Origin of the sequence: Alloacidobacterium dinghuense, assembly GCF_014274465.1 — a bacterium.
In the GTDB taxonomy this organism is placed as follows: domain Bacteria; phylum Acidobacteriota; class Terriglobia; order Terriglobales; family Acidobacteriaceae; genus Alloacidobacterium; species Alloacidobacterium dinghuense.
The window spans coordinates 2,652,882-2,883,567 of the sequence record NZ_CP060394.1 but is presented as its reverse complement, the minus strand read 5'-3'; the positions used below and the strand labels follow the sequence as shown (position 1 = coordinate 2,883,567).

The following is a 230,686-nucleotide window of genomic DNA, read 5'->3' as shown; positions in this document are numbered from 1 at the left end:
GCTGCAGGTGCTCTATGGGCAGTTAGCTCGTCATACCTTTGACGGCGGCAACGGCGGCCGCGAAGCACGCCTGGAATGGGCTTCGCAGCTCGTGCGCCGCAAGATTTCTTCCTTCAGTGAACTCACCTTCGAGGACGCGCGCCATCTCATCGATGTCACCCAGGCGCAGCTCGGCGTGAAGGCTCCGGCCACGTCGAAGCGTATGGATCGCGAGCGCGCGCGGCGTGCCGGCACGGAAGGGCGCAAGGGCAGCGACGACAGCAGCGTGACGCTCGTCGGCCCCGAAGAGCTGGCGCGCATTCAACGCGCGCTCGACGTGCTTGGATGGAGCCAGGCGCAGTTCGAAGGATGGCTGCGCTCGCCTCGCTCACCGCTGGGAAAGAAGTCCAATCCGAGCATCCGCACGCTGCGCGAAGCAAATCGCGTATGGTGGGCGCTGAAGGGCATGGCCCAGGCGCGCGGTCTCTGGAAGGACGAGACGGCTTACAGGAGACAGAGCGCATGACCACACGAGAGATAGCCGATTTGTTGCTCCATGCATTTAACAAGGCGCTCAGCGATAGTGCCGAGTGGGCCAAAGCGATCGAGCACGCAGACGCTCACGGCATTGACGTCGGCGTCAAGGCAGAGATAGAGATCTATGTCGAGCGACAAGTTGATAACGCTGCTGTTCCTTCAGACGATGACTTCCTCCGCCATCTGCGCATTGTTCCGAATCTGAAGGTGGAGTAAGACATGAAGCTTCGTATCCCTGACCAATTACTGCTGCCCTGGAGTCCGAGGGTCACCATCAGCGTCGAGCGTGCTGCCGAGATCCTCGACGTCTCGCGTGACACCATAGAGCGCATGTGTCAGGACGGAACGCTGATGTCTTACAAAGTGCGCCCAGGTGTGGCGCGCAGCCCGTGGCGCATCAACTATGATGCCTTTGTAAAATACTGCGAGGATCTGCACGAAAAGAGCGGCCTGGAGAAGAGGTTTTAGATGCTGATAGGCTGCGTTCCGAGGGCGATTCTGGACCCTGTCAAGTACCCTCCCGAGAATATTTTCGAGGCGAATCTATGATTTTTAGTATGTCCGGCATGGCACTTGGATTTTCGCCTTCGGAGCGCCGGATCGGGCGTGGCACTTGGATGCCCGGAGGCGGTTTTACCCGCATCGGTGGCGGGAATCACGAGTTTTCCACCGTTTGCGGACCGGCCGAAAATCACCGTGGCACTCATGGCACTCGGATTTGGCACGCAGCCGGACGGGAAATCAGTCACTTAGCGTCGAAATCCAAGTGCCAAGTTCCATCTCGGTGCAGTGCAAAGCCTGTATCGGTTCCAGTCCGAAATGCTGTGGAAAAATGCCCCGCGCCCGCGTCAATCCCGCTGTTTCACGCGCCCGCCCGCCATATCCCACCAGTGCAGCTTACTTTCTGTACTCACAAGAGACTTGGCGTGTTATTTCGCCGAAACTGCTATCCTTGAAATAGGAAGCAAAAAGCCCGCCATGAGCGGGCTTTTCCATTTACAGAAACGAAGACCCCTCGCTAAGTTGTTGAAAACACTAGAAACGACATAACCCAAACAGAATCAGCAGGATAGCGGGGGATTATCCCCCGCTAAATTGTTGAAAAATAAGGAACCGGAAGAAGGGCGGGGAGGGGGAGGGGGTTTACCCCTGCAGGAAAGGATTCGAATCGCGTTCTTCCCCGATCGTCGTCGCTGGCCCATGTCCCGGAATGACCTGCGTTTCATCCGGAAGCGGTAGCAACCGGTCGCGGATCGACCGCAGAATCTTCCCATAGTCCCCACCCGGAAGGTCAGTCCGCCCGATGGACCCGGCAAAGAGCGTATCGCCAGCCACCAGCAGGTTCAGCGGAGCGAAGTGCAGGCAAATGCTCCCGGGCGTATGTCCCGGAGTATGCAGCACCGTCGCCGGATACCTCTCCAGTCCGACGACAAGGTGGTCATCGGCGCTCGCGTCCGGCGGCGCCACCTCGGGAGTAGCAGTTCCCAGCCACCCCGCCTGCATCTCCATCATCTCCAGCAACGGCAGATCATTCTGGTTCAGAAAAATGGGCGCACCGGTCTGCTGCTTGAGTTTCAACGCGCCGCCAACATGATCGATGTGCGCATGCGTGACCACAATCTGCTTCAACTTGAGCCGATGTTTTTCGAGACGCGCAACAATTTGTGGGATGTTGTCACCCGGATCGATCACCATCGCCTCGCCGGTCGTCTCATCTCCGAGGATCGTGCAGTTGCATTGCAGCATGCCAACAGGAAAGGTCTCGAGGATCATATTTTGATTGTCTACGATTGTTTCTCTGGGAAGCTGCCCAAAACGCGCAAAATGCGTAACAATGATTCCGCTATGGCAATCCGCAAAGAGTGGACCGAATGGCATCTGACGCCTCGCGGCTGGGAGCGCGGCGCCTCGCGCGTACAAGGACAAGGAAACACCTGGGTCGAAGAACCAACCGACCGCGTCCTCAGCTTCGTGTATCAGGAACTGCAAGGCGATGACTCGCCTGAAGCGAAGAAATGGGGCGAAGAGACGTGGCGCTCGAAGAAGGCGCAGAACATCGACGATCTGCTCAAGCAATACGGCCCTGCGCCGGAGAAACTGTAGCTTCAGGCCAGCGTCACTTTCCCAGTTCCTATGTCGTAAACTCCGGCAACAACCTTCACCTTGCCCTCCTTGACCATCGGGGCGATCACGGTCGATGCCTCGCTCAGCAGTTTCGCCTGAACCTGAGCGTTTGCCTTCGTGACGGTAGCAAGATCGGAGCCTGCCTGATCGATCGCTGGCTGAATATGCGGGAAGAGCGCGCTGATCTGGCCAGGCGCATCTTTGCCCTGAATCGCCGCTTTTACCGCGCCGCAGTTGGCATGGCCGAGAACGAGAATTACCTTGGTTCCAAGCACAGCAGCGCCGTATTCAAGGCTGGCGATGATCTCGGTTGTGGCGAGGTTCCCCGCAACGCGCGTGACGAAGACGTGCCCGATCGTCTGGTCGAAGATAAGTTCCACCGGCACGCGGGAATCGGCACAGGCAAGCACGGCCGCGTAGGGCTCCTGCTTGTCGACGGTGCGTTCCTTGAGCACTTTGAGATCATGCTCAATGCTGGTCATGCGTCCAGCGGCGAAGCGTTCGTTGCCATCCACCAACTCCCTGAGAGCTTCATCAGGAGTGAGAGGCGATTGCGCGCTGAGATGCGGAGTTGAGAGGAAGTCGAGCGAGCCTGCGGCGACGAGACTCGCTGCGGAAGCGCCGATGAAACTGCGACGGGAGAAAGCCATGCAATCCTCCGTGCCGGAACTGACAGAGAGACCATGATAGCGCAGTGCATTGCAGCTGCATGATTATTGCGCCAGCGGCTTCACAACCGATCCACTCTTCATCACCCACGCAACACGCTCCATCACGGTGATATCTGTCAGCGGATCGCCTGACACCGCAACCAGATCGGCGTATTTACCCGGCTCAATCGTTCCCATGTCCTTGTCGAGCGAGAGCAGCGTTGCACCATTGATCGTCGCTGCCTGCAGCGCTTCAAGCGGAGTCATGCCGCCCCGCACCAGTGCTCCAAACTCCTTCGACACGGACTCATCAACGTCGGCATCGTCGACGCCGTAGGCGATCTTCAGGTGGTACTTGAGAGCCCGCCGAAACGCCGGTCCCTGCTCCTTGACGATGTCGATGCCTTTCGCCATGCTGCGCGGATCGCGCCCTTTCGACAGGCCGGTTTCGAGGTCATGCTGGAAGCAGTAGAGTGTAGGCACAAGCCACGTCCCACGCTGCGCCATCATCTGCGCGCCCTCATCGTCGAGCATGGTCCCATGCTCGATCGAGTCGACGCCTGCGCGGATCGCGGCCTTGATGCCAATCGTGCCTTCAGCGTGCGCCATGACTTTGCGTCCCGCGCGGTGCGCGACTTCAACCGCGCGAGCCATCTGCTCGTCACTGAGCTCTTGCACGCGGTAGTCACTGATCGGGTCCATCACGCCGCCAGTGGCCATGAGCTTGATCCAGTCCGCTCCGTACTTGATATCGCGGCGCACGATGCGGCTCACATCGTCCACGGTGTCTACCGTGTTGGGTTGCTCAAGGCCCGGCTTATCCGGCGAGAGGAGATCGCCATCCCCATGTCCACCTGTAACGGAGACGAAACTCCCCGCAGCGACAATGCGTGGCCCGGTGATGAGTCCCTTGGCAACGCCGTCACGCAGGGCGAACTGCGGATAGGATGGATACTCTTCCCCCGCATCCCGCAGGGCAGTGAATCCATGAGCCAGCCATACTTGCAGGTTGGCAACGCCTCGCACAGTCGCTTGCGGCGCTGACGTCATCAGGTATTTGCCGGCTGTTTGCGTCGTCGGATCGGAAAGGATGTGTGCATGGCAATCGATAAGCCCCGGCACGATGGTATACCTGCTCATGTCTATTACGGCATCACCCGGGGGCGCACTGGTGCTGATGGCTTGAATGCGTTCCCCCTGAATCAGGATGTAGGCGTCAGAGGTAACTTTGCCGCTACGCACGTCGATTACCCGCCCGGCATGCACGGCAATTTCCTTGGAAGACGACGTCTGTGCCTGAATGGGAAGAAGCGCGATGGTCGAAAAGGCAAGGAGAAGATAAAGCGGGTTCTTGGAACTCACTGGTGGGAATCCTTAGTTGGTCTGTGAGCGTGATGGTAACAGAGCTAGCGCTGCAAATAGTAAAGGCAGGCTTGTGGCCTGCCTTTTGAGCAACTAAGAGTGAGTGGGGTTACTTCTTGGCAGGAACCGACTGCGTCGCCTTTGTGCCTTCGAGAACGGAGTGTCCGCCCGTGCGCTTCTGCATAAGGATCGTAAGGCCGATGGAGGTCAGCATGAAGATGATGGCGCACCACGTTGTAAGCCGCGTCAACAGGTTAGCTGCTCCGCGCGGACCAAAGGCTGTCTGTGAGCCCTGGCCGCCAAATGCGCCGGCAAGATCAGCGCTCTTGCCCTGCTGCAGCAGCACGACGATGACCAGAAAGACACAGACGATGACGTGGAGAACAACCAATAAATAAAACATGCGTGATTCTTCAGGAAACCTCGGAAAGATACGTCGGACTTTTTTGGTGCGGAAGGGGGGACTTGAACCCCCATGCCTCTCGGCGCCACCCCCTCAAGATGGTGTGTCTGCCAATTTCACCACTTCCGCACTTTGTAACTGCCAAACCTTCAATTACTTATCCGGTGCTCTCTTGAGAACCCGTTGAACCTGCACCGGATTTTGCACCGACTCGGTACGTCTTGCTCCCCGAAGGCCGTCCACTCTGCGATCCAAATCTCCCAAAACGGATAAACAACTTTTGAACCGCGTTCGCCTGTGGATGAACGTAACGCATCGTTGTCTTTATATTATCGTGGCCAGCTACATACTGCAATGTAAAGGGGTCCGTGTACTCGCCGGTTTCGGTCAGGAAGCATGCCTCAGGGCATGCTTTCCCATTCCCATTTTTCGCTTGCCATACGGCGGCGGACCAGACATTCCGGATTGCTGGTCACTCGCCCGAACTCCGACAGTTCGGGTTTTCTCTGTCTGGATTGGTCAATGAGTGACTCGGCGATTATGCATGAGCTGACGGCGCGTCCGGTAAGCAGCCTTATAGCAAGCGAGCAGATGAATCTCGCGGGTGTTCGAGAATGGACATGCAGGAGGAAAAGTGACCACTGGCAAGCCGGGCCTGGAAGCTCTCGCACAAGCTATATCACTGATGAGCAATATCTTAGGCTTTGACGCGCTTTGGCGCACTGAATGCTGGCGTACCACGCAGTGCTATCGTTCCCTAAGAACAATGTCCCTGGGAGGCGGCTATGGCAGGACTGCTTCGGGATACACGCTTTGCCGTGAGACAACTGCGCAGGAATCTCGGATTCACGATTGCGGCGACGGTGATACTGGCTGTTGCCATCTGCACCAACAGCACGGTTTTCAGCTGGATCAACGGAACGATGCTGCATCCGATTCCTGGAGCGCGGCATACCGGTGAACTGGTGAGCGTGATGCGAGGCGCGTGGAGCACCTCTCCAACGCCGCCCCTCTCTTATCTCGACTACCGCGATCTGAGAGATCAGAATCAGAGCCTGACCGGGCTTCTTGCCTATCACTCTGACTGGATCACGTTGACGGGCGCGGGAGCCGCGCCTGAGCGCATCTATATCGGGAATGTGTCAGCGAACTTCTTCGACGTGCTGGGAGTGAAGCCTCTGCTGGGGCGGTTCTTTTTGCCCGAGGAAGAAACGCGGCCCGACGCCCAGCCGTATGTCGTGCTCGGCTATTCAATTTGGAAGACGCGCTATGCGGGAGACCCGCAGATTGTGGGCAAGACGATCGAGATTGCCCGGCATCCTGTGACGGTGATCGGCGTAGCGCCGGAGGGGTTTATCGGGGCGGCGCCGGGGCTTCGGGACGATGCATGGCTGACGCTGAACCCGCTTGGGACGAATGAGTATCGGATCACGCATCGCAGCATCGCCTTTCTTATTGTGTTGGGGAGGCTGCGGCCTGGAGTGAGCCGCGAGCAGGCGACGCAGGACCTCGAAACGATCATGCGGCGGATCGTGGCGGCCTATCCGAACGATCACCTGGGAACGAACACCATCACGCTGGACCCGATGTGGCGCTCGCCCTTCGGGGCAAACGTCTACATGGCTGACACGCTGCCTATCCTGCTGGCTATCGCCGGAGTGGTGCTCGTGCTGACCTGCGCCAACGTGGCTACGCTAATGTTGGTCCGGTTTGTGTCGCGGCGGCGCGAGATTGCGATCCGGCAGTCGCTGGGGGCGCAACGCGTGCAGCTGGTGCGGCAGATGGTGCTGGAGGGCGTGATTCTCTCAGCCGGTGCGGGTGCGCTGGCTCTGTTGCTGACGTCGTTGACGGCGAAGACCTTTGCTCGATTCATTCCTGCAAACTCGAACCCCATTGTGCTGAACGGAACCGTGGATCAAAACGTGGTGATTGGGGTCGTGGTGTTGGCGGCGCTGGCCAGCGTGCTCTCCGGCGCGCTTCCAGCGTGGCGATCGTCAAATGTCCCTGCGTCTGAGGCGCTCAAGGATGAGTCGTCAAGCATCTCAGGAGGCTCGCACAACCGGCGGCTGCTCAGCGGCCTGGTGGTGGCGCAGATCTCGTTTTCGCTGGCGCTGCTGGTGATTTCGGCACTGTTTCTGCAGACGCTGCGCAATCTCTCCGCGGGCGACCCCGGGTTCGAGCAGGATCATGTGTTGACGGCGTCTGTGGGACTGTATACCGCCGGCTACTCCAGCGACGAGGTGGATGCGATCTGCCACAAGATTCTCGACCGGGTAGCGGTATTGCCGACTGTAACGGTTGCGTCGCTCACCGATTGGATGCCGATGAACTTCAACCGCAAGACGGATGACGCATACCCGGAAGGGTATGTGCCACGCCCGCATGAATCGCTCGAGGTGCAACATGCTGAGGTGACGCCTCGATACTTCGAGACGCTGGGCGTGCCTATCCTCGAAGGGCGCGACTTCGCACAGTATGACGACCGAAAGGCGCCGCTGGTAGCGATTGTGGACCAGACGGCCGCGAAACGGTTTTGGCCAGGGCAGGACCCGGTGGGGAAGAGGCTCCATATAGGGAACAGCGTTGCTGCGGTCATTGGCGTGGTGAAGAACACGAAGCACGAGTTTATGAACGAACGCCCCGCGCCGATGGTCTACATGAGCTACTTCCAGCGAGGTTTCGAGACCATTGTGCAGGTGAGGACGCAAGGCAATCCGAACGACATAGCACCGGCGGTTGAGAGCGCAATTCACGAGATTGATGGGCAGCTGCCAGTCTTCGACATCCGCTCCATGCGCGAGACCACGCAGATGGCGACGATCTTTGCGGTCATGCAGAGCACGTTTGCGGGCATCCTGGCGGCGATCGCGCTGATCCTCGCGACGACCGGCATTTATGGTGTCGTGGCGTACCGCACGGCGCTTCGCACGCACGAGATCGGCATCCGCGTCGCACTTGGCGCTTCACCCGGTGACGTTCTAAGGCTCGTGCTGATGCAAGGGCTTTCGCTAACAGCGATCGGGCTAAGTTTAGGGCTGGCGCTCTCGTTCAGCCTCGCGCACTTCATTGCCGCGTGGCTCTACGGGGTGGGAGCCAACGATCCTCTGACGGTCATCGTGGTTGTGGTGTTGCTTGGGGCGATGTCGGTTCTCGCATGCTACTTTCCCGCGCGACGCGCGACGCGCGTCGACCCCGTTGCTGCAATACGCGCGTCGTAAACGAAGGCGAATTCGCGCTGAGGTTGAGCAGTAGTCCTAGGGAGGGTCGAGCCCTCCAACGCTCCCGCCGAAGAATATTGATGCAATCAGGCCTTAGCACTTTGACATCGTGTTCCTCGCCATTGTTTTAGCTTCTCCAGAGCACGCTGCGTGGACGAAATCGTAACGGTCGCCTGGACGAGCGTCGTTTTGGCACCAGATATCCAAAATGGCAAAGTGACTTCGTATGATATGCGATGAACGCAAAGCGGCCTCAGCGAGCATACAGAGGTGGAGCGTCGAACAACTTTATTCTCAATCAATCATAAACATCCCATAACTGGCAGGTAGGTGGGCATAGATAGGCGATTCGAAGGCGAAGCGGGTCATCCCGACCTTTTTATTCAATGAGCATGAGCCGAGTTTTGGTTCGGCCGCGCTGATCAGCGGAGGGAGAAGTGGCGTCCGATCTTTCGCTAGACGCATGGCATTTTTTAGCAATATATACACTAGCTTCGCTTCTGTTGTCGTCGATAGACCTGCTGCGCGAAGACGAGTGCATCGAGTGCCGCTCGATCTTACCAACCAAAAAGGCCCACGACAGCGAGTTCGGCGGCTCGGTGTCGTAGGCCTTAGATTGATAAGATTAAATAACGTAATTGTGGATTGTTAAGATACTACATTTTGCGTTTTCCTATGAGGGCGGGTTTTGAAGACAGGACTTCAAGGCGATTGCTATCAATTCACACGCGAGTACGGTCGAAATCTCTCACAGCTTTACAATGACCGTCTTTATCTCAGTGTACTGCTGCAGTCCATACTCGCCCAGCTCGCGTCCAGTCCCTGACTGCTTGAACCCACCGAAGGGAGCTCTGGTGTCTAGGATGTTGTAGCAGTTCACCCACACCGTACCAGCCCGCACGTTGTTAGCGATTGCGTGAGCCTTCCTGATATCACGGGTCCAGACACCTGCCGCCAACCCATAGTTCGTCTTGTTCGCCCTTGTGACAACCTCCGCGAGATCCTTAAATGGGATTACACTCATTACCGGTCCGAAGATTTCTTCCCTGGCAATCTTCATGTTGTCGTGAACATCGGCGAACACGGTAGGCTCCACGAAGTAGCCTAGATTTCCAACACGCTTGCCGCCGCAGGCAAGTGTGGCGCCCTCATTTTGCCCTGATTCGATATAACCCATCACTCTGTCGACCTGTGCTTGATCGATTTGCGGACCCTGCTCGGTCTGGGGATCGAAGGGGTCTCCGACGATGCGTTTGCTGGCGCGGGTTACGCTCTTTTCTACGAATTGATCGTAGATCTTCTCTTCGACAAACACTCTTGATCCTGCGCAACAGATCTGGCCCTGATTGGAGAACAATCCCAGGTGAGCGCCCTCCACCGCTTCGTCAAGATCTGTGTCCTCAAATATGATGTTCGGGCTTTTCCCCCCCAGTTCGAGAGTGACTCGCTTTAGGTTTGATCTCGCGGCAGCTTCCAGGATGAGGCGCCCAATCTCAGTGGAACCGGTAAATGCCACCTTGTCTATGTCCATATGACGCGCGATCGCTGCGCCGGCTATGGGGCCAAAGCCAGGCACCAGGTTGACGACGCCCTCGGGAAAACCCGCATCCACTACCAGTTCCCCTATGCGCAGCGCGGAGAGAGGTGTTTGCTCGGCCGGCTTCATCACGACGGTATTTCCCGTGGCCAAAGCCGGGGCAAGCTTCCACGCCTGCATGAGCATGGGGTAATTCCACGGAATGATTTGCCCCACCACGCCGATGGGCTCATGACGTGTGTAGCAGAAAAAGTCGCCGTCAATGGGGATCGTTTTTCCCTGAACCTTGTCGGCCCACCCTGCGAAATACCGATAGCAGGCAACTGTTTTGGCAACATCTACCCGCTTTGCCACTGAGACAGGCTTACCGTTGTCCAGGGCCTCTAACTGTGCGAGTTCGTCGGCGTGGCCTTCGATCAGGTCAGCGAGACGGTAAAGTAGCTTGCCGCGTTCGGACGCATGCATTTTTCTCCACGGTCCTCGCTCGAAGGCATTCCGCGCTGCCTGGACAGCCTTGTCCACGTCGAGTTCATGGGCTGCGGCCACCCGACAAATCTCCTCGCCGGTAGAGGGATTGATCGTCGCGAAAGTCTCACCCGACTCGCTCGCAATCCAGCGATTGTTGATCAGAAGCTCAGTCGCTGAAGGAACAATTCGGGTTTCTGTTGGCATTGAATAGGTCGAGGCCATGCGAGGGAACTCCTTTCGACAAGACTTTACAGGTATGTTGTTATCGCTTTTTAAGCGCTACCGTTAATCACCGGTGACGCTGATGAGTTACAGGATCGTCAACATGCTAGTAGAAGGCGTAGAGATCGCAGTTGACTCCTGATGATTCGGGAAACCAGCTGAAGTAGAAGCGTCAACCTCTGTTGATTGTGGCGACATCAAGACATCAACACCGCTGGCTTTCACTGCAACTCCGCCGGTCCGTAAACGGCGCTTTTTCTGTGCCCATATGTACTGCAACCAGCTTCTATAGATGCAGACCGCTGTCTCGCGCCAGGTGTTTTCGACATCTATCCGCTCCAATTTCCCGAAGACTTGCGCCAGTAGCTCGTCACGCGGATTGATCGTTGCTTCTTGTTCCAGTTCCGTCAATGCAATCACTGTATCGCGGTCGAAATAATCCTGCGGCATTAAAGGATACCGATTTGTTTCTCCTCGCAGATACCGGCCTACATCTCTGCGATATTCGAGCAGAAGAGCATTGGATTCGTATTCGGGATGACCTTGGAAAAAGACAAACATGCTCTTGTACTTTTTGATGAATGTATCAACGCCGGCATCCGCGGTCCTGGTGAGCACCGAATATCCTCTGGAGGTCAGTTCGCTTTCCGGCAAACCGTTCCACCGGGAATGCGGAAGCCTAAAGCGAGAGGGTGTCTTTGCAGTGAGTGAATGATCTGAGACTCGGGTGCAATTAAAGACCCCGGAGTGTTTATGGTCGCTTCTGATCCTGTGAATGCCGTCGAGATAGAGAGTAGCAGCGTGAGTGGCAAGACATGACCAGATAGTCGAGTAGGTGTTGTCCCGCGCCCAATCTAGGACCGCCGTGAAACTTTCCCAGTATGGTTCGTCCGCGAGATTCGGCGTCGCAGGCTCCCTTCCGGTAACAATGAGCCCATCGATCTGTGTGTCCCACAGGTTCTCAACGCTCGAATAGGACTTACTGACATGGCGGGCACCCAATTCGTTTCGAGGGACACCCGGCAGCGAATAGAGCACCATGCGGACTGAAATACCGTGAGAAGACGAATTGAGGAGTGAAAGAAACTGGCGTTCCGTTGCCTCAAGGACTCCATCCGGCATGTTGTTGATCAATCCAATTGTGAGGGAGTTACCCGACCGATCCAAGCACTCCGCAAACGGCTTAGCGCAAAGCCCTTTCGCGCATGGTTGCCTGTCGGAACTGGATGGATTTGTTTGCAAAAAGGCAGGCATAAATATCTCCCTCAGGTTGATATGAGCCACTCGGGGAAAAGGAATCAGCCTAGACCGTCGCGTCGAGCGCCTGATCCAGATCTGCGATGATATCTTCGCTGTGTTCGATCCCGATGCTGAGCCGGATCATCTCCGGCTTGACGCCGGCGTGGAGTTGTTCTTTTGCCGACATCTGTCGGTGAGTCGTCGATGCGGGATGGCAGGCCAACGACTTGGCATCACCCAGATTGACAAGGCGTGTCACAAGTGTGAGCGCATCATAAAACTTAACTGCAGCCTCGAAGCCGCCCTTGAGACCGACGGTCATCAGAGAACAGGCGCGGCCACACAGATATTTTTTCGCGAGCGAATAATACGGACTGCCAGGCAATCCGGTGTAATTGATCCATTCGATCCTGGGATCGTTGCGGAAGAACTCGGCAACTCTCCTGCCATTTTCGACGTGGCGGTCAATCCGCAGCGCAACCGTTTCGATTCCCTGGAGCAACAGGAACGCGCTCATAGGCGACAACACAGCGCCGGTGGTCCGCTGATAAACACTGCGGCAGCGTCCAATGTAGGCTGCCCTCCCGTAGTGTTCGGTGTAGACCAAACCATGGTAGGAGGGATCCGGCTGGTTAAACATGGGGAACCGTGAAGTGTGCTCGTTCCAAGGGAAATTCCCGCTGTCGACAATGGCCCCTCCGAGTGTTGTGCCGTGTCCACCCAGAAATTTTGTAAGAGAGTGAATAACAATGTCGGCGCCATACTCAATCGGCCGTAGCAACATGGGCGTAGCCACTGTATTATCGACCAGCAACGGCAACCCATGCTTGTGCGCGATGAAGGCTAACTCCTCGATGTCGCAAATATTTCCTGCCGGATTCCCGACACTCTCACAGAAGAGCGCGCGCGTTTTGTCATCGATCAATCTCTCCAGCGCTTGCGGGCAATCCGATTCTCCAAATCGGACATTCACACCCTGGCTTGGCAGGAGGTGACTGAACAGGCTGTGCGTGGTTCCGTAGAGCTGAGGAACCGACACGATGTTGCTTCCCAGCTCAGTGACGTTCAGGACCGCATAGTAAACCGCGGCCTGCCCACTGCTGACGCACAGGGCGTCCAGCCCTCCTTCGAGCGCCGCGACACGCCGCTCCAGTACTGCGGTGGTCGGGTTCGAAATCCGCGTGTAGCGATATCCTTCTGCCTCCAGATTGAATAGCGCCGCCGCATGATCTGCACTATCAAACGCATAGGAAACCGTTTGATAAATAGGTACAGCCACAGCCTTCGTGGTTGGATCGAGTTCGTAACCACCATGAACGGCAATCGTTTCTCGTTTCATACTCCTCATCTGCTCGTGGACTGTACAGGGATAGCCACTGTCTGATTCGACATGCTTTGACCCGAATCTTGTAAGAAGAGACGGTTCATCTCGTCCACCACCCAGTGAATATCAGCCTCAGTCGTTCTGAAACTCGTGATGCACGCCCGCAAGACTGGAGCCCCTCCAATCGAAGCTTCCGACATCCATGCGACCTGCTGCTCTCGGAGTGTGGCCAGAAATCTGGCAGGAACAAGTCCATCTCGGGTGAAGCAAACCAGAGGGAGCGGTGTTGAGTTGATAATGCGCCAGCCGGAGGCATCGAGCGCCTCCCTCAACACGTTACCCATACGCGTCTGGTGCTCGATCAGGTCAGCCTGCCCTGATTCGCCATGCTGCGCAAGCGCCATGAAGAGCTTTAGACCGATAAAGCGGCGGGACCATTGCACCGAGGTCATGAGAGGATCCGTGACCGTCTGATCCGTTTTCTTCGGCATGTAAGAGATGTCCACACGGAATGCCTCGAGAACGCGATCAGGATGCCGGCAAAAGAACATCCCACAGCCCATGGGGACAGAGAACCACTTGTGCGCATCGCATGTAATCGAGTCTGCGGTATCGATTCCGGAAAGATAATGCTTGAGCTTTGGTGAGATGATTGCTGCACCACCCCACGCCGCGTCGGCATGAAACCATAAGCCTTCTTCCCGGCAAAAGCGCCCGATCTCGTCCAGGGGATCGATGATACCGGCCGCCGTAGTCCCAGCGGTGCCGACAACCATGAACGGGGAGAACCCGTTCTGGCGATCCTCAGCCACTCGTCGTTCGAGATCGCCGAGATCCAGCTTCAGATGTCGGTCCGTCGCCACCGTTCGGAGGGCCCTTCTACCCAGCCCCGTCATATGCGCAATTTTGTTGTACCCGTTGTGAGCCTCTTCTGTGAGATAGATCGCGGGCGATGCAGCCAGGTGCCGAAGCCCGTGTTCGCCATAGTCTGGGAAGGCCCGCGTTAAGGCGACAACAACCGCTGAAAGGTTCGCTTCCGTTCCGCCGCTCGTGAACGTCGCGATGGTCGTCGCAGGAAGACCAAACTTTGCGGTTAGCCAACCGAGCGTATGCCTTTCGATCTCATTCGCAACCGGCGAGGTTCGCCAATTCGCAAGTTGGGGGTTGTACATAGCAACAAGCGTGTCGGCGATGACAGATGCAAGGGTTACGCTCGGGTTGAAGAGGCCAAAGTAGCGAGGATGCGTCACCTGCACCTGCCACGTCCGCAGCATTTGCTCTACGTCGGAAATGACTTCCTCAAGAGTCCGCGTTTTCTTGAAGTCATACCGTGAGGCGAGATAGCTTCGGATCTCATCTGGCGTCACACAAGGGAAAATGGGGCCGCGCGCAATTTCTGCCTGCAGCGTTTCAAATTCGTCCCCAAACTGACTAATGATCATTCACACCCTTTTGCTTAAGCGCAATCTCGATAGAGATGAATTTGCATGTCTCGAAAGTGCTCCCTGGGACCGGATTCTGATTAGAACCGGAAGCTACAGGCGAATCCGTCCCTTTTGAATGCGATCGTAGAGAGTCTTGTCGAGCTGAACAAAAGCCTCCAATTTTGAATTATCAAGATATATAGGATCCGACGTGATGAGAGGGTCATATCCTTGGCGCACCAGATCCGTCTTCGAGTACTTAAAAGTTCCTGTGACTTCGATATCCTTCTGAATTCGGAGGAATACAGGGCGCGCGTACGAGGGAAGGCGGCTCACCAGGTGTTTCCTAAAAGCAGAGAGATCCATCTCGTGATCGGCAACGATCGCAGCCATGCCAGCCCGGCCTTGTGTAGAGGGAATAGTCACTCCGTAGACGTTGGCGTGCATCACTCCAGGAAATGCACAAATTGCCTCAGAGACCTCGGAGGTTGCAACGTTCTCGCCCTTCCATCGAAATGTGTCGCCGATGCGGTCGACGAAATAGAAAAACCCCTTCTCGTCCTTCCGCATCAAGTCGCCGGTGCGAACCCAAGCGTCTCCGCGCTCAAAAACATCGCGCAGGATTTTTCGTTCTGAGGCTTGCTCATCCAGATAGCCCTCGAAGCGGCTGCCTACGTTCGAGGGATCGTGCACGATTTTGCCGATGGCTTCGCCGGGTTCGTCCGGAGCACAACGAATACAGAATCCCTGATCATTGCGAACTGGCTCGCCTTTGTCGACATCGAATCGCACCAAGGCCGGCGAAAATCGATGCGCCAAATAAGGTGGGATGCGGCCAATCGCGCCGCATTTCCCTTCTACGTTGAACAATGAGACGCCACCTTCGGTGGAAGCATAGAATTCAAGAATCCGCGGAATTCGGAACCTATCCTTGAAGGCATCCCACACATCGGGTGCCAGCCCATTACCACAGGCTAATCTGATTCGATGGTCGCGGGCCTTCGACGGCGGAGCGACGTGGAGTAAGTAGCGACAAAACTCGCCGATGTATTGGAACATCGTGCAATCCCAACCAATAACATCGCTCCAAAACTGACTGGCCGAAAACTTCTCGCAAATGACGACGCTACCGCCACCGACAAGAGTCGCGCCCGGTACGAGCACCCCGCCGATGCTGTGATACATCGGTAGGCAGTTGTACATTCGGTCTGCAGGCTGCGCATCCATCATGCCTGCAAACCAATGGCTCCATTGGAGGACACGAGCATGGCTGATGTTAGCGGCCTTTGGCAACCCCGTGGTGCCGGAGGTAAAAATATAAAGTGCCCGATCTTCTATAGTCAGCAACGGCCGCTCGCTGCTGTTCAGCTTTTCACAAGGCTGCTGTTGAATGTCGTGGTCGATACGTTGGAATCGGGAATGGTCTGCTCCGTGTGTCCAGATCGCCGGTGGCGCCGCGACCCCCGGCAGCGCAGTACTCAGCGAATCAACGAGTTCTCCGGCCACGATCAGATGCTTTGGAGCGACAATATTGACGCAGTGAGCGAGAGAGGGCCCGATAAGATTGGTATTGAGCAGGGCGACTACACCGCCGACACTTGTGATCCCAAGCCATACAGCGAAATATTCAGGCCGATTCGTCATCAGCAGGCCGACGACGTCGCCTTTTGCGATGCCTTGCCCGAGCGCCCAGCGTGCGTATTGGTTCGAGCGCTGAGCAAGTGCCCTGTATGTAAGGCACTCGCGGTCGGAAAGAAGAGCTGGCGCGTCACCGAAATGCGCAGCTCGTTCCTCGATCACTGTCGACATGATGCGATCGCGATTCCGGACGATGTTTGCGGTTAACTCCAGCCCGCGCAACCAGCATTTGGCAACAGAGCCACCAGAATTGAGAGGAGCTGTTGTCTGTACTTCACTCAAGCCGTATTTCCCGCATCGACGGTCAGTACCGTACCCGTTATATTCTTCGCTTTATCGCTCAGAAGAAACTCAACTGCATTTGCTACATCGTCTACGTCTGCAAGGCGCCGGAGGGCGCTGCGGCGCTCAATTTTCTGTCGCTGCTCATCGCTGAGTCCCTGCGTCATGTCGGTATCAATGAAGCCTGGAGCGACTGAATTCACGTTCACACCCATGCGGCCAACCTCGCGCGCAAGAGACCGGGAGAATCCGATGAGTGATGCTTTCGTGGCGCTATACACCGAGAGGCCGCTATAGCCGGTGAAGGCGGTGATGGAAGCCAAACTGACGATGCGCCCGCCCCCGTCGGCCATCATCGAGCGCACCACGAACTTCGTGAGCACAATGGGCGACAGCGCGTTTACACGCACAAGCTGCTCGATCTGAGAGGTGGGCATGAGGGGGAGAGCCCCGTCGAAACTCACACCGGCATTGTTTACGAGCCCATAGATCGCACCGAAGTCCTTCCGCAATGTCTTGACCAATTCTGAAATGTTTTCAATCTCAGCCAGATCAAACGGGGCAAAATGAAAGGACCCGGGATTGGCGATCTCGGCCTCCTGCATAGCTGCCGTAAGTTCGCTGTTTTGCCTGCGAGCAATGGCTATGACGCGGTATCCCGCGCCGTTGAGCCTGCGGGCGATCCCCAGTCCCAAACCCCGGCTCCCGCCGGTTACGATTACATTACGCATTGCGACGCATGAGCTTCCCTGATTCAGCGACCGCCAAGGCGGGGACAAAATTGATCGCGGCCGGGACTTTGTGCGGTGAAAGGACTTCCCGGCAGAGCAACAGGATGTCGTGCTGAAGTCCTCGCCCATCGTGATCGTCAGGCTGTGAACTTGTCTTGAGAACTACGTCGGCAACCACGAGCGCGCCGGTAACTGGATTCTTCTTTGTCTGGACAAGCGACATGTGTACCGCCGGATGGCGATTGATGACTGCTTCCACTTCCTCAGGATGCACCTTCAAGCCTCCAACATTGATGACCCCATCTCTTCGGCCGACAAAGTAATAGCGGTCATCTCGCAATTCGATCATGTCACCAGTGTCGACAAAACCATCCCTGCCCTTCAAAATAGGAGCGTCTTCGCCCATATAGCGACTCGCCGTCCGAGTTGAACGGATCCACAATGTGCGATCCTCAACCTTCATTTCCACGTGGGATGTGTTTTCTATCACACTCGCGGGGAAGCCCGCGACACCGTCGTTCACCTCAAACGCCAAACCAGCCTCGGTCGTGGCGAAGGCATGGACGATTTGAGCTTGAGGGTAGACGCACTGGAGATGATTCAGAATGGCCTGATCTGCGATTTCTCCTGACAAGCGAACATATTCCGGCGCAATCCGGTGGGCCGCCGGACTCATCAGCGCACGGCGCCAATGCGATGGTGTTCCAGAGATATGGGTGATTCCGTGAGAGTTGGCCCGAGCCAGAAAGTCCGCCGTGGATTCCTTAGCACTCGACAGCACAAGCGATGCGCCCGTGAGAAGTGCGCGAAGAAAGATCTGCAAGCCGCCGTAACGGCGAATATCGTAGAACGTACTCCAAACGACCTGTCCTGTCTCGGGGCTCCGGCGGTCTATTGCGCCAGATAGGCTAAGCAGGGTGTGGACGACCAGCTTCGGCAACCCGGTCGTACCCGATGTCAGGAGAATCCATTCCGTCCGGTACTGTGCTGTCCTGTCACTGCTACAGAGCGCAATCTCCCCATTGCACGGAATAAATCGTCCGACCCGGCGGTTGCCTAACTCACCCGTTCTCCCGTCCGACACGATGGCATCCACCCCAGCTGACTCGATGACATAAGAGAGATATCCAAGCGGCATGTCGGGAGGATAGAGAACAACGCGGCGTGCGACACCGTCGAGTTCGATCAGCGCCAACGCCGCGGTTAACTGGCTCGTCGTCGCAATAAGAACAGACCGCCCACGCAGTTCATCCGCATGGCCATAAAGCGCAGATCCTTCAGCCAGATCGCCCAGAGCCCTGTCCGCTTCCGCGCCGAATAGAAAGCGCGAAGACAAATCATTTGCGGCGCCGAGCGCACTCCAAATTGATGCGGGGTTATCTTGCAGCATTCTCATAGAAATGAACAAACTCGCCGAAAGTCACCGGGAAAATAGCATCTTCGGAGGTGCTGAGTGGATCGAATCCCAATTCCGACTCAAGCCGCGCGACCACGATAGCGAAGCACAGCGAGTCGAGACCCGATTCCAGTAGCTCCAAGTCATCGGTTAGCGCCGCTAGTTGTAGTCCCTGTTCTTGGGCGACCTGAATGAATTGGTCTGCGATTGTGGATCGAACATTCATATCTGCAAATTCTCTACTTTCCAAGACAAAGGCTATACATACGGACGATTCTTGAGAAGTTTGACGTGGCTTCTAAGTCCGTCGCGTTAGAACCTAACATGCTTACAGGACTTCTTTACGATTTCTCAAGGGGAAATAGCCATTCAGCCATTCTTCAGTGTGCTGACGCACCGCCGCCCGAGCTTGGTGGTTCGCAAAAGAATGATTGGCGCCCTCGACCGATCGTACGACAACCTGACTTCTGCGACCGGCCAATCCCATAGCGTACTTAAAATAGTCGAACTCACCGACTCTCGGTTTCGCACCCTGCGTCTTGAATCCTGGTGCCTTGAGGATAAGGATAGGCATGCCGGTTGATGTCATTTCCTTCCAGCGGCGGAGGAGGAGAAGATTCGCATTCTCGGGGAGCACATTTCGGCGAAAGGCCAAACGAATCCCCTTCACGCGATCAAAGATACTGCTTAAGATTCCGCCAAGACGACTTCGTGTAGCCCAGAGGCTCAGCTGAGCACGAATCTTCGGTCGTATCGTCTGCCGGAACTGGAAATAGGGTTCCATCAAAATGAGGCCTCTGCATTCTTTGGTTGCGGCTGCCGTAAAGATTGCAGATACCGTGCCGGCACAATGTCCCACCAGGAGTACGCCCGATAAGTTGAACCGTGCCACGAGTTCTCTTACTTTGGCGGAGGCAACCGATGCATAGCCCCCCAGATTAATGAAGTCGAGCCAATCTTCTGGAGGGTCTCCCACAGAGTCTCCAAATCCTGGGAGATCAAGTCGAAAGGACGGATAGCCGCACTCAGCAAACCAGTCGGCCCACCAAACCGCGGCATCGCCATTCCCGGCTCGGGTGGCCGAGAGGCCGTTCAGGATCAACACGCCGACGCGATCTCTGTTGATCAGTTCAGATTGCGAGTCGTAACTGTCTTCGCAAGTTTTGTGATAGGTAGCGATGGCGGCGGCATCGAGGCTATCCAGTACAATCAGCTCACGCCCTTGAATACTCTTCTTCATGACTCCCTAGAGTTGGTAGGCCTAAGGCTCCGGTAATCCAATCGAAATTGCACGAATACAGCCAACTACAATCTTTAACTTCGTCGTACCTCGAGTACGGCATAGCTAAAGAAGCTGCATCTTTGCCAAATCTAACTATCTTCACAGGCTTCTTGTAAGCCTGGTAAGACAAGCCTTCGTTTTCCATGTTTGCCGGCAGAGTGAAACCAAAAGAGTCGTGCCAAAGGCGCCTCGACCATAGATATCCGTGGACTTCGATAAAAGTGCCTCGCTCAAGTTGGCGAATGTATTCAGAGGCAGGCGTTCGATTCTCGGGAGCCTCCCAGAGTTGTTCCAATCCTGCCCAACGCAGGAGGCCCGAGCGTAGCACTTGGTTTGCGTTAGCAGGCGGAGACCATAGGAGTAAAGCGTCACCAGTACCCTCATGGAAAGCCCTACCAGCGAGGATGGCGCCCATTTCGAGACCATGGAGGAGAAGCGGCATACTTGGCGACCTACTCGCAACCCACTTAGCAATGAGCTGGACGTCTTCGCTCCAATTTTCAAGACTCAACTCTTCAAAGACTCCCGTGCTTTCACCGACACCGCGATAGTCATAGCGAAGAACTTCGATTCGCCTCGAGGCCAGATATCGGGCCCAGCGGACCCACGGATGATATGAAAAATGCCGTTCGGCAGCAAATGGTCCTACAAGCAAAACTCGGGCCACCGGATCCATCGCCTGATGCAGCACGGTGTAAAGATGCGCACCCGGTACCGTGAAATACCGAGCTTGCTCTGGCAATCCAACTCTTGTTGGACTCTGTGTTTGCATTTGCGATGTTCCTTGTGGCTCGATCAGGCTGTGAGGATTGATATCCGCTGGAAGATGATGGTTTGAATCAGAGTTCTGAGCAGATAAACACCTTCCAGGGGGTCCGCCCCGACACTGAGGGGGTTGACGGTCATCTCCGCGACGAGTGCCGTGAAAAGCCCCTGGGTGTGTGCAATATCACAGACACCGTGCACATCTGTGTATTCCATCTCTGCGGAGCCTTGGGCTGCCGCTAGGTCCGCCAAGTAGGCCATAAACCTTTGGATGAATCCTTCGAAGAAGGCCATCGTTACAACCGACTGCACTCCTGAGAGCCGGCCCAGGAACAGCCGAACATTCGTCAAGTCTTCATGCACGGCGAGCGCGTCTGTGTCCGTGGGAAGAGCGCCGGCTGCAATTGCGAATCTCCGCAGCATTGCAGGATGAGCATCGCGCACTTCCTCGTGGAGATTATCCAGGAGAATCGGACGGGCTTCTTCCGACTGGACCGCGAGATAGGTCGCGGTCATCCAATAGATGAAGTTTCCTTCAAGGACAGAGGTATATCTCGCGATAATCCCACGCCGCTCTTTGTTAGTTAGCTTTTGCGGGTCGGGCAGCGAAGTCACGAGTTCATTTATCATGCTCTCGATCTTCGGTTGGATACACGCAACAAGCGATTCGCTCTGTAACTGCGGATAGGACACTAACGTAGTCATAGTCTATTTTCCTCTTGGCTTAGCCAAAACACTGGTATTCAACGTAAGCGAGGGGAGATGCGAGATTAGGTTCCTCGGTAACTTAACGACCTACGCACTTAGACAAATGGCGATTAATTCGGCGGAAACTCAACGGCTGAAGCGCAACAGATCGTTGGTAAATACAATCGGCGGGTCACGTTCGTAGCCGTCTTGGCGCCGATTGATTTTGGCATAATAGGGGTTGATTCAGCCCCCTGCTGAACAGGGCTTCGCCTATGTCACTCCCAACTGGCCCTATCACTGCAGTGGAACCTCTTAACAACCCGCGGCCACCCATCCGGTTCAAGCGCGGTCAAGGCAATGGCAAAAACTTCAGACCGCCGATAAAGATCGACAGCCACAACATAAAGCCCAAGTATATTCAGCAATCTAGCAGATACCCAGATCGCTTTGGTAATAAGAAGCTACTAATTGGTTAGCGAGGCGCCTGGTTACTGAATCGAGAAGAGCAGGTTACTCCGAACGAAACTCTTGGTACTTCTCTGCTGTTCGTTCACCCACTTCAGGCGCCGTTCCTGACCCTTTTAAGGACTGTGCCAACCCTGCCACAACGTCGAAGCTAGAAATGGAGTAGATATAAGGCTTTGTCCCTACCGCCGCCACGATATCCGCCCTCCCCTTGACAATCGAATGGAGCGTGCATTACACATCTTGATTATCAAGAGGAGCAGCCACGCCTATGCCCGAATCAAGCGACCTTGTCCAGGGAACTCTGGAAATGCTCGTCCTGAAAACCCTCGCCCTCGATCCCATGCACGGCTACGGTATCGCCCTGCGCCTCGAGCAGGTCAGCGACGGCGTCTTCCGGATCAACCCGGGCTCCCTGCTGCCCGCCCTCAGCCGCCTCGAGCGCGCCGGCCGAATCAAAGCCGAATGGCGCGCCACTGAGAATAACCGCCGCGCCCGCTACTATCAGCTCACGAATCGCGGCCGCAAAGCTCTCGCAGAAGAGCGCGCACAGTGGGATCGTCAGATCTCCGCTATCACCCGCATTCTCGAAGCCTGATCGGAGGATCGCGCCATGTTCAAATCCCTTGTCACCGGACTTCGTGCTCTCTTCCGCCGCGAGCGCCGCAACGCCGACATCCAGAGCGAACTCGATTGCTTCTTGCAGGCGTCCATCGACGACAAGCTGCGCCGCGGCCTCTCCAGCGATCAGGCAGTCTCCGCTGCCCGTGCCGAAATCGGCAGCGCCGAGACCGTTCGAATCAAAGTCTGGTCTGCCGGCTGGGAATCTGCCGCCGATGCTCTCCTTCAGGATCTTCGTTTCGCTGTCCGCCAATTACGTAAGAACCCGGGATTCGCAGCGACCGCGATCCTGGTGCTCACCCTCGGGATCGGCGCGGCTGTCACAATCTTCAGCTTCGTCGACGCGGCGCTCATTCAGCCACTGCCCTACGCGCAGCCCTCGCGCCTCGCCATCGTCTACGAGAGCAACACCCTCGGCCCGCATTTCCATCTCTCATACCTGGATTGGCTCGACTACCAGCGCCGTAACACCGTCTTCACTTCGCTCGAAGCCTTCGCGAACTACGGCTTCATGCTCGCAACGCCCGATGGGCCTCAGCCCGTCCACGGTACGCGCGTCACAGCCGGATTCTTCCGTACCCTTGGCGTCTCACCCGTACTTGGCCGGGATTTCCGCCCCGATGACGACCAGCCCGCTGCGCCCTTTGTCGCGCTCATAAGCTATTCCGCATGGCTGCATCGCTTCGGCGGCGGCCGCAACATCATCGGCCAAACCGTCACCCTCAGCGGCAATGTCACCTCCATCATCGGCGTGCTGCCGCCGAGCTTCCACTTCGCTCCCGCCGAGCCCTCCGAGTTCTGGGGAACCGAGCGACCGGATGGCGGCTGCGAAAAGGTGCGCGGCTGTCACAACCTCATCGGCCTCGCGCGCCTGCGCCCAGGCGTGGGCTTTGCCGCCGCTCTCGCCGATGCCCAGCGCATCGGCCTCCAACTCGCGCAGCAGTACCCCGGCGACGACCACGGCCGCGGAGCCACCATGGACCCGCTCGTCGACGCCATCCTGGGCAGCATCCGACCGCTTCTGCTCATGCTGCTCGCCGGTGCCGCGCTGCTCCTGCTCATCGCCGCCATCAATGTTTCCAGTCTCCTGCTGGTCCGGACTGAGCGCCGCCGCCGCGAAATGGCTGTCCGGGGAGCCCTCGGCGCCTCGTCCTCGCGCCTCGTCTCTCAGTTCCTCACCGAAGGCATCGCTCTCGCCGTGTTCGCGGGCGCACTGGGCCTCGGCTTCGCGTTCCTGCTCATCCGGCTGGTGCTCGGCCTCATCCCCAAAGACTTTCTCGACACCATGCCCTACGTGCGCGCCGTCGGCCTCAATGCACACGTCCTCGCGTTCACCGCATTAGTTACGCTCATCGCCGCGATCATCTTCTCGCTGCTGCCTGCGTTGCGCGTCTCGCACGCCGACCTGCGCGATGGCCTCCAGGAAGTCTCGCGCGGTGCATCCGGCACGGTCTGGCGCCGTTTCGGTTCTAACCTCGTCATCGCCGAGCTTGCGATTGCCATGATCCTGCTGGTCGGCGCGGGCCTGCTCGGTAAAAGCTTCTATCGCCTGCTCCACGTCGATACCGGACTCAACGCCGATGGCCTCGCCACGCTCGATGTCTCCGGCACCATCAAAACCGGTACCGAGCCGGAATGGATCAGCTTCGAGCGCCGCATCCATGCTGAGCTCGGCGCGTTGCCCGGCGTCGCCTCCGTCTCAATCACCGAGCAGGCGCCGCTCGGCGACGGCGACGGCTCGAGCAATTTCGTGATCGTGGGCCGGCCGCCTGTCGATCACAACGAGGTCATCATCCGCGACGTCAGCGCGGGCTATTTCTCCACGCTGCAGGCGCGCCTTGTCCGCGGCCGCTTCTTCGCCGATGATGAGGACCAGTCGCGTCAGCGCGTCGTCGTCATCAACCAGCAGCTCGCGAAGCTCTATTTCCCCGGCGAAGATCCGGTCGGCCAGCAGATCGCTATGGAAGATGGCGATCAAAAAAGCCCCATGCTCGTCATCGGCGTCGTCGACACCATTCAGGAAGGCCAGCCTGACGCCGCTCCGCAGGCCGCCATGTATCGGCCCCGCAATCAGAATCCGTCCCCTCCGAACGATGGATTCACAGTGGTGTTGCGTACCGGTCAATCCGAAAGTTCTGTCCTCTCCGAGGCCGCATCGGCCATTCACGCGGCCAATCCAACCTTGGCCGTCTCCGATCCCGGCACAATGCTTCAGAAGCTGTACGATTCGCCTTCCGCTACGCTGCATCGCGCCTCGGCATGGATGGTGGGCAGTTTCGCCGCGCTAGCGTTGCTGCTCTCTGTTGTCGGCCTCTACGGCGTCGTCGCGTATTCGGTCAGTCTCCGCACGCGCGAAATCGGCGTGCGCATGGCGCTTGGTGCGCAGCGCAGCACGGTCTATCGCATGATCCTGCGTGAAGCCGGCGGTCTCGCCATGGTCGGCATCGTGCTCGGCCTCGCCGGATCGCTCGCGGCGACCACGCTGCTGGGCAAGCTGCTCTTTCAAGTGCGCGCGTGGGATGTGACGACGCTCGCGGCCGTCTCCATCGTGCTTGCCATTGCCGCTCTGGTCGCCAGTTTTCTGCCCGCGCGCCGCGCCGCTTCGGTCGACCCCACAGAGGCGCTTCACGCCGAATAAGTCTCCATGTGCACTTCATCGACAGCCACGTTTACCGACGCCGACTACCAAACGAAAAGTCGGTCGATAGCGCTGCTCTTATAGACGGTCAATAGGAATCTAAGCTCTCAATTGTTGACGCCGTTGCGTTGATATAGCTCGTCAAATATTCAGCCAGCTCGTTGCGATTATCCGCTTGGATAAGTGCGCACTTGGCGATCGGTCTGCGACCGAAAAAAGGAAATCCAACTTTGGCCCCTTTGGACTCCACTCAGTTAACGAGGATGGACTTCAGGAACTCCTTACTACCGTCAGGACCAGTGACTCGGATGGTGATCGGTCCCATCTGCGGTTCAGCCGTCATTTGGAAGGTGAGGAACGGACAACACTCGCGCTCAGCGATCAGCAATTGTGCTGCAAGATCCAGCCATCGTTTCTCGCCGGGGACGCGAAAGGCATATCCATCCGGAAGTTCTTCTATTTTGGTAACTGCGGACTTGAACTCAGCCAGAAGGTTCGTTTCACGTGTGCGCAATTCTTCACTCGTCAAGTTGCAGGCTATTGGTATTCTGTCGTGCTTCATGGCTTACTCGCGGGAGGAACCACGCCGTTCAGGCGCAGATACTCGACCATTTGTCCGTAATGGTCAAATGCATGAATTAACGCCTCGACTGTTAGCGCCAAGCGCGTTGTCTTGCTGCCAGGCAACGGTGAAATCGGAGAGGATTTAACCATTGTGCTGCTATCGCCGATAGCGTCAATCGCTTTACCAAGATGGGCAAAAGAGGCGTTCAGGTAATCCAAAATCTCTGATTTTGTTCGTATATTTTCGGGTCCCTGCTCGTCCCCGGCATCGGCGGGCGGCTCCTCGCCAAGAGCGGCAGCTGCCAGGATATGGTTGGTCGTCGCCAGATGTTTCACTTGCTGACCGAAAGTACGGACCCCCTTGAATTCGCCCTCGGCCGGAGCAAAGCTGTACTTTACAGCAGGCATTGCATCTGCAGCAGAGACGATTTGTGTCTGCACAGAATTAAGAAAAATCAGTAACGCAGCTTTTTCCCGCTGTGCGTCAAGAACGGGAGCGTTGTTTTCACTGTCTTGCTGACGCACGTCAACGGCACTTTTCAAAACGGTCCCTTTAGGTTTGCCTGTTTGCGCCATCGCGATGGTGCCATACACCAGCAACAGCAACAATAAGAGAATGCAGTGTTTCTGCTTCATTAGCGTTTTCTCCCGCGTGGCAGGGCTCAGGACTCTGCCCACAGAAACGACGGTACAACTTAAACCTGACTTTAAGGCAAATCCCCAATTTGTAATTGTTTTGTTGTCAACTCCAAGCGCAAACGAGATTCGCGTGCTTTAAAATGCGACAAATGGCGCAACTCACCGTCTCCGAAGTCGCGCAGCAAGTTGGAATCCGACCGTCTGCGATCCGGTATTACGAACGGATCGGTGTGCTTCCGCCTGCCCAGCGGATAAATGGTCAGAGGCGTTATGACAGCATGGCGGTTCATCGGCTGGCCGTCATACAGTGGGCAAGGCAAACAGGCTTTACACTGGATGAAATCAAGCAACTATTCTTCGGTTTTCGAGATGGTGTTCCGGCGTCACGGCGATGGCGACAGCTATCACGCAGAAAGCTCTCGGAACTTGAGTCGCAACTGAAGCGAATCAAGACGATGCAGCATTTGCTTCGGAGAATGATGCAGTGCTGCCGTTGTGACACTCTGGATGAATGTGGGCGCGGAATATTTCGAAAAAGCAGTGGCAAGAAATCCTTGGCCAGTTCATGATCGTCCCAGTCGTTTGGAAGAGCGCGGAAGTGTCATCCCTCAGCGATTGGCTTTTGATCGCGTTAAATCGGTAGCCAAAGCGAAGATGAGTTCCGCGCGCGTGCCCTAATAAATCGCTGGGTCAGTGAGATCATTTAGCACTTCAGGTTTTCAGGCGCGCAGTGGTGAAGGTTTTGTCCATACACTGCGAGCACATTTTTTTCGGTTGTCCGGTTATCAATGGCTGCGTCCGAAATCGAACAACAAAACCGTTGTTTCACCGATAATAGCGCGCTTTTTCTCAGAAGAGTCCGCAACTTAGCTCAATCATCAATTCGGGGAGAAAAATGCTTGTTCTTTGAGCGTTGTTGCGGAGACAGCAATGAAGGTCGTCTTGCACTGGGCATGATGTTCCTGAAGATGTTGTGGCTTACACCCACCCAGGCAATACCTTCCCAACTTTGGGGGGTGCCTCCATTGTTGGGCCGTAATCTTGGGCCATCAGATTCGCAAAGGCAGTGCAGTAAGAAAAAGCGGCGTCAGAAGCGATCTTCCAACTCCGTAAAGGCTGCAAGTTCCAACAGATACTGGCCATTTTGGACTACATCCACAACTTCGTGTTCAAGCACCCAGGTGTGAGGGTGCTGAATGAATACTGCGTGCAACCCGGCTGCGAGAGCCGGATTGATATCAGACTTAGGGCTATTGCCGATCATCCATGTTTTGTGCGGCCTTAATTCGTATTTTTGGCACACAGCGCAATAGGCGTCGGGATTTTTCTCACGTGGAATCTCCACGGAAGTGAAATGATGCGCCAGCCCTGAGCGCGAAAGCTTCTCGGCCTGCTCCACTTCATTTCCTTTTGTCATCAGGATGAGGCGATGCCTCGAGGCGAGCACTGGAAGCACCTCAGCCACACCGGGCAGCAGTTCGATTTCATGCTCGCTAATAGCTTGAGAGAAGCTCACGATTCGCTCGTGTTTCTCGGCGGAGATGGGCTCCGTACTGAGCCGCTCGAAGCAAGTAACAAGCGAGTGCCGGAAACTAGCTAGTCCGTAGCCGCGCTCACGGACAGTCTCACGTTCAACTTCGTTCAGAACCAATCGCACTTCTTCATGCGTGTACGAGTGATGGTTCAAGTACGAGATGAAGGAAGCGATGGCGCGCTCAAAGTAGATGTTGTTTTCCCATAGGGTGTCATCGGCGTCGAGCAACAATGTCTGTCCGGGCGCGAACCTGGGAAGTGCATTCATACATTAAGGGTAGCAAATACGCTCGACACAAAGAAGGACAGGCGACAGCGGTCATGCTGCGGAGTGAACGTGGTAATCGTTGATATAAGCAGAAGCTGAAGTCTCACCTGTAAACATGGAAACGCATGCCGTTCACGATCGGTGATATGTATCAGTCCTTCGTATTTCCCTGATACTCACGGTCCAACACCGACATTAAGAAGAGGGAATGGTATTTACCGTCGCGGTATATCGCTTCGCGAAAGATGCCGTCTTGTTGGAAGCCCAGAGTGCGGTATACATGCTGGGCGCGTGAGTTTGATTCGAAGACGTCGAGCCATAGACGATGCGCGCCGAGTTCTTCGAATACTTTCTTCAGCAAAAGCTGCAAAACTCTCTTGCCGTGACCTTCGCCGGGGGATCGCATTACCACGCGTTTCAACTCAAAATTGCGATGCTCTGACTGAAGTCCACGGAGGATGATGTAACCAAGCTGCTTTCCGTTTTCGTCTGTCGCGATCAGGTAGAGTGTATCCCGATCGCGCATGGCTGCCGTGTGTTCTTCATTCGTCCATTGACCGATGTAGTCGCGCAACGCCGGTGGGTGTTCGACTTCGACAATGAAGGGAATGTCGGCTGTTGTTGCTGTCTTCAGTTCCATGGCAGCTATTGGGCTAAAGCTCTGGTGATTGCTGATTCGGCAAGCGGTGCCATTACGCGATATCCGGCGTCATTCGGGTGCAGCCCGTCATCGGCGAGGTCCGCTTTCATCATGCCGTGGCTATCTACCATGGCGCTGTAATAGTCGAGATAAATAAGCTTGTTTTGCTCGCAGTACTTGCGCAGCCACTGATTCAGTTCCAGGATTTTTTCCGGCGAGCGCTGCAGGAACATCGTTTGCCGTTGAGCCACATAATTATGAATCGGTGTGACCGATGAAAAGATGACGCGAATGGAATGCTGGCGAGCCAATTCGGCCAGCGAAGCATAATTTGCCTCAATCTGTTCGACTGTCATTGGACCTGTGTTGCCGGCAATATCATTTGTTCCGGCAAGGATGACGACGATCTTCGGCGAAAGGTCGATGACGTCCTGGCGAAAGCGAATCAACATCTGCGGGGTTGTCTGGCCGCCAATTCCGCGATTGATGTACCCCTTGCCTGGGAAATATGTATCAAGCTTCCACGCGTCGGTAATGGAGTCGCCAAAAAAAACAACCCGATTTTCGCCGGAGAAAGGAGACTTTAGCTGCGCGTCAGCTTCGCGATACCGATTGAGTTCACCGAAATCATTCATGAATGTGGAGATGCGGCTTTCGCGCCAAAGTTCGAGACTAAGAACGGCCTGCGCAGCCGGGTCATCCTTTGCCGAGATTGCAGATTGTGTCTGGGTGATGCCCGGCGCGGAACAAACGAAGCACAAGGTCAGGATCCATGCAGATGTATGCATGAGCACAACATATCACTCAGAGAAAGAGCAACTCCAGCATCGTGCAGTCGTCGGTGGCCGGCGTGGCTTCGCAGAAGGACTGAAGGGCCAGCGCGACGCCATCCAGATTGCAGCTTGACCCGACCGCATGCTGCAGGCGCGTATCTCCGAAAAATGCGCCCTCTGCATTTTCGGCTTCGGTGACTCCGTCGGTTACCAGGAAGACGCGCGTGCCGGGCACAAGCGCGGATGTGCCCGCGCTGAAACTTGCATCGTCAATCAATCCGACGGGCAGATTCGATGCTTGAAGAGGCTGCACATGCTGTCCGGTACAAATGATCGGCCGTGGATGACCGCAATTGATGTAGTCAAGTTGGCCGGTCTTGCTGAGTTTGAGAATGCAAAGCGTCGCATATCTGCCAACATTCTTAGCGCAGATGTACTGATTGACGAGCGTGGCCACCATCTCAAGTGAGTGACCCGCCTTCAACTGCGAATAGATCAACCCTTGAAGCGTTGACGCCAGGAGAGCCGCGGGAATGCCTTTCCCGGAGACATCGACGATCACAAGGTAAATGTGATCGCCTTCGACGATAACGTCATAGAAGTCGCCTCCGATTTCTTTGCAAGGCACAGAGCGGGCCGACACTTTCGCATGAGGGAGATCCGGAATCTGCACTGCCATTAGGCCCTGCTGAATCTTTGCGGCGATGTCGAGTTCTTCCCGGTACCGGCGTGCTTGTTCCTCAGCGATGACGAGCTGGGCGTTGTCGATCAAGGCGGCGGCCTCCGAGGCGATACTGCGCAACATTTCGCTGTCGACCTGCGTCAGATTGCCGGCATGCAAACGACTGTCCAGGTAGAGAACACCGAGAAGATCATTTTTGCCATTTGCGCGTTCAAGCGGCGCCTGTTTGCGCCGGCTGCGCAGAGGTATGCAGATGATCGAGCGAATGTTCTGCATGATCATGCTTTCCGAACGCAGAACGGCTTCGGCTTTGAGGGTATCGGTGACGATAAATTCGCTGGCTGACGAGATGGCTTGCTGGATGGCGCTTCTTGAGAGCGTCGAGTCATCGGTGAGCGATTCGCCTTTGTTGTTTCGTCCGGCGGCGAATCGTGGCTTGCCATTTTCATCGCAAAGGAAGAAGTATCCGCGCTCAACCTTCGTGAGATCGAGTGTAGTTTCGACCAGGCAACTGAGAATTTGATCTACAGCCCCAACGGCGTTCAATCGCCGTGCCGCCTCCAGAAACCAACGAAGCTTCTCCAAACCGGTGGTCTGGCTCGATACCGCGGCGGGAAGCTGCACAAGCAGTTCCCGAATGGTTGAGGTCGAGCTGGCGTCGGCAATGCCGAAACGCAATTTCGGACCTTCCAAGGAGCCAAAATGGACTGTGTCCTCAGGAGAGAGGCGCTGGCGCTGAACACGAACGCCGTTGACGAAAGTACCGTGGCGGCTTTCCGTGTCGGTGACGTGGAAAGCGCCGTCCTCGTAACTAATTTCCGCATGCCTGCGCGAAACGTGAACGTCTTCGAGGATCAGATCTCGATCGGGCAGCCGTCCGACAGTAAATGGCGAGTGGTCGAGGATCCCGGTGGTCCGATGAGAGCTGTCGAGCACTTCGTAATGAGTCGGTGGAACGTGATTCATGTCTGATGTCCCTGAAAAAATCTGCAGTCGAGGATAGAAGGTCAGCGTGGGGGCAATTCTTCGCAAGCTGCTACGGGCCGATTATACAAAGATGCGCTCGGCTGCTCGCGCCAGAAGCCGGGAAGGGCTGGACAGGCGCTCAAAGTGTCTTGACGAAAGAATTTGTATCAGAAATATTGACAAATCTTGCGCTGTACGTGCAGACTGGTGCGTTTTCTCAATGGTGTATGCCTCCCTGGCCTGGCGGACGCAGTGCTGCCAGGCTTTCTTTTGGCCGCATACAGACTCCTATAATTTCTATTGATGACAGCAACTGAGAAAAATCTGAGACCGCTCGAATCGGGCATCTACACCGACTTCCATGACCGGATGAGCTATTCGGGGTATCTGTGCCTGGACGCCCTGCTTGCGCAGCAGCGTCCGCTTTCCAATCCCGAACATCATGACGAAATGCTGTTCATCATTCAGCATCAGGTTTCGGAGCTTTGGATCAAGCAGCTGATTCACGAGCTGACGGCAGCGATCTGGCATGTCAAGCACGATCATCTGGATCCTTGTTTCAAGATTCTTTCTAGGGCCAAGTTGATCCAAATGCAGCTCTTTGACCAGTGGGCAGTACTGGAGACGCTGACGCCCTCAGAATATATGGAGTTTCGCAGCGTGCTGGGGCATGCTTCGGGCTTCCAGTCGTTCCAATACCGGAAGCTGGAGTTTTTGCTCGGCAATAAGAATCGGGATGCGTTGAAGGTCTTTGCCGACTTTCCGCAGATTCATGAAGATTTGCTGAAAACGCTGGAGGCGCCGAGTCTCTATGATGAGTTTCTGATGCATCTGAAACGTCGCGGCCTTGCGATTCCCGACGCCTGTGTTTCGCGCGACTGGTCAGAGCCTTATGAAAAGAATGAAGAACTGGTCGACGTGCTGCGGCAGATCTACGAGCGGCATCGAGAACACTGGGATGCTTATGAGATGTGCGAAAAACTTGTTGACGTAGAGGAATATTTCCAGCTCTGGCGGTTTCGCCATATGAAGACGGTTGAGCGCATCATTGGCTTCCGTCCGGGGACGGGTGGTTCTTCAGGTGTCGGTTTTCTGAAGCAGGCGCTGAATCTGACCTTCTTTCCTGAACTCTTCGCCGTGCGCACGGGCCTGAAGCAGCGATGAGTTGTCCAATTCAGGAAGCGGTGGCCAAACTTCCGTCGGGTCCGCTGAGTGAAGAAACAGTGCAGCGCCATATTGCGCCGCTTTTTTCTCGCGTGCTTGCGAACGATCGCGTCTACCTGGCGAATCATTCTCTTGGAAGACCGCTGGACAAGATGGCGGAAGATGTTCGCGAAGGCATTACTTTGTGGGAGACGAAACTGGGCGACGCCTGGGATGAGTGGCTCGCCGAACAGGATGCATTTCGCGGAAGGATCGCGAAGCTGATCGGTGCGCCGCGCGTTGATTGCGTTGTACCGAAGACTTCCGCGGGGCAGGGCTTGCGTGCCATCTTGAACGTTTTGCACGGTCGGCCTCGTGTTCTGAGTACGCGCGGTGAGTTCGACTCCCTCGATTTGATCCTCAAGCAATATGCGGCTCTGGGCCGCATCGAGATGGAATGGCTGGAACCGGATGGTGAGGGCCGCTTTACCGTCGCAGACATGGTTCAAAAATTACGTTTCGGGGTCGATCTGGTTGTGATTTCGCAGGTCATGTTTATGGACGGCCAGATTGTTCACGACCTCCCGGTTCTGGCGGATGCATGTCATGCAGTCGGAGCCAGATTGCTTGTGGATGCGTATCATGCGGTCGGCGTGATTCCAGTCGACGTGGCGGCCATGCACGCTGATTTCGCAATTGGGGGCAGCTACAAGTATCTGCGCGGTGGTCCCGGCGCGTGTTTTCTCTACATTTCTCCCGAGGCGCTGGCGACGGGACTACGTGTGCTGGATACAGGATGGTTCGCCCGGGAAGATATCTTTGGCTATGAGCGGCATGATCCTCCGCTGCTGCGCGCCGGAGGCGATGCATTTCTTGAGTCGACGCCGCCGGTTTTGACCTACTATCAAGCACGTAGCGGTCAGATGTTAGCGCTCGCTCTCGGCGTGGAGCGGATGCGAGCTTATGGCTTGGAGCAACTCTCGCGTTTGAAGGGTTATCTGCGCGACGCTGGCATTGACGCGATTGGCGCAGATAGCGATCACGGAGCATTTCTCGCTGTGCAACTCGATGACGCTGCTGGCATTTCTGCGAAGCTGGCGGAGCAAGGTGTGATTACAGATGCGCGGGGACCGTGGCTGCGCCTGTGCCCGGATTGCCTGACGCGGGATCAAGAACTGCGAGGGGCTGCGGCGATGTTGGCTGAAGTGTTAGAGCGGGCCAGATCTTAAGAACCAGCCCTCTTCGCGATCACCTCTGTAGTTGATCCAGTGCCAGATTCAACTCAAGCACGTTGACGCGTGGTTCTCCGAGCACGCCGAACTGACGCGGCTGGATGTGAGACTCGACAAGGCTATGAACCTCGTCCTCCGTCAGATTGCGCGCTTGTGCGACGCGCTTTACCTGAAAGAGTGCCGCAGCCGGTGAAATATCCGGATCCAGCCCCGAGCCTGAAACAGTTACCAGATCAATTGGCACCGGTTGGCTGTTCCCATCCTGCTGATACTTTGCGACATCGCCCTGGATGCGAGAGACAAGCTTCTGATTGGACGCCGCGAGATTCGAGCCGCCAGATGAGGTCGCATCGTAACCGTTGCCCGCAGCCGACGGACGGCTATGGAAATACTTGTCGCTGGAGAAGCTTTGTCCGATGATTCTGGAGCCAATAACCTGACCATTCCTGGTGATGAGCTGCCCATCAGCCCTGTCTCGAAAGACCAGGTGTCCAAAAGCAGTGACAGCCAGAGGATAGGCGATTCCCAGCAATAGCGTGGTTACAAGTGTGAAGCGAATCGAAATGATGAGTGCTTTTTGCATGGTTTTCCTTAGATCAGGTGCAGCCCATTTAAAACAATGTCGATGAGCTTGATACCAACGAACGGAACGATGATGCCACCGATGCCGTAGATGATGAGGTTGCGGCGAAGCAGCGCCTGTGCGGACTTCGGCTCATATTTCACTCCGCGCAGAGCAAGTGGGACGAGCGCAATGATAATGATGGCGTTGAAGATGACAGCCGACAAAATCGCTGAGTGCGGAGTCTTCAAATGCATGACGTTGAGCGCGTTCAGCACTGGAAAAACACCTGCGAACATGGCCGGGATGATTGCGAAATACTTTGCTACGTCGTTGGCAATAGAGAAGGTCGTAAGCGCTCCCCGGGTCATGAGCAACTGCTTGCCGATCTCGACAATTTCGATCAGTTTCGTCGGGTTGGAATCGAGGTCGACCATGTTTCCGGCTTCCTTTGCAGCCTGCGTGCCGGAATTCATGGCCACGCCTACGTCGGCCTGAGCGAGAGCGGGAGCATCGTTGGTGCCGTCTCCGGTCATGGCAACGAGCTTTCCTTTGCCCTGCTCGCGCTTGATCAAATCCATTTTGTCTTTCGGCTTCGCTTCGGCAAGGAAGTCGTCTACGCCTGCCTCCCGCGCAATCACTGCTGCGGTCAGAGGATTGTCGCCGGTGATCATGATGGTGCGAATGCCCATGGCGCGGAGACGAGCAAGCCGGTCCTTGAGACCGCCCTTCACAATGTCCTTCAGATACACGACCCCGAGCGCGGTGCTGTTATCTGAAACGACCAGTGGCGTTCCGCCCAGCCGGGCGATCTCCTCAACCTTATCGGTGACTTTTCGTGGGAGGCTTGAGCCTTCCTGTTCCAGGTGACGCGCGATTGCGTCGGCGGAGCCTTTACGAATTATGGTTCCTGGGAGGTTCACGCCTGACATGCGAGTCTGAGCGCTGAATGGAACGAACTCAGCTTGCATGCCCGTCAGATCGCGTCCGCGCAGGTTGTATTTTTCCTTCGCGAGAACAACGATGGAACGGCCTTCCGGTGTTTCATCGGAAAGCGATGCGAGCTGGGCTGCATCGGCGAGGCGCTCTGTGCTGATGCCTGGAGCTGGGAGAAACTCAGTTGCCTGACGGTTGCCGAGGGTAATGGTTCCAGTCTTGTCGAGCAGCAGCGTATTTACATCGCCTGCAGCTTCGACGGCGCGCCCTGACATGGCCAGGACGTTGTATTGCACCAACCTGTCCATACCGGCGATTCCAATTGCCGAGAGCAGTCCGCCGATCGTGGTTGGGATGAGGCATACGAGCAGCGAGACCAACACAAAAATCGTCTGCGGCGCGTGCGAGTAAATCGCAAACGGCTGCAATGTAGCGACGGCCAGAAGAAAGACGATCGTCAGGCCTGAGAGCAGAATGCTTAAGGCAATCTCGTTCGGTGTCTTCTGTCGTTCAGCGCCTTCGACAAGCGCGATCATGCGGTCTAGAAACGTCTCACCTGGATTCGACGTGATGCGAATCTTGATCCAGTCGGAGAGTACTCGCGTTCCGCCTGTGACCGCGGAACGGTCACCACCGGCTTCGCGGATGACTGGAGCCGATTCACCAGTGATGGCCGACTCGTCGACGGATGCCACACCTTCGATGACTTCGCCGTCGCCGGCGATGAACTGTCCAGCTTCAACTTTAATGATGTCGTCGACGCGAAGCTGAGAGCTGGAAACGGCTTCGGTACTACCGTCTTTCCTGTACCGATAGGCCATGGTTTCGCCTTTGGCCTTACGCAGCGTGTCAGCTTGCGCTTTGCCCCGGCCCTCTGCCATGGCCTCTGCGAAATTGGCGAATAGGACAGTGAACCACAGCCACAGGGTGATCTGCAGATCGAATGCAAACCCAGGCTGGTGCCGGATGAGATCTTGAATCAGGAGCGCCGTAGTAAGGACACTCCCAACCTCCACGACGAACATGACCGGATTCTTGACCATGGCGCGTGGATGGAGTTTGGTAAACGCGCCAACAATCGCCTGGCGCAAAATAGTTGGATTCCAGAGACTCTGTTTTTCTGCCATTGCTTTCTCCGCTGCCTAGAAGAGTTGTCCTGCGTGCAGCAGCAGGTGCTCAAGGATGGGTCCCAGGCTCAGAGCCGGGAAAAATGTGAGCGCGCCAACGATAAGGACCACACCAGTCAACAGAACAGTGAACAGGCCTGTGTTTACGGGGAACGTTCCCGGTGACGGAGGCACACTCTTCTTTTGTGCCAGGTTCCCGGCTATGGCGATCATTGGAACCATCATCAGGAATCGGCCGATGAGCATGGTGAACCCGAGGCTCATGTTGTACCAGTGCGTGTTGGCACTTAATCCAGCGAATGCAGAACCGTTGTTACCTGCGCTGGAGGTAAAGGCATAAAGAATCTCGCTTAAGCCATGAGGCCCGTTGTTCGTCAGGCTGGTCAGTCCCATTTGGGGTGAAAGCACGGAGATTGCGGTGAGTGTCAGAATGATGAGCGGAAAGATGAGCACATAGAGCATCGCCATCTTTACGTCGTAAGATTCGATCTTTTTCCCCATATATTCCGGCGTGCGCCCTACCATTAGCCCAGCAATAAATACGGACAGCACGACGTAAATCAGCATGCCGTAGAGCCCTGCGCCGACTCCGCCGAAGACGATTTCCCCGAGCATGATATTGGCCATCGGAACCATGCCACCTAGAGGCGTGAAGGAGTCATGCACCGAATTGACCGCACCACAACTGGCATCCGTTGTGACTGTTGCAAACAGAGCAGACTGTGAAATGCCGAATCTTACTTCCTTGCCTTCCATGTTTCCGCCAGACTGCAGCGTGCTAACGTGCTGATCTACGCCATGCAGCAATGGATGAGGTTGCGATTCAGCCCAGTAGGCCGTTACAAATCCGGCAATGAAGAGGATGGACATGCAGGCAAAGACTGCCCATCCGTGGCCTGAAGATCCTGTCATCTTTCCGAGCGTCACCGTGAGCGCGGCAGGGATGATGAAGATCGAAAACATCTGAAGGAGATTCGTGAGCGGCGTCGGGTTCTCAAAGGGGTGAGCACTGTTCGCGTTGAAGAAGCCGCCACCATTTGTGCCGAGCATTTTGATGGCTTCTTGGGAAGCGACTGGTCCCTGCGCGATGGTTTGTGTTTGGCTTGGTTGCTCCAGCGTTGCAACCGAGGTATAGCTCTTCAGGTTTTGCACAACGCCTTGCTCAATCAATGCGCCTGAATAAATCAGACAAATTGGCAGCAGGATGTACAGAATTGAGCGCGTTGCGTCGGCCCAGAAATTACCAATCGTCTTCGATTCTCTGCGCGCAATGCCGCGTACCAGGGCTATCGCAACGGCGATGCCAACGGCCGCGCTCAAGAAGTTGTGATAGGCGAGACCCACCATTTGCGTGAAATAGCTCATGGTGGTTTCTGGCGTATAGGATTGCCAGTTTGTATTTGTGGTGAAGGAAGCAGCCGTGTTCCATGCTAAGTCAGGCGCCACACCTGCGAGATGCTGTGGGTTCCATGGCAGGAAGTGCTGTGCCCGTTCGATGACGTAAGTCAGCAACATGGAAACGAAGCTGAAAAGAAGCAGCGCGACGGAATATTCGCGCCAGTTCATCTCTTCTTCCGGCCGTACCCCAGAGAGCTTGTAAATGAGCCTTTCGATTGGCCTTAGAACGGGGCTTAGAAACGTGCGCTCGCCTTCGAGCACGCGCGCAATATAGATTCCCAGCGGACGCATGAGCGCAAGCAGCAGGGCAAAAAAAATGAGGGACTGGAGCCAACCGTTGGCTGTCATTTCAGAACTTCTCCGGATAAAGCAATGTCACCACGAGATAGACCATCATCAGGACGGTGACAGCAACGATGATTAGCGTAAGTATGCTCATGAATGGCTACCTCAGGCGCTCACATGCGCTCACGTAGAGCAACGCAATCACAAAGAAAATCAGGGTAAGAAACAGCATCAAAAGGTCCCACATAGCGCCCTCTCTTTTTGAACACAGACACGGCAAAAGCCCGCGAAAAGCAGGCTTTACTTAGTAAATGGGTTACACACTAAGTCGGGCGTAAGGGATTTATAAGGAAGTCATAAACGGGTCTATTCTGGCGCGCCTTCAGGAAGGAAACGATAGCCAACCCACGGTTCGGTCTGAATGTATTCTTTCGCCGTTTCGCCCTGTAATTTCTTTCGCAGCTGACCCACAAAGACGCGCAGGTATTCCGGCTGTTGAGCCGACTGTGCACCCCAGACGGCAGTCAGCAGGGCGCGATGCGTAATTACTTTTCCCGCGTTGCGCGCGAAGTGAAGAAGCAGGTCGAATTCCTTTGGAGTGAGATGGATTGGACGTCCGCTTACTGTCACGCTGTGGGCTGCGGTATCGACGACGAAATCGCCGACCTCTATCGCGACGTCGGTGTTGCGCTCCGGAGCACGCCGCAAGTGCGCTCGTACACGCGCCAGCAGCTCCTGCGTACTGAATGGTTTCGTCACATAGTCATCGGCGCCCGCATCCAGCGCTTCGATTTTCGTGCGCTCCTGATCGCGGACGGAGAGCACGAGGATCGGAATATCACTTTTTGCGCGCACAACTCGGGCTAACTCGACACCGGTCATACCCGGCATCATCAGGTCGGTGATGATGAGGTCCGGCATCCAGTCCTCTACTAGTCGAAGGGCTTCTTCCGGCTCATTTGCTGTGCGCACATCGTAACCCTGAGCGGAAAGCGCGGCTCGCAGAACGCGCGTAATCTGCATTTCATCGTCAACTACCAAAACTCGTTCGGCCATACTTGGATACAGTATCATCGCGCTTGGGATGCAAAAGTACAACAGTCGTGCGGTAACGACGATACTCAGTTATGCGGTATCAACAGCGCTCGCCTTTGTGTTAGTGGTCATATTCCGTCGCGTGGTTCACGTGAATGCCACAACAGTAGCATTGAGCTTCTTGGTACTTGTCCTGATTGTGGCTACGCGATGGCGGCTCGCCCATTCTGTTTATCTTTCGATTTTGTGCACTTTACTTTATAACTTCTTCTTTCTACCCCCGGTAGGAACACTTACCATCGCGGATCCGCAGAATTGGGTGACACTTTCAGTGTTTCTTGGCACCAGCGTACTGGTCAGCCAGCTTTCAGAAAGGGAGCGCAAGCAAAGAGAGCTCTCGGAGCAACGACGGGGGGAAGTGGAGCGGCTGTACGAATTCAGCCAGCAACTTCTACTGCTCGAGGACTTGCGCGATCTCGCGCGGACCACCCCATCCATAGCTGCGAAGATTTTTGGCTTACGTGCTGTCGCGCTCTACGTGACCGGCCAGAACGCCACCTATTACTCAGATCCCAGGAATGAGCTTCTTCCCGCAATTGATCTAAAGCAGGTTGCTCAAAGCTCAGAGCCCCGTGTTCGCAAGGTCGAAGGCGCCTTTGCTCTACCCCTCGTATTCGGTATGCAATCAGCCGGAGCCCTGGCCATCGTAGATGGCGCGTATTCACACGAGATGTATGAAGCGATCAGCGGGCTGGTTGCTATTGCGCTGGAGCGCGCCGCAGCCCTGGAGCGCACAAGCCACATGGAGGCAACGCGCGAAGGAGAGCGCCTGCGCAGCGCGCTTCTTGATTCTGTAACTCACGAGTTGCGAACTCCCCTCACGGCGATTCGTGCAGCAGCAACGACGTTGATTGGTCATCCAACTCTTCCAGAAGCTGAACGAAATGAGATGTACGCCGTGGTAGATGAGGAGAGTATGCGCCTGGACCGATTGATCGGCGAAGCTCTGGAAATGGCTCAACTGGATTCGGCTGGTTTGCACGTTCGTCCGCGGCTGGAGAATGTCCGCGAACTGATCGATATCGTGCTGCTGGAAGAACAGACGCGTCTCCGCGGGCGTGTGATTGAAGTAAGTGTTCCAGAATCTCTCCCGCGTGTTCCTATGGATCATGAGTTAGTTCGTCGCGTGCTGCGGCATTTGATCGAGAACGCGCTGAAGTATTCGCCGGCAAAATCTTCGGTTGAAATTTCAGCAGAAGTAATGAATGAACGTTTGCTTGTTCACATCGCCGATCATGGAATGGGAATCGATCGATCGGAACAGCCGTTCATCTTCGACAAGTTTTTTCGCGGCAGCAATCAGCGTGATCGCGTAGAGGGAAGTGGCATGGGGCTAGCCATCGCGAAGGCTATTCTTACGGCGCATGGTGGCGGCATTGAAGTAAAGAGCGAACGGGGCAGTGGGGCGGTGTTCACTTTTTGGCTGCCTCTCTCCGGTCTTTCTTAGCATGATGGGAAAGCAGTACTTATCCTCCGCTGACTTGAAGACCTTGTCTATGGCGGCAGACATATTCAAGACAATGATATCTTCGCTGAAAGACCAGGGAAAATTCTCATGACGAGCATGACAGGGACAGTGAAAACCTGCACCGAGTACCTCTTTTTCAACACGAAGAAGCGGCGCGAGATGGTGCTGCTAACACCGCGCCTTGAAGAGATAGTCGACAAAAGCGGAATTCGTGACGGCTTCTGCTTCGTTTCAGCGATGCACATCACTGCTGCCATATACGTAAACGACTTGGAGGACGGTCTGATCGCCGATATTCAAGAGTGGCTGGAAGAGCTGGCGCCTGCGCGGCCGGACTATCGTCATCATCAGACCGGGGAAGACAATGCGGATGCGCATTTGAAAGCGCTTCTGCTGCATCATGAAGTGACATTGCCGATAACGAATGGCAAACTCGATCTCGGCACGTGGCAGCAAGTGTTCTATGCCGAATTCGATGGGCAGAGACGCAAGCGCGTCATTGTGAAACTTATGGGAGTGGTCTAGCTGTTGCCTCAGCGGTTGCGGTTGGGGCAGGAATCGCTGCGGCAATCGCCGCTGGTTTCGCAGCTGGAACATGGACCGCAGGTGACGCTGGGGTTGTTACACGAGGCAGCACGATAATGTCGACTCGCCTGTTCTGTGCCCGCCCATCGGCCGTTTCATTGGATGCCGTTGGGTGGTATTCCGCATAGCCAGACGCGGATAGCCGTGCTGGCGCAAATTGATGGCCTACGATAAAGATGCGTGCCAGGTGCGTCGCTCGAGCCGTCGAGAGCTCCCAGTTGGAATCAAACAAGTCGGTGTGGATAGGCACGTTATCCGTATGCCCCTCTATGCGAATATCGTAAGGGGTGGTTCGCAGGGCCTCAGCAATCTGACCAAGCGTTGCAAGCGACGATGGATGCGGTACCGCGGAGCCGCTGTCAAAAAAGCCGGCCTCGCGCAAGGAGATGATCAATCCTTCGCGGCCAATGCGCAGAGCAACGACGTGCCGGGCAATCTGGTTCGAAAGAAGCCCTTCGAGATGTCGCTTAATGCGTTCAAAGTCCTCCTGCACCTGAGGAGAAGCGAGCATCTGATCGCCCATGACAACGTTCATTGGCGTTACAGTTTCATCCTGCGTTGCGGCGGGCGCTGACCCGGCATCCGTTGCACCCTGGAGTTGCTTTGTCGGAGTGGCGGACTGAAAAAGCCCCAATGATTGGAAAGCCGAGTTGATTGCGGCAGCAGCTTCGGCCTGTTTTCTCTGGTCGGCCTTGGATGTTGCGTACATCACGACGAAAAAGGCAAAAAGCAGGGTGATAAAGTCGGCATAGGAGACGAGCCAGCGCTCGTGGTTTGCATGATGCTTATCCTTGCGCCGTCTCATGGCTGTTGTCCTTCCGTCGTTTTCTTATTTTGAGCAAGAAAGCTTTGCAGTTTCACCTCGATCATGCGCGGATTCATGCCTTCAATGATCGAGATGACTCCTTCGAGCGTCATCTCCTTGATGCGTTGGTCTTCATGCAGCCGCAGGCGCAGCTTGCCCGCTGAAGGCAGAAAGAGGATGTTTGCCGAACCGACGCCATAAATCGTGGCGACGAAAGCAACGGCAATTCCGCGACCCACCTCATCAATGTGGTCAAGATGCTGCATGACCTGGATCAGCCCCATCACTGCGCCAATAATGCCGATGGTTGGCGCGAATCCGCCCGCGGACTCGAAAACGGAGGGTATGGCCTCTTCTCTCGCTGCATGGTTGTCGATCTGCAACTCCATGATCTTGCGCAGCTCGGCAGGTTCGGTGCCATCCACGGCAAGCGTAAGCGCCTGCTTTAGAAATGTATCCGAGATCGTGGGCAGGTCCTGATCGAGAGAAACGATGCCGCTGCGCCGCGCCTTGTTGGCGAAACTCAGAAGCAGCTTCACAGTGGCGTCGTTATCGACCTTTCTCGTGAAGAAAACGCTGGCTAGGCGCTTGAAAGCAGCGCCGATAGTCGTCAGCGGGAACTGCAACATAACCGCGCCGAGCGTTCCGCCAAGAACAATCATGGCTGCTGTAGGCTGAAGAATCTGGCCTACACGGCCACCCTCGATTAGAAGCCCTGCAATTATGCCGGCAAACGCAAGTGCCACTCCACCAAAGCTGCTCTTATCCATATCGGCTTTCTTCCCAATAGAGTCGTTCCAAAGGTCAATCGGAAATGCTGAGTTACAACAATTCGTTTCTGCGCCGGCGTTGCTGCGCAGTGTCTTCTGATCCGTCGGGCAACTCTCCGGAATGGATGGCCTGTTCCGCTGCCAGGGCGCGCAGGCTTGCGCCGCTCGCTGCGATATTTGCCAGGTCACTCACACTGCCCGAAGAGATCTGAGCGAGTACCTGAATCAGAAGCATCGCGCGATACGCCGAGATGCGCCGCACCACTTCTTCGCTTGGCTCCGACACGACAATCTTTTCGCCGTGGATCAGGGTGAGCATGGTGTCCGGCGACGACTCCACATACTTAATCAGATCGCAATTCACGATCATTGCCTGTCCATTGAGCCGGGTAAGTTCAATCATTGGCCCTCAACCTCCTGCGTCGTTGAGTGATTTATCGGCATCGGGGCTGAAAGATTGATGGGCCAACTTCGATAGTCATGTTCAGGCAATAGCTTCTGGCCGGACGCACGTAGTATGCCAAAGCGCGGAGTTGAAGTACGCACTCCATAAAGTGCATAGGGCGCGCGCCGATGAAGGCTGTGGGTAACGTGGTTCCTGTGGAAACGGTGACCCGGCGATGAACATTGCGTTCCTTGACCGGTCAGGCACCCGAAGCGGGCAACCTAAATCAACGCAAAGAGGAGCACACGAATATGTCATTGGGTGTCCTGAATAACATCTCCGCGATCTACGCGGAGAACAATCTGAACCAGACGCAGGCCGGACTGCAGAACACGCTGACGCAGCTTTCGTCCGGTTCGCGCATCAACTCGGGCGCGGACGATGCAGCCGGCCTTTCGCTCGCGAACGGCCTCGGCGCCAACTCCGCCGCCCTCACGCAGTCCTCCACCAACGCCGCTGAAGGCGTCGGCCTTTTGCAAGTCGCAGACGGCGCGCTTTCGCAGGTAACGAACCTGTTGAACCGCGCAGTTACGCTGGCAACTGAAGCGTCGAACGGCACTCTGAACGCAGCGCAGGACAGCGCCGCCAACTCTGAATTTCAGTCGATTCTGGATGAAATCAGCAACATCGGCAGCACAACCACCTACAACGGGCAGCAGGTCTTCGGCAGCGCCGCCGGCTTCCAGATCTTTACCGGAGACGGAACAAAGGGCGGTGGCTTTGCTGACACGATTACCCTGGCCGCTCTTTCCAGCGCGACAGTCGGTGACAGCACCGGTTCCGCCGGCCTTACCTATACCTCTGGCGCTGGCGCAGCAACGTCAACCCTTACCTACGCACCGGTTGCGGCCAACAGCGTCAACCTGGGCGCGGATAATCTGACTTCCGCGGCCAATGCTCAAACTGCACTGAACGATGTTTACAAGTCTGTGCAGGATGTGGCGGCGGAACGCGGTTACACCGGCGCTCAGATCAACACGCTGAACGCAGTCAGCAACGTCGAAAGCACCGAGCAGGAGAACGTGGTTTCGGCACAGAACTCCATCCAGGCGACCGATTACGCTTCGGCCACCTCGAACCTCTCGAAGTACGAAATTCTGAGCCAGACGGGCATCAGCGCTCTGGCCCAGGCCAACAGCACCGAGCAGTTGGTCACCAAGCTGCTTCAGTAGTCCGACGGCAGTGCGTGACGCAGGGAGCCATAACAGGCTCCCTGTTTCCTTTAGAGGATATTCAGGGGGAGGGCTAAACCCTCTCGGCGGGTGGCCCATTCAAGCCATCTGTTGGTGTTCAGTTTCATGACATGCTTTACAAAATGTCTCCGGACATCCTTTACACTCCGCGGCGAGCGCAGCGAGCGGCGGAGTGTAAAGGCGAGATGGGCTGGAAGACGATGGATGTACGGCAGCAGCGGGTGGAGTTTGTAGTCGCGGCGACACGCGGGGAGAAGCCTTTCAGCCGGCTCTGTGAAGAGTTCGGGGTATCCCGTCCGACCGGGTATTTGTGGTGGAAACGGTATCGTAGCGGAGGTCTTGAAGGCATCGCAGAACAGAGCCGGAAGCCGCATGCGAGTCCGACCCGGATCAGGGAGTCGCTGGAAGAGCAGGTGATGGCGTTGCGGCGGCGGTATCCGGATTGGGGAGCGCGTAAGTTGAGCGTGCTGCTCGAGCGATCGGGCCAGCAACTTCCGCCCAGTACGATCCACCGCATCTTGCGCCGCCACGATCTGGTGCGCGATCGGTTGCAGAGCAGCCGATGCTGTCAGCGGTTTGAGCGCAGCCATCCCAATGAGCTGTGGCAGATGGACTTCAAGGGACCGAGCGGATGGAATCAGGAAGTGGGTCCGTTATCGATTCTCGATGATCATAGCCGCTACCTGATCGGGTTACGGGCGCTGGGCAGCACGCAGGCAGAGCCGGTGCGCGAGCAGTTGGAAGAGGCATTTCTGCGCTGCGGGGTGCCGGAGGCGATGCTGATGGATCATGGCATTCCATGGTGGGGGCCGCGATCCCCGCTGGGGCTGACGAAGATCTCCGTCTGGCTGATGCAGCAAGGGATCCGGCTGTACTGGAGCGGGGTGCGGCACCCGCAGACACAAGGCAAAGTGGAGCGTTTCCACGGCACGCTGCTGCGTTCCATCCAGAGGAGGCGCCTGTGGGAGCAGCGCACGCAGCAGTGGCTGGATGACTATCGCTGGGAATATAACCATCTTCGGCCGCATGAAGCCCTGGGGATGAAAACCCCGGCGAAGGTATGGCAGCCGAGTCGGCGGAAATATCAGCCCCACCCGGCCGGCTGGGAGTATCCGGAGGGAGCGGTCTTGCGCAAGGTAGACGCCGACGGCAAACTCCAGGTAGGCGGGCAACAGTGGCATCTCAGTCGCGCTCTGAACCGGCAATGGGTGCAGATCGTGGCTGTGGAGCAGCGTGTGCTGGTCTACTACTGCACCACGCTGATCCGGGAACTGGACTTCTCTATCCAGCGATCGACGATCGTCGATCGCTGGATAGAAGACCCCTTCTGAAATCCAAAACTGTAAACAATCTCTGGAGACAAACTGTAAAGTATCTCGTGGAACTTTACACCATCTGTTGGCTTGAGTGGGGATTTCCTTGTCAAGCCCCTGAAGCGAAAGAAATCTTCTAACTCCAACAATCCAAAGAGAAAATGGTAGCTGCAATTTGGCATAGTATTTCCACCTAAATTGCTAGAATAGATATAGAGGAAAAAAGCCCGCCAGCAATGGCGGGCTTTCGTGTTTTAATGCTCGATTTTTCACCCGACCGGTCATTCTGACGACCAACGGGAGGAAGAATCTAAGCGATGCGGATGGAAGCCGATTCCGCCAGCAGGATCAGTAATCGGGTGCCCCATCCTATCTTCTCGTGCGGTTCGAGAAGGTAGGGTGGGTCTGGAAAGACCGCGCGCAGCGCGCACATTTTGTAATCCGTAACAGCCAATAAAAAGACGAATTTACGAAAAACATACCGGGGGATCCATCATGTACAACGAGTGCCGTCACATCTTCACCAGCGGAAAGAAGTGCCAGTCACCCGCGCTCAATGAACAGAACTTCTGCTATTTCCACAGCAATCGTCGCAAGCGCCCGGCGCCGAAAGACCAAGCATACGAACCCTACATCGCGCCGCAGGACACGGCCCACAACCTGCCGCAACTCGAAGACGCCGACGCCATCCAACTCGCCCTCTCCGATGTTGTCCTCGCGCTGGCCGCCAATCGCATCGACTCCCGCCGCGCCCGGATCCTCATCTACGGCCTGCAGGTAGCCTCGCAGAACCACCGCCACCGCGCAGCCCAGGCCGCCAAAGACGCAGCGCCCGCACAGACAGTCCGCGAAACCCATGAACATGAAGACGGCACCCTCATCGGCCCGGCCCAACAGAGCCCCGACCCGGAAGAGGCTGCGGAAAGAAAACGCCCACCCAGCCTCGGCCAAATCCTGCTGCGCGAAGCCGAAGCCCTGCGCGCCCGAAAGGAAGCCGAAGAGCAAGCCGAAGCCGCGGAAGCCGAGCAATCTGCCCAACACACAGCCATCTTCCGGCTCGACAAAATCCATGCCGTAACCGAAGAACGGGTGCCCCATCCTGTCTCCTCGTGCCATTCGAGAAAACGGAATGGGTCTAAAACGTCCGCGCAAATCGGGCGGGAAAGGGCGCGCCATAAATCGATCCGATGCATCCCTAATCCCCGCAGAAAGAAGAATTTAGCTGAAAATACACCGGGGGATGCCAACCAGAAAGCATGCGATTCCGCTAACGATGCGCTAGCCAGAGAGGCCGCTCAATTGCAAAGAAGAGTGATGGAAGATGGCATGCTGAAGTCCGTGCGGAAAGCGACGATAACACAGATATGGGAACGGTTGGACTTTCATTCGGATCGCCAACAAGCGGCGCGGGATTTGACGTAACCTCGACGGTCAATCAGATTGTGACGAACATGCAGGCGGTGGAGACGCCGTGGAAAAACCAGCTCACGGCGCTGCAAGCGCAGAACACCGCTCTGACCAGCATTGGCACAGACCTCAGTTCGCTTTCGACCGCCATGCAGTCGCTCACCGACTTTCAGGGTGTGCTTTCAGAAAAGCAGGGTTCCAGCTCTGACACGAGCGTTCTGCAGCTGTCTTCGGCTGCAACCTCGGCCGTTGCCGGGAGCCACACCATCATCGTGCAGTCGCTGGCCACCACATCGTCCTACGTTGGCAGCACCATCGGCGCCAGCGATACGCTCAGCGGCAGCCTGACGCTCAATGCCAAGACCATCAATATTGATTCGACCAACAATACGCTCTCCTCGCTGGCCAGCGCCATCAACTCGGGAAGCTACGGTGTCACCGCCAACGTCATTACCGATGCATCGGGTTCGCGCCTCTCTCTGGTGAGCCAGACCAGCGGTGCGAGCGGCACAATTTCTGTCACCAGCAGCCTCACAGACAGCAACACCTCTTCGTCTGTTGGTTTTTCGCAAACGCAACCGGGAGCGGACGCGCAGTTGATTGTCGACGGGGCCTCTGTCAGCAGCGCGTCCAACACAGTCACGAACGCAATTCAAGGTGTCACCTTCCAACTCCTGAGCGCGAACACGGGTGAGAGCGTTCAGGTCGAGATCACCAACAACAATTCGGACGTGGAGTCAGCGCTGAATACGTTCGTGACCGACTACAACAAAGTCCTCGGAGACCTGAACACGCAGGAAGGCAACGATTCAAGCGGGAATCCGGAACCACTCTTCGGCAACCCCACGATCGCTACCATCCAGCAATCGCTGCAGACCGCGCTGACGTTTCTCCAGCCGGCGAATACTGCTGCTTCAAGCTCTTCGATCGGGACATCCGATACGCTGACAGGAAACATTTCTATCAGCGTCGGAAGCGGCACCGCGCAATCGATTGCTGTGCCTACCGGCAAGCAGACGCTCGCAGGTCTTGCCGCCGCGATCAACAGCGCCAATATCGGCGTAACCGCGACCGTCATAACCGCCGGTAGCGGCGCGACCCTGAGCCTGACGAATGCGAATGGCGGAGCGGCGGGAGCCATCAACGTCAACAGCACTGGTCTGACCGACTCCACCACCTCGACGGCGGTAACCTTTGGCTCCGCACAGTCGAATGGCATCACATCCATTACGCAGCTTGGCGTATCGGTCAACAACGACGGCACGCTCGTCCTCAATACCGATACATTGAGCAGCGTCCTGAACAGCAACTATCAGGATGTTGTGAATTTCTTCCAGCCGAGCGGCGGCTTTACTTCCTTCGGCGGGAATTTCTCCACGATACTGGATAACCTTGGCACCAGTGCCAGCAACGGCGCCATCAAGCTGGCCCTGCAGGAAAACTCGACCGTGGAATCACAGCTGAACACGAATATCAGTAATGAAGAGACAACCATCAGCGCACAGAAAACTCAGTTGACTACTGAACTGAACCAGGCGAATTTCATCCTGACCGAGATCCCCCAGGAACTTCAGCAGATCGACGAAATGTACAGCGCCATTACCGGCTATAACCAAAAGCAGAACGGATAAAGCATGCAAAATCTGAATTACCAGCAGCAATCCGTTGCCGGAAAGAACGGTGTCGAGCTGATCGTTGCCCTTTACGATGGCATGGTCCGCTTCCTGAATCGCGCCATTGTCGCCACGGAGGCCGGGGATATCCAGGAGCGGCGCGTTGCCATCAAGCGCGTCCTCGATATTCTGACGCATCTGCAATCACGTTTAAGGATGGACGTTGGAGGGCCTGCCAAGACCCTGTCCGAGTTCTACGCGGCAATCTTTGCTCTCTGTCTTGAGGGCTCCAGATTGTCCTCTCCTGATCGCTTTCGCAAAGCCATTGAGTGCATTCTCAATGTGCGTGAGGCGTGGCAGCAAGTGGCCCAGGACCCAGAGGTGCGCAAGCAGTTTGCGCGACCGGAATCGACTCGGATTCCCGCAGTGGTTTCTGCGCAATCCGAATCTGGTGAAGCGCCGGCTTCACGCTGGACTGCTTAGCTGGTGACGGACAGCTCTTCTTCGAGCAACTGCTTTTGGAACAGGCTCGCATAATGGCCATTGCGAGCCAATAACTCATCGTGGGTACCCAACTCTGCGATGCGGCCTGCTATCAGCACTGCGATCTGATCGGCGTGACGCACTGTAGAGATGCGATGCGAAATGAGAATCGTCGTGCGACCGCGCATGATGGAGCGCAACTCCTCAAGAATCTGCTCCTCAGTGTAGGTATCGACGCTGGCCAGCGAGTCGTCCAGAATCAAAATGCGTGGATTGCGCAGAATAGCCCGTGCCAGTGCTGAGCGTTGTTTCTGGCCGCCGGAGAGAGTCAAGCCACGCTCTCCCACCATCGTTTCAAAGCCGCTGGGAAACTCTTCAAACTCTTTGCGAATATGTGCGGCCTCTGCAGCACGCCACACTTCTTCACGCGTTGCGTGAGGCACACCGAAAGCGATGTTTCCTCGAATTGTTTCACTGAAAAGAAATGTTTCCTGGGGAACGAATCCAATATTCGCCCGTAGCACGTCAAGTGGGTATTCGCGAATGGGTCGCCCATCCATCAAAATGCTGCCGGGGACAGCATCATAGACCCGCGCAATGAGATTGACTAAAGTCGATTTGCCCGAACCGGTTGGTCCTACCAGGGCAAGGCTGCTGCCGGATGGAATCGTCAACGAAACGTTGTGCAACACATCAGCAGTGTGGCGATCATCCTGGTTGTAGGAGAACGTCAGGTTGCGAAACTCAATCTCCCCCCGAAGGGTTAAGTCAGCTGGTACTGCCGGGTCAGCATCCCGGTCGTCGATGGATGGTTTTGCCTTCAACAATTCATCGATGCGCACCACGGATGCTGTTCCTCGCTGAAAGAGGTTGACGACCCATCCCAGCGCAATTACCGGCCAGGTGAGCATCAGCATGTAGGTATTGAAAGCGACAAAGTCACCTACACTGATACGGTGCGAAAGCACCTCATGTCCGCCGACGAGGAGAGAGATGGCCATTGCGAGGCCAAGAACAAACTCCAGCGTTGGCCAAAGCATTCCCATCAACTGGACCAGGCGCAAGCCGCGTCGAATGTACTCGCGGTTTGACTTCTCGAAGGCGGCGATCTGCGCCTCTTCCTGGGCGAAGGCACGCACCAGTCGTGCACCCGAGAAATTTTCCTGTGCCTGGGCAGAAATATCGGAAAACATCGCTTGAATTCGTTCAAAACGCTCATGAATCTTCCGTCCCATGGCCTGAACCAGGATGCTTGCCAAAGGAAGAGGGACGAGAGCCACCAAAGTGAGAAAGGGGCTGATTTTCAGCAGGAAGAATAAGGCGCCGACAGAGAAGAGCACAGTATTGGCGCTGTACATAATGGCCGGTCCGAGCAGCATGCGAACGGCATTCAGATCATTCGTCATGCGGGCCATGATGTCGCCAGTGCGATGCTCCTGATAGTAGGCGGCGGACTGCCTTTCAAGCTGCAGAAAGAGGTCGTTGCGCAGGTCGAACTCGATCTCGCGGGAGATACCAATAATGATCCAGCGCGTTAGGAATAGAAAAACCCCTTTGGTAAGGGAAACCGCGACCAGCAGGCTGGCGTAGAGCCAGATTTTTCGCTCAGTCACGCCGATGTTCAGGTCGTCGATGGCGACCCGGATGACCTGTGGGAAAAATATCCAGATTAAATTGCTGAGGACAACGGAAACTCCTCCCCAGAAGTAGCTGCGCCGATAGCGTCGCATATAGGGAAGAAGAGGCTGCAGGTCTTTGAACATCTGTCCTTTATTGTTCCGGCTTATGTGATTCAACTGGTTAGAAAAAGTCGCATCAAGTGGGTGTGCGGAGCAGCAGGTAACTTCCAGCCAGTCCAAACAAAACGTCGGGTGACCAGGCTGCCAGAAACGCTGGGAGCATGTTCACATTTCCCATTGCTTCGAACATTCCGTCGACAAACATATACGCAATGGCCATGCCGATCGCAATTCCGATACCGGCCAGCGAGCCGCGCTTGCCCATGGATAGAGCAAACGGAATAGCCAATACTGACATGACAAGGGTGATCAGCGGATAAGCCAGCTTGCGATTCAGTTGCACACGCAGCCGCATGGTGTCTAGTCCGCTTTGTCGCAAGTCACGGATATATTGCTGCAACTCATTGAAGCTCATCTCCTGCGATGGCCGTGTTTCCTTTTTAAAGTACTGTGGCAACTCGATAATTTCAGGAAAAGTGTCTACCTCGAAGGTCTTAAAGTCCGTGACTGAATCACCCTGAAAGCTACGTTCCCACCCGTGCTCGAATATCCAGCGATGAATCTGCGGGTCCCAATGCGCGCCGGCAGCGAAGATGCGACGCGAAAGTGAGAATGTCGTCGGGTCAAATTCAAATACAGTGATATTGGCGAAGCGGTCGTTGTCTGAATCAAAAAACTCGTAATAAAAAATCCGTCCGGGTTTGCCTGGTTGCTGCAGCCCGAACATCCACTTACGATCCGGGCGTAGATATGTCTGCGCAGGCCTGCCCTTAATTACGTTATGCAGCGCCTCCTGTTTGCGATTGGCGGCCGGCAGATACACTTCATCGAAGAGGAAGAGTGAGAGAGATAGAACAGAAGCAATAACCAGGATCGGCACGATGATTCGATAGAGGCTGACGCCTGTAGCTTTCATCGCGGTAAGTTCGTTCGTTCGATTCAACCCACCAAAGACCACGAGGACGGCTATCAGCACGCTCAGTGGCGTAGTGATGTAAATCATGCTCGGCATGAGATTGAAGAGATACTCACCCACAATAATGAACGGGGTCTGATTGCGGATGATGTCGCCCAGCAATTCAAAGAAGGTGAAAACCAGCATCAGCATAACGAACGCTGTGAGTACGAGGGCCAGAACAGAGAGAAACTGGCGAATTACATATTCATCCAGAATCAGCGGAAAACTTCCACGCACATGCCGTTTGGATACCGTACGTTCAGATGGAGCGACAGTCCCGGCTGAAGGGGAACTCTTTTTCCATCTGAACCATGAGCCAACGGATGTGACTGCGGCAAGGGCCGCTCCGCCGGTGGACATCTGTCGGAGAAAAAAGATGCCGGAGATTCCGAAAAGGAGATTCGCCATCCACACGCCGGCGAAAACTGGCAGCTTGTTCTGCCGAGCCAAAGCTACTCCCGTGCTTGACAGAAAGTAATAAACAAACACCAGCACAATGGTGAGTACGAATCCCGCACCTTTGCCGCCGCGCTTGGAAGAAATGCCTAGCGGAACACCTACCAAAATGAGCACGAGACAGGCAGAAGGATATGCATAGCGGCGCTGCAATTCAATTTGATACCACCGTCCCCCCTGCTGTTGCGTGCGCTCGATGAGTTCATGGTTCGACATGGCAAGAACCGGAGCGTCGCTATGCCCCAGATGCGGTTCAGGAGCAGATGTGGCTTCGAGTGGCAGGTCCGTCTGCGCAAAGGTCGACACGTTGTACTGATCGGGTTGATCCGACGCTGTCTGATGTTGCATGCCGTTTCGCAGGCGCATGACCAACGTCTGATTGTCCGTGCTTGCTACAGTTGCTTCTTCGGCAGTTGTGACTTTCGGTGAGACGGGATCTGTCAAATCGGCCAGAAAAACCTGACGCCATCTGGCTGCTCCAGTTCCGGCGCGCACATCCTCCACGTAGAGGACAACATTCTTTAAATCTTCGTAGAAAACACGAGGTTGAATCTCATAGGTAGCCTGAGTATTTTTTAGCTCGTCTTCAAGCTTCAGCATCTGTGCAGAGGCCTTGGGAGCTAAGTACAGAGTGTTTACAAGCCCGATTCCCCATGCGACGGCGGCTACAACACCAACGATCCCAACAAACCTCCAAACACCAACGCCGGAAGCGCGCATTGCCGTAATCTCGCTGTCTGCTGCCAGACGGCTTAAGCCAAGCAGCGTACCGACGAGGACCGCCATGGGAATTGTGACGGTACACATATTAGGCAGCATCAGCAGAAAAATCTCAGTCACTGTGCTGGTGGATGTGCTGTTGCGCACGGCCAGCTCGAGCAGAGGGCCGAGCTCTTTCATGAACAGAACAAATGTGAAGAGCACTCCTCCAAGCAATCCATGCGAGAGCACTTCTCTCAAAATATAGCGGGTCAGAATGCGCACGATGTCGTCCGTTATCAGTCTACAGGCGTTAGCGCGAATTAGCCTTCCGGTAGAAAGCGATAACCAACACCGCGAACTGTCTTTAGATAGACCGGGTTGGCTGGTTCATCTTCAATGTAACGGCGGAGTCGAACTACAAAGTTGTCAATAGCGCGTGTGTCCGTGTCTTCTCGAACCCGCCATACCTGTTCCAGTAATTCCTTACGGGAAATGATGCGGCCCTGGTTGCGGACGAGATAGCGTAGAAAGTCCGCTTCCATCAGTGTCAGATGAATATGCTTCTCAGGAGCCGTCAATTCGAGTGTCTCGAAGTCGATGCACCGGCCGGCAAATTCGAATCTGGGCAATTCCTCAGGTGCTGGTTCAACAGGTACTTGCTCAACTGGCGAGGACGGCGCGTGCCACGCCATCCGTCGCAACAATCCATTCAGCCTTGCAATCAGGATGGAGAGGTCGAACGGCTTAGGAAGATAGTCGTCTGCGCCCGCAGCGAAGCCCTTCAAGACATCTTCGGGGCGCCCACGCGCTGTGAGCATCAGAACAGGAACAAAGTTCTGTTTCTCTCGCAGTTCACGTGCGACGGCGAACCCGTCCTTGCCTGGCAACATTACATCGAGTAGAACAGCGTCAAACCTACTGCCATTTTCTGTGAGCGCAGTCAGGGCAGCCTCGCCATCAGCGGCAATCTGCACCTCAAATCCCTCAGCCTGAAGATTAAAGAGCAGACCCTGAGCCAGGTGTGTCTCATCTTCTACAACAAGGATGCGAGCAGTCTTTTGCGGCATGGCTTCAGTTGGCTTGCACACGAGCTGCAGACCCGAGCATGCGCGGCAGCTGTAGGCGAATGGTTGTACCCCGCCCTTCGCCCGCACTCTGGGCGATGGCGTCGCCGCCATGTTGGCGCGCAATTGTGCGGACAAGGAACAGCCCAAGGCCGGTACCTTTGGTCTTGAGTACATTACGGTGTGGCACCCGATAGAAACGCTTAAAGATTCGCTTCAGGTGTGCCGAGGCGATACCGATTCCTTCGTCAGAAATGCTCAGCACGATCCAGGCGTCGCTTTCGATCGTTAACCTCACGTTGGCACGCAGGCCATCGGGAGAGTATTTCACGGCGTTGTTCAGGATATTCTGCACTGCAGTTTGCAAGTCATCGGGATTGCCTCGGACAAGAAGAGGATCTGGTCCGGCCCCGTCGTCGAAGCTGATTGCTTCTGATGACAGATGATGCCGCAGTCGCGTTGTTTCGATGCACTGCTTGACCAGAGCATGCATGTCGACTTCTGTTTGGATTTGGTTCCGAGCTCGTTGTCCTACCTCACCCGCCTTCAAAACCTGCTCTACAGTGGCCAGAAGCCAGTCACTGTCGGCGAGCATGATGTCGTAGAACTGTTGTCGCTGATCCTCGGTGAGCGCCCGCCGCTGCAGGGTCTCGAGGTAAAGGCGAATTGAGGTAATGGGCGTTTTTAATTCATGAGTTACGGCATTGAGAAAGCTGTCGTGGCGCTCATTGCGGCGAACTTCCCGCACCAGAAAGATCGTGTTCAGCACCAGGCCCGCAATTAAAAGAGCGAAGAAGGGAATTCCAACGACCATGGGCCATACGCGGCGCCAGTTGAGAATGATCCAGCCGACGTTCAGCGTAATGGCGACGCCAACCATGCACGCACCAAGCGTGATGAAAAAGATCATGGCCGGTCTTCGTCGTGTAATGCGCATCGAGCAAACGGAAACGCCCGCTCAACTTATCGTGACCGGGCGAATTCTCAAGTTAGCTTCTATTTTATGCTGCGCCGGCAGGTCGGGGGTTCTTTGGGTCGTATTGTGCGATCTTGATGTCGTGAGCCAGCCCGAGCTTTTTCAGCAACCAGATGCCGTAATAGTTGGGATCGAATTCGTACCACTTCAAACCGTGCCTTGCCGACACGGGGTGAGCGTGGTGATTATTGTGCCAGCCTTCGCCTCCGGTAAGCAGAGCCACCCACCAGTTATTGCGCGACTCATCGCGGGTAGGGAAGCGGCGCGAGCCCCACATGTGGGTTGCCGAGTTCACCAGCCATGTGGAGTGCAGGCCCAACGTTACGCGGAAGAAGATGCCCCACAGAACCCAGGTCCATCCGCCGATTGCCAGCAGCGCAAGCCCAACGATGGTGAGCGGAATCCAATGGTATTTGCTCAGCCAGGCATGGAAACGGTCTTTCGTCAGATCGGGCGCGTAACGCGCGAGCATGACAGTCTGCGCATGGAGCGATTCACCGCTCAGGATCCAGCCGAGATGCGCCCACCAGCCGCCTTCCGTGGGGGTGTGGGGATCGCCGGTTTTGTCTGACAGTTGGTGATGCACGCGATGCGTGGCGACCCAGAAGATCGGTCCACCTTCAAGCGAGAGGGTTCCGCAAACAGCGAGGAAATACTCAATCCATCTCGGCGTCTTGTAACCGCGATGGGTCAGCAGGCGGTGATAGCCCATGCCGATGCCCATGTTGATGGCGAAGACGTAGAGGATCGCAGCCACGATCACGGCTTTCCACGAGAAGAAGAAGAGTGCCGCGACTGCCCCGATGTGGAATGCGACCATGAAGGCGGCTGTGATCCAGCTCAACTTGCCACCCTGCGCAACGCGGCCGAGGGTAGGCAGATCCGGCTTTGGCGTGTATCGCTGACGCGGTTTTTCAGTCTCGGCTACGAGCGGTTCTTCGAGTAATTCAACGGGCATGCGAAGGCTGGTTCCTTTGGGGTGGAAATGAGGTCCAACTTAGACCGTATCAGCCTGTCTGAACGGCACTTGTAAGACTTTTGTAATGTCGTCGTGATAGTTTTCAGGCTATCGATTATGAACCGATCTTTGCTTGTGCTCTCCTCCGTTGCTGCATCGATATTTCTTCAATCGGCTGGCCTTGCCCAAACCGTTCCGCTGCCTACAAGCAAGCAGATTATTGAGCCTGTTCCAGGCTCGCCGCAGCGGCTGAACAGCTTGCCAATGGCGATGGCCTGGTCGCCGGATCATCGTTACCTGGCCGTTATCAATGCTGGGTTCAGCACCGTCGAGTCGAATTATCAGCAGTCGATCGCAGTGCTCGATACCGAGACGGGAAAGCTTGCCGACTTTCCGGATTCACGTACAGATATTGGCGCAGCACAGACGCTTTACAACGGCGTGGCGTTCAGCGGCGACGGATCGCATGTATATGCCAGCATCGATTCGCTGAAGGAGCCAGAAGGTAACGGGACGAATCCCGGCAATGCCATTGCTGTGTATACATTTACCGGCAGCACACTTACACCGGAACGGTTGATTCCAATACCGCTGCAGAAGCTTGCCGCAGGCCGTACGCAGAACCAGATTGGGAAGCCGATTCCGGATGGGATGGCGATTCCTGCCCCCACAGGACTTGCGGTCGTCAAGAGCAAGGCTGGAGCCGAGCAGATTCTTGTCGCTGATGAGTTTTCGGATGATGTGCTCTTGGTCGATGCGGCATCGGGTAAGATAGTCCTCCGTTTTGAACTGGCGAGTCATTCTGTTGTTCCGTCGCAGTATCCCATTGCTGTGGTTGCGAGCCACGACGGTCGGCGCGCTTTCGTTGCATTGTGGAATGGCTCCGCTGTCGCTGAACTCGATCTTGAATCGGGCAAGGTGGGGCAGACCTTGGCGCTGCTTCCTCCGGATGTTGCCACTTCTCCCGGTTCCCATCCCACGGCGTTGGTTCTCAACCGCGATGACAAGACTCTTTATGTTGCGCTGGCGAACCGCGATGCGGTTGCAGCTGTTCGCGTCAACGGCGAACACATGCAGCTTGCCGGAATGTTTAACTCGCAGCTGCCGGGGCAGCGGTATTTTGGCGCGATGCCCGACGCGGTGGCGCTTTCGCCGGATGATGCGACGCTCTATGCGGCCAACTCCGGATCGGACGCAGTTGCAGTGTTCTTGACGCGCGATCTGAAGCCGAATGCTGCGGCCGAGCCGAAGGGCTTCATTCCGACTCAGTGGTATCCGACGGCGCTGGCGACCAAGGGCAGCCAACTTTACATTGCGACGGCGAAGGGCAAGGGAACTGGGCCCAATGCTGCGCCGCAACCGCAACCTGCCAATCCGTCGCCCAATCAGTCGAAGCGCATCAAGCGTCCGCATACTTATATCGGGACGATGCTGTATGGTTCGCTGGCCACGGTGGACGTCACCGCAGCTGAGCGTGAACTGCCGCAGCTTACTTCCGAGGTTGTTGCCAGCAACATGATGCAGGCAGCGGAACAGCATCTCGAGTTCAAGGCGAGCGCGAACCCGATCCATCATGTGATCTACATCATTAAGGAAAACCGTACTTATGATCAGATCTTCGGCGATCTGGGTACGGGCAATGGCGACTCGTCGTTGACGATGTACGGGCGCGACATTACTCCGAACCTCCATAAGCTGGCGTTGCAGTTTGGCGTGCTCGATAACTTCTACGATTCGGGCGAAGTTTCCGGCGACGGCCATGTTTGGTCGAATGCGGCGATCTCGAGCGACTACACGGAAAAGAATTGGCAGCAATCGTATCGCGGCAGTGCGCGCGTGTATGACTTTGAGGGTGTCGTCGAGCAGGGTTATCCGCTGCTTGAAGGCATTCCCGATGTGAATGAGCCGGCGAGCAGCTACATCTGGACCGATCTGGCGAAGCATGGCAAATCGCTCTACCACTTTGGCGAATTCGTCTCGACGAAGTTCTGCGATGACTCGGGCGAAGCGCCCAAGGACAAGTCTCCGCTTAAGGGAACGCCGGAGCCTCCGCGGGAGCCTTGTAAGCTGGCGGCGATCCATAAGGGCGATGCAATTCCGGCGAACTATGGCGGAGGCACGAGTCCGTATCCGTGGGCGATTCCTCTCATCTTCAAGAACGTTGCTACCAAGCCGGAACTGGATGGGCATTTCGATCCTCAGTATCCGGACTTCAATCTCAAGTTTCCCGACCAGCTTCGCGTCGAGGAGTTTCTGACGCATTTCCGCGAGTGGGTTGCGTCGCGCCATGGCGGGCAGGACACGATGCCCGCGTTCGTGATGCTGCGTTTGCCCAACGATCACACGGCGGGGACAACGCCGGGGTCGCCGACTCCGAAGGCTTCCGTTTCAGACAATGATCTGGCCGTGGGCCGCGCGGTCGAGGCTGTGTCTCACAGTCCTTACTGGGATGACACGGCGTTCTTCATCCTTGAGGACGACGCGCAGGATGGCGCGGACCATGTGGATGCGCATCGCAGCATTGCGCTGGTAATCAGCAAGTATTCGCCGAAGGCGGCGCAGCCGAAGGTGGACTCGACGTTCTACACGACGGTCAGCTTCCTGCGCACGATGGAGGACTTGCTGGGCGTTCCTCCGATGAATAACAACGATGCCTTTGCGCCTCTGATTGCTCCGCTCTTTGCCGGTACGGGTGACCAGCCGGCCTTCGATGCCGACTACTCGAACCGGGACAACGGTTTGATCTGTACGGCCAATACGCCCAAGGCCCCGGGCGCGAAGGAATCGTCGAAGATGGACTTCAGCCACGAGGACCGCGCGGATGCCCGGAAGCTGAACGTCATCCTCTGGCGGGATGCGATGGGGAACAAGCCGGTTCCATGGATGGTGACGCATCCGCATGGTTCGCACAAGGACGACGATGATGACGGGGATTAAACCCCTCCCCCTAAAATTGCTAAATTCCTGAAATAGCAGGCTTTACGGTAAACAAGCCTGTTTGAAGGCTCGCTAAAGTATTGATAATGCGTACTTTGCACCTAAATTATCTGGATTCAATAAGAAAGGCCGCCCACATCGAATGGCGGCCTTTTCTTTTCCTATTTCTATTTTAGCGTGTTCGGCGAGAAAACACGCCAATTCTGGCCGTGTTTTTGATCTTTTGAATCAGCCACTTACAGGAAATCTGGCGGATCATCCCCTTGACAAAGGAGAAGCAGCGAAAAGCCCGGGGCTAAAGCCCATTTTGGTTAAAGTCGTAACGCGGGGCTGAAGCCCCGCTCTTTCACCGCCGTCCTGCTTCCGCAGGACAAACGGTCCAACTCCAACCTCAGTCAAAGGGATCACCATTGAAATCTGGCGGATCATCCCCTTGACAAAGGAGAAGCAGCGAAAAGCCCAGGGCTAAAGCCCATTTTGGTTAAAATCGTAACGCGGGGCTGAAGCCCCGCTCTTTCACCGCCGTCCTGCTTCCGCAGGACAAACGGTCCAACTCCATCCTCCGTCAACCGGATCACCATTGAAATCTGCGGATGCAGGGCTTGACACGTCTACGTCGAGGTTGACCGTGCACAAGTTTACCGACCGACTAGTCTCTGCATCGCATCGGGGTATCGCGCGCCCTGGACTTCGATACCGGAAAAGGCGTTCTCTATTTCCTTGAGATCCCCTGCGCTGAGTGCGACATTCGCCGCTCCGAGGTTTTCTTCCAGACGATGGAGCTTGGTGGTTCCGGGAATCGGGACGATCCATGGCTTCTGTGCCAGCAACCAGGCGAGGGCGATCTGTGCCCGCGTGGCTTTCTTCTGGTCGGCGATTTTCCCCAGGGCGTCAACCACGCGCTGGTTCGCTTTTCGAGCTTCAGGATTGAAGCGCGGAACGCTGTTACGGAAGTCATTGGCCGTGAAGGTCGTGCTTTCGTCGATTGCGCCGGTCAGAAAGCCCTTGCCGAGCGGGCTGAACGGGACAAAGCCAATTCCAAGTTCCTCCAATGTGGGAATGATTTCCTGCTCTGGTTCGCGCCACCACAGCGAGTACTCGCTCTGCAAAGCGGCGACTGGCTGAACAGCGTGGGCGCGGCGGATGGTCCTGGCTCCTGCTTCCGAAAGGCCGAAGTGCTTGACCTTGCCTTGCTGAATGAGGTCTTTGACGGCTCCGGCCACGTCTTCGATGGGGACGTCCGCGTCAACCCGATGCTGATAGAAGAGGTCGATGACGTCTGTTCTAAGACGCTTGAGGGAGGCTTCCGCGACTTCGCGGATGTGCTCCGGGCGGCTGTCAAGCACATTCCACTTGCCACCATCGGCAGGATTCGCCGTCCAGCCGAATTTTGTGGCAATGGCCACCTTTCCGCGGAATGGAGCCAGCGCTTCTCCCACAAGCTCCTCGTTCGTAAACGGGCCATACACTTCGGCGGTATCGAAGAAGGTAACACCGCGCTCCACGGCTGTGCGGATGACCTTTATCGCCGCTTCTTTCTCCGTTGCCGGTCCAAGTCCAAAGCTCAGTCCCATGCAGCCAAAGCCCAGTTCTGAAACCTTGAGCCCGCTTTTTCCCAATGTGCGTTGTTGCATTGCTTTTTCCTTTCCTAGGCGGCCGTTGCGAGAAACCGCAATTGTCTTTTTTAGTAATTCGAGCCGATCTGTGAGTTGCGGCTCAACATGAAATGAATGACTGGCGAACTGAAATCAAGTTTAAAGCTACGTTGCTTATGAGACTAGAGGGTTGGCGTGGGATGCAGTCATGAATAGAATTCATGAATCATGCGAAATGATCTGGGCGAACTTGCCGTGTTTGCGGTTGTAGCAAGGTAAGATACTGCACGAGCTAGGTCAACTCGGGTTGTTTCTGCGTGGAGTGATTAGGGATGATTCACAGATACTTGAAACAGCTAAATACTTGGCTACCCCTCTTTTATGGCGCTGGACTAGTGTTTTTTGGCTTGTTGTGGATCTTTGATCAGCCGGAGAGATGGAACCGAAGCCGCACAACTGATTTACACGAGATATCGAAGTTTTCCGTATCGAATGGACACGGGAACCACTTGTTCCTGATATTCCTGCACTCCATTGCACTCCTATGCTCAGTTGATACGTGCACGAAACCAGCATGAATAAAGGAGTTGATTGTTATATGCATGACTCATCGTGTGTTAGGTAGATGGCGATATTCGGACTTAAAATTCGCATCGAGTAATCGAGTGGGGGTTCGAGTCCCCCCCTCCGGGCACCAACGTAAGTATATTATTCCAAACAGCTTACGATGAAGGCGAGCCCCTCGCGGCACCACGTTGCGACTGAAACCGCCCACTTTCGGTAAAAATACACAAATACAGAACAGCAAGCACCTCGTTTAGTGTGAATTACTTAGGCGATTCACCCTCCTTGGGCGGCTCCGCACGGCTTTCCGTCGTTGCCGGCTCATTGCCTCCGCTTCGAACTGTTATTGTTTGGCGGCGCGAGTGGGCCTGTTCATGACGAACTCCGCCAGGAAGGCGTTGACCATGGTGCCGCCCATGTCAGCAAGGGCGGTAGAGAAGACCAGTTTTGGGCCGCGATTCGATTCAGGATAATAGGCATTGGCAATGGCGCCAGAGGCGAGATAGCCTCCAAGGCTTGAATAGTTCGGCTGGCGATGTCCGTTGTCTCCCCTGCAGATAAACGGATAGGAGAGGACGTGAAGGATACGCGACTCCGTTGTGCCTGTGCCCTGGTAGTAGTAGCGGGGATCCTGGTGCAGGACGGAAGGCAGGACAGCACCGCCGATCATGACGTTGGTAAGGAGATTCGCGTAGCGGGCGCCGTAGCGCTGGCCGTAGCCCTTTGCGCCCTGCTGATAGTCGAACTTGTCGGCCGCCTGATCCAGGCCGGCCAGGAAGCCCGTGCCCAGGAACGTGACCGGATCCGTCGCGGTCCTGGAGGCAAGCCTGAACTTCAGCTTTGGTGTGAGCGGGACGGGATGGGAATCGTAAACGGCATAAAAGCTCGGAAGGATCCCCAGGACGCGCTGCTTTTCTTCGACTTCAACCTGCTGCGTTGCAAGCTGTTCGTTGTTGGGAGCTACCGCCACTGTGGTCATGGCCACGGCGATCGTGAGTTTGACGCCCGTGAGTTGCAGGAATTGTTTCGGCGTTAGGGTTATCGCTGGCGAGATCCAGTTCGCAAATCCTGTCTGGCTCACGGTGATGTGATATGGAACCCCAGGCTTTACATTTTCGAATACGAAAAATCCGTTATCATTCGCCACGACTGTTCGGTGATCGCTCGAGGCAGGGCCATCCAGTACAGCTGCAGCACCGGGAACGACGTCGTTCCGCACGTCGGTTACAGTGCCCATAATGGTGCCGGTCTGAGGTTCGGGGGCAGAGAACCGTTGCCCAACTGCAGCCACAGTTCCAGACACACAGAAAATGAATGCACGAATGCAGAGCTTGATGATTGCGCTCGCGACTGTCACTGGCCTACCTGCGACGCATTTTTCCGTCTGAACAGGGCATCTTCAACAGGCGGAGGAAACTGCGTTTTAAAGACGATGTCCCAAAACCACCTACTTAAGCCGAATCCTCGCTCCATTCCACGTGGGCTGTCGTGATACAAGTGGTATCGCTTCATGGCTCTGAAGTAGCCATTGTTGAAACTACAGAAATGAATTGAGTGGTGTAGCCACTGTTCCGCAAGATAGCGTTGGATGATGCCGACCAGAAATATCGGCATCGTGTAGACGGGAAAAACAAAACTCAATGGCGCGGCTAAGGCAAAGAGTGGAAGTAGATCGCTCAACTTGCCGCTTATGTGCGCCCCGTTGAAAGGGTGTTTGTGGTATTCCCCATGCAGAGGATCCAGACGCTCGTGCAAAAAGCGCCTGACAAATCCTTCTCCTGGCGGAAAGCGCCCATGGAGGACATAGCGATGGAATAGGTATTCGAGGAGGGTCCAAACTCCTATCCCAAGCAGGAAGAATGGAATCCCTACCATCGCATGCCGCGACCGGCAAACCAGAATCCCCACCGCTACAGAATAAAAACCATAAAAAATGGTGACTGGATAAAGACGCCTTCGCCCGATGCGCGCTTGTTCCATCTTGTAAGCACTAAACGAATATTGGTGCGTTGCGCTCTGCATGATCTACAAAAGGGACATCTCAATGTCCCTACTGCGGGTTCCATATGGAACCCGCGATGAGCTTGATGTACATCGCCTCAGGTATGAGAGCGTTGGCGACACCCCGAGGCATCCCTTCGTTCGCACCCGAACCCTGGTCTCCGCTGCCGTCTTCCGCAAATCAGACGTGCGAACCGCAAACTTCCATAGGTATAGATCTCGATTTGTGGCTTAGGGATTCATCGATAGTAGGCGTCGCGTTTCTGTGGACCATACCGGAACGCTCTGGGCAGCTACGAGCGATGGGCTGGATCGTTTCAGGAACGTCCGCCGCCGATGGGGAATCTGTGATTTCCTAAATAGCGCCCGATGAGTGCTCCTAAGATCACTGTGGCCATGATCGCTGTTCCGTGCGCTCCGAGCGCATGCCACGGGGTCGAAAACGGGCACGCAATCCGCCAACCGGCATTGATCGCAAGACCCGCGCCTGACCCATACAGGGCGCCCGCCACAGTGGGGCGGATGGCGAGCGAGTTTCGAAACGCGCGGCTGAAGAACAGGACCAGGATTCCGCCGGCTAGCGTGCTGCCGATCCCGCAGGCGAAGCCCATGATCCATGGCGAGTCACGCAGCATTTCGTTGACCCGTGGCGGGACACGCAGGAGAGGTTCGGTGGCAGGACTTGTCGAGAAGGTGAGTAGGGTGACAAATATAACAAGCAAAGAGCCCGCGGCGGCCGCAAGGTAAACCATCTGCCTCGGCAGCCTGCCGGCGGGGGTGCTTTCGTGCGCGGCGATCCAGACGAGCACGATCGCCAATACGAACTGCGCGGCGGAGGCTCCCCACGTCAACAGCGGTCCTAAGATTCTTGAGTCGTAACGGGGTCCGATAGCCAGCAGAATCAGCGACGAAACCAGGAGAGCGAGGGGGACCATTCGCAATGCCAGTTGGAGCGGTTGTGGCGATGGTTTGACCGGTCTGAGATCCTGGGCGATCGCCCGCATCAGTGCTTCCGGTGGCTTCGGTGAACGATCCATCATGCACGAGTCCTTTGGAGAGTATTCAGCGCCACGCGCAGCTCTGCCATTCCCCGGCTGGCGCGGGCGCGAGCTGCCGCGCTGGTAATGCCCAGCATCCCGGCGATCTCCTCGAAACTGAACCCCCACTCATGGTGCAGCAGCAGCGCTTCGACCTGATCAGGGGATAAATACGTTAGACCTCGGCGGATCTCATCCTGGGAGCCGAGCCTGTCCGCTTCCGGAAGCACCGGCAATTCAGGTAGGTCCTCGCGCGACTCATGAACCTTTGCCCATTGCCGGGCTGCACGCCGATTCATCAGAAAAACGTTTCGCGCCAAACCGAACACCCAAGGTCTAACCGCATATTTCGGGTTGTATGCGGCTCTCGACCGGTGCATTTGAAGAAAGGTTTCCTGAAGCAGATCATCGGCGATATCCGAGCCGGCTGCCAAATGTAACAGGTAGCGGCGCACTCCCGGTGCGAGTTGGGCGTAGATCTCCTGAAATGCTTCCAGCGATCCGCCCTGATAACGGACCATCAGAGCGCGAAGTTCCTGATCTCCCTCGCTCATTATTAAGCTCTTTGCCGCGCGAGCCGCGTTTGTGACCGGGTTCGGTCAAAAAATCGATCAGTCGCAATCGTGTCACACGCCGGGTGCTGCGGGCAAATATCAGACAGGCGAGCGAGACGCCGCCAGCAAGCAAACCAGAATCGAAAGGACAACCCAATGAACTTTATGACTTCTCTTCTGATCGCGGCGCTTCCGGTAGCGTCCTTGGCGCAATCACAATCCGGGACCGCATCAGGCGTGCCCAGCGTGGCTATACCTCCACCATCCGAAGTATTGGTTATTGAGACTCCCAGGCAGGGCGTAACTCCCCAACAAATCATAGCTGTGATGCCGTCAGAGGTTCGGACAACTGTGAAGCTCTACCTGGACGGAAAAATCCGTGAGTGGTACTCGCGCGGCAATGGCAAAGGCGTCGTCTTTCTGGTCGACGCGAAGACTGAGGACGAAGCACGCGCCATTATGGAAACCCTGCCGCTTGCGAAGGAACAGTTGATGGATCACGAGTACATTCCCGTCGGACCCTTGATGCCACTCAGGATGTTGATTGGCCCAGGAGCGCAGCAGTGACCCCCTCGCGATAGCGCTACTTAAGGAAGAGAGCCCTCAGAAGGAGACGAACATGATCAAGCCACGGATTGTCGTGATCGGCGCGACGGGAAAGACGGGAAGCGTCGTTGTTATGGAACTGTTGAAGGCCGGCTATCCCGTCCGCGCCTTGGTGCACCGAGAAGATGGCCGCAGCGCGCGACTGAAAGCGCAGGGAGCCGAGATCGCGGTCGGCGACATGAGCGATGCCGAGCGGGTCGCCGACGCGCTGAAGGATGTCCAGCGGGCATATTATTGTCCGCCTATCGATCCTTACATGATTCAGGGCGCGGTAGCCTTTGCGGTCGCCGCCAAGGAAGCCCGGCTGGAACACATTGTCGGCCTCTCCCAATGGCTGGCGAGCCCTTCGCATCCGTCGCTCATGACCCGCCAACACTGGCTCGTCGATAGATTGTTCTCCATGATGCCTGGAGTCGCGCATACGATCGTCAACCCAGGCTTCTTCGCTGATGACTACCTGGTGACGATTGGGGCGTCCGCACATCTCGGCATCTTTCCCTGGATCTTCGGCAATAGCCGCAACGCGCCACCTTCCAACGAAGATATCGCACGAGTCGCCGCCGCGGCGCTGATGGATCCTGCGCGGCACGACGGAAAAAGCTACCGTCCCACTGGACCGGAGCTTCTCGGCGCAGAGGAAATGGCCAAGGCCGTCGGCCGAGCCATTGGGCGATCAGTCAAGGTCGTGCCAACCCCGACCTGGCTGTTCATGAAGGCCGCACGGATGAGCGGCTACCCGATCGATGTCTTCAGTGGCATTCGCTACTACATCGACGATCACAAGCGCGGCGCCTTCGAGCTGGGGGCGCCAACCGCGGACGTGCTCGATTTGACCGGCCGCCGCGCTGAGGACTTCGAGACGATCGCTCGTCGTTACGCGGCGCTGCCTGGCAACCAGCGGATCTTCGGCAATTGGCTGCGCGAGTTCGGGCAGTTCATGCTCGCCCCGTTCAGTCCTGGATTCGATCTGGACCGCTACGACCGCGAACTGCGGCGTCCGTTCCCGTCGGCGCCCCAGTTCGCGACCGACTCGAAGGTGTGGCGGCGGGAGCACGCCATCGCTAACGCCACGCCGCCAGACCGCGACAAGGCTCCAATCACCCCTATTGGCCACGGTCAGCGGCTGGAATTCTGATAAGGAGACACTCTGTATGCCACAACTCTGGTTTTTCGTAAGCATCGCATTCAGCTTGATCGCGTGGGGGATAGTCACCGCTCGATATATCTGGCCGGCACTCCGCCTACGGCAACGGACCGAAGCGTTGCGGCCTTTGCTCATCCTGCACAGCTTCCGCTTCATCGGGTTGGCACTCCTGGTTCCCGGCGTTGTATCACACGATCTGCCGCCCGCCTTCGCGCACTCCACGGCCTATGGGGATTTCATTGCGGCGATACTTGCGTTGTTTTCGCTGCTATTGCTGCCCAGTGCGGCCGGCATTGCCGCCGCATGGATTTTCAGCCTCTGGGGTTCAGCCGATCTTCTCAACACTTTCTACCAGGCCAATCATGCCGGATTATTAGTAGGGCAGTTGGGAGCCACATTTTTCATTCCAACTTTGTTGGTGCCGCTGCTGCTGATTACCCACGGACTCGCTTTCCGAATACTCCTGCAGCATCAATCTGAACCCGCGATGCAAGAAAGCCGGCACTCAGCATAAGCGCCACGGCCATCTCGGGAGTGCAACTCTGCCACCGTGCAATGAGCAGCTCTAATTGAATTGCGGGTCAATGCGACATTGGCGGTCCCGGCGTCCCGTCAGACCATTCGCCGGTCAAAACGAAGAAAGTCGTCACCCGTTGTTCAGGGTCATATGCCGCCATAACCGGCGAGCCAGGCAGGTTAGCTCCCCAGCTTTTCTCAGCATCACCCGAAGCATAAAACATTACATGTGGATGCCAACTCTTGCCATCATCGTTTAGATACTGCTGCTTCGACATCATGTAGACCATCGTCTCAGGCGCAAGCGGCGGCAACTCCTTCTTATCCAGCGCCGACGCGATGGCCGCTGCGATCTCCGCCTTCGATTTTCCTGCCAGCACAAGTTTGCTCTTCATCAGAAAGAAGGGCAGAAAAGTCCTTGCGGCGGGTGGATTGAAGCAATGAGGGGCGCGTACTTTGGGATTCCAGAACTGTGGATCATCGGTCGTGTTAGCCCATGATCGCTCGACAATGCAGACAAAGCCATTCGTGCCTTTCACGGCAGTGGTATAGCCGTCCCGTCGCAGCACCATCACTTCGGCTGCATTGGAAATCGATGCTGGAGCGGCACTCCGAGCCAGCGCGATCTCAGCATTCTCATCCGCAATCAAATACTGATCGAGAGGAGCCATGACCGGATAAGGAGCCTTTTCAACCTGCGTTTGTGCACAGGCCAGCCAAGACGAAAAGATCGGAACAACAAATGCTAAAGCCTTGATCCTGATATTGTTCTTTCGCATTGGATTCTCCGTGAAGAGCAATGGTATCCGATTCGTCCTGACAAACGGCCTTTTCGGACAACTGGTTGCAAACGATACCAAAGTATCGCGCGATACTTGATCCAATTGTTTTGCCTCTCCTCGTCAGGCTTAATCGGCAGCAGGTATGAAATACGAAAGAACCAGAATCAGCGGATGAACACTGTTTATCGGAATTGGAGTCGTCAATGAGCAGCGTACAAATCGAGCAGAAGAGCTATGAGATGCCCCCGCGAGAGGGAATCAGCATCGCGTATTTTCTCACCGTCGCCGACATCGAGCGATCGGCTCGCTACTACGAAAAGGTCTTCGGCGCTCGCATTCTGAGCCTGGGTGACGGCAACGCGCCTGGGTACCTTCAGCTTGCGAATATCTGGATGATTCTGAACGTTGGAGGCGGGCCGACCCCGGATAAGCCGGCGGTAACGCTCAGCGTTCCCGACCCGAATCACATCAACAGTTTTATGAATTTCCGGGTTGCGGATATTCAAGCGTGTTATGAGTTATGGAAGAGTCGAGGAGCGGAGTTCATCACGGAGCCGTTGGAGAAGTACGGCGAGTGGCGCTGCTACATCCGCGATCCTGACGGTTATCTTATCGAGGTCGGACAGAGCACCACCGTCAAATACGGTTAACGCTCGGCCCGGAGGAAGCATTTTCATCGTCACGGCCGGGTTGTCGACAATTAGGAAGTAACCCGGTTTTTGGACAACTTCCGGCTAGCCGGTTAACCACTCAGTATGCGTGAGTGGTCAGATGGGTTTCACGACGAAACCCCACCGGGAAGACTTGCCTGCGAGGGTAGCCCCTCTCGTGAGACAGAGCCGTCAGACTATTGAGGTTACCTCTCCAGCGGTCCTCGCCTCTTACGGCACGCGTTTGAGTGCGGGGTTCTGGCCGTTGTCGAGGTGAAGGACAAGCACCTGTGCCGGGCCGGTCTCGGGCTTGAAGCTGCACTCGTCAGTCGAGGTGGCGGAGTAGAAGTCGTTTGGGCTTTCGGCGAAATACTCCTGCTTTTCCTCGTCATTCTCGCGGATGAAGAGGCGGCCATTCTCGAGCGTGACGGTGAGGACAATATCGGCGCTGAATGCGTATTTGCCAACGAGCCGATTAAGGTGATCGGCCGTCAACGTGACGCGCTTGTGCTCCTTCAGCTTGGGCAGCGGAGGCAGCTTGTCATAGGGCGTGTAGCCGTCCCAGTCGAAGGGAAAGCCGGTCCCGCCCAGCAAAGCCTCGACCAGTGGCTTGAAGATGCCCTCGCCGTTCGAACTGTTAGTCATCACCAGCATGCCGTCGCCGTTCAAGAAGCACAGCGCAAGATTGCGCCAGCCTTCATCATGGCCTTCCTTGAAAAACGCTGGCCCGTAAGGCGACTTGTAAAGTCCCCAGCCGACACCGTAGCTGAGCTGGATGGAATCGTATGCGGTTGTTGTGTCGGTGTTGAGCGAAGGGAACTGCTGCGCGGAGTGAATGCGGATCTGCGGGCTCAGCATCCTCTCTCGCGCTTCGCTGCTGAGCACCTCGCCGCGCATCAGTGCGCTCAGGAACGTAGCATAGTCGCGCGGCGTGGTCTGCATCGAGCCTGCGGCGTTGGGCTTCGTACGGCGCTCGGGGCCGAGCGAACGACCGTACTCGTCGTACCCGTTGGCAAAATCGGATTCGAAGCGTGGCAGCCAGATCATGCTGCTGCGCGACATCTTGAGCGGACCGTAAAGCTCTTCCTGCATCAGTTCGGTAGTAGACTTTCCGGTCACTTTTTCAATGACGAATTGCGCGAGGTTAATGCCCTCGCCGGAGTAGCCGTAGTGCGTGCCGGGATCGTAATGGATATGTAGCTTGTGATCGTCCTCTAGACCGCGGAAGTTGGCGAAGCCGGTAGTGTGGTCGAGCAGGATGCGTAGTGTGAGCTTAGCCGTGCGCGGATCGCCTTTAAGGTCGGTGTAAGGGTCGAAATCGCCAAGGGGCTTGCCGAGATATTCCTCAATCGGCTTATCAAGATTGAGCGTACCGTGTTGGACAAGGCGCATGACGACAGTCGCAAAGGCCGACTTTGTAAGCGAAGCGGCCGTCATCACTGAGTCGGGCATAAGCGGGAGATTCTTTTCAGCGTCGCGCACGCCGTAGGCCTCGAGGTAAACCACCTTGCCATCATGGAAGAGCGCGATGCCGGCGCCCGTGACATGCGCCGCCTGGATCAGTCGGTTCACGGTCGAATCGATCTGCGCGGACGTAATGTTGCGCCCGTCGGGCCGAGTGATAGCTGGTTGCTGCGCACCCGAAGTTGCAATCATCACCAACAAAGCGAGAACTGCTACACACAAAGCTCGATTCAAGCGGAGATCTCCTTGAATGCTGAAACGTTGAAGGTACGGCGTAAGTTTCTGCACACAATATTTTCTGATGAATGAAGGGTACTTGGCTGCAATCCTCACCTGCATTTAGAAACGTTCGGCTCATGTGCCGTTCGGGTATTTGGTGTGTAGTCCGCTATCGGAAGTTTCACCTATTACTACTGCATGGTCCGCCGCTTAAGCCCCCGGTGGGTGTAGAGGTGAACAGAGGAGGCGTTCCATGGAACTTATTCGGAAAATCCCTCCAAAGGCAGCGTTACTAAAAAGGACGAGGCCGCAGCGCATTCCATTCAGGCCAGGAGTTCGCTACTCCAACAAAGGCCGGATACATTCGCGCAGACCAATTCTGTCTTCCTCATCTTTTCGCTAGCAATACGGCGGCGGACCATACATTCCGAATTACTCTATGGTCGGATTATCGGCGATACGGAAGTAATCCGGTAACTTCCGTTTTTGTTGCAAAAGCAAGTGGCTCACCTCTGACCGGTCAAGGCACTGTCGTGAGGGAGAAGCCTGCTGGATCCGCGGCTGGAACCCCGGTTCCTGTCAAGTTGAAGGTTGGCCCGACATTATAGCCATCATGGTTCCTGTTTTCGTCGTCGTCATAGCCCACCAGCTGGGTTGACTGTGTGCCCAGAGCGGTCGGCGTGAATGTAAATTTGAGCTCGGAGATCATAGGCCCACCATAACCTGTTGGCTGGTTCGGGCTGAAGCTTGGGTTGAACGGTATGTCGAATCCATTCTGCGGGGTCAGCAGTTCACCTCCGGATTGGCCCGTGTCTGATCCAACAGCTACGATGGACAGTGGGTAGGTAGCAGTTTCACCCAAAGCAACCTTGCCGAAATTGATGTTGTAACCGGATTGACCGCTGCCGATGGTGATGAGATGGCCGAGTACACTGTCGGCTACTGTCACATTGCCCTCGGTATCGGTAGCGAGACCGAGCGGACTCTGGAATCCAAATGCGAGTGACTTTTCACCCTTCAAACCATCGAGTACAGATACGGTTCCTCGTGTTGCATCGGTGAAAAAGAGCGCTGGCCCGTGGTTGGCAGCTAACGCAACTGGTTGAAGCGCGTTCGAACCAACTCCAGTCACTACCCCAGCGGGAGAGATTTTGATAATGGCGCCCCTGCTTGGATTCAATTCAGTGGAAGCATACCCTGCATAAAGATTGTTTTCGTAGTCCACTGCAAGGCAAAGGGCCGACTTGTCGCCGCCATTGGTCGCCGGTGTGGCGAAAATCGACTCTGAACCATCGGGTGCGACGCGGACAATGTCGTCGCCGTTGGTGATGTACAGATTGCCTGGGCCATCGACCGCAACAGCCAGGGGATTGGTGATGTCGGTGGCGATCTGCGTGACGGTACCGTCAGCGCCGCCACGTAACACGCCTGGAACCCCGATCTGAGTGATGAAGACGTCTCCAATCGCGTCTACCGCAAGTCCGCGCGGGTTCTTGAGGCCATGGATTACCCCGCCACCATAGGTGAAGGTACTGCTGGCGGCATCGAGCACATACTTTCCATCCGGCGAAATCGCTACGGGCTTGAAAGTGCTCGGAGTCTGGTGGCGAATGTCAGGAGCGGGAGTGTAGTAAGCAGTCCATGGAGTAAGACCGGTTCCATACAGCGGTATGGTCAAGGTTTTGTTGTTTTGGTCGGTAAGCTTGAGGGCGCCGGTCAATAATCCGGTATCAGATGGAAACAGTACGAGGTAGACCTGAGGCGGAGTTTGCTCATACATGGGAGAGGCATCGAAGTCTGGAGCGTCAAACTCTCCTGTCGGATAGGAAGCAACATAAGTGACGTTGAGAGGCGCACCAAAATTCAAAACCAATTCGTCGGTTATCGGAATGATGGCCCCGAAGTGCTCGCTTCCGAAGTTTACGGCCCCGAGCTGGATCTGCTCCAGGCCAGTCGCGTCCAGGAAATAGATGCTGCCGTTTGGGTCCTCTGCAATGGTTGTGGTGGGAACCTGGCTGGTATAAATCGTCTGCTCGAAGTCGCTTGGTGTGCCCTCTCCGTTTCTGCCGATGATGATTTGAGCGGTCCCGCCGCTGTTATTCACAATGACTGCGTTGTTGTGAGGATCGACAGCAAAGCTCTGGATGCTTCCACCTGCAATTGCCGGCAGGAAGCCGACGAGCGGCTTCGCGTCATAGGTTCCCCTGCCTGTTTCCGGATAGCTGTAGAGCGTAACGCTGTAAGTACCCGCACTTTGAGCTAATATGTAGAGCCTGCGTGTACCACTCAATGCCGGGCCAAAGGCCAGCGCTTCGCTTCCAGACGCCACCGTTGCCACAGTGGCCGGCGTGCTGCCATTCGGCATCTCGATGAGCGAAGTTCCGCTGAGATAGAAGACATTGTCGGCGGAATCAACAGTAAGCGCGCGCGGAGTCGAAGCTGCAGTCAGAACACTTGTCTTGCGTTTCGCGCCGACTGCTGACTCCAAGATGCGATTGTTGCCGGAGTCGGCGACAAAGACGTTGCCCCGGTAGTCGACGGCAATGCTCGGGCTCTTGAGACCGCTAACGAGCGTACTCCGCGAACCTTCGGTATTCACCTCGACCACTGTACCGTGGGCCACATCGGCGTAGTATTGGTTTCCGCTCGCATCGACGCCTAGGCTGCCGACGTCGGCGGCCATGACCGGCACAGACCCAATCGTTACCGGGCTTGTACCCAGGAAAACTACTTCCGGAGACTGGGCTACGGACAGGCCAGGGAAGAGGGTGGAGGCAAACAACAGGACACTAGCAGGAAGGATTCCATTGCAATTGGGCATGACGATGAACTCTCCAGCAGCTCAGATAACAGTGGTTCTTCAGTCGGGCATTCCCTGCAATATTGTCGCGCCAGCAGAAGTGCAGCCTTTTCTACTTTCACTGTGACACTTCGAAGAGCTCATCGGGCTAAAAGCGCATTACCCGTCAACAAGAGCAGTGTCGATGTGGCCCGAGCGTACCCTGAATGATCCATGTTGTCACGCTCTTTCTTTGCACTCTCGGCTGCAGTCGGCTCCTGGTCACCTTCTCCGCACACGCTTCCGAAACGCCCGGTTCCCTAAGTGCGGTCTCGCCGTTTGAACCGCAAACTACGGGCTAAAAGCGGTGGGAGTACACGGGTCATAGCCTAGCGAGGCGGAGCTGGCAGGCGTTGGGGGTGCAGGCGGCGTCGCCCACGGAATCCGGGAGAAATCGAAGAACTCAAACAGGTTGGACTGTGCGAAGTCTCGCCCGTTGAGATGCGCGGCGCTACCGATGAAGCGGTTCTCGACAAACTTGATGACGGCTGTGTGGTCCATGGGTGTATGTGAAACGTAATGGCGGCGGGTGAACGGCGAAACGATCATATTCGGCACACGGAAGCCGAGTTGCGCGGCAAAGCCGTGGATTGCAGTCGCGTCATCGGGATTGGATCCGGGGTCACTGGTGAAGAGATCACAGTGCAGAGTTGGGGTACCGCCACTGGGCAAGCATGGCTTGTAATTGTCCGGGTTGACGGCAATCTGCGAGATGTCCTGGATGGGTCCGAGGTTGGCATTAGTGTAATCGTTTGAGTGGCCGGGGACAGGAGGCACGTGGTCGTATGGTCCACCGCCCTCGTCGTAGCTGAGGAAGAAGACGGAATTCTTCCATGAGGAACTGGTCATGAAGGCGTTGAGAATTTTTGCCACCTGCGCTTGACCTTGCAGAATGGATTGGCCGGAACCAGGATGTTCATCGTTGTTGCCATATCCGGCTTCAATGAACGCGAAGCTGGGAAGCTTGCCGCTAGAAAGATCAGTGAAGAAAGCCGAGACAGGGGCGATGCGGTTGGGGTCGATGCAGAACGAGTTAGTGGGATCGCCCACGACGCTGGATTTCTGCGTCGCACCTGTGCAGGCGACATGCGTCGGGTTTTCGTACAGATATTGAAACGAATAGGCCAGGCTGGAAAAGTTGGTGGCCGGATAAGCTGCGTTCGCTGAGCTGGTGCAGTCATCCTCATTGAGGCACAAGCCCTGCGTTACCGTGTAATAGATCTTCCACGATACGTTTGCCGTATCAAGTTCCTGAAAGATGTTGGAGATGTTCAACTGCGGCAGGTGATCGTTGTTGCCAGGATCGAAGACAAGGCCCTGTGTTGTGCCACCGGTGAAGGTTGCGATGCGGTTGTCGATGCTCTTACTGGAGACGGGCGAAAACCAGCGGTCGGATATGGCAAACTGCGAGGCCATGTAGTAGTAGTAGTTGAGGAATTCCTGATCGTAATAGCCCATGGCGCGCTTGCCGACGAGATCGGTGAAATTGCCAGAGCACGCTTTGGACGTTGAGCAGCTCTTCGCGTAACCTTCAGCGATATGAACGAAGCCGTCCATCGGAATCGGGCGATTCGCAAGAAAATCCCAGCGGTTCACGTCGCCGTAGCTCTCGAGCCAGGCGGAACTTTCGTCATCGATACAAGTACTCGTGAACTTGAAGAGAGAGAAGACTTCGCCTTCATCGTCTTCATTGGTGAGCTTGCTCAACTTGTCGTCAATACCGTCCACTTCATAGTCTTTTCCGTCGTCGCCTGTATTCCAATGGTTGGCCTTGCGGTAGGGGTTGAGCATGCCGAAGTAGTCATCAAAGGAATGATTCTCTTGCAGCATGAAGATAACGTGGTTGATGGCTTGCAGACTGGTGGCAGGGATTACAGTGACAGCCCTCGCGGCCGTGGCCCGCCCTTTCGATCCGATTGCGGTGGCGGTGTACGTCGTGGTGGACTTGGGGGCAACTGTCGCTTTTCCGCCATTAACTGATAGCGTGTACGTGGAGCCGTCGGTCCCGGTTACAGTCACCTGCGTAGCATTGCTGGCCGCCACGAAGAGTGTAGATGAAGTTCCAAGCGTGATGGTGCTGGGGTTCGCGATGATGTTGACTGTCGGCGGTTCGGGCGCTACGACGGTGAGATCGATGGTGGCAAAGGTTGCGCCGCCGCAGAAGTCCCATTCTTCAACAACAGTGTGTTCAGGGCCGTCGCTCAAACTGATTGTTGTATTGAGCGATGTTCCATTCACTACGTAGATCAGTTTGTTGTTCACGTAGATGCCCATGGACGCCACGCCTTTCGAACAGGTAGACGTCGTAGCGGTCGCAATATAGTGCACAGGCGAGATGACAGCTGTACCGTTGGCCGGAGTACTGACGGTAACCGTTGCAAATACAGGAACAGCTGATATCAAGATCAAGAAGAATGAGCCGCGGAGAGCCTTCATGAGCCAGCCTTTGGTGGTTTATCCCATGTACACGAAACATGGGATTGCGGAAGCCGCCTCAAGGGTTTTCTTATTGATGAAGTTTGAAAGTCCCGGACGAAGCCCTGGATCAGGGAAAGAAGCTATGACAATACATTGCATAGTGACTGCGATGGGAGACCAATAAATTCTGGCAGACTGAACTAAGCTGCTGTAGCGCGCGCGCGAGATGGCCCGGTATTGTGTGCCAGGAGGCCTATCGGTGCGGTGGATTGACAACCTGGCCGATGGGCCAAGACGCAATATGCTCGCAATGCAAGAAACCACTGAGTTCCTACTGACCCACGCGTTGCTTCCAGCCGGGCCGATTCCCACCTGCTTCGACCCTGACGGAATCTATCCGTACGAGAGCTTCTGCGAGACCAGCCGCCGGCCGGAGATTCGCCGGTATCGCATGATCACGATGGAGAATGAGCGGATTCGCGTGAGGATCTGCCCCGACCTTGGCGGGCGCGTGTGTTCACTTTTTCTGAAGGATGGCGCAGCGGAGGTTCTTTTCTTTCCGCAGGTAGTGCGGCCGGTGCGCATTTTACCCCGGCAGTCGTTTACCGGCGGAGGTATCGAGTTGAGCTTTCCCATCTCGCATACTCCTGTAGAAACCGCTCCTGTGCTTTATGAGATAGCAAAGACGGAAGATCGCGTCTATGTGTGCTGCGGAGAACGCGAGATCAAATTCGGAATGCACTGGACAGTGGAGTACTCGCTGGGAGAGGGCGACGACTTTCTGACGCAGCGAACGGTTTTCTTCAATCCCGGCGCGAAAGGGCAACCATGGATGTCGTGGTCGAACGCGGCTGTACCTGCCCGGCCTGACACGGTGTTTGATTTCCCAGGAGGGCCGGTGCTGGTTCACGATGCGGAAATTCGTACGATTGATTGGGAAACGCAGGGGCCGCGAAGCCAGGCGGATGTGCGCCGAATGACCGGCTATTTCTGGCAGAAGCCGGACTGCAGCGCGTTTGGAGCCTTCACTCCGAGCCTGGGAGTAGGGCTCTACCACATGGCGGATCCGCTGCAGGTGCCGGGAATAAAGCTTTGGAGCGACGGGATCGGACGCGATGAAGGGTGGGTGAGCCAGTACACACTGGACGAGGCGCAATGTCTGGAGATCCAGGCCGGCCCGCTCGTGGATCAGTCAGTCAAGGCAACGCTCCAGCCGGGGCAGCTGCATGAGCAGGTGGAGTTCTGGATCCCCTCTCTGCACCGGCGGGACATTCACACCGTTGCTCTGCCGGCGCCGCGGCTCCGGCTTGTGGGGGAGGTACCTGTTTTTGCATGGGCACGGCAGGACGAGATGGATCTCTGGCTGCAGCTTGCGGACGCGCGGAAGGCGGGTGATGCGCTGAGGATTCCGCGGGCTCCTGACCTCGACAGCAACCGGTGGGCGCCGAGCGGACTAGCAGAACTGGGGGATGCACTGGCGTGGGCGGCTTCTCGCTCAGTAGCCAGCAAGAGAGACAGATGGTTGTTTCAGCAGGGCGCGTGGCTGGCGGGGTCCGGTGAACCCGACGCTGCGCTGAAGGTCCTGTCGGAGTGTCACGATGACCGGGGGCGGGCGCTGGCCGGAAGGCTCTGGCTCGTTTACGGCCACGATACCGATGAGGCTGCGAAGGCATTCCGCGCGATCGAGTCGCCGACGATTTCTCTTCATCCACAAGTGATATTCGAGCGGGACAAGGCACTTGCCGCCCTGAGTCCCGCAACGATGGACGAACGCAAACGTTGGCTCGATGCTGTGTCGGCATTGGAGGATGAGTGGTTGGCTGAACGACGGGCCAGCCTGTTACTGGACTGCGGCGATGCGCAGGGTGCGCACGACGTGCTCACCGGAACGCGGTTTCAACGGGTACATCAACGATATGAGCGAACCCGCCTGTGGCGGCGAGTGGAATCGATGCTCGGTCTCCATCCAGTGACCTATCCTTCGTGGCTGGGAGAAGATGACCTGGCGGAGTTCGGAGCTTACCGGGAGCATTCTGAGAGGCTTTAAGCTCCGGCGAGGCTTTACCCTGAAGCATATGATCGATTCAACTGAGTGAACCTTTGGAGATGTAGTTGTGCCAGATCTTCGGCGTGCGGGTTTCCTATGCTTCTGCGTGTTCCTTCTGATCATCCTGGGCTGGCCGTGGCTGGCCGCAGCGCAGGAGCCGGAATCTCTCTCGATGATGCCGCTGCCGTCACAATCGACGCAAGCTCCAGGGGAATTTCTGATCAACGGATCACTCGGCATCGAGTTGACGGGCTACGCCGAGCCTCGGCTGGAACGCGCGCGGCAGCGATTTCTCGATGTGCTTTCGCGCGAAACGGGAATCCCGTTGTGGCGCGAGGCGGTGGTCAACAAACCGAATTTCACGGTTCATACGGAGGGCCCAAGCCTGGCCGTCCAGCGGCTCGGAGAGGATGAGTCATACCGGCTGGCGATCTCGACGAGCGGTGTTCAATTGAGTGCAGCCAATCCGCTGGGCGTGTTGCACGGGCTGCAGACGTTCCTGCTGCTGGTACGAGTGACTCCGAAAGGATTCGGCGTTCCCGCGATCACTATCGAAGACAAGCCCCGCTTCCCATGGCGCGGACTCCTGATTGATTCGGGGCATCGGTTTGTTCGCCTTCCAGTGATCAAGCGGAATCTCGATGCGATGGAGGCCGTCAAGCTGAACGTCTTTCATTGGCGTTTTTCGGATGATGCAGGATTCCACATCGAGAGCAAGCGATTTCCGCTTCTGCAGGAGAAGGCATCCGGAGGCTTCTACTACACGCAAGAAGAAGTGAAAGAGATCATTGCCTACGCACGGGATCGCGGCATTCGGGTGGTACCAGAGTTCGACATGCCGTGCCACACCGCGTCCTGGTTCCACGCCTACCCTGAGCTCGGCAGTGGTCACATCCCGGGCGAGAGCTCGGCGATGGATCCGACTAGGGAGAGCACATACGAGTTTCTCAACGGCTTCATTGAAGAGATGGCCGATCTGTTTCCGGATGCGTACTTCCACACCGGAGGAGACGAATGCGACTTCCATGAATGGGAGTCGAACCCGCGCATTCAGGAGTATATGCGCGTCCACGTCATCAAGGATGGTGCGGCCCTGCAGGCAGAGTTCACCGCCAAAATCCAGACGATTGTCGCCCAGAACAAGAAGATCATGATGGGCTGGGACGAAGTGCTGCTGCCGGGTACGCCCAAGGAGGTGGTAATTCAGTCGTGGCGGGGCCCGAAGTCCCTTGCCGATGCGGCGCGCAACGGGAATCGCGGAATACTCTCATCGGGGTACTACATTGATCTAAACTGGTCGGCTGCCGAGCACTATGCAGTCGATCCCCTGGGAGATCCGAGCGCTGCGAGCCTTACATCGGAAGAGAAGGCGCGGGTGCTTGGCGGCGAAGCAACCATGTGGACCGACATTGTTTCCGATGAGAACCTTGATAACCGAGTATGGCCCCGTACGGCGGCTATCGCTGAGCGGCTCTGGTCTGCTGCGGATGTGCGGGATGTTGACTCGATGTATCGCCGGCTTGGCGTTGTTTCGCAAAAGCTCGGGTACTACGGAGTGCGACACCGGCTGATCACGGAAGAGATGCTGGAACGGATGAGCGGTGATCCCAATCCAGTAGCCCTCCGGGTGCTGGCGGACGTGGTGCAGCCGCCCAAGGGATACGAGCGCCAACAACTGCGCAATTTCGGCGACTTTACTCCGATGAATCGACTGGATGACGCAGTGCCTCCGGAGAGCGAGACTGCACGCGTGTTCGACGACATCGCCCGACGGATCGCAGCGGGAAAAGCTACGCCTGAAGACTGGCAGCAGGCTCAAACGTGGCTCACTCTCTGGCGCGATAACGATGCCAGGCTGCAACCGCTGCTGGCGCGATCGTTCCTGACGCAAGACCTAGTGTCGGTTTCGCGCAACCTGTCCGAGGTGGCAACCATTGGTCTCCAGGCTCTGGATGATCTGAAGCATGATCGGCTGGTCAGTGCAGACGTACGGAGTCAGAACATTGACTTTCTGAACGCCGCAGCAAAGCCACAGGCAGTCGTTCTACTAATGATTGCGCCTTCTGTAGAGACGCTCGTAAAAGCTACACGAAGCAACTAGGCTAAGGCGTCCTTCTTCGGTCCGCAGGCGGTTCAGACAGCAACGCATTGAGTTGGTCTTTTGGAGGGAAGCACGTAGACTGACTTCGCGCTGACAGGAGATCCAAGGTGCAGAGATCTGGCGGAAGCAGTTTCATCAATGCTCTGGGCCGCATTAGCCTTTGGTTCAGCTCCTTGCTGGTTGCTGTTCTCCTCTTCAGCCTGCTTTCTAGCCTGATCTTCGGCGGAGCAGGATCGATCTTTCGAATCTTTCGCTTTACCATGACGTTCGCATTGCCGGTCGCGTGCCTGTATCTGCCGGTTCTGATCGTCCTCAGAAACACGGAGGAGCAACGAATGCCGACCATCCTTCTAGGTGGAATTCTGATTGGTCCTGCATCAATGCCCTTTGGTGTCTTGTTCTTCAGTGGAGGGGCGGCGACATACACACGATTTGGCTTGGCGATCTCACGGGTGCGGCTTTGTCGCAAATGCTTTTCGCAGTGGTTGTCGGATCCCTAACGACCCTCTTCTATCTTTTTGGGCTGAAGGCTACTCATCGCGGATGGGCTCGTCGACAGCATTCTGGATGAGTTGTCGGCGATACGGAAGTTTGGCGGATCGAGAACGAGAGGCACGGTTTCGGGCCATGAAAGTCCGAATTGCCGGTATTGGCCGCTCAAGAATCAATCGATGACATCGACGCGCCTGCGCTGCACTACACGCGAGCCGCTACCGCCCCAAGCGCAGAGCAAAGCGATGATGTGGAGCAGGAGCCAGATGGTGATGCCCTGGTCCTGGTAAATCCAAAAGAGGATGAGGATGCGGGGGAGTAGCAGCCAGACGACGATAGGGATGAGGCCGACCGAGGGGGGAATGAACTGGTTCATGCTGTGCTGGAGCCATGCGACGAAGATACAGAGGCGCGGGAGAAACAGCGACAGGATGAGGAACCAGAGTGGGATCGAGTGGATGGGGAACGTGAGAGAGAATTTCATGCGTTAACGCTTCGATTTTTGCCAGTCTACGCAAAAGCAGGTTCTTCGCTGCACCTATGATGGCAATCTGACATTCGAGTAGAGCACCAAAGCAACATACGCTGCGCTACTACATCCACGTTCTATTCTAACGATGGGATCATCTTTTTGAAGTAAATTGTCCTCTCCTTTGTCCGGTCATAGGCAGTTGGTGGCAGCATTTCTTCCTTTTGTGGCCATCATGTTCGGGCTGTCCCGCTGAGCAGGCGGCCTGGTTGCACGTTACGGATCACGGTTGCCGCTCACCATTGGCCCGCTTGTTGCTGCCTGCGGTATAGCACTTTTTGCAGTGGCACCGCAGAATGGAAACTACTGGACCGCATTTTTCCCCGCCTTGTGGTGATGGGGCTTGGCATGACTATTAGCGTCGCTCCCTTGACAACAAGGGTGATGAATGCCGTCCCCATCTCCGAGTGAGGTCTTGCTTCAGGCGTGAATAACGCAGTCTCCCGTTTGGCCTCTCTTCTCGCAGTGGCCGCCTTCGGTTTTGTTCTGGCAGTGGTTTTTAAACATTCCTTGGACCAACACCTTTCCCAAATGATATTGAGTCCGAGCGCTCGTGCGCAGGTTGATGCTGCTCGGCCCCTGCTCGCCGCAACTCACAATCCAGATCCGATCATCCAACGGGCGATCAGCGATTTGTTCTTGAGGGGTTATCGCACGGTGATCTGGATTGCAGCCTGCCTAGCTATTTTGAGTGCTGCCGCCGCGTGGTTGCTTCTAGAGTCTCGCGCACCTTCATCTGCTGGGAGAGCTTAGGGGCGACTGCTCAATGAGTGCGTTACTGCCTACTCACTCGTTGACCAATTGAGAATGTCAGTGCCGAGTGTATATGAGCCGTTGTCGAGAACAAATGGGCTTTACCAGTGAATACTGCAAGGTGTTACAAAATGCACATTTTGGACAAGATCATTCAGAAGCGCCGGTGCCGCCTTTGGTGCCACTTTGTACTTTCCTTTTGTGCGCTTCGGTGCGATCTGGTGCGCTGTGGACAATGCGTCCATGTAATTGAGTAGGTGGATGTTATTCGAGCTGGTGCGAGCTGGTGCAGGGAAGTGCTTCGCTGCGAAAAACGGACTTTAAAATCCGCTGGCCGCAACCTGTCGTGGGGATTCAAGTCCCCTGTCCGGGCACCATCTTAAGATCATGCTAGGGTGGGCGGCGTCTCCCTAAATCTGGGCACAAATTCAGGTGCGCTGCGCATCCGCTTTAGTTTCAATGCCGAACGACTTATCCGTTCTTGCGCGGGCACGGTTCTATAGGAAAATTTATCTCGTTTCGGCTCGATTACGGAATGCGCTGCGGATTGCTGGTGTGAACTCAGCTGTCAGGTGAACGTGGGCGGCTCGGGTGAATTCCTGACCGCTGGAACCGGACGTTGTCCGAGAAGCATAAGCCCTCTAATGCGCTTTCGCGGGTTGGTTCAAACTGATTAACTGATCCCTAGTCTGCTGGAGAATCTCTCGTGAAAGGCTTGGGTCTGAGACGGCACGAGAGAGGTTGATCGCTCCTAGCATCGCACTAATCATGAGAACCGCGCGGGCGCGCCGATCAGAGGTTCCATTTGGCGGAACAAGGCCCGTCGAGTATGCCAAGCTGCGCTTGAGTCGTGCGGTATACACGGCTTTCGCCGATCGACTCGCCCGAGACATGTCACCTAGTAAAGCGCCCAAAGCGCAGCCTGTTCCCGGAGCATCCCGGTGTTCTTCGGACAAATAGTTCGCTAGAAGTTTCGTTAACGTGTCAGTGTGTTCCTCCCAGCGGTCTAGGTCCTGGAATGCGGTGGCCAGCGCCTCAACCACCAGTTCATCGCGCGAATCGAAATGTTTGTAGAAGCCACCGACGGTAACACCGGCCTCCTTCATCACATCGGCAACGCCGATGCCTTCGAGACCGAGTTCGCGAAACCTCTTGGCCGCAACGCTCACGATCCGAGTGTGTGTCTCCGCCTTACCTTTCTTCGAATAACCCATCTGCCATCACCACTTTTCCAGTATCTGCATGGATCGTTCCAAACGTTTCCCTCGACAAAGTAGGGACATTAAGAATTTACAGAGTATTGTCATACTCTACTTTGCCCTAGATGCACACCGCTTTGTCTGGGGTGCAAAAATTGTCCCGTTAATAATATGGTGCGAAACTTGGGCTACAGGTATGAAGCACGATAAATGTTTAAAAATGGCTTCCGCAAAAATATTTGCGACATCTGGATTATGTGCATACTCTCATGTGGTGAAAGGTAGATCAATATCTCACCAGCAAGGAGAAGCAATGAGTAACTCATCCCCAGAACGGAATAAGGCAATCGTGCTCGAAGCATTCGAAACACTGTTCAACAAGCGTGACTACGCGGCGGCGGAACGCTTCTGGTCACCAAACTACATTCAGCACAGCGCACACATAGCACCAGGTCGCGATGGGCTGTTCAATCTCGTCCGCTCAGCGCCGGACACGATGCACTACGAGAACCAGCTCATCGTTGCAGAAGGCGATTTCGTCATAGCACATGGCCGCTTCACCGGAATCGGAAGGCCAGCCGCCTGGGTTGCCGCCGACATTGTCCGATTTGAAGACGGTCTTCTTAAAGAGCATTGGGACGTCTTGCAGGACGAGGCGACCAAGGCCGAATCTGTCAGCGGCCTTCCCATGTTTGGCGACACATTCCCCAAGTGACAGCTGACAAAAACGCGAATCGACCTAACAATTTCCGTTTGCGACCTAACGGCGCAGGTCATGAGCGGTATGAAAAAAGGAGACCCAATCATGCGCGCACTTCAAATCTCAGCCTATGGTGACCCACTCAATGTCTTGGAACTCGTTGATATCCCGGAGCCGGGTGCGCCGGGAACGGGTGAGGTCCTAATCGATGTCGAACTAGCGCCCTTAAATTTGCATGACCTCCTCTTCATGCGCGGCTACTTCGGGGGCCCGCCGGCACCAACTGTCGTTGGAAACGAGGGCTTCGGTCGGGTTGCGGCGGTTGGTCTTGGTGTTACCAACGTTAAGGTCGGCGACCACGTCGTGGCGCCCAATCTCAGCCTCACCTGGAGGGAGCGTCTGATCGCGCCGGCGCAAGGGCTGTTCCCGCTACCCGACGGTGATCGGCTGCAACTCGCGCAGCTCGGCAGCAACCCACCCACAGCGGCGTTGATGCTCAGCGAATATGCGGACCTCAAGCCCGGTGATTGGGTCGTTCAAAATGCCGGGAATTCCGGCGTTGGCCGGTCTTTGATCGCCATTGCGAAGCTGCGTGGCATTCGGACGATCAGTCTCGTGCGGCGGCCCGAACTGATCGACGAACTCAAGGCTGCGGGAGCAGATGTGGTGCTCATGGACGAACCGGCAGCAATCGAGGAGGCGGTGCGCATTATCGGCAAAGGGTCGGTTCGGTTGGCGGTTGATGCAGTGGGCGGTGATGCGACGGCAACGCTCGTTCCATTGCTGTCGGACCGTGGCATGCTCGTCTCCTACTCAGCGGCGACCGGACGGCCGATGGCGGTCAACGCCCTTTTGCTCATAGGCAAACACCTGACAGTCAAAGGCTTCTTTCTGGGCGATTTCGATCATGTGTCGAAGGTCCTGCCGACGCAGATCGAGGCCGCTCCTCTCGTTGCCTCCGGTGCGCTGCGCGTACCCGTCGCCGCGGTTTATCCGATGCCAAAAATCAAGGAAGCCGTCGCTCATCTGCTCAAGGGCGGTAAGATCCTGATCGACATTGCGGGCACTTTCAACGCGTAACATTATGAAGTAATCAGGTTTGGCGCGCTCTCGCTCGAAACGCAGCTACTTTGGCGCGATTTCCGCAACCTGCCGACGTGCACCATCTTCTGCGGTGACCTTTCGTACGGTCATAGAACCACAGGACACAAGCGTTGCCTTCGCAATGCCGGACGAGGTTGAAGTCACCATCCGCCAGCACGTCTGCGACGGCTTCCGCGACCGGAGTCAGGAACGCCTCGACCGTCTGTTTGCCGTAGACACGAGTCATACGAATGTTGTTCGCGGTGTCTGTCGTAAGCACCGCATGACTTGGAGCGTCCGCCAGGAATCTGTTGAGCGCGCCAAGCGAAGGTTTCTTCCCGGACTTTCGATCCTGAACGGCCGCGAGCGCAATCTCACGAAGCCCTCTTGCCCCTTTAAGTAGTACGCCGTCGCCGAAAGGAAGTGATCCTTTTGCGACGGGGACTTCGAGCCTCCTGAGCCAGGCTTTGACGTCGCTGTCGCTCTGCAGTGTGTCTGTCAGTTGCCCCTCGACCATCCGACGAGTGTTGATGAAGTTGATCGCCAGATCGTCGCCCACAAAGTCGAGATGGTTTTCGTTCGTCGTGTCTTTCATGGCCTCACCAAGCATAACCGCAGAATTCGCGTTTACACGTTACTTTAATTCTCTTATATGTGAACCCGATTCAACCTGTCGTTTTGAGAAATCCCTGCCCTGTACACGGAAGCTATTCAGGTCCGAAACAGGCCAAAGTTGATGGTCTGACGCCCTTACCAGTTGTGAATCGCTTTGGAAAGAAATTCAAGCCAGCCATTCCGCGAATCGAGTCGTTTTCACGGGACCTTATCGGAGCTAAATGAAGCACGACGCCAATTAGTCACTCGTCAGGACTTTCGTAGTGGCCCCTCAGAGATTTTCAGTAAAGACCCATCTCCATGGGCTCGACATGCTCTTCAAGAAGCGCTTCGTCCCAACGTGAAGTACCCGTCTGTCGTCCGAAGCTGATTGCCGATACCAAGTTGTCAGCTGCGCCTGGAAGGACTCAAGGACAACGATGTCATCTGTTGATTGGAGGGTGCCGGGCGTCCAACGCATTCCATTCTTTCGCTTTTCTCTACTGTTCATTCGCCCGGACAAGGCGAGCTTCCACGCTCCTCGACGAGATGGTCTACCCTAAACGCTACCTGCTAAGCAGAAAAAAAGCCATGCTAAAAAGCTGCTTCATCGATAGAGGGCTTGTACCTAATTCTTCGCGCAGTAGAGGTTCAACATTTCAGCCTTTCGGTTATAGCCCGTTATTTACTTTGTCAGTAAAAGCATCAGGGCAGACTGGGACAGGCTTTCGGCTGCTTCTCGCTTGAGAATTCCTTCCATTCCTCGCTTGAAAGATTGCGGATCATCAGTGCGCAAGCCCTATCGATCAGGTCCTTTTGTTGCCACAAGAGACGGTGAATCACCATTTCGTTAGAGGCTGACCCCATGATGATGTACTTGTCATTCTCGGTAAATGCGAACGGAAAGAAGTCGTTTTGCGCCAGTGGCCGGTGCCACACTTCCGTGGGCGGTGACGACGTGACCTCATAAACCCGTCCCATCAAGTCCTGGCTTGACACCGCGAGATACTTGTCGTCTCCGCTCAACATGGCGGCCATTGGGTATACGTGAAGGTCCACGGTTTGAATCTCTCGAACGGCAGCAATGTCCATTACTCGCAGTCTTTTGTCGTTGGCCCAGGAGACAAGATACTTTCCGTCCAGGCTGAATGTGATCCCGTTCACTTTGCATGGCTCCCTCTGCTCTCTGCAGTCGCTTTGCCATTGAAGGGGGAACTTCACCACAGGGTCTTTTTTTGCAGTGTCGAATACCTGCAGCATAGGCGCTTCTCCGCCAACCGCGAGGTGCTGCCCATCTGCGCTGAACGCTACGTTAGAGATCTTGAAATCGAAGTCCTCGCTCCATTGGAGGCTCTTTTTCTGCACATCAAACACCTGTACTCTTCCCGGCCTTACTGACGTTGGACTTGTCAATGACTCGGGATGGCCACCAACCGCCAAATAACGTCCGTCCGGCGTGAGATCCATCGTATTGATGCCCCACTCCCAATCCGCGCTGAACAGTTCTTTACCGGACGACGCATCGAAAACAGCGGCTTTCAGCAAGCTTGCCAGCGCAACATATTTAGCTTCGGTGCTCAGGGTCACCTGATCCGCGTATTCCAGATGGACAGTCGGAGAAACTGCTTTTCCGCTGGCAACCTCAAACGCCTGCGCAGTTCCTTTTTCGTCCACAACAGCCATATATTTTGTGTCCGAAGTCATGGACGCTTGTTGGAGAACGTTTCTCGATGACAGAGCCATCCGGGAGATTTCATCCTGCGACTTCACTTCAACGATGTCGACTGCCCCGTCCTCGCCACTTGAAGTAAAGCTCATCCCATCAGGGCTGAATGCCACGGAGAGCACCGCTCCTTTGTGGGGTTGCTCCAGCACTTCCCTTTGATCCGCGATTTCGAAGATACGGGCTACTCCATCGTCACCTCCCGTTGCTAAATATCTGTCGCCCTTGCTAAGCGCCACTGTTTCAATGCTCCCACGCTCCTTCCTCTGCACTATCTCATCCACTTTCGCGTTCTCATCACCCGAGATTTCGAATACCCAGGCAGTTCCCTGGTCGTCGCCTGCCGCCAGGAAACGGCTGTCCGGGCTGAACGCCACCGAGTTGACGGCGCCGTTCAGCTCCATCTGCCACGCGTTTTTCTCATGGTCTTTCACTTTCGTCAACCTGAGTTTACGGTCGGTACCACCTGTCGCCAGATAACGTCCATCGGGGCTGAATGCGACTGACTTCACGTGAGGCTCGTCAGTTTCTGAAGGGGTTCCCTCATGGCTCTCCGGAATATCCCACGCTTTCTCACCAGTGTTCCCATCAATCACCTCCGCAATTACGTAAGGCTCGGCAAGGGCTAGTGAAAGGCCATCGGGACTGAACGCAACAGTGCCAAACCTGCCATATCGACTTGTATGATAAGCATCGTGCCATAGCATCTGCCAGGATGCTGTGTCGAAGACGCGAGGCCCATTGTCTGTTTCGACAGTCATGTACTTCCCATTTCTACTAAAGGCCACAGCCGAGACTTCCGCTCCCTGGTCGAGTTCCTTCACCTTCTTGCCCATCATGTCGTAGACCGTTGCCTTCTGATCTTGGCCGGCCGTGACCAGGTAATTTCCGTCAGGACTGAAAGCCACTCCCAAAACATCTCCCTCCCGCTGAACATGAGCCAGCGGCTTCCTGACCAGTTCGAGCGCTTGTTGCAACATATGCAGACTCGCTGACGTGCCCTCTCGCTTGACGGATTCGAGCGCATACAACGTGCTGCTTATTAGCTGATTCGGGTGTTCAACCTGATCGTCGAGGGAACTGAAGGACATGGCGCGCGCCATAGCTGTTTCATGCTCTTTCTTCATCCGGTTCCTGCTGTACATCGCCCACGAGAACAACGCCGTCATGGCTAGCAGGACAACGCTCGTTACAATTTGAATCGTCATGCGGCGACGTCTCACTCGCGCCCGCTCTTCGTCGCGCGCCGTGCGGCTTGCCTCCAAGAAATCCCATGTCCTGCGAAATCCCGCATCGTCCTGCGCTTCGCCTCCGATGTAGCGTCGCGCCCAGGCAGCAGTCGGCTGCTTCAGCTTCCACCAATCGAGAGCAAGTTGCAGCCTGGGATTGCGCCAGAGATCTCCCTTGCCCAGCGCGTAAAGCAGCGCATCGTCGTAAATGCGCATGCAGGTTGCGTGATCCTCTGCTTCCTCCGTTACCCAGCGTCGCAGGGTGCCCCACTCGCGGATCAGGCTCTCATGCGTTATGTCGATGTAGGTGTCCGACTTCAATTCGCCGCCGCGCGGTGTGAGAAAAGTGGCTTCCTCATGTCGGAAATGGTCGACAATCGCGTTTACGATTCTGCGTTCTTCCTCAGATTCCGCTCCGCACACCTCCCACAGGTCGCGCAATTGCGTGGGATTTCGACGCTCTCTTCGGTTCAGGCCCTCCGCCGACAGCCGCTTGAAGATGGTCTCTGCCGTCTTTTCCGGAACGTCCTTCACCAGCTCCTCAGCGTGCTTGTCGAGTGCATGTTCGAGTCCCCCAACCGAAGGCGCCAGATAATCCTGAAGCTCAACCGGGCGTGTTTGTCCCGAATCGGATTTCCGCCACTGGCTCCACGTCCGCATCAGCGCGTGTTGCAGCAGCGGAAGCCGATCGGGTTCATCGCCCGCGTCATTCAAAATTCTCTGCACCAGGTTCGGCGCGATTCTCGTCTGCCCCAGCGGCCCCTCGATCGCTTCCATCCGCTGCTGACGTGTTAAACGCGGAACAAGATACTGGCTCTCGTTCAGCGCTTCAGGGAGCCCGCGAAACAGCGCGCAGTCTCCCAAATAGTCCGACCGCATGGTCAGCACAACGTACACAGGAGGCAGATATTGCGTCGAAGTCAACAGCAGCTGCACGAACTCCGCGGCTTCACCGGCTGCCGCTTCCTTCTGCACCTGCCCTTCTCTGTCAATGGTCTGCAGGTCTTTGTATCGAAATAACTCTTCAAACTGATCGACAACGACCAGCAGCGTCTCGTCCTCGCCAAGCTGTCGCGCTACGTGCAGCAAGCCCTGGCTGCTCCGACGAAGCTCCGAAGGGTCGAGTCCCGCCCTTCGCAAATCGGTCGTGAGGTTTTGAAACGGCGTGCCTCCTGGGCGAGTGACAACCATCCGCCACCGAGCTGCTTCGGCCCCAAGGTGGACCCTTCCCAGCGCGGGGATCAGTCCCGCTCGCACCAGCGACGACTTGCCGCCTCCTGAGACGCCAACCACAGCCACGAACCGACTTCGCTGCAATCGTGCGACTAATTCGGCGATCTGCTGATCCCGTCCGAAAAAAAGATGCGCTTCTTCTGTTTCGAACGGGCGCAGCCCGGGATACGGATTCTGAACTGTCCCGATCCTCTCCAGAACCGCGGCAAAACTCATTTCCTTACTCGCTAGACCGGGCGCCGGATTTGGTCAAAAAAGCGCTCCAGCCTTGACCTGTCGAACTTCCCAAATTCTTCAGCAACATAAAAATCGCTCGCCTTCTCGCTAATCTGTGCCAGCGCGGAGTTCTTAGTCTCCTTCGGATCGAAAACGCACAAGCCTTTTACTTTCGCGCTTTGTCTCACTTCCATGAATTGGCTTGCGCACCACACCTCATCAGCATTGCCCCATAGCAGCAGGACTCCAGATGACTTAAGTAGCCGCGCCGTGTGCTGAGCCGGATCATCCGGGTGGTCGAATTGAAATTCCTCGTCAAATGACGTTGCTATCCGGCCGGCGTTCAACCTCTCGGTTCTGTCTGCCGATTTGTAAATCAGATAAATACGCCGCTTGCCAACAACTTCGGGCTGTATGTCAGCCTTGAGCAGAGAGCGAACTTCTTCTTTAAGTTCGCTGATTGGCACATTTGCATTCAGCCATGTTTTCTTGGGTGAATCCATCTGCTCCAGCAAATCCAGGAGAGCCATTTGCTCCGGCACCTGCGTCGCCTGGCTGGCAGGAGAGCACCATACCACCCAAGGAATCGCGTTCTGTATGGCCACTTCGACCAGTTCCTTTACCCTCTTGTCGTATTTCTCTCCCATTAAGAACACAGCCAATGACGCTCGCCGTAACTCATCTTCCTGTCCCACAAAATTCTCAGGAAGGAGCCTGTAACTTCTGTCAGCAAGTTCGTTGGCAAGCCCTTCCCCCGCCTGTTGCAAATCCTCATCGAGTTTTCGCGGATAAAGAAAGACCGACGTACAGCGGTTTCGCATCCGCTTTAACAAATCAGTCAGCGTCTGTGCCACTCTGCTGAAAGCCTCGTTGAATCTACTGTCGTCGATTGGGAATGTGCCTTTTGTATCGAAAAACGGAATGTCGCTCAGCCCAGGAAACAGTTTCCAATGTATATTGTCGTCAATTTGCTCGATCGGGCAGCGCAGTGCATACAGCTGGTTCGCGAATTCATCGCCAGTAAAGCGCGCTTCTTTCAAAGGCAGCGTGTCTGCGAATGCCTGACACTCTTTTTCGACGCAATATTGCGAGCGCAGATAGGCAGGAGATGGAAGCAGAAGGAAAACCGCTGAGTTCGTAACGCTCGCCGGAATCTCTTTGCGATAGTCCTGCGTAGCCCGCAGCTCGACCGTGTCGAGCCAGACATCAGCCGCATCGCCGAGTTTCTTTTTCAACTCAGCCTCGAGACGCCCGGCAAAACGGCTGACCCACTCTCTGTCGTCTCCGTGAGCGTAGCTCACAAATACGTCATGATCGTAGCCTGGTACAAACGCCATTCCCTTTGCTCGCTTCGTCATAGAAATCCGCCCAGGTTACACCATATTTGGGCTGTATTTTATACCTAGCCTTTCTGGACGCAAGGAGAAGTCTTTCTCGAGCGTGTATGCGACTGCGCAATATGCTCCATAAACGAGACCATGGACCCGGGTGGATACGCCTTTGGGTTGTTGGGTCAGTTTTGGAGTCAAAATTATTGCGTGGGCTCAAGGGTCAACTTCTGCACCCGCCAATTCAGCAATTCGGCAGCATAGAGAATATTTTCTGACGGGCATGCCAGTTCGTGAATCCAGCCAAACTGGCCAGGACGGTGGCCGGTGGCGCCAAGTACACCAAGCACTTTCCCATCCAGCGTCAGTTTGTAAATACGGCCTGGGTATCCATCCGATGCATAAAGCACCTGGTTGGGCCCGGGCGTGATGCAAATCGCCCACGGAGAGCCATTCAGCATCGTCTTGTTCAAGGGCGCCGGCGCCTCGGATGTGGCAGGCACTTCGGAGGGTATGCTCCCCATCCACGGGTGAAGCTTGTGGTCGTACGGAACATTGATGCGGATCTCACGCAGAAACTTGCCATCTCCATCGAAAACCTGAATCCGCCCGTTGCCGCGGTCGGCCACATATACGTGGCCAGCGTCATCGGTAGCAATACTGTGCGGCGTATTGAACTGGCCCGGACCCGTTCCGGGCTCACCCCAGGACTTGAGCCAGTTGCCGTCTTTGTCGATCTTGGCTATGCGGGAATTAATGTAACCGTCGCTGATATAAGTATTGCCTGCTGCATCCCAGGCCATATCGGTGACCTGGCGAAATTCCCCGTCGATCGGCGGCAGGGGCGGCTTTGGATGCTTGAGCGGACCAGTGCCCTCGTCGGAGGCCTCCTGCTTGCGGCCGAAGACCATCAACACCCGGCCTTCCGGGCTAAACTTGATGACCATATCCGAACCCTTGTCGGCGACCCAGATGTTGTCCTCCTTGTCGACCTTGACGGCGTGGGCATAACTCCATGCATATAGATGATGGCCGATCTCGCGGACATAGTTTCCGTCGGCGTCGAATTCGAGCAGTTGCGCTGCTGCCGCGCCATAGGCTGGGCCAGTTGTGCTGCCACGCGAGAAGACGAAAACATGTCCCTTTGAATTGACCGCCACGCCTGCGGCCTCCCCGAAATACAGATCTGGCGGAAGCTTAAAGAAATCAGTCTGGGCCTGAAACTTGATCTCAGGTACCGATTGCTGGGCAAACAACGGAATCGGCAGGCAAAACGCCGCCGCCAATGCGAGACATTTCATCCATCTTCCTCCTGGGTCCGTCACAACGGTGCTTGAGTCTTCGCAGAACAAGGCGGAAAAGACGAGCCTGATCTAGAAAGTTCTCTGCAGCAGGACGTAAGGCTCCTGTATCCTCGCTCGACGATTCCGCTCTCCTCCACAAATGTTAACCTGACGCTGAGATCAATATCGAATGGGAATCCTGAGTCATCTGCTATACCCATGGGGCTTGCTGCTGCAGGGTTTTGCGATCATCCACTTCATCCGGCGACGGCCGGACACGTATTGGATTTTTATCATCCTCTTTCTCGGTCCACTCGGCGCGCTCATCTATATCTTTATCGAGGTGGTTCCAGACGTTGGACTGCTCCGCCAGTCCTTCAAGGTTTTTCCGCGCCGCAAGCGGATCGGCGAACTCGAAACGATGGTTCGAGACAATCCGTCGGCGGGGAATTATGAAGAACTCGGCGACCTTTACATGGACGACGGCAGGCTCCAGTTGGCGCGAGCCGCGTTCGACAAGGCCATTGCCGCGCGTGCTGATACTCTCGATCCGTTTTACCGGCGTGGCGTTTGCGCCCTCCAGGCAGGCGACGCGGCGGCCGCGTTACCTGATCTGGAACGGGTGGTCGGCGAAGAGGGAGACTACGATTTCCATCGTGCCGCTGGATTGCTGGCCCACTCCTATGCGCAAACCGGACAGAAAGAAAAAGCCGAGGCGCTCTTCCGGCAAGCAACCAACAAGTCGACGTCGTCGGAGACGTACTTGAATTTCGCGGGTATGCTGGCATCCGAGGGGCGCAACGCCGAGGCTCGCGAATGGGCACAGAAAGTGCTCGATAAGAAACCCACGATGCCCGACTATCTGCGCCGCCGAGAACGACCCTGGTTCCGGAGCGCGCGCGAGATGCTGAAACGACTGTCCGCGTGAAGATTCAGAGCCTGGGCTCATGCGATGGTGCAGGAAGAACTGCAGTACACTTGGTCAATGATTCGTCAGATCGCGCCCCTGTTCTTCACCATGGACATCCCCGGCACGCTCGCCTATTACAAAGACAAGCTTGGCTTCGAGTGTCAGGGGACGTGGCAGGATCCGCCGGTCTATGCCATCGTAGCGCGTGACCAGCGCCCGATTCACTTCCGTTGCGCCGAGCCACCGACGGCGAATCCAGACAAATATGCGGACGAACTGCTCGACGCATACTTCTCTGTAGCAGATGTGGATGCGCTTTATGCTGAGTATGCGGCCAAGGGCGTGGAATTCACCCGGAAGCTTGCCAACATGCCATGGAACATGCGTGAGTTTGTAGTAAAGGATTGCGACGGCCGTCTGCTGGCCTTCGGCTCGAACTTATAGTTGTTCTTGCCGACAATAGGCCCGGAACTGCTGCCTTTGCGATAACGTAGCTTTATCTTGGCGAAGAGCACCAATTGCAATTCAGACGACCAAATGGAGATTTTAGATCACGTCCAACCAGCATTCACAATTTGCGGCGAATATGGCCGAAATCGTGCCATGCCTTCTACAATTTGATACGCCTCCACTAGCTTAGGGATACCGGGTGATCGGGAAACAAACACTCACGAAAATCTTCGCGCCGGTGTGCACCATTCGGCGCCTGCCTTGCCTGAGAAAGATATCGTCGAGCGGCCTGGTTTGCTTGTTGTTGTTTATACCGCTCCTTGCCTCTGGCACAGGAGGTCAAAATGACTCAACACTTGGATCGGCGTCTTTGGACGCACCCGCAGACTGGCCGATGGTCGGCCATGACCCGGGAGGAGAGCGGTATTCGACTCTGATCCAGATCACGCCGAGAAACGTTCGTGACCTGAAGATTGCCTGGGTTTATCACATGAGACCCGTCACGAAGGTGGAACCGAGTCATGCTGACGCCAAGCGTTCCTACAGCGGAGCGGGCTTCCACCAGTCTGAAGATCAACCGCTGGTGGTCGGTCAAACCATGTATGTGGTCACACCTTACAGCCGCGTGGTTGCGTTGGATTCATCGACGGGCCAGGAGAAGTGGGTCTTCGAGATTCCGGATGGTGATAACGCTTCCTTGCGCGGCGCAGCATATTGGCCCGGAGAAGGTAGTTCCGGCGCGGCGATCATCTTCGGGACGCGCCGCGGAAGAATGTACTCAATCAGCGCGGCAACCGGCCATCTCAATGCGAGCTTCGGCGTTAACGGAATGGTTAACCTGAAAACGCCGGAGGTGATGAGGACTGGCATCGACAAGAGTTATATCCTGCCGTCGCCGCCCACCATATACAAGAACTTGATCATAACTGGCGCGGGGCCCGGTGAAGGACCGGGCGGTAAGGATGGAGGCTTAGGGCCAGCAGGCGACACGCGCGCCTGGGATGCAAGAACCGGCAAACTTGTCTGGACGTTTCACTCCGTACCTCTTCCCGGAGAGAAAGGGCATGAGACCTGGGCAGGAGACAGTTGGAAGAACCGTTCGGGTGTAAACGTCTGGGGTTACATGACCGTCGATGTGGAGCGCGGCATTCTCTACATGCCCTTCGGAGCTCCGAACAATGACCGCGTCGGCGTGGATCGCCCCGGCGATAATTTATTTGGCTCCTCTCTCGTGGCCGTCAAGGCTGATACTGGCAAATTGCTGTGGTATTTCCAGGTAGTTCACCATGACATCTGGGACATGGACACGCAATCGCCTCCAACTCTGTTCAACGTAAGACATGGCGCCGAAATCATTCCGGCTGTCGCCACGGTCAACAAGAATGGATTGATGTTCATTCTCAATCGTGTCACCGGCAAGCCAATCTACGATGTGATAGAACGGTCTGTTCCAAAGAGCAACGTGCCGGGTGAGCAGACGTCCCCTACCCAGCCCGTTCCGGTCCTGCCGGAACCGCTTTCTCAGGTGACGCTGAGCCGGTCGAATCTCTACAAAGACACTCCGGAGCATAAGGCATGGTGCGAGAAGTACGTTGACGACAACGATATGCTGCTGGGCGAGGTTGAATTTACGCCGACTCAACTCGACCGTTACACCGTCCCCATGCCCGGCACGCAGGGTGGCGTCAATTACTACGGCGGAGCCTTCGATCCGAAGTCGGGCTTCTTTATTGTCAACGTAAACAATCTCGCGCAGCCGATGCGCATCATTCGTAATCCAGACGGGAGCTACATCAACTCCGGTCCACTTGCTGGTATGCAACGCTTTTGGAATCCTGCCAATCACTTGCCCTGTACACCGACTCCCTGGGGACAATTGGTTGCAGTGAACGTCAACACCGGAAAAATCGCCTGGAGATCCACGCTCGGAGTGACCGACAGCTTGCCCGAAGGCAAGCAGGATACGGGCCGGCCAGGTCTGGGCGGAGCCATCGTTACGGCGAGCGGACTCATCTTCATCGGCGCCACAGACGACGCTCGCTTCCGTGCCTTCGATGAAAAAACGGGCAAGGAAATCTGGACGGTAAAGCTTCCGGCGGCCGCCGAGTCCACACCCATCACCTACGCAGATGAACGCGGGACTCAATATGTGGCTGTTGTTGCAACTGGGGGCGGTCTTATCGGCGCCCCGCTCCTCAGCGATGCAGTCATTGCCTATTCACTATCAGGATCGAATGCCGTCTCCTCTGTTTTGGAGAGCCACATAGCTACGCAGCCAGAGCCAGCTGCTTCCGCAGGCTCTGGCAAGCCTGATATCGCCGTGGAACCGGCTGCCACCCAGGCATCTCTCTTTCCTCCCGGTCCAGGACGGGAGCTCATGCTCAGGGTTTGCTCCGGGTGCCACTCGGCGAACTGGTCGGCCACGCGACATATGGACGCGAAGGAGTGGAATGATCTTGTTCAAACAATGGCTGGTCGCGGAGCGGTTGCTACCGATGAGGAGTTTGATGAAATTTCCGCCTATCTGGCAAGGTCTTTTCCCAAGAGTGGCTCGGCGCCGAATTGACAGGCCGAATCCGAATCTAGTATCTATGGTGCGCTTTGAGATGTTTCGTGAAGCATCGCCACCTGTAGACTTTAACGAGAGCTCTGTTTTGGGTATCCGTCCAGATTGTCTCCAATATTCACTTACACTCCAGCGGACCATAGGGGCGTTCTATGCAAAGAAAAGATATTGCGACCTCATGCCGCTGGCTCTTCTTCTGCTACTTGCATTCACCGCTGTGCTGACGCCGCAGGCCAATTGCCAGGCCACGAGCGCCAATGCGCAGGCGCCGCGCCCGTGGGATCAGAATCCCACCGGAATGCACATCTACATATGGGCCGGGCTCAAATCCCACCAGCCGGGACAGCATGACTATCCGCAGTTCCTTGCTGACTGGAGCAAGCTTCTTACCGAACATGGCGCCGTAGTCGACGGGGCCCTGCACGCACCCCGCGCCGCAGATCTGGAGCACGCCGACGTCGTGATTATCTACAAGGGAGATGCAGGCTATCTCATCGATGAGGAAAAGGCTGCTCTCGAAGCGTATATTAAGCGCGGAGGCGGATTAGTCAGCATTCACGATTCACTGTGCGGCCCCGACCCCGCATATTTCGCCACACTTGTCGGAGGCGCAAAAAAGCACGGTGAGGTCAACTACACATTAGGCGCGCCCATCCCTTATACAATCGTTGACGCTGCCAACCCCATCATGAAGGGCATGTCAAACATCACCATCTTCGACGAAGCCTTCTACAACATGACCTGGGCGCAGAACCCGAGCATGCATGTCCTGGCTACCGCCGTCATACCGGGGACGCCGAGCGCTGGCGCGCACAAAGGAGAAGTTGTGCCGCAGATCTGGATCTATGAACACGCTTTGCCAGGTGGTGAGCCGGCCAGGGCGTTCGTCTGGATGCAGGGGCATGAGTACGCGAACTTCAGCAATTATCAAATTCAGCAAATGCTGCTGCGTGGCATCGCATGGGCCGGGAAAAAGCCCGTCGACACGCTGGTCGACTATGTGCCGCCGCAGCCCTCGCATACGCAGTCGCCTGCTGTGAATAAGTAGCTAGAGTCGGCCAACGCGACGGCATATTTATCTTTCTCACATGGCCGAGTTACTTGGCCGTCCACCCGCCGTCGATGAGGATGTCGGTTCCCGTGATAAATCCCGCGTCTTCGGAGCACAGATAGCAGGCGAGGGCGCCAATCTCCTCGATCTTGCCCCATCTCCCAACCGGCAGGCTCGCAAGAAACAAGGCATTGGCTTCCGGATTGTTCATCACCGCCGCATTCATGTCCGTTCCGAAAGGCCCCGGGCTAATACCGTTGACGGTGATTCCTTCGCCGGCCAATTCCAGCGCTAGCGCGCGTGTGAGACCGAGAAGAGCCGCCTTTGCAGAGGAATACGCGGTACGCCCCGGTAACGACACATGACTCATAATCGAAGTCATGTTCAGAACGCGGCCGTAACCGGAACCCTTCATTCCCGGCACAAATGCGCGGCACATCAGAAATGTCGAGATCAAACTCGAGTCCAGAACGCTGCGAAACTCCTCCAGCGAGTAATCCACCAGATTCTTCCGGATATTCGTTCCCGCATTGTTAATGAGAATCTGTGCAGCTCCGAAGCGCTGATTTACGGCATCCGCCAGGATGGCGACCTCTTTCTCCTGCGTCACGTCGGCGGTAAAGATGGCAGCTGTTCCGCCCGTTTCCTCAATGGCATCGCGCACCAGTGCCAGACGCTTGCTGTCGCGTGCGACCAACGCAACGTTCGCGCCTGCTTCGGCCAGAGCCTTTGCCATTGCTTCACCAAGACCACGGCTTCCTCCCGTAATAACCGCCGTTCGGCCTTTCAGACTAATGATCATCTCCTATCTCCTGTTCATGAACTGCCGTAATGGGTGCAATTGGCCTTCATTGAGGCAGGCTCCAGGCGTAGAGGCTGTCACCTGCTCCGAACAAAACATATTGTTTTCCATCCAGAATGTAGGTAATCACCCCACCCGATTCATTGGCGCCAACTTCGTGATGCCAAAGCACATCACCTTTATCGGCACTGTAGATGATCACATTCTTCTGGTCGTCACCGGTAACAAGCAGATTGCTTGCGGTCGTCAGAATGCTCGGACCAACTGTGGTCGGTGCATTATTCAGGTTCGGATACGCATGCTTCCACACTGCATTGCCTGTAAGCGGATCGATCGCCTGCAGCACGCGCTGCGAATAGCCAATGCTCATACCCGTGCCTCCATAACCTGACGGTTCTTTGCTGTCATCGGTCAGGTAGTAAATAGCCTTTCCTTCGACTGAGTTGACATAGACCAAGCCGGTTTGCGGATTGTACGCAGGGGCCGGCCAGTTTGACGCATTCACGATGTTGATGGAACCGCCGACCGTAGGATCCTTATCGGGAAACGGGATAGGTTCCCCCTCCTGCGAAAGGCCTGAGTAATAGTCCAGAGGCACATACGGCTTCACCACAAGATATTTGCCTGTAACTCGATCAAGCGTTATAAAGAAGCCGTTCCGAGCTGCCTGCGCGACCAACTTGCGCGGCTTCCCGTCCACAACCTGATCAAAGAGAATCGGAGCCGTCGTATTGTCGAAATCATGCGTGTCGTGGGGCGAAACCTGGAAATACCACTTCAATTTCCCTGTATCCAAATCGAGCGCGACGATCGCTTCCGTCCATAGATTGGCACCTGGACGCCCCTGCCCAGCAAACACTGGATTAGTATTCCCAGTTGGCCAGTAGAGCAGATTTAGTTCCGGATCGTAAGTTCCCGGCATCCACGTCATGCCACCGCCGTGGTCCGATGTCGCCTCATTCGGCCACGTCTTCAGCGCCGGATCGCCATTGCGTGGCGTCGACCACCAGGTCCATTGCAGATCGCCCGTTTCAGGATCGAATGAATCGAGGAATCCGGGCATGTCCATCGCATCCCCGCCGACCCCGACAATTACGTGGTTCTTGACGATAAGAGGCGCCGACGTCGAGAAATACTGTTTGCGCGCGTCGGCATAATTCCTCCTCCACAGTTCCCGCCCTGTATTTGCATTCAGCGCGATGAGCCAGTTATCCGGGGTGAGGAAAAAAACCGTCGACCTCCAGATCCCTACCCCGCGCTGCCCCACGAGATGGCCACCATGATCGACCCAGTCGTAGCGCCACAGGGGGCTTCCAGTCCGCACATCCAGCGCCCACACATGATCCGGAATGGTGATGTAGATTACGCCGTCGACCAAAAGCGGCGTGCACTTGATCACGGGAACGGGTGCGCCTCGCTGCGCCCCAACTCCCGTGATCTTGAAAACCCATTGCTGGGCGAGCTGATTTACATTGGCGGGCGCGATCTGTGTAAGCGTGCTGTAGCGCTGACCACTGTAATCGCCGTTGAAGGTGGTCCAGCTGGTGATAGGTGCTTTGCCGATTGCGTTCGGGTCGAGCGAAACATGCGGTACAGCGGGGCTCGCACCAGCCAAGGCTGCAGTTGCGATTGCCGCGCAAGCTCCGCTGGCTAATTTCATTTCAGCGTCGCTAGGTAAGCCGTGACGTTGTGCATATCATCGTTTGTCAGCGTCATAATCATTTCCTGATGCGCTGCAAGCGGATCCTTGATCTGCACCTCAGCTCCAGGTTCCAGATTGACGACACGCGTTTGCCCCGCGCTGTCTACCAGCGTGATGCGAAAATCGCTTATCTGTGTAGCCCGCCCGGTTATGGTAGCGCCATCCAGCGTCTTCACAGTTGCTGTGGCTGCCCGCGTACTGCTTCCAGCACGCGTCGGCCAGATCCACTCATGCTGCAGCTGCTCGGCAGAGCGGAACTTACTGCCAATATGCGCAAATGTATCCCCTGTATGGCACGACATGCAGCGAGCCGCCACATACGCCTGACCTTTCGGAGCATTTCCAACCACAATGTTCAGCACATGATACGTCCCGCGATTCGCGACCTCCTCAACCTGCAAATGCAGAAACTCAGAAATGTCCCTCAGCTGATCGAGCGGCAACGTGGCAAAGGCCGGCATCCCGCTTTCCGGGCGTCCCTTCTGCAGGAATGGGGTCAATCGCTCCCCATGGTCGTCGTTGAGCACTTCGTCCGAGGTGATCAGGCTGGGGCCCGTGGCGCCGCGTGCCTGTGGACCGTGGCAAAACGCACAGTTCTTCTGGTAAAGCGGCGCTCCGCGTGCAGCGGCCGCTTTATCTGGCTCTGGACCAAGGCCCAAAAGAGCGCGTGTGCTGGCGGCCCGTTGTTCTGGCGTCATGCTCTGGTGCTGCGCTGTATTCTGACCGCCGCTCGGCTCTTCCTGCCCCGTTGCGGTTGTCACGAGAGCAAAGACCATGGCGAGCATTACCGGGACAACCGGATGGCGCATTCCCACTCCTTTCTCGACTGGCCTCTAGCGAATGCTGATGATCGATCTTGACGACTGGAAAAACTGGCTGCTCTCGTTCAGTCCGTTCGGCTGCCATGCGCAGTATACAAATCCGCCTCGATCCAGGGGGAGAAGCTATAGACCATCTGTTCCATGCGTGGGGAAGGGAGCGCAACCTGGGCCACAAGAAAAAATCCAAAACGCTATGAGACCTGCAACACCATCTTGAGAGTTCCCCCCGGAGACTGCGTGATCGTGTTGAAAGCCTGCTGGCCCTCTTCAAGTGGCAACACTCTGGTCCACGAAGTCAGATCGATCTCGCCGGCTTTCAACAGAGTGAGGGAGCGCTCGAAATCCAGCGGAGTATACGCGAACGACATTGTCACCCGATGCTCTTTGCGAATGCTGGCAACAAAATCAATCTCACTCCTTTCCTCCGCCATTCCCAGGAGAACAACCTGTCCACCGGGACGGCAAAGGTCGAATGCCGCTTGCCGGGCAGGTGAGGAGCCGCTCGCATCGAGGACGAGATCGAAACCTGCTCCAGCAAAACGGCGAGCTTCATCACGGCCCTCGGCGGTCGCTACATTCACAGCCAAGGTTGCACCCATGTCGCGCATCGCGGCCAATCGCGCATCATTGACGTCCTGGATAAGCACCTCGCGCACGCCGATTCGATTTGCAGTGAGCAACGCAAGCGCGCCCATTGTTCCCGCACCCACGATTCCCAGACGGAAGAACGGCTGCGGAGATGCGAGCCGGAACAAATGGACGATATTCGCCAGAGGCTCGACCAGCACTGCGCGAACGGTAGGCATCGCTTCAGGAATCTCGTAAAGCTGATCCATTGGAACGGATACGAACTCAGCAAAACATCCCGGTATCTGATCCATCCCAAGGAGCCTCCAGGAAGAACAGAGATTCAGTGCACCGCTCAGGCAGGCGCTGCATCTCCGGCAGCTTACAAGAGGGTTTGCCACAACTCTCCGGCCATCGTTGAGCCTGCCAACGAGTTCATGGCCCAGCACCAGAGGAGGAACGCGGCGGCGGCTGTGCCCCAGAAAACCTGACATGTCAGAGCCACAGATACCTGCTGCTTCTATCGCAATCACAGACTCACCCGGGAGAGGCTGCGGTCGCTCGCGCTCCTGCATCTCTACTACTCTTACCGCGGTGTACACAAGGGCGCGCATCGGATTATCCCCCCGGAATGGTTCATATTGAATGGGCGCCGACGTGACCTGTGGCACTTCGCTAGATTACTCTCCAAACTCGCGGTCTTCCATCAAGCAAAGAGGCGGCACATCTCTGGGTGGTCTTGCAGCCTGCACTCCGTTGGGTCCCGACTTATATCGGCAGCGAGCGATAATGATGGCCGAGCATGGCTATGGAAATATCGAGTCTTTCCCCGAAACTATTCGTTCGCAATCTTGATCAACTGAGCCAACTTCTGCATCTCGTTCGCGTCCGCATCACCGATGATTACGAACCGCAATTGCTGCGAATCTTCGGTTGCCACTGTGAAGGAGTTGCGTTTTTCGGTCCGGCTTCCGGCGGGCAGCGCATTTGAAATCTCTGTTGTCTTCTGAAAGATCAGCACGGATATCTCGTGCTTGCGTAGATTGAAGATCAGCTGTGCTCCGGGTTGTTGATGAAGATAGACGAGTCTTCCCCCGAGGAGACTAAACTCAGTGCCAGTCAGCTCGGGAATGTTGAAGCTGAAAGGAATCTTACTTTGAAACCAGGGCTTGACTGTATGGCGGTCGGTTGAAACCACATCAACAGGGTTTGCACTCGCGAGGGCCTCGACGTGCAGGTCGGCCACCTCACCGAGTGAGTCCGTGTGACGAGAACGCTGCATCCAAAGGACGGCGGCGATCACAAGAAAGACGGCTGCTGTCGCTAGTGCTGATACGAAGCGCGTCCTCCACCAGTTGTGCCGCGGTTTTGCGATCTGTCGTTCTATCTTTCGCCGGAACTCAATTGTGGGAGTAAAGCGGGATCGCGCAGCCCGCAGGCTGTGCTTGAGACCTATCAACTCCGAAACCTCTGCGGCGCAGCGAGGGCATTCGCCAATGTGTTGCTGAAGAGCGCTTGCCTGATCCGCCGAAAGTTCGCCGTCCAGATACTGCACGAGCATTGCGCCATCCTGATCACAGTGCATGCTGAGCCCTCCGAGGCGCCTTGAGTGCATGGCGCAGCGCGTGTTTGGCCCGGTAGAGGCGTGACATTACCGTGCCGATTGGCAAAGAAAGTATTTCGGCAATCTCCCGGTAGGAAAATTCTTCCACTTCGCAGAGCAGAATGATCTCACGAAATTGCGCGGGTAAGCTCTCCAATGCGTCCACGATTGTTTGCTGATTCTCTTGCCGCAACAGCAAGGCTTCGGGAGTATCCGTGTGTGCGATCGTGAGATCCATATCCGTGTCTTCGTCTTCGAGCCACGAGGTATTTCGCGCCATCAGGCCGCTTCGCGAGGTCAGGAACGTGTTGCGCAGAATACGGAACATCCATGCGCGGATATTCGTGCCTTCCTGAAACGACTTGAACCCGCGGAGTGCCTTCGTATATGTCTCCTGCACCAGGTCTTCGGCTTCGGCGCGATTGCCTGTCAACCAGTGGGCGAGGTTATACAGCGAGTCGAACAACGGTAGTGCCAGCTGCTCAAAAAACTCTGTGTCCATTCATTGCGCCTTCATGAACGCCACCGGCAGTCTAATTCATTGAAACAGCTTTCAAGAACCTGATGATGTCCGCGCGCTCATCGGGCTTAACAATCCGGAAGGCCATATCATTATCCGGGATGAGTGAGTCGGGATCTGTCAGCCACTTGTCGAGAGAAGCGTCGTCCCAGGTTACAACCGACGATTGTAACGCGGCGGAATACTTGAAGCCGGGAACTTTACCTGCCTGCCTTCCATAAACTCCTCGAAGCCTGGCCCCTCCTTGTCCTGGTCCAGCGAATGACACCCGGTGCAACGTTTCTCAAAAAGCTGCTTGCCGCGATCGGAATCACCGTCCGCGCGGCTGATGCGGGGAAAAGCGATCAGCGCTGCCAATATCAGGACGCCTCCGCTGAAGCTGACCATGAACGCTGAGTGCATCCAACCGGAAAAACGGGCGGCGGATCGCTGTAGTTGCGCCGTCGATGTCTGTACTAGCCTGTGTCTCATCATTTCTTCTCCGATATCTGACTCTTTACGTCATACAAGCTCTGAAGAAGAAGAGACTGCCGCTTCATCAGACAGCGATGCGTCGACAACGGCCAGTTGGCGCCGCTGCGCCATGAAGTGCACTTCTGTGATTCCGAGCACGCCGCGCAGCTTTTCTGCAGGCACCTTCATTGGGCCAGGTGACGGCGCAGCGCCGGGGGCGGGTTGGGGAAAAGCGGTTGACATTGCGGTGTGGAATGTCGCGTTGCCCTCTACCTTTTGCATCACCTGATGAATGTGGCCGTTCAACACGGTGACCGATCCGAATCTTTTGAGGAAAGATAGAGCTTGTGCACTGTCCGATGTGCCCCATCCCCAGTCTGGATAAACAGCCCAGAGCGGAATATGCGCAAAGAGGACAATCGGCGTGCTGTTCTTTTGTTGGGTCAGGTCCTGTTTCAGCCAGTCGAGCTGCGCCTGACCGAGTTTTCCCATACCTTCCAACTGAACTACATTCACCAGACCGATAAAATGCACGCCCTTGTGATCGAAGCTGTACCATCCGTTTCCCGATGTGCCTTTGCCATAGCGTTCGAGATAAGACTTTCCATCGTCAACAGAAGTATCGTGTTCGCCGGGAACGTAAAACACTTGCCTCTTTGCTCCCGCCAGCACTTGATCCATCGTGTCGAATTCGCTTGGCTTGGATGAGTGCGTCAAGTCGCCTGTGTGGATCAGGAAATCCGGCGAACTGGGAATTGCAAGGATTTTGTCCACTGCAGCCTGGAGCGTGCCGGTGACATCCGCGTTTGCAGGCTTGTTAAAGCCGATGTGACTGTCGCTGATCTGGACAAAAGTGAAGTCTTCTTGTTTTTTCGGATGCGTCGCTGCGCCAAAGACGCGCGAGACTGGGACGCCTCCGATGAAGCTCCATACGACTCCGGTTCCGGCCCATGCCATGCACTTGAGAAAACCGCGGCGATCAATGCCGTCGGATGACGCTGAAGATTGATAAGAACTAGGAGTTTCTATGTCGGGCTTTTTCACGTTTCTTTTCATTCCCTCGGATGAGTGTTGCTGTTCATCGAGGAGAACTGAGATAAGCACGATTTATTCCTTGAGCTTTGAAAAAATCAGACAGGTTCTGTTGTTCGTGAGCCTCGATCGGTGATCCCTTTTCAATGCTGAAGAAAAATTACTCGATGCCGGAATAATTCGACGGTCATGGCAGTTAGCGAGAGTACAGGACCCCGCCTCTCTTCTCGGGAAGGGTCAGGGAGTCCCTTGCATGAGGAGGAGCACCCATGTCTCGACGTAAGGTCATCCTGCAAGGATGCCTATTGGCAGTGGTTATAAGATTGGCTATTGGCCTTGCTGGAATCAGTCAGGAGTCCGCCAAAGACGCGCCGGCGGGCTTCAATACTCCCAGTTTCAATGGCGCTCAAAGCGTCAGCAACGGAATTGCCGAGCCCCCGGGGGATAGCTTCGCTCTCGACCAGCAAGTCTATGAGGCAAACCATTCCGTGCAGACTGGACTGGGTCCGGTATACAACGCGACCGCGTGCGTCAGTTGCCATGAGAATCCCAACAGTGGCGGCGCAGGCCAGATTACGGAACTCCGTGTTGGCCACAGCGACGAAAACGGCAATTTCGTGAATCCCACGGTTGTCATCAACGATGGCAAGAACACGATTACCGGAGAAATCCGCTGACAAGAGCGATCCACGGCCCCGCAGAGTGCACGCCGAGAAATCTCATCTGGCTGACGGCTTCGGCGGTGAACAGCCCGAGGCAGCCAATGGCGCCGAACTGCAGAAAGAGGCAGGTGAGTATTTGCGTATGATGCGTCTGGAAGTAGGAAACGATAGTGCTGACTGGTTCCTATGCTCCGGGCGAGTAGGGCTTGCCTGCCATGGCCGTAACCGGATAGAGGCCGGCGTTGAAAAGCAAGGTGTAAAGAATTGCGAGTAGCGCAAGGTGTGGCCCTGATGGCGCTTTGCAGCTTGTTGTGTCGTCATGGTTCGTTCAGGGCCGGCATTGGCTACGAATGCACCGCCGTCGTTTCGAATTGGAATGGGTGTTTCCTGGAGCGCAACCACAGCTCGATCGCAATGGTGTTGATCGAGAACCCTATCCAGAAGGCAATACCGAAAAATTGTTGTGGCTTGAGATGTGTGAGAGTGCTGGTGGCGAAGAGGACGCCCATCACCGGGCGTGTTGTTGCTATGCCTAGAAGAACTGCTACGGCACGGGTGAGCCACTGCTGCTTGAGGTGGAGAGCGCCGGTACGCCGATATTGCCATGCGCGAAAGAGCGAATAGAGGAAAAGGCTGTTGAAGAAGTAGACTGCTGAGCGCTCCGTCCATCCACCGATGGCATAGGTGCTCATGGCATACGCGGTGATGCCCACGATCGCACCGAGCGCAAAGAGGAGCCGCTCAATCCAAAGAGCGCGCGCAAAACGGCTGAAGTAGATAAAGGGCAACAGAAGAACGAAAGCGAGTGCCGGCAGAATGTGCGCCAGCGTCAACGCAGTATGGGAAGCAAAAGACTGATCGAGGCCAGCCATTTGCGGAGGAGGCGATTGCGGCGGATTCAGAAGCACGACAATGCGGCGGATCACGACGGCGACTGCGATCACGACGCACATCCAGAAGCCAACGCGCAACACGCGGGGGAATGCTTCTTTCTGAATCAGGATGGTTGGGTTCTCTGCGGAATCGAGGTGAGCCGGCATCTGTTCCTCCGATCTAAGGGGCATGATACAAGTTAATTTTACATGTTGTAAAGTTAATCTTTGCAAGCTATGATGACAGCCGTGGCGAGAAAGAAAGAAGCTGCCTGCAAGAGGCCCTATTCTCTGGGCAAACGCCTTGAGCTGTCTGATCAAAAGCGCGCGACGGTACTGGCGGAACTGCGGAAACAGTTGGAAGCGAAAGGTTTTACCGGTCTGACGCTGGACCGGCTTGCACAAGCCAGCGGCGTCACGCGGCAGACGATCTACAACCTGTTTGCCAGCAAGACGGGTTTGCTGGAAGCGCTCTTTGACCAGATTGCTCTCGAAGGCGGCATGGAGCGCATGCGGAATGTGATGATGGCGGCGAATCCGGAATTGATGCTGGGTGGCTTTGTAGAGATATTCAGCAGCTTCTGGAGCAGGGACCGGATCCTGATCCGTCGCGTGCATGGGATTGCGGCTATTGATCCGGAATTCGGAGCGGTTGTAGAAGCACGCAACCAGCGGCGCAGGTTTGCAGCGATTCGAGTGATCGACATGCTGGATCGACAAGGCAGACGCGATGGAGCGGACAAACATATGGATAAGGAGCAGCGCGTCGCCACGCTCCATGCACTGACTTCATTTGAATTCTTTGACGCGCTGAGCGAGGGTTGTGGTGGCGTCGACCAAGTTGCGCGTTTACTCCCCCGGATCATAAAGAATGCTCTCTCGCTGGAAAGCTGATTCTCTTGCTTAGGTTAGATATTCCTTCAGGAATGGGTCGTCGGAATGAACGAGGTCGTGGGTTGATCCGTCGAAGACGAGCCTGCCTTCGTTGAGAACGAGAAAGCTGGTCTGAGGATCGGACTGGCCTTCGGGGAGCGGCTCCATCTTGTTGGCTTCGAGGTTGAAATGGTGCGAGGCAAGCACGAAGGCATCCTGGAGGCGGTGCGTCACCAGCAGGGAACTGGTGTGGTAGACATCGCGCTGCTTGATGACGAGTTCAATGATGGTGGTGGATGTGATGGGGTCGAGGCCGCCGGTGGGTGAATCGTAGAGAAGCAGGTCGGGCTTGGTGATGATGGCGCGGGCAATGGCGACGCGGCGACGCATGCCTCCGGAAAGCTCGGATGGAAACTTGTGGATCGTGTGTTCGAGTTCGACGAAGCGCAGAGCCTCGAGCACGCGCTGATCGATTTCGTCGTCGGCTCTGTGCTCCTCCATGAGACGGTAGCCGACGTTGTCGCGGACTGTGAGCGAATCAAAGAGCGCGCCCTCCTGGAAAACGATGCCGATGCGGGCGCGCAGGGCGAAGAGCTGCTCTTCGGGCATGGCGCTCACTTCTTCCCCGAAGACAAAGATGCGGCCCGAGTCCGGGCGAAACAATCCATCTGTCATTTTGAGAAGAACGCTCTTGCCGACGCCGGCGGGTCCGAGCAGGATACGCGTTTCGCCCGGCTTTACGGTGAACGAAATGTTATTGAGCACCGGCTTGTTTTCGAAGCCGATGGTGACATTCTCAAAGACGACGACAGGCTCGTCTGATGAAGGCTGCTTGAGTTCGGGGGCAAGGGCGGCCTGGCTCATGCGTGGATCACCTGCCGAAGATGCCAATCATGAAGCGGCTGATGATGAAGTCTGAGGCGATGATCAGAACAGAGGAGACGACAACGGCCTGCGTTGTCGAACGGCCGACGCCCTGTGTGCCACCTCGGGTTGTCATTCCGTAATAGCAACCGATGGTAGAAATGATGAGTCCGAAGAAAAGCGGCTTGGCTAATCCCTGGACGATGTCGGCGTAGCGAAGCGACTGATAGGCAGTGTGGAAGTACTGCGATCCGTCCTGACTGAGCAGGAAGACGGAGACAGCGGCTCCGCCGAGGATGCCGATGGCGTCAGAGATGATGGTGAGGAAGAAGAGCATGATGACGGTAGCGGTGATGCGCGGCATCACCAGCTTCTTGAGCGGATCGGTACCGAGAGCGCGCATCGCGTCGATCTGTTCGGTTACCATCATTGAGCCGAGTTCGCTGGCCATGCCGGAGGCGTTGCGTCCGGAGACCATGAGGCTGGTGAGCACCGGGCCGAGCTCCTTGATCATGGAAAGGGCGACGAGCTGTCCTGTGACCGCGGCTGCGCCAAACTGGGCGAGCGTAGAGGCGGATTGCAGCGCCAGCACACCTCCAGTAAAAAAGCCCGTCAGGATGACAATGGGAATCGAGCCGACACCGATGATGTCCGCTTGTGTGATGATGTCGGCACCGTAGAACGGCCGGTGAAAGAGATTGCCGAGTGCGCGACCTGAGATCAGCGCATATTGCTGCACCGCGCTGACACCTTTTTTTGCTGCCCGATCAAGCGTAGCGATAGCGGCCATTGTCCAGTTTATTCGCCTAGATGCGACAAGAAGAATTGTGACTCACAAGGGTGAGGGTAACACGGACCAAGCCCTTCGACGATGGTCTCGCATGGCGCCGAGGAGAAAGGGATTCGGCGCGTTTACTCCTTTACTCGCTTTTTGATTTCGATATTGAGGCGCTTGATCTTCTGGTTCAGCGTCGAAAGCGGGATACGGAACTGCTCGGCGGCTTCGGTCTGGTTCCAGTTGCAGTGTTCCAGCTTATCGACAATGATGCGGCGCTCAATGTCTTCGATGATGTCGAAGAGGGATGCGTTGGGGTTGTGTTCAAGCAGGCTGGAAGAATAGCTCCGGCCGGTGAGATGGCCGGGCAGAAGATCGGAGTTGATGGTCTGACTGGATGAGAGTACGACGCCGCGCTCGATGATGTTTTCGAGTTCGCGCACGTTGCCAGGCCAGTCATAATCGACGAGCGCGCGAATGGCGTCGGATGAAAGCGAGCGCAGCGACAGGGTGTTTTCCTCAGAGAAGTGCTTGAGAAAGTGGGTGGCCAACAGCGGAATGTCTTCGCGGCGGCTGCGCAGCGGTGGCAGATCGACGGTGATGACGTTGAGCCGGTAGTAGAGGTCTTCGCGGAATTTGCCATCACGAACGGCGTGGCGCAGATCGATGTTGGTGGCGGCAATAATGCGCACATCGACCTGAATTTCTTGAATGCCGCCAAGCTGCATGAAGCGCCTGTCCTGTAGAACGCGCAGGATTTTCGCTTGCGTGTCCATGCCCATGGTGGCGATTTCGTCGAGAAAGAGCGTACCGCCGTTGGCGACTTCGAAGAGGCCTTTCTTAGTGGCGATGGCTGATGTAAATGCGCCTTTGACATGGCCAAAGAGCGTGGATTCGAGCAGCTCGGACGGCATGGCCCCGGTGTTGACCGGAACAAAAGGCTTGTCGCGGCGTGGCGAATTTGCATGCAGCGCCTTGGCAATGAGCTCTTTGCCGGTTCCGCTTTCGCCCTGGATGAGCACGGTGGAGCGGCTGGGCGCGACCTGCGCGACGAGGTCGAAGATGCGCAGCATCGCTTCACTCTTGCCGACGATGTTCTCAAAGTTGTAGCGCTGCTTGAGCGCACGCTTGAGCTGGATGTTCTCTTCTTCGGCGTGATAGCGCGCAATGGCCGAGCGAATGTCAGCCAGCAGCTTCTCGTTGTCCCAGGGCTTCTGAACGAAGTTCTGAGCGCCGGTGCGGATAGCCTCAACCACGTTGTCTACCGTTCCGAAGGCGGTGATCATGATGACCGGCAGATCGGGGCTACGCTCGCGGATGAGCTGCAGCACTTCGAGGCCGTTCTTGCCGGGAAGAGCGAGATCGAGCAGAACGAGATCGTAGGAGGAGCGGTCGATCCGATCAAGGCCCGATTCGCCTTCGGGCGCGGTCTCAACAACGTAGCCTTCGATGGTGAGCAGCGTTTCCAGCGATTCGCGGATGGAGGCTTCATCATCGATGATCAGGATGCGGTGCGCACGTTCCGATTGCGTTGACATTGTAGAGGGCGGTGCTGCAAGAGTGCCTTCAGACATGCGCTGGTTTCCTTAACATGGGGAATTCGAGGAGAAATGTCGTGCCTGTTCCTACCTGGCTTTCAACGTGAATTTTTCCGGCGTGCTCCTGAATGATGCCGTAAGTAACGGCGAGGCCAAGGCCGGTACCGCGGCGCTGGCCATGCTTGGGGGCGCCTTTGGTGGTGAAAAACGGATCGTAGATGCGCTGCAAGTGCTCGGGCGCGATGCCGGAGCCACTGTCAGAGATGGAAACGCCGATGAGTCCGTTGGCTTCGGTGGCGATGCGCAGCGTTCCCCCGCCTGTCATCGCATCCTTGGCGTTGAGAAACAGATTGAGGAAGACCTGCTGCAGTTTGCCGGAGTTGCCAAGGATTGGCGGAAGCTTTTCACCGAGGGCAAGCTCAGTTTTGACCTGTGCGGTCTTGAACTGATGTTCCAACAGGGTGAGCGTTTCGCGGATGATCGCATTCAGGTCGGTTTCGCGGAATTCCGTGCTGCTGGTGCGCGAAAAATTGAGCAGGTTGTTGACGATCTCTGAGGCGCGAAATGTCTGGGAAGTAATTTTCTCCAGCAATGGAGAGAGCCGCTCGTCACCGCGCAGCTGTTTCGCAAGCATCTGCGTGTAGGACGAGATGACTGCGAGCGGTGTGTTGACTTCGTGCGCGACTCCCGCGGCAAGGAGACCGATCGAAGACATCTTTTCGGCCTGGCTGAGTTGCACTTCGAGTTCGGTGCGCTCGGTGATGTCGTCGAGAAGGATGATTCGGCCAACGGTTTGGAAATTGCGGGCGATGAGCGGCGCAATCGCGATATTGGCCGTGCGGGCCTCACCCTCGCGCATCTCCAGGCGGAACTTGTAGAGATTGTGCACGCCTGCATCGTTCTTGACGCGATGGAACTCATGCATGAAGGTTGGGGGAAAGACTTCTGAAATGCGCTTGCCGAGAGCCTCACGGCGCGGCAGAGCACAGAAGACCTCCATCTGCGCATTCCAACTCTCGATGCGGTCTTCGAGATCGACGGCGAGGATACCGACGTTGATTGATTCGACGATATTCTCGTTGAATTCCTTGAGGCGTTCGTATTCGGAGATCTTCTGTTCGAGGCTCTGATAAAGGCGGGCGTTCTGGATGGCGATGCCGATGTAGCCGGCCAGCGATTCGAGCAGCTCCATGTCCTCGCTCGAAAGGAAATCGCCTTCGCTGGTGCGGCCAAGTCCGATGACTGCGATGGTGCGGTCTTGCAGGCGACAGGGCAGATAGTAGTTCAGGTCGAGCAGTGCTGTTGTGCGGCGCTCGCTGTCGGTTAAATGCAGAGCCTGCTGCGGGTTTTCAAGAAAGATGTGCGAACCGGCGTCGGGCTGGTCGAAATCAAGAAAAGTGAGATTGAGCGCTTGGCTGCCATCGAGGACGGATGGCTGTAATCCATGACCAGCTGCCAGTCGGTATTCGCCTGTTTTCTCCGTGAGTATGACTGCGACGCGCGAAACCAGCAGGGTGTGCGGCAGACGCTCCACGATGGAGTTCAGCAGAGCATCGAGGTCAGTCTGAGAGCTGAGGCCGCGTCCGAACTCGATCAATGTTTCGCGGTAGTCGAAGCGTTTGCGATCGAAGGCGCGGTCAACCCATTCCTGGATGCCGCGCTTTAAGGGGTCGAAGAGCTGGGCGGTGATGATGATGGCGGCTACGAGTCCCCAGAGCCCGAAGCTGGGCAGTCGATTGCGGACAACTTCACCGGCAAGGGCGACCAGCCCGAAATACAGCGCCACGAGAGCGGCCGTTGCGAGCGTGTAGGAGACACCCCGCTTGAAGATGAGGTCAGTATCCATGAGCCGGTAACGGATGATGGCCCAGCTGAAGGTCAGCGGCAGAAAGACGAGGGCCAGGACTGCTACCTTGGTCAGGAGGTCCGGGATCTGCGCGTCGGCCAGAAACGGAATGGCATAGAGGATTGTGAATGGCGCGATGGCCAGCACAGTTCCGCGCGTGAGCCATTTAAGTTGCTGGCGCCGCAGCGGTTGGTCCTCACGTTGATAGTTGACGAAGAAGATGATCGCGGCCAGAACATAATAGAGGGCCTGGTAGCCGATGGTGAATTGGTCAAGGCGGTGCTGCAGCAGCGCAGTTGCGGACCAAAGCTGGATGGCGGTGACCTGCAGCCCGATCACCAGGCAGGCCGGAAGATACGCGACACCTATCAGCCAGCGGTGAATGCGCCGGCTATCTGAAAAGGCCACAGCAAAGTGCAGGAAGAGCGCGGGCTGCAGGGCTCCGGCGATAATGTTGCCCCAGAAAATGACCTGGTCAAGAGCGTTCAGCTTGCCGGTGTATTTGAAGGCATAGAGCGTGAACGACGCAAGGCAGAAGATGTAGAAATGAGTCGCGTGCGGCGCCGTCCAGCGTCGGAAGAGGACGTAGAGACCGATGCCGAGATAGACCAGCGCGATGAGACGGAAGCCCTGATTGTTGCTGCGGTCGAGGGGGTCGAGAATCAGCGGCACTTCGGGAAGCCGGACCCCGGAGCGGATGACCGAGTAACGGATAGTACCGTAAGCGCCGGTGCGCACCATCTCCCGCACCAGCGATGCGTACCGCGGCAGCGGATGGTCATTTGCCTGGACGATCAGGTCGCCGGTCTTGATACCCGCCTTCTGGGCGGGGCTGTTGGCCAGGACGCGCTGGGCTTCGAGACCGCCGGATGCCTCCACCCACCAGACACCGTCAGTCGGGAGCTGGTAGTTATTTTCCTGGATGAAATTAAAGGCCGCAAAAACCGTCGCAGCTACTGTGAAAAGCGCCAGGAGGAGAACCGTAATCCGGGTTTGTAGCGGCCTTTCCATGTGTGCGGTTCAATGAATAGAGCGTGTGCAATCGATACCATGCAACTGAACTGCCATCGCGAGCCTACGATGGCTTACATGCCCCGCTGTCCAGTATACCCTTGATTTTGGGTAAGATACGGAATTTCGTGAAGATCGAAATTACACGTGTGACGAGGGTTAGCGTATTTGGGATGAAATTTTCGGTATCTTGCTATGGAAAACCATAGGCGGTTTGAAGCTTAAAACGCCTTTCATCCTGTGCAAATCGGGTCCTGCGGCTGGTATTTGGAACTGTGGACATAAAAGGCATCTTTTTGGGTCATACACTTGTCTTAAAAATTAGTTTAATATTTTGTGAATTTGCTGGGCTGCTGGAGCGTACGCGGAGTCTGGCCGAGGGTTTTCGATGGCATTAGCAAGCTGGATACTGGCGGACGATCCGCGAGTCAATGAGATTTCGGTCCCGGTCAACGGACACAGGATGTATTGCCTTACAACGGGCAATGGTCCGTCTCTCCTTCTTCTGCATGGACTTCTGGGATCGGCACATGCCTGGTATCCCTGCCTTTCAAGGCTGGGGCAGGATTCGTTCGTCTACGCCGTCGATTCGTTCGGGATCGGACGGTCGGACCGCGTGCCGGGTCTTGACGCAAGCCTGCGTGCGCATGCCGATCGCATGGCGACTTTCCTTGACGAAGTGGGCATTGGCCGGGCGGACATCATGGGAACGTCGCATGGGGGCGCCGTGGCGATGATGCTGGCGGCGCGTCATCCGGAAAGGGTGCGCAGCCTGTTGTTGCACGCTCCGGCTAATCCGTTTTCTCTCCTAGGTGATCCGATGGTGCATTTCTACCGGACTCCGCTGGGGCGGTGGTTCGCAAACCAAGTTCCGAATCTGCCGGAAAAACTGCAGGAACTGGCGCTGGGTCGCATGTATGGGAACAGCAAGCTCGTTCGGCAAGAAGCATTGGAGCGCTATATGAGCTCGCTGCGTGTTCCGGGAACCGTGCAGCACGTGCTGAATATTCTGGATAGCTGGTTCGAGGATATGCGCGAGCTTGGGGCTTCGCTGGAAAAACTGCGTGATGTGCCGACCCTGCTGATGTGGGGGACACGCGATCGGGCGGTCAGTCTGGAATCAGGCCGCCAGCTCGAAAAGGTGCTTCCTCGCGCAGAGATGGTGATCCTCCCCGGTGTAGGGCACCTCCCGCACGACGAGGCTCCGATCGCATTTTCAGATGTGGCGAACGCTTTTCTCAGGAAAATCGACCGCAGTGAGGCGGCGCATGGGCCGCAACTTGTTCGATCTACTCTCTAAGCCTCGTGCGAGTGATCGTCTGCCTTGCGGCTGGTGGCCCACAGAATTCCCACTACAAAAATGGTCGCGAAGGTACCAATAACGAACAGAGCCAAGTTGCTTCTCCTTTTCCGAACGGCTAATGCTTCCAGAATACCGCATGCCTGTAGCAGCTTAGATTGATTCAGCTACGGATCATTCTCCGGCAACTCTTCGAGCGTCGCCGCGACTTACTCGTCGCGAGAGGCAAGCAGAATGCGAAGGTCGCGAAGATTATTGCCTGTTGGTCCGGTGATGATCGTGTCGCCGAGGGCGGTGAAGAGGGGGCAAGTATCGAACCGGACTAGATTCCCTTCCGGATCGAAGTGGAATTCGCGGGCGCGCGCTATGGTCGTCGTATCCACGATGGCACCGGCAGCAGGGCTGTTGCCGTCGATGCCGTCGGATCCGGCGCTGAGGACTACGAGCGGCTGACCTTCGTACCTGGCAAGGTCAAAGGCTGACGCGAGCGCGAACTGCTGATTGCGTCCGCCACATCCAGGCTGCGGGCCGAGCTGGACCGTCACTTCACCGCTTGAGAGCAGGCACAGCCTTGGATGCTGAGCGCGAAGCTCATGAAAGCGCTTCAGCAAATAGCGAGATGCATCGGCATAATCCCAGTCATCACAGGCGTTGTCGATGACTACGCGGAAGCCGAGTTCCTGCGCGCGGTCGCGGGCTGCGTTCAGGAAATCGTGGTTCGACAGCAGAGTGTCAAATTGCGTGTGACGGAATGCCTCGTCCGCAATCGGGCCGTGTGTTTCGGCGGCAACGTCAGACGAGAGCGATTCGAAATAGGTGCGCACGGAGGGCGGAAATTTTTCGAGCAGATGAAATCGTGCCAAGACTTCGCGGCAGTCCTCAAGGGTTGATTGATTGGGCAGTGTGGGTGATGAAGCAACCGAACCAAGATCCTTGAGAGGCACGTCGGCGAGAAGCAGCGAGAGCTTTTCTGCTTCGGGCGCAGCCAGCGCGAGGCGTCCGCCTTTTACAGCGGAGAAATATTTTCGGATGGTATTGATCTCAGTGATGGAGGCGCCGGATGCGATGAGCGTCTCGTGAAAGGCAATCGTATCGTCGAGTGAAATCTTCTGGTTGCGCGGCAATTCGAGCATGGCGGAGCCGCCGCCGCTAATGAGAAAGAATACGAAGGTATCCTTGCGAGCCCGCTTGAGGAGCTTGAGCGTGGCTTCTGCGGCTGCGAAAGAATCTTCGTTGGGAAGAGGATGGCCACCGGTGAAGTACCGGATACGCCAGTTTCTCTTCTTCGGTGTTACGGGTGCGCAACAGACGCCACGCAGGTGAATTTTCTTTGGCAACCGCTCGATCAGAGCGTCGAGCATGGTCATGGCCGCCTTGCCAAAGGAAATGACAAATACCTTCTTATATCGATCGAGCGGGATGGAGACAGGCTTCAGCGCTGCCGATGGATGGCGGATCAGAGTTGTGCCATCGAAGTGGAGATGACGATCGAATGCCTTGCCGATGTCGCACGCGTCGAGCGCATGCAGAAACATACTTTGCGCTGCCGAGTGGAGCTCTTCGAGTTTCGGGCCGGTTTCGGGGGTCATGAGACTCTGGCAGGAAGAAAATGCATTTGCACCCAGTTGCGAATGGCAAGCTGGACCTGATCCAGTTTACCTACGAAGAAGTGATCCGCATCATCGATCCACACTAGCTCTGCGGGCTGTTTTGCGGAGTGAACAACATCTTCGACCCGCAACTGTGGTCCATATTGATCGCGCGCGCCGCTGATAAAGAGCTTCGGTTGCGGACACGAAGGCAGGAAACGGTAGTGATAGTCGCGACCCTCGGCTTGAACGGGCAATCCCAGAGCGATCAGTCCTTTGACGCGCTCGTCGCCGCAGCAGGCTTGCAGACCCATGGCTGCGCCAAAGGAGAATCCGGCAAACAGAATGGGAAGGTGGTATTCGCGTTCCAGCCAGTCGAGAGCCGCCTGAACATCACTTCGTTCTTCGTGTCCATCATGCGAGCCTTCGCTTAATCCGATACCGCGGAAGTTGAATCGCAGCACCGGCAATCCAAAGGACTGGAGCGCCTTCATGGCGTGGTAGACGACCTTGTTGTGCATCGTCCCGCCGCCGAGCGGATGCGGATGGCAAACGAGGGCAGCGTATGGAGCATCGCTTGAGCCGGTGTTCAATAGAGCTTCGAGCCTGCCTGCGGGGCCGCGCAGGTCGTCGATTGTGCGTAGCACTGCGGAGCCGGAAGAGATCGTTGTCATGTTTCTCAAGTATTGTAGCCAAGCCGTCGGTCAAACGAGCGGAACAAGGCGGATTCACCGGGAGGCGAGCGAGGTTGGGGTATTCTGGGACACGATGACGCTTGATCCGATTCAACTGACGCGCAGACTGATCGACATCGAATCGATTACCTATAACGAAGGGGCGGTGGGTGCATTTCTTGCGGAGTTTCTCGCGGGGCGTAATTTTGCTGTCGAAACAACACCGGTTGACCAGCCGGAGAACAAAGGAGAGCGATTCAACGTGTACGCCGGAGTTGTGAAGCAGACGCCGGATGTTGTTCTCTCGACGCACCTGGATACAGTGCCGCCGTTTATTCCCAGCAGTGAAGACGACCTGAACATCTACGGACGTGGAGCTTGCGATGCAAAGGGGATCATTGCGGCGCAGATCGCCGCGGCAGAGCGCTTGCGTGAAGACGGCGTGAAGGTCGGGCTGCTCTTTGTCGTTGGTGAAGAGCGCGATTCGGGCGGCGCCAAGCTTGCGAATACGCAACCGAAGGGCAGCAGATTTCTGATCAACGGCGAGCCTACGGATAATCGATTGGCGATTGCATCGAAGGGTGCATTGCGTGTGCTGATCCGCGCGAAAGGAAAGATGGCCCATTCGGCGTATCCGGAACTGGGTGAGAGCGCAATTCACAAGCTGGTTGAGGCACTGGATCGAGTCCTGGCGATTCCGATGCCCGTGACGGAAGGCGTGGGACCGTGCAATCTGAATATCGGTTTGCTCGAAGGCGGGCGTGCTACGAATGTGATTGCGGACCATGCGGAAGCGCAGATGCTGGTGCGTCTGGTTGGTCCGTCCGAACCGGTGCGCACAGCGATTCTCGATGCCGTGGGCGATCTGGCAGAGGTTCACTTCACACTTGATCTTCCTTTTATTCGCATGCGGCAATTGGATGGCCTGCCGACAATGGTTGCTGCGTTCACGACGGATATTCCTGCTCTGTTGAACTGGGGTGAGCCCGTGTTGCTTGGCCCCGGATCGATTCATGTGGCGCACACTCCGCATGAAAAGCTGGCCAAGCGCGAACTTTTGGAAGCCGTGGATCTATATGTGCAGATTGCGCGGCGGCTGGTCGGCTGAGGACTCTGCTCTTTTGGTCGTGCTTCATGTAAGACGATAGACTTTAAGGGATGAGTGAATACAACTCCCTCGAACATGCTGCGTCTTCGTATCTGCGCTCTGCCATGCATCAGCCGGTGAAGTGGCACGAGTGGTCACCGGAAGCGTTTGCGCTCGCGGCGAAAGAAGACAAGCCGATTCTGCTCGATATTGGCGCGGTCTGGTGTCACTGGTGCCATGTAATGGATCGCGAGTCGTATGAAGACGCTTCGCTCGCGCAGGTCATCAATCAACATTTTGTGGCGGTGAAGGTCGACCGCGATGAGCGCCCCGATGTGGACAGCCGCTATCAGGCTGCGGTGCAGGCTATGAGCGGACAGGGCGGCTGGCCGCTGACGGCGATTCTGACTCCAGAGGGGATGCCGTTTTTCGGAGGGACGTACTTTCCGCGCGACGACCGTTACGGGCGTCCGGGGTTTGAGCGCGTGCTGCGAACACTCGCCGATGTGTGGACGACAAAGCGTGGCGACGCTCTGGAAACAGCGGGCAGCGTTGTGGCTGCGATCGAGCATGGCGAGAGCTTTTCCGGACGCAGCAGTTCGCTGAGTCTGGAACTGGCAGATAAGCTGGTTGCAAGCGCCGTGAGCCAATTCGATCCGCGTCACGGCGGCTTTGGCACGCAGCCGAAATTCCCGCATCCGGCTGCGCTCGATCTATTGATTGACGTGGCCGCGCGCACCGGTAACGAGAGAGCGAAGGAAGCCGCGACCGTGACGCTCAAGAAGATGGCTTCCGGCGGTATCTACGATCACCTTGGCGGAGGGTTTCACCGCTATTCCGTTGATGAGCGCTGGGTGGTGCCGCATTTCGAAAAGATGCTGTATGACAATGCGGAACTGCTGAAGAACTACGTGCATGCGTTCCAGACATTTGTGGACCCGGAGTTCGCGCGTGTCGCCAAGGACATGATGCGCTGGATGGATGAATGGCTTACCGACCGCGAGCACGGGGGCTTTTATGCGTCGCAGGACGCGGACGTATCGTTCGATGACGATGGCGACTATTTCACATGGACGAAGGAAGAAGCGGCGGCTGTTCTAACTGAAAATGAGTTGGCGGTGGTGGGAATTTATTTCGATATCGGCGAGATGGGAGACATGCACCACGATCCGAAAAAGAATGTGCTGCATGTGAAGTACACCGTCGAGGACGTTACACAGAGGCTGTCGCGTAGCGTCGAAGGTGTTCGAAACGACTTGGCATCAGCGCAGAAAAAGCTCTACGCTGCGCGATTGACGCGGCCCACGCCGTTCGTGGACAAAACCGTTTATACAAGCTGGAATGCGCTTGCTGTCTCGGCCTATCTTGAGGCTGCGCATGTGCTGCAGATCGCGGCTCCACGCGACTTCGCGCTGAAGACGCTGGATCGGATCCTATGCGAGGGATGGGATAAGGATTCCGGGTTAGCGCACGTCATCGCGTACTCAGATCAAAAGCAGGCCCGGCAGCGGGTGGCCGGTGTTCTGGACGACTATGCTTTTCTCGCGCTGGCGTGCGTCGATGGGTGGCAATCCACTGGAGAACTTCGCTACTACAAAGCAGCTATGGAAATTGGCGAAGCGATGGTGGAGCGCTTCTATGATTCGACGGGCGGAGGCTTCTACGACACAGAAAGGCCGGAAGGAGAAGTGCTGGGTGCGCTATCAGCGCGTCGCAAGCCGCTGCAGGATACGCCGACGCCTGCTGGCAATCCGGCTGCTGCAGCGGCGCTGTTGCGTCTCGAAGCGCTGAGCGGACGCGCCGATTTTCGTGAAAAAGCGGAAGATACACTCGAGCATTTCGGCGGTGTTGTCGAGCATTTTGGTTTGTACGCCGGCACCTATGGGCTTGCGCTGGAGCGATTGTTACTGCCGCAGGTCCAGGTTGTCGTTATTGGCGATGATGAACAGGCACAACAACTGGCCACTATTGCCAGCGCTCGCTACGCGGTGAACAAAAGCATCATTACTATACAACGCAATCAGGTAACATGGGTGAATCTTCCTCCTGTGCTGGCAGACACGTTGCCGCAACTTCCGTTGCTTGAAGAAGAGACGAGCTTTGCGGTCGTCTGCCGGGGCAATGCGTGCCAGCCGCCCACGCGAGATAGCGAAGAGTTGTTGAAAGAATTGAGCGGAATCTAAAGCTGCGCTCTTCCATCGTCTCAGTAGATCGCCGCATGGAAAGCCGCTGATTTGCGGCGATTATCACAAGCCTTCGCCGGTGAAGGGGTTGATTTCATTTGCCTTGGCTGCGGTTGGATCGGCCGGCTTCGATGCGGCTTCGCTGTCGCGCGCGCCGACCACCTGAAAGTTTGATCCATAAACGCGTAACGGATCTCCCGGCAGCATCCCGTTTTCGGCCAAGGCGATCCGGATGCGCCGCTGTGTTTCGCGCATCGGCGCCCACTGCTTGTCAGCCTTCGTTTTGAGCTGCACCGGGTAGATCACCTGCGATCCCTTGATGGTGTCGACGCCAAGCAGTGTGGGGTCGCTGATGAAGAGATCGCTGTAAGCGGGATCGTTGCGTACGCCCATAGCGACTTCTTTCAGCAATGCAAGAACTTTGTCTGGATCGGCGGAGAAATCGACCGAGACATTGATGGTTGCAACGGAATAATCGCGGGTGAGATTGGCAACGGTGGTGATCTGCGAATTTGGAATAACATACAGCGTGCCATCGCCATCGCGCACGGTGGTTTTGCGTAATGAAAGAGACTCAACGATGCCGGTCAATCCCGCCAACCGGACTTTGTCTCCAACGTTGTACTGATCTTCGATGAGAATAAGAATCCCGTTCAGGCAGTCTTTCACAATTGTCTGTGCCGCCAGGCCTATGGCAACCCCGGCGACGCCGGCGCTGGCGAGCAGCGGCCCCAACTCGAATCCCAGCTTCGGCAATATCTCCATCGCCGCAACGATGGCGATAAATCCAATCCCTGTCGCGCGGATGACAGATGCGAGCGTGCGCACCTGCGCCAAGCGAGCTGCACCGGCCCCATGCCGCTCGGTGATGCGGACAACGCGATTTGTGATGGCCTTCAGAACACGGCTAAGAACCCATGCGAGGATCAGGGTGATTACGATTGGCGGGAGTTTTTCGTATGCAAAGGCCTGCAGGTCATCGAGAAATTTCGCGCTATACGACGTATGAACGTCATTTGCAGCAAAGATGGAGGAGAGCGAAAGCATAGGTGTCACGAACATAGCAAACATTCTTATAATGGCCTGATGCGATGTTTAGATGCCAATTCGCTACGGCTGAGTCTTTTTGCGGTGGTTGTCGTTCTCGGTGGTTGTTTCCTGACGGCGAAAGCGCAGCAGACGCTGCCTCCCATTACCACGCGTCCGCCCGTGTCTCCTGGTCAAGCGCCAAATTCAAGCGATGAGAACGATGGAGATACCATGGCGCACCGGGCGATGGTGCAGCAGGCGCAGAGGCGGAATGACCAGCGCCAGAAGGATATCGTTACTGACACGGCCAAGCTGCTGACTCTTACGGAACAACTCAAGGACGAGGTGGCAAAAAGCGACAAGGATCAGATGTCTGTCTCCGTGATCAAGAAGGCTGAGGAAATTGAGAAGCTGGCTAAGGCTGTTAAGGAGAAGATGAAGGGAAGCTAGCGCCCTGCGTTTTCCTTAGCATCCTAATGTGTTCGCGAGTATGATGTTGCGGAAAAACCTGCTCCAATAAAACGGTCTTCGGTACTGTCAGCATCTTTGTAAAACGCTGAATCTGTGGTTGTGGTCATTCTCCTTGAAGGGGGTCGCATGGCAACAGATGCACTCAGCACTACGCTTAAGCGCGGAACGGGGCTGGCTATTGCCTGGGCCGTAATTCTGATCATCTGCGGATTTATATCGCTATGCCTGCCGTCGCTTGCAGGAATCAGCATGGCCTACGTGCTGGCCACTTTGATCCTGGTTGCAGGCGTTATTCACTTAACTACGGCTCCAGTCAGCGGCGGATTCGGCGGTTATCTCTGGCGCACACTCGTCGGTATCGTCTACATCATTGGCGGAATCTGGCTGCTCATGCACCCGGTAATCGGATTGATTTCTTTCACATTTGTTCTTGGCATCATCTTTTTGATCGAAGGATTTTTCGCCATCATTCATTTCTTCTCGATGCGCAAGACGGCTGGTTCCGGATGGCTGTTGTTTGACGGCGTGGTTACTCTGCTTCTTGCCCTTTTGATTCTCGACCGCTGGCCTTCGAGCGCAGCCTGGGCGATTGCTACGATTGTCGGCGTAAACCTTCTCATCAGTGGAATCACGCGCCTGATGGCGCTGCTTGCGGTGCGGCGTTTTCTGAACGCGGCAGCCTAGGCGGCTATAGCCTTCGGATCAGCAACAGCGTCTGGTCGTCAATCTGTTTGCCGAAGGCGCGAGCGGCCGTGAGTATCGCGGTTGCCATATCAGGAAGGCTGCTCGTAGCGTGACGGGCGATTACTTCCTGCAGGCGGATAAGACCGAACTCGTCTTCAGATTTGTCGCTGGCTTCAAGAATTCCATCTGTTACGACGATGAGCAGGTCGCGGGAGGCCATGGTCGTGGCTGCCGAAGAATAGCCGTCGACCGGCAAAAGCCCAAGTGGAAACTGTTCTGTTGAGAGGTGCTCTGAGCGCGCGTCGGCGCGGTAATGCAAAATTGGCGGATGCGCGGCCAGTGCGTAGAAGACGCTGCCATCGGGATTCAGACGAAAGCCGGCGAACGTGGCATACATCTGCGGTTCTTTTACGCTAGGGAGCACGCGGTTCAGCCTGTCCATGAGCACAGGCAAAACCATGCGCGCATCAGTTGATGCAGCATCGAGCAGGGCCGTGCGCGCAGCGGTCTTCAGCATTCCCATCAGGATGCCGGCCTGCAGGCCATGACCCGCAATGTCGGCGATGTAGGCAACCGTGCTGCCGTCTTCGAGTTCGAGCGCGTCGACGAGATCGCCGCCAACCTTCTCACTCGGATCGGAGCGGCCGTAGAGTTCGAACTGCTCTGTCCGCAGATGAATCGGCGGTACGAGTGTCTTCTGGATACCGTGAGCCAGTTCGAGTTCATTGCTGAGCCGGAATGCCTCACGGCCTTCGCCCCGAAGGAAGCGGACGAAGAAGGAATACGAAAGAATCACCAGCACCAAAATGGCAATCGCATCAACCCGAACGCCAGCTTCGGGGGCAGGCTCGCGCAAGTGATAATGGCGAGTGGCGATAGGAACGAGGTAGCCGAATGCGATCCAAAGGGGAATCTGAAGGACTGATACGACAAAGAAAAGATATGTCCTGAGCCGTAGGGCGATGAAGAGATACAGGTTTGCCGTCAGGCCGCTGAGAATTGCATTCGCCGCAAGAATCACATAAGGGAGGCGTCCCAGGCTGGTCAAGTCGCCAAAGACTCCAAGAATGCAAAAGAGGCAAAATACCGCGGCGAAAAAGGGCCACAACCTCTTAAATGGGACAGAACGATAGTACCGATAGTCCTGTCTGCGCCTATACCAAAGATAATGTAGCATCGAAGTCCGTCTTCGCCTTTAGAGATTACTGATAATCCTGCCTGGACCAGGGTTCTTTGCTTCGCCAAACCATTGCGGAACAATAGCAGAGATTGTGACGAGAAATAAAAGGCCGCCTTGCGGGGCGGCCTTTTATATGGCTCCGAACATTCTCAGACGAAGAGGGGAGCCAGCACCAGTGTTACGGTCGCCAGCAGTTTGATGAGCACGTGCAACGACGGCCCGGCTGTGTCCTTGAAAGGATCGCCAACCGTGTCGCCCACAACTGCAGCCTTGTGCGCTTCTGAGCGTTTGCCGCCATACTGGCCAGTCTCAATGAACTTCTTGGCGTTGTCCCATGCGCCGCCGCCGTTGTTCATCAGCATAGCGAGCAAGATACCGGAGATGGTGCCGACCATGAGCAGTGCGGCAACAGCCTCAGCTCCGCTCAGGTTCACAGGGATGCCGTGGATGGTTGGAGAATCGGCTAGCTCCTTGAGGTTGAAGGTCGAACTGAAATGTCGAAAGATGACGCCCACTGCGAGCGGCATCGCAACCGCGAGCACACCCGGCAAGACCATTTCCTTGAGCGCCGCTCCGGTGACGATGTGGACGCAGCGTCCGTAATCAGGCTGCGACGTGCCTTCCATGATGCCGGGATTCTCTTTGAACTGCTGGTGGACATCCTGAATCACGGTTTGCGCGGCGCGGCCTACAGCTTTGATCGCCATCGAGGAGAAAAGGTAGGTCAACATTGCACCCAGCAATGCGCCGACGAAGACGGGCACCGATGCAAGGTTGACATTCGAGAAGCTCCACGATGCCGGCAAAACTTCGCCCGCAGCAGCGAGCCGCTGGCTAACGATGTCGTGAATAGCCTCGAGGTAAGCGGAGAAGAGCAGGAAGGCCGCTAGGGAGGCTGAACCGATGGCGTATCCCTTGGTGAGTGCCTTCGTTGTGTTTCCGGCGGCGTCAAGCTTGTCGGTTTTTTCGCGAATGTCGTGCGGCTGGTTACTCATTTCAATGATGCCGCCAGCATTGTCGGTGATGGGACCGAAGGTATCCATCGCCAGGATGTAAGCCGCTGAAGAGAGCATGCCCATGGTTGCAATGGCAGTGCCATAGATGCCCTTTGAGTATTCGGAAATCGTGGATACGTCGGCCAATCCACGTGTGCCGAAATAGTAGCTGAACAGCAGTGCGCAGCCGATAACGATGACCGGAACTGCGGGGGTTTCCATGCCGACGGCGATTCCGCTGATGATGTTCGTCGCTGGGCCGGTCAGCGAGGCCTTGGCGATACTCTGCACCGGACGAAAGCGCGTTTCCGTGTAGTACTCGGTGATGCGGACGAAGAGGAACGAGGTGATGATGCCACAGATACCGCATCCGAGCAGCCACCAGCGTCCCTGCAGCATGTAGTAGACCGCAACCGCAAAGCCGACGAGCGCCAGAATCGACGTGACATAATAGCCCCGGTTGAGCGCGTGCATCGGATCTTCGTCTTCCTTGCTGTGCACAATGCTGACGCCGATGATGCTGGCGATGAGATTGATCGCTTGCACGATGAGCGGGAAGAGAATGCCCTTGATTCCGAAGACGGGGTAGAGCGCAGCGCCGAGAATCATGGCGCCGACGTTCTCTGCGGCAGTCGACTCGAAGATGTCTGCGCCGCGACCTGCGCAATCGCCGACGTTGTCGCCCACGAGGTCCGCAATGACAGCCGGGTTGCGGGGATCGTCTTCCGGAATTCCAGCTTCGACTTTGCCAACCAGATCAGCGCCTACGTCAGCAGCCTTGGTATAGATGCCGCCACCGAGCTGGGCAAAGAGCGCCACCAAGGATGCTCCAAAGCCAAAGCCGACGAGCTTGAACGGGGTCTCCTGCGGGTGTTGCAGTCCGCCGAAGAGAAGAAAGAGAACGCCGACTCCGAGCAGTGAGAGTGCTACCACGATGAGCCCTGTCACGGCGCCGCCGCGCAGCGCGATCTGCAGTGCTTTTCCCAAGCTTGTGCGAGCAGCCGATGCTGTACGGATGTTCGAGCGAATGGACACCCACATACCCGTTTGACCTGCGAGCGCCGAGCAGGTTGCGCCGATCAGGAAGCTGATGACGACTTTATTCGCATATGGAGCAGTAAACGGCGAGAGACGATAGCCAAGATAAAGAATGATGGCGAGTGCTACGGCAATCATCGCGATCGTACCGTACTGCCTGCGCATAAAGGCTTCCGCTCCCTGGCGGATAGCGTCGGAGATGCGTTGCATGTCTGCCGTTCCAGTGTCGGAACTGAGGACAGAGCGTGCGAAGACCAGCGCTGCGATCAGGCCAAGGAGGCCGACTGCGAGCGCGATCCAGAGATAGAGACTGTCAGAGCTTGTGTTTAAGGAATCCGTGGCCTGCCAGAAAAATGCAGCCAGCGAGGAGTAAAACGACATTCAATGTCCTCCAGAGAATAGCAATCACCCAATCTTGCGCTTCCGGCATCTGCACACTCCGGAATCAGAAACATATCAGAACCAGAATTCAAATGAGATGCGGAAATGGCCTCAATGCGAGCCGGAACCTTCCGGGCAGACATCATTATGAAAACGTTGAATTAAAGCACGTTGCGAAAACGATGGTCAATGCGCGCACTCACGGATAGATGATCGAAGCCGCGGCGGCAATATTGGGTCGGTTTCGGGTAGCTGATCCATTATTACTTTCTTAGAATAGAAATAACAAAAAGCTGCCGGTTCCCGGTTCCGGTTCGGGGCATCAAAGTACGGTTGGATTGTTTCGAGACGACAGACAGACTTTGGCGAAAGCTGTACAATCACCTGTCGCCTGGGTTGTTCGAGTTATCCCAGGAACGATGATAGAGGTTCTTTTGAATGGCAAAAGCAGCGGTAAGCGGCGCTGAGCAGCATGAAACAAGTGTGGTTTCAGGCGTCGATTCTGAGCGCCTGATTGAAGTCTACCGTCTTATGTATCTTTCGCGGCGCACCGATGACCGCGAAATCCTGCTCAAGCGGCAGCAGAAAATCTTCTTCCAGATTTCCGGCGCTGGTCATGAGGCCCTTTTGGTGGCTGCAGGCATGGCGCTCAAGCCCGGCTACGACTGGTTTTTCCCTTACTATCGCGACCGCGCGCTTTGCCTTACGCTTGGCAGCACCGTCGAAGACATGCTGCTGCAGGCTGTCGGTGCTGCCGCCGATCCGTCGAGCGGTGGCCGCCAGATGCCGTCGCACTGGGGCAATACCAAGCTGAATATTGTGTCGCAATCTTCGGCTACCGCGACGCAGGTCTTGCATGCTGTGGGATGCGCTGAGGCGGGGCGTTATTTCTCGCGCCATCCGGAAGCGGCGGAGCATGAGGGTGATTATCGCGCTTTCAAAGACGTCGTCTTCCACGGTGACGAGGTTGTTTACGTTTCGCTCGGCGAGGGTTCGACGAGCCAGGGTGAGTTCTGGGAGGCGCTGAATACCGCTTCGAACCTCAAGCTGCCAGTGCTGTTCGTAGTCGAGGACAACAAGTACGCCATCTCGGTTCCCGTCGAGGTAAATACGCCGGGCGGCAACATCTCAAAGCTGGTTGCAAATTTCCCGAATTTCTATTTTGCCGAGGTCGACGGGACCGATCCGATTGAAAGCTATCGGGTTTTTGAAGAGGCGGTCGCGCATTGCCGAGCGGGCAATGGGCCTGCCTTCGTGCACGGGCATGTGACGCGGCCTTACTCGCACTCATTTTCCGACGACGATCGTGCGTACCGGCCGAAGAGCGAGCTTGAGGCTGACTCGTTGCGCGATCCGCTGCAGAAGATGCAGATGTTCCTGCTGCGCGAGGGCATTCTCGATGCCGAGGCGATCAATCGCCTGGAGAAAGAGGTCGACGAAGAGGTTCGTCAGGCTGCCGAGCGTGCCTTGCGCGCGCCGTTTCCGGAACCGGCGAGCATCCCGCTACATGTGTACTCCGAGAATTACGATCCGGCGCGCGCCGACTTGCAGACCAAACCTGCGCAGACGTCTGACACGCAGGAACGTACGATGGCGGACCTCATCAATGCCTGCCTCAAGGACGAGATGCGGCGCGATCCGCGCATCGTCGTATTCGGCGAAGACGTGGCCGACTGCAGTCGTGAGGAGTATCTGCGCGAAGGGCTGGTCAAGGGCAAGGGTGGCGTCTTTAAGCTGACGGCGGGACTGCAGAGTGAATTTGGCAGCGATCGCGCCTTCAATTCGCCGCTGGCTGAGGCGAACATCGTCGGTCGCGCTGTTGGACAGGCTGTGCGTGGCTTGAAGCCAGTGGTGGAGATCCAGTTCTTCGACTACTTCTGGCCGGCGATGCACCAGATGCGCAATGAGCTGAGCTCAATGCGCTGGCGGTCGAACGGAACGTTCTCCGCGCCTGCTGTGGTTCGCGTTGCTATCGGCGGCTATCTTACCGGCGGCTCGATTTATCACTCGCAGTCGGGCGAGAGCATCTTTACCCATACCCCCGGCGTCCGAGTGGTGTTTCCGTCGAATGCGCTCGATGCCAACGGCTTGTTGCGGACGGCGATCCGCTGCGACGATCCGGTGCTCTTTCTTGAGCACAAGCGTCTCTATCGCGAGACGTTTGGCCGGGCGCCGTATCCCGGACCCGATTACATGATTCCCTTCGGCAAGGCTAAGACCGTGCGTGGGGGCAAGGACCTGACCATTGTGACTTACGGCGCCGTAGTTCCGCGTGCTCTGCAGGCGGCGCAGAAGGCGCAGCGCGAGCATGGCATCGAGGCGGAGATTCTCGATCTGCGCACGCTCAGCCCTTATGACTGGGAGGCGATTGCGACCTCGGTGAAGAAAACCAGCCGGGTCATCGTTGCCTACGAAGACATGCTGAGCTGGGGCTATGGGGCGGAAATTGCGGCCCGTATCGCCGATGAGCTATTCGAAGACCTCGATGCTCCGGTGAAGCGAGTGGCTGCGATGGACACCTTTGTGGCTTACCAGCCGCTGCTGGAGGATGTGATCCTGCCGCAGCCAGACCACATCTACCAGGCGATTGCGAAGCTCATGAAGTACTAAAGGGGGTGGTTTTCACCCCCCGTACATTTTGTAAATTCCTCATAATGCAGATACTTGCGCTGCACAGATGTTGGTCTTCGACTGCCGCTCAAGAGGGTGATGCAGGCTCTTTTGGATTTTTCGTTATCAAGCTGAAGCTGATTGGAGGAATGGGTTGCTAACTTCGGAGGCGGGTTTGTTTTTCGGCTACCCCTCCCCCATCTTTTCCTAAATTCCTCGTATTGCAGCCACTTAGCCGCAATAGATCGTTTCGAGCTTGCGGCTCTCGGAGATTTTCCGCCTATATCCAGTTTAGCGAATTCGGCAAAATTCTCCGCCACTGATCGTTGCGACGATTACATCTTGGAATCAGGAATTTGCAGAGATTCTTGGCAAGACAGGGCTTGACAACGCCTAGCGGCCCTTCCCGCCGATGAGCATGAGAGCAGCTCCGCCCGCGATGGCAACGACCCCAAGAACCGGCGGCAGTGGAATGTTGTGGGTTTCCTTCTTCTCGGCTTGAATGGGGCCTATGTCGATAACCTTCTTGTGTGTGGTGTAGGTGATGCCGCCATAGATCAGGGCGATGACACCCAGAACAATCAAAACAATTCCTGCAACTTTCATGCTGTTCCCCTCGGAGAATTTAGCGTTCGTTCATCTGAAGGGCGGGTGAGGGATTTTCGTTGTCCGATAAGGGAACCGATACGAAGTTGCTTTTATTGGCAAACTTTGCCGGAGGAAATGTGCTCTCCCTCAACTTCCTCCATATTCTTTCGAGACTTGCACGCGATTGATGACTAGGGCAGACTCCGGGTATGCAAACCGCAACCGCAATCTACGGGTTTCCGGACGCCGCGACTGCTTTCGAGCAAAGACATCCTGCGTTCAACGAAAGAATGGGAAATTTCGAACGTGCCATTACGATAGCGTTTGTCCGAACGCAGAATATGACATCTCCGGCCGACAGATTCGTGTATTTCTTCGGCACCCTCATCGCCGAGGACTTCATGGAAATCTTTCTTGTTTCGGTGAACGGCTACGGCGCAGCAGCAATGAAATTGCTCCGTACGATGTATGAGCAAACTGTTACTCTGCGTTATCTGAACGACCATCCGGACGAAGTGCAGGATTTCCTAGATTTCAATGCCGTACAACTTCAAAAGCTCATAAAGCCCATTGAGGAAACATTCGGGACAAAGGTTCTGTCCGACGAACTGAAAGAAGAACAGAGGAAAAAGTTTGAAGCGGTCAAAAACCGATTCATGGTGAAGTCATGCAAGTCGAAAACGTGCGACGAAATGCGGCTAAGCCACACATGGAGCAAACTGGATTTCGTATCGATGGCCAAGAAAGCGGGACACATCGGAACTCTCATTGTCCCCGGCTATTTCATCCCGCTGCGCCATGCGCACCCGACATTAGGCTCGTTGAGCGGACGAGTTGAAATCGTTGGCGACCGCATGGAGTTTAAGTCCGAGCATCAGCCTGATATGGCTGACCAAGCACTCATGACCGCACACAATTGCGTGCTCATCGCACTAGAGATTCAAGCCGAGCGGTTCAACATCGAGGGGCTGAGGGAAGCCATAGATGTCTGCGTCCGGGATTGGCGCGACATCTGGTCTTCGGGTTGGGTGATCCCGGGCGAGAATCCGTGATGGCACCATGTTTATGCAGTGCTAGAAATTGGCAGCCAAGAACCTTTCCAGAAATGAAGTTCTGCCGCAACTTTGGCATGGAAATGCGGGTCTGCTGAAAACAGTGAGTTGATTTTCTGCCGGAGTATCCATGGCAATTACACGGCGAGCATTTATGAAGGGCGGAGCGATGGCCGTCGTGGGCACCTCTGCGATTCCAAGTTTTCTGACGCGGACGGTGCTGGCGCAGGCTACGACTGCACAGGCGCAGGGTAAGAAGCTGGTCGTCATCTTTCAGCGCGGCGCGGCGGACGGCCTGAATATCGTCGTGCCGCATCGCGAGAGCGCCTACTACCAGATGCGCCCGACGATCGCGATTCAGCAAAACCAGGTCATCGATCTGGATGGGTTTTTCGGGGTGCATCCGGCGATGCAGCCGCTCAAGCCTCTCTGGGACCAGAGGCATCTGGCCATCGTCCACGCCTGCGGCTCGCCCGATCCGACGCGCTCGCATTTCGACGCTCAGGATTATATGGAGAGCGGCACTCCCGGGGTGAAAGCGACGAATGATGGCTGGCTGAACCGCGCACTCCAGTCCGAAGATGCGATGCATGCTGGCAGAAAGTATTCGGCCTTTCGCGCAGTGGCTCTGGGTACACAGGTTCCAAGAACACTTGAGGGCAAAATCCCGGCTGTGGCCATCAACAATGTTCGTGATTTCAGCGTAGGTGGGCAGAACCCGGCGGCAGCTCCCATCGCCGCCAGCTTTCAAACCATGTATGCCGACAGTGTGAATGCTGTTTTGCACGGGACGGGTACAGAGACTTTTGAGGCTGTAAAGATGCTGCAGGCGACCGATCCTGCGAAATACACGCCTGCGCCGGGCGCGAACTACCCCAACGGTCCGTTTGGAAACAGCCTGCGGCAGGTCGCGCAGCTACTCAAGGCCAATCTGGGTGTGGAGGCTGCCTTTACCGATATTGGCGGATGGGACACGCACCAGAACCAGGGGAATGCGACCGGTCAGCTTGCCAATCGGCTGAAGGACTTCAGTGAAGGAATTGCCGCCTTCTGGACGGACATGGGTGATCAGGCGAACGACATTGTTCTGGTCACAATGTCGGAGTTTGGCCGGACGGTCCACCAGAACGGTACTGGAGGCACCGATCACGGTCACGCCAACGTCATGTTCGTTGTTGGCGGTGACGTTCAAGGTGGACGGGTGTATGGAAGGTGGCCGGGAATGCGCCAGGATCAGCTCTACGAAGGACGCGATCTGGCCATCACGACAGACTTCCGGCAGGTTCTAGGCGAGGCAGCTTATAAGACGGTCGGCGCACGGAACCTGGATCTCGTCTTTCCCGGAGCAGATTTAAAAAGCAATCGCTTCCTCAATATTTTGAAGGCTTAACTTGAAGTATTTTCTGTCTTGGTTTTCTCACATATGCTTATCGTCTGACGCCGGTTCCGAGACGTGAATCGACAGCCAGATGGCCCGAGCCGCTTGCCAGTATCAGCAAGGCCAGCGCAAAGAGCGACAGCGGGAACTCAAATCCCATGGGCCCCGTTAACCCGTGATGCAGGTGGACTTTGATGACCGCTACTGCCATATCAATGGCAACGCCGAGAGCCGCGATGGGGATGAGCAGGCCGAGGATAAGCAGCGCACCACCAAAGAACTCTGTGAAAGCGGCGACATAGCCGAGCCAGTAAGGCATGCCCATATGTGCGACAGATTGCGCGAAGTTGTACAGGGAGCCGCGCGGGAAAATCTTGTGCCATCCGTGGACGAGCATAATGACACCGAGAACGATGCGGGCAATCAGTACTCCCAGTGGGCGAAAACGGTCGAGCCATGCGAACATTCAGGCTTGCTCCTTGAAGGTTTAAGGAATTCCTTGCATTTTACTGATGTGAAAGCACTTCGTCCAGAAATCCCTGGATGACTTCTGGGTATTTTAACCAATCCTCGCTGGCGACCTCGAATAGCAGCTTGGGAGCGGTGGCGGTGCTGTAGGCATCCTGGGTTGGGGCGTTTCCGCCGCGTTCGAGGAAGAGCTTGGGTGTTTGAAGCTTCTTTAGCGTCTTAATGGGGTTGAAGCGGTCGCTGGTAAGGATGCGCACGGGCAGGATGGTCGCGCGGGCGTCGGCGGAGAAGAGTGTGGAAGCGGTGGGGCTGATGTTTTCAAGGATCAGGGCTGCAGTTTCCGGATGGCGAGCAGCAGCGGAAGCCGCGACAGGTGCGCCGAGGCCGACGCCGTGAATGACGATGGAGTGTGCGGGCTGGTGGCGCGTTCCGGTCAGATATTCGAATGCAGCGTCGACGTCCTGATTCATGCTGGCTTCGGAGGGGTGCAGGTCGGCGCTTTTGCCAAAGCCGCGGTAATCGCATGCAAAGACGTTGATGCCGATGGAGTGCAGCGACTGGAGCTGCAGGACGGCGTCAGAGAGCGAGCCGCGTCCGTCGTGCAGGAAGAGAATGGTGGCGGAGCCAAATCGTCCTTGAGCTTCGGCGGGGATCCACCAGCCGGTGAGCTGCGGCTTGCCGGTCTCGGTGTAGTCGAATTGGATTTCCTGAAAGGGAACGTCCGGGGTGGCGCGGACGGTTCGCGATGGGTGGAAGATGAACTGCCAGCTTCCCTGATAGAAGAGCAGGCAGAGGGTCCCATAGGCGCAGATCGCTGCGACGCCCAGCACGATGCCCAGCGCCGAGAGGAGCCACTTTCCGCTGACGAGTTCCTGCTGCGGTCGCAGCGGGTCATTCGATCCGGAGGGCCATCCGGCGGCGCGGGCTTGTTTCGCGGTTAGCCTTGGTTCATTTCTGGTGGGAGATTTCTTCGGCACTGAAGGCTATCCAAAAGCGAGTTCGTCGGCGGATTCGAGCGGCGTTCCACAGACGCGGCAGATGACGGCGGAGCAGTCACCACAGACGAGTGGATCATCCACTTCCCGCGCACAGGTGGGGCACCACAAGCGCACTTCTTTGCCTGCGGGTAGATTCGGGGACTGCTGATCGTGCATTCTGAAGATGAGCGTAGCATGAGGGCGCGGGTGTTCGCTTTGCAAGGCGATCAAGCAAATTCTTCACTGCGCTCAGAATGACAGGGTTAGTTTCAACGGGGAGATGAATGTCTGAATTTGTAAGAATTTGTGGCAAGGCCGATCTGCCGCCGTCGGGTGAGGCGCGGGAAGTCTCAACGGGTGAAAGAGTGCTCTGCGTTGCGAATGAGAAGGGATCGATTTCTGTCATGGACAACGTGTGTCCGCATCGGGGCGGGCCACTGGGGCAGGGCATGATTGAAGGCGGTAAGCTGATCTGCCCGTGGCACGCCTGGGCTTTTGATCTGAGGACCGGTGAAGCGGCTCATACGACGATGGCGAGGGTTCCGGTGTATGAGGTCAAGGTTGAGGGGGAGGATGTACTGGTGAAGCTGTGAGGGTGGTGGTTCCCACCCTGACTTCGTCAGGATGGGGCACCCTTTGTTGTTGTACTGCTACGGCAAGATTGATTCCGATGTGAAGGTGGATGCGGGCAGACCGTCCTTGTTGAAGAGGTTGGCGTCGGTCCAGCCTTGCCACGCGTAGCGGACGGATTGAGGATGGCTACGCCAGCCGACTGGACCACAACCGTTGAGCCGTCGATTTTTGCTGTTGCAGGAACGAATTTTCTGTCCGATCCGGCGATCTCGAAGCCTGCCAGCTGCGGACCGTGCGCGGCAAGACCATCCCTTGTGTGATCGAACCAGACGCGCATGGTTGAGCCTTCCACCGTTGCGGTGCGGAGGAGCGGACCGGAGTACTCAAGCTGCGATTCACCATAAACAATGGCGCGGGCGGCGAGGGCGAGGCGAGCGCCTACGGTCTGCTTGTCGGCGGGGTGGACATTGTCTCTGTCACCGACATCGAGCGTTACCGCCATGGCAGTATTGGCGACGGCGAGTGTCCGTCGCTGCTTGTCTCGGAGCTGGCCCCAGTCTTCCTGCGGCGAGTAGAAGTTGGAAATCTGCACGTAAAGGAACGGGAAGTCGCCTTCGCCCCACTTTGCGCGCCAGTCCTGAATCATGGCCGAGAAGAAGCGGGTGTAATAGGGTGCGCGGTCGGGTGCGCTATTGGTTTCGCCCTGGTACCAGATGGCTCCCTTGATGGTGTAGGGAATGAGCGGCGCGATCATGCCATTGTAGAGGCTTGTGGGCTGCCAGGAACGGGCATCCGGGTGCCACGGGTGGTCGGGCCTGGGCTGATGAGCGGCCTCAGCGGCTGCGTCCTCGCGCTTTTCCCTGGCAACGATGAGGTCGGTGTCGCTGAGGTCGGCGGTGAAATGCGCCCAGGAGGCGAACATCGGCATCAGACCGGGATCGGAGCCGATGCGGTCCATGCTGGTCCAGGCCTCTACTGGAGTGCCACCCCAGGTAGAGTCGATGAGGCCGATCGGTACATGCTCGCGGGTGTTGATTTCACGGCCGAAGAAGTAGGCGACGGCGGAGAAGTCGGCTGCAGTTTGCGGCGTGCACTCGGTCCAGGTGGCGCTCACGTCATTTTCCGGAAAATAGGAGGGCTTGTGCTCGATGCGCAGCAACCGGACAGTGGGCAGGTTTGCCTGGGCTATCTCCTGCTGCGCGTTTTTCAGAACGGCGCTGCCGGGAAAGCCGTTCAGAGGCATTTCCATGTTGGACTGACCGGATGCAACCCAGACATCGCCGACCAGAATGTCGGAAAGTGTGACGCCGGATCCGGTGCTTGAACTGCCTTGGGCGCCCAGTGTATAGGGGCCTCCTGCATGTTCGGGCGTGAGCCACAGGCTCCATTTGCCGAGGTTGTCAGCGCTGGCGGTTCGCGTCTGGTCGTGAAAATGAACGGTGACGGTCTCACCCGGATCGGACCATCCCCAGATATGAATGGGCTGGTCACGCTGTAGGACCGCATGGCTGCTGAGGGCATTTGGCAGCCGAACTTCGGCGCCTGCCACGCCAATTCCCAACAGGGCTGCAATCATTGCGCTGGCACCGATAAGCCTCCGTTCAAACAACATCTCTTAAACTGCCTCCTTTACAATGGAAACCACAACTAAACTGGCAGGATAACCATAGCATTCCCCGAGATTTAATCGATCTGCGTAGAGGGCGCGTACAAAAGTTTCCAGGGCAGGGAGCTCGTCGACGACTGGGAATCAAGGCATTTTTCCGTTGTAACAGTTAAATGAAATAACATGTTTTTCCGGCAAGGATTCTTGCCGTGCACGTTTTTGAGGGTTCTCTGAGCTTTATGGCTTTTCCGGTGGTCGCTTTTACGAGGAAGGACGGACAAAAGCTCTCCATGCGCAGGCTCGCCGTGCTGGCGCTGATACTGGCTTCCCTCTCGACCACGACATCTCTGCTTAACTTGCAAAGCTGGCATTCGGGCGGCATCACGATTCTCTGGCCCTCGAATGGATTTCTTGCCGGCGCGTTGCTGTGTGTTCGCCGCAGGCATTGGCCAGCATATCTGGCGGTGGGGTTTCTGGTTGATCTCGGCATTAACCTGAGCCTTGCGACACCTTCATGGGTGGCTGTCTATCTCGCCTTGTGCAACATGGTCGAGGCGCTGCTGGCGGGGACTCTTCTGTATCGGACGATTGCTCCCAATCCAGACCTTACGCAACGCAAACAGCTGACCCGTTTCCTGCTTTATGGCGTCGTGGTTGCGCCTGCTGTGGCGTCGCTAATGGCGACGTTGGTGTTTGGCCGCCAGGGCAGGCACATCATGTCGCACATCCACACCTTCCAGTGGTGGTTCACGGCAGATGCGCTGGGGATGGCGGTCATGATTCCGCTGTATTTGTCGTTTGCGCGGCGAAAACTGTTTTTGGGCAGGTCATGGTGGGAGATAGTCGGCGTCTTTGCGCTGCTGTGTGGGAGTGCGGTAGCCGTCTTCTGGCAGACCCAGGCGCCTCTTCTCTTTGCTCTGCTGCTTGGCCTGCTGATGATCGGCGTGCGGCTGGGGCTGGCGGGTTCGGCTCTTGGGCTGCTGGTTGTTTCGATCATTGGTGGATTCTTTACCACGGCTGGGCGCGGGCCTCTTGCATTGATGCAGAACGTTTCGCTCACGACCCGCGAGTTGACGCTGCAAGCTTTCATCGCCTTTTCCATGTTGATGCTCTACATCCTTGAGGTGCTGCGGGCTGAGGGCTATCGATTGCAGGAAGGCCTGCGCGTGAGCGAAGCGCGCTTTCGTCTGCTGGCTGTGAGTTCCCGCGACGCGATTCTGCTGGTGAACCTTGAAGCCAAGGTGATGTACGCCTCGCCTGCGGTCACCGAGATGCTGGGATGGGAGACGGAGCAGACACTCGGGCTCAGCTATCGTGAAGCATTTCATCCTGAAGACATCACGGTTGCTGAGAGCGTTTTCAAAGATACGCGCGAAGGGCGTCATCCGGGGATGTTCCAGTTTCGCTGCCGAAAAAAAGACGGCAGTTATCTCTGGATGGAAGCCAGCCTGCGCCTCTACCGCGATTCTTCGGCGAACGACGCAACCGGATTTGTGGTGGTGATGCGCGACATTTCTCTCCGCAAAGCGGCCGAGGATGAGCTGCAAAGAGCGTTCCGCATGGTTGAAGCATTGGCCAGCGTGGATGGCCTGACAGGTATTGCCAATCGCAGGCGATTTGATGAAGTTCTGCAATCGGAGTGGCGACGCGCGCAGCGCGACCGCACCCCGTGCTCGGTGTTGCTGATGGACCTGGATCATTTCAAGAATTACAACGATATCTACGGGCATATTCCCGGAGACCGATGTTTGCGCCAGATGGCCGAGGCCGCCACTCAAGTCTCGCGCAGGCCGGCTGATCTGGTGGCGCGGTACGGCGGCGAAGAGTTCGCCGTTATACTGCCGGACACGAGTTGTGAGGGCGCCATCGCAATTGCGGAAGAGGTTCGTTCAGCGGTGGAGCAACTTCAGGTTCCGCACTCGGGTAATCCGCACGGAATCGTTACTGTGAGTATTGGCTGTGCAACGCAAGTTCCGCCGGTAGATGGCGACCTTTCCGAATTGCTGAAAGCTGCGGACAGCGCGCTCTACGTGGCGAAGTCGCTTGGGCGGAATCGTGTAGATGCGGCTCTGCCAGTTTTGCTTCCGTGAAACAAATTCTTCACAAGACATCCTGTTAAATCCAAGCACTGGCTTTTTTCGCGCTGGGGCAAGAAAGAGTCGGGGTATAACTTTGGTCTGCGATCCCTGTGCAGTCGGCACTTTGGGTCAACGCGCGTGAAGCGCTGCTGTGCGGAACTGCGATCGCCATGCGGCCACGACCAGATAAAACGTGGGCAGGATGAGAGCCCAGTTCAGAGCCCACAAAGCCCCATAGCTCCAGGCTGAGATCATCAGCACTGTCATGGTGAAGGCCAGAAGGGATGCCGCAGGCAGTGAGATGCGAACATTCCGCAGTCCGTGGCGGACACCGACGATGGCGGGCAGAAGAAACAAGAACAGGCAGAGTCTGGGTAGACCGTCCGAGTGGCTCAGGTTTAGAACGACGGGAAGCACGGACAAAGACGCGCTTACCCACAAGGTCCGCCGCGAAAGCGACCCAACGATGTAGCCAGCCGTCCAGGACCAGGCGATGAGGAGAAGGATGTGGCAAAAGAGCAGTGGGAAGCCTTCATGACCTGTTGGCCATTGCCACCCGTAAACTTTGTGATTGACCAGCCGTAGCCAGGTGCAGCTCACCGAGACGGAGACATATCGCAGAAGGTAGCTGCTGGGAAGCGCGACGGCGAAGGCGGCAAGCCATGGCCGGGGGCTCTTCCAGAGAGCAGCATGACGACGGAATGCCAGTCCGATAACGTCGAGGAATCCTCGCCACGCTACTTCATTTGTTTCCAGTAAATCGCCAAGGACTGCTTCGCGCTCGTTCCGATCAAGCAGCTTTGCGCTAAGCTCTATCAGCGGCCAGGCAACAGTGTTCATGAGGTCCTTCCTGTCCGGTTCTCCACCCAGGCTGCGCCGCGGCTTATACGCATTACCGCATCGTAGAACTCTTTGGCTGCGCGCACGCCTTGCGCGGTGACACGCACCATGCGCTTAGCACGCCCGCCTCGCAGCGGGGTGGATTCTCCCATCCAAGTTTTCAGCAGACCTTTCGCTTCCAGGCGATCAATGGTGGTGTAAAGCGCGCCCATAGAGCATTTGCGCCCGATGGTGGATTCGAGCTCTTCGCGAATGGCCGCGCCGTAGGCGTTTTCGCCGAGTCCGGCGGCGACGGTGATTAACGTGTATTCGAATTCGCCGAGCATTATTAGAAATACATTGTAGTACTAATCGAGATATAGTCAAGAGATTCTGAAGTAAATCACTCGTTCACCCAGCGAGTGCCGTCGCCGGGGATGATGTCGACGAGGGAGATGGCGTCGAGGGTGTGTTTCCAATGCACGATGAGGAATGCCGTAGCTTGATCATTCAGGAACAGGTCCTGGCGCAGCAGACACCAGACGGCAAGCGGTCGATCTTTCGTATCGGCGGGGTTATAACCGAATGCCTGAATGTCACTGGCTGCCGATCCCTCGACGGCGAGCGCTCTTTCAAAAGGCGGCCGGGGACTCATTCGGTCGTCGTGATCAATGGTGAGAACGCGCTCGCGCAGGTTGAGAGGGCTGCTGGAATGGGACCGCGCACGGAACTCATAGCGGGCGATAGCCATGGCGCCGACGAATCGCGCAACGCAGCCGCGATCTTCCTCTCCGTTGGCGGAAAGGCAGAATGCGCGGTTCGTCACGCCATCGCGGAAGCGGAGGCCATCGTTCGAGGTGTTCGCAAAATATTGAACGCGCATGCGCACCTCACATTCCGGCCTCACGAATCGGTATGTGTGGTCGGAATGCTGTTCGGCCTTCAACACCTTTGCGCTGAGGCCAAGGCCTGCCAGAGACCAGAGCAGAGATCGCCTTCCTGGATTTTGCAGGGCTGGTCGCGTCTCCGGAAGGGTTGCCATGGTTGCGCGTTCGATTACTACTACTTTGTAGTAGTAATCGAACGTTGTCAAGTCCGTTCGTGTTGCTGGGAGAACTCTCCAGGCTATTTTGGTCTACACGCGGTCGATGTCCGTATTTGTGACAGGGTGTCCGGAAACGGACGACACGAACCAACGCAGAGTGATATCAGGTCATTTGCGATCTGGCATTTAGCATTTGGCTCATGGGATGCTGAATATCCCAAACAGATTCCTGACGTGCGGCTGCGGGATTTGAAATAAAACTCTTCTCTGTTGTCGATTTCCCTGCGCCCGAACGACTATAAGGGTGAACGATCCTGCGCGCAAGCTCAACAGGAAAGGGGGCAACATGTCATTCTTTCGCGATCTCAGAGTTGCGGTTCATTCATTAACTCGCACTCCCGGGCTGGCGATTACGGTGGTTCTCACGCTGTCGCTTGGCATCGGCGCTAACGCAGCGATCTTCACACTGGTGCGTGGTGTCCTTCTCAAGCCCCTGGTCAATCGTGATGAGAACCGTCTGATCTATATCCGGCAGAGCGCGCCAGGCATTCACGAGGCCAACGCCGCCTTTTCCGTACCCGAGATCCAGGACTTGCGCGCTAGTGTCAAAACCTTGAGCGCATTCGGCGACTTCTCCACCATGGGTTTCACCATGGTCGGCCTCGGCGAGCCGCGTACCATTCAAGGGGGCGTTGTCAGCGGCACGTTTTTCGATGTAATGGGCCTTCATCCCGTCCTAGGGCGTCTCATCGGGGCTCAGGACGATGGCCCTAACGCTGCCGGAGTCGTCGTTCTCACCTATCGTTTCTGGGCCACCGCTCTTGGCAAGGATCCTTCGGTCATCGGCAAGACTGTTCGACTCGGCAGCATTGGTGAACGAACGGCGAAAATCATTGGCGTCCTCGAACCCTGTGTCCCATACCCACAGGACACCGAAATTATCTCCAACATCGTCACCAGCCCGCATCATCTCTCCGCGACCATGGTCACCGGCCGCATCCATCGCATGACTGAGCTTTTCGGCCGTCTCGCGCCCGGAGCCACACTCGACCAGGCTCGTGCTGAGCTGCACACCGTCTACTCCGCGATGAAGAAAGACCACCCCGAGGCCTATTCGAAGCAAGCTGACTATCAGATAGAAGCCCGGATGTTTCGCGACGAGATTACGTCTGGCGCCAGGGATGTGCTGCTGGTGTTACTCGCAGCCTCGGCGCTGGTGTTTGTCATTGCATGTTGCAACGTCGCCAACCTGATTCTGGCACGGACGGTTCGCCGCGAAGGTGAACTCGCGGTCCGCATGGCGCTTGGCGCGAGCAGAGGGGCGCTGCGCCGCATGCTGTTGGCTGAAAGCCTCGTGCTCTGTGGCACCGGTGCCTTGATCGGTGTAACAAGTGCCCCGCTGATGGTCGCTGTCCTCGCCCGCTATGCTTCCAGGTTTTCGGTCCGCGCCCTCGACTTAAAAGTAGATTCCAGCCTGCTGTGGGTAGGAGCAGCACTGGCCATCGTCGCAGCGGTGATTCTGGCGTTTGTCCCACGTCTGCCGTCATCGGCCTCATCGAGCGGGCTGGGCCTTTCAAGTGGCAGTGTGCGCATCACCAGTGGCACGAACCGTCGCCAGCAGATCTTCGCGGTAACACAAATCGCCGCTTCGTTCGTGCTGCTGGTCGGCGCAAGTGTGTTGATCTCGACGCTGATCGCGCTGCAAAGAGCGCGGACGGGCCTGGACACGCAACGCGTTCTCGCGATCGATGTTCCGGCCATGTACTATGGAAAGACACCACAGCAGGTCGTTGATTTCTACAGGGAAGCGATGCGTCGGGTGGATGCGCTGCCGGGCGTGAATCGGACCGCGTTCGGCGACGTCGTTCCCTGGCGCGACAGTGGCCCAGGCACCGGAGGTCTGCAATTTTCTGCTGATGGTCACGTTCACACCCCTGGCGTAGAGGACCCGCGCGCGACGTGGCGGGTTATCTCTCCCGGATACTTTGCGGCGCTCGGTGTTCCCATCGTCGCCGGCCGTGATTTCAACGCGCTCGACGACCAGAACCATGACGACAGTGTCGTTATCATCAGCCAGACACTCGCACAGCGCATGTTTCCCAATCAGGATCCCATCAATCGGCATGTTTTTTGGACGGATCCCGTATTGCAATTCTTTCCCGGAACGGATGCCGACAAGGCACGCCTGATGGCGCCGCACCGCATTATCGGGGTCGCGGCCGATATTGATGATAATCACATCGTCCCTGAGCCCACTGTCACTGTCTACGACCCCCTTGCGGGAGGTTTGATCATAGGCGGTCGGCTGTTCGTCCACACGACCAGAGATCCGTACACGCTGGTCACGCCAATCACGCGCCTTATTCGCTCGATGTCCGCCGATCAGCCCGTTGAGCACGCGGCCACGCTTGAAGATGTCCGCGCCGAAGTGCTCACGCCGGACCGCTTGAACTCGGTGGTGTTCGGAGTGTTTGCGGGTGTGGCGTTGGCCATCGCAGTGGTGGGGGTAGCAGGCGTGCTGGCATTTTCGGTCAGCTCGCGCACACGTGAATTCGGGATCCGGCTGGCGCTTGGATCGGAGCCTCAGTTGATCCTTAAAGGCGTGATAGCAGAGGGTGCCGGGATGGCCGCACTGGGCGTGCTCGCCGGCGCAGCGTTCGGGTTCGTGGCGGCACGTTTAGCGAGTAGCTATTTTGCTGAAATGAAGATGCCGGGCGCTTTGCCGGTGGTCATTTCCGCGTTCCTGCTGATGACGGTTGCGGTGGTCGCCTCGCTTCTACCCGCAGCACGCGCTGCCCGCGTCGATGTAATGGAGGCACTGCGCTCCGAGTAACAGTTCCCCGGTCACAGGAAATTGGAGGCGTACACTTTCGGAATCAGATCGGCAGGATTTAGTGGCTAGAGGAGCTTGCCGGCGGCGAGGTCGCGGACGAGGCCACGGTCGGCGGTGAGGAAATCATAGGCGGGCAGGTCGCGCAGGTTGCACCAGCGCAGATCGTTGAAGATGTGGTTGGTGATCTCGCCTTCGAAGCGATGCACGGCGAAGAATTGCAGGTCGACCGAGCTGCCGTTGCGGTAAGCATGGCGCACGTGGGCAACGAGCGTGCCAATCGCGGCCTTGATTCCTAATTCTTCTTCGAGTTCGCGGACGAGTGCCTGCTCCGGGCTTTCACCCGGCTCCATTTTGCCGCCGGGAAACTCCCACTTGAGAGCCATGGCCTGGTCGGGACGGCGCTGGCAGATAAGGACTTCGTTGCCGCGGAGGATGAGCCCAGCGACAACGTAGCGCACGGATTTGGACTCCGCGGCTCCGACTTTTTGGGATTCGATATCCTCCACGCTCACACCAGTTTAGACGGTTCAGCCTCAAAATCGATGCAACGCATTTGCGGACTTTGCATCTGGCCAAAAATCTCGGGATGGATGACCGAGGCGAGCGCGTGCAAGCCACCAATCAGCGTGGGCGCCGGGGTGTTCAGCAGTTCTTCCGTGATGCAGAAGACCCGGCGTTCGCCGACAGCGTGAAGATCTTGCCACCCGCGCTTTTCCACAGTGCGCTCCAGGGGAACGCGCATGCCTGCGCCGCACCACGCCATCACCATCACATCGGGATTGGCTGCGGCGATGACGTCGGCTTCTGTGACCGTGCCGGGCGAGCCAACAAAGTCGCCGCCTGCGGCTTCGACCAGTTCTTTGACCCAGAGTTGCGAGTGGATCAGCGGCTTGCCCCACTCTTCGCAGTAAACACATGGCCGCTTACCAGTAAGCGCAGCTTTGCTGCTGACTTCCGCAATCGCGGATTGCATGGATGCAATGACCGCTTCGGCTTTTTCGGTCGCGTGTACGACGGAGCCAACAAGCCGGATGTCGCTGTAGATGTCGGCCAGGCAATGCGGAGCGAGCGCCAGCACGGAGAATCCGGCTTTGAGAATGGCCGCCAGCGATTCCTGCCTATAGGGAACCGACGCGATGACGAGGTCGGGCTTTAGAGCAGCCAGCTCGTCGGTCGTTGTGGTCCAGGCGTCATGAACAAGCGGAAGATTGCGGCGGCGCAGTTCGGGAACAACGTCCAGACAATAACGCGTGCACGCGACGAGTGTATCGAGGTGGCCAAGCGAATTGAGAATTACCGACACACTGGGTTGCAAGGAAACGATGCGCATTCTGGATGCCAGCTTATCGTGTCCCAGTGAAAGAGTTGTCATTCTCTCGACCGTGCGATGTCACTAGACCTTGCTGTCTTTGAGCACCGATGCCGGGTAAAAGACGGTCCAACCATTTTCTGCCGCTGACTGCACTAGCGCAGGTGTGGGATTCACGGGAAAGGCGTGTTTTGCGATCTTCAGCATGGCTTCGTCGTGGATGGAGTTGCCGAAGACGCAGTCGGGATGCGGAACACCTGCGCGGACGAGCGCGGTGGCCTTGGCTTCGTCGGTGGGTACGTCGATCAGGTCGCTGGTGACGTGGCCGTTGACGATCTTGACTTCCGCAGCGAGCACTCGCGATGCGGGGATGCCGAAACGGGCGACGCCTTCTTCAATGACCCAGTTGTTGGTGGAGCTTACTGCCCAGAGTTCGGTTCCGGCGGCCCGCAGATCGGCGATCAGGTTCCGCAGCTCTGGAAAGATGTTTGCCTCAATATGAGTGCGGAAGTAGGTCGCTGCGGCGTGGCGCATCTCGTCTTCGCGCAGCTCAGCGTACATCTGAACCATTTCGGCGCACATCTCCTCTTCTGACACTTTTCCAGCGCGGTAGAGGCGGTATTGGGTGTCGACCCAGTCGGCGGTATTGCGCGAGACCAGCCCGGACTCGATCGACCAGATCATGAATCCGTATCCTGCATCGCCGGTCCAGAGCGTGCCGTCGCAATCGAAGACAGCGACCTTTGGATTGGCAGCGATGACGGCCTGGTGAAATTCTTCGCGGGTAAATTGCTCGGCGGGTGCGGTATGCAGCGTGGTCAAAAGAATACTCCTTTATCTATTGTCAGCGATGGTCGCAGATTTTGCACGACATGGAATGTAAAGCGTTGGTGAACTTGGTTCTGGAAACAACTTGTGGGTGCCGACTTGTTCGCCCGGCGCGGATAATCAGAGTGTGAGTACGGGCCGCAATACCGAGGTGATTCGCGAGTACCTGACATATCTGCGCGTGGAGAAGGGCCTGCGGCCGCTGACGTGCGAGGCTTACGAGCGCGATCTGCTGCAATTTGCTGAATTTCTTGAGCGCGAGAATGTGCTGCTGGTTACAGCGCGACAGCAGGAGGTGGCGGGATTTCTCGAACATCTGCGAATGCATGGAGTTGAATCGAGATCGATGGCGCGCAAGCTTTCGTGTTTGCGCGGCTTCTACAAATGGCTGCTGCTTGACAAGCGCATCCAGCACGATCCGACGATGAATCTCGAATCACCGGAGGCATGGAAGGTATTGCCGAAGTCTCTCGCGCCTACCGAAGTGAACTCCATGCTGGAAAGAGCGGCGATCGCAGCCGAACATCCGGAGGCGGATGCCATTGCGTTGCGCGATCGGGCGATTCTGGAATTGCTGTATGCAGGCGGTTTGCGCGTATCGGAACTGACGGGCCTGTGTGTCGCGGATCTTTCGCTTGATGCCGGACGCGCGCTGGTGCGTGGCAAAGGCGACAAGGAGCGCATCGTGCCGCTGGGCGCCTTGTGCTTGAAGGCGATTGCCGAGTATCTTGAGCGCGGGCGTCCTGCGCTTGTGCGGGGTGGCCGGGCCAATCAACTTTTTCTCTCCACGCGCGGCAAGGCCCTTTCGCGGGAGTGGGTGTGGAAGCTGGTGAAGTCGAGTGACAGCCACGCCAGTCCGCACAAGTTGCGGCATAGCTGCGCCACGCACATGGTGGAGCATGGCGCGGACCTGCGTACGGTGCAGACCTTTCTTGGCCATGCCGATATTGCCACGACACAGGTCTATACGCATCTTGCGCTCGGTAGACTGAAGGCTGTACATCGCATGCATCATCCAAGGGCAAAGCGCACCGTGCAGGAGCCGTGATGGAAAGACATGAAACTTCGCGTAGACCGCGCGTGCAGTCCGATCTTGCTCCGTTTCTTGTAAGGATTTCGCTCGGAGCCGGATTTCTCTCCGCTGTGGCCGACCGCTTTGGTGTTTGGGGGCCGGCGGGAACTCCCTCGGTTTCGTGGGGAAACTACCAGAACTTCGTTGCGTACACGGCCAAGCTCAACCCGTGGAGTCCGGCAGTAATGGTTCCAGCGCTGGCTGGGATTGTAACGTTTGCTGAAGCGATACTCGGAGTCCTCCTGATTCTAGGCCTGATGACGCGTATGGCGGCCTTGTTCAGCGGTATGCTGACGTTGATTTTCGCCCTGGCGATGACAGCTGTGCTCGGTATTCATGCCCCGCTCATCTACGGTGTGTTCGTCTATTCAGCGGCTTCTCTATTCCTGGCCGCAATCACAGCGCCCGATAAGTGGACACTCGACGCTCTGATTGCAAAACGAGGCAGCCATGGCTGAAGAAGCGAAACCAGAGATAGTGCTTCTCGCAGGTCGTTTTCTTTCTACATTGCAGAATGAGCGTGGATCGTCGCCGCATACCATGCGCGCGTACGAGCGCGAACTGCACAGCTTTGCCGCGTATCTTGTCCAGACGTTTGGAGCAGGAGTCCAAATCAAGCGAGTTGAGCACCAGCATATTCGCGCTTATCTGGGCACGCTTTACGAAAAGGGATTGTCTAAGGCTTCGGCGGCGCGCGCACTGGCCGCGATCCGCTCGTGGTTCAAGTGGCTGGCGCGTAGCGGTTATGTTGAACAGAGTCCCGCCGCGCTGGTGGCGACTCCGAAGCTGCCGAAACATCTGCCGCGCGTGCCGACGATCGAGCAGATGAACCGCGCCGTTGACGGCGTGACCGAGGATTTCGCCGCATGGCCGGAGCGGGATCGGCTGATCTTTGAGTTGCTCTATGGCTGTGGCATTCGCAACGCCGAACTCGTCGGGATCGACCTCAAGGATATTCACTGGGCGAATGAGGCAATTCTTGTGCGCGGCAAAGGCAGGAAGGAGCGGTATGTTCCTCTTGGCGACGCGGCGGCGCAGGCATTGCGCGCGTATCTGCCGCAGCGCGAAACGCGCTTGCAAGCGGCACGGAAACAGACTGAGGCATTGCTGTTGAATGCGAAGCTGCGCGGCAATGGACGTCTGACAACGCGCAGCGTGGGCCGCATTGTAAAGACGCTCGCGATTGCGAATGGACTTCCGGCGGAAGTGCATCCGCACACGCTGCGACACGCCTTCGGCACGCACATGCTGGAAGAAGGTGCAGACCTGCGGGCGATTCAGGAACTGCTCGGTCACGAGCGACTCTCGACAACACAGCGTTACACGCAGCTCACGGTCGGGCAGGTGGCTGAGGTCTACGACCGAACCCATCCAAGAGCGAAGTAACAGCGGGAGCGAAGTAGCAGATGGGAGCGAAGTAGCCGCTGAGATATTCGCACGCGGCTCTGTATATTCTGTTGAAGTCGTTATCTGTAACACTGCGAGGTCAGGAGTGCAGGTCAAGGTTCGTCTTGTTTCATGTTGTTTCGCTTTCTTCGTTGGGTTCTCGTCTTTGATTCAGGCGCAAACGTCTAGCGCTTTTCAATCCGTCGATCCAATGATCGGCACGGGCCCGGAAGGCCACACCTTTCCCGGGGCGACGGTGCCGTTTGGCATGGTGCAGCTCAGTCCGGACACGCAGATTCGTCCCTTCAAGCAGAGCTACAAGTGGGCCGCGGGCTATCGCTATGAGGACACGACGATCCTTGGCTTCTCCCACACGCACTTTTCCGGGGCAGGGCACTCGGATCTGGGCGACTTTCTTGTGCAGCCGATTGCGGGTGACGTAAGGCTGGAGCCGGGCGAGATCGACACGCCGGGATCTGGATATCGCTCGCGCTTTCACCATGAAACGGAAAAAGCTGAACCCGGCTATTACGCCGTAACGCTCGATGACTACGCGGTACGCGCGGAACTTACAGCAACAACGCGGGTGGGAGTACACCGTTACACCTTTCCGGCAGACAAGACAGCGCATCTGCTGCTCGATATGCGCTCGTCGATCTACAACTACACGGGAAAGGTTCTATGGTCGAGCATTCGGCTACGCGCAGACGGTACTGTGACGGGTATGCGCGAGACGCGCGGGTGGGCTCCCGCACGGCAGCTCTATTTTGCGATGCGCTTTTCGCAGCCGCTTGCCGGGCACGAACTGTACGACCGCGAACCGCTTCCGCAGGAGTACAAAGGCTTCGCAACTCCAGGGACATCGCCGGCAGATACGCAAGCGATTATGGGGCGCGGGCTCATCGGTGTTTTTGATTTCGGGGAACTCGAGCAGCCTTTGGTCGTCAAAGTCGCGATTTCGCCGGTGAGCGAAGACGGTGCCATCGCGAATCTCGATGCTGAGGTGAGTGGTTTCGACTTCGATGCTGTGCGGGAGCAGGCGCGGCAGGCATGGGAAAAAGAGCTCTCAGTCGTCGACATCAAGGCCGATCCAGCGATGCGCAAGAGCCTCTACACGGCTCTTTATCACGCGCTGATGGCGCCGTCGGTTGCAATGGATGAGGACGGAAGATACCGCGGGCCCGATTATCAGGTGCATAAGGCCGAAGGTTTCAACTTTGTTTCTGCGTTCTCGCTTTGGGATACGTACCGGGCGGAACAACCGCTGATGACTCTGATCGAGCCGCCGAGCCGCACGACGGATGTGGTGCGATCTCTGCTGGTTTCGCAGAAGGAAAGCCCATTCGGCATTTTGCCCATCTGGCAGTTCCAGGGGCTGGAGACGTGGTGCATGATCGGCTACCATGCCGTGCCCGAGATTGCGGATGCGTATATGAAGGGCGTGGGCAACTTCGACGCGAAGGAAGCGCTCGATGCCATGGTGGCCAGCGCGACGTATGCTCCATATGGCCATCTCGGCGAGTATATGAAGCTTGGTTATGTGCCGGTAGACAACGATGGAGAAGCAGCATCGAAGACGGTGGAGTACGCCTTCGACGACTGGACGATCTCGCGGATGGCTCGGAAATTGGGCCGTATGGATGTAGCCGATACTTTTGAAAAGCGTGCAGAGAACTGGCGCAACGTCTTCAATACGCAGACTGGCTTTCTACAACCCAAAAAAGCGGACGGAAGTTTTCGTGAGCCATTCGACCCGGCACAGGCTGGAGCGCAGAGCGGCTTTACCGAAGGGAATTCATGGCAATATTCGTGGTATCAGCCGCAGGATGAGGCAGGGTTGATCAGGCTTCTCGGCGGCGATCAGAAGCTTGTCGACAAGCTCGACGCGATGTTTGACGCGAAGGTCGATCCCAAGCGCTATGCCGATGTTGAAGATATTGCCGGCATGATCGGGCAGTACATTCACGGCAACGAACCGAGCCATCATCTTGCGTATCTCTACGACTACGCGGGACAGCCGTGGCGTTCACAAGAGCGCCTGAAGCAAATTGTCGATTCGCAATACCGTCCCGCGCCGGATGGTCTGGTGGGTAACGATGATCTGGGACAGATGTCGGCATGGCTGCTGTTCACTGCATTCGGATTCTATCCAGTTGCGCCGGGAACGAATGAATACGTCATCGGGCGGCCCTTCGTTGAGGAGGCAACCCTGCATCTGCCAAATGGCAAGCAATTCCACATGGTTACAGACAATCTTTCAGGCACGAATCGCTATGTCGGCAAAGTCATGCTGAATGGCAAGCCGCTGACCCGCAGCTATCTGCGCCATGAGGAAATTATGGCTGGAGGCGAGCTGCATTTTGTGATGAGTGCGGTCCCGAATAAGACGTGGGCGACGAGTCCGGAGGCGCGTCCGTTTTCTCAATCCATCGCAGACAAAGCAGGAGAATCTCGCTAGAAATTTTGCTCAAAAATATACGAGACACCCGCGTGTTTCGAGAGCGTCGATCCATGGAGGCATTGCAAGCGTGCTCACCCAACGCAGATCAAGCTTCTCCAGCTTTGGCAGCTTCGCGATTGCTTCAGGCAGCTGGACCAGGGGATTGCCTCTGAGGTCGAGCTGTCTTAGTTCCAGTAATGCTCCAACCGATTGAGGCAGTGAGGTGAGCCGATTGTTCCGAAGATGCAGCTCGCGTAAACGCGTCAACTGCCCGATTGAATCCGGAATTACCGTCAGCCGATTGTCGTCAGCGCGAAGCTCGACCAGGCTTTCGAGATTGGGAATGCATTCCGGCAATTCTGAAAAGGCATTCTCGCTGATGTTCAGATAACGCAACCTCTTCAAACGCGCTAAAGAGACAGGCAGACCGGTCAACTTATTATCATGAAGGTAGAGGAAGTTCCTCAGGTTATCGAGGTCGCCAAGAGCGTCCGGGATTTGTGTCAGTCGATTGTGCCCGAGATCGAGTGTGTGAAGTTTTCGCAGTCCGCCAATTTGTTCCGAAATTTCAGATAGCTGGTTGTCAGCCAACACGAGCATTTCGGTATCGACCAGTTTCCATGTCGAGTCTGGGACGCGGGTAAGCTGTTGTTTCCAAAGGTTGAGGTAAACGTCTGACGGATTCTGCATGAAAGAAAATGCCAGGGAACATCATGTCGCTCAAACGAAGCGATCATTTCCCAAACCAGTTACACTATATCTTGAGGAAATTCTGCTTTGATCAGTACGGCTCTTACCAAGGTTTTTGGAACCAGCAATGAACGCGCAGTGAAGCGCCTTATGCCTGTCGTCGGATCTATCAATGCGATGGAGCCGAACGTGCAGCGCATGTCGGACGACGAGCTGCGCGCGAAGACGCAGGAGTTCAAGGCGCGCATTGCTGCCGCGATTGAAGGCATCACCGACGCGGAGGAGCGCAAAGCTGCCGAGAAGCAGGCGCTCGATGAGATTCTGCCCGAGGCTTTTGCCGTGGTTCGCGAGGCCGGTCGCCGCGCCGTGAACATGCGCCATTTCGACGTGCAGCTCATCGGCGGCATGGTGCTGCATCAGGGCAAAATCTCAGAAATGAAGACGGGCGAAGGCAAGACGCTCGTCGCCACTTTGCCCTGCTATCTGAATGCACTTGCCGGGCACGGCGTGCACGTCGTGACGGTCAACGATTATCTGGCCAAGCGCGACGCCGAGTGGATGGGCAAGATTTACGAGTTCCTTGGGCTCACTGTCGGCGTCATTGTGCATGATCTCGATGATAATCAGCGGCGACAGGCGTACGGTGCCGATATTACCTACGGAACCAACAACGAGTTCGGCTTCGACTACCTGCGCGACAACATGAAGTTCGAGCTGGCCGATTGCGTACAGCGCGGCCACTACTTCGGCATCGTCGACGAAGTGGACTCGATCCTGATTGACGAAGCGCGAACGCCGCTCATCATCTCCGGCCCAACCGACCAGACCACGGACAAGTATGCCCGCGTGAACCGCATCATCCCAGGGCTTGAGCTGGGCGAAGAGATCGAGCAGGGCGTTGACCAGGCAAAGATTCTCACCGGCGACTACGTGGTCGATGAAAAGCATAAGACGATCAGCGTCACTGACGAGGGCTGGGAGAAGATTGAAAAGCTACTCGGCATCGGTAACATTGCCGATCCAGAAAACTGGGACCTGAAGCACCACGTGGAAGTCGCGATCAAGGCACATTCGCTCTACAAGCGCGACGTGCAGTACGTGGTGAAGGACGGCGAGGTCATCATCGTCGACGAGTTCACTGGCCGACTGATGCCAGGGCGCCGCTGGTCGGATGGCTTGCATCAGGCCGTCGAAGCCAAGGAGGGCGTGAACATTCGCCGCGAAGACCAGACGCTGGCGACGATCACCTTCCAGAATTATTTCCGCCTCTACAACAAGCTCGCCGGCATGACCGGAACAGCTGAGACAGAAGCCGCAGAATTCGACAAGATTTACAAGCTTGAGATTGTTGTCATTCCGACGAACAAGCCGCTGCTTCGGCTTGAGAATCCTGACGTGGTCTTCCGCACGGCGAAGGAAAAATATTTTGCAGTTGCCGATGAAATCGCCAAGCTGCATGAAGCCGGCCAGCCGGCTCTCGTCGGCACCACGTCGATTGAAAAGTCCGAATTGCTTTCGCAGATTCTGCAACGCAAGGGCGTGAAGCATGTTGTGTTGAACGCGAAGTTCCACGAGCGTGAGGCTGAGATCGTGGCGCAGGCCGGCCGCCTGGGAATGGTCACCATCGCTACTAATATGGCAGGCCGTGGAACGGACATCCTTCTGGGTGGCAATGCCGAGTTCGTCGCCAAGCAGGACCTGGTCAAGAAGGGCACAGCGCGCGCGATCAGCGTGGCCGAGGGAGCGCTCAACCCGATGGCTGCGCCGGGCATGTTCCGCTTCTATTACCAGGGTCAGGAGTTCGAGACCACGCAAGATGTCTGGGACAAGACGTATGCTGCTTACGCTACGAAGGCGACAGAGGAGCATGAGTCGGTCATCGCAGCGGGTGGCCTGCATATCATCGGTACCGAGCGGCACGAGTCGCGACGTATCGATAATCAGCTTCGCGGACGCGCTGGACGTCAGGGCGATCCGGGCGCATCTCGTTTTTACTTGTCACTTGAAGACGACCTGATGCGGATCTTCGCCAAGGAGTGGGTGGGGACACTGCTGCAGCGCCTCGGCATGGAAGAAGGCGTGCCGATTGAATCGCGCATGATCTCGAAGCGCATTGAAGCGGCGCAGAAGGCAGTCGAGTCGCAGAACTTTGAAGCCCGTAAGCACCTGCTCGAATACGACGACGTGATGAACAAGCAGCGCGAGGCCGTCTATGGGTTGCGCCATCAGCTGCTGGAGGGGCTCGATCAGAAAGAACTGATCATTGAGGATTACGTCGCGAACATTCTCAGCAATATGCTCGATGAGCACGCACCGGAGAAGCTGCATCCCGATCAATGGGATTTCAAAGCGATCAAAGAGAAGCTGATTGGGCAGTTCGGATTGGATGTCGATGCCGAAGGTATCAACATCGCCGAGATGACGCGCCACGAACTGGGCGAGACGCTCTTCGAGCGGCTGAAAGATCGCTATGAGGCAAAGGAGCAGGTCGTCAGCGACAAGGCCATGCGCTTCCACGAACGCATGATTATGTTGAGCGTACTGGATGGTCTTTGGAAAGACCACCTGCTCAACATGGACCACCTGAAGGAAGGCATCGGGCTGCGCGGCTACGGTCAGCAGGATCCGCTGGTGGCTTACAAGAAGGAATCCTTCGACATGTTCGAAGGAATGATGGAGCGCTTCCAAGAAGATACTGTCCGCTTCCTCTTCCTGATGCAGATTGTTGGTCCCGATGGACAGCCGCTGCAAATTCCCTCGCGGCCGCGCCCGGCGATTCCTCTTGCTCCTCCCGTGGCTTCAGCCGATGGCAATGGACATCATGTTCCGCCTGCCGCGCATGAGCATCCTGCGATTCCGATTCCGACACGACAGCCTTCGACGACGATTGACGAGATCGAGCGCGAGTTCCAGCGCAAGAAGAAGCGCGAACTCGAGGCTGCGCGTATGGCGGGGGCCGGCAGTGCTGAAGCTCCGGCACAGCGCAGGACCGGAGACAAGGTAGGACGCAACGATCCCTGCCCCTGCGGCTCCGGTAAGAAGTACAAGAAGTGCCACGGAGCGAACGAAGCTTAATTTCAGCGAAGCAAGAGTGTGCACGTACTCAGACCGTCATTCTTATCACAGCGAAGAGTCCGGCAAACATCGCTGAGATTCTTCCTCCCGGTGGTCGTCAGAATGACGAGAGACGATGATGTTCTGCAGCCACCAACTAAAACAGAGCGCCTGCAGATTCCGATTCGACTGCATCCAGGAAATTCCTGAGTGCAGCGATCCTCGGCTCTGCCAGGCGCTTTGTGTTTTCCAGACGAATTTGTCCGGGCAGCGCCTCCAGATTCTTCCGTAATGTTTTTACCGCGTCGGTAAACGTCGAGAAGCGGGTGTCGCGTCCCACTTTCGCGATTGTGCGCAGAGCGCCAATTCCGCCCAGCTGTTCCAGAATGTCGGCGTCGCGCAAAATCGTCGCGTCGATGCTCGTCGGGCTGTCTTGAGGCTGATGCTCGCTGATCGCAGCCAGCACAGCAGGAATTTTTTCAGCAGGAAATCCAGTGTCCTGCAAAATCTGAGGAGCGCAGTCACAGGCATAGCGCACGTGATCCCAGCTGGCAAGCTCTGCCGGGTCTTCCGGACGATGCCCCACGAAGACGCCGAGATCGTGCAGCCATGCCGCCGCAAAAACCACATCATCGTCGTACTTGAGATCTGCGCCTATGTGTCGGGTCAACGCGTAGAGCCGCGGCTGGTGGCCGTACTTCTCAACCGGCTTTGCGTGGCTTTGGATGAACTTTTCAATGCCTGTGCGAAACGTGGCTAGCATAGACAGATTCAATCATGAACAGAGCCTGTTTTTTTTGAGCGCGCGAAAGGTGTTTGAAGTTTGGCTGTAGTTCTTAAGTAGTAAACAAACAGATGACGCGTAGATGACATCTGCATGACAAGCTCAAGTGGATACAGCGAGAGGCTTATTACGCGGTGATCGAGATCGACGGGCCAGGTCACCGCAGACGATCCTTAAAGGAGTGTGCAGCGTGGAAAAGGAAAATCACGCACCGAGCAACGCGACTGGTGTAGTGAAGCGTCGCTCGTTTATCAAGGGCATTGGCGTTGCCAGTGCCGCGTTGTCAACCGGAGGTTTACTGGGAAGCCTCAAACTTCAGGCAGAAGAAGACGAAAAGAGCGGAAGGCTCGAACCAGGCGACGCAGCAATTCTGCGCTTTCTTGCCGCCATCGAGACCATTGAAACGGATCTTTGGCAGCAGTACGCAGAACTCGGAGGCAATCAAACGAATGAACCGCCTCAAATCACGGGACTGACCGGGGGAAATGCCGCCTACATCAGGGCGTTGCAAAATCTCGACGGCGACATGCCCCAATACATTCACGACAATACCGAAGATGAATTCAGTCATCAGGACTTCATCAATTCGTATCTGGCCTCGAAAGGCGCCGATACTGCAGATCTCAAATCATTCCGAAATCTGCCCAGCAGTCAGGCGACTGGCGCGCAGAATATAGGACGGCTCACCAATCTTATGGAGTTGACCGTCGACACGTCGTGGTGGACACGATACCGAAGCCGCACTAAGAATCCTGACCTTGGCGATACCTTCACCAATGCGATCAAGGTATTGGGAACGAAGAAACATACAGCGATCCCCAGAAATAACAATGAAGCGCAATTGGACTCGAGCTCGCCCAATGGCGTCACTGACCTCACGCAATACATCGCCAATACCGCGGGTTTTCACTTTGCATTTATCGAGCAGGGGGGAACAAGCCTCTACGCTCAGCTGGCGCAAAGAGTCAGTCATTCGGAAGTTCTTCGTATTCTGCTGAGCATTGGGGGAACGGAGATCATGCACTTCCAGACGTGGCACGACAAGGCCGGGAATTGTCCGCCATTGAAGGGCGTGAAGGATCCGGTAAGCGGCGATACCGTGGACTTTCCGGATATCAGCAAGTTCGCAGGCAATGAAGATTTGCAGGCGAATCTCATCATGCCCGAGCCGACTAGTTTTCTAAACAGAAAATTTCCCCCGGTTTCGATCATCCGTCCGACAGCGACAAAAGGCGCGGCAGCGGCAACAGTGAAGGCGTTTATCGATGACGGCCTGTTTCTCCGCCAGTCGCCGGCGTTCTTCAAATATATAAACGATCTGGCAGAAGACGCCGACGAGGCAAGGCGCAGGGATTGATTCGTAAAACCTCGAACCATATCTGCGTTGTTCTCGCATGAAGCCAGCAGGGTGGGGCCGCTGGAACATAGCGGAGAAAAGAGGGCAGAGCCAACCAGCTCTGCCCTCAATATATACAAAGGCGCCTGCGGATTCCGATTCGACTGCTTCCAGAAAATTTCTGAGCGCAACGATTTTCGGTTCCGTCAGGCGCCTTGTGTTTTGCCAGCATGACTCGATTCAATCACAGCAAGTCGCGGGAGGATGCAAGAACAAAGCGATGACACGCATATGACACACGCGTGACACAAGCGACATGCCATCGTGAGACGCTGTGGGTGCGGTCAACGAAGATCGACGAACAAACCTTACCGACCTGGTGGGACTCGGTTAGGAAATAGAAAGGGCAGAGCCAACCAGCTCTGCCCTTTTTTGTGACTACAACAAAGCGGATAGTGTAATGTTGTTCTCAAAACATTTCTGGTAAAAGGGCCTAAGGACGTACATGATTTCGGTTTTCGCGGGGCTCCCGCGCTTGTCTGGTTCTCTTTTGGCAAAGGCTTGCTTAGTAGGGGCGTTAGCAGCTTTTGCGTTTGGATTGTGGGCTCAACAGGATGACCCTAACCGTCCACGCCTCAGCCATCAATCGCAGCCAATTCCTCAAAGCGAAGTTTCAGTCAGCCGGCCAGATGTCGCGTCTTCTGCCAGGGCAGCGGGCACCCCAATCGGGGATGGGTTGGTATTGCCATCTGTCGGTCATGTGTGGGCCACGGACAACTTTGATGGCGTGCGGCAGCTTGTTCAATTGAAATACGTGCCGACAGACATAGACAGGCATGCAGGCTCCAATGTCTTAAAAGCCAACATGGCTCCATTCATCTATAAGCCAAAAGAATCCGTCGAGATTCAGGGCGCAGCAGCAAGTGTGCGGCTCCATGAGCCGAATCTCAGCATCTACATTCGCGGGTATGCAATATCCTCCGAAGATGCCGCGGTATCCTCTGAAACCTCCACGCAGATGGATCTAGCCATGGTAAGAGTCGAATCGAAGAAAGACCGGCGGATCGTGAGCACAATCGCCTTCACTCAGATCACGGGCAAAGCGGCACGAAATAGCCAGGCTCTCGTAATTAAAACCGAAAAAGTGGGTGGTACAGATTGGCAAAAAATTACAGCGAGTGAGCCGCTAGCGCCGGGAGAGTATGCGCTTATGTGTTTGCCCCGGGGGCAAAACCTGTTTCCGACAAGGGTATTCGATTTTGCAATAGACCCAAAGGCGCCGGCAAACTCGAAGGCAGTCATGCCGGTTACGCCTTCTTCCTCCCAGTAGCAAATTCCAGTTCGGCCCTTTTATCCAGTCTTCTTCCAGACCAGGTCCCAGCTTTTGCGGCGATCGACGAAGCCCGTGATTTTTCCATTGGCATCGCGCTGGAAGATTTTGCGAATGCGCGGCTGACCGGCGATGAAAAATACATCGCGCAATTCCGCATTCCACTCCACCGGCGCTCCGCCTTCACGCTGGCCGATGAGACGGTTGCCATCGCGATGAAGCGTATAGATAAGATCTCCCGCGGTGTATCTGCCGGCATACGCATCAAGGTCTTTCGCCGCCAACTTTTGCGCTGGCGGGTCTTGCAGCACAGCATAGGTGTGAACTTGCAGTAACTTCCAGTCGTTCTCTGATCTTTGCCAAGTCTCAGTTGTCAGGTAGCGGGCCTTGAGCGTTTGCCCGTGGTAGTTTTCCGTTTCATCGTCGGTGTGGATCACCGTGGCGACATCGCCCTGTTCGCTGGCCTGGTACGAGGAGATGACGAGCGTTCCGGATGCTCCTGGGGGCAGAGGAGTTAGCTGCTTGAGAAACGCAGCGCGGTCCAGGATGACTCCGTTTTCGTCAACATAGACGGCTTCTTCAGCGAGGGCAGCATCCCAAACCTTTACATTGCCCGGTGCGATGGCATCGAGCAAGGCCTGGTCTTTGGCGCGCAGCACCTGCGTAACTGTCTGCGGCGAATCCGGTGGCGCAATAGGCGCAACGGCAACTACGACGAGCAGAAGAGTGTAGCAGTACATACCCATAAAAATAGAAAAAGCAGGGCTGGTTGACCCTGCTTTTCGGTGAAGCGTGCGGAATCTTCAGTCGCCGTATGCGGGAACGGGTTGAATCGAGAGTCCCTGCGTTGCGTAATTCTTGCGGGAGGAAGCCCGATTTTCCTCCAGGCGGAAGTTCGCGATGTGCTCCTGTAGACGCCTTGCTCCGGTCTGGACGGAATTGACGATCGCGTTGCTCTCGGGGATGGCTGCGGCATTTTCTTCGCCGAGGCGGTTGATGATGTCGACGTTGGCGCTCGACTGGCGTGCGGCTTCTGACTGTTGCATTGCGGCGGCTGCGATCTGCGCGATCATGCCGTCGACCTGATCGGCCATGTGGATGATGCGCTGCAGCGCTTCTCCGGCGCGCGTTGTCGTTTCCACGCCTTCGTTGACGGTGGTTGTGCCGCTCTCCATGGCTTCAACAGCAGAGAGCGTGTGAGCGCGGATACCTTCAATCATCTGGCCAATTTCGCTGGTCGCATTGCGCGTGCTTTCTGCGAGGCGGCGAACCTCGCCCGCGACGACGGCGAAACCGCGTCCCTGCTCACCGGCGCGCGCCGCTTCAATGGCTGCGTTGAGCGCCAGCAGGTTCGTTTTCTGCGCAATCTCTTCGATCACGTTCACAATGCGGATGATCTGCTCGGATTCCTTGCCCAGACGCTGCACGGTCGCGGCGGTGTTACGTACCGAGTCAGCGATCGACTGCATGCTCATGAGCATCTGCTCGACTGTAGAGCCGCCATGCCGCGCAGTCTTTGAGGCTTCCTTGGCGTTCTCGGCCGCATTCTGCGCATGCTTGGAAACTTCGGCAATGCTGATCGACATCTCCTGCATCGCGGTCGCCGCCTGCTGTGTCTGCAGGCTCTGTTCCTTGGTTCGGCGGAAGTTTTCGGCTGCCGAGTTGGCCAGCTTGGCCGAATCGCCGTTTACCGTGTTGGCGATCTCCATCATCGTGCGAATCATCTCGCGCAGGTTATCCTGCATGCGGTTGATTGAGGTAGCAAGACTGCCGACTTCGTCGTTGGAGTCGATGTGCAGCGCCTCGCCCGTCAGGTCGCCTTCAGCGATGTGTTGCGCGCGATTTGCCACCAGCACCACGGAGCGAACGACGCGGCGGATAGAGAATTCAGCAAGAGCGGAACCGACGATGCCGCCAAAAGCGATCGCCAGCCAGAGATAGATGGCCTGCAGATGCATGGAGTGTACTGTCTCACGCAAGCTGGAATTGGCCTCCTGCATGACCGCAGCGACAACCGTTGACGCTGCCTTGCGGCAAGCATTCTCATGGTCGGCCACTTCACCCTGCAGCATGTCGTACGCCTTGCTGGTCGCGTCGCTGCCCTGTCCGATGGCCATCGCCACGACGCGGTCCTCGCCCTCCGCGAAAGCATGGTATTCGCTGAGCATGGCATCCACCTGCGCAGCGCCGGCCATAGCATCGATGACCTGGCCCTTAGCCTGTATGCGCGAAATGGCATCATTCGCGGCAGCCTTACTCTGTTCGAACGTAGTGCGGTAGCGTGTTGCCATGTTCGGGTCCATCCCAAAGAGCATGTACGCCTTCAGCGCGTTCGACGAATCGAGCAGAGCGACACGTAGATCGCGCACCGCAGTGAGGGCCGGAATCTGGTCTGCAGCTACGCTCTCGGAAAGCTGGCTCGCCTGGCGCATCTTGAGATAGGCGGCGCATGAGCCGAGCAGAATGCTCAGCACCAGCACGCCGGTGCTGAGACGTAGTTTGTTGGTCAGACGCGAGTGCGTGAATGACATGGCTGTATTGTCCTTGGGGGTTGCCCGGTTAGAGTTAGTTCGCTTCAAAGTTGACGTCGATGCCAACCGTGGATTGACCGTCGCCGGGCACAAACTTCCAGCGCTTCACAGCGTCTTCTGCGGCGAGGCTGAGCATTTTGTTACCGGTGGTGGCCTTGGCTGCCGTTACGTTGCCATCGGCCGCAACGGTGGCCTCGACGTGCACCACGCCCGAAATGCGCATGCGCTTGGCAATCTCCGGATAGACCGGCGGAACGCGCTTTTCCACACGGCGGTCGTCAGCGTGCGCAGGCAGAACAAGCAGCAGGCAGGCAACGGCGATCAGAAAAAGCAGGGCAGTGTGTTGAAAACCGGCGGCAAAGGCAGATTGACGAAATTTTGCAATGTTCATGAAAAACCTCTCGTGGAAGCGGGGAAACCGCTGTTTGAGGGGCTTATCGGCAGGAATCGGGAGGAGCTTGAGCCGGAACTTTGCTGAGGAATCTAAAGGGTTCCCGGCCTATTTGGGCTGCGGGATCGCCGCAAAGGTCAGGTCCGTGGCCGCGCTGCCGGTGGCTGCTCGCCATTCTTCGAACAGGCGTCCATAGCTGAGCGTGATCAGTTCTCCGGGATCAAGGCCCAGACGCTGAGCCATAGCATCGATCCATTCCCGCGGACCTTCGAGTTCGGCAAAGAGGCCGATTGGTGTTTCGTCAATCACGCAATGCCCGGAGGCGTCGGCATATTCCGTCCGCCATTTCTCATAGGTAAACGCCGGAGCATAACCGATCTGGCTGAAGATGACGGACATTGCGTCCCCATCCTTGACTTCGGTTTCTGTTTCGATGCGATGCTTGTGGCGCGCCACCGGATCGTTGTTCTGCGGAAGGCATTTGTGCGTCACCACCCAGCGCTCTCCGTACTGGCGGACACGGAGAATCGACTGCTGCGCGCGCAGACGGCGGTCAGGCGTATCGAAGAGGACATTCTTCTCAAAGGTGCGCGGAGTAATGCGACGGAATCCGGCCGCGACAAGCTTGCGTTCCAGCGCAGGGGGGTCAGCGACGCGGAATTTCACCTCGATCTCGTCAGCACTCATGGCAACAGTATAGGGCACCGGGCACGGCGGTTTGCTCCGGGTCGCGCCGCGAACTGTGACCTAGAATTGAGTCATGCCCACTCTGCGGCTTAGCGTCGATCCGCATCATCTCTCGTCTGAGGCTTCGCGCTCATCTCTCAAGCGCGCAGCCGAGATTCTGCGCAGCGGCGGCACGGTCGCGATTCCTACCGAGACGGTATATGGCCTCGGAGCCAACGCACTTGACGCGAATGCGATCGCGAAAATATTCGCGGCGAAGGAGCGTCCGTCATGGGACCCTCTGATTGTCCATATTTCGGACGCGTCGATGCTGCATCGGGTCGTCGCGAGCGTTCCGGAAAGCGCTGCGAAGCTCATTGACACCTTCTGGCCGGGGCCGCTGACCTTGTTGATGCCCAAGGGCGACGCTATCCAGGATGCGGTGACCGCATGCCGTCCACGGGTGGGGGTGCGCATGCCGCAGCATCCTGTGGCGCAAGCGCTGATTCGTGAAGCTGGCGTGCCCATTGCCGCGCCCAGCGCCAACCGCTTCGGGCGAACCAGCCCGACAACAGCCGAGCACGTCGCCGAAGACCTCGACGGACGCATCGATGCGATTCTCGACTCAGGGGAGACGACTCACGGACTGGAATCGACGGTGATCGATGTCTGTGAAAATCCATGCGTTATCTACCGTCCCGGCGTCATCTCCCTCGAACAGATTCGAGCCGCGGGCGTGGATGCGATCATGCATCGTGAAATTCCCGGGCGGAACGCGGCTGAGCCAGCATCCTTGCCCTCCCCTGGAGTTGGTCTGCGGCACTACGCTCCGAGAGCAAAACTTATGCTGGTTGACGGCGGCGGAGAAGAGCAGATCGAGGCCTTTCGCGCGGCCCTGACACAAGCCCAGCAGAATGGAGCGAGACTCGGGCTGATGCTGCCGGACGAGTTTCAACCCGCAGTCAAAGCAATCGACGCAATCATCTATCGCTGGGGAAAATGGTCTGATGCGGAAGAGTTGGCGCAGCGTCTCTTCGCCGGGCTGCGATTTCTCGACAACGCGGGCGCCTCGGTGATCGTGTGTCCGCTGCCTGCATCCGCGGGGATCAGCGTGGCGATACGCGACCGTCTCTCAAAAGCGGCAAAGACTGAAAAAGGCTGAATATCAGAAGCGGGTCTGGTTCTCGTTTGCTTTGTACAGATACTTAATGCTGGACTTGTAGATCAGCGTGCGCGTGTGGTTGCGCACTTTGATAGCATTGCGATCGTACCACTCGATATATCCCTCGATGCGCTCGCCATCTTCGAGGATGAAGACCATCTGTGTCTGCGTCTGCGCCTGTTTCTGAAAGTAGAAGGCCTCAGCGTGGGTGCTCTCGTGTTCGGTGCGAACGTTTGTCATCGCTTCATGGTGCGCGAGGGTGGGCAGATCGTTTCGCCGGAAGAAATTCTTGTTACCGAGAGCGCGCGCCGGCAATGTCGGCCGAATCAGTTTACGCGGACCTGCAGCGGGAACCGTCGCTGGATGAACGACGGGCGTTTCTTCAGAAGACTGATTCCCGGAGTCCCTGGCAGAATCCCCTGAGCCGACCTGACGCGGACCGGGGATGGAAATTGGAGATAGGTTCGCCATATTTTTGTTTTGTACGGCAATTCTTACAAGATGGGATGCTACTCCGTCCTCTAGAGATAACTCGGCCTGAGAGCGCAGCGGGCAGGGGGCTCATCTTCTTCGATCGCCAGAATCCAAGTTGATGGTGTTAGTTGTATCGTAGCCTGAAAATGGTCGATTTAGGAACAGATTTTGAGCCGTTTTTCTGCTTTTTCATGAAAATATGACTTACTGACGAAGCAGGCAATCGTTTACTCGAAGTTATCCCGCTATTAACACGATTTAATTGACTTATTGGACAGCTATCTCCCCGGCAAAGGCGTCCAAAGCAAGCGAGCGAAGCAGATTGCGCCGCATTCCGGACTGCACTTGCTGAATACTGCGTGCCGCGTTTTCAATCCACTCAAAGGAAACACCGGAAGCCATTGCGCTCAGCTCTGCCTGCAGGTCGATGTTGCGCATCAAAGCGGCCTGACCGCTTTGGATCAGCAGTAGATCTTCGAGCAGGCTGATCAGCGCGCGCAACATTCCCTGGGTTTTCTGCTGGCCTTCGGCACCGGCCCGGTAGGTCTCGGTCATGCGAAAGAGTGTCGAGTGGTCAGCCTCGCGTGTGGCGTTGCGCAGCAGTATAAGCGCATCCTGCCGATGGGCAAGATATTGTTCCAGGTCGAAGCCAAGCGCGGCGCCCACCGCACCCTGCGCCAGGCGGGCAACAAGGGAACGCTGCGCCGGACGCAAATCTTCCCGCCGCGTCGCGATCAGCCGCTCCAGCTGGTCGAGCGGGAGCGCTCCCAGCCTCGCGATGCCAGCTCGTGAGCGAATCGTTGGCAGCAACTCGCCGGTATTTTCCGCCAGCAGAAAAATGCTGGCGTGCGCCGGAGGCTCCTCCAGAATTTTCAGCAGCGAATTCGCAGCTTCCTTCATGAACGCAGCGCTGGTGAAGATGTAGATCGCCCGTTTTGCCTCGGCTGGCATGCGGTAGATTTCACGAATCACAGTCCGCACCTGCCCAAGCTTGATGAGCAACTGCGGCGGGTCGGGAGGAATCACAAGCACATCGGGATGCGTCTGGATGAGTATGCGCGTGTCCTTCTTGTCGACTTCGCGCAACTCTTCGCGTGCGGCAATGGCTTCTTCCACCCGCGCATCAAGCGCCATTGCCTGGGCAATGCGCGTGCAGTTGCGGCAGACGCCGCAGAAATCCGGCAAGCCGTCCGATTCTGTCGGGTTGAGGCAATTTGCCGCCTGCGCCAGCATCAGTGCCAGCGTGTATTTGCCCGAGCCGCGCGGCCCGGCAAGGATGAGCGCATGCGGCAGCCTGCCCTGCGCAATGCCTTCGCGCAGATGGCGCACCGTTGTTTCGTTGCCAAGGAAATCCTGAAAACCCACAAATTGAGAGTAGCGAGTCAGCACTGTGCAGAGCAAGTTACGGCGTCATCAACGTGGCTCCGGCACCATGCGAATGGCATATTTCGGGCGGAGCGTAATCTTCGGCTGCACATCGATCGCCTGCTCCGGAACCAGCTTCAACCGCCAGCGCTGCGCCAGCGTCACCAGGCTCAGGATCGCCTCCATCCACGCGAACGACTCGCCGATACACTGACGGCTGCCGCCACCGAAAGGGAAGTAAGCAAAACGCGGACGCCCGGCCTTATGTTCCGGCGTGAATCGCTCGGGATCAAAGCGCAGCGGATCAGGGAAGAAGTCTGCGTTGCGCTGAATGATGTATTGGCTGAAAAAGATATATGTTCCCGCTGGCAGCTTGTAAGGGCCGATCTCCACATCGCACGTCGCCTGCCGACCCATCGCCCAGGCCGGAGGATAGAGCCGCATCGATTCAGAAAGCACCATCTCGGCGTAACGCAACTGCGGAAGATCTTCGAGCGTAGGCAGGCGTCCGCCGAGCACAGTGTCGATCTCCGCGTGAAGCTTTGCCTCCGCATCCGGATTCTGGCCCAGCAACAGCCATGTCCACGCCAGGGCATTCGCTACTGTCTCGTATCCGGCAAGAAAGATCGTCAGCACCTCATCGCGCAACTGCTCGTTGGTCATCCCGGAGTGGTCGGCTTCGTCATCGCGTGAGGCCAGAAGCATTGACAGCAAATCGCCGCCATCCACCCCTGACCTGCGACGGTCTTCGATCATGCGGTACACAACTTTATCGAGTCGCTTGCGTGCGCGCTTGAAGCGCATCAGGCCGGGAATCGGCAGATGCAGCATTGCCTCGGCGCGAGGCAATGCGACGAGGAAGTTATAGAGCCGCATGATCGCGTTCACTTCGTCATTGATGCGCTGCACATCTTTGGTCACATCCGAGTCGAAGAGTGTCCGCGCCACAATCTGCAATGCCAGGCGCATCATCTCTGCCGAGGCGTCCACTTCCACGCCTTCACGCCACGAATCGCGCATCGCTGCCGCGCGCTCCACCATCACGCCGGCATAAGCCTGAATGCGTTGCCGATGAAATGCCGGAGCAGCAATGCGCCTCTGGCGCTTGTGGACTTCACCATCGCTCGTGATCAGCCCCTCGCCGAGCAGGATCCGCATGCGCTTCTGCGTACGTTCTTTGATGAAGTTCTGCGGCTGTGCGATCAGAATTTCACGGATCAGCTCTGGATCGTTCATCACAACAATCTGGCTCGGCCCGATGCGATAGTAAGACACGCGTCCGAATGTCGCCGCGAGGTATTCAAAGAGCCGGATCGGATTGCCAGGACGGAAGAAGCGGCTGAAGAGATAGAACGGCAAATTGCGCCTCAGCCCCGGCGGAAAACGATAGCTGCCTCGCTCTTCGACGGGGAAGCGATTGTCGACTTGGGAAGCAGTGACCACGGCTCAATCAGAGCGCTAAACGCTCCTCTACCACTCTTACGATGCGCTGATGAACTTTTTCAATATCCGCATCGCCCTCCATTGTGACCACACGCAAGGTGTCGCGAGCAGCAATCTCGCGATACTTGTCATATACGCGGCGATAGAAAGCCTCGTCTTCGCGTTCGAAGCGGCCCTCATCCTTACCGCTCTTTTCCATTCGCGTATTGCGCCGCCGCGCGCGCGTAAGCGATGCGTCGAAGTCGGGCAGCAGGAGAATCGTCAGATCAGGCTGCAGCCCTCCGCACATCACCTCGTGTAGTTGCAACACAACTTCACTGCCGAGTTGCCGCCCACCACCTTGATAGGCCTCCGTCGAGTCCGTGTAACGATCGCAGACAACGACTTTTCCGGCCTGGAGCGCCGGCGAGATGATCTCCGCAATGGCTTGTGCACGATCGGAAAACATCAACCCCAACTCTGCGCGCGGAGCCAGATTCTCCGTGCTCGAAGCAAGCAACAATTTGCGAATGCGCTCGCCAATCACCGTAGCGCCCGGCTGTCGCGTAACAACTACCTGCCGTCCTTGCGCCTCCAGCCAGCCAGTCAGCTTCCTTATCTGCGTCGTTTTCCCCGAGCCATCCAGGCCCTCGAAGGTTAGAAAAAAACCACGATCCATTGCGCGAGTGTAGCAGAGTGATGTCCAGGCAACTGAACGCTAATCTCCGCACTCAGCAAGAGGCGCCAATTTCCTGCCCATTTCGCGCAGAGCCTGATCGAGCATTGATTCGGTCTCCGCGAACGCGTGCTTTTCGGGCTTCTCGCTCGCAAAGGAAATGCTCTTATCGGAACCACACACCTTGAGCGTTTCTGTCGGAGAGTTGTTAGATATCTGGCGCATCAACTCAGGATTGCCATACGTCGCTACTCCGCCGATCATGACCAGTTCCACATCTTCCGGCGTGGCATGGGTAAGGCTCCAGTATGCATCCTTACTGTGCGCTTTGCCCGTGTCGCGAATTACGATCAGATCCGCCACATGATTCGCTGCGAGAGTGCCAATGAAGTCCTGCAATGCCACGAGCGCTGCAGCGTTGCTTGTCGCCATCATGACCAACTCGCGCTCCGTAAAGGGAGGCGTTGGCTGGGTCTGGTTCCACACCGAAGCGTAGTTCAGCTCTCCCAAGAGGCCGTCGCTTCCGGTCGGACTCCAATCCGGAGCCAGCGCCATAACAACATTTGCCGCTTGGGCGGCGGCGACGTTCGCTGTGTTTCCGTATAGTTCGATATTGCTGCGCGGAGACCAGATGAATCCCACGCCCGATTTCGCCATCGCAGCAAAATTCTGCGGTGTAAGAGCGACGCCGTGAATGAACGAGACGCCTGATTTGAGCAGCCCGCGCTCCTCCACTTCCGGGAACTCACGCGCAGCCGAGGCGTCCTGCGGAGAACCTTCGCCAACGTGAATCAGCAGGGAACCGCGCGGCTTGGCATTGAGCACGGAAATCGCCCGCGCAACGTCGAACTGGCTCATCGTCAGCGGAAAGACACTGTAGATGATTTCGCCCAGCCCGCCACCGAACTCCGGGTCGTAATCGAGATTGCGCGCCAGTCCCTGATCGCACGGAGCGTACATTCCCCCCACCACGGACGTTTCGCCCTCGCTGATCGCCTTTACCTCGGCATAGCGCTCCATCTCGCATTCCAGCCCTTCACTCACAAGTTCGGAATGCGGCACATCCATCAGCACGTTGTAGACGGGCTTCTGCTGCCAGTCATAGCGATTGCCGAACTCTTGAATCGGTTTCCAGCGAGGAAAAACGTTCCAGGTGAGGTGATTATGCAGATCGATCAGCCCGGGCGCGATAATGCCGTCGGTGCGTACCGTTGTCGTCCCCTGCGGAAGCTCAACATGAGCCCCGGCGGCGAGTATCTTCCCATTTTGAAGAACAACGGTACCGTTTGGGATGATCTCCTGCGGCGTGAGCAGCGTACCGGTGATCGCAAGTGGCGTGTTCTGCGCCATAGCTAGCGTTGGCGTAATCAGAAGAGCGCAGATCGTAATCGGAAAACAGCGAATGCCGACAAGCCAGTTTCGCATCGCACAACCTTTTAAGACGGAAATGTGTGCGATTACTCTAGCGCAATCGATCGAGGCGAGACTTAGATTATCGGAGGGGGAACAGGCGGCCCTGCTACATGCCGCCCAATTGATCGAGATCGATCGATTCGAACTCCTTGCGCTCGACGCCGTCGCGAATCTCTTTCGGCGTTTTGCCCAGCTTCGTCATCTTGTAGGCATAGGCGCCTTCTTTCGCGCAGGTTGAACACACTGCGCCATGCGTGCCTTCAAAGCAGCTGTGCAGACTCGTGTGGCCAAGGGCCTTGTCGCAACGGCAGTAGCAAGGAAGCTGATAGATCACGCCCTGCACCTGAGCCGCTTCTACGTACACCTGCTTTTGCCAGGGATAGCGAAAATACTCGCCCTCAAGCTGGCTGCCAGAAAGTACGGGTGGCAATTGCTCCGTCTTTGCGGGTGGCGCGGTATGATATGCGGGAATGTCATCCGCCGGATTGGACCACTGAGCGTAACTCGCGATTGTGGCCAGTCCCAAGGCCATCCCAAGCAGAATTCTTTTCATGCACGGCTCCTAAAGCGGGTCTCCTGCACACTAGATTAGCGCAAGCCGGCGACTGGAACGGATAATTGGAAGAAGAAGATTTGAAGAGCAGGAATTGTGCGGCGAAATGGTCTGAAAAATTCAAAAAAAGACGGCACGAACGGTCATTTGTCCGTGCCGGGAGGCCAGTGACGCAACTTATAAACTCTATCTCCTGCCGTTGAGAGCTAAGCTCAATCTTCGGCAAGAACTGTACACTTACATAGATGCTTTTCGTTGTTTCTTAGTTTCAATCTTTTCCTGAAATCTATGAGATCGCGTACTTTTTCTTCAATTTCATGTAGTGTACGCGATCTGGCAGACTTCCACAAGCGCACTCAAGTAACAAAAACACAAACACGATGCATAAGTTGCGATCCGCCGTGCCAAAATGGCATCGAAAAGGTTGATCGATGGAACGAGATGAGTGCAGATCGATATGGCTGAGTCGCTAGAATCTATTGATTCTAAACAGAATAATGGTTCCAAAGAGCCGCGGCCGAGCCGCCTGAAAACCGGTCTGCTGGTGATAGGATCGGCGCTGCTGGGAGGGATTGCGGTGGCGCTATGGAACCGCAGAAGCCTGGCAGATATTCGAAATCAGCCCGAGGATTCAGCGCCGAAGCTCCCGCTCCCGGAGGATGATGCCATTTATTAAAGAGGCAATTCAGTTTTTGGTAGGAATCTCGTTCACAGCTGCAGCCATCCGGAAATCACGTTCCGTTAGGCCTCCGGAATCATGCGAAATCAGCGCGAGTTTCACCTTGTTGTAACGAATATCGATATCCGGGTGATGGCCTGCCGCCTCAGCTTTCTCGCCGACAGCATTTACAAAGTTCAAGGCTTGAACAAAATCGGCAAAACTGAATTCGCGAACGATTTCTTTTCCATCCAGCTTCCATCCATGTAATTGCTTCAGCTTCTCCTGAACGGCTTCAGGGCTCAATAGCGCCATACAGACCTCCCGTCTAACCTGGTGTTTGGACTTCCGCTCCACCAAAGGCGAATGGCGAGAAGCGGGCGTGCTGGCTGATTTCCCTGCGCAGATCGATCCATAATCCATCCGGCATGCTCAGGTAAACGTCGACCACCTGCGGATCAAACTGCGTTCCGGCACAGCGCTGGATCTCGTTTCTGGCTGCGGTAAAGCTGTTGGCCTTACGGTAGGGGCGATCCGAGGTGATGGCATCGAGTGTATCCGCAACGGCAAAAATTCTTGCGCCCAGCGGAATCTGCTCGCCCTTCAGCCCACGCGGATAGCCTGAGCCATTAAAATGCTCCTGGTGGCAGTAGACGATCTCAGCCGCTTCCCTCAGATAAGGGATCTTGCACAAAATCTGATAGCCGCGTGCGCAATGGTCGCGCATCACAGAGCGCTCATCGATATCCAGTCTGCCGGGCTTCAGCAGGATGGCGTCAGGAATCGCCATCTTTCCGATGTCATGCAGGAAGGCGCCTCGCGCGATGGTGCGGATATCAGTGGGTGAAAGCCCCATAGCTCTGGACAAGGCGACTGTGTACCCTGTCACTCGCTTGGAGTGACCTTCGGTTTCCGCGTCCTTTAGATCGAGCGCATCCCCGAGCGCCTCCAGCGTAATGTCATAGGATCGCTCCAGATCGGCAATCGCCTGGCGCAGCATATCCGTGCGGGCGGCAACCAGTTGCTCCAAGTTCGATTGATACATGGAGTTCTGCTGCGCCAGCCGCCGGTGATCTAGCGCACGCCGCACAGTAGCCAGCAACTGCTCCTTTTCGAACGGCTTCAGCAGGTAGTCATAGGCGCCTTTGCGAATGGCGGAGATCGCGACGCCCACGTCATGAATGGCCGTGACCATGACCATTGGAGTCTCGGGCTGCACTTCCCGCAACCGCTCGAGCAGGCTCATCCCATCCAGGCCATCCATCATGATGTCGGAAAGCACAAGGTCGTAAGGAGGATCGGTCTGGAGGCGTTCCATCGCTTCCAGACCGTTGCTCGCCAGCACCGGGCGGTAATGCGCCTTTTCCAGCATCGCAGCGATTACTGTCCTTACATAAGGCTCATCATCGACAACCAGGATTCGTTCGGATGCCATACGTTCTTCTTCTAGCGTCTCAACCCAGCCCTGTGGAATAATTTTTACAAGTCATTGTCAGCCGGTCTGCTATATCGGCGGTGCGGCATCGTAAACGTATACATGGAGTCGATGGTTACGTTTCCAGTGACGCCAATCCAGCTGCCCTGAACCAAGGAATAAACAGTGAGATTCAAAGGAGCCCTATTCTTAAACTGCTTATTTTTTGCTTAAGTAACCTCGACTTTAAAAAATAGCATCAAACAACTCTAAATTGGAAATCTGCTCCTCGAATCTCAGGCGCTGGAATCGTTTAAGATAATAGAAACACCAACTTCCTCCCCGGTCTGAAAGGATGCTCTTTTGAGTATCAACCTTCGTGGACTATTCGAAGCAAGTACACCGAGAATCGTAACCTCACAGTCCGAGGAGCGTTCGGTGGAGCAGGCCCAGCGCGACATCTACGAGAGCCACCGTCATCGCGTTTTTTCGTTGGCCTTCCACATGACCGGCAATGAACTTCAGGCCGAGGCGCTGCTTACCAACAGTTTTGTGCGCGCTTTTCATGTCGACCCAAAGCCGGATTCCAGGATCATCGATGACGCTTTGATCGCCGGTCTTCGTTCCCATTTTTCCCTGGCTCCAGCTATGCCCGCGCCGGTCGACGTTTCCGCCGGGATGGACGGAAGGAATGTCCGCCGCACCGATCTCGAAGAGGCCATTCAGGAACTTCCGCCCATCGAACGCCTCGCGTTTCTTCTGCGCGATGTAGAAGGCTATTCGTCGGACGCCATTGCGCAGTTGTTGGAAGTCTCCAGGCCAGAGGTGGCCCAGGCGCTGTTTTCAGCCAGAATCCGTTTGCGCAGCATTCTGGCTGATATGGAAACGGAACGCGCCGCCTGAGCGGCGTTCGATTGCTCAACTTCTTTCGCAGCCTATCGCTTGGAACGGTGGCTCCTCGCCCAGTCGGGTTTCGTGGTCTGTCGCGCGCGCCCCAGAGCAAGGGCATCGGGAGGGACATCTTCCGTGATGCAGGACCCGGCCGCAATATACGATCCTTCTCCGATCACAATGGGCGCCACCAGCGTGGTGTCACTGCCGACGAAAACCTTGTCCTCGATCAATGTGCGGTGCTTGTTGACGCCATCGTAGTTGCAGGTGATCGTCCCAGCGCCGATGTTCACCCCGCTGCCGATTTCGGCGTCGCCGAGGTAGCTCAGGTGGTTGGCCTTCGAGCCTTTGCCGATGCGCATCTTCTTGGTTTCAACGAAATTGCCGATGTGTGCTTCCTCTCCGATGTCGCTGCCCGGACGAAGGCGTGCATAAGGCCCCAGCTGCGCGCTTGAGCGAATATGCGCGTTATCGATGACGCAGTGATTCTGAATCAGAACGTGATTTTCAATCGTCGAGTTTTCAATGACCGAATAAGAGCGGATGTGGCAATCTTCGCCAATATGCGTTTCGCCCAATAGCTGCACAAAGGGCTCGATGATCGTGTCCGGCCCAACCCGCACGCCTGCGTCGATCACCGTTGTCTCCGGCCGGTAGATGGTGACGCCTTGCGCCATCAGCTTGCGTGCCGTTGTTAACCGCATGGCCGCGTCCAGATCTGCCATTTCCGCGAGTGTATTGGCTCCAAGGACCTCGGTAGAGCTCTCGGCCTCGATGGCAACCACGCGCTGACCTTCCTGCACCAGCACGTCGGCCATATCCGTGAGGTAATACTCACCGTGCGCGTTGTCGGTTCTCAATTCATTGATGAGCTGAAAGAGCGTAGTTGTGGCGAAGGCATAAATACCCGAATTGATCTCGGGAATCGTCTTCTGCTCTGGAGTGAGAGCCTTTTGCTCAACAATCGCAGCTACCTCCGCCGCCCCCGGTGCACGGCGGATGACGCGACCGTACCCATGCGGATCAGAAGGGCAAGCCGTAAGAATCGACATGGCCGCGCGCTCGGCCAGATGGAAATCGCGCAGGCGGGCAATCGTCTCAGGCTGCAACAGGGGCACGTCGCCCGAGAGGACGATGATATGCTCGTACGCCGCCACCGCCTGGCGAGCGGTCTGCACAGCGTGTCCGGTACCGCGTTGTTCCGATTGTGTAACAAAATGCACGCCCGTGCCGGTCACTGCTGCCTGTACTGCGCCCGCCTGATGACCAACAACGACATACACATCCTGCGGCGGAACAATCTGCGTCGCCGCGTGAATCACATGCTCCACCAGAGCCTTGCCGCCAATCTTGTGCAGAACTTTGGGGCGTTTCGATTTCAGCCGCGTGCCCTTGCCCGCGGCCATGATGACAATTGCCAACCGCATCTTACTGCTCTCCTTCGTTGCCGCCCTGGCTCTGTTGAGGCGCTCCCGGAATTGTGATGTCCACTGCGTGAGGCGCGCCCATGCCCAGCTCCGTGAGTGGCGCCCCGAACTCCTGCTGGTTGCCGACAATCAGGACTGCCAGCTTCGACGTGTCGATGTATTTCTTCGCGACGCGCTCAAGGTCGGCCGTCGTCACATGCTCCACCCCATCACGATACCGTTCAAGAAAATCCGCCGGATAGCCGTAGAACTCGAGGCGTGCTGCGGCAGCCAGCACTTTCTCTTTGGTGTCGTAATTGAAGATGAAAGAATTGAGCACCTGGTCCTTGGCTCGCTTCAGTTCTTCTTCGGTGAACGGTTTCGTCTTCAGGTCGCCGATCTCAGCCACCATCGCCTGCGTTGCCTTGATTGTGCTGGCGCTCTTGGTTCCCGCTCCCACCTTGAACATGCCCGGATGATCGTACGACGATCCATAGCCTCCGCCGACTGAGTAGGCGAGTCCCTGTTTCGTGCGCACATCCTGAAACAGGCGCGAGCCAAAGCCGCCGGAGAAAATCTCGTTCATCACCGACAACGCAAAATAATCCGGATTACTCCGCAGCGTGCCGATCCCGAGAATATTCACGTTGCTCTGGTTCACATCCGTCTTGTCGACGATATACACACCCGGCTTCGGCCCCGGAAATTCTCCAGAAGGTTTGGGCCACGGCGTACCGCGTGGTAGATTTTCAAATGCGGCGCGCAGCGTCTTTTCCATTTGAGCTGCATCGAAGTCGCCTTCCACGCCGATGATCATGTTATTTGGAACGATGGTCTTATCGTGCCACTGTTTCAGATCGTCAAGCGTGACTGCCTTGATGGTCGCCAGTTCCGGCTCGCGCGTGTATGGGCTGTTGGCTCCATACACCAGCTTCGCCGCTTCGCGTCCTGCAATTGCGCTGGCGTCATCGTTGCGCCGGACAATACCCGCAGCCGCCTGCTGTTTGGCGAGCATCAATTTGTCTTCTTTGAATGCCGGATGTTCCAGCAGATCGACAGCAATGCCGAAGACCAGGTCCTCGTCCTTCGTCAGGCAAGACCACGAGAGAGAAGTCGAATCGGTATCGCCGCCGGTTTCCACCTTCGCGGCTTTCGCTTCGAGCAGGTCATCCAGCTCGTCGCCATTCTTGCTCGCGGTGCCGCTGGTGCGCCACGCGTCGCTGTAGAGATCGATCAGCCCAGCCTTGTTTGCCGGCTCATCGCGCGAGCCGCCACGCATCTCGATAAAGCCATTGATGAACGGCAGCTCATGATCTTCCTGCAGCATGATGACCAGCCCGTTCTTCAACTCGATGCGCTTTGGCTGCTGGGGGTGAAACGGATGCAGCGGGGGAACCGGAATTTGCGTCCATGGCTGCGGCTGCTGCGCATGCGCCGACTGCGCGAGAGTGGACAGGGCAACGAGGACAGTCAAGCCGAGAAGCATGCCCGCAGCTTCCTTCAGCGGTTTACGTTCAGGCTGCCGCATGCTGAGTCGATTCAGAGTACGAAATCTCCGGTTCACTGCGTACCTCCTGACGATTGCTGCGCAGCGGCCTGAGCCGGCGGCTGAAACTCAACCATGGCATAGGTTCGATTCGTATCCACAAATGTCTTGCTGGCCACGCGGCGAATATCCACCTTCGAAACGGCATCAATCTTCTTCAATTGGTTAAACAACTCGCGCCAGTCGCCGTATCGCAACTGGTAGATCGCGAGTTGCTCGGCGAGCCCTTGATTATCGCCAAGCCCGCGCAGAAGATCGGCGCGCGCACGCGTCTTGAACATGGTGAGTTCATCATCGCTCACGTCAGTCGTCTTCAACTTGTCGATCTCTTTATGAATGGCCGTCCGCATCTCGGTTGGTGTGTGTCCGGGATTCGGCACAGCGAAAAAGGCAAAGAGGCCCGGATACTTATCGCCGGGAAAGCCGCTGAACCCTTCCGCCTGTGCTGCAATCTGCTGGTCCCGCACCAGGCTGCGATAAAGTCGCGAGGTGCGCCCATTCGAGAAGATGTCCTGAATCGCGTCGTACACTGCGTCGTCAGGATCGCGATAATCCGGCTTGTGGTAACCCTCAAGATAAAGCGGCTGCGACTGTTCCTTGAGAGTGATCGCTTTTTCCGCTACCTGTGGAGGCTCAACTGTGCTCATCGCCTCTGGCTTCGGCCCTGCCGGAATCGCGCCAAAATATTTCTCCAGCATCGGCATCGCTTCGTCGGCCTTCACATCGCCTACCACCGCGATCACGATATTTGACGGAACATAGTATTTTTTGTGAAAAGCGTCAGCCTCGGTCGCGGAAATCTGGCTCAACTCGCTCATCCAGCCCACGCCCGGACGGTGATACGGATGGGCGACATACGCCGTTGCCAGAAACTGCTCCACCATCCGCCCAATCGGATTCGAATCCGTCCGCATGCGGCGTTCTTCCATCACCACATCGCGCTCTTTGTAGAACTCACGGGGTACGGGATTGCCGATACGGTCGCTCTCCATGTAGGCCCACAACTGAAGCCGGTTCGACGGCATGCTCCAGTAGTACTGCGTGTCATCGAGACTCGTCTGCGCATTCAAGCCCGCCGCGCCATTGGACTCGGCAATCTCCGTGAATTGATTCGGAATGACATACTTCTGCGCCTCAGCCTGCGCCTGTACGAAGGCCTCGTGCAGCGACTTCAGTTTTTCCTCGTCGCGCCCCACCCGCTTGCGAAATTCCTCGTCGTAGGCCGCATACGTCTGCTCCACCTTGTCGAGCGCAACCTTCTCCGCGGCATAATCGGTGGTTCCAATGTCCTTCGTTCCCTTGAAGGCGAGGTGCTCAAACATGTGCGCAATCCCCGATTGGCCGCCGGGATCGTTCGCATCCCCCGCATCCACAATCGTGAAATAAGAAAAGACCGGGGCCTCCGGCCGCTCGCAGATGATTAGTGTCATCCCGTTTGGCAGGACTTTTGTCGTAGTGCGTTTCTCAAAGCTGGATAAATCCTGAGCATGCGCGACGACGGCCAGGACGCACACCAGGGCAGCTAGACGCAAAGTGGAAAAGAGTTTCATTGCTCCTCGCAAATGACAGCGTAACTCTGACGCTATCCACCTCGCGTGCGAGTGTCAAACCCTGCAATCCGTTCTATTTGTTCTGTGAAACCTCCGGCTCCTTCTTCGGAACGGCGCCGGTTTCTTTCTTGGGAGCGATCGTGGAGTAGTCCGCGACATAGACGACGAGACCTAGATTCGGCAGCGATTTCGAATATCCCGCCTCCAGTTGCTCGCGGTAGTGGTCGAGCGAGAAATTGAAGAGCGCAGTCTTGTCCTTGTTCACTATCTCCAGGTCGACATCCTTCATCGTGAGCTTTCCAAAGACAACGGTCCCGCCCCGGAAATAGACATAGCCGTCCGCGGCAACCGGAACCGGCTTGAGCACCGGATTCGGCTGTCCAAAGATTTCCACCAGTTGATCGCCATCGATCTCGACCGACGTCAGCTTGCCCCCCACATGCGGCGGCGGAAACAACCTGTCCACTGACACAATCAGGTCATCGCCCTGAATCTGAAAGCTGGGCTGATGCTTCGGCTGCGCCACGCTCGCAAGCGTAATCCCAAGCGCATCGAGCAATCCCTTCTTGAGCACGCCCGCTGCCTTGACATCCGTAAAGTGAAGTTTCAGGCCGCCCTCGGGCGTCACGCTCAGCGTGCCTTTGCCCTCAAACGGCACATTCAGGCCTTTCTTCACCGATCCCTTCACCACCAGCGTCTGATCTTCAAAATGCACCGTAACATCGTGAATCGATGTCTTGGCATGCGGCAGGATGTAGGCATTCAGCAGCAGTGACAGGTTCTCCGCCGACAGGTAAGTCTTCGCATTCTCAATCTGCATCGTGAACGACTTCTTATCGTCGAGCGACACAATCTTGCCCGGCCGCGGGATAAGAAATCCGTTCATGCGCTTCACTGTCAGCGTCACATCATCGATCAACGAGAACGACATGTTTTGGGCTTCGATGTAGATCGTTCCATGAGGCAAAGCCGGAGTTCCCTTGGCCGCCTGCGCCGCGCACACGGATGCACTCGCAACCAGCCACAGGCATAGAACTGAAATGTTGAATCTCACCGCGTTCGTCCTAGCAAAGAGCAGTGTGCAGTTAGATGCAGGAATCTTCGGCTGCAGCCGTTAGAATTCGCGCATCCGCCGGTCACTTGCGCAAAGCCAGACGCGCCCGATATGCTCCCCCCGTAAGGAGCTTTAAGAATGAGCACCGCTCTCGCCGACGCGCCCGCAACCGTTGCCACCGTCCCTCTCATCCGCCGCTGCGCCGTCCTGGGAGCAGGCACCATGGGCTCGCGCATCGCCGCGCATCTCGCCAACGCAGGACTCCCCGTCGTGCTGCTCGATATTGTTCCCAAAGACGCCGACCCAGCAGGCCGTAGCCGCATCGCGCAGCAGGCATTGCAGGCGCTGCTCAAATCGAAGCCAGCCGCCTTCTACGACAAATCCAGCGCCGGCCTCATCACCGCAGGCAACTTTGAAGACGACCTCGCTCAACTCAAATCCTGCGACTGGATCATCGAAGCCGTCACCGAAGACCTCGCCATCAAACAGGCGCTGCTCGAAAAAATCGCTCCGTACCTGCGCCACGACACCATTGTGACGACCAACACCAGCGGCCTCCCCATCGCGTCCATCGTCGCAAAAATGCCAGCCGACTTCCGCAGCCGCTGGTTCGGCACGCACTTCTTCAACCCGCCGCGCTACATGCGCCTGCTCGAAATCATCCGCACGCCGGAAGTGAACGCGCAGGCCATCGCGGCCATCGCCGACTTCGCCGATCGTCGCCTCGGCAAAGCCATCGTCTACGCGCACGACACGCCAAATTTCATCGCCAACCGCATCGGCGTCTTCGCCATGCTCACCGCGACCGCGCTGATGCAGGAACTCGACCTCACCATCGAAGACGTGGACGCCCTCACCGGTTCGAGCATCGGCTGGCCGCGCACCGGAACCTTCCGCCTCGCCGACATGGTCGGCATCGACGTGCTTGGCCACGTTGCCAGAAACTTTTCCAGCACCAAAGCCGAAGATGCAGTCGTAACAAAACTACCGGCGTTCATCGAAACCATGCTCGAGCGCAAATGGCTCGGCGATAAGACAGGGCAGGGCTTCTACAAAAAAATCCCCGACGCGCCCGACCCCAAAAATAATCGCCAAGCGCTCGACTGGAAAACTCTCGACTACCGCCCCGCGCAGCGCACGAAATTTCCCTCACTCGAAATGGCAAAGAACGCCGAGACTCTGCCCGAGCGCCTGCAACTGCTCATCGGCAACGGCCCCGGCCCCAATTCGAGTAAAGACAAAGCCAGCCAATTCCAGTGGACGCTTCTCACCCGTATCTGGAACTACGCCGCTGACTGCCTGCCCGAAATCGCCGACGACATCAGTTCCATCGACCGCGCCATGCGCACCGGCTTCAACTGGGAACTCGGCCCCTTCGAAATGTGGGACGCCGTCGGCGTGCCGCAAAGCGTCGAGCGCCTGCGCACGCGCAGCGAACACATCAGCCCGCAGGTAGAAGCGCTTCTCGCATCCGGAAAGACAAGCTGGTACAGCGACGCCGCAGGCACCCGCACCGAATTCAACACAACGAAGCGCAGCTACCAGCCAGTGCACCAACCAGAAGGCATCGCCAATGTCGCCGCCTTCAAACGCAGCAACGGAGTCATCCGCAAAAACGCAGGCGCATCGCTCGTCGACATCGGCGAGGGGGTTGCGTGTATAGAACTGCACTCGAAGAAAAACGCCATCGGCGACGACATTGTTTCGCTCATTACGCAAACGCTGCACCCTGACAGCGAGCACGTCCGCAACTTCCGCGGCTTTGTCATCACCGGCGACGCGTCCGACTTCTCCGTCGGCGCCAATCTAATGCAACTACTGCTCGCCATGCAGGAAGGCGACTGGGATGAAGTCGATCTCGCCGTCCGCGCCTTCCAGCGCATGACATCGACGATCAAATTCTGCCCGCGCCCCGTCGTTGCCGCACCCTTCAATCTCTGCCTCGGCGGCGGCGTCGAAATCTCTTTGCACGCTGCAGCCCGCCAGCCCGGCGCCGAACTCTACATGGGCCTCGTCGAAGCCGGAGTGGGTCTCGTACCTGCAGGAGGCGGCACGAAAGAAATGGCGCTGCACGCCATCGACGCCGCAGCCATTGAATCCGGTATCAGTCCAATAGAGTCGCCGCGCCAATTTGCCTTCTCCGGCGAATTGCAGGAGGCTTTGAAGCAGCGCTTCGAAACCATCGGCATGGCAAAAGTCTCAATGTCCGCGGCAGAAGCCCGTGGCCTCGACCTGCTGAAGCCTTCCGACAAAATTACGCTCAACCGTGAACGTCTTTTGCTTGACGCGTGCGAGACCGCCGTTTACCTCGCCGAAAACGGCTACGCCGCGCCCACGCAGCGAACGCAGATCCCGGTGCCCGGCGACCAGGTCGGCGCAACTCTCAAGCTAGGCGTGCACCTCATGCGCCAGGCCGAATACATCAGCGACCACGACGCAAAAATCGGCCACCACATCATCCGCATTCTCTGCGGAGGCAGCGTCACCCCGGGAACATTCATCACCGAGCAATACCTGCTCGATCTCGAACGCGAGGCCTTCGTCTCACTTTGCGGCGAGCGCAAAACGCAGGAACGCATCGCCTTCACATTGAAGACGGGAAAGCCGTTGCGGAATTGATGTCTAATAACTGGTTAGAGAAGGCGTCATCCTGAGGAGCGAAGTGACGAAGGATCTCAGCGCCATGAGTTGGGGCAAAGTCATTGAGATACGCAAGGCTCGAAAGGTATCTAGATGACAACAACACCCAAGGTCCTTGTTTGGATGGTGCTCCTCGCCGCACCGCTGTTCGCTGGCGCGCAGGAAGGGGAACACGTATTGCACGGACACATCGGCGATCAGTCCTATGCCTTTCGCATGCTTCCGCCGACGTCATTTACCGAACTCCCGGCAGCGATTCGCAGCGATTTGGAAAGGCGCCACTGCCTGATCCCGCAGAGCTACGAAGCACGTACCCCTGAGAACGTCATTCGCGGAGCATTTCGAGAGAAAGGCACGTCCGACTGGGCCGCACTCTGCTCGCAAAACGGCACCAGCACCCTGCTCATCTATTGGTCAGGCTCGGCGTCGAAGCCCGCGGAACTCGCAGCGCAACTCGACACCGACACCGCTGATCCGCATAACGAAACCAACATGCTCGGCTACGCCCGGGGCATCGATCCGGCATCGCCCAGCAGCATTGCAGAAGTCATTGCCAACAAAACCTATGGCCCCTTCGATCACGACGGGATCAGAGACGCACACATCGAAAAATCGTCCGTCATCCACTACTTCAAGAACGGCACGTGGATGACCCTGGCAGGAAGCGAATGATGATCAACATTGCTATATACGTCGTCATCCTGAGGACCCTGAGCTATGCGAAGGGGACGAAGGATCTCAACGATCTGAGCTTGGGTAGATTCTTCACGCTCACCAATGATGATGGCCTTAGGGCGAACCGATTTTCAGGTAGAGGTCGGGTGCCCCATGTTCGCGCAGCTAACATGGGCCGATTCGACCGCCGTCAAAGACGGCGGACAATTGTTTAGGTAGAAGCACCGGGCTTTAGCCCGGTGAATAGAGTAACGGGGAACGCAGGGGCTTCAGCCCCGGTTCCTCTAAAAGCAAGGGACCAGAGGTAAACCGAAAATGAGAGATGCAGTCATCGTAAGCAGCGTTCGCACCGCAGTCGGAAAAGCACCCAAGGGATCGCTGTCCTTCACCCGCCCCGACGACCTTGCCGCCATCGCCATCAAAGGCGCGCTCGACAAGGCCCCCGCGCTCGATCCCAAAGAGATCGAAGACGTCATCATGGGCTGCGCCATGCCCGAAGCCGAGCAGGGAATGAACGTCGCCCGCATCGCCAGCCTGCGCGCCGGACTGCCGGTCGAAGCCTCGGCCATGACGATCAACCGCTTCTGCTCATCCGGACTGCAATCGATCGCCATCGCCGCCGACCGCATCCGGTCGGGAAGCGCCGAAGTCATGCTCGCCGGAGGAACCGAATCGATGAGCATGATCTCCATGGGAGGCCGCAAGATCAGCGCGAACCCATGGCTCGTCGAGCACTACGCCGACACCTATCTCTCCATGGGTCTCACTGCCGAGCGCGTAGCCGCGAAATACGGCATCACCCGCGAACAGGCCGACGCCTTCTCGCTCAAGAGCCACGAGAAAGCGCTGGCCGCAACCCAGTCCGGCAGGTTCGAGGAGGAAATTGTGCCTGTTACGGTGACAAATTCCACACCGACGAAAAATCCTGCGAAGCCCGAAGTCAAAACAAGCGACTTTAAGCGAGACGAAGGCCCCCGCGCCGACACCTCGCTCGAAGCTCTAGCCAAACTCAAGCCCGCCTTCCACGCAAAGGGAACCGTAACAGCGGGGAACTCCTCGCAAACCTCCGACGGAGCCGCCGCCACCATAGTCATGTCATCAGAACGAGCAGAGGCATTGAACCTGAAGCCACTGGCAAGATTCGTCAGCTTCGCCACCGCCGGATGCCTGCCCGAAGAAATGGGCCTCGGCCCAGTCTTCGCCATCCCCAAAGCCCTGAAACTCGCCGGATTAACCCTCGATCAAATCGACCTCATCGAACTGAACGAAGCCTTCGCGGCACAAGCACTGGCCGTAATCCAGCAAGCCGGACTCGACCCCGCCAAAGTCAACGTCAACGGCGGAGCCGTCGCATTAGGCCACCCGCTAGGCTGCACCGGAGCCAAACTCACGGCCACGCTACTGCACGAAATGAAACGCCGCAACCTCCGCTATGGATTAGTAACCATGTGCGTAGGCGGCGGCATGGGCGCCGCCGGAATTTTTGAAAACTTAAACTAGGGCAGAATCTATTCAGTCAGGATGTGGCAGCACACGAAAGATCGCGATACTCTCGTCGCCAATTGTCAGCCTTTTTATGAGGGTTGCTTTGAAAGCACGCTCAGTCGGGCCCACTAGCCTCCACCCCTTTCCAGTTGTCATGCGTTCACCGCGAGCTACTTTCGAATCTGCCACTCTCGTTGTCCTTTTTGCCATTCAGAATCTCCAGTTGATTGAATCTCCGAAATTATAAGAGGGTAAAACTTGCGAGGCTCACCATTTTGCAACTTGCCGGGTGCCCCATCCTTTGCGAAGCAAAGGGTGGGATAGCACGACGCCAACCTCAGCACCTACCGAGTCTCCAATGCATCCACGCTACTCAGGCTGAACCACTAACAACCCTTTCACCTGTTCAAAATGCCGCTTATTAAACGTAACCACGCCACTGCCGCGCTCTAAGGCGGTAGCGGCCACAATCACGTCATAAAATCCGATCATTTTGCCGGAAGACTCCAGCTCTGCCCAGAGACGTGCATGCTCATACGCGGTCTGCTCGGTATAGGGAACAATCGGCAAAACCGCCAGTATCGCTTCAAGATATTCGCGCCGGCGTGTCTTATGAAGGCCTTTCGCGCGTTCCACTCCATGCCAGAGCTCCGCGACAGTGATGGCGGCAATTTCAAACTCGTCATCCGGACGCGAGGCTACCCATGAACGAAGATCGAAGCTCCCTTTTTCTCCGCCGATGATGACATCCGCATCTAGGATAAGTGCCATTTGTAGGTCAGCGCCATTTGTCGATCGGCGCCTTCAACACTTTACGGGCCGATGCAAGATCGCTGCGCCAGTTCCGCGCTTCCGCATCCGACAACCGCGTCATGGCCAACGTTTCCGCCAGCGCGCGCCCCTTGCACACCTTCTCGCCATCCGGCACAAGGCGAGCAACCGGCGATCCGTTCCTGAGCAGCACATACGTTACATTCTGGTAATGCGCCCGATTCACGCAATCGGCAAAGTTGCGAGCCGCATCCGTAACGCTGATCGCCACCTTTTTCATAGAATCATATTATCAGATTCTGCATACTCATCGCGAGATTACCAGAGTATCCATCCCTCTGACCTCACCCACAAGCCAATCTTCACAAACTCAGCGTAAGATGTTCCGTTGCACCCAGAACAGGAGCACCCGAACAACATGGCCACCGCTACCACCTCCGCTCCCGCTAAAGCCGTTACCGGCGGCAGTTTTCTGATCGAAGAGCGCCAACCCTCCGACATCTTCACTCCCGAAGACTTCTCCGACGAGCAGCGCCAGATCGCTGAAACCGCCGCGCAGTTCGCCGCGAACGAAGTCCTGCCCGCAGCCGACGACATCGAAGCCAAGCACTTCGACGTGACCCGCGGCCTGCTGAAAAAAGCCGGTGACCTCGGTCTCATGGCCGTCGACGTGCCCGAAGCCTACGGCGGCCTCGCCATGGACAAAGTCACCTCCGCCATCATCGCCGACCGCATGTCGATGCTCGCCAGCTTCTCCGTTGCCTTCAGCGCGCACGTCGGCATCGGCACGCTCCCGCTGGTCTGGTACGGAACGGATGCGCAAAAAGAAAAGTACCTGCCCAAGCTAGCCAGCGGTGAATGGATCGCCGCCTACGCGCTCTCTGAAGCCTCGTCCGGATCCGACGCCATGAACATCCGCTGCCGCGCCGTGCTCTCCGACGACGGCCAGCACTACATCCTCAATGGCGAAAAGATGTGGATCACCAACGCCGGCTTCGCCGACTTATACACCGTCTTCGCGAAAATCGCCGACCCCAAAGACCCCGACCCGAGCAAAACAAAAATGTCCGCGTTCCTCATCGAGCGCAATACTCCCGGCCTCACAGTAGGCGCAGAAGAGCACAAGCTAGGCATCCGCGGCTCATCCACCTGCCCCTTGATCCTCTCCGACTGCAAAGTGCCCGCCGAAAATCTCCTCGGAGAAGCGGGCAAAGGCCACCACATCGCCTTCAACATCCTCAACATCGGGCGCTTCAAGCTGGGAGCATCCTGCCTCGGCGGTGCGCGCACCACGCTCGGCAATGGAATCAAATACGCAAAGGACCGCAAGGCCTTCGGCAAGTCCATCTCCGACTTCGGCCTCATCCAGCAAAAGCTCGCCGACTCCACGGCGCGCATCTTCGTCGGCGAAGCCATGACTTACCGCACCGTAGGCATGATTGACGCCGCTCTCGCTACCATCGAAACCGGAAAAGCCGCTGGCGCTGAAGCCGAAGCCCGCAACTCTCGCGAGATCCAGAAGCGCATCGAGGAATACGCCGTCGAGTGTTCCATCCTCAAAGTCTGGGGCTCCGAGATGCTCGACGCCGTCGTAGACCACGTCGTCCAGATCTATGCCGGATACGGCTATGTCGAGGAGTACCCCGCAGAGCGCGCCTACCGCGACTCCCGCATCAATAGAATTTTTGAGGGCACCAACGAAATCAACCGTCTCATCATCACCGGCTTCCTTATGAAGCGCGCCATGACCGGCCAGCTTCCGCTGCTCGCCGCCATCAAGCAGCTCATGGACGAGGTCATGTCCGCGCCCTCACCCAATTTCGATGATGCTCCCGAAGACGCGCTGGCCCGCGAAGCCGCCATCCTTGCAAACGCAAAAAAGCTCGCCCTCCTAGCCGCCGGAGCCGCCAGTCAGAAGTACATGAACTCGCTCGCCGACCAGCAGGAGATCATGGCCGACCTCGCCGACATGCTCATCGAAATCTACGCCGTCGAATCCGCCATCCTTCGCGCCCGCAAAATGGCCAACAACAAAGCAGCCATCGCCGCCACCCAGTACTACACCGCCCACGCCATCACCATCCTCGAACCGGCCGCCCGCCGCGTGCTCGCCGCCGTGGCTGAAGGCGACATGCTGCGCACCCAGCTCGCCATCCTGCGCCGCCTCGTCAAGCACGAACCGGCAGACACCATCCAGATCGGCCGCGCGCTCGCCCGTCAGGCCGTCGAAGCCGGAAGATACCCGCTATGAGGTGTGACCGGATCAAAAATTTAGCCCGTAGCTAGAAACTAAATCCCCGATTCGCGGTCTACAACTATGCACAGCCCTTGGTGAAGGCCAGAGGTCTATCTGCTTGACAGCCAGTTTTCGTGTGTCTTACAACCTAGCCAGTGCCGCGGACACTGTTCGCGGCGCAAGGGTGCAACTGCAGCCGTCATCCGGTTGCCCTATACTCGTACACGAACAAAGCATCGCAGAATGCGACCTGTCCCACTCTCGTTTCCCGACCAACAATGCCAGATCAACACCAGGTAGTCTCACAGGATGGCCATGTCTGATACATACCGCACACCCCGCTCCATCTTCCGTCTGGCCGCGCTAGCTGTCGCCGGACTCTTCGCCTTTACTGCCGCCGCCGCATCCGCGCAAACTCAGCCCGAAGCGATCATCCCCAACCGCATCACGCAGCCCATCAATCCAGACGTGCGCGTCACCCTCTCGCACAACGTGCATCCGCTCGCCATACCAAAATACGACCAGGGAGCCGCGCCGGGATCCATGGCCACCGGACGCATCATGCTCGTGCTCAAGCGCAGCGACACGCAGGAGCAGGCCCTGAAGCAATACCTCGGCGACCTGCAGAACCCGAACTCGGCGAACTATCGCAAGTGGCTCACGCCCGCACAGATCGGCACAGCATACGGTATCAGCGACATCGACCTCACCACGGTCACAGCATGGCTCCAGTCACAAGGCTTTACCGTTGAGAAGGTTCCGCAGGCGCGGAACGTCATCGAGTTCTCCGGAAATGTGGCGCAGATTCAGCGGGCATTTAACACGACCATCCACAAGTACGTGATCAACGGCGAAACGCACTTCGCGAACTCGACCGATCCGCAGATTCCTGCAGCGCTCGCCCCAGTCATTGGCGGCATCGCGCAGTTGAATGATTTCCGTGCGAAGAAGAATGCCGTTATCAGCGCCAAGGCTCACTTTGATTCGGAAACGAAGAAGATCAAGCCAGACCTTACGCTGCTTTGCAATTCGAGCGGTTGCTCGTATGTAGCCAGCGGCGGCAACATCCTGTTCACGGTTCCTGCCGACGCGGCGTTGATCTACGACACGCCAAACTCGGCCTTGAACCCGAACTACAGCGGCACCACCTATGATGGCACCGGCGTAACCATCGGAATCGCTGGCGACTCCAACATTACACCACAGGATGTAGCCAACTATCGCGCGGCTCTTCTGCCATCGCAATACAGCTCGAATCAGCCCAACATCATCGTGGACGGCAACGACCCCGGCGTGAATGGAGACGCCATCGAAGCTCTACTCGACAATGAAGTAGCCGGCGGAATCGCGCCCGGAGCGAAAATCAACTTCTATACCTCCGCCGACACCGACCTGCAAAACGGCCTCTTCCTCGCCATCTATCGCGCCCTAGATGACAACGCCGTCAGCATCCTTAACGTGAGCTTCGGCAATTGCGAAGCTGCACTAGGCGCGAGTGGAAACGCACAGTTGAACGCCGCATGGCAGCAGGCCGCTGCCCAGGGTATCAGCGTCACCGTCTCCACGGGCGACAGCGGATCGGCGGGCTGCGATAACGAGAATACGGAGACAACTGCTACACACGGTCTGGCGGTCAGCGCCTTTGCATCCACACCCTATAACATCGCCGTCGGCGGTACTGATTACGATGTGCTCCTGAATTCCTTTACCACCTACGTTGGTACAGCCAATGCTGCGACCAGCTTTTACCGCACCGCTCTCAGCTACATCCCGGAGAGCCCGTGGAATGACTCGCCGGTTTCCAACACCGGCGGATACAACACAAATGTTGCATTCAAAGACAGCAACGGAAACACCAATATCGTTAGCGCTGGAGGAGGCATCAGCAGTACCGCCGTTTGCTCTGTCGCCCTGGATTCCAATGGAAACTGCCCAGGCACACTTGGACCCTACCCGCAGCCGGCATTCCAGAGCAGCGTTACCAACAGCGTGAGCACCGGCGCTCGCTCCATCCCCGATGTGTCGTTCCTCGCTGGCGACGGTGCTTACGGAGCATTATGGCTGGTCTGCTCCGATGACCAGGCCAACGGCTCAAGTCCGACTTACACTACCTCGGACTGTCAGCAGACAAGCGGATCGTTTACATCTACAACCGGCTTCACTGGTGTAGGCGGAACATCGGCCGCGGCTCCAGCATTCGCCGGAATGCTTGCTCTGATTTCCTCTGCGAACGGGGGAGCGCGTCTCGGCCAGGCCGATTACGTTATCTATAACCTGGCGGCGCAGGCGTCACTTTATCCCACCCTTTTCCACGACGTAGCCACAGGCAACAACTCCGTTGTCTGCCAGGCAGGCACAACCAACTGTGGCTCCAACGGATTCCTCACTGGCTACAACGCCTCAGCTGGAAAGACAGCAGCAACTGCCTACGACGCAGCCTCAGGTCTAGGCAGCGTCGATGTAGCCCAGCTCCTCGCCAACTGGAAGAAGGCTTCGTTCGCGAGCACGTCAACCTCGCTCACCATCAACGGTGGAACCAGCGCGATCAACGTCACCCACGGAACGGCTCTGAACTTTGCGGTTACCGTCACCGGTAGTTCGCCCGGCGGCGCCGTGAGCATCATCAACAACAGCGGCCTGGAAAATAACGGTGCTCTCGGCGCGGTTTTGACGCTCTCAGGCGGCACGGCTAGTGGATCGAACGGGGACCTTCCCGGCAATGGATCCACTCCCTATAGCGTCTACGCCTACTACGGTGGAGACGTGAAGAATGCTCAAAGCAAATCCAATCCAATTTCCGTAACCATCACACCTGAATCGAGTGTGGTTGAAGTCGGCGCTAACATGTTTGACCCGCAGAGCGGCAATCCCGTATGCGAAGACGTTGGCGGAAATGCCCAAACACCCACGTGCGTCGGACAGTCCGTGCCGTATGGCCTGGCCACCTCCGTCACTGCGCAGGTGGTGGGAACGGATTGCGCAAACAATAACAAAAACTGCTCCAGTACCGTTCCCACCGGAAGCATTGCCTTTGCCAACACCGCTGGTTCGTTACCCGGCTCTCCAGTCGCGATCGCAAGCAACGGAATTGCAAGCTATAACAACTTCCTTAACCAGAACCAATCCCTGCCTGTTGCCGCCAATGGCCTGACAGCAACCTACGGGGGCGACGGCAGCTATTCGGGCAGCAACAGCGCTTACAACGTGGTCGTGGTCCAGTCCACGCCGACGGGTGTTGCAGTAAGCGGTTCACAGACTGGTAGTAACGTCACCCTGCAGGCTCAAATCAACACGGACAGCATCGGTCTTGCTCCCTCCGGAACGGTTACCTTCGCCGTGGGCAGCACAACGATCGGCACCGCTTCGTCACCATCCGCAACTGGATTCACCAACGCCGGTACGGTCGCATCGCTGTATCAAGTCACGATTCCGGCAAGCACGATGGGCCTGGTGAATGGCAGCAACACGATCACCGCAACCTATGCCGGTGACACCAACTACGCCAAGGCCAGCGGCCAAGCCAACATCGTTATCTCGGGTGGTGGCGGCGGGGGCAGCTACACTCTGAGCGGCAGTGCAATTTCCATCTCCGCAGGGGCCACGTCCGGTAACACCACAACCGTCAACGTCACACCGGCGTCTTCCGGATTTACAGGGACCGTGAATCTGACATGCGCCCTTACATCCAGCCCAACCGGTGCGGCAATGCTGCCTACCTGCAGCCTGAATCCCACTTCCGTGGCGTTGAGCGGCACCAAGGCAGGCACCTCAACTCTCACTGTGACATCCACAGCGAACAGCAGCGCACTCACCTATCCGCTCAAGAACATCTTTGAAGCAGCAGGCGGAACAGCACTGGCCTGCATTCTGATGTTCACCATCCCGGCTCGCCGCAAGACGTGGCGCGCCATTCTCGGCCTGATCGCTTTCGCAATCGCCATCTCCGGCGTCATCGGTTGCGGAGGCGGCAGCAGCAATCACGGCGGTGGCGGAACGACAGCCGGTGCTTACGTCTTCACTGTAACGGGCACGTCGGGGAGCACATCGAGCACTGGCACAATCCAGGTCACGATCAACTAAATCACCACCAACCTTAAGAGCCGCATTCGGTCCCGAATGCGGCTCTTTTGTGCACAAAAATCGACCTTAAACCAGCTTTTCAAGCCACGTTTTTGCACTTAACAATTCCAAATTCAGCACGAACAAGGGTGCCCCATCCTGACGAAGTCAGGGTGGGAAAGCAAAGCCCCAAACACAGCCGTCATTCTGACGACCAATACCGGGTCCCCGGCAGGCGCGGTGTTCGCGTGCTGGGGTGGAAAGAGGTGCAAAGCACCTCCGGTAGAAGCACCGGCCTTCAGGCCGGTGAACAGGGAAGCCTCTATCGGGGCTTTAGCGCGGGCGATCTCCCCGAAGCCCACCCATAGGCTGTCAAGCCCCTGAAACGCAAAATAATCCGTAACAGCAAGAAAACAAGTCACTTAAAATCGCCCAAACTTGGCGTGTTATTTCGCCAAAACTGCTATTCTGGATATAGAGATCAAAAAGCCCGCCCAACCGGCGGCCTTTTTCATTGAAGAGAACCCACCCCCCCGCTAAGTCATTGAAAACACTAGAAACCACTTAAACCTAGCAGAATCATGGAGATAGCAGGGGATGATCCCCCGCTAAATCATTGAAAACAAAGAAAGCAAACTACAGGGAGGGGGGAGGGGGTAGTCCCCGAGCCGGCAATAAAAAGCCCCGCCTGAAAAGCGGGGCTTTTTCAGCGCAGAATGCGCAAAATTACTGCGGTTGACGCTGCTCCAGCTGCGGATCGGACGAGCTATTGTCGTCGAACGACCGCACCTGCCCAACTGCATGCGTTGTGGTCACCGTAATCGGTGACTGCAGCTTGAAGTTGACCAGCGTTTCCGGCTGAATCTGCACCTGCTGCCCGCGTGTGACCGCGTTCACGCCCGCGCCCGTAGCGCCGCCGGCTGCCGCGCCGATCGCCGCGCCTCTGCCGCCGCCAGCCAGCCCGCCGATGATCGCGCCGAGAGCCGCGCCGCCGCCAGTCTTCACGGCAGTATTCTTCCCGCGCCCCTGACCTTCCTTCGAATACGCCTCAGTCACGACGGGAATCTGGCGGCTCTTTGTGCTGATCTGCGTGAGCTCGATCGAGAGCAGAGAACTGCCCGCGAAGTGCGCCGCATCCTTGGCATCCACCACGCGCCCGGTGACGCTGGCCCCTTGCGGAACGGCAACCATGCCATCGGCAATCAGGTCGCCAGCCAGCGAGCCATGGAAGACCTGGTTGGGCTGCGCGTCCTTGCTGCTGAGAGCTTCAGTGATGCGCACCGGAATGATCGACCCCGCCGGGATGGTGACCGTCTTCGCCACCGGCTGCGGCGGCGGAGGCGGTGGCGCCGGTGCCGGCGGCGGAGCCTGCTCTACTGGAGCCGGAGCTGGCGCGGGAGCGGGGGGCGGCTCCGGTGCTGCCTCGGCCACCTGCTTCTCCTCACGATGCTTGCGCTTCTTCTCAACCGGGGGCGGCGGGGCAACCGGCGCCGGAGCAGCCGCCTGCTTCGGCGGCTCGACCGTCAAATTATTCACCACCGTCTTCACGCCATCGACACTGCCCGCGTCGTTTCCGGCGAGCGCGCGCGAAGCGTCGTCGTTCGCTGTGCCGGAGAGCGTTGCAATCCCGTTCGTGACTCCTACCTGAATGTTTTGCCCGTTCAATGCGCTCTCAGCGGCGATTTTGGCTTGAACGTCATTGGCAACCTGCTGGTCGGTGCGCGCTGGCTGTGTTGCTGTCTGCTGTCTGTTGCAGCCTGCGGCAAAAAGTAATGCTCCACCGAGCAGCGCCACCTGAAGGCCCCGTGTTCTTATACGGATCGTGTTCATATGTAATACCATTATCTCCCTGAATCAGTCTTACCGAATAAATGGCCATGTGTGCTGCGATTAGTATCCTAGATAGACTCCTCGCTGCGCCGTATGGCAGCGCGATTGATTGTCGCGGCATCTACTCATATATTGACGATGCGGGAGACTCAAAGGGCTCTAATATCTGGTACCATCCGGTTTCCAGCGAAGGAGAATGTATTTATGTCAGATGATAAGCAGTCAAGTGGATTCAGTTGGTTTCTGGCTGGTCTTGGACTTGGTGCCTTGCTGGGCGTACTCTATGCTCCAAAGTCAGGACGCGAAACGCGCGAAGACCTTGCCAGCAGCGCACGCGAAGGCACAGAGTATCTGAAGCAGCGCGGGCGCGAGGCCGCAGATCAGGCAAATGTGTACATCGATCGCGGGAAGGCCCAGGTCGGCGAGTACGTTGACCGCGGTAAGGAGTACGCAGACCGCGGAAAGTCACAGCTGAATGACTGGATGAATCAGGGCAAGCAGTTCGTGAGTGAGCACGGCGGACGAGTCACAGCTGCAGTCGAAGCGGGCAAGCAAGCCTATCGTACAACCACCGGCACCGCCACCGAACCGACTCCAGGCCCGGAGCCGTCGCATTCGTAGACTATTGTTCGAGGAGCGCCAATCGAAGCAGGCAAATGAGTGAAAATTATGCCGATACCCGAAGTTATTTTCATTATCTTCACTGCTGTTACCTCGATTGGCGTTCTGATACAGGCGTTTGTGTTGCTGGCGATGTTCATCGCGGTCAAGAAAGCCACAGGCGAAGTCCATGAGCTCACCGATCAACTGAAGCAGCACCTTGTGCCCACGCTTTCGACCGCACGTAATCTGGTCGAAGACGTCTCGCCAAAGGTTAAGGTGGCAACTTCAAACCTCGTCGAGGCAAGCAGCATTTTGCGCTCGCAGGCTGAGCACATCAACAAGACGTTTAGCCATGTAGCCGATCTTGCTGAAGTCCAATTGACACGTGTCGATGAAATGGCAACGGCTGTGCTCGATGGAATTACGCAGGCAACGGCTGCGGTGCAACACGGAATCGCTTCGCCGCTGAAGCAGGTTTCCGGCGTACTGAATGGTCTGCGCGCCGGTATCGATGTCCTTCGTAAGAAGGAGCGGCCAACCCACGTCGAGGGCGACGGAAGCAACTTCGTGTGAAGGCCGCACAGCCTACGGCTGGCTGAGAAACTGATCCACTACCGGATCCATCTTTGAACTCTCACACCCCGGAGCCATATGCCCGCAATCGGACTCCAGCAGCAACGTCTGCGCATGAATCAGCTTGGCGAATCCCAGTGCCGGTAGCGGGTTCACCATATGGTCCTGCGTAGCACTTACAACAAGCACCTTTGCCCTTACCTTATTCGCTGCGTCATAGAGCGAGCCGCCATGAGCAATATCGTGTCCGATGATCGCTTGCAATTGGCGCAGGTAGTCATTTGCGTCCATGAAGCGGTCACCGTCGGTGACAATCTGATCGAAGTACTGCTGAAAGCCTTCCGGCGTTGTGTGATTGGCGCGGAAGTCCGGTGTCGAAAGATTCATGTTATGGATGAGCGCGACAAGAGAGAGCGGTGGAGTCTGCGTGTACTTTCCGTCTTTGTATGCAGGATCGGATTTGAGCGCTTTGAGTTCCGTGTTCCAGAGCAATAAGTCATAGGAACTCATCTGCGGTGTGCCTACAATCGGTATCGCCAGATCCATGAAATCTGGATAGCTTACGATCCACTGGAACGATTGGATGCCGCCCATCGAGACGCCCATGACGGCGCGCAGATGCTGCAAGTGCAGCGTTTCGGTCACCAGGCGATATTCGGAGTAGACCATGTCGCGGATGGAGAACTGCGGAAAGTCGATCCCATGCTGCGTTGTGCTATTGGACGGAGAGCAGGAGACGCCATTCCCCAGCGCGTCGACGGCGATTACGAAGTACTTGCTCGTGTCGACGTATGTTCCCGGCCTAAGCCCCGCGACGATATCGCCACTCTTCCCCGTGAACCATGTGGGGTAGAGCACAGCATTCGATTTTGCCGGGTTGAGGGTGCCTAGAGTGCGATACCCGACCTTGCAGTCGTGAATCACTGAGCCATTCTCCAGTTTTAGATCGCCAAGGTCGGCATATTGGAGGGGCGGTATCGTTTGTGAGTGAAGAAAGGCCGAAAATAGCAGGAAAACGAAAGCGAGAAGCACACGTTGCATTTCGATTGCTATTCTAATGCCTCGGAACAAATCTACCTTGGAGCGATGCTTTGCGGTTTGCGATCTGTTCGACCTTTGCGTGTGGCGTACTTCTGCTTTCTTCCCTTCAGATGAGTGCACAAACGACTTTGCCTTCTTTCAATAACACGTTGATGCCGCAGCCAGAGAAGCTGACTGTGGGCCAAGGCGGCCTCGTCGTAACTTCCTCCTTCAGCGTTGCCGCTCCGCAGTTTCGCGACGAGCGGCTGGATGGTGCAATTGGTCGCATGCTGCACCGTCTGGAATATCAGACAGGAGTACCGATTGGAAAAGACATTCTGAAGGACCCTGCGAATGCAGCCCTCGTCATTGATGTGAAGGACGCAGGCGAGGCCGTTCAATCGGTTGACGAGGATGAGTCGTATTCGCTGAACGTGACGGCAACAGGAGCGAAGCTGCAGGCGAACACAGTTGTCGGAGCATTGCGCGGCATGGAGACTCTGCTGCAGCTCGTTCAGGCAAATCACACCGGGTATTTCATTCCAGCAGTGAGCATCGAAGACACGCCGCGGTTTCGCTGGCGCGGGTTGCTGATCGATGTCGGTCGGCATTTCGAGCCGGTCAGCGTCATCGAACGCACGCTGGACGGTTTGGCTGCGGTAAAGCTGAACGTCTTCCATTGGCACCTGACGGATGACCAGGGCTTTCGCATTGAAAGCAAGCTCTACCCAAAGCTTACGGGCGTGGGCTCGGATGGCCTGTACTACACGCAGGAGCAGGCGAAGGAAGTGGTTGCCTACGCGCGGGCGCGTGGTATTCGCGTGGTGCCGGAGTTTGATATGCCGGGACACAGCGTGAGCTGGTTCGTTGGCTATCCGGAAATTTCGAGCGGTCCCGGACCATACAAGATTCGGCGTGAATTTGGGATTTCGGATGAGGCCATGGATCCCACGCGCGACAGTACCTACAGGTTTCTCGACGGCTTCATCGGCGAGATGGCGACCATCTTTCCCGATCCATACCTTCACATTGGCGGCGATGAAAGCAATGGCGCGCAGTGGAAGGGAAATCCGCGCATCGTGGAGTTCATGCATAAGCACGACATGAAGGACACGGCAGCGTTGCAGGCTTACTTCAACCGACATTTGCTGAAGATTTTGGAGAAGCACCACAAACACATGGTTGGCTGGGATGAAGTGTTGAATCCTGGGCTTCCGAAGGATGTCGTGGTGCAGTCATGGCGCGGCGAAGCATCGCTTGCGGCGGGGGCGAAGCAGGGCTACCAGGGAATTTTGTCGGCACCATATTATCTTGATGCCATGAAATCGGCGGAGCAGCATTATCTGGCTGACCCGCTGCCTTCGAACTCGGATCTAACGCCCCAGCAACGCTCGCTCATCCTTGGTGGGGAGGTGTGTATGTGGGGAGAGCAGCTTTACGAGCGCACGATTGATTCACGCATCTGGCCGCGCACTGCGGCGATGGCCGAGCGTTTCTGGTCGCCCGAGAATGTCCGCGACGTAAATGACATGTACCGCAGGCTTGATGTCATGTCGGTGCGGCTGGAGACCTTTGGTCTGACGCATCTCACACAGGAAGATGTTGGTCTTCGCGCTTTGACAGGCACTACGGGAATTGACGCAATGCGCGTCTTTGCTTCTGTTCTTGAGCCTGTGAGCTTCCATGAGCGCTATGAGGGACAGCATACCTCTCAGCTAACTCCACTTGATCGGCTTGTCGATGCGGTGCGTCCCGATCCACCTTCGCGGCATGAGATGGAAGTTCTGGTTCGAGTGTTCCTTGAAAACCCATCGCAGCACTCGGGTGAACAGCATCGGTTGTTGGCGATCTTCGCCGAGTGGACAACGGCAGGTTCGAAGGTTCAGCAACTTGTTGTCGCCTCACCCTTGCTGGCAGAGGACGCCACGGAGCGAGTGCAACAATTTGCTCAGTTGGCGGAGATCGGCTCACAAGCCGTAGCACATCTAGCGAGCGCTAGCCCCGCCCCTACTGGATGGAAGCAAAGCAGCCTTGCCACGCTAGATGCCGCGCAGAAGCCGCAAGGGCTCGTTCGATTTACAGTACTCGGGCCGCTGCGCGATCTGGTGAACGCCACTCAGTAAAAAGCAACTAACAACGTAACAATCACGCGAGGCTGCTTTGCGGAGCAGCCTCTTTCATTTGCTCCTTATACCATTCAACCGTGCGGCGAAGCCCTTCCTCAAAACCAACGAGCGGCTCGTAACCAAAGGCTTCGCGTGCGGCGCTGATATCTGCCAGAGAATTTTGAATATCTCCAGTGCGCTCAGGACCGTAGAGCGGAGGTTTGGAAAAGCCCGTGAGTTCGGCAAGAATCTCGTAGGTCTTGTTCAACGTGTGCCGCTCGCCGCAAGCCACGTTGAAGACCTTTCCCGCGACCTTTTCTGCAGGCGCGTGAAGCGCAAGCAGATTCGCCGACACGGCGTTCTCGACATAAGTGAAGTCTCGACCCTGCTCTCCGTTTCCGAAGATTGTTGGCTGTTCTCCATTCAGCATGAGAAGCGTGAACTTTGCCATCACACCGCTATAAGGAGAATCGGGCACTTGTCGCGGGCCGAAAATGTTGAAGTAGCGAAGACAGACAGTTTCGAGTCCGTAGACCTGCCAGTAGCTGCGCATGTACAGCTCTCCAGCTAGCTTCTGCACTGGATAGGGTGCGATAGGCATCGGCACCATAGTCTCTTTTCGCGGAAAACCAGGCTGATTGCCATATGCCGATGACGAGGCAGCATAAACGATACGCTTGACGCCCGCTGCGCGCGCGCCTTCAAGCAGATTGAAGGTACCGTCGATATTCGCCGTGTGGCTTGTGCGAGGATCTTTTACCGAGCGCGGTACTGAAGGCAGTGCGCCTTGATGCAGAATGTAGTCGATGCCGTCGCAGGCGCGGGCTACTTCATCCGCATTGCGTAAGTCGCCCTCAATGAACTCCATGCGATCGAGAATGTCGACCAGGTTCTGTTTGCGGCCTGTTTCGAAATTATCGAAACCGCGAACTGTTTCTCCACGTTCTATGAGCGCCTGGCTGATCCAAGAGCCTAGGAATCCGGCGCATCCGGTTACAAGATAACGAGCCATATCTCTTCTATGTTAGCCGCTGCGGCGAAGGCTGCGTAAGTGGCACAAAATCAGGCATACTGGGAATGCATGCAAGGCTTTACACCATTCAGGCTTTCTCCCTACTTTCGGACCCGTGTTTGGGGGTTCAATGATCTTTCACCCTGGTATGACTTCAAGACCGACGGAGAGCCGATCGGCGAAGTATGGCTAACCGGCGAGATGTGCGTAGCGGAGACAGGACCTTTGAAAGGCCAGTCTCTCAAGGAAATTACGGCCGTTCACGGAGAGGCATTGCTGGGTCAAGGCAGAGCAGGTCAGGAATTTCCACTGCTCATCAAGGTACTTTTCCCAAAAGAAAAGCTCAGCGTGCAGGTGCACCCTGACGACACATTAGCGCAGAAGTACGGCGAGCCGCGTGGCAAGACGGAATGCTGGTATGCACTCGATGCGCAGCCAGGCGCCGAAGTTGCGCTGGGCATCAAACCAGGAACGCCGATCGAGCAAGTGAGGGCCGCGATTGCAGAGTCGCGCTTGGAAGAACTGCTGGCCTGCGTGCCAGTGAACAAAGGTGACATGATCTTTGTTGACGCCGGCACGGTGCATGCGATTGGACCCGGAGCGGTGCTTCTTGAAACCCAACAGACGAGCGATCTGACTTACCGCATGTATGACTACGGCCGTCCGCGTGAATTGCATCTCGACAAATCGTTTGAAGCGATGCGGCTTACAACTGGCTCGGGCAAAATGACACCTAAGAAGATGAATGGACATTCAGTGTTGCTAGACCAGAAATACTTTCGCGTCGAGCAATGGAAAGGGACTCTCCCTTCAGTGGAAAATGCTTTTGCAGATGGAGTACAACTGCTCTTCGTCGCTGATGGGAGACTGAAGATCGAGGGCGCAGGCTTTGAGGCGTTTTCGCTGAACCGCTGTCAACTCGCTGTGATTCCGGCGGGTGCTCGTGATTGGAAGATTACGCCGGAAGCCGGGGCGGAGGTCATTCGCATCCTTCCTCAATCCGCCTGAACATTTGAATTCCTATCGGAGGGCCATGTCCAAAGCAATCGATTTTCGGCCGATCATTCTGGCCGGAGGCAGCGGAACGCGATTCTGGCCGCGCAGTCGCAGGGCACGCGCCAAGCAGGTCTTAGCGCTTGACGGCGAACGCACGATGATTCAGCGCACGGTCGATCGCCTGGCTCCGTTGGCTAAACGCGAGGAAATCTGGGTCATAACCAATGATCTTCTTTCGCCGGCGATTTGCGGGCAGCTGGACGTCGTTCCTGACGAACAGGTCGTGTGCGAACCTGCGGCGCGCAACACCGCGCCCGCTGCCGGACTTGCCGCATTTCTTGTCGAGAGGATCAATCCGGACGCAGTATTAGGCATTTTTCCGGCAGATCATGTGATCACCGATGAAGCCGCATTTCTTTCCGTGCTGGAACATGGCATCAAGATCGCAGCGGCTGCGGAAAACATCGTCGTGCTTGGGGTCACTCCCACGCGTCCGGAGACGGGCTACGGCTATATCGAAACTGGAAGCGCGCTCGACGACGGTTCGCTGCGCGTGCGCCGCTTTACCGAGAAGCCGAACCGCGAGCGGGCTGAGGCGTTCGTTGCGGCGGGCAACTACCACTGGAACAGCGGCATTTTTGTCTGGAGCGCGCGTACGCTGGCGAACGCCATCCGCGAACATCTCTCAGAGACCGCACCCATTCTTGAAGAGATTGCCGCCGCCTACGGGACGCCGGAATTCCGCAAAGTATTTGAGAAACTCTACCCACGGTGCGAAAACATCAGCGTAGATTATGCGGTGCTGGAACCGCGATCTGCGAAAGGTGAGCATCATTCCAGTCTCTACTGCCTGCCTGCAAATTTCGGCTGGAATGATCTCGGCTCCTGGGCTGCACTTTACGAGCATCAGCTAGAGCAGGCGAACATGGCAGACAAGTATGAGAATGTCACCGAGAGTGCAGGCAGCATGCCGCTGGATGCACATGGCAACTACGTCTATAGTCCCAGGAAATTTGTCGCACTGGTCGGTGTAGAAGACCTGGTCGTCGTAGAAACGGATGATGCCATTCTTATCACCACGCGCCACCATTCGCAGGATGTAGGCAAGATCGTGAAACAGCTCGCCACAAATGGCCGCGAAGAATTGATCTAGAAATTTCAGGAGCAGAAGTAAGTCGACGCATGGGAAACAAGACTGCGATCAAATTTGGAACCGATGGCTGGCGCGGAGTTATCGCCGATGATTTTACTTTTGAAAATGTTCGCATAGCGGCGGCCGCTATTGGAACCTACGTGCTTTCCAACAAGGATCCAGGAGAGGGCGTTTGCATCGGCTATGACACGCGTTTCCAATCGCAGGCTTTTGCTCAATCCGTTGCTGAAGTTCTCTCCGCCGCCGGCATCCCAGTCAGCCTTGCAGATCGCATCACGCCGACGCCAGCGCTTTCTTACGGGGTACGCGCCCACGGCGCCGTGGGCGGAGTGATGATCACCTCCAGTCACAATCCCTACCAATGGAATGGCGTGAAGTACAAGGCTTACTACGGCGGTTCAGGAAAGCCATCGATCATTGCCGAGATCGAGAGCTATCTGGAGAAGCCGTTGCCGAAGGCGTCCACTCCAGCGAAGATCGAGATGGTCGATTTTCAGACGCCTTACATCGAGGCGATTTCCAACTTTGCCGATCTCGATTTGATCAGTAAATCGGGCCTGAAGCTCGCGATCGACTGCATGTACGGCGCGGGCCGCGGAATCCTTGCAGGAATCTTTTCGAAGATCGGCGTGGACTTTGTAGAAATTCGTGCCAACATTGATCCGCTCTTCGGAGGAATCAATCCGGAGCCGATTGAACCACACATTCGCGCGCTCCAGGAGACCGTTGTCGCGGAGAAATGTCAGGCGGGTCTGGTAACAGATGGTGACGCCGATCGCATCGGCGCCGTTGATGAGCATGGCAACTTTGTTGATCCGCACAAGGTTTTTTCGGTCCTTCTGCAGTGGATGCTTGAACGAAAGCAGTGGCCGGGCGATGTGACGCGCGCTTTCAATACGACAAAGATGCTTGACCGCATCTGCAAGCGCTACGGGCGTACTCTGCATGAACACGGTATCGGCTTCAAATATGTCTGCGATCTGATGCTGGAGAAAGACATCCTTGTTGGCGGCGAAGAGTCCGGCGGGATCGGGATCAAGCGGCATCTTCCGGAGCGCGATGGCTTGTTGAATGCGCTGCTGCTCGCCAATGTTATGGCCGAAGAGGGCCGCACGCTCGGCCAACTCGTCGCGCGGTTGCAGGAGGAGTACGGCGAGCACCAGTATGGGCGCATTGATCTGCATATCGATGACGACCTGAAGAACGCCACGATTGCCAAGGCTCGCGCGGGCGTGAAGGAATTCGCCGGGATGCCGGTTGAGCGAGTAGAGACGCTGGATGGCATCAAGTTTTTCCTTAAGAATCCGGAAGCTACAACAAAGCCGAACGCTGCGGAGACATGGCTGCTCCTGCGTGCCTCGGGCACGGAGCCGCTCTTGCGCATATACTCTGAGTCGTGCTCGAAGGAGTCAGTGGCAAAGCTGCTGGAATCTGCTCGTGAATTTGCCATGAATAGTCTCGGTTAGATTGCCGGCGATTCTTCTGTCACCTTCGAAGCTGTGGAAGAATCTAAGTCGCTAGAGAAGAAGGAGCGTCATGGCTACTACCACTGAAAAAGCAGTTCCGCTTACGCAGCTTTCCGGATGGAAAGCTCTCGACTCGCATTATCAGAAGATCAAGGACGTGCATCTGCGATCACTGTTTGCCGATGACGCCAAGCGCGGCGAGCGTCTGACGGCAGAGGCTGTTGGCATTTATCTCGACTACTCCAAGAACCGCATTACGGACGAAACACTGAAGTTGCTCTTGCAACTCGCAGAGGAAAGCGGCTTGCGCGAGCGTATCGACGCGATGTTCAGCGGCGAAAAGATCAATATCACTGAGAATCGCGCAGTGCTGCATGTTGCGCTGCGTGCGCCCAAGGGCGAGAAAATTCTGGTCGATGGCAAAGATGTTGTTCCCGAAGTGCATGCAGTACTGGATGCCATGTCGGCGTTTGCCGACCGTGTGCGCAGCGGCGCATGGACCGGGCACACGGGCAAGCGCATTAAGAACGTTATCAACATCGGCATTGGCGGATCGGATCTTGGTCCAGTGATGGCGTACGAGGCGCTGAAGCACTACAGCAAGCGCGACATGGTTTTCCGCTTCGTCTCGAATGTCGACGGGACCGACTTTGCGGAAGCAACTGTTGATCTCGATCCAGAAGAGACACTGTTCATCATTTCCTCGAAGACATTTACCACGCTTGAGACGATGACCAACGCGCACACGGCGCGTGAGTGGAGCCTCAAGAAACTCGGCGATGAAAAAGCCGTCGCAAAGCACTTTGTTGCGGTTTCGACCAACGCAGCAGAGGTTTCGAAGTTCGGCATCGATACGGCGAATATGTTCGGCTTCTGGGACTGGGTTGGCGGTCGCTATTCGATGGACTCGGCCATCGGACTTTCTACGATGCTGGCTGTCGGGCCGGACAACTTCCGCAAGCTCCTGGCTGGTTTCCACGACATGGACGAGCATTTCCGCACGGCTCCATTTGCGAAGAATCTGCCGGTGCTGATGGGACTCCTTTCTGTCTGGTACAACGATTTCTTTGACGCGCAGACGGTAGCGGTTCTGCCATATGAACAGTACCTCAAACGCTTTCCAGCTTATCTGCAGCAGCTCACAATGGAGAGCAACGGCAAGCATGTCACGCTCAGCGGCGAGCATGTAGAGTATGAGACCGGCCCGATCTTCTGGGGCGAGCCGGGAACGAACGGGCAGCACTCCTTCTATCAGCTCATCCACCAGGGGACGAAGCTGATACCTTGCGACTTCATCGGTTTCGGCAAGACGCTCAATCCGCTGGGCGACCATCATGATCTGCTGATGGCGAATGTCTTTGCTCAGGGTGAGGCGCTCGCCTTTGGCAAAACCCCGGAGCAGGTCAAGGCGGAGGGAACGCCGGACTGGCTGGTTCCGCATCGCGTCTTCGAGGGTAACCGGCCGTCGAATACCATCCTGGTCGAGACGCTTACTCCGGAGGTGCTGGGCAAACTTGTGGCTTTGTATGAACACAGCGTCTTTACCCAGGGTGCGATCTGGCAGATTGACTCCTTTGACCAGTGGGGTGTTGAGCTGGGCAAGGTGCTGGCGAAGACCATCATCTCGGAGCTGGAGGGCAAGGCCGAACACAAACATGACAGCTCGACCGGTGCTCTGATTGCTCGCTATAAGAAATTGAAGGGATAAATTCCGATCCTTTTTTCGAAGTTACGGGCTGGCTTTGCGCCAGCCCGTAACTTTTTGCTGGCGCAGGTGTTTATGTAAGCGACGAGCGGGCCTACTGCACGTCTATTAGTTAGGTTGCGGAAGCAATGAGGGTTGCAATGATGAATTCCTTGACCGGGACGAAACGGTTTGCGATGACGGCGGTTCTCGCCGCGACGATTGGTTCTCCTTTGTACGTTTTTGATGCTTTTGCTGCGCCGCAGAAGCCGTCGGCGGCTACGCGGATGGACGCTGACGTCGAAACCGACGTGATTACGGCGTTGGCCCACTCTCCGCAGCTGCAGGGACAGCAGATTACCGCGGCGACGATCCAGGGTGACGTCACGCTCTCCGGTACTGTGAGCGATGCCGCGACCAAGCAGCTTGCCGAGCAAATTGCCGCTGGCGTGAGCGGCGTTCGCTCAGTTCAGAACAATCTCACGGTCAGCAATACACCGGTGCAACCGCCCGCGCAGCCTTCCGATCAGCAGTCGGAACAGGTTCCACCGCCTCCTCCATATGACCAAGGCGTGGCGAATCCCGATCAGGCTGAGAACCAGCAGAACTACCCATCTCCAGCGCAGCAGCAGGCTCCTGGCTATCCACAACAGCCCAACTACCCACAGCAACAGCCCGGCTATCCGCAGCAACAGCCCGGCTATCCGCAGCAACAGCAGCAACCCGTCTACCAGCAGCCGAGCGGACCAGTCACGATTCCCTCAGGTACGCTGCTGAATGTGCGCACCAGCGAGCTTCTCGACTCGCGTAAGACGCAGGTGGGCACGATGTTCCAGGCGACGGTTGCCGACGACATTTATCAGGGCAACGCGCTGGCCATTCCGCGTGGCGCGGTGCTGACCGGGCAGGTCACGGGAGTCAAGAAGCCGGGTGATCTGACAGGGAAGCCCGGGCTGCAGTTGCAGCTCACTGCGCTCAACCTTGGCGGCCAGTCCTATCCGCTGACCACCGAGACGTGGACGGGTGAGGGGCCGGGCAAAGGCGGCTACTCGACAGCAAACACCGCGGGAGGGGCGGCGTTGGGCGCTATGATCGGCGCCATCGCTGGCGGCGGCGTGGGTGCAGCGGTGGGCGCCGTAGCTGGCGGTACAACCGGACTTGCGGCGTCCGCGGCGACCAAGGGTCCGCAAGTTGTCATTCCGCCGGAGGCTGTGTTGAGCTTCCACCTCGCGACTCCGGTTACGGTGACTCCGGTTTCGTACCAGGAGGCGCAGCGTTTGCAGGCATCGGTGACTCCGCAGCAGCCGCGACTGGTGCGCAGGCCGGTGTATGCCTACCCGTATCCGTATCCGTATTACGGATATCCCTATCCTTACCCTTACTACTATCGTCCGGGATATTACTACTATCCTCGGTAGTGCTTCGAGTGCGCGGGCTTGACCCGCGCACTCGAAGTATTTCTCGGCCCAGAGACCCCCCATGATTTTCTAAATTCCTCCAAATAAGGTAGTTAGGGGCGCTGCATGCAAGCCTTGATGATAGAGTGTCCTTGCGCCATGCGCTCTTCAGAGAGACCCAGCTCTCTGGGCGTCCTGCCAAATTACAGCTCTGGTATCTCCGCGGTTGGGCACCCCCCATTTTTTTCTAAATTCTTCCAAGTAAAGGTAGTTAAGTGCGCCGGCGTTAGCCCGGAGAGAGCTGCCTGCAAATGAAAAGCCCGCCTGATCGGCGGGCTTTGTCTCTATTTCTATTTTACCGGATTCAGCCAAATAGTACGCCAAGCAGCGCAGGATATTTGCGATTTAGAATGAATGGGTTACGGAATTTCTTGCTGATCATCCCCTTGACAAAGGAGAAACAGGGAAAGCCCGGGGCTGAAGCCCTCTTTGTTGAGGTTTCTAACGCGGGGGCTGAAGCCCCGCTCTTTCACCGCCGTCCTGCTTCCGCAGGACAAACGGTCCAACTCCATCTTCTGTCAAAGGGATTACCATTATTTCTTTTTATCTAGGATCTTGACATCAAAAACCGGCAACACCGATTCATCCTACGACTAGTGGTTCAGCAGTTCCGGGATATCCTCCACGCCTTCATACACGGTTGAGACGGTGAGGTGATGCCACTTTTCCGCTTCGCCAGCACGTGCGGCCTCCGTGCTCTGCACTCGCTTTTCGGCATCTACACCAAGGATCAACCGGACAGGCACGTCGCCGCTCTCCGTCAGTTGTACGATCAGGCGGGCGATCTTGCGGGGATCACCTTCCTCGCGGCCCTCAATACTTTGCAGCAGCTTCAGGATCGGGCCGATTGAAGGCTCGTAGTCCGGCATCAATTCGGGTGGGTTTTGGCGCGCGCGGCGGGCCCAGTTGGTGCGAATGCCGCCTGGCTCGAGGGTGCACACTTTAATTCCGAATGGCGCGACTTCCATCGCCAAAGAGTCGCTGAACCCTCCGACTGCCCACTTTGCCGCGTGATAGGGCGTGTTCCCGGGAATCGCGATGCGACCTCCGATGGATGACACCTGAAAAATGTGGCCGCTCCGTTGCCTGCGCATGACCGGCAGGGCAGCGCGGGTTGTATAGACGACGCCGTAGAAGCAGGTGTCGACGATTGCCTGAAAGTCTTCGGCGCTCATCTGTTCGAAGGGCGCGAACTGGCCGTAGCCCGCGTTATTGACCAGCACATCGAGACGCCCAAAGGTATCCACCGCCGCCTGTACGGCAGCCTTGGCCGCGTTCTCATCGCGCACTTCCAGCGTTACAGGCTTGATGCGGCCGCCGTACCGCGCGACGAGCGGCTCCAACTCCTCAGTCCGGCGCGCTCCAGCGACCACGCTGTCACCGGCGGCCAGCGCCGCCTCGGCGATGTCGCGCCCTAAACCATTTCCACTTCCAGTAATCAACCAGACCTTCGCCATGCGAGATCCTCCTGGGTATGAGATTCAATAATGACTGACTAGGTGCTCATTTATTTCTCGGGCTTATTCTTATCGCAGTGCGCGCCAGAGGATTTTGAACGCATTCTCGCTGAGCTTTTTACGTTGACCGGGTTGCTTCGTGACAAAGTCCATCGTCGCCTCCTGCATGGCAGCCATCATTGCCGCCGCAAATCCCTTCGGCAAACCGTGAAGCGCTTCGCGCGCCTCCAGTTCATTTAGTAGGGCGTCAATAGCTCCGCGCTCGGTTGCACTTCTTGCGCGTGTATCAGGGGTGATGAGGTCAGAGACGTTCAATTGCATAGAAACCTTACGTTTGTTGGGGAACTCGATGCCCCAATCGAGAAAACTCGACCACACATGCCATGTTCGACGCTCAAGACTGGCTTTTTGCGGGAAGTCGGCGTTGACTCTGCGGTAGAACTCGTTCTTCAGATCGAGATAGAGCTCATTGAGCAACTCTTCCTTGCTGGCGAAGTAGGTGAAGAGCGTGCCGTTGGCGACGCCAGCGCGGGCAGCTATCTTTGCCGTAGCCGCGCCAATGCCATTCTCTGCGATCTCGTGTATCGCTGCTTCAAGGATTGCGCTGCGTTTTTCGGGGCTTCTGAGTCGTGCCATGCTCAGGAATGAGAGTACAGGGGATCAGGCTTGATAGCCATCCAAGAAGCCATGCGCCGGTCGTGCCGTCTGTCCGACGTAGCGAACCTGGGACAAAGTGACGCGCTGCATTGTTGGCATAGAATGGGCCGTCCCGTCAGGCCAGCGCGAGATTGAGATTGTTGATGGCCTCGTCGACTTCCTGCGTGTTCTTGAAGCCGACGGTAACGCAATCCACCCCAGCGTGCTGGAAGGCAAATCGCATCGCGGCCTGGCGGTCTTCGCGGCGCGTAAAGGCGCCGTCGCCGACGAGCTTCATGCTGATGACGCCCATGCCTTCCTTGTGCACCTGTTTCACGTGTTCGACGACTTCACTCACGTGGTCGGGGTTGTTGTTGTCTTCCCATGTGGGGCCGTCCATGCGCGTGCCATTGTGGTTCATGCGGATCATCGCAACTTCGAGCCATTTGTTGCCGGGCATCTGGCGCAGAGCGGGCAGGCCGTGGACCGATGCGCCGCGCGCGCGGATGACCTTCTTTGACTGCGCCTCGAGAATGCCGTCCTGCCACCGGGCGGATTCGGAGACCCAGTCAGGCGTGTGTTGCCAGTGGAGCAGCAGAATGTCGAAGTATTCGGTTTGCGAGGTGCGGCGCAAGTCGTCGAAGCGCTGTTGCGGATCGCTGGTGTGATTCGTGGTCACCTTCGTCATCAGCTGATAGCTGTCGCGCGGGAAGCTTTTGAGCGCTTCTCCGAGCATCGCCGGCGTGACGTAAGCCTCGGCGGTTTCAAAGAAGCGGATGCCGCGATCATATGCGTAATGCACGAGCCGCGTGAATTCCTGCTGGCCCAGCGCGGCCTGCACATGGCCGTTGCTGCTTCCGGTGCCGAAGGCGAGGCGCGTGACCTGCATGCCGGATTTCCCCAGCGTGACCATGTCGGTGGCTGTGCGAGTTGTGGCGCCAAGAGAAAGCGGGCCGAGGCTGGCTACAGTGCCGGCAGCAATGGAAGTTTTGAGGAAATCGCGACGAGTGAATTGGCTCATAGGACCTCCGGCTGGGGCGCGGAGCCAGCCATTTGCGGAAATGGTATCACGACCCCGGATGCTTCTTTTTACGCCAGAGGTTGCTTCGGGAGTTTTACTGTGGGGGTTAACTCGTATGCGAAGATTGGACCATGATCGGTCAAGAGTCGTGTATCGAAGATATGGTGTGCGTTCCGGCGATTGATCGATGATGCTAACCCGGATTTGCGCTGTATTTCTCCTCGGAATCTCTACTGCTGCGTTTGCGCAGCAACAGGGCGCTGCGATCCCAAAGCCGGCTGCAAACGAGTCTGGCGCTATGCCAGATACGACGCAAGGCATCATCCGAGTCGATGTTACTGTGACGGACAAATCAGGAAATTCGGTAGCCGGACTCAAGCAGCAGGACTTTACGCTGCTTGACAATGGTCAGCCGGAAAAGATCGTTACCTTTCAGGCCTTCCATGGAATGGATGCCAAGTCCGATCCTCCCACGGAGGTCATCCTGGTAATCGATGAGTTGAATTTACCGGCGGTGCAGCTTGCCGATGCGGAGCGCGAAGCCGAGAACTTCCTGCGCAAACACAATGGGCAGCTTGGCCTGCCGGTATCTGTGTATCGCCTGAATGATCGAGGGCTTTCAGCTTCAGCCTCTCCTTCCACTGACGGCAATGTTCTGGCCGACCAGATCGCTAAGAAGAAAGAACCACGGACGATCTGGAAAACATCCGCGCTCCTGGCAAGCATGGAACAGACTGTCATCGTTCGCGAAACAGCGTCAATCTCAAGTGCTGCTGAAGAGGAGGCGAGACGCAGCGAGCTACAGAAGCTCCACACGGTCGTTGCTCTCGGATCCATCGCTCTTGAGGAGCGACGCCGGCCCGGCAGAAAGTTGCTGTTTTGGCTAAGTAGTGGCTGGAAATTCAACGGACAACCAGGCCCGGGAATGTTCGATCTTGTCACCGAGCTTTCAACCCGATTGCGCGAAGCCAGGATCGATCTCTGGATGGCTACCCAGTGGGCTACGTATGACGAGTCCGGGCGACCGTCGCCGGTCGGCGATCTCATTTACCATGATCCTCTCCAGGGCATCACTCCAGAGAATTTTGATTTCAGTCCTCTGTTATTGAAGTCGCTGGTGCTGCGGACTGGAGGCGGCCTTTTGGAGTCGCGCAGCGACCTGAGCGACGAAATTGAGAAGCGCATTGAGAAGGAAAGCACTTTCTATTCGCTGACCTTTGATCCTCCTCCCACAAATGTGATTGACGAATATCACGCATTGAAGGTGGCCGTCGGCAATCCTGATTTAATCGCGCGTACTACTATCGGATACTTCGATGAACCCGTTTTCTACGATCAACCTCCGACGGCGCTTCAGAAAGTATCGGTGAAGCAATTGGAGGATGCATTGGAAGCCGGGAGGGGAAATTCCGGCAAAGAGATGGCGAGGGAGGTTTCGCACATGGAATTGACCGAAAGGTTGAGCGGTGTGCGTCTGGCAAAACTGGAATCCAGTGTCAAGGACAGGGCTGTCCATGAAGCCCTTGTTACGTTAGCCGATACGTCATCGTTCCTGCCTCCACCGCCAGATGAGATTCCGACAATCGCGCCCCCCGATGCAGCTACACAGAAGCAGATCATGGCTAGAGCTATTCAATATGTCGACAAGACCACTCGCACGCTGCCGAATTTGTTTGCCGAGCGGATGACTATCCAATATCACCAGCATCCACTGACACCCGGAGAGTGGAAGACGGTCGATAACGATCAGTCCCTGCATCAGGATGTGACTTCAAAAGCAGCTGTGGTTTTTCGCGATGGCAAAGAGATTGCAACTGTTGAATCCAGCAAAAGGTCACTGTATGAGCATCAACGGAATTTGAGTACCGTGGGAACTTTTGGGGCTGTACTTGCCACGGTAATCGTGGGCGCTTCCGAGGCAGGCAGCGAGTTGTACTGGAGCAGGTGGGAGCAGGGCGCCAATGGACCACTGGCCGTCTTCGGGTATCGGGTGCCGAGGGGAACGCCTCTTTTCGCCGGGGGTTCGACTTTCCTGTCTATCGACGACAATATCGTCGCATTCCAGAAAGCGCTGCCATATCACGGGGAGTTCACTGTCGATCCGGCAAGCGGAGAGGTTCTTCGGCTCACCATTCAGGCGGAATGCGAAAAACGGCTACCCCTTCAGCGCTCTGACATCATGGTCGAATACACACCTGTCACCATCGGCGGAGTGATCTACATGTGTCCGTCAAAGAGCATCGCAATATCACGATCGAGGACAACAGCGGATATTCATGAATGGGGCGAGAGCCTTAAAGTCTACGCGCCTTTTGAAACAAAGTTGTCCGACATGACTTACAGCGACTATCACTTGTTCCATCCAACGTCGCGCATGTTACCTGGCTTCACGCCTGCATCAGATAAATAGCGTTGCGCTACTCGTAACGGAGGGTGGTTTGCCGGTCGACTTCAATAAGAGACTGGCAACCGCGTCTATCCCGTTATTTGCTTAGCTCGATCGAGAGAATTTGTCCGTCAACAGATTTGTCGGAAGTGTCGGAGTACTGCACGCGGGCCTTCATCCCCTCCAGGTCTTTGCAGGGATGAATTTCTCCTGTCGGGTGAAGTTGGCAGCGGTGAAATCGACCTTCATATAGTCGTTGGTATAGAGAGAGACCGCTGGCCCTGAGCCTTCTACTTTCAATTCGATCTCACTCGCTCCGTTGCACTCGACATTGTGAATAATGCCCTTTGCCAGATGTTTCGGTCCGTGGGGCTCTTCGGTGGGATGCTTTGGCGGTGTGGAGACTTCCCTGGCGGGCACGAAGGGCTGGCTGGCTGCTCTGGCCGCTGCCTGCTGGCTGGCCTGGTTGCGAGCAGTCTGGTCCTGCTCGATCTCGTTGATCCGTTGCTGGACCTTTGCTGCGTCTTCGGGAGTTTTGGCTACGCTCAGGGCCTGCTTCAAGACGCGCAGAGCATCGTCAGGCTTTACTTCCTCAAGGAGAATGTTGGCGGCGTTGAGCCGATAGCGCATTTCACCGGGATCGAGGGAGATTGCCTGCGAATTAAGTATGTGCGCCTGGCTTAACTTTTCACGACGCATGCCGTAGAACGATGCCAGCTGGTCGTAGGAGGGCGCGAATTCTGGATTAAGCTTGATAGCTGCACGGAGGCTGCTTTCGATTTGGGCATCGTCGCCGGAACCTGTAGAGAGGGAGATGGCAGCGTAGTAGTACTGGGCGAGGTAGCTCTGCGAATCGAGTTTGACCGCCTGCTCGTACCATTTCTGCGCGGCAGGGAGATTGCCGGAAGCGAATTCGAGATAGCCCATCGTTTCATGCGCCAGAACATTGTTTGGGTCCTCTTTGAGCACGCTGTCGAGCAGCGCGCGAGAGTCTTTGGTGCGCTGCTCGCAGGCGAGGAAATCGGCGCGGATGGCATCGGCTTCGGGCTGCGTCAGCGGCTTGACTTTGAACGATGCGTCATCGATGGGCGCCGAGGCGCTGGACATGTGAAAAAAGTGGAAGCCGGACTGGGTGATGTACGACTCGAGCGCCTTCTGGAGTTGATTGAGATCGCCGAAGGCCTCCTGCGCAGCTGTTACCGGATCTTCATGGCGGCTGAGTCGCTCAGCGTAGTCACTCAAATGGTGGGTGTTGTTCTGGCGGTCGCTGATTTCGATGTAGTGCGTGAGCGCCCAGGATTCAGCGTAAAAGATCGATCCCTTTTGCTCTTCGTGGTAGTAGGGAGAGGTGGCGTCGACCTTGATGAGCGTGGGTAGAGGGATGATTCGATTCTGGCGGAGATAGAGGAGATCGTCCATGCTCGGTTCGCCGAGTTGAACATCCTTGTCGTGAATATCGGTGTTCTGAAAAAACTCAGCTAAGCCTTCGTTGAGCCATAGCGGCAGCCAGTCACTGGCTTTGCTGAGCTGAAGATGCGTGTACTCGTGATAGATGATTGCGAACGGATGCTGTTCGCCTTCAGCGTCAAGCCGGAGCAGGATGTAGTTCTTGTCGATCGTGTTAAGGAACAGGCCCGCCAGATTGATCTGGCCTTTGGCGAGGTAGGCTTCCGGTTCGAGTGTTGAAAAATCCTTTTTGTTCTTTGTTGCGATCACGAAAATTGGTGCTGCGGGATCAACGTTTGAGGTGGGGAAGAGAGTTTTGAAAACCCAGCGCATGCGTTCGAGCTGATCAAGGACATGAACGCCTTGCTTCTCACCGGCGTCGGTGATGAGGGTGAAGTGAGGGCTTTGGACTTCCACCCATGAGGGGCTGGATGCGGAAGCAGTCAAGACAGAAAGAAACAGCAACAGTAAAGCAATTATGCGTGACATGGATGGTGGAGGGATTCTAGCAGGGGCGTAGGACCTGGTTGAAGGACTTGTTTGGGGACACGAATTCTAAATGGCTCACGAGCGGAAACGGGTTTCGCGTCAAGCAGTGTCAGATCATCTGAGCATTGCATTGGTAATGCTGAGCCACCAGGAGGGAGCGCCTCGCCACAGGTAAATTGACAGGCTCTGTCCAACGATTACGAGCGGCAGTGCGTAGCGGTACACAGGGTGCGCGCGCCGGTTGACCAGGAGATCGCGAGCGACACCGAGCAGGATGAGCGTGTCGAGGCATGGGAAGAAGAGATTGTTGTTGAATAGAAAGTCGAAGCGCCCGAAAGCCGCGTCCATGAGCGAGCATGTTGCGATGAAGAGAAGCCGCCGATGCGATTCGGGTTTGCGACGCCAGTAGATGGCAAGCCCAAGCGACACGGCGAAGGCAAGCATGTCGTAGAAGGGAATGCTCAAAAAGGTCGGATCGGATAGATGAAGCTGAACGGCATCGAAGTGACCCATGACAATGGAGGTCGTAACTCCCAGCGGGACCATTATGGCGCCAAGCGCGGCCCCGAACCATCCGAGAAGACGATGCAACTTTACGTTGTGCTTGCGCACCAGCGCAGATTGAAAGATGAAGAACATCACCCATGCGGAAAACGCTGCGGCGTGGAACGACAAAAGGAGCGGCCGCGGAATGGCGGGATGGAACAGGTTTTTGTTGACCGTGCGACTAAAGCCGAGGAGCACAATCGCGGCAAACAGCAGTGACATGGCGAAATAGAAGTAGCGGTCGATGAGGCCGTTGCGGCCGATAGCCGGATTTAGCGGGCGCGCGATAGCGCCTTGGGAAAGCGAAGCCATAAAAACCTCGACCTCGCTCGCCTCAGACGACAAGCGCGGTAGTGAGTTGCGCCTGGTCGGGGAGGTGCGATGAGCCTAGCACGAGAGACGTGCCGCTCAACAGCAAAATGTGGGTTCCGTCATGTCTCGACACAAATGTCCCGCGTGAACAATTTGTTGTTCGCACTTTCGCTGCGCAAAGGATGGGTCAGCATCTTGTTTCGTGCCATGTGCGGAGAAAAGCAGATCCTTCTCTTCGCTCAGGATGACAGATCCACCAGGTCACTCGTAACGCAGGGTGGTTTGTGGGTCTACTTTGGAAGCGCGGCGGGCTGGGATCCAGCTGGCTACGAGGGCTACGGTTGCGAGAAAGACCGGCACCAACGTGAAGGTGAGCGCGTCGTGCGGACGGACTCCATATAGGAAGCTGTTGAAGAGTTTTGTCGCAGCGAGAGATGCGGGCAGGCCGAGGACGAGCGCGATGAGAGTGAGAATCATTCCCTGGCGCAGGATGAGGCGCTGGATGGCTGCGAGTTGCGCACCGAGGGCGATGCGGATGCCGATTTCGCGCGTGCGGCGGCTGACGGCGTAGCTCATGACGCCGTAGAGTCCGACGGCTGCGAGCACGAGGCCGATGAAGCCGAAGACGCCGAAGAGGGTTCCGGCGAGGCGCGGTAGAAAAAGTGCGCTGCTGATGTGCCCTTCGATGGTCTCAGCGTTGTAGACGGCCATGGCCGGGTCGAGCGCGTGAATCTGCTGCCGTACGGCGGAGAGCAGATTTGCCGTATCGCCTTCCGAATGGATGATGAGGGTGTAGCCGAGAAAAGAAGGGTCGCTGCCGATACTTTGTGCGAGCGAGCGGAAGAGAACGGGACGGGTGTCTTCGCCGATGAAGCGCGACTTGATATTGCCGACAACGCCGATGACTTCGTAAAGTGTGTCGCCATCGCGGACGTGCTGGCCGATGGGGTTCAAGCCGGGGAAGAGCTTTTCGGCGAGGGCTTTATTGATGACAGCTACCTTTGGTCCGGTGGGCGATTCATTGGCGAAGTCGCGGCCCGCGATGCGGGGGATGCCGAGGGTTTCAAAGTATCCGGGCGTAGCCATGTACATTTCGACGATGGGGGCCTCTTGCTTCGGGTTACCCTCGGCTGCCATGCCGTCACTGCGGTTGCCTCCGGAGAGCGGCACGCTGTCCGTCGCGGCGGCGGAGATGACGCCGGGGATGGCGGCGAGGCGGTCGCGCGATTGGGTGAGGAATTGCGCTGTGTGCTCAGATGTGTAGCCGTGGACGCGCGGATCGACGGAGACCATGAGGACGTTGCGCGAGCGGAAGCCGGGATCGATGGTGGAAGCGTGTTCGAGGCTGCGCAGAAAGAGTCCGGTGGCAGAGAGCAGGATGATAGACATGGCGATCTGCGCGACGACGAGGATGTTGCGCAAGGTGATGCGGCGGCCGGGTCGCGCGAGCGCGTCTTCGCCTTTCAGGGCGCTGGTGAGGATGGGGCGTGAGGCGATCAATGCGGGAATGAGGCCGAAGAACAGTCCGGTGCCGACGCTTAGAACAAAGGTGTAGAGCAGGACGCGCCAATCGATGCTGAGGTTCGTATCGATGGGAACGGGTGCGGGTATGTGGAATACGGCGAGAGCGGATGTGGCCCACAGCGATAGCCCGGTGCCGACGAGTCCGCCGCCCAGGGCTAGGATGACGCTTTCGAGAAGCATCTGGCGCAGGAGCAGTTTGCGCGTGGCTCCGAGGGCGATGCGGACGGCCATTTCACGCTGGCGGGCGGCGGCGTTGGCGAGAAGCAGGTTCACGACATTGGCGCAGGCGATGGCGAGGACGAGCAGAACCACAATGGAGAGGGCGGCGAGAAAGAGCAGGGTCATGGACTTCTCACGCGGTGGCAGGGCACCGGCCCGGTCGGTGTAGAAGCCGAGGTCTTTGTCGGTTGCGGGGTAGGCCTTGGCAAAACTCTGGGAGAGCGTTGTCAGTTCGTTGGCTGCTTGCGTCTGTGTGGTGCCCGCAGTGAGACGGCCAATGACCGCGAGCCAGTGATTATCACGTCCTTGCCATACGCTCACGATACTTCCGGCGGAGCCCGGGGCGAGAGTTTCGATGTTGCCGAGTGGAACCCAGTATTGCGGATCGAGGATGGAATCGAGGCCATGGAAGCCTGGGGGGGCTACGCCGACGACTGTATAGGGATGTCCGGAGAGTGGGATGGCTTTGCCGATGATGGCAGCGTCGGATGCGAAGCGGCGCTGCCAGACGCGGTAGCCGAGAACGATGACCTGTTGTCGCTCCTCGCTCGGGAGAAAGCCGCGGCCGAGGGCCATGCGCATCTGGGCTACATCGAAGTAGTTGGCTGTGGCGGCTTGTCCCCAAAGGCGCTCAGGTTCGCCATTGCCGCCGATGGAAGCGGGCAGGAGTTCATCATAGGCGGCGAGGCCGGAGAAGGATTTTGCCTGGTCGCGCAGGTCAGTGTAAAGCGGCCAGGGGAAGTTGCTGCAGCACTCGTTCTTGTCGGTGGTCTTCAGGGACAGCAGTGAGCCGGGATCGCCTACGGGCGGAGGCGTGAGTACGAAGCGGCTGACCATGGAGAAGATGGTCGAGTTGGCAGCTAGCCCAAGTCCGATGGAAATGACCACAGCGAGCACGAGGCCCGGTGTTTTGGAAAGGCGACGAAAGGTATAGGCCAGATCCTGCCGCAGTTGTGCCATAAGCCCTCTCTGTTTGAAAGGACTACGAGATGGAGAGTGCGATGGTTCCGTGAGACATCAATTTTTGTTTCCGGTGATAGTGAAGGTGCCTTTGAGATCGGCCAGCGAAGAATTGCCGACCATGATCGTGTAGCTGCCCGGCTCGACCGCCCACTGGTGTTTCAAGTTCCAGACAGCGAGTTCGCTTTGCTTGAGGTGGAAAGTTACTGTGCGGTGTTCGCCGGGGTTGAGATGCAGGCGCTCGAAACCCTTTAACGCTTTATTGGGAACTTCCACGCTGCTGACGTCGTGATGCAGGTAAAGCTGGGCCACTTCGTCGCCAGGCTTGTCTCCGGTATTTGTCACATTTACGGTTACGATTACATCGTCATTGCTGCTGGCTGCGGGCGAGGTTACTGCCAGATTGCCAAAGGCGAAGGTTGTGTAGCTGAGCCCATAGCCGAAAAGGAAGAGAGGCTGGCTGCTTCCGTCCACATATTTGCCGGTCTTGGATGGGTCGGAGTTATAAAAGACCGGAACTTGTCCGATGCTGCGGGGAAACGTGATGGTAAGTTTGCCGCCCGGGTTATTGTTGCCGAAGAGTGTCTCGGCGACAGCCTGGCCGCCGAATTCTCCGGGATACCAGGCTTCGAGGATCGCGGGCACGTGTTCCGCGGCCCATGCGATGGTGAGCGGGCGGCCGTTTTCAAGGACGAGCACGACTGGCTTGCCTGTCGCTGCGACGGCCTCGAGAAGCGCTTCCTGATTGCCGGGCAGGTCGAGAGTCTGGCGATCAAAGCTTTCGCCGGAGATGCCCTGATGCTCGCCCAATGCAAGGATGGCTATATCGGCAGTGCGCGCTTTTGCCACTGCTTGAGGAATGTCAGTTCCTTCATCGAAGTCAACTTGCGTGTCAGGCAGGAGCGTGCGCAGACCGTCGAGGATGCTGATGTGCTTCCCGTTCTTTTCGTCTTCGTAGTCACCGTAGCGGGCGACGTTGCCGTTGGGACCGATGAGAGCGATTCGCTTGAGTGTTTTCGGTAGCGGCAGCGTGTGGTTGTCATTCTTAAGCAGCGTCATCGATTGCCGCGCGGAATCGAGCGAGATCGCAAGGTGTTCGGGGTTGCGCTTGACGCGCTCGGTGAGGGTCGGATCGGTGAAGGGGTGGTCGAAGAGACCCAGCTTGAATTTGACGCGGAGGACCGAACCGACGGCTCCGTCCAAGTCTTCTCCGGTAAGCGTTCCATCTTTGAAGCCAGCCATGACGGCGTTCTGAAAGGTGGCGTGGTCGAAATCGTAGAACTGCATATCCACGCCTGCGGTGATGGAATCGACAATCGCCTGATTCGGTGTAGCGGCGGTGTGGTGGTCTTCCAAGATGCGGCGAATGGCGCCAAGATCGGAGAGGACGAAGCCGCGAAAGCCCCATTCTCCGCGGAGAATGTCTTCAAAGAGGTGAGTGTCTTCGGCGACGGGCACACCGTCGATCTCATGATAGGCGGCCATCACGCTCATGGCATGACCTTCGCGAAAAGCCGGCTCGAAGCCCTTGAGCATGATCGTGCGAAGCTCGCGTTCTCCCATGTGCACAGGCGAAGTGTTCAGGCCGCTCTCAGGCGAGCCATGGCCTGCGAAGTGTTTTGGTTCGGTGACGACCGAGCGGTCGGAGGCGAGTGAGTCTCCCTGCGCTCCCTGCACATAGGCGAGACCAAATTGTCCGGTGAGGTAGGGGTCTTCGCCGAAGTCCTCCTCGATGCGCCCCCAGCGGGGTTCGCGGGCAAGATCGAGAACCGGGGCGAGAATCATGTCAACGCCAGCAGCGCGCGCTTCCGAGGCGATGGCTGCTCCGGTTTGGCGTGCAATGTTCGTGTTCCAGGTTGCGGCGAGATTGATGGGGGCCGGGAAGACGGTTCCGTCGCTGTAGCCATGCAGGCCTTCTTCGATGAAGAGTGCGGGAATTCCGAGACGTGAATGCTGCATGACCCATTTCTGAATTGAGTTTGCCAACGCAGCGCTCGGATAGAGGTCGTGGATGCTGCCAACGCCAAGATTGCCGAGGAGCTTTTCAGCGGGGGCGGGCTGGAATGTCGCGCCGGGAGCGGCGTGGGTCTTGTCCGTCGCTTTGTCGATGAGGTCCGGCACGCCTGCGTACATGTCCAGTTGGCGAGCTTTTTCTTCGAGAGTCATGCGGCTGACGAGATCATGAATACGATCTTCGGTAGGCAGATTTTGCTGTTTGTAAGGCGGTTGCGAATCCTGGACGGAGGATGTCTGTGCTGATAATGGGCCAGCCACCAGAAGTAAAACAAAAAAAATACCGTTCGCACGCATGGGCAGATTTTCAACGAGATACGTTGAAAGTGCAAAGCAGGGATTCGATGATTTAAGTCGGCGACCGGTTCACGCTGCATTGATTTGATTGCATATTGGCAGAGGAGGGGTCTTTACCGGTCGTTCTGTGCTGTTGGAAACGACTTGAAAACAATTGCCGGTATCATAGAAAGGATGGAAGTTATTGCCGCTGAGAAGGAACGCCTTCTTACCCGACGACAATTCCTGGGAATATCCGGTCTTTCAGTGGTCGGCCTTGCCTTCTATGCGGGCGAGATTGCGCGGCATGAACTCGATATCGTTAAGCGCACAATTGTGATTCCGGGGCTGCCGGAGAGCTTCAAAGGCTTTCGCATTGTGCAGATCTCGGATATCCACTTCAAGGAATTTACCGAGGCGTCGTTCCTTAAGCTGGTGCTGCATGAGGTGAATGGGCTCAAGCCCGATCTTGTAGCGCTGACTGGCGATTTTGTGAGCTACGGGCCGATTGCCCGGTATCGGTCGATTGGCTGGGCCTATGAGTGCGGCGAGTTGCTGACACGGATCGAATGTCCGCTGCGCTATGCCGTGCTGGGAAACCATGACTGCATCGTGAGTGAAGCTGCGGCTGGGGATGCTTTGACCTGCCACGGCATTCCGTTGCTGGAAAATGCGGCAATACCGCTGGAGCGCGAGGGCAAGCGCATCTGGCTGGCAGGGGTTACCGATGCGTTGGAGAGCCATATTCGCCCGGACTTTAATAGAGCCATTCCAAAGACCGCGATCAGGGACGACGAGCGCGTGATTTTGCTGGCGCATGAGCCGGATATCCTGCCGACTGTAGCAAAATATGATGTCGATCTGATGCTCTCAGGGCACACGCATGGAGGGCAGGTGCGGATTCCGTTTCTGCCGCCGGTGCAGCTACCCCCGCTGGGCAAGGAATATATTGAGGGACATTTTCAGGTTGGGCGCACGCAGCTGTATGTGAACCGAGGAATCGGCACGACAGGGCTGCCGTTCCGCTTTAACTGTCCGCCGGAAATCACTGTAATTACACTGGGTTAGCGGATAATGCGTTACTTCAGCCTGCCAGGTGAAAGAGCGCCCACATCCCTACGATTCCCAGCCCCAGGAACAGCTCGAAGAGCAATAGCTGGCGAAGGGACCCGTTAGGCTTTTTCAGTTCCAGTTTGTTCAGATTTGAGTCGAAATCAAGGCGTTTTGAGACATCAAACGGGGGAACGGAACAAAAGCTTCTGTTTTTTGCCTGCTGTTTGCTGCTTATTGCCGTTACAGTTCCCAAGTCAACACTCCTCGTTCTTGCTAAGGATCGGCGAGAAATGAATGAACTTTAGCGGGAAAAGCGCCTTATTCCTATCCCATATTGGTTCCACGGGCGGGAACTTGTTGTAATCAGAATTGGGTTACTTTGGAGGTTCCGATTTGGGAAGCCGAGACAAGGGATCGTCCTCGCAGCGGTGACGTCTCTCTTTGCCCGCCAGATCGTGCTCTGTCTTTCCCGTAGCGACGGTTCGAAAGCAACGCAGGCAGATGGAATCCATGCTGCCGTCATCGTTACGGCGATGGGCGAAATCCTTGGGGTTGCACTGTGAGGCGATATGAGCGACTCCTGAGGTGTAGCGGTACATCTCTACCGAAATGTGCGTGTGAAGGGGAAACCACTCTGAAAACTGAGCGGTCCATGGCACGAGTGATGATACTGGCAACCAGAAAGATCTTTCCTGAAGAATCTTAAGAAAGGATGAAGAACCAAAGGGCCATCATGCCGAAGAAGCGTTTGTCCGGCGTACCCTGAGGGCAGCGCGCGAAATTTCCTGGATTGTTCGAGAAATGGCGGAAGCCAGGCTCGCACATTGAAAGTCATTTATAATCAGGTAGCTTCCTGCCAGAGCCAGGATGAGCCGTTTACCGCGACGCGGAGACGTCTGCAAAGCGCCAGATCAAGAAGGTCATTACCCATTCATGATTCGTTTTCTTCAGAAAGACAGCCGCACGGTGAAGGCGATCTTCATCGTCATTATTTCCGTTGCCTGCATCACCATGGTCATCACGCTCGTTCCGGGCATCTTCAGTGATTCGACTTCGAGTTCCGATACTTACGCGACGATTCGCGGAGCCGGTTTCTTCGGCCGCATCTTTGGTTCGACGGACGACGTTACCACACAGGAAGTGCAGCAGCTTGCGCAGCGCATGATGCAGCGTCAGCAGTTGCCTGATTTTGTGCTGCCCTTCATGATGCAGCGCGTCGGGCAGGGCCTCATTCAGCAGCACATTGAGTTGCAGGAAGCGGGCCGTCTGGGAGTGAATGTGACGGATGAGGATCTGCGCGCATTTCTGAGGACCGGAACCTGGGGCCAGGTGCTCTTTCCGAACGGACACTATGTCGGCGATGAGCAGTATGCGAGTCTCGTCTCGCAGAACTTCGGCATCTCGCGCGAGATGTTTGAGAAAGAACTGAAAAAGGAGCTGCAGGAAAACCGGCTCCGGTCATTTGTAACTGCGGGTGTTACGGTTTCCGACCAGCAGGTGCGCGATTCCTACGTACAGCAGGCGACGAAGATCAAGTTTGACTACGCGGTAGTGAGCGCGGACGACCTGCGGAAGACCATCAATCCCACCGACACCGAATTGCAGGCCTTCTTCAAGCAGAACACGACGCGGTATGCGAAGGCGATTCCGGAGACGCGGAAGATTGAGTACGTCGCATTCACGACCGCGAATCTGCCCGGCGGCGCTCCGCAGGTGACTGATGCCGAGGTGCAACAGTACTACAACCAGCACCAGAGCGACTACAAGGTCGAAGACCAGGTAAAAGTGCGGCACATCCTGATCAAGGTTGATCCGAATGCCGATGCGAAGGCGGATGCCGCGGCGAAGGAGAAGGCAGAAGACATCCTCAAGCAGCTTCACAATGGCGGCAACTTCGCGGATCTTGCTAAGAAGAATTCCGATGATCCGGGCAGCAAGGAGCAGGGCGGCGAGCTTGGCTTCATCAAGCATGGCGTCACCGTGCCGGAGTTCGACAAGGCGGCCTTCGCACTGCAGCCGGGACAGACTTCCGACCTGGTGCGCACGAAGTTCGGCTACCACATCATTCAAACGGAGGAGAAGCAGACGGCGCATACGCGTTCGCTGGATGAGGTGAAGCCGACGATTGTGGCCGTGTTGACGCGCCAGAAGGAAGCGCAGGCGCAACAGGCATTCGCTCAGCAACTGGCAAGCGAGGCGCAGAAGAGCGGCATGGCGCAGACGGCGGCTGCCCATCATCTGCAGGTGGTGACGACCGATTATCTCGCGCAGAATGCGATCATTCCTACGCTGGCCGACGGATCGCAGATGCTGACAAGCGCATTTTCAGCCAAGCAGGGCGCTGCTCCCGCGGTTGCGTCTACCGGCGATGGCTTCGCGATCTTTGAGGTGCAGGATGTGCACGCAGCGCATGCCCCGACGTTCGATGAGTACAAGTCGCATATTCTTGACGACTTTCGTGATGACCAGCTGCCGCAGCTGCTGACGCGCAAAACCAATGAGCTTGCGGATAAGGCGAAAGCTGAGAACGATCTGGCGAAGGCCGCAAAGGAAGTCGGCGCGACGATGAAGAGCAGCGACCTGGTGGGTCGCGACGCTCAGGTTCCCGATGTGGGCCAGTTGTCGTCTACGGCTCCGACTCTGTTCGATCTGAACGTTGGACAGATCAGCCAGCCGATCAATAGCCAGCGCACCGGAGTCGTTGCGAAGCTGACGGAAAAGCAACAGCCGACGCCGGATGAGATTCAGAAGAATTTCGAACAGACGCGCGATGCACTTCTCAATCAGAGGCGTGAGGATATGTTCTCGGTCTTTGTGACGAACCTGACGGACCAGTACCAGAAGGAAGGCCGTATCCGCGTGAATAAGCGGATGCAGCAGCAGCCTGGATTGCCGGGAGCGCCACAATCGTAACGATGTAATTACAAACAGAGAGCAACGAGGGCCCGTGGTTTCGAATCTGTCGAATCACGGGCCTTTTTGGCAGCGCTGCGTGGAAAAAAGATATGTCATTTGAGCGGTCATCGGGAATACTGCTGCACATCACTTCGCTGCCTTCTTATGGCGGCATTGGGGACCTTGGTCCTGCCGCATATCAGTTTGCGGACTTTCTCGCCGCGGCGAAGCAGCGGCTGTGGCAGGTGCTTCCCCTCAGCCCGACAGGATATGGCAGCTCGCCCTATGCGGCGCTCTCCGCGTTTGCCGGCAATCCTTTGCTCGTGAGTCTTGAGAAGCTGGCTGATTGGGGATGGATCGAGGGCAAGCGCATCGCCGATCTGCCGGGGCGTTCAGGCAACATCCATTTCGATGACGTAGAGAAGAAGAAAATGCCGCTGCTGGTGGAAGCAGCACGGAATTTTCTGCAGCGGCATGAGGAACTGCATTTGTCTGCGCAGTGGACGCGCTTCGATGCCTACTGCAGAACGAATGCCACATGGCTAAACAATTACGCACACTACAACGTGCTGCGGCGGAAGTTCAGCCTGGCCTGCTGGAATGAATGGCGGAACGAGTACGCATATCACGAGCCAGATGCGATTTCGCTTCTGGAGAAAGAAAGCGGCGAAGAGCTGGCCATTGAGCAGGTCATTCAGTTTGCCTTCGAGGAGCAATGGATGGCATTGCGAGCCTATTGCGCGGAGCGGGATATCCGTTTTATTGGAGATGTCGCCATTTTTGTGAGTTACGACAGCGCGGATGTCTGGACCCAGCGGGATATCTTCGACCTGAATGAGGATCTCTCGCCGATTCGCGTTTCGGGCGTGCCGCCTGACTACTTCAGCGCGACTGGGCAACGGTGGGGGAATCCTCTGTATAAGTGGGATGTGCTGGAGGAGCGCGGGTTTGATTGGTGGATCGATCGCATTCGTCGGGCCCACTCGCTTTACGATGTGATTCGGCTGGATCACTTCCGCGGCTTTGAGGCGTACTGGTCGATTCCGGCTGAAGACGATACGGCGGTCAATGGCGAATGGGTGAAGGCTCCCGGAGCAGCTTTGTTTTCAAGGCTGCGGGAGGCGCTCGGCGAGCTTCCTTTCATTGCCGAAGATCTCGGATTGATTACGCCGGAAGTGGATGCTTTGCGCGAACAGTTCAATCTGCCGGGAATGCGGATTCTTCAGTTCGGGTTTTCAAATCGCGGAGCGCACAACTATCTGCCGCATCGTTACGAGAAGAACACCGTCGTGTACACCGGCACGCATGATAACGACACGACCCGCGGCTGGTGGGAGAATGGCGCGACCAAGGTTGAGAAAGGAGCGGTGAAGACGTATGTGCATCCAGGAACCCGCGAAGGAGTAGTGTGGCCGCTGATTCGCGCTGCTTCGACTTCAGTTGCCGATATCTGCCTCTTTCCGCTGCAGGACATTCTGGAGCTTGGCTCAGAGGCCCGGATGAATGTGCCATCTCGCTCAGGGGACAACTGGGGCTGGCGTTGCCCCGAGGGAATGCTGACGCCGGAACTCGCGAAAAAGCTGGGAGATCTCACCCTCGTTGCGGATCGTGATCGCGTTCAAGAGGAAGAAAAGAGCGAAGCTGCTCAGAAGTAAGACGCGGCCTTCATGCTTTACTGACCAGCATCGCTACGGGGAAGTCAGCGAAAATGTCGCTGAGATTGAGGCGACATGTCTCGTCTGCCTGAATCTCCTTCCCGGTGAATACATTGATGAACTCTCTCAAAGTCTGATCCGGAATCGAAAGCACAGCCTTATCCCATACCTCTGCGAGCGGCAGATGTGGTTTGGCATGTGTCAGGGAACATGCGAAGCGCGGAACCACAATGAGAACGGATCGCTTCGTGCTTCGGCTCTGGCGGAGAAAAGCGATGGCATTTGAGTGCTTTTCCTGCTCGACGTTCAGCGGAATGTATTCACCATGACGGAAAACAGAATGAAGTTCGCGTCGTGTGCAAAGGGCCCGATGCATGGTCCACAGCTTGATGCGGCCATCATGTAAAGTGCGCAATACCTCGGAGCAAACGGCTGCAGCTCCTTCTCGCTCGTGCAGTTCCAGCAATCCATCGAGAGTCTGTTGTCGGAGGGCGTAATCGACAGGACGACGGTTATCAGGATCGACGAGACTCAGATCCCAAAGTTCGCTGCCCTGATAAAAGTCGGGCACGCCCGGAGATGCAATCTTGAGCACCACCTGCGCAAGTGAGTTGACCGCTCCGAAGAGTTGCAGCGCGGGAAGGACCGCCTTCAGTGTTTGTACGAAACGTGTTTCCCGCGCGCGTTCTTCCGGCAGCAGAATCGCAGTCAGGAAGTTGTTCACTGCTTCAAGATATGCCGGGTTCGGATTGATCCAGCTGAGATTGACTTTGGCTTCATTCAGGGCCTTTGCGCAGTATTGTTTGACCCGCTCCAGAAAATCTTCACGATCATCCATCGTTTCCATCTGCCACGGCCACGCACCAATGATGGTCTGGTAGATCAGGTATTCCTCATTCGCATCGGGAGCGATGCGGCCATCCGCCAGCTTGCCCTTGTGCCTCGCGTTCATGCGGACCCAGCGCCGGATGATGGAAGACCATTGCGTGGGCATTTCAGAAAGCACGTTGAGACGGTTGCGCACATCCTCGCTCCGCTTCGTGTCATGGGTTGACGTCGCCAGCATGGTATCGGGCGTGTTCAGCAGGCGATCCTGATTGGTGGCGTGGAAGAGATCGCTGGAAATGCCGAAGGCCTTGATCGAACTGCCAACTTCATTTGCCGAGAGAAATCGAGTGTAGACGTAGAAGGCCGTGTCTTCGACACCCTTTGCCATTACCGGGCCGGTGAGTTGCTGAAACTTCAACGCGAAATAAAGGCGCGCAGGATATTTCTCGTCGTTCGGATCTCCCAGCAAAAGCGTGTTCTGGAGGAATTCGAAAGCGGACACGTCGATATCCGGGTTGCGATACTTTGCGCGCCAGATTGCCTGAGCAATGAAGGCAATGTCGCGCTCCGTGTATTGGCCGCGATCATCAAAGTACGTTCGATACACGGCGAAGCATGCGATCGTCTCGCGGATGACGCTTTCGAGTATGCTCTCGGTGAAGTCACGCGCTCTGCGATCGTTCGATGCCAGATGATTGAGCAGATTGATGAGTACATACACTTCACTGGCCAGCGACGTCTGCATGACCTGCAGCTTGGAGCGATAAATCAGCTCGCTGGGATCAACTTCACGTCCCAGGATCTTCGTGTAGAGCGCATCAAAACGTGTCTCATTCTGCGGCTGGATGAAAACATGATTTACGAGGTGAAGGAAGTCGTATCCGGTCGTTCCGCTCACCGGCCACTCGCGGGGAAGAGCTTCTCGCGGCTCAAGGACCTTTTCGACCACCGTATAGAGTGGCCCCCGGCTCTCTGTCCAGTCATAGCCGTGGAGCGCCTCGCGTATCTCCAGTTCAATTCCGTTTTCGCCAACTGGATCTTTTGCCGTTGGCCCCGCGCACTGGCTGGCGACATAAAGCAACTGCAGCCGGATGAGATATTGGCGCGGATTGAACATGCCATCGCAGTGATCGATGCGTAAGCCGGTGACCTGTTGCGTTGCCAGTAGCTTACGAACGAGTGAGTGCGTCTGCGCAAAAGCTTCGGGATCTTCCATGCGCAGGCCAACCAGATCGTTAACATCGAAAAAGCGGCGGTAGTTGATCTCTTCCCCCGATACGCGCCAGTACGCAAGCCTGTAGGGCTGGATTTCAAGCAGGGCATGAAGCAGATCGAAGCTCTCAGGCTTGCCTTCGACTCCGTTCACGCGCTCTTCAGCCCGTTTGAGGGCCGGTTGCAGCTCAGCCGACAGCAGCGCTTGCTGCAGCCGGGGGCGAAGATCGGCCAGCTGCGCGCGACGCTGTATTGCAAGATTCGGGTCCGCTGTGTCGTGCGGAGGAATGTGAGCCAGCTCTTTCAGCAGATCGCGAAACGATTGCGGTACGCCGTCTTTGCTGTCGTCTTCTTCGGGAAAAAGCAGCGGAATGGTGCGCGGAGCGATCGGAAATATGTGTTCGTAGTAACGAATGCGAGAGTGGCCATCTTCAAAAGCGACCTGGATCTTTTTGTCCTCAAGCTCCTCGCCGTACTGTTTGCCAAGAATAGGAAGCAGGAGTTTGCCGCGCATGTCGGGCTTGAGCGGCTCCCATTCGATATCGAAAAAAGTTGCATGTTCTGAAGCGCGACCATTTTCCAACACGTCCTGCCACCACACCGAGTTGTTACTAATGCCCATGTGGTTGGGCACGATATCGAGCAGCAGGCCCATGTTGGCTACGCGCAGTGCGCAAGAAAGCTCGCTGAAGCCATCGTCGCCGCCAAGTTCCGGATTCAGGCGATCGTGCCGGATCACGTCATATCCATGTTGGCTTCCCGGGCGAGCTTCGAAAATGGGTGAGCTGTACAGGTCGCTGATCCCAAGCCGTTCGAGGTACGGCAGAATCTTTTGCGCGTCGGCAAACGTGAATTGAGAGTGCATCTGCACGCGATAGGTCGATAGAGGCGCGCGTGCGTCGCTGTGCACTACCTGATCAATGCATTCCTTGATGTCAGACATGTTGGCAGGTACGTCTCTTGGATGCAGAAACAGACTGAGCAGTTTTCAGGCCTGCGACTTTACGAAACCGAGTGTCGCGGAGACAATAGAAAGGAGATCAAAGATAACGAGGAAGTGATGCCCCTTTCCGGCGAAGCTATTCGATTGATGAACTATGTTGACGATGTGTCCGTTACCCTGCGCCGCGTGCTTGCCCTCGCTCAGACGCTTACCCCTGAAGAAAGGAAGCGCGTCAGCGACTATCTTAAGAATGCCCAGCCGAGTGTGGAGGCAGTGATTTCCTCCCTGCAAGGCAAATAGCCTGGAAGCGGGTTTTTAAGCTGTGATTTTGCGGCCCCGACGGGGGATCGGCATTTCGTATTGGCCGGAATAAGACGTAACTTAAGACTACAGAGATTGCTCCCGAACCATTTTTCTTTCCGGCTCGTCTAAAAGCCGGGGAACCTGGGAGCAGCCGGATGCGTACTTCCGGCTATAAGATGCAGAACGTCGAAGATATTTTCGGGCAGGTATTCCGTGCCATTTGGGCGAACAAGCTTCGCTCATTCCTGACCATGTTTGGCATTGCCTGGGGTGTTGGCTCGATGCTGCTGCTTATCAGCGTGGGCGAAGGTTTCCGCTCAGGCCAGCGACGGCAGTTGGCGACGCTCGGCAACGACCTCATCATGATGTGGGGCGGAACGATTCCGGCGGTGGCGAATCAGCACACCGGGATGCGGCCGTATAACCTGACGCTCTCCGATGCGGATGCGATTCGCTCGCAGGCTTCTGAGGTGCGTAACGCCACTGCATTTATCAATCGCAACGACATCAAGCAGCAGAGCGCTTACGAGAGCGCGGGGGGACAGGCGATTGGGGCCGAGCCCAACTACAGCGGCATCCGTTTTATGCCCATCCGGGAAGGTCGTTTCATCAACGATGCCGACTTGCGCGACCGGCGCCGAGTCATCGTGCTGGGCGACAAGAGCGCGAAACTGTTGTTTCCGGGGCGTCCGGCACTGGGTGAGACGGTGCTTTTGAACGGTTCGAACTTCGTGGTCGTCGGCATTGCCGACAAGACGGGACGGGGCAACAACGATAACGATAATCAGAAAATCTACATTCCACTCTCCACCATGCTTGAGATGTTTCCGTTAAAGGGCGAAAACATTCCTGCGGATTCGGTGACTTCGATTCAATATCAGCCGCGAATTCGCGGCGAGAATGCCGCGGCAATGCGGCAGGTGCATGAGATTATCGCCAAGCGGCACGGCTTCGATCCTGGTTCAAAAGACGCGTTCAACGAATGGGACACCATCAAGGAAGAGCAGATGGTGGGCAAGATATGGACGGCGATGGATGTCTTCCTCGGCGGAGTCGGTATTGTGACATTGGCTCTGGGCGCCGTCGGCATTATCAACATCATGCTGGTTTCAGTGAGCGAGCGGACACGCGAGATCGGTTTGCGCAAGGCGCTCGGCGCAACCTCGCGTAGCATCATGACGCAGTTTTTCCTTGAAGGACTGTTGCTGACAGGAGTGAGCGGGCTGATTGGCATTGGTGGATCAGCGCTCTTGATGTACGTGCTCCAGAGTACTTTGGGAAATAGCATGCCGGGTTTCGATCCGCCGAGACTGGTGCCGTGGTCGGCGGCGCTCGCGCTTCTTTCGCTCAGTGTGAGCGGAATCATCGCGGGCTTGTACCCGGCGGGCAAGGCTGCTGCGCTAGAACCCGTGGAAGCGCTACGGCGCGAATAAGGAGTCAACATGCTGCGCGATCTCTGGGGACAGGCTTATGAGGCGATGGTCTACAACCGTCGGCGCACGACGATCACGATTGTCGGCATGGCCTGGGGCATTGCCACCGTGGTTCTGTTGCTGGCGTACGGCGCAGGATTTGGGGCGGCGATTGAAGCCATCTTCGCGCAGTGGGGCACGCAGATGATCGGTGTGTTTCCGGGAAGGACGAGTGAGCAGGCTGGGGGCACAAAGGCAGGTGTGCAGGTGCGCTTTACGCAGGAGGATGTGGACCGCCTGTGGACCATGGTGCCGAATCTGCAGCATATCTCGCCGATGATCTCCAAAGATGTTCCTGTTGCGAATGATCTGCACACCTATACCTGGTCGGTGATTGGCTACCGCCCGCAGATTCAGGACATTCTCAAGTTCGATGTGGATTCGGGTAGATTTTTCACAGATCTGGACGATCAGCAGCGCAGTCATGTTGCTGTTGTCGGCTCGGAGGCCAAGACCAAGCTCTTCTCCGGAGAATATGCGGTCGGGCAGCGTGTCCGTTTGAATGGCATCAGTTTTACGATTATCGGCGTTCTCAAGCCAAAGATGCAGGAGGGAGACGACGATATCAACCGCCAGATATATGTGCCCCTCAATACCATGGGGGACATCAAGGATCTGAAATACCTGGACGGCATCTGGCTGAACTATACCGGCAACCACATGGTCGTGGAGCAGGCGATTCGCAACACGCTTGCAGCGGCACACAATTTCCGGCCGTCGGATCACAATGCCATTTTTGTTGCGAATCTGATGGAGCAGTTAAAGCAGTTCCGCATGCTCACACTTGCGCTGCAGGTGCTGCTCCTGTTTATTGGCGCGCTAACGCTGGGCATCGCCGGCATTGGACTGATGAACATCATGTTGGTCGCCGTGCAGCAGCGCACGCGTGAAATCGGTATTGAAAAAGCGCTTGGCGCGCGCAAGCGCCATATCCTGATCCAATTTATGGCCGAGGCCTTGGTGATCACCGGGGTTGGCGGCGCGATTGGCATCGTGCTCGCATATGCTGTCTCTATCGCAGTGGGACGCATCACGTTTTACAGCGCTCTTGCTGCGAATGCCGAGGCCGCGGACATCCGCCTGCTCATCTCACCGATGATTGTGATTGTTGCGACCGGAATTCTGATTGTCGTCGGCATGGTGAGCGGCATGATTCCTGCAATCAAAGCGGCCAATCTGAATCCGATCGAAGCGCTGCGCTACGAATAACTCTTTTCCGCAGCAACCGCCCGTTTCAAACTTTTGGTGGATGCCAGCGTCATGCCTTTCCCCGTAGGATGGCATGCGAATGGAACTACCAGGCCAGGCGAAACTCGGTAGACAGATGGGATTGGCCTCCGCCGTTGCTGTCGTCACCGGCGAGTCGATTGCGCTAGGCATCTTTCTGACACCGGCGGCGATGGCGAAGTCCTTGGGCTCGCCGCTCCTGCTGGCTGCGGTTTGGTGCGGCATGGCGCTGGTCGCCATCAGCGGCGCGCTTTGTTATTCGGAACTCGCCGTGCGGTTTCCTCAGGCCGGCGGAGAGTATGTTTATCTGCGCGAAGGATACGGCAGCCGCGTCGCCTTTCTTTACGGATGGATGTCGGCTGCGGTGATCGATCCGGGACTGGCCGCAGCTCTCTCAGTCGGTGCCGTGCCTTACGTGCAATCCATTGTTACGGTTTCACCGCGAACCGCAACGTTGCTGCCAGCGGCGATCCTGATATCTCTCGGCATCATCAACTATGTGGGAACGCGCCTGAGCAGCCGCGTAATGGCTACTGCAAATCTGGTGAAAATTGCTGTGCTCTTCGCGCTGGTAGCCTGGGCGTTTGTTTCCGGTCACGCTTCGACTGCGAACCTGCTGCCACTAACCACGCGGCGGCCCGGCTCTGAAGCACTTTTTGGAGCCATCGCCGGAGCCACAGTCAACGCGTTCTTCAGCTTCGGTGGATGGTGGGAAGCGGGCAAACTAGCCGGTGAGGTCAAGAATCCAAAGCGCACGCTGCCCCTTGCCTTTGTTTGCGGCGTGCTGCTGGTTACGGCCGTATATCTGCTCGTCAGCTTTGCATTTCTATTGGTAGTACCGCTGGAGCGCATTGTTTCCAATACAGCCTTCGTGGCGCAGTTTGGGCAGGCGCTCTTTGGATCCGCAGGCGGGAAAGTCCTCTCGGCGTGCGTCCTGCTTTCTGTTATCGGCGGATTGATGGCGCTCACGATGGTCGTGCCGCGAGTCTATTATGCGATGGCGAGAGACGGTGCCTTCTTCTCGGTGTTTGGGCGGTTGCATCCGCGCTTTGGAACGCCTGCGAACGCCGTTTTGCTCCAGATGGGCGGCGCGCTGCTGGTGCTATGCTTTGGAGCCTTTGACCGCATCCTCGCTTACATCATCTTTTCCGCGATTTGCTTCCTCTCGCTTTCCGCCGCGTCATTGTTCCGTCTGAAAGAGCCGGTCCGTCGCTGGTGGTATCCCTTGGCTCCCATCGTATTTCTTGTGGGCAGCGGCATCATTGCGCTGCTTATCCTTATGCATGATCCCGTGCCCGCGCTCATCGGAGTTGCCGTTGTGTTGTGCGGCGATCTGCTGCGACGCTGGCTTATCTCAGCCAGACCCGTAACGGCCACCGAGGCCGCCGAATCTTCTCTTCTCTGAAAGGATTTTTGAAAAATGCCTCACATCAACTTGCCCAAAGAACTGCCCGGTATTCGTAGCGCAATGGCTTTCCGTCCGGAAACAGCAAAGCCCCTGAATGAATTGGTCGAAGTCTTGCTGCGTGATCCGCACTCGTTGACGCCCGGTGAACGCGAACTCATCGCGACGTATGTCTCTTATCTGAATGACTGCTACTACTGCCAGATGAGTCACGGTGCAATTGCCGCAGCCCACTTGAATGACGACGAAGAGTTGGTGAAGCGCGTCAAGGCTGATTTTCAACACGCCGACATTTCTGACAAGCTGAAGGCACTGCTGGTAATCGCCGGAAAGGTCCAGAAGGGCGGCAAGCACGTCACTGCCGAAGATGTGGAAGTCGCGCGCAGCCAGGGCGCAACAGATATCGAGATTCACGACACCGTTCTGATCGCCGCGGCCTTCTGCATGTACAACCGCTACGTCGATGGCCTGGCGACCCTGCAGCCGCTCGACGAGGCGAGCTATCGCGAACGCGGCAAGCGTGTCGCCCGCGATGGCTACGTGACAGTGAGCAAGGAATATCTGACCACCTACGCGGTGGTCCGCTAACAAGGAGAGGAAAATGCCGCACATTACACTGCCTGAAGATCTACCCGGCATCACCGCCGGGTTTGCATTTCGCCCCGAGACAGCCAAGCCCATGCGCGAACTCGCGCACATTCTATTGCATGAGCCGAACAGCCTCACTCCCGGCGAGCGCGAGCTGATTGCAATGCATGTCTCGTCTCAGAACGATTGCTATTTCTGCCAGACGAGTCATGGCGCTGCCGCCGCCGCTCATTTCGGTGACGACGAAATCGTGAAGCGGGTAAAGGCTGATTTCCAGCACGCGGACATCTCCGAGAAGTTAAAGGCGCTGCTGGCGATTGCCGGAAAAGTGCAGAAGGGCGGCAAGCATGTCACAGCAGGCGATATTCAGAAGGCGCGTGATCTCGGCGCAACTGACGTAGAGATTCACGACACAGTGCTGATTGCAGCCGCATTCTGTATGTATAACCGCTATGTCGATGGGCTGGGAACGTGGCAGCCGCGTGATGAATCGATGTACGCGACGATGGGAAAACATATGGCGACGGAAGGCTATCGCAAGCCCTCCTTGGCTGCCGCCGATGTCGCATGATGTGCACGACAAGGCGGCTGCTAGGCCGCCTTTCTGGGCGCAAACAAAAATGCAGAAATGAGCAGGGCAACGCCGATCAGGGCAGGGATGAGGCCAACTAATCCAACAGCCCTGTTGGGCGCAATTTCAGCGAGAAAAGCTATCAGCGCAATGCCGACTCCTATGTTGACCAGCCCGCCAACAACATACCCCTCGCGCTTTTTCGCGTGGCTTTTCGCTTCGGCTGCGCGCTCCTTTTCCTGCAGATAGGCAATCGTAGCAGCGGAGCTCTGCGTATCTGACTCAGCCAGCTTTTTCAGCATGTCATTCCGGTAATAGCTTTCGCGCTCCTGCTGGCGCGCACCCGACCACGCAGCTACCGCAAGAAAACCGAATAGAGCAACTGCCCCAACGCTGAGAAAAAGGAAAATAACCCCCGGACCTTGAAAGAACATAACAACCTCCTTGACGCCGAGTAAGACCTGCAGCCTCAGGCACCGGTTGCGTTTTATTTTCAAAAATAAAAATGCAACCATCATGGATGCGGGGCGGTCGTACTCTGCGAGGAAACACCGAAGCGTGAGCGCTGCAGAAGATCTGGCGAATGTGGAGCGGGTGCTGGCGGGAGACATTGCGTCTTTCGAAGGCATCGTGCGCCGCTGGCAGGGACCACTAGTGAATATGGCCTATCGCTTCTGCAACGATCGCGGCCGCGCGGAGGAGATGGCCCAGGAAGCCTTTCTGCGTATCTATCGTTCGCTTTCCAGTTGGCGGCGAGACGCGGCTTTCTCCACGTGGCTCTTCGCGGTGGCGGCAAATCTTTACCGTTCAGAACTGAAGCGGATACCCGCTGGAAATGTCGCCCTGGACGAAGTCGCCGAGTTGAAGGACAAGCACTCGCACTCCGCCGAGTTTGAGAAGCATCAACGTGACAGGATGGTCCGGAAAGCCGTGATGGCTCTTCCGGCAAAGTATCGCGACGCCATGATTCTGTACTATTTTCATGAGATGGATGTGCCGGCAGCATCAAAAAGTCTGGGGCTGCCTGAAGGTACGGTAAAGGCAAGATTGTTTCGGGGACGCGAGATTCTGCGCAGCAAGTTGCCGCAGTTACTCGATGTGCCGAGACTGAAGGAGGCATGATGGAAGACGAATTGGATCGTATGCTGTCCAGGCAAGACGAGATCGTGCCGTCTTCGGGCTTTGTTATGTCGGTTATGGATGCTGTGCGCCGCGAGGCTGCAGCTTCTGAGCCCGCCCCGCTTCCGCCGATTGCATTCCCATGGCTGCGTGCGCTGCCTATCATGATCGCGCTGGTTGCTGCGGTGGCTATGCTCATCGCAGGAGCCGTCGAAATTCTTCGCGGCCCGGCTTCCGTCACACAGCAGCCGCTGCTGCCTCAAGCGGTCACTCACGCGTTAACGCAGATGAATGCAATCTGGCTTGCCGTTTCACTGCTCATCGCATTTTTCTCAGCATTCCTTGCCATGCGCTTTGCTATCGGCAAGCGCTAGCAGTTTCAGCGCCTCGCCCAGAGTTGTTCTGGTAGTCTGTCCCACATGTCTCGCGTACTTCTGTTCGCAGTGGTGCTCTTTTCTGCCGCAGCCATGGCGGCGCAGGAAGCAAAGCCTCTCAATCCTGCTTTGGTCGAAAGCAAGTGGCATGCGCATTGGATCACGTGTCCGGATGCTCCACAGAAGGACGTCGGCATTTTCTACTTCCGAAAAGAACTTACGTTCGCGATGGCCCCGGAGCATTTCTGGGTGCACGTGAGCGCCGACAATCGCTTCCTGCTGCATGTGAACGGGCAATACGCGGGTGAAGGCCCGGCGCGCGGCGATCTCTTTCACTGGCGCTTCGAGACAATCGATCTCGCTCCGATGTTGAAGCCAGGCAAGAACGTTCTTGCGGCGACGGTATGGAATTTCGGCACGCGCGCCCCGATTGCGCAGATGACAAATCGCACCGGCTTCCTCTTGCAGGGCGATACGTCTGCGGAAGAAGTCGCGAACACGGATGCTTCATGGCAAGTGAAGCAGGAGAAAGGTCGCGGCTTGGCTGCGACGAACGGGGTCGCTGGATATTACGCTGCTGGTCCCGGTGAGACCGTGGATGGCCGCATGGTTACGTGGGATTGGGATGCACCCGCGGTCTCCGATACTGCCGCATGGCATGCGGCCGAAGCGATTGGAGAAGCTGCAACGCGCGAGGCGCAGGATGCCGACAACAACTGGGAACTGGTTCAGGACCAGCTTCCGGCGATGGAGCATCGACCGACGATGGCAGGCCGTATCGTCCGCATGAATGGAGTGTCGGGCATTATCTCTAATCCTCAGGGCGTGCTGGAGATTCCGGCGAATACACACGCGACACTGCTGTTCGACAACCAAGTGTTGCAGAGTGCCTATCCTGAACTGACGGTGAGTGGCGGACGAGATGCGGAGATTCGCCTGACCTATGCCGAGGCCCTTTATGACGCGAAGGGAGAGAAGGGCAATCGCAACGAGATAGAAGGGCGGCATATCGAGGGTGTGTCGGACATATTCATCAGTGATGGCACCGACCAGCGCGCATTTCAACCGCTGTGGTGGCGCACATGGCGCTATCTGCAGGTGGATGTGACGACAAAATCAGCTCCATTGAAACTGGAAAAACTCGATGGGTGGTTCAATGCGTATCCATTTGTCGAAAGAGCCAGCATCACCGGAGACATTCCCGACTTGAAAAAGCTCTGGGACACAGGTTGGCGCACGGCACGCCTTTGCGCGCATGAGACGTACATGGACGCTCCCTACTGGGAGCAGTTGCAGTATGTTGGCGACACGCGCATCCAAGCCCTCATCTCCTATGCCGTTTCCGGTGATAGCCGGCTTGGCAAACAGGCCATCACGAACATTCAATCGTCCATTATTCCCGAAGGGCTTACGCAGAGCCGTTAT

General features: G+C 56.6%; 192 protein-coding genes, 1 tRNA gene and 1 pseudogene (2 of these 194 only partly in view). 81 read left to right on the top strand and 113 right to left on the bottom strand.

Going from position 1 to position 230,686, the window contains the following annotated elements; all coding sequences use genetic code 11:
- The 3 genes in view from H7849_RS11720 to H7849_RS11710 are tightly spaced (at most 3 nt apart) and all read left to right on the top strand, a layout consistent with a single transcriptional unit that may run on beyond the window.
- Nucleotides 1-505 carry the 3' portion of a hypothetical protein gene (locus H7849_RS11720; protein ID WP_186746707.1) on the top strand. Its footprint begins 35 nt before the window's first position, so only the last 505 of its 540 coding nucleotides appear in the window; its start codon lies beyond the left edge, outside the window; its stop codon occupies nt 503-505.
- The gene (locus H7849_RS11715; RefSeq protein WP_186746706.1) at nt 502-732 is read left to right on the top strand and encodes a hypothetical protein; all 231 of its coding nucleotides are present in this window, start codon (nt 502-504) and stop codon (nt 730-732) included. The genes H7849_RS11720 and H7849_RS11715 overlap by 4 nt, the downstream gene beginning before the upstream one ends.
- A 3-nt stretch (nt 733-735) precedes the next feature.
- Nucleotides 736-984, top strand: coding sequence for an excisionase family DNA-binding protein (locus H7849_RS11710; protein WP_186746705.1), 249 nt, complete (start codon nt 736-738; stop codon nt 982-984).
- A gap of 675 nt (nt 985-1,659) precedes the next feature.
- On the opposite strand, the gene H7849_RS11705 is transcribed toward H7849_RS11710, so the two are convergent.
- Complete coding sequence (locus tag H7849_RS11705) at nt 1,660-2,289, bottom strand: MBL fold metallo-hydrolase (RefSeq protein ID WP_186746704.1); 630 nt, start codon at nt 2,287-2,289, stop codon at nt 1,660-1,662.
- Nucleotides 2,290-2,361: 72 nt separating this feature from the next.
- Between H7849_RS11705 and H7849_RS11700 the strand changes: the two genes are divergently transcribed.
- Nucleotides 2,362-2,619 carry a hypothetical protein gene (locus tag H7849_RS11700; RefSeq protein WP_186746703.1) on the top strand — a complete coding sequence of 86 codons (258 nt, stop codon included), beginning with the start codon at nt 2,362-2,364 and terminating at the stop codon, nt 2,617-2,619.
- A 2-nt stretch (nt 2,620-2,621) separates the two neighbouring features.
- Here the strand turns inward: H7849_RS11700 and H7849_RS11695 are convergent, their stop codons facing one another.
- From H7849_RS11695 to H7849_RS11680, 4 genes are all read right to left on the bottom strand, one after another.
- Entirely contained in the window at nt 2,622-3,290 is a 669-nt protein-coding gene (locus tag H7849_RS11695) for a carbonic anhydrase (protein ID WP_186746701.1), read from the bottom strand.
- A 63-nt stretch (nt 3,291-3,353) separates the two neighbouring features.
- Nucleotides 3,354-4,652 carry a metal-dependent hydrolase family protein gene (locus tag H7849_RS11690; RefSeq protein WP_186746699.1) on the bottom strand — a complete coding sequence of 433 codons (1,299 nt, stop codon included), beginning with the start codon at nt 4,650-4,652 and terminating at the stop codon, nt 3,354-3,356.
- 109 nt (nt 4,653-4,761) lie between these two features.
- On the bottom strand, nt 4,762-5,055 hold the full coding sequence (secG, locus tag H7849_RS11685; RefSeq protein ID WP_186746698.1) for a preprotein translocase subunit SecG: 294 nt from the start codon (nt 5,053-5,055) through the stop codon (nt 4,762-4,764).
- A 44-nt stretch (nt 5,056-5,099) separates the two neighbouring features.
- A tRNA-Leu gene (locus H7849_RS11680) sits at nt 5,100-5,184 on the bottom strand.
- Between the two features lie 656 nt (nt 5,185-5,840).
- Between H7849_RS11680 and H7849_RS11675 the strand changes: the two genes are divergently transcribed.
- Nucleotides 5,841-8,273 carry an ABC transporter permease gene (locus H7849_RS11675; RefSeq protein ID WP_186746696.1) on the top strand — a complete coding sequence of 811 codons (2,433 nt, stop codon included), beginning with the start codon at nt 5,841-5,843 and terminating at the stop codon, nt 8,271-8,273.
- Nucleotides 8,274-9,021: 748 nt separating this feature from the next.
- Here the strand turns inward: H7849_RS11675 and H7849_RS11670 are convergent.
- The 11 genes from H7849_RS11670 to H7849_RS11620 all read right to left on the bottom strand — a co-directional run bounded on the left by H7849_RS11670 (nt 9,022) and on the right by H7849_RS11620 (nt 21,286).
- A complete protein-coding gene (locus H7849_RS11670) occupies nt 9,022-10,500 on the bottom strand; it encodes an aldehyde dehydrogenase family protein (protein ID WP_186746695.1) in 1,479 nt (492 codons plus the stop codon).
- A gap of 87 nt (nt 10,501-10,587) precedes the next feature.
- Nucleotides 10,588-11,754, bottom strand: a complete 1,167-nt coding sequence (gene metA / locus H7849_RS11665) for a homoserine O-succinyltransferase MetA (RefSeq protein ID WP_186746694.1) — start codon at nt 11,752-11,754, stop codon at nt 10,588-10,590.
- 49 nt (nt 11,755-11,803) lie between these two features.
- Nucleotides 11,804-13,078, bottom strand: a complete 1,275-nt coding sequence (locus tag H7849_RS11660) for an O-acetylhomoserine aminocarboxypropyltransferase/cysteine synthase family protein (protein ID WP_186746693.1) — start codon at nt 13,076-13,078, stop codon at nt 11,804-11,806.
- Between the two features lie 5 nt (nt 13,079-13,083).
- Entirely contained in the window at nt 13,084-14,505 is a 1,422-nt protein-coding gene (locus H7849_RS11655) for a pyridoxal phosphate-dependent decarboxylase family protein (protein WP_186746692.1), read from the bottom strand.
- 93 nt (nt 14,506-14,598) lie between these two features.
- On the bottom strand, nt 14,599-16,407 hold the full coding sequence (locus H7849_RS11650; RefSeq protein ID WP_186746691.1) for a long-chain-acyl-CoA synthetase: 1,809 nt from the start codon (nt 16,405-16,407) through the stop codon (nt 14,599-14,601).
- Nucleotides 16,404-17,138 carry an SDR family NAD(P)-dependent oxidoreductase gene (locus tag H7849_RS11645; RefSeq protein WP_186746690.1) on the bottom strand — a complete coding sequence of 245 codons (735 nt, stop codon included), beginning with the start codon at nt 17,136-17,138 and terminating at the stop codon, nt 16,404-16,406. The genes H7849_RS11650 and H7849_RS11645 overlap by 4 nt, the downstream gene beginning before the upstream one ends.
- Nucleotides 17,131-18,534 (bottom strand): ANL family adenylate-forming protein, encoded by a 1,404-nt coding sequence (locus H7849_RS11640; RefSeq protein WP_222439800.1) that lies wholly within the window; start codon nt 18,532-18,534, stop codon nt 17,131-17,133. Before H7849_RS11640 ends, H7849_RS11645 begins: the two co-directional genes overlap by 8 nt.
- Entirely contained in the window at nt 18,515-18,760 is a 246-nt protein-coding gene (locus H7849_RS11635) for a phosphopantetheine-binding protein (RefSeq protein WP_186746689.1), read from the bottom strand. The genes H7849_RS11640 and H7849_RS11635 overlap by 20 nt, the downstream gene beginning before the upstream one ends.
- A 102-nt stretch (nt 18,761-18,862) precedes the next feature.
- The gene (locus H7849_RS11630) at nt 18,863-19,774 is read right to left on the bottom strand and encodes an alpha/beta hydrolase (RefSeq protein ID WP_186746687.1); all 912 of its coding nucleotides are present in this window, start codon (nt 19,772-19,774) and stop codon (nt 18,863-18,865) included.
- The gene (locus tag H7849_RS27415) at nt 19,749-20,492 is read right to left on the bottom strand and encodes a serine aminopeptidase domain-containing protein (RefSeq protein ID WP_432756548.1); all 744 of its coding nucleotides are present in this window, start codon (nt 20,490-20,492) and stop codon (nt 19,749-19,751) included. Before H7849_RS27415 ends, H7849_RS11630 begins: the two co-directional genes overlap by 26 nt.
- 119 nt (nt 20,493-20,611) lie before the next feature.
- Nucleotides 20,612-21,286, bottom strand: a complete 675-nt coding sequence (locus H7849_RS11620; RefSeq protein ID WP_186746683.1) for an iron-containing redox enzyme family protein — start codon at nt 21,284-21,286, stop codon at nt 20,612-20,614.
- 721 nt (nt 21,287-22,007) lie between these two features.
- On the opposite strand from H7849_RS11620, the gene H7849_RS11615 reads away from it, so the two are divergent.
- Both H7849_RS11615 and H7849_RS11610 read left to right on the top strand, forming a co-directional pair.
- The gene (locus H7849_RS11615; RefSeq protein ID WP_186746681.1) at nt 22,008-22,334 is read left to right on the top strand and encodes a PadR family transcriptional regulator; all 327 of its coding nucleotides are present in this window, start codon (nt 22,008-22,010) and stop codon (nt 22,332-22,334) included.
- Between the two features lie 15 nt (nt 22,335-22,349).
- The gene (locus tag H7849_RS11610) at nt 22,350-24,995 is read left to right on the top strand and encodes an ABC transporter permease (protein ID WP_186746680.1); all 2,646 of its coding nucleotides are present in this window, start codon (nt 22,350-22,352) and stop codon (nt 24,993-24,995) included.
- Nucleotides 24,996-25,245: 250 nt separating this feature from the next.
- Here H7849_RS11610 and H7849_RS11605 read toward each other — a convergent pair whose 3' ends face one another.
- Together H7849_RS11605 and H7849_RS11600 are read right to left on the bottom strand one after the other, a co-directional pair.
- The gene (locus tag H7849_RS11605; RefSeq protein ID WP_186746678.1) at nt 25,246-25,509 is read right to left on the bottom strand and encodes a hypothetical protein; all 264 of its coding nucleotides are present in this window, start codon (nt 25,507-25,509) and stop codon (nt 25,246-25,248) included.
- Nucleotides 25,510-25,553: 44 nt separating this feature from the next.
- Nucleotides 25,554-26,195, bottom strand: coding sequence for a DinB family protein (locus tag H7849_RS11600; RefSeq protein WP_186746677.1), 642 nt, complete (start codon nt 26,193-26,195; stop codon nt 25,554-25,556).
- Between the two features lie 143 nt (nt 26,196-26,338).
- Here H7849_RS11600 and H7849_RS27410 point away from each other — a divergent pair, with 143 nt between their 5' ends.
- A complete protein-coding gene (locus tag H7849_RS27410; protein ID WP_432756534.1) occupies nt 26,339-26,767 on the top strand; it encodes a MerR family transcriptional regulator in 429 nt (142 codons plus the stop codon).
- Nucleotides 26,768-27,285: 518 nt separating this feature from the next.
- On the opposite strand, the gene H7849_RS11590 is transcribed toward H7849_RS27410, so the two are convergent.
- The 4 genes from H7849_RS11590 to H7849_RS11575 all read right to left on the bottom strand — a co-directional run bounded on the left by H7849_RS11590 (nt 27,286) and on the right by H7849_RS11575 (nt 31,060).
- The gene (locus H7849_RS11590; protein ID WP_186746673.1) at nt 27,286-27,999 is read right to left on the bottom strand and encodes an HAD family hydrolase; all 714 of its coding nucleotides are present in this window, start codon (nt 27,997-27,999) and stop codon (nt 27,286-27,288) included.
- A 151-nt stretch (nt 28,000-28,150) separates the two neighbouring features.
- On the bottom strand, nt 28,151-28,639 hold the full coding sequence (locus H7849_RS11585; protein WP_186746671.1) for a GNAT family N-acetyltransferase: 489 nt from the start codon (nt 28,637-28,639) through the stop codon (nt 28,151-28,153).
- Between the two features lie 5 nt (nt 28,640-28,644).
- Nucleotides 28,645-29,427 carry an SGNH/GDSL hydrolase family protein gene (locus H7849_RS11580; RefSeq protein ID WP_251106758.1) on the bottom strand — a complete coding sequence of 261 codons (783 nt, stop codon included), beginning with the start codon at nt 29,425-29,427 and terminating at the stop codon, nt 28,645-28,647.
- Between the two features lie 16 nt (nt 29,428-29,443).
- Nucleotides 29,444-31,060, bottom strand: a complete 1,617-nt coding sequence (locus H7849_RS11575) for a SpoIIE family protein phosphatase (RefSeq protein WP_186746670.1) — start codon at nt 31,058-31,060, stop codon at nt 29,444-29,446.
- 303 nt (nt 31,061-31,363) lie between these two features.
- Here H7849_RS11575 and H7849_RS11570 point away from each other — a divergent pair, with 303 nt between their 5' ends.
- Both H7849_RS11570 and H7849_RS11565 read left to right on the top strand, forming a co-directional pair.
- On the top strand, nt 31,364-32,224 hold the full coding sequence (locus tag H7849_RS11570; protein WP_186746668.1) for a tryptophan 2,3-dioxygenase: 861 nt from the start codon (nt 31,364-31,366) through the stop codon (nt 32,222-32,224).
- Entirely contained in the window at nt 32,221-33,432 is a 1,212-nt protein-coding gene (locus tag H7849_RS11565) for an aminotransferase class V-fold PLP-dependent enzyme (RefSeq protein WP_186746666.1), read from the top strand. Before H7849_RS11570 ends, H7849_RS11565 begins: the two co-directional genes overlap by 4 nt.
- 19 nt (nt 33,433-33,451) lie before the next feature.
- On the opposite strand, the gene kdpC is transcribed toward H7849_RS11565, so the two are convergent.
- From kdpC to H7849_RS11540, 5 genes are all read right to left on the bottom strand, one after another.
- Entirely contained in the window at nt 33,452-34,018 is a 567-nt protein-coding gene (gene kdpC / locus H7849_RS11560) for a potassium-transporting ATPase subunit KdpC (RefSeq protein WP_186746664.1), read from the bottom strand.
- Between the two features lie 8 nt (nt 34,019-34,026).
- Nucleotides 34,027-36,060, bottom strand: a complete 2,034-nt coding sequence (gene kdpB / locus H7849_RS11555; protein WP_186746662.1) for a potassium-transporting ATPase subunit KdpB — start codon at nt 36,058-36,060, stop codon at nt 34,027-34,029.
- A gap of 15 nt (nt 36,061-36,075) precedes the next feature.
- Nucleotides 36,076-37,806, bottom strand: a complete 1,731-nt coding sequence (kdpA, locus tag H7849_RS11550) for a potassium-transporting ATPase subunit KdpA (protein ID WP_186746660.1) — start codon at nt 37,804-37,806, stop codon at nt 36,076-36,078.
- A gap of 1 nt (nt 37,807) precedes the next feature.
- On the bottom strand, nt 37,808-37,897 hold the full coding sequence (locus H7849_RS11545) for a potassium-transporting ATPase subunit F (protein ID WP_186746658.1): 90 nt from the start codon (nt 37,895-37,897) through the stop codon (nt 37,808-37,810).
- A 212-nt stretch (nt 37,898-38,109) separates the two neighbouring features.
- A complete protein-coding gene (locus tag H7849_RS11540) occupies nt 38,110-38,799 on the bottom strand; it encodes a response regulator transcription factor (protein WP_186746657.1) in 690 nt (229 codons plus the stop codon).
- A gap of 28 nt (nt 38,800-38,827) precedes the next feature.
- On the opposite strand from H7849_RS11540, the gene H7849_RS11535 reads away from it, so the two are divergent.
- Together H7849_RS11535 and H7849_RS11530 are read left to right on the top strand one after the other, a co-directional pair.
- Entirely contained in the window at nt 38,828-40,285 is a 1,458-nt protein-coding gene (locus tag H7849_RS11535) for an ATP-binding protein (protein ID WP_186746655.1), read from the top strand.
- A 108-nt stretch (nt 40,286-40,393) separates the two neighbouring features.
- Nucleotides 40,394-40,831, top strand: coding sequence for a secondary thiamine-phosphate synthase enzyme YjbQ (locus H7849_RS11530; RefSeq protein WP_251106757.1), 438 nt, complete (start codon nt 40,394-40,396; stop codon nt 40,829-40,831).
- Here H7849_RS11530 and H7849_RS11525 read toward each other — a convergent pair.
- The 3 genes from H7849_RS11525 to H7849_RS11515 are packed head-to-tail and all read right to left on the bottom strand — an operon-like array spanning nt 40,815 to nt 42,869.
- A complete protein-coding gene (locus H7849_RS11525) occupies nt 40,815-41,696 on the bottom strand; it encodes a flagellar motor protein MotB (protein ID WP_186746653.1) in 882 nt (293 codons plus the stop codon). The two genes, H7849_RS11530 and H7849_RS11525, sit on opposite strands and share 17 nt — an antisense overlap.
- The gene (locus tag H7849_RS11520) at nt 41,693-42,466 is read right to left on the bottom strand and encodes a flagellar motor protein (protein ID WP_186746651.1); all 774 of its coding nucleotides are present in this window, start codon (nt 42,464-42,466) and stop codon (nt 41,693-41,695) included. Before H7849_RS11520 ends, H7849_RS11525 begins: the two co-directional genes overlap by 4 nt.
- A 52-nt stretch (nt 42,467-42,518) precedes the next feature.
- Nucleotides 42,519-42,869, bottom strand: a complete 351-nt coding sequence (locus H7849_RS11515) for a flagellar FlbD family protein (protein WP_186746649.1) — start codon at nt 42,867-42,869, stop codon at nt 42,519-42,521.
- A gap of 293 nt (nt 42,870-43,162) precedes the next feature.
- Here H7849_RS11515 and H7849_RS11510 point away from each other — a divergent pair, with 293 nt between their 5' ends.
- On the top strand, nt 43,163-44,083 hold the full coding sequence (locus H7849_RS11510) for a flagellin N-terminal helical domain-containing protein (RefSeq protein WP_186746648.1): 921 nt from the start codon (nt 43,163-43,165) through the stop codon (nt 44,081-44,083).
- 131 nt (nt 44,084-44,214) lie between these two features.
- Nucleotides 44,215-45,435, top strand: a complete 1,221-nt coding sequence (locus H7849_RS11505; protein ID WP_251106371.1) for an IS481 family transposase — start codon at nt 44,215-44,217, stop codon at nt 45,433-45,435.
- 525 nt (nt 45,436-45,960) lie between these two features.
- Here the strand turns inward: H7849_RS11505 and H7849_RS11500 are convergent.
- The gene (locus H7849_RS11500) at nt 45,961-46,515 is read right to left on the bottom strand and encodes a hypothetical protein (RefSeq protein ID WP_186746646.1); all 555 of its coding nucleotides are present in this window, start codon (nt 46,513-46,515) and stop codon (nt 45,961-45,963) included.
- A gap of 266 nt (nt 46,516-46,781) precedes the next feature.
- Between H7849_RS11500 and fliD the strand changes: the two genes are divergently transcribed.
- Both fliD and H7849_RS11490 read left to right on the top strand, forming a co-directional pair.
- Entirely contained in the window at nt 46,782-48,455 is a 1,674-nt protein-coding gene (gene fliD / locus H7849_RS11495) for a flagellar filament capping protein FliD (RefSeq protein ID WP_186746644.1), read from the top strand.
- Nucleotides 48,456-48,458: 3 nt separating this feature from the next.
- The gene (locus tag H7849_RS11490) at nt 48,459-48,920 is read left to right on the top strand and encodes a flagellar export chaperone FliS (protein WP_251106756.1); all 462 of its coding nucleotides are present in this window, start codon (nt 48,459-48,461) and stop codon (nt 48,918-48,920) included.
- Here H7849_RS11490 and H7849_RS11485 read toward each other — a convergent pair.
- From H7849_RS11485 to H7849_RS11465, 5 genes are all read right to left on the bottom strand, one after another.
- On the bottom strand, nt 48,917-50,683 hold the full coding sequence (locus H7849_RS11485) for an ABC transporter ATP-binding protein (RefSeq protein ID WP_186746642.1): 1,767 nt from the start codon (nt 50,681-50,683) through the stop codon (nt 48,917-48,919). The genes H7849_RS11490 and H7849_RS11485 overlap by 4 nt on opposite strands.
- Nucleotides 50,684-50,735: 52 nt before the next feature.
- Entirely contained in the window at nt 50,736-53,057 is a 2,322-nt protein-coding gene (locus H7849_RS11480) for an LptF/LptG family permease (protein WP_186746640.1), read from the bottom strand.
- A gap of 38 nt (nt 53,058-53,095) precedes the next feature.
- The gene (locus H7849_RS11475; protein WP_186746638.1) at nt 53,096-53,842 is read right to left on the bottom strand and encodes a response regulator transcription factor; all 747 of its coding nucleotides are present in this window, start codon (nt 53,840-53,842) and stop codon (nt 53,096-53,098) included.
- A gap of 4 nt (nt 53,843-53,846) precedes the next feature.
- A complete protein-coding gene (locus tag H7849_RS11470) occupies nt 53,847-54,749 on the bottom strand; it encodes a sensor histidine kinase (protein WP_251106755.1) in 903 nt (300 codons plus the stop codon).
- Between the two features lie 91 nt (nt 54,750-54,840).
- Nucleotides 54,841-55,773, bottom strand: a complete 933-nt coding sequence (locus tag H7849_RS11465; RefSeq protein ID WP_186746634.1) for an acyl-CoA desaturase — start codon at nt 55,771-55,773, stop codon at nt 54,841-54,843.
- Nucleotides 55,774-55,890: 117 nt separating this feature from the next.
- Here H7849_RS11465 and H7849_RS11460 point away from each other — a divergent pair, with 117 nt between their 5' ends.
- The gene (locus H7849_RS11460) at nt 55,891-58,710 is read left to right on the top strand and encodes a bifunctional YncE family protein/alkaline phosphatase family protein (protein ID WP_186746632.1); all 2,820 of its coding nucleotides are present in this window, start codon (nt 55,891-55,893) and stop codon (nt 58,708-58,710) included.
- A gap of 638 nt (nt 58,711-59,348) precedes the next feature.
- Here the strand turns inward: H7849_RS11460 and H7849_RS11455 are convergent.
- The 5 genes from H7849_RS11455 to H7849_RS11435 form a co-directional block, all read right to left on the bottom strand.
- Nucleotides 59,349-60,344, bottom strand: a complete 996-nt coding sequence (locus tag H7849_RS11455) for an aldo/keto reductase (protein WP_186746630.1) — start codon at nt 60,342-60,344, stop codon at nt 59,349-59,351.
- 868 nt (nt 60,345-61,212) lie between these two features.
- Nucleotides 61,213-62,226, bottom strand: coding sequence for a carboxypeptidase-like regulatory domain-containing protein (locus H7849_RS11450; RefSeq protein WP_251106754.1), 1,014 nt, complete (start codon nt 62,224-62,226; stop codon nt 61,213-61,215).
- Entirely contained in the window at nt 62,223-62,891 is a 669-nt protein-coding gene (locus H7849_RS11445; RefSeq protein WP_186746628.1) for a sterol desaturase family protein, read from the bottom strand. Before H7849_RS11445 ends, H7849_RS11450 begins: the two co-directional genes overlap by 4 nt.
- A 296-nt stretch (nt 62,892-63,187) precedes the next feature.
- Nucleotides 63,188-63,910: an NrsF family protein gene (locus H7849_RS11440; protein ID WP_186746627.1), complete on the bottom strand. Its 723-nt coding sequence runs from the start codon at nt 63,908-63,910 to the stop codon at nt 63,188-63,190.
- Nucleotides 63,907-64,461 carry an RNA polymerase sigma factor gene (locus H7849_RS11435; RefSeq protein WP_186746625.1) on the bottom strand — a complete coding sequence of 185 codons (555 nt, stop codon included), beginning with the start codon at nt 64,459-64,461 and terminating at the stop codon, nt 63,907-63,909. Before H7849_RS11435 ends, H7849_RS11440 begins: the two co-directional genes overlap by 4 nt.
- A 156-nt stretch (nt 64,462-64,617) precedes the next feature.
- On the opposite strand from H7849_RS11435, the gene H7849_RS11430 reads away from it, so the two are divergent.
- From H7849_RS11430 to H7849_RS11420, 3 genes are read left to right on the top strand one after another with little or no spacing between them, the layout of a single operon-like run.
- Nucleotides 64,618-65,028 (top strand): hypothetical protein, encoded by a 411-nt coding sequence (locus H7849_RS11430; protein ID WP_186746623.1) that lies wholly within the window; start codon nt 64,618-64,620, stop codon nt 65,026-65,028.
- Between the two features lie 52 nt (nt 65,029-65,080).
- Nucleotides 65,081-66,202 (top strand): NmrA family NAD(P)-binding protein, encoded by a 1,122-nt coding sequence (locus tag H7849_RS11425; RefSeq protein WP_186746621.1) that lies wholly within the window; start codon nt 65,081-65,083, stop codon nt 66,200-66,202.
- Nucleotides 66,203-66,218: 16 nt separating this feature from the next.
- Nucleotides 66,219-66,725, top strand: coding sequence for a DUF8737 domain-containing protein (locus H7849_RS11420; protein WP_186746620.1), 507 nt, complete (start codon nt 66,219-66,221; stop codon nt 66,723-66,725).
- 67 nt (nt 66,726-66,792) lie between these two features.
- Here H7849_RS11420 and H7849_RS11415 read toward each other — a convergent pair whose 3' ends face one another.
- Nucleotides 66,793-67,506 (bottom strand): hypothetical protein, encoded by a 714-nt coding sequence (locus H7849_RS11415; RefSeq protein ID WP_186746618.1) that lies wholly within the window; start codon nt 67,504-67,506, stop codon nt 66,793-66,795.
- A gap of 206 nt (nt 67,507-67,712) precedes the next feature.
- Between H7849_RS11415 and H7849_RS11410 the strand changes: the two genes are divergently transcribed.
- On the top strand, nt 67,713-68,159 hold the full coding sequence (locus H7849_RS11410) for a VOC family protein (RefSeq protein WP_186746616.1): 447 nt from the start codon (nt 67,713-67,715) through the stop codon (nt 68,157-68,159).
- A gap of 231 nt (nt 68,160-68,390) precedes the next feature.
- Here the strand turns inward: H7849_RS11410 and H7849_RS11405 are convergent, their stop codons facing one another.
- The 3 genes from H7849_RS11405 to H7849_RS11395 all read right to left on the bottom strand — a co-directional run bounded on the left by H7849_RS11405 (nt 68,391) and on the right by H7849_RS11395 (nt 75,117).
- On the bottom strand, nt 68,391-69,857 hold the full coding sequence (locus tag H7849_RS11405; RefSeq protein ID WP_251106753.1) for a serine hydrolase: 1,467 nt from the start codon (nt 69,855-69,857) through the stop codon (nt 68,391-68,393).
- A gap of 505 nt (nt 69,858-70,362) precedes the next feature.
- The gene (locus H7849_RS11400; protein ID WP_186746614.1) at nt 70,363-72,663 is read right to left on the bottom strand and encodes an NHL repeat-containing protein; all 2,301 of its coding nucleotides are present in this window, start codon (nt 72,661-72,663) and stop codon (nt 70,363-70,365) included.
- Between the two features lie 309 nt (nt 72,664-72,972).
- Nucleotides 72,973-75,117, bottom strand: a complete 2,145-nt coding sequence (locus H7849_RS11395; RefSeq protein ID WP_186746612.1) for an alkaline phosphatase family protein — start codon at nt 75,115-75,117, stop codon at nt 72,973-72,975.
- Between the two features lie 241 nt (nt 75,118-75,358).
- Between H7849_RS11395 and H7849_RS11390 the strand changes: the two genes are divergently transcribed.
- From H7849_RS11390 to H7849_RS11380, 3 genes are all read left to right on the top strand, one after another.
- Complete coding sequence (locus H7849_RS11390) at nt 75,359-77,146, top strand: DUF5107 domain-containing protein (RefSeq protein ID WP_186746610.1); 1,788 nt, start codon at nt 75,359-75,361, stop codon at nt 77,144-77,146.
- Nucleotides 77,147-77,213: 67 nt separating this feature from the next.
- On the top strand, nt 77,214-79,247 hold the full coding sequence (locus H7849_RS11385; RefSeq protein WP_251106752.1) for a family 20 glycosylhydrolase: 2,034 nt from the start codon (nt 77,214-77,216) through the stop codon (nt 79,245-79,247).
- A gap of 107 nt (nt 79,248-79,354) precedes the next feature.
- Nucleotides 79,355-79,747, top strand: coding sequence for a hypothetical protein (locus H7849_RS11380; RefSeq protein WP_186746608.1), 393 nt, complete (start codon nt 79,355-79,357; stop codon nt 79,745-79,747).
- A gap of 164 nt (nt 79,748-79,911) precedes the next feature.
- Here H7849_RS11380 and H7849_RS11375 read toward each other — a convergent pair whose 3' ends face one another.
- Both H7849_RS11375 and H7849_RS11370 read right to left on the bottom strand, forming a co-directional pair.
- Nucleotides 79,912-80,223 carry a hypothetical protein gene (locus H7849_RS11375; protein WP_186746607.1) on the bottom strand — a complete coding sequence of 104 codons (312 nt, stop codon included), beginning with the start codon at nt 80,221-80,223 and terminating at the stop codon, nt 79,912-79,914.
- A 1,439-nt stretch (nt 80,224-81,662) separates the two neighbouring features.
- Entirely contained in the window at nt 81,663-82,235 is a 573-nt protein-coding gene (locus H7849_RS11370) for a TetR/AcrR family transcriptional regulator (RefSeq protein ID WP_186746605.1), read from the bottom strand.
- A gap of 298 nt (nt 82,236-82,533) precedes the next feature.
- On the opposite strand from H7849_RS11370, the gene H7849_RS11365 reads away from it, so the two are divergent.
- The gene (locus H7849_RS11365) at nt 82,534-82,935 is read left to right on the top strand and encodes a nuclear transport factor 2 family protein (protein ID WP_186746603.1); all 402 of its coding nucleotides are present in this window, start codon (nt 82,534-82,536) and stop codon (nt 82,933-82,935) included.
- Nucleotides 82,936-83,025: 90 nt separating this feature from the next.
- On the top strand, nt 83,026-84,000 hold the full coding sequence (locus H7849_RS11360; protein WP_186746601.1) for a zinc-dependent alcohol dehydrogenase family protein: 975 nt from the start codon (nt 83,026-83,028) through the stop codon (nt 83,998-84,000).
- A 13-nt stretch (nt 84,001-84,013) separates the two neighbouring features.
- Here the strand turns inward: H7849_RS11360 and H7849_RS11355 are convergent, their stop codons facing one another.
- The 5 genes and pseudogenes from H7849_RS11355 to H7849_RS11340 all read right to left on the bottom strand — a co-directional run bounded on the left by H7849_RS11355 (nt 84,014) and on the right by H7849_RS11340 (nt 91,627).
- A complete protein-coding gene (locus tag H7849_RS11355; RefSeq protein WP_186746599.1) occupies nt 84,014-84,598 on the bottom strand; it encodes a CGNR zinc finger domain-containing protein in 585 nt (194 codons plus the stop codon).
- A 704-nt stretch (nt 84,599-85,302) separates the two neighbouring features.
- Nucleotides 85,303-88,998, bottom strand: coding sequence for a WD40 repeat domain-containing protein (locus tag H7849_RS11350; RefSeq protein ID WP_186746591.1), 3,696 nt, complete (start codon nt 88,996-88,998; stop codon nt 85,303-85,305).
- A gap of 11 nt (nt 88,999-89,009) precedes the next feature.
- Nucleotides 89,010-90,038 (bottom strand): hypothetical protein, encoded by a 1,029-nt coding sequence (locus H7849_RS11345; protein WP_251106751.1) that lies wholly within the window; start codon nt 90,036-90,038, stop codon nt 89,010-89,012.
- 21 nt (nt 90,039-90,059) lie between these two features.
- Nucleotides 90,060-90,335: pseudogene (locus H7849_RS27405) on the bottom strand (toll/interleukin-1 receptor domain-containing protein); the annotation flags it as partial.
- A 194-nt stretch (nt 90,336-90,529) separates the two neighbouring features.
- Nucleotides 90,530-91,627 carry a peptidyl-alpha-hydroxyglycine alpha-amidating lyase family protein gene (locus H7849_RS11340; protein WP_186746588.1) on the bottom strand — a complete coding sequence of 366 codons (1,098 nt, stop codon included), beginning with the start codon at nt 91,625-91,627 and terminating at the stop codon, nt 90,530-90,532.
- A 172-nt stretch (nt 91,628-91,799) separates the two neighbouring features.
- Between H7849_RS11340 and H7849_RS11335 the strand changes: the two genes are divergently transcribed.
- From H7849_RS11335 to H7849_RS11320, 4 genes are all read left to right on the top strand, one after another.
- Nucleotides 91,800-92,537, top strand: coding sequence for a tetratricopeptide repeat protein (locus tag H7849_RS11335; protein ID WP_186746586.1), 738 nt, complete (start codon nt 91,800-91,802; stop codon nt 92,535-92,537).
- 57 nt (nt 92,538-92,594) lie between these two features.
- Nucleotides 92,595-92,963 carry a VOC family protein gene (locus H7849_RS11330; RefSeq protein WP_186746584.1) on the top strand — a complete coding sequence of 123 codons (369 nt, stop codon included), beginning with the start codon at nt 92,595-92,597 and terminating at the stop codon, nt 92,961-92,963.
- A gap of 376 nt (nt 92,964-93,339) precedes the next feature.
- The gene (locus H7849_RS11325; protein WP_186746582.1) at nt 93,340-95,535 is read left to right on the top strand and encodes an outer membrane protein assembly factor BamB family protein; all 2,196 of its coding nucleotides are present in this window, start codon (nt 93,340-93,342) and stop codon (nt 95,533-95,535) included.
- 178 nt (nt 95,536-95,713) lie between these two features.
- Nucleotides 95,714-96,583, top strand: coding sequence for a ThuA domain-containing protein (locus H7849_RS11320; protein ID WP_186746580.1), 870 nt, complete (start codon nt 95,714-95,716; stop codon nt 96,581-96,583).
- Nucleotides 96,584-96,632: 49 nt separating this feature from the next.
- Here H7849_RS11320 and H7849_RS11315 read toward each other — a convergent pair whose 3' ends face one another.
- From H7849_RS11315 to H7849_RS11280, 8 genes are all read right to left on the bottom strand, one after another.
- Nucleotides 96,633-97,388 carry an SDR family NAD(P)-dependent oxidoreductase gene (locus H7849_RS11315; RefSeq protein ID WP_186746578.1) on the bottom strand — a complete coding sequence of 252 codons (756 nt, stop codon included), beginning with the start codon at nt 97,386-97,388 and terminating at the stop codon, nt 96,633-96,635.
- 46 nt (nt 97,389-97,434) lie between these two features.
- Nucleotides 97,435-99,048: an acido-empty-quinoprotein group A gene (locus H7849_RS11310; RefSeq protein WP_186746577.1), complete on the bottom strand. Its 1,614-nt coding sequence runs from the start codon at nt 99,046-99,048 to the stop codon at nt 97,435-97,437.
- A complete protein-coding gene (locus tag H7849_RS11305; protein ID WP_186746576.1) occupies nt 99,045-99,899 on the bottom strand; it encodes a c-type cytochrome in 855 nt (284 codons plus the stop codon). The genes H7849_RS11310 and H7849_RS11305 overlap by 4 nt, the downstream gene beginning before the upstream one ends.
- 203 nt (nt 99,900-100,102) lie before the next feature.
- Nucleotides 100,103-101,092 carry a zinc-dependent alcohol dehydrogenase gene (locus H7849_RS11300; RefSeq protein ID WP_186746575.1) on the bottom strand — a complete coding sequence of 330 codons (990 nt, stop codon included), beginning with the start codon at nt 101,090-101,092 and terminating at the stop codon, nt 100,103-100,105.
- Between the two features lie 221 nt (nt 101,093-101,313).
- Nucleotides 101,314-102,063 (bottom strand): anti-sigma factor family protein, encoded by a 750-nt coding sequence (locus H7849_RS11295; RefSeq protein ID WP_186746574.1) that lies wholly within the window; start codon nt 102,061-102,063, stop codon nt 101,314-101,316.
- Nucleotides 102,053-102,583 carry a sigma-70 family RNA polymerase sigma factor gene (locus H7849_RS11290; RefSeq protein WP_186746573.1) on the bottom strand — a complete coding sequence of 177 codons (531 nt, stop codon included), beginning with the start codon at nt 102,581-102,583 and terminating at the stop codon, nt 102,053-102,055. Before H7849_RS11290 ends, H7849_RS11295 begins: the two co-directional genes overlap by 11 nt.
- A 171-nt stretch (nt 102,584-102,754) precedes the next feature.
- Nucleotides 102,755-103,075 carry a c-type cytochrome gene (locus H7849_RS11285; protein WP_186746572.1) on the bottom strand — a complete coding sequence of 107 codons (321 nt, stop codon included), beginning with the start codon at nt 103,073-103,075 and terminating at the stop codon, nt 102,755-102,757.
- Nucleotides 103,076-103,102: 27 nt separating this feature from the next.
- A complete protein-coding gene (locus H7849_RS11280) occupies nt 103,103-104,098 on the bottom strand; it encodes a metallophosphoesterase family protein (protein ID WP_251106750.1) in 996 nt (331 codons plus the stop codon).
- 257 nt (nt 104,099-104,355) lie between these two features.
- On the opposite strand from H7849_RS11280, the gene H7849_RS11275 reads away from it, so the two are divergent.
- Nucleotides 104,356-104,763 (top strand): di-heme oxidoredictase family protein, encoded by a 408-nt coding sequence (locus H7849_RS11275; protein WP_186746571.1) that lies wholly within the window; start codon nt 104,356-104,358, stop codon nt 104,761-104,763.
- A 329-nt stretch (nt 104,764-105,092) separates the two neighbouring features.
- Here the strand turns inward: H7849_RS11275 and H7849_RS11270 are convergent, their stop codons facing one another.
- Nucleotides 105,093-105,788: a DUF2306 domain-containing protein gene (locus tag H7849_RS11270; protein ID WP_186746569.1), complete on the bottom strand. Its 696-nt coding sequence runs from the start codon at nt 105,786-105,788 to the stop codon at nt 105,093-105,095.
- A gap of 81 nt (nt 105,789-105,869) precedes the next feature.
- Here H7849_RS11270 and H7849_RS11265 point away from each other — a divergent pair, with 81 nt between their 5' ends.
- Nucleotides 105,870-106,514: a TetR/AcrR family transcriptional regulator gene (locus H7849_RS11265; protein ID WP_186746568.1), complete on the top strand. Its 645-nt coding sequence runs from the start codon at nt 105,870-105,872 to the stop codon at nt 106,512-106,514.
- Between the two features lie 9 nt (nt 106,515-106,523).
- Here H7849_RS11265 and H7849_RS11260 read toward each other — a convergent pair whose 3' ends face one another.
- The 4 genes from H7849_RS11260 to H7849_RS11245 form a co-directional block, all read right to left on the bottom strand.
- Complete coding sequence (locus H7849_RS11260) at nt 106,524-107,357, bottom strand: ABC transporter ATP-binding protein (protein WP_186746566.1); 834 nt, start codon at nt 107,355-107,357, stop codon at nt 106,524-106,526.
- A 7-nt stretch (nt 107,358-107,364) separates the two neighbouring features.
- The gene (locus H7849_RS11255) at nt 107,365-108,147 is read right to left on the bottom strand and encodes an MlaE family ABC transporter permease (protein ID WP_186746564.1); all 783 of its coding nucleotides are present in this window, start codon (nt 108,145-108,147) and stop codon (nt 107,365-107,367) included.
- Nucleotides 108,148-108,269: 122 nt separating this feature from the next.
- Nucleotides 108,270-109,706, bottom strand: coding sequence for a sigma-54-dependent transcriptional regulator (locus H7849_RS11250; RefSeq protein ID WP_186746562.1), 1,437 nt, complete (start codon nt 109,704-109,706; stop codon nt 108,270-108,272).
- Nucleotides 109,699-112,527 (bottom strand): ATP-binding protein, encoded by a 2,829-nt coding sequence (locus H7849_RS11245; RefSeq protein ID WP_186746560.1) that lies wholly within the window; start codon nt 112,525-112,527, stop codon nt 109,699-109,701. Before H7849_RS11245 ends, H7849_RS11250 begins: the two co-directional genes overlap by 8 nt.
- 388 nt (nt 112,528-112,915) lie before the next feature.
- Between H7849_RS11245 and H7849_RS11240 the strand changes: the two genes are divergently transcribed.
- Nucleotides 112,916-113,827, top strand: a complete 912-nt coding sequence (locus tag H7849_RS11240) for an alpha/beta fold hydrolase (protein ID WP_186746558.1) — start codon at nt 112,916-112,918, stop codon at nt 113,825-113,827.
- 209 nt (nt 113,828-114,036) lie between these two features.
- Here the strand turns inward: H7849_RS11240 and H7849_RS11235 are convergent, their stop codons facing one another.
- Both H7849_RS11235 and H7849_RS11230 read right to left on the bottom strand, forming a co-directional pair.
- Nucleotides 114,037-115,416 (bottom strand): glycerate kinase type-2 family protein, encoded by a 1,380-nt coding sequence (locus H7849_RS11235; protein WP_186746556.1) that lies wholly within the window; start codon nt 115,414-115,416, stop codon nt 114,037-114,039.
- Complete coding sequence (locus H7849_RS11230; protein ID WP_186746555.1) at nt 115,413-116,090, bottom strand: alpha/beta hydrolase; 678 nt, start codon at nt 116,088-116,090, stop codon at nt 115,413-115,415. Before H7849_RS11230 ends, H7849_RS11235 begins: the two co-directional genes overlap by 4 nt.
- Nucleotides 116,091-116,184: 94 nt before the next feature.
- Here H7849_RS11230 and H7849_RS11225 point away from each other — a divergent pair, with 94 nt between their 5' ends.
- A complete protein-coding gene (locus H7849_RS11225) occupies nt 116,185-117,198 on the top strand; it encodes a M20/M25/M40 family metallo-hydrolase (protein WP_186747432.1) in 1,014 nt (337 codons plus the stop codon).
- A 50-nt stretch (nt 117,199-117,248) separates the two neighbouring features.
- Nucleotides 117,249-119,360, top strand: a complete 2,112-nt coding sequence (locus H7849_RS11220; protein ID WP_186746553.1) for a thioredoxin domain-containing protein — start codon at nt 117,249-117,251, stop codon at nt 119,358-119,360.
- 63 nt (nt 119,361-119,423) lie between these two features.
- Here the strand turns inward: H7849_RS11220 and H7849_RS11215 are convergent, their stop codons facing one another.
- Complete coding sequence (locus H7849_RS11215; protein WP_251106749.1) at nt 119,424-120,422, bottom strand: mechanosensitive ion channel family protein; 999 nt, start codon at nt 120,420-120,422, stop codon at nt 119,424-119,426.
- A 24-nt stretch (nt 120,423-120,446) separates the two neighbouring features.
- Here H7849_RS11215 and H7849_RS11210 point away from each other — a divergent pair, with 24 nt between their 5' ends.
- Both H7849_RS11210 and H7849_RS11205 read left to right on the top strand, forming a co-directional pair.
- Nucleotides 120,447-120,839 (top strand): flagellar basal body L-ring protein FlgH, encoded by a 393-nt coding sequence (locus H7849_RS11210; RefSeq protein WP_186746551.1) that lies wholly within the window; start codon nt 120,447-120,449, stop codon nt 120,837-120,839.
- A 147-nt stretch (nt 120,840-120,986) separates the two neighbouring features.
- Nucleotides 120,987-121,544 (top strand): HdeD family acid-resistance protein, encoded by a 558-nt coding sequence (locus H7849_RS11205; RefSeq protein WP_186746550.1) that lies wholly within the window; start codon nt 120,987-120,989, stop codon nt 121,542-121,544.
- A 4-nt stretch (nt 121,545-121,548) separates the two neighbouring features.
- On the opposite strand, the gene H7849_RS11200 is transcribed toward H7849_RS11205, so the two are convergent.
- Both H7849_RS11200 and H7849_RS11195 read right to left on the bottom strand, forming a co-directional pair.
- On the bottom strand, nt 121,549-122,592 hold the full coding sequence (locus tag H7849_RS11200; RefSeq protein WP_186746548.1) for a PP2C family protein-serine/threonine phosphatase: 1,044 nt from the start codon (nt 122,590-122,592) through the stop codon (nt 121,549-121,551).
- Nucleotides 122,593-122,873: 281 nt separating this feature from the next.
- Nucleotides 122,874-125,138 carry a sodium-translocating pyrophosphatase gene (locus H7849_RS11195; RefSeq protein ID WP_186746547.1) on the bottom strand — a complete coding sequence of 755 codons (2,265 nt, stop codon included), beginning with the start codon at nt 125,136-125,138 and terminating at the stop codon, nt 122,874-122,876.
- A 438-nt stretch (nt 125,139-125,576) separates the two neighbouring features.
- On the opposite strand from H7849_RS11195, the gene H7849_RS11190 reads away from it, so the two are divergent.
- Nucleotides 125,577-127,748 (top strand): alpha-ketoacid dehydrogenase subunit alpha/beta, encoded by a 2,172-nt coding sequence (locus tag H7849_RS11190; protein ID WP_186746545.1) that lies wholly within the window; start codon nt 125,577-125,579, stop codon nt 127,746-127,748.
- Nucleotides 127,749-128,141: 393 nt separating this feature from the next.
- Here the strand turns inward: H7849_RS11190 and H7849_RS11185 are convergent, their stop codons facing one another.
- Nucleotides 128,142-128,354, bottom strand: a complete 213-nt coding sequence (locus tag H7849_RS11185; RefSeq protein WP_186746543.1) for a DUF3185 domain-containing protein — start codon at nt 128,352-128,354, stop codon at nt 128,142-128,144.
- 191 nt (nt 128,355-128,545) lie between these two features.
- Here H7849_RS11185 and H7849_RS11180 point away from each other — a divergent pair, with 191 nt between their 5' ends.
- Nucleotides 128,546-129,388, top strand: a complete 843-nt coding sequence (locus H7849_RS11180) for a DUF5677 domain-containing protein (RefSeq protein ID WP_349627468.1) — start codon at nt 128,546-128,548, stop codon at nt 129,386-129,388.
- A gap of 130 nt (nt 129,389-129,518) precedes the next feature.
- Complete coding sequence (locus H7849_RS11175; RefSeq protein ID WP_186746539.1) at nt 129,519-130,778, top strand: DUF1501 domain-containing protein; 1,260 nt, start codon at nt 129,519-129,521, stop codon at nt 130,776-130,778.
- A gap of 37 nt (nt 130,779-130,815) precedes the next feature.
- Here the strand turns inward: H7849_RS11175 and H7849_RS11170 are convergent, their stop codons facing one another.
- From H7849_RS11170 to H7849_RS11160, 3 genes are read right to left on the bottom strand one after another with little or no spacing between them, the layout of a single operon-like run.
- Nucleotides 130,816-131,232 carry a DoxX family protein gene (locus H7849_RS11170; protein ID WP_186746537.1) on the bottom strand — a complete coding sequence of 139 codons (417 nt, stop codon included), beginning with the start codon at nt 131,230-131,232 and terminating at the stop codon, nt 130,816-130,818.
- A gap of 40 nt (nt 131,233-131,272) precedes the next feature.
- Nucleotides 131,273-132,211, bottom strand: a complete 939-nt coding sequence (locus H7849_RS11165; RefSeq protein WP_186746535.1) for an alpha/beta hydrolase — start codon at nt 132,209-132,211, stop codon at nt 131,273-131,275.
- A gap of 6 nt (nt 132,212-132,217) precedes the next feature.
- Nucleotides 132,218-132,442 carry a hypothetical protein gene (locus H7849_RS11160; protein WP_186746533.1) on the bottom strand — a complete coding sequence of 75 codons (225 nt, stop codon included), beginning with the start codon at nt 132,440-132,442 and terminating at the stop codon, nt 132,218-132,220.
- Nucleotides 132,443-132,495: 53 nt separating this feature from the next.
- Here H7849_RS11160 and H7849_RS11155 point away from each other — a divergent pair, with 53 nt between their 5' ends.
- Entirely contained in the window at nt 132,496-132,804 is a 309-nt protein-coding gene (locus H7849_RS11155) for a Rieske (2Fe-2S) protein (protein ID WP_186746531.1), read from the top strand.
- A 26-nt stretch (nt 132,805-132,830) separates the two neighbouring features.
- On the opposite strand, the gene H7849_RS11150 is transcribed toward H7849_RS11155, so the two are convergent.
- Complete coding sequence (locus tag H7849_RS11150; RefSeq protein WP_251106748.1) at nt 132,831-134,396, bottom strand: sialate O-acetylesterase; 1,566 nt, start codon at nt 134,394-134,396, stop codon at nt 132,831-132,833.
- 203 nt (nt 134,397-134,599) lie between these two features.
- On the opposite strand from H7849_RS11150, the gene H7849_RS11145 reads away from it, so the two are divergent.
- Entirely contained in the window at nt 134,600-136,480 is a 1,881-nt protein-coding gene (locus H7849_RS11145) for a sensor domain-containing diguanylate cyclase (protein WP_186746529.1), read from the top strand.
- A 117-nt stretch (nt 136,481-136,597) separates the two neighbouring features.
- Here H7849_RS11145 and H7849_RS11140 read toward each other — a convergent pair whose 3' ends face one another.
- From H7849_RS11140 to H7849_RS11130, 3 genes are read right to left on the bottom strand one after another with little or no spacing between them, the layout of a single operon-like run.
- Entirely contained in the window at nt 136,598-137,308 is a 711-nt protein-coding gene (locus tag H7849_RS11140) for a hypothetical protein (protein WP_186746527.1), read from the bottom strand.
- Nucleotides 137,305-137,634, bottom strand: coding sequence for a PadR family transcriptional regulator (locus tag H7849_RS11135; RefSeq protein ID WP_186746525.1), 330 nt, complete (start codon nt 137,632-137,634; stop codon nt 137,305-137,307). Before H7849_RS11135 ends, H7849_RS11140 begins: the two co-directional genes overlap by 4 nt.
- Nucleotides 137,635-137,690: 56 nt before the next feature.
- The gene (locus H7849_RS11130; RefSeq protein ID WP_186746523.1) at nt 137,691-138,380 is read right to left on the bottom strand and encodes a hypothetical protein; all 690 of its coding nucleotides are present in this window, start codon (nt 138,378-138,380) and stop codon (nt 137,691-137,693) included.
- Between the two features lie 298 nt (nt 138,381-138,678).
- On the opposite strand from H7849_RS11130, the gene H7849_RS11125 reads away from it, so the two are divergent.
- Nucleotides 138,679-141,165, top strand: a complete 2,487-nt coding sequence (locus tag H7849_RS11125; RefSeq protein WP_186746521.1) for an ADOP family duplicated permease — start codon at nt 138,679-138,681, stop codon at nt 141,163-141,165.
- A 65-nt stretch (nt 141,166-141,230) separates the two neighbouring features.
- Here H7849_RS11125 and H7849_RS11120 read toward each other — a convergent pair whose 3' ends face one another.
- From H7849_RS11120 to H7849_RS11110, 3 genes are read right to left on the bottom strand one after another with little or no spacing between them, the layout of a single operon-like run.
- Nucleotides 141,231-141,623, bottom strand: a complete 393-nt coding sequence (locus H7849_RS11120) for a (deoxy)nucleoside triphosphate pyrophosphohydrolase (RefSeq protein WP_186746520.1) — start codon at nt 141,621-141,623, stop codon at nt 141,231-141,233.
- A gap of 50 nt (nt 141,624-141,673) precedes the next feature.
- Nucleotides 141,674-142,537: an ABC transporter substrate-binding protein gene (locus tag H7849_RS11115; RefSeq protein ID WP_251106747.1), complete on the bottom strand. Its 864-nt coding sequence runs from the start codon at nt 142,535-142,537 to the stop codon at nt 141,674-141,676.
- A 21-nt stretch (nt 142,538-142,558) separates the two neighbouring features.
- Nucleotides 142,559-143,296 carry an HAD family hydrolase gene (locus H7849_RS11110; protein ID WP_186746518.1) on the bottom strand — a complete coding sequence of 246 codons (738 nt, stop codon included), beginning with the start codon at nt 143,294-143,296 and terminating at the stop codon, nt 142,559-142,561.
- Between the two features lie 97 nt (nt 143,297-143,393).
- Here H7849_RS11110 and H7849_RS11105 point away from each other — a divergent pair, with 97 nt between their 5' ends.
- The 4 genes from H7849_RS11105 to H7849_RS11090 all read left to right on the top strand — a co-directional run bounded on the left by H7849_RS11105 (nt 143,394) and on the right by H7849_RS11090 (nt 148,218).
- Nucleotides 143,394-144,350, top strand: coding sequence for a tyrosine recombinase (locus H7849_RS11105; RefSeq protein WP_251106746.1), 957 nt, complete (start codon nt 143,394-143,396; stop codon nt 144,348-144,350).
- Nucleotides 144,350-144,832 (top strand): TQO small subunit DoxD, encoded by a 483-nt coding sequence (locus H7849_RS11100; protein WP_186746517.1) that lies wholly within the window; start codon nt 144,350-144,352, stop codon nt 144,830-144,832. The genes H7849_RS11105 and H7849_RS11100 overlap by 1 nt, the downstream gene beginning before the upstream one ends.
- On the top strand, nt 144,825-145,760 hold the full coding sequence (locus tag H7849_RS11095; protein ID WP_186746515.1) for a tyrosine-type recombinase/integrase: 936 nt from the start codon (nt 144,825-144,827) through the stop codon (nt 145,758-145,760). Before H7849_RS11100 ends, H7849_RS11095 begins: the two co-directional genes overlap by 8 nt.
- A gap of 166 nt (nt 145,761-145,926) precedes the next feature.
- On the top strand, nt 145,927-148,218 hold the full coding sequence (locus H7849_RS11090; protein ID WP_251106745.1) for a GH92 family glycosyl hydrolase: 2,292 nt from the start codon (nt 145,927-145,929) through the stop codon (nt 148,216-148,218).
- A 9-nt stretch (nt 148,219-148,227) separates the two neighbouring features.
- Here the strand turns inward: H7849_RS11090 and H7849_RS11085 are convergent, their stop codons facing one another.
- Nucleotides 148,228-148,890 carry a leucine-rich repeat domain-containing protein gene (locus H7849_RS11085; RefSeq protein WP_186746514.1) on the bottom strand — a complete coding sequence of 221 codons (663 nt, stop codon included), beginning with the start codon at nt 148,888-148,890 and terminating at the stop codon, nt 148,228-148,230.
- Nucleotides 148,891-148,977: 87 nt separating this feature from the next.
- Here H7849_RS11085 and secA point away from each other — a divergent pair, with 87 nt between their 5' ends.
- Nucleotides 148,978-151,965, top strand: a complete 2,988-nt coding sequence (secA, locus tag H7849_RS11080; protein WP_186746512.1) for a preprotein translocase subunit SecA — start codon at nt 148,978-148,980, stop codon at nt 151,963-151,965.
- 136 nt (nt 151,966-152,101) lie between these two features.
- Here secA and H7849_RS11075 read toward each other — a convergent pair whose 3' ends face one another.
- Nucleotides 152,102-152,707, bottom strand: a complete 606-nt coding sequence (locus H7849_RS11075; protein WP_186746510.1) for an HD domain-containing protein — start codon at nt 152,705-152,707, stop codon at nt 152,102-152,104.
- 211 nt (nt 152,708-152,918) lie between these two features.
- Here H7849_RS11075 and H7849_RS11070 point away from each other — a divergent pair, with 211 nt between their 5' ends.
- Both H7849_RS11070 and H7849_RS11065 read left to right on the top strand, forming a co-directional pair.
- A complete protein-coding gene (locus tag H7849_RS11070; protein WP_251106744.1) occupies nt 152,919-154,085 on the top strand; it encodes a twin-arginine translocation signal domain-containing protein in 1,167 nt (388 codons plus the stop codon).
- A 721-nt stretch (nt 154,086-154,806) separates the two neighbouring features.
- On the top strand, nt 154,807-155,394 hold the full coding sequence (locus H7849_RS11065; RefSeq protein WP_186746508.1) for a hypothetical protein: 588 nt from the start codon (nt 154,807-154,809) through the stop codon (nt 155,392-155,394).
- Nucleotides 155,395-155,414: 20 nt separating this feature from the next.
- Here H7849_RS11065 and H7849_RS11060 read toward each other — a convergent pair whose 3' ends face one another.
- From H7849_RS11060 to H7849_RS11045, 4 genes are all read right to left on the bottom strand, one after another.
- Nucleotides 155,415-156,134, bottom strand: a complete 720-nt coding sequence (locus tag H7849_RS11060) for a nuclear transport factor 2 family protein (RefSeq protein ID WP_186746506.1) — start codon at nt 156,132-156,134, stop codon at nt 155,415-155,417.
- A 63-nt stretch (nt 156,135-156,197) separates the two neighbouring features.
- Nucleotides 156,198-157,925, bottom strand: coding sequence for a methyl-accepting chemotaxis protein (locus H7849_RS11055; protein ID WP_186746504.1), 1,728 nt, complete (start codon nt 157,923-157,925; stop codon nt 156,198-156,200).
- Between the two features lie 34 nt (nt 157,926-157,959).
- Nucleotides 157,960-158,316: an energy transducer TonB gene (locus H7849_RS11050; RefSeq protein ID WP_186746502.1), complete on the bottom strand. Its 357-nt coding sequence runs from the start codon at nt 158,314-158,316 to the stop codon at nt 157,960-157,962.
- A 108-nt stretch (nt 158,317-158,424) separates the two neighbouring features.
- On the bottom strand, nt 158,425-159,021 hold the full coding sequence (locus tag H7849_RS11045; RefSeq protein WP_349627467.1) for a class IV adenylate cyclase: 597 nt from the start codon (nt 159,019-159,021) through the stop codon (nt 158,425-158,427).
- Nucleotides 159,022-159,076: 55 nt separating this feature from the next.
- Here H7849_RS11045 and H7849_RS11040 point away from each other — a divergent pair, with 55 nt between their 5' ends.
- The gene (locus tag H7849_RS11040; RefSeq protein ID WP_186746500.1) at nt 159,077-160,144 is read left to right on the top strand and encodes an L-threonylcarbamoyladenylate synthase; all 1,068 of its coding nucleotides are present in this window, start codon (nt 159,077-159,079) and stop codon (nt 160,142-160,144) included.
- Between the two features lie 3 nt (nt 160,145-160,147).
- Here the strand turns inward: H7849_RS11040 and H7849_RS26450 are convergent, their stop codons facing one another.
- The 6 genes from H7849_RS26450 to H7849_RS11010 form a co-directional block, all read right to left on the bottom strand.
- Nucleotides 160,148-160,615 carry an RNA chaperone Hfq gene (locus H7849_RS26450; RefSeq protein ID WP_222439797.1) on the bottom strand — a complete coding sequence of 156 codons (468 nt, stop codon included), beginning with the start codon at nt 160,613-160,615 and terminating at the stop codon, nt 160,148-160,150.
- A 270-nt stretch (nt 160,616-160,885) separates the two neighbouring features.
- A complete protein-coding gene (locus H7849_RS11030; RefSeq protein ID WP_251106743.1) occupies nt 160,886-162,019 on the bottom strand; it encodes a DNA polymerase III subunit in 1,134 nt (377 codons plus the stop codon).
- A 12-nt stretch (nt 162,020-162,031) separates the two neighbouring features.
- On the bottom strand, nt 162,032-163,426 hold the full coding sequence (locus H7849_RS11025; RefSeq protein ID WP_186746498.1) for a cytochrome P450: 1,395 nt from the start codon (nt 163,424-163,426) through the stop codon (nt 162,032-162,034).
- Nucleotides 163,427-163,433: 7 nt separating this feature from the next.
- Entirely contained in the window at nt 163,434-164,084 is a 651-nt protein-coding gene (tmk, locus tag H7849_RS11020; RefSeq protein ID WP_186746496.1) for a dTMP kinase, read from the bottom strand.
- A gap of 39 nt (nt 164,085-164,123) precedes the next feature.
- The gene (locus H7849_RS11015) at nt 164,124-165,506 is read right to left on the bottom strand and encodes an amidohydrolase family protein (RefSeq protein WP_186746494.1); all 1,383 of its coding nucleotides are present in this window, start codon (nt 165,504-165,506) and stop codon (nt 164,124-164,126) included.
- Nucleotides 165,507-165,600: 94 nt separating this feature from the next.
- Complete coding sequence (locus H7849_RS11010) at nt 165,601-166,047, bottom strand: CYCXC family (seleno)protein (protein ID WP_186746492.1); 447 nt, start codon at nt 166,045-166,047, stop codon at nt 165,601-165,603.
- 445 nt (nt 166,048-166,492) lie between these two features.
- Here H7849_RS11010 and H7849_RS11005 point away from each other — a divergent pair, with 445 nt between their 5' ends.
- Entirely contained in the window at nt 166,493-166,723 is a 231-nt protein-coding gene (locus tag H7849_RS11005) for a hypothetical protein (protein ID WP_186746491.1), read from the top strand.
- 9 nt (nt 166,724-166,732) lie between these two features.
- Here the strand turns inward: H7849_RS11005 and H7849_RS11000 are convergent, their stop codons facing one another.
- Nucleotides 166,733-167,020, bottom strand: a complete 288-nt coding sequence (locus tag H7849_RS11000; RefSeq protein WP_186746489.1) for a 4a-hydroxytetrahydrobiopterin dehydratase — start codon at nt 167,018-167,020, stop codon at nt 166,733-166,735.
- Nucleotides 167,021-167,033: 13 nt separating this feature from the next.
- Nucleotides 167,034-168,140 (bottom strand): HD domain-containing phosphohydrolase, encoded by a 1,107-nt coding sequence (locus H7849_RS10995; RefSeq protein ID WP_186746487.1) that lies wholly within the window; start codon nt 168,138-168,140, stop codon nt 167,034-167,036.
- Nucleotides 168,141-168,482: 342 nt separating this feature from the next.
- On the opposite strand from H7849_RS10995, the gene H7849_RS10990 reads away from it, so the two are divergent.
- Nucleotides 168,483-169,022, top strand: a complete 540-nt coding sequence (locus H7849_RS10990) for an RNA polymerase sigma factor (RefSeq protein ID WP_186746485.1) — start codon at nt 168,483-168,485, stop codon at nt 169,020-169,022.
- Between the two features lie 32 nt (nt 169,023-169,054).
- Here the strand turns inward: H7849_RS10990 and glmU are convergent, their stop codons facing one another.
- The 4 genes from glmU to H7849_RS10970 all read right to left on the bottom strand — a co-directional run bounded on the left by glmU (nt 169,055) and on the right by H7849_RS10970 (nt 174,566).
- A complete protein-coding gene (gene glmU / locus H7849_RS10985; RefSeq protein WP_186746484.1) occupies nt 169,055-170,437 on the bottom strand; it encodes a bifunctional UDP-N-acetylglucosamine diphosphorylase/glucosamine-1-phosphate N-acetyltransferase GlmU in 1,383 nt (460 codons plus the stop codon).
- A gap of 1 nt (nt 170,438) precedes the next feature.
- Entirely contained in the window at nt 170,439-171,980 is a 1,542-nt protein-coding gene (locus H7849_RS10980) for a M16 family metallopeptidase (RefSeq protein WP_251106742.1), read from the bottom strand.
- On the bottom strand, nt 171,977-173,512 hold the full coding sequence (locus H7849_RS10975; protein ID WP_186746482.1) for a M16 family metallopeptidase: 1,536 nt from the start codon (nt 173,510-173,512) through the stop codon (nt 171,977-171,979). Before H7849_RS10975 ends, H7849_RS10980 begins: the two co-directional genes overlap by 4 nt.
- A 73-nt stretch (nt 173,513-173,585) precedes the next feature.
- Nucleotides 173,586-174,566, bottom strand: a complete 981-nt coding sequence (locus tag H7849_RS10970) for a hypothetical protein (protein WP_186746480.1) — start codon at nt 174,564-174,566, stop codon at nt 173,586-173,588.
- A 138-nt stretch (nt 174,567-174,704) separates the two neighbouring features.
- Here H7849_RS10970 and H7849_RS10965 point away from each other — a divergent pair, with 138 nt between their 5' ends.
- From H7849_RS10965 to H7849_RS10955, 3 genes are all read left to right on the top strand, one after another.
- On the top strand, nt 174,705-177,185 hold the full coding sequence (locus H7849_RS10965; protein WP_186746478.1) for a 3-hydroxyacyl-CoA dehydrogenase/enoyl-CoA hydratase family protein: 2,481 nt from the start codon (nt 174,705-174,707) through the stop codon (nt 177,183-177,185).
- 114 nt (nt 177,186-177,299) lie between these two features.
- On the top strand, nt 177,300-177,878 hold the full coding sequence (locus tag H7849_RS10960; protein WP_186746476.1) for a hypothetical protein: 579 nt from the start codon (nt 177,300-177,302) through the stop codon (nt 177,876-177,878).
- Between the two features lie 318 nt (nt 177,879-178,196).
- On the top strand, nt 178,197-179,381 hold the full coding sequence (locus H7849_RS10955; RefSeq protein WP_186746474.1) for an acetyl-CoA C-acyltransferase: 1,185 nt from the start codon (nt 178,197-178,199) through the stop codon (nt 179,379-179,381).
- 354 nt (nt 179,382-179,735) lie between these two features.
- On the opposite strand, the gene H7849_RS10950 is transcribed toward H7849_RS10955, so the two are convergent.
- Together H7849_RS10950 and H7849_RS10945 are read right to left on the bottom strand one after the other, a co-directional pair.
- Entirely contained in the window at nt 179,736-180,137 is a 402-nt protein-coding gene (locus H7849_RS10950) for a PIN domain-containing protein (protein ID WP_186746472.1), read from the bottom strand.
- 7 nt (nt 180,138-180,144) lie between these two features.
- On the bottom strand, nt 180,145-180,417 hold the full coding sequence (locus H7849_RS10945) for a hypothetical protein (RefSeq protein ID WP_186746470.1): 273 nt from the start codon (nt 180,415-180,417) through the stop codon (nt 180,145-180,147).
- 138 nt (nt 180,418-180,555) lie between these two features.
- Here H7849_RS10945 and H7849_RS10940 point away from each other — a divergent pair, with 138 nt between their 5' ends.
- The 3 genes from H7849_RS10940 to H7849_RS10930 all read left to right on the top strand — a co-directional run bounded on the left by H7849_RS10940 (nt 180,556) and on the right by H7849_RS10930 (nt 186,800).
- Nucleotides 180,556-182,388: an acyl-CoA dehydrogenase FadE gene (locus tag H7849_RS10940; protein ID WP_186746468.1), complete on the top strand. Its 1,833-nt coding sequence runs from the start codon at nt 180,556-180,558 to the stop codon at nt 182,386-182,388.
- A 300-nt stretch (nt 182,389-182,688) separates the two neighbouring features.
- Nucleotides 182,689-186,453: a protease pro-enzyme activation domain-containing protein gene (locus tag H7849_RS10935; protein WP_186746466.1), complete on the top strand. Its 3,765-nt coding sequence runs from the start codon at nt 182,689-182,691 to the stop codon at nt 186,451-186,453.
- A 152-nt stretch (nt 186,454-186,605) separates the two neighbouring features.
- Entirely contained in the window at nt 186,606-186,800 is a 195-nt protein-coding gene (locus tag H7849_RS10930; RefSeq protein ID WP_186746464.1) for a hypothetical protein, read from the top strand.
- A gap of 358 nt (nt 186,801-187,158) precedes the next feature.
- Here H7849_RS10930 and H7849_RS10925 read toward each other — a convergent pair whose 3' ends face one another.
- Nucleotides 187,159-188,262, bottom strand: a complete 1,104-nt coding sequence (locus H7849_RS10925; RefSeq protein WP_186746463.1) for a BON domain-containing protein — start codon at nt 188,260-188,262, stop codon at nt 187,159-187,161.
- 204 nt (nt 188,263-188,466) lie between these two features.
- Between H7849_RS10925 and H7849_RS10920 the strand changes: the two genes are divergently transcribed.
- Nucleotides 188,467-188,883 carry a YtxH domain-containing protein gene (locus H7849_RS10920; protein ID WP_186746461.1) on the top strand — a complete coding sequence of 139 codons (417 nt, stop codon included), beginning with the start codon at nt 188,467-188,469 and terminating at the stop codon, nt 188,881-188,883.
- A 48-nt stretch (nt 188,884-188,931) separates the two neighbouring features.
- Nucleotides 188,932-189,438: a hypothetical protein gene (locus H7849_RS10915; protein WP_186746459.1), complete on the top strand. Its 507-nt coding sequence runs from the start codon at nt 188,932-188,934 to the stop codon at nt 189,436-189,438.
- 12 nt (nt 189,439-189,450) lie between these two features.
- Here the strand turns inward: H7849_RS10915 and H7849_RS10910 are convergent, their stop codons facing one another.
- Entirely contained in the window at nt 189,451-190,479 is a 1,029-nt protein-coding gene (locus tag H7849_RS10910) for an alpha/beta fold hydrolase (RefSeq protein ID WP_186746457.1), read from the bottom strand.
- A gap of 128 nt (nt 190,480-190,607) precedes the next feature.
- Here H7849_RS10910 and H7849_RS10905 point away from each other — a divergent pair, with 128 nt between their 5' ends.
- Nucleotides 190,608-192,581, top strand: a complete 1,974-nt coding sequence (locus H7849_RS10905) for a beta-N-acetylhexosaminidase (RefSeq protein ID WP_251106741.1) — start codon at nt 190,608-190,610, stop codon at nt 192,579-192,581.
- Nucleotides 192,582-192,603: 22 nt separating this feature from the next.
- Here H7849_RS10905 and H7849_RS10900 read toward each other — a convergent pair whose 3' ends face one another.
- Nucleotides 192,604-193,575, bottom strand: coding sequence for an SDR family oxidoreductase (locus H7849_RS10900; protein WP_186746455.1), 972 nt, complete (start codon nt 193,573-193,575; stop codon nt 192,604-192,606).
- Between the two features lie 69 nt (nt 193,576-193,644).
- Here H7849_RS10900 and H7849_RS10895 point away from each other — a divergent pair, with 69 nt between their 5' ends.
- The 5 genes from H7849_RS10895 to H7849_RS10875 all read left to right on the top strand — a co-directional run bounded on the left by H7849_RS10895 (nt 193,645) and on the right by H7849_RS10875 (nt 200,292).
- Entirely contained in the window at nt 193,645-194,583 is a 939-nt protein-coding gene (locus H7849_RS10895; RefSeq protein WP_186746453.1) for a type I phosphomannose isomerase catalytic subunit, read from the top strand.
- 25 nt (nt 194,584-194,608) lie between these two features.
- Nucleotides 194,609-195,724, top strand: a complete 1,116-nt coding sequence (locus H7849_RS10890; RefSeq protein ID WP_186746451.1) for a mannose-1-phosphate guanylyltransferase — start codon at nt 194,609-194,611, stop codon at nt 195,722-195,724.
- Nucleotides 195,725-195,753: 29 nt separating this feature from the next.
- Entirely contained in the window at nt 195,754-197,190 is a 1,437-nt protein-coding gene (locus H7849_RS10885; RefSeq protein WP_186746449.1) for a phosphoglucomutase/phosphomannomutase family protein, read from the top strand.
- Nucleotides 197,191-197,260: 70 nt separating this feature from the next.
- Nucleotides 197,261-198,898: a glucose-6-phosphate isomerase gene (gene pgi, locus H7849_RS10880; RefSeq protein ID WP_186746448.1), complete on the top strand. Its 1,638-nt coding sequence runs from the start codon at nt 197,261-197,263 to the stop codon at nt 198,896-198,898.
- A gap of 137 nt (nt 198,899-199,035) precedes the next feature.
- Nucleotides 199,036-200,292 (top strand): BON domain-containing protein, encoded by a 1,257-nt coding sequence (locus H7849_RS10875; protein WP_186746446.1) that lies wholly within the window; start codon nt 199,036-199,038, stop codon nt 200,290-200,292.
- Nucleotides 200,293-200,924: 632 nt separating this feature from the next.
- Here the strand turns inward: H7849_RS10875 and H7849_RS10870 are convergent.
- From H7849_RS10870 to H7849_RS10860, 3 genes are all read right to left on the bottom strand, one after another.
- Nucleotides 200,925-201,773 (bottom strand): SDR family NAD(P)-dependent oxidoreductase, encoded by an 849-nt coding sequence (locus tag H7849_RS10870; RefSeq protein WP_251106740.1) that lies wholly within the window; start codon nt 201,771-201,773, stop codon nt 200,925-200,927.
- An 84-nt stretch (nt 201,774-201,857) separates the two neighbouring features.
- Nucleotides 201,858-202,424 carry a TetR/AcrR family transcriptional regulator gene (locus H7849_RS10865; protein ID WP_186746443.1) on the bottom strand — a complete coding sequence of 189 codons (567 nt, stop codon included), beginning with the start codon at nt 202,422-202,424 and terminating at the stop codon, nt 201,858-201,860.
- 136 nt (nt 202,425-202,560) lie between these two features.
- Nucleotides 202,561-203,445: an aldo/keto reductase gene (locus tag H7849_RS10860; protein WP_186746441.1), complete on the bottom strand. Its 885-nt coding sequence runs from the start codon at nt 203,443-203,445 to the stop codon at nt 202,561-202,563.
- Between the two features lie 187 nt (nt 203,446-203,632).
- On the opposite strand from H7849_RS10860, the gene H7849_RS10855 reads away from it, so the two are divergent.
- A complete protein-coding gene (locus tag H7849_RS10855) occupies nt 203,633-205,855 on the top strand; it encodes a VWA domain-containing protein (RefSeq protein ID WP_186746439.1) in 2,223 nt (740 codons plus the stop codon).
- A 150-nt stretch (nt 205,856-206,005) separates the two neighbouring features.
- On the opposite strand, the gene H7849_RS10850 is transcribed toward H7849_RS10855, so the two are convergent.
- The 4 genes from H7849_RS10850 to H7849_RS10835 form a co-directional block, all read right to left on the bottom strand.
- Nucleotides 206,006-207,766, bottom strand: a complete 1,761-nt coding sequence (locus H7849_RS10850) for a DUF1570 domain-containing protein (protein WP_186746437.1) — start codon at nt 207,764-207,766, stop codon at nt 206,006-206,008.
- Between the two features lie 114 nt (nt 207,767-207,880).
- Nucleotides 207,881-208,624, bottom strand: coding sequence for a hypothetical protein (locus tag H7849_RS10845; RefSeq protein ID WP_186746435.1), 744 nt, complete (start codon nt 208,622-208,624; stop codon nt 207,881-207,883).
- A gap of 261 nt (nt 208,625-208,885) precedes the next feature.
- Nucleotides 208,886-211,327 carry an ABC transporter permease gene (locus tag H7849_RS10840; protein WP_186746433.1) on the bottom strand — a complete coding sequence of 814 codons (2,442 nt, stop codon included), beginning with the start codon at nt 211,325-211,327 and terminating at the stop codon, nt 208,886-208,888.
- A 57-nt stretch (nt 211,328-211,384) separates the two neighbouring features.
- On the bottom strand, nt 211,385-213,637 hold the full coding sequence (locus H7849_RS10835; protein WP_186746431.1) for a glycoside hydrolase family 3 N-terminal domain-containing protein: 2,253 nt from the start codon (nt 213,635-213,637) through the stop codon (nt 211,385-211,387).
- Between the two features lie 174 nt (nt 213,638-213,811).
- Here H7849_RS10835 and H7849_RS10830 point away from each other — a divergent pair, with 174 nt between their 5' ends.
- The 4 genes from H7849_RS10830 to malQ all read left to right on the top strand — a co-directional run bounded on the left by H7849_RS10830 (nt 213,812) and on the right by malQ (nt 219,219).
- Nucleotides 213,812-214,684, top strand: coding sequence for a metallophosphoesterase (locus H7849_RS10830; protein WP_186746429.1), 873 nt, complete (start codon nt 213,812-213,814; stop codon nt 214,682-214,684).
- Between the two features lie 413 nt (nt 214,685-215,097).
- The gene (locus H7849_RS27085; protein ID WP_285288947.1) at nt 215,098-215,232 is read left to right on the top strand and encodes a hypothetical protein; all 135 of its coding nucleotides are present in this window, start codon (nt 215,098-215,100) and stop codon (nt 215,230-215,232) included.
- Nucleotides 215,233-215,602: 370 nt separating this feature from the next.
- Nucleotides 215,603-217,582: a peptidyl-prolyl cis-trans isomerase gene (locus H7849_RS10825; RefSeq protein ID WP_186746427.1), complete on the top strand. Its 1,980-nt coding sequence runs from the start codon at nt 215,603-215,605 to the stop codon at nt 217,580-217,582.
- 92 nt (nt 217,583-217,674) lie between these two features.
- Complete coding sequence (malQ, locus tag H7849_RS10820; RefSeq protein ID WP_186746425.1) at nt 217,675-219,219, top strand: 4-alpha-glucanotransferase; 1,545 nt, start codon at nt 217,675-217,677, stop codon at nt 219,217-219,219.
- Between the two features lie 10 nt (nt 219,220-219,229).
- Here malQ and treY read toward each other — a convergent pair whose 3' ends face one another.
- Complete coding sequence (gene treY, locus H7849_RS10815; RefSeq protein ID WP_186746423.1) at nt 219,230-222,202, bottom strand: malto-oligosyltrehalose synthase; 2,973 nt, start codon at nt 222,200-222,202, stop codon at nt 219,230-219,232.
- A 117-nt stretch (nt 222,203-222,319) separates the two neighbouring features.
- Here treY and H7849_RS10810 point away from each other — a divergent pair, with 117 nt between their 5' ends.
- From H7849_RS10810 to H7849_RS10785, 6 genes are all read left to right on the top strand, one after another.
- On the top strand, nt 222,320-222,502 hold the full coding sequence (locus tag H7849_RS10810; RefSeq protein WP_186746421.1) for a hypothetical protein: 183 nt from the start codon (nt 222,320-222,322) through the stop codon (nt 222,500-222,502).
- 158 nt (nt 222,503-222,660) lie between these two features.
- Nucleotides 222,661-223,938, top strand: coding sequence for an ABC transporter permease (locus H7849_RS10805; RefSeq protein ID WP_251106739.1), 1,278 nt, complete (start codon nt 222,661-222,663; stop codon nt 223,936-223,938).
- Nucleotides 223,939-223,947: 9 nt separating this feature from the next.
- Complete coding sequence (locus tag H7849_RS10800) at nt 223,948-225,186, top strand: ABC transporter permease (RefSeq protein WP_186746420.1); 1,239 nt, start codon at nt 223,948-223,950, stop codon at nt 225,184-225,186.
- A gap of 79 nt (nt 225,187-225,265) precedes the next feature.
- Complete coding sequence (locus tag H7849_RS10795) at nt 225,266-226,609, top strand: APC family permease (protein ID WP_186746418.1); 1,344 nt, start codon at nt 225,266-225,268, stop codon at nt 226,607-226,609.
- A 15-nt stretch (nt 226,610-226,624) separates the two neighbouring features.
- The gene (locus H7849_RS10790) at nt 226,625-227,197 is read left to right on the top strand and encodes a carboxymuconolactone decarboxylase family protein (protein WP_186746416.1); all 573 of its coding nucleotides are present in this window, start codon (nt 226,625-226,627) and stop codon (nt 227,195-227,197) included.
- A gap of 13 nt (nt 227,198-227,210) precedes the next feature.
- On the top strand, nt 227,211-227,768 hold the full coding sequence (locus tag H7849_RS10785) for a carboxymuconolactone decarboxylase family protein (RefSeq protein ID WP_186746414.1): 558 nt from the start codon (nt 227,211-227,213) through the stop codon (nt 227,766-227,768).
- A gap of 20 nt (nt 227,769-227,788) precedes the next feature.
- Here H7849_RS10785 and H7849_RS10780 read toward each other — a convergent pair whose 3' ends face one another.
- Complete coding sequence (locus H7849_RS10780; protein ID WP_186746412.1) at nt 227,789-228,202, bottom strand: hypothetical protein; 414 nt, start codon at nt 228,200-228,202, stop codon at nt 227,789-227,791.
- A gap of 124 nt (nt 228,203-228,326) precedes the next feature.
- Between H7849_RS10780 and H7849_RS10775 the strand changes: the two genes are divergently transcribed.
- The 3 genes in view from H7849_RS10775 to H7849_RS10765 are tightly spaced (at most 45 nt apart) and all read left to right on the top strand, a layout consistent with a single transcriptional unit that may run on beyond the window.
- Nucleotides 228,327-228,890, top strand: coding sequence for an RNA polymerase sigma factor (locus H7849_RS10775; RefSeq protein ID WP_186746410.1), 564 nt, complete (start codon nt 228,327-228,329; stop codon nt 228,888-228,890).
- On the top strand, nt 228,887-229,261 hold the full coding sequence (locus H7849_RS10770; protein WP_186746408.1) for a hypothetical protein: 375 nt from the start codon (nt 228,887-228,889) through the stop codon (nt 229,259-229,261). The genes H7849_RS10775 and H7849_RS10770 overlap by 4 nt, the downstream gene beginning before the upstream one ends.
- Before the next feature lie 45 nt (nt 229,262-229,306).
- A protein-coding gene (locus tag H7849_RS10765) for an alpha-L-rhamnosidase-related protein (protein ID WP_186746407.1) crosses the window boundary here: on the top strand, nt 229,307-230,686 show its 5' portion. Its footprint extends 1,029 nt past the window's final position; only the first 1,380 of its 2,409 coding nucleotides appear in the window; the start codon lies at nt 229,307-229,309; its stop codon lies off the right edge, out of view.

Excerpts from the sequence above, each read along its gene's own strand:
- H7849_RS10875 (WP_186746446.1), top strand. The coding sequence starts at position 199,036 with ATGATGAATTCCTTGACCGGGACGAAACGGTTTGCGATGACGGCGGTT.
- H7849_RS11195 (WP_186746547.1), bottom strand. The coding sequence starts at position 125,138 with ATGTCGTTTTACTCCTCGCTGGCTGCATTTTTCTGGCAGGCCACGGAT.
- H7849_RS10925 (WP_186746463.1), bottom strand. The coding sequence starts at position 188,262 with ATGAACACGATCCGTATAAGAACACGGGGCCTTCAGGTGGCGCTGCTC.
- H7849_RS11135 (WP_186746525.1), bottom strand. The coding sequence starts at position 137,634 with ATGCTCGGCGAATTCGAATACACGTTAATCACCGTCGCCGCCGGACTC.
- H7849_RS11215 (WP_251106749.1), bottom strand. The coding sequence starts at position 120,422 with ATGTTCGTGACACCTATGCTTTCGCTCTCCTCCATCTTTGCTGCAAAT.
- H7849_RS11290 (WP_186746573.1), bottom strand. The coding sequence starts at position 102,583 with ATGGACACAGAGTTTTTTGAGCAGCTGGCACTACCGTTGTTCGACTCG.
- H7849_RS11155 (WP_186746531.1), top strand. The coding sequence starts at position 132,496 with ATGTCTGAATTTGTAAGAATTTGTGGCAAGGCCGATCTGCCGCCGTCG.
- H7849_RS11395 (WP_186746612.1), bottom strand. The coding sequence starts at position 75,117 with ATGAAGGCTCTCCGCGGCTCATTCTTCTTGATCTTGATATCAGCTGTT.
- H7849_RS10825 (WP_186746427.1), top strand. The coding sequence starts at position 215,603 with ATGATTCGTTTTCTTCAGAAAGACAGCCGCACGGTGAAGGCGATCTTC.
- H7849_RS11655 (WP_186746692.1), bottom strand. The coding sequence starts at position 14,505 with ATGATCATTAGTCAGTTTGGGGACGAATTTGAAACGCTGCAGGCAGAA.
- kdpA (WP_186746660.1), bottom strand. The coding sequence starts at position 37,806 with ATGACAGCCAACGGTTGGCTCCAGTCCCTCATTTTTTTTGCCCTGCTG.
- H7849_RS10855 (WP_186746439.1), top strand. The coding sequence starts at position 203,633 with ATGATGCTAACCCGGATTTGCGCTGTATTTCTCCTCGGAATCTCTACT.
- H7849_RS11465 (WP_186746634.1), bottom strand. The coding sequence starts at position 55,773 with ATGCCCGTTGAATTACTCGAAGAACCGCTCGTAGCCGAGACTGAAAAA.
- H7849_RS11445 (WP_186746628.1), bottom strand. The coding sequence starts at position 62,891 with ATGCAGAGCGCAACGCACCAATATTCGTTTAGTGCTTACAAGATGGAA.
- H7849_RS10785 (WP_186746414.1), top strand. The coding sequence starts at position 227,211 with ATGCCGCACATTACACTGCCTGAAGATCTACCCGGCATCACCGCCGGG.
- H7849_RS10780 (WP_186746412.1), bottom strand. The coding sequence starts at position 228,202 with ATGTTCTTTCAAGGTCCGGGGGTTATTTTCCTTTTTCTCAGCGTTGGG.
- H7849_RS11175 (WP_186746539.1), top strand. The coding sequence starts at position 129,519 with ATGGCAATTACACGGCGAGCATTTATGAAGGGCGGAGCGATGGCCGTC.
- treY (WP_186746423.1), bottom strand. The coding sequence starts at position 222,202 with ATGTCTGACATCAAGGAATGCATTGATCAGGTAGTGCACAGCGACGCA.
- H7849_RS11285 (WP_186746572.1), bottom strand. The coding sequence starts at position 103,075 with ATGATGAGACACAGGCTAGTACAGACATCGACGGCGCAACTACAGCGA.
- H7849_RS11645 (WP_186746690.1), bottom strand. The coding sequence starts at position 17,138 with ATGCGTAATGTAATCGTAACCGGCGGGAGCCGGGGTTTGGGACTGGGG.
- H7849_RS10940 (WP_186746468.1), top strand. The coding sequence starts at position 180,556 with ATGGCCACCGCTACCACCTCCGCTCCCGCTAAAGCCGTTACCGGCGGC.
- H7849_RS10960 (WP_186746476.1), top strand. The coding sequence starts at position 177,300 with ATGACAACAACACCCAAGGTCCTTGTTTGGATGGTGCTCCTCGCCGCA.
- H7849_RS10920 (WP_186746461.1), top strand. The coding sequence starts at position 188,467 with ATGTCAGATGATAAGCAGTCAAGTGGATTCAGTTGGTTTCTGGCTGGT.
- H7849_RS11330 (WP_186746584.1), top strand. The coding sequence starts at position 92,595 with ATGATTCGTCAGATCGCGCCCCTGTTCTTCACCATGGACATCCCCGGC.
- H7849_RS10995 (WP_186746487.1), bottom strand. The coding sequence starts at position 168,140 with ATGGCATCCGAACGAATCCTGGTTGTCGATGATGAGCCTTATGTAAGG.
- H7849_RS10915 (WP_186746459.1), top strand. The coding sequence starts at position 188,932 with ATGCCGATACCCGAAGTTATTTTCATTATCTTCACTGCTGTTACCTCG.
- pgi (WP_186746448.1), top strand. The coding sequence starts at position 197,261 with ATGGCTACTACCACTGAAAAAGCAGTTCCGCTTACGCAGCTTTCCGGA.
- H7849_RS11710 (WP_186746705.1), top strand. The coding sequence starts at position 736 with ATGAAGCTTCGTATCCCTGACCAATTACTGCTGCCCTGGAGTCCGAGG.
- H7849_RS11435 (WP_186746625.1), bottom strand. The coding sequence starts at position 64,461 with ATGAGCGAGGGAGATCAGGAACTTCGCGCTCTGATGGTCCGTTATCAG.
- H7849_RS11190 (WP_186746545.1), top strand. The coding sequence starts at position 125,577 with ATGGCAAAAGCAGCGGTAAGCGGCGCTGAGCAGCATGAAACAAGTGTG.
- H7849_RS11515 (WP_186746649.1), bottom strand. The coding sequence starts at position 42,869 with ATGATTGAACTTACCCGGCTCAATGGACAGGCAATGATCGTGAATTGC.
- H7849_RS11060 (WP_186746506.1), bottom strand. The coding sequence starts at position 156,134 with ATGTACTGCTACACTCTTCTGCTCGTCGTAGTTGCCGTTGCGCCTATT.
- tmk (WP_186746496.1), bottom strand. The coding sequence starts at position 164,084 with ATGGATCGTGGTTTTTTTCTAACCTTCGAGGGCCTGGATGGCTCGGGG.
- H7849_RS11275 (WP_186746571.1), top strand. The coding sequence starts at position 104,356 with ATGTCTCGACGTAAGGTCATCCTGCAAGGATGCCTATTGGCAGTGGTT.
- H7849_RS11335 (WP_186746586.1), top strand. The coding sequence starts at position 91,800 with ATGGGAATCCTGAGTCATCTGCTATACCCATGGGGCTTGCTGCTGCAG.
- H7849_RS11270 (WP_186746569.1), bottom strand. The coding sequence starts at position 105,788 with ATGCCGGCTCACCTCGATTCCGCAGAGAACCCAACCATCCTGATTCAG.
- H7849_RS11565 (WP_186746666.1), top strand. The coding sequence starts at position 32,221 with ATGAGTTGTCCAATTCAGGAAGCGGTGGCCAAACTTCCGTCGGGTCCG.
- H7849_RS11255 (WP_186746564.1), bottom strand. The coding sequence starts at position 108,147 with ATGGCCGCTATCGCTACGCTTGATCGGGCAGCAAAAAAAGGTGTCAGC.
- H7849_RS11075 (WP_186746510.1), bottom strand. The coding sequence starts at position 152,707 with ATGCTAGCCACGTTTCGCACAGGCATTGAAAAGTTCATCCAAAGCCAC.
- H7849_RS11700 (WP_186746703.1), top strand. The coding sequence starts at position 2,362 with ATGGCAATCCGCAAAGAGTGGACCGAATGGCATCTGACGCCTCGCGGC.
- H7849_RS11540 (WP_186746657.1), bottom strand. The coding sequence starts at position 38,799 with ATGGCCGAACGAGTTTTGGTAGTTGACGATGAAATGCAGATTACGCGC.
- H7849_RS10965 (WP_186746478.1), top strand. The coding sequence starts at position 174,705 with ATGAGCACCGCTCTCGCCGACGCGCCCGCAACCGTTGCCACCGTCCCT.
- H7849_RS10935 (WP_186746466.1), top strand. The coding sequence starts at position 182,689 with ATGTCTGATACATACCGCACACCCCGCTCCATCTTCCGTCTGGCCGCG.
- H7849_RS11580 (WP_251106758.1), bottom strand. The coding sequence starts at position 29,427 with ATGCATACATCTGCATGGATCCTGACCTTGTGCTTCGTTTGTTCCGCG.
- H7849_RS11370 (WP_186746605.1), bottom strand. The coding sequence starts at position 82,235 with ATGGGTTATTCGAAGAAAGGTAAGGCGGAGACACACACTCGGATCGTG.
- H7849_RS10840 (WP_186746433.1), bottom strand. The coding sequence starts at position 211,327 with ATGGCACAACTGCGGCAGGATCTGGCCTATACCTTTCGTCGCCTTTCC.
- H7849_RS10950 (WP_186746472.1), bottom strand. The coding sequence starts at position 180,137 with ATGGCACTTATCCTAGATGCGGATGTCATCATCGGCGGAGAAAAAGGG.
- H7849_RS11235 (WP_186746556.1), bottom strand. The coding sequence starts at position 115,416 with ATGACCCCCGAAACCGGCCCGAAACTCGAAGAGCTCCACTCGGCAGCG.
- H7849_RS11095 (WP_186746515.1), top strand. The coding sequence starts at position 144,825 with ATGGCTGAAGAAGCGAAACCAGAGATAGTGCTTCTCGCAGGTCGTTTT.
- H7849_RS11115 (WP_251106747.1), bottom strand. The coding sequence starts at position 142,537 with ATGACAACTCTTTCACTGGGACACGATAAGCTGGCATCCAGAATGCGC.
- H7849_RS11640 (WP_222439800.1), bottom strand. The coding sequence starts at position 18,534 with ATGAGAATGCTGCAAGATAACCCCGCATCAATTTGGAGTGCGCTCGGC.
- H7849_RS11125 (WP_186746521.1), top strand. The coding sequence starts at position 138,679 with ATGTCATTCTTTCGCGATCTCAGAGTTGCGGTTCATTCATTAACTCGC.
- H7849_RS11425 (WP_186746621.1), top strand. The coding sequence starts at position 65,081 with ATGATCAAGCCACGGATTGTCGTGATCGGCGCGACGGGAAAGACGGGA.
- H7849_RS11630 (WP_186746687.1), bottom strand. The coding sequence starts at position 19,774 with ATGAAGAAGAGTATTCAAGGGCGTGAGCTGATTGTACTGGATAGCCTC.
- H7849_RS11305 (WP_186746576.1), bottom strand. The coding sequence starts at position 99,899 with ATGCGCCATCCGGTTGTCCCGGTAATGCTCGCCATGGTCTTTGCTCTC.
- H7849_RS10900 (WP_186746455.1), bottom strand. The coding sequence starts at position 193,575 with ATGGCTCGTTATCTTGTAACCGGATGCGCCGGATTCCTAGGCTCTTGG.
- H7849_RS27415 (WP_432756548.1), bottom strand. The coding sequence starts at position 20,492 with ATGGATCCGGTGGCCCGAGTTTTGCTTGTAGGACCATTTGCTGCCGAA.
- H7849_RS11600 (WP_186746677.1), bottom strand. The coding sequence starts at position 26,195 with ATGAAGCAGAAACACTGCATTCTCTTATTGTTGCTGTTGCTGGTGTAT.
- H7849_RS11010 (WP_186746492.1), bottom strand. The coding sequence starts at position 166,047 with ATGAAAAGAATTCTGCTTGGGATGGCCTTGGGACTGGCCACAATCGCG.
- H7849_RS11260 (WP_186746566.1), bottom strand. The coding sequence starts at position 107,357 with ATGAGCCAGGCCGCCCTTGCCCCCGAACTCAAGCAGCCTTCATCAGAC.
- H7849_RS11695 (WP_186746701.1), bottom strand. The coding sequence starts at position 3,290 with ATGGCTTTCTCCCGTCGCAGTTTCATCGGCGCTTCCGCAGCGAGTCTC.
- H7849_RS11100 (WP_186746517.1), top strand. The coding sequence starts at position 144,350 with ATGGAAAGACATGAAACTTCGCGTAGACCGCGCGTGCAGTCCGATCTT.
- H7849_RS11375 (WP_186746607.1), bottom strand. The coding sequence starts at position 80,223 with ATGAAATTCTCTCTCACGTTCCCCATCCACTCGATCCCACTCTGGTTC.
- H7849_RS11670 (WP_186746695.1), bottom strand. The coding sequence starts at position 10,500 with ATGGCCTCGACCTATTCAATGCCAACAGAAACCCGAATTGTTCCTTCA.
- H7849_RS11365 (WP_186746603.1), top strand. The coding sequence starts at position 82,534 with ATGAGTAACTCATCCCCAGAACGGAATAAGGCAATCGTGCTCGAAGCA.
- H7849_RS10830 (WP_186746429.1), top strand. The coding sequence starts at position 213,812 with ATGGAAGTTATTGCCGCTGAGAAGGAACGCCTTCTTACCCGACGACAA.
- H7849_RS11535 (WP_186746655.1), top strand. The coding sequence starts at position 38,828 with ATGCAAAAGTACAACAGTCGTGCGGTAACGACGATACTCAGTTATGCG.
- H7849_RS11505 (WP_251106371.1), top strand. The coding sequence starts at position 44,215 with ATGCTTTACAAAATGTCTCCGGACATCCTTTACACTCCGCGGCGAGCG.
- secG (WP_186746698.1), bottom strand. The coding sequence starts at position 5,055 with ATGTTTTATTTATTGGTTGTTCTCCACGTCATCGTCTGTGTCTTTCTG.
- H7849_RS11360 (WP_186746601.1), top strand. The coding sequence starts at position 83,026 with ATGCGCGCACTTCAAATCTCAGCCTATGGTGACCCACTCAATGTCTTG.
- H7849_RS11055 (WP_186746504.1), bottom strand. The coding sequence starts at position 157,925 with ATGTCATTCACGCACTCGCGTCTGACCAACAAACTACGTCTCAGCACC.
- H7849_RS11230 (WP_186746555.1), bottom strand. The coding sequence starts at position 116,090 with ATGACAACGATCTCTTCCGGCTCCGCAGTGCTACGCACAATCGACGAC.
- H7849_RS10865 (WP_186746443.1), bottom strand. The coding sequence starts at position 202,424 with ATGGCACGACTCAGAAGCCCCGAAAAACGCAGCGCAATCCTTGAAGCA.
- kdpB (WP_186746662.1), bottom strand. The coding sequence starts at position 36,060 with ATGGCAGAAAAACAGAGTCTCTGGAATCCAACTATTTTGCGCCAGGCG.
- H7849_RS11400 (WP_186746614.1), bottom strand. The coding sequence starts at position 72,663 with ATGCCCAATTGCAATGGAATCCTTCCTGCTAGTGTCCTGTTGTTTGCC.
- H7849_RS10850 (WP_186746437.1), bottom strand. The coding sequence starts at position 207,766 with ATGTCACGCATAATTGCTTTACTGTTGCTGTTTCTTTCTGTCTTGACT.
- H7849_RS10845 (WP_186746435.1), bottom strand. The coding sequence starts at position 208,624 with ATGGCTTCGCTTTCCCAAGGCGCTATCGCGCGCCCGCTAAATCCGGCT.
- H7849_RS11475 (WP_186746638.1), bottom strand. The coding sequence starts at position 53,842 with ATGCCGCAAAAGACTGCTCGCATCCTTGTTGTAGAAGATGAGACACAC.
- H7849_RS11490 (WP_251106756.1), top strand. The coding sequence starts at position 48,459 with ATGCAAAATCTGAATTACCAGCAGCAATCCGTTGCCGGAAAGAACGGT.
- H7849_RS11355 (WP_186746599.1), bottom strand. The coding sequence starts at position 84,598 with ATGAAAGACACGACGAACGAAAACCATCTCGACTTTGTGGGCGACGAT.
- H7849_RS11420 (WP_186746620.1), top strand. The coding sequence starts at position 66,219 with ATGCCACAACTCTGGTTTTTCGTAAGCATCGCATTCAGCTTGATCGCG.
- H7849_RS10805 (WP_251106739.1), top strand. The coding sequence starts at position 222,661 with ATGCGTACTTCCGGCTATAAGATGCAGAACGTCGAAGATATTTTCGGG.
- H7849_RS11170 (WP_186746537.1), bottom strand. The coding sequence starts at position 131,232 with ATGTTCGCATGGCTCGACCGTTTTCGCCCACTGGGAGTACTGATTGCC.
- H7849_RS11250 (WP_186746562.1), bottom strand. The coding sequence starts at position 109,706 with ATGTCTGAAGGCACTCTTGCAGCACCGCCCTCTACAATGTCAACGCAA.
- H7849_RS11615 (WP_186746681.1), top strand. The coding sequence starts at position 22,008 with ATGCCCGAATCAAGCGACCTTGTCCAGGGAACTCTGGAAATGCTCGTC.
- H7849_RS11295 (WP_186746574.1), bottom strand. The coding sequence starts at position 102,063 with ATGCACTGTGATCAGGATGGCGCAATGCTCGTGCAGTATCTGGACGGC.
- H7849_RS11545 (WP_186746658.1), bottom strand. The coding sequence starts at position 37,897 with ATGAGCATACTTACGCTAATCATCGTTGCTGTCACCGTCCTGATGATG.
- H7849_RS11470 (WP_251106755.1), bottom strand. The coding sequence starts at position 54,749 with ATGATCTTTTTCATCACGCTTGGTGCGTGCATGGTTGGCGTCGCCATT.
- H7849_RS11440 (WP_186746627.1), bottom strand. The coding sequence starts at position 63,910 with ATGATGGATCGTTCACCGAAGCCACCGGAAGCACTGATGCGGGCGATC.
- H7849_RS10790 (WP_186746416.1), top strand. The coding sequence starts at position 226,625 with ATGCCTCACATCAACTTGCCCAAAGAACTGCCCGGTATTCGTAGCGCA.
- H7849_RS11715 (WP_186746706.1), top strand. The coding sequence starts at position 502 with ATGACCACACGAGAGATAGCCGATTTGTTGCTCCATGCATTTAACAAG.
- H7849_RS11015 (WP_186746494.1), bottom strand. The coding sequence starts at position 165,506 with ATGCGAAACTGGCTTGTCGGCATTCGCTGTTTTCCGATTACGATCTGC.
- H7849_RS11150 (WP_251106748.1), bottom strand. The coding sequence starts at position 134,396 with ATGTTGTTTGAACGGAGGCTTATCGGTGCCAGCGCAATGATTGCAGCC.
- H7849_RS11460 (WP_186746632.1), top strand. The coding sequence starts at position 55,891 with ATGAACCGATCTTTGCTTGTGCTCTCCTCCGTTGCTGCATCGATATTT.
- H7849_RS11570 (WP_186746668.1), top strand. The coding sequence starts at position 31,364 with ATGACAGCAACTGAGAAAAATCTGAGACCGCTCGAATCGGGCATCTAC.
- kdpC (WP_186746664.1), bottom strand. The coding sequence starts at position 34,018 with ATGCAAAAAGCACTCATCATTTCGATTCGCTTCACACTTGTAACCACG.
- H7849_RS11430 (WP_186746623.1), top strand. The coding sequence starts at position 64,618 with ATGAACTTTATGACTTCTCTTCTGATCGCGGCGCTTCCGGTAGCGTCC.
- H7849_RS10975 (WP_186746482.1), bottom strand. The coding sequence starts at position 173,512 with ATGAAACTCTTTTCCACTTTGCGTCTAGCTGCCCTGGTGTGCGTCCTG.
- H7849_RS11240 (WP_186746558.1), top strand. The coding sequence starts at position 112,916 with ATGGCATTAGCAAGCTGGATACTGGCGGACGATCCGCGAGTCAATGAG.
- H7849_RS11320 (WP_186746580.1), top strand. The coding sequence starts at position 95,714 with ATGCCGCTGGCTCTTCTTCTGCTACTTGCATTCACCGCTGTGCTGACG.
- H7849_RS11140 (WP_186746527.1), bottom strand. The coding sequence starts at position 137,308 with ATGAACACTGTTGCCTGGCCGCTGATAGAGCTTAGCGCAAAGCTGCTT.
- H7849_RS11485 (WP_186746642.1), bottom strand. The coding sequence starts at position 50,683 with ATGTTCAAAGACCTGCAGCCTCTTCTTCCCTATATGCGACGCTATCGG.
- H7849_RS10895 (WP_186746453.1), top strand. The coding sequence starts at position 193,645 with ATGCAAGGCTTTACACCATTCAGGCTTTCTCCCTACTTTCGGACCCGT.
- H7849_RS11350 (WP_186746591.1), bottom strand. The coding sequence starts at position 88,998 with ATGAGTTTTGCCGCGGTTCTGGAGAGGATCGGGACAGTTCAGAATCCG.
- H7849_RS10955 (WP_186746474.1), top strand. The coding sequence starts at position 178,197 with ATGAGAGATGCAGTCATCGTAAGCAGCGTTCGCACCGCAGTCGGAAAA.
- H7849_RS11455 (WP_186746630.1), bottom strand. The coding sequence starts at position 60,344 with ATGCAACAACGCACATTGGGAAAAAGCGGGCTCAAGGTTTCAGAACTG.
- H7849_RS11040 (WP_186746500.1), top strand. The coding sequence starts at position 159,077 with ATGCCCACTCTGCGGCTTAGCGTCGATCCGCATCATCTCTCGTCTGAG.
- H7849_RS11085 (WP_186746514.1), bottom strand. The coding sequence starts at position 148,890 with ATGCAGAATCCGTCAGACGTTTACCTCAACCTTTGGAAACAACAGCTT.
- H7849_RS11660 (WP_186746693.1), bottom strand. The coding sequence starts at position 13,078 with ATGAAACGAGAAACGATTGCCGTTCATGGTGGTTACGAACTCGATCCA.
- H7849_RS11590 (WP_186746673.1), bottom strand. The coding sequence starts at position 27,999 with ATGAATGCACTTCCCAGGTTCGCGCCCGGACAGACATTGTTGCTCGAC.
- H7849_RS11585 (WP_186746671.1), bottom strand. The coding sequence starts at position 28,639 with ATGGAACTGAAGACAGCAACAACAGCCGACATTCCCTTCATTGTCGAA.
- H7849_RS10860 (WP_186746441.1), bottom strand. The coding sequence starts at position 203,445 with ATGAGCCAATTCACTCGTCGCGATTTCCTCAAAACTTCCATTGCTGCC.
- H7849_RS27410 (WP_432756534.1), top strand. The coding sequence starts at position 26,339 with ATGCGACAAATGGCGCAACTCACCGTCTCCGAAGTCGCGCAGCAAGTT.
- fliD (WP_186746644.1), top strand. The coding sequence starts at position 46,782 with ATGGGAACGGTTGGACTTTCATTCGGATCGCCAACAAGCGGCGCGGGA.
- H7849_RS10770 (WP_186746408.1), top strand. The coding sequence starts at position 228,887 with ATGATGGAAGACGAATTGGATCGTATGCTGTCCAGGCAAGACGAGATC.
- H7849_RS11705 (WP_186746704.1), bottom strand. The coding sequence starts at position 2,289 with ATGATCCTCGAGACCTTTCCTGTTGGCATGCTGCAATGCAACTGCACG.
- glmU (WP_186746484.1), bottom strand. The coding sequence starts at position 170,437 with ATGCGGTTGGCAATTGTCATCATGGCCGCGGGCAAGGGCACGCGGCTG.
- H7849_RS10835 (WP_186746431.1), bottom strand. The coding sequence starts at position 213,637 with ATGCGTGCGAACGGTATTTTTTTTGTTTTACTTCTGGTGGCTGGCCCA.
- H7849_RS11205 (WP_186746550.1), top strand. The coding sequence starts at position 120,987 with ATGGCAACAGATGCACTCAGCACTACGCTTAAGCGCGGAACGGGGCTG.
- H7849_RS10890 (WP_186746451.1), top strand. The coding sequence starts at position 194,609 with ATGTCCAAAGCAATCGATTTTCGGCCGATCATTCTGGCCGGAGGCAGC.
- H7849_RS11180 (WP_349627468.1), top strand. The coding sequence starts at position 128,546 with ATGCAAACCGCAACCGCAATCTACGGGTTTCCGGACGCCGCGACTGCT.
- H7849_RS11000 (WP_186746489.1), bottom strand. The coding sequence starts at position 167,020 with ATGGCGCTATTGAGCCCTGAAGCCGTTCAGGAGAAGCTGAAGCAATTA.
- H7849_RS10795 (WP_186746418.1), top strand. The coding sequence starts at position 225,266 with ATGGAACTACCAGGCCAGGCGAAACTCGGTAGACAGATGGGATTGGCC.
- H7849_RS11610 (WP_186746680.1), top strand. The coding sequence starts at position 22,350 with ATGTTCAAATCCCTTGTCACCGGACTTCGTGCTCTCTTCCGCCGCGAG.
- H7849_RS11225 (WP_186747432.1), top strand. The coding sequence starts at position 116,185 with ATGACGCTTGATCCGATTCAACTGACGCGCAGACTGATCGACATCGAA.
- H7849_RS10945 (WP_186746470.1), bottom strand. The coding sequence starts at position 180,417 with ATGAAAAAGGTGGCGATCAGCGTTACGGATGCGGCTCGCAACTTTGCC.
- H7849_RS26450 (WP_222439797.1), bottom strand. The coding sequence starts at position 160,615 with ATGGCGAACCTATCTCCAATTTCCATCCCCGGTCCGCGTCAGGTCGGC.
- metA (WP_186746694.1), bottom strand. The coding sequence starts at position 11,754 with ATGCCTGCCTTTTTGCAAACAAATCCATCCAGTTCCGACAGGCAACCA.
- H7849_RS10810 (WP_186746421.1), top strand. The coding sequence starts at position 222,320 with ATGCCCCTTTCCGGCGAAGCTATTCGATTGATGAACTATGTTGACGAT.
- H7849_RS11620 (WP_186746683.1), bottom strand. The coding sequence starts at position 21,286 with ATGACTACGTTAGTGTCCTATCCGCAGTTACAGAGCGAATCGCTTGTT.
- H7849_RS11220 (WP_186746553.1), top strand. The coding sequence starts at position 117,249 with ATGAGTGAATACAACTCCCTCGAACATGCTGCGTCTTCGTATCTGCGC.
- H7849_RS11300 (WP_186746575.1), bottom strand. The coding sequence starts at position 101,092 with ATGCGCGCCCTTGTGTACACCGCGGTAAGAGTAGTAGAGATGCAGGAG.
- H7849_RS10910 (WP_186746457.1), bottom strand. The coding sequence starts at position 190,479 with ATGCAACGTGTGCTTCTCGCTTTCGTTTTCCTGCTATTTTCGGCCTTT.
- H7849_RS10800 (WP_186746420.1), top strand. The coding sequence starts at position 223,948 with ATGCTGCGCGATCTCTGGGGACAGGCTTATGAGGCGATGGTCTACAAC.
- H7849_RS11210 (WP_186746551.1), top strand. The coding sequence starts at position 120,447 with ATGCGATGTTTAGATGCCAATTCGCTACGGCTGAGTCTTTTTGCGGTG.
- H7849_RS11245 (WP_186746560.1), bottom strand. The coding sequence starts at position 112,527 with ATGGAAAGGCCGCTACAAACCCGGATTACGGTTCTCCTCCTGGCGCTT.
- H7849_RS11500 (WP_186746646.1), bottom strand. The coding sequence starts at position 46,515 with ATGGGGCACCCGTTCTTCGGTTACGGCATGGATTTTGTCGAGCCGGAA.
- H7849_RS11675 (WP_186746696.1), top strand. The coding sequence starts at position 5,841 with ATGGCAGGACTGCTTCGGGATACACGCTTTGCCGTGAGACAACTGCGC.
- H7849_RS11410 (WP_186746616.1), top strand. The coding sequence starts at position 67,713 with ATGAGCAGCGTACAAATCGAGCAGAAGAGCTATGAGATGCCCCCGCGA.
- H7849_RS11310 (WP_186746577.1), bottom strand. The coding sequence starts at position 99,048 with ATGAAATTAGCCAGCGGAGCTTGCGCGGCAATCGCAACTGCAGCCTTG.
- H7849_RS11530 (WP_251106757.1), top strand. The coding sequence starts at position 40,394 with ATGACGAGCATGACAGGGACAGTGAAAACCTGCACCGAGTACCTCTTT.
- H7849_RS11510 (WP_186746648.1), top strand. The coding sequence starts at position 43,163 with ATGTCATTGGGTGTCCTGAATAACATCTCCGCGATCTACGCGGAGAAC.
- H7849_RS11575 (WP_186746670.1), bottom strand. The coding sequence starts at position 31,060 with ATGAATCACGTTCCACCGACTCATTACGAAGTGCTCGACAGCTCTCAT.
- H7849_RS10885 (WP_186746449.1), top strand. The coding sequence starts at position 195,754 with ATGGGAAACAAGACTGCGATCAAATTTGGAACCGATGGCTGGCGCGGA.
- H7849_RS11415 (WP_186746618.1), bottom strand. The coding sequence starts at position 67,506 with ATGCGAAAGAACAATATCAGGATCAAGGCTTTAGCATTTGTTGTTCCG.
- H7849_RS11050 (WP_186746502.1), bottom strand. The coding sequence starts at position 158,316 with ATGAACATTGCAAAATTTCGTCAATCTGCCTTTGCCGCCGGTTTTCAA.
- H7849_RS11315 (WP_186746578.1), bottom strand. The coding sequence starts at position 97,388 with ATGATCATTAGTCTGAAAGGCCGAACGGCGGTTATTACGGGAGGAAGC.
- H7849_RS11525 (WP_186746653.1), bottom strand. The coding sequence starts at position 41,696 with ATGAGACGGCGCAAGGATAAGCATCATGCAAACCACGAGCGCTGGCTC.
- H7849_RS11520 (WP_186746651.1), bottom strand. The coding sequence starts at position 42,466 with ATGGATAAGAGCAGCTTTGGTGGAGTGGCACTTGCGTTTGCCGGCATA.
- H7849_RS11635 (WP_186746689.1), bottom strand. The coding sequence starts at position 18,760 with ATGAATGTTCGATCCACAATCGCAGACCAATTCATTCAGGTCGCCCAA.
- H7849_RS11340 (WP_186746588.1), bottom strand. The coding sequence starts at position 91,627 with ATGAAATGTCTCGCATTGGCGGCGGCGTTTTGCCTGCCGATTCCGTTG.
- malQ (WP_186746425.1), top strand. The coding sequence starts at position 217,675 with ATGTCATTTGAGCGGTCATCGGGAATACTGCTGCACATCACTTCGCTG.
- H7849_RS11185 (WP_186746543.1), bottom strand. The coding sequence starts at position 128,354 with ATGAAAGTTGCAGGAATTGTTTTGATTGTTCTGGGTGTCATCGCCCTG.